Source organism: Vibrio amylolyticus (genome assembly GCF_023145695.1).
In the GTDB taxonomy this organism is placed as follows: domain Bacteria; phylum Pseudomonadota; class Gammaproteobacteria; order Enterobacterales; family Vibrionaceae; genus Vibrio; species Vibrio amylolyticus.
The window spans coordinates 57,672-288,357 of record NZ_JAJHVV010000002.1 but is presented as its reverse complement, the minus strand read 5'-3'; the positions used below and the strand labels follow the sequence as shown (position 1 = coordinate 288,357).

186 protein-coding genes, 11 tRNA genes, 1 pseudogene and 1 other annotated feature (2 of these 199 only partly in view) are annotated in these 230,686 nt (G+C 43.5%); of the genes and pseudogenes, 68 read left to right on the top strand and 130 right to left on the bottom strand.

Going from position 1 to position 230,686, the window contains the following annotated elements:
- The 4 genes from KP803_RS04235 to KP803_RS04220 all read right to left on the bottom strand — a co-directional run.
- Window positions 1-265: the start of an ABC transporter ATP-binding protein gene (locus KP803_RS04235; RefSeq protein WP_248007587.1), read on the bottom strand. Its footprint begins 821 nt before the window's first position; the window shows 265 of its 1,086 coding nt (coding positions 1-265); the start codon lies at window positions 263-265; its stop codon lies beyond the left edge, outside the window.
- Between the two features lie 124 nt (window positions 266-389).
- Window positions 390-1,199 (bottom strand): carbohydrate ABC transporter permease, encoded by an 810-nt coding sequence (locus KP803_RS04230; protein WP_248007586.1) that lies wholly within the window; start codon window positions 1,197-1,199, stop codon window positions 390-392.
- A gap of 2 nt (window positions 1,200-1,201) precedes the next feature.
- Window positions 1,202-2,119, bottom strand: a complete 918-nt coding sequence (locus KP803_RS04225; RefSeq protein WP_248007585.1) for a carbohydrate ABC transporter permease — start codon at window positions 2,117-2,119, stop codon at window positions 1,202-1,204.
- A gap of 96 nt (window positions 2,120-2,215) precedes the next feature.
- The gene (locus KP803_RS04220; RefSeq protein WP_248007584.1) at window positions 2,216-3,475 is read right to left on the bottom strand and encodes an extracellular solute-binding protein; all 1,260 of its coding nucleotides are present in this window, start codon (window positions 3,473-3,475) and stop codon (window positions 2,216-2,218) included.
- Between the two features lie 553 nt (window positions 3,476-4,028).
- Here KP803_RS04220 and KP803_RS04215 point away from each other — a divergent pair.
- The 3 genes from KP803_RS04215 (at window position 4,029) to KP803_RS04205 (ending at window position 8,081) form a co-directional block, all read left to right on the top strand.
- Window positions 4,029-5,363 (top strand): MATE family efflux transporter, encoded by a 1,335-nt coding sequence (locus tag KP803_RS04215; RefSeq protein WP_248007583.1) that lies wholly within the window; start codon window positions 4,029-4,031, stop codon window positions 5,361-5,363.
- 122 nt (window positions 5,364-5,485) lie between these two features.
- Window positions 5,486-6,859, top strand: coding sequence for a hypothetical protein (locus tag KP803_RS04210; protein WP_248007582.1), 1,374 nt, complete (start codon window positions 5,486-5,488; stop codon window positions 6,857-6,859).
- A 139-nt stretch (window positions 6,860-6,998) separates the two neighbouring features.
- Window positions 6,999-8,081 (top strand): phosphatase PAP2 family protein, encoded by a 1,083-nt coding sequence (locus tag KP803_RS04205; RefSeq protein ID WP_248007581.1) that lies wholly within the window; start codon window positions 6,999-7,001, stop codon window positions 8,079-8,081.
- A gap of 8 nt (window positions 8,082-8,089) precedes the next feature.
- Here KP803_RS04205 and KP803_RS04200 read toward each other — a convergent pair whose 3' ends face one another.
- Entirely contained in the window at window positions 8,090-9,010 is a 921-nt protein-coding gene (locus tag KP803_RS04200; protein ID WP_248007580.1) for a LysR family transcriptional regulator, read from the bottom strand.
- Between the two features lie 148 nt (window positions 9,011-9,158).
- Between KP803_RS04200 and chrA the strand changes: the two genes are divergently transcribed.
- Window positions 9,159-10,304: a chromate efflux transporter gene (gene chrA / locus KP803_RS04195; protein WP_248007579.1), complete on the top strand. Its 1,146-nt coding sequence runs from the start codon at window positions 9,159-9,161 to the stop codon at window positions 10,302-10,304.
- Window positions 10,305-10,394: 90 nt separating this feature from the next.
- Here the strand turns inward: chrA and KP803_RS04190 are convergent, their stop codons facing one another.
- The 15 genes from KP803_RS04190 to KP803_RS04120 form a co-directional block, all read right to left on the bottom strand.
- The gene (locus KP803_RS04190; protein WP_248007578.1) at window positions 10,395-11,426 is read right to left on the bottom strand and encodes a tetratricopeptide repeat protein; all 1,032 of its coding nucleotides are present in this window, start codon (window positions 11,424-11,426) and stop codon (window positions 10,395-10,397) included.
- 9 nt (window positions 11,427-11,435) lie between these two features.
- The gene (locus tag KP803_RS04185) at window positions 11,436-12,380 is read right to left on the bottom strand and encodes a type II secretion system F family protein (RefSeq protein WP_248007577.1); all 945 of its coding nucleotides are present in this window, start codon (window positions 12,378-12,380) and stop codon (window positions 11,436-11,438) included.
- Between the two features lies 1 nt (window position 12,381).
- A complete protein-coding gene (locus tag KP803_RS04180) occupies window positions 12,382-13,350 on the bottom strand; it encodes a type II secretion system F family protein (RefSeq protein WP_248007576.1) in 969 nt (322 codons plus the stop codon).
- Window positions 13,351-13,362: 12 nt separating this feature from the next.
- Window positions 13,363-14,835 (bottom strand): TadA family conjugal transfer-associated ATPase, encoded by a 1,473-nt coding sequence (locus KP803_RS04175; protein ID WP_248007575.1) that lies wholly within the window; start codon window positions 14,833-14,835, stop codon window positions 13,363-13,365.
- Window positions 14,836-14,852: 17 nt separating this feature from the next.
- Complete coding sequence (locus KP803_RS04170) at window positions 14,853-16,070, bottom strand: P-loop NTPase family protein (protein ID WP_248007574.1); 1,218 nt, start codon at window positions 16,068-16,070, stop codon at window positions 14,853-14,855.
- Between the two features lie 11 nt (window positions 16,071-16,081).
- Window positions 16,082-16,552 (bottom strand): TadE/TadG family type IV pilus assembly protein, encoded by a 471-nt coding sequence (locus KP803_RS04165; protein ID WP_248007573.1) that lies wholly within the window; start codon window positions 16,550-16,552, stop codon window positions 16,082-16,084.
- Complete coding sequence (locus tag KP803_RS04160; RefSeq protein ID WP_248007572.1) at window positions 16,549-16,983, bottom strand: TadE/TadG family type IV pilus assembly protein; 435 nt, start codon at window positions 16,981-16,983, stop codon at window positions 16,549-16,551. The genes KP803_RS04165 and KP803_RS04160 overlap by 4 nt, the downstream gene beginning before the upstream one ends.
- Before the next feature lies 1 nt (window position 16,984).
- Window positions 16,985-18,217: a pilus assembly protein TadG-related protein gene (locus KP803_RS04155; protein WP_248007571.1), complete on the bottom strand. Its 1,233-nt coding sequence runs from the start codon at window positions 18,215-18,217 to the stop codon at window positions 16,985-16,987.
- A 19-nt stretch (window positions 18,218-18,236) separates the two neighbouring features.
- On the bottom strand, window positions 18,237-18,497 hold the full coding sequence (locus KP803_RS04150; RefSeq protein ID WP_248007570.1) for a hypothetical protein: 261 nt from the start codon (window positions 18,495-18,497) through the stop codon (window positions 18,237-18,239).
- Window positions 18,498-18,539: 42 nt separating this feature from the next.
- Entirely contained in the window at window positions 18,540-20,018 is a 1,479-nt protein-coding gene (locus KP803_RS04145; RefSeq protein ID WP_248007569.1) for a type II and III secretion system protein family protein, read from the bottom strand.
- A gap of 8 nt (window positions 20,019-20,026) precedes the next feature.
- The gene (gene cpaB / locus KP803_RS04140; protein WP_248007568.1) at window positions 20,027-20,773 is read right to left on the bottom strand and encodes a Flp pilus assembly protein CpaB; all 747 of its coding nucleotides are present in this window, start codon (window positions 20,771-20,773) and stop codon (window positions 20,027-20,029) included.
- Window positions 20,770-22,122: a P-loop NTPase family protein gene (locus tag KP803_RS04135; RefSeq protein ID WP_248007567.1), complete on the bottom strand. Its 1,353-nt coding sequence runs from the start codon at window positions 22,120-22,122 to the stop codon at window positions 20,770-20,772. The genes cpaB and KP803_RS04135 overlap by 4 nt, the downstream gene beginning before the upstream one ends.
- Before the next feature lie 62 nt (window positions 22,123-22,184).
- Entirely contained in the window at window positions 22,185-22,715 is a 531-nt protein-coding gene (locus KP803_RS04130; RefSeq protein WP_248007566.1) for an A24 family peptidase, read from the bottom strand.
- A gap of 25 nt (window positions 22,716-22,740) precedes the next feature.
- A complete protein-coding gene (locus KP803_RS04125) occupies window positions 22,741-22,908 on the bottom strand; it encodes a Flp family type IVb pilin (protein WP_248007565.1) in 168 nt (55 codons plus the stop codon).
- Between the two features lie 135 nt (window positions 22,909-23,043).
- On the bottom strand, window positions 23,044-23,235 hold the full coding sequence (locus KP803_RS04120; RefSeq protein WP_248007763.1) for a Flp family type IVb pilin: 192 nt from the start codon (window positions 23,233-23,235) through the stop codon (window positions 23,044-23,046).
- A 460-nt stretch (window positions 23,236-23,695) separates the two neighbouring features.
- Between KP803_RS04120 and KP803_RS04115 the strand changes: the two genes are divergently transcribed.
- Both KP803_RS04115 and KP803_RS04110 read left to right on the top strand, forming a co-directional pair.
- Window positions 23,696-24,436 (top strand): helix-turn-helix transcriptional regulator, encoded by a 741-nt coding sequence (locus KP803_RS04115; protein WP_248007564.1) that lies wholly within the window; start codon window positions 23,696-23,698, stop codon window positions 24,434-24,436.
- Between the two features lie 133 nt (window positions 24,437-24,569).
- Window positions 24,570-26,255 carry an AMP-binding protein gene (locus KP803_RS04110; protein WP_248007563.1) on the top strand — a complete coding sequence of 562 codons (1,686 nt, stop codon included), beginning with the start codon at window positions 24,570-24,572 and terminating at the stop codon, window positions 26,253-26,255.
- A gap of 123 nt (window positions 26,256-26,378) precedes the next feature.
- Here KP803_RS04110 and KP803_RS04105 read toward each other — a convergent pair whose 3' ends face one another.
- The gene (locus KP803_RS04105; protein ID WP_248007762.1) at window positions 26,379-26,570 is read right to left on the bottom strand and encodes a DUF1127 domain-containing protein; all 192 of its coding nucleotides are present in this window, start codon (window positions 26,568-26,570) and stop codon (window positions 26,379-26,381) included.
- Window positions 26,571-26,690: 120 nt separating this feature from the next.
- On the opposite strand from KP803_RS04105, the gene KP803_RS04100 reads away from it, so the two are divergent.
- Together KP803_RS04100 and KP803_RS04095 are read left to right on the top strand one after the other, a co-directional pair.
- Window positions 26,691-27,641 (top strand): LysR substrate-binding domain-containing protein, encoded by a 951-nt coding sequence (locus KP803_RS04100; protein ID WP_248007562.1) that lies wholly within the window; start codon window positions 26,691-26,693, stop codon window positions 27,639-27,641.
- Between the two features lie 56 nt (window positions 27,642-27,697).
- Window positions 27,698-27,910 (top strand): VF530 family protein, encoded by a 213-nt coding sequence (locus KP803_RS04095; protein ID WP_248007561.1) that lies wholly within the window; start codon window positions 27,698-27,700, stop codon window positions 27,908-27,910.
- Between the two features lie 109 nt (window positions 27,911-28,019).
- Here the strand turns inward: KP803_RS04095 and fusA are convergent, their stop codons facing one another.
- Both fusA and radA read right to left on the bottom strand, forming a co-directional pair.
- Window positions 28,020-30,104 (bottom strand): elongation factor G, encoded by a 2,085-nt coding sequence (gene fusA, locus KP803_RS04090; RefSeq protein ID WP_248007560.1) that lies wholly within the window; start codon window positions 30,102-30,104, stop codon window positions 28,020-28,022.
- A 236-nt stretch (window positions 30,105-30,340) separates the two neighbouring features.
- A complete protein-coding gene (gene radA / locus KP803_RS04085; RefSeq protein ID WP_248007559.1) occupies window positions 30,341-31,720 on the bottom strand; it encodes a DNA repair protein RadA in 1,380 nt (459 codons plus the stop codon).
- A 184-nt stretch (window positions 31,721-31,904) separates the two neighbouring features.
- Here radA and KP803_RS04080 point away from each other — a divergent pair, with 184 nt between their 5' ends.
- The gene (locus KP803_RS04080) at window positions 31,905-34,250 is read left to right on the top strand and encodes a PilZ domain-containing protein (RefSeq protein ID WP_248007558.1); all 2,346 of its coding nucleotides are present in this window, start codon (window positions 31,905-31,907) and stop codon (window positions 34,248-34,250) included.
- Between the two features lie 67 nt (window positions 34,251-34,317).
- Here KP803_RS04080 and serB read toward each other — a convergent pair whose 3' ends face one another.
- Window positions 34,318-35,316 (bottom strand): phosphoserine phosphatase, encoded by a 999-nt coding sequence (serB, locus tag KP803_RS04075; protein ID WP_248007557.1) that lies wholly within the window; start codon window positions 35,314-35,316, stop codon window positions 34,318-34,320.
- Between the two features lie 101 nt (window positions 35,317-35,417).
- Between serB and KP803_RS04070 the strand changes: the two genes are divergently transcribed.
- Complete coding sequence (locus KP803_RS04070; RefSeq protein WP_248007556.1) at window positions 35,418-36,020, top strand: YtjB family periplasmic protein; 603 nt, start codon at window positions 35,418-35,420, stop codon at window positions 36,018-36,020.
- Between the two features lie 86 nt (window positions 36,021-36,106).
- On the opposite strand, the gene deoD is transcribed toward KP803_RS04070, so the two are convergent.
- The 9 genes from deoD to KP803_RS04025 all read right to left on the bottom strand — a co-directional run bounded on the left by deoD (window position 36,107) and on the right by KP803_RS04025 (window position 45,692).
- The gene (gene deoD, locus KP803_RS04065; protein WP_248007555.1) at window positions 36,107-36,826 is read right to left on the bottom strand and encodes a purine-nucleoside phosphorylase; all 720 of its coding nucleotides are present in this window, start codon (window positions 36,824-36,826) and stop codon (window positions 36,107-36,109) included.
- Window positions 36,827-36,878: 52 nt separating this feature from the next.
- Entirely contained in the window at window positions 36,879-38,099 is a 1,221-nt protein-coding gene (locus KP803_RS04060) for a phosphopentomutase (RefSeq protein WP_248007554.1), read from the bottom strand.
- Between the two features lie 18 nt (window positions 38,100-38,117).
- Window positions 38,118-39,461 carry a thymidine phosphorylase gene (gene deoA, locus KP803_RS04055; protein WP_248007553.1) on the bottom strand — a complete coding sequence of 448 codons (1,344 nt, stop codon included), beginning with the start codon at window positions 39,459-39,461 and terminating at the stop codon, window positions 38,118-38,120.
- Window positions 39,462-39,585: 124 nt separating this feature from the next.
- Window positions 39,586-40,362 (bottom strand): deoxyribose-phosphate aldolase, encoded by a 777-nt coding sequence (gene deoC, locus KP803_RS04050; RefSeq protein ID WP_248007552.1) that lies wholly within the window; start codon window positions 40,360-40,362, stop codon window positions 39,586-39,588.
- Between the two features lie 547 nt (window positions 40,363-40,909).
- The gene (locus tag KP803_RS04045) at window positions 40,910-42,175 is read right to left on the bottom strand and encodes a NupC/NupG family nucleoside CNT transporter (protein WP_248007551.1); all 1,266 of its coding nucleotides are present in this window, start codon (window positions 42,173-42,175) and stop codon (window positions 40,910-40,912) included.
- Between the two features lie 205 nt (window positions 42,176-42,380).
- On the bottom strand, window positions 42,381-43,157 hold the full coding sequence (locus KP803_RS04040) for a TatD family hydrolase (RefSeq protein ID WP_248007550.1): 777 nt from the start codon (window positions 43,155-43,157) through the stop codon (window positions 42,381-42,383).
- Window positions 43,158-43,170: 13 nt separating this feature from the next.
- Window positions 43,171-43,326, bottom strand: coding sequence for a DUF5363 family protein (locus tag KP803_RS04035; RefSeq protein WP_248007549.1), 156 nt, complete (start codon window positions 43,324-43,326; stop codon window positions 43,171-43,173).
- 64 nt (window positions 43,327-43,390) lie between these two features.
- Window positions 43,391-44,164, bottom strand: coding sequence for a peroxide stress protein YaaA (gene yaaA / locus KP803_RS04030; protein WP_248007548.1), 774 nt, complete (start codon window positions 44,162-44,164; stop codon window positions 43,391-43,393).
- A gap of 91 nt (window positions 44,165-44,255) precedes the next feature.
- Entirely contained in the window at window positions 44,256-45,692 is a 1,437-nt protein-coding gene (locus KP803_RS04025) for an alanine/glycine:cation symporter family protein (RefSeq protein ID WP_248007547.1), read from the bottom strand.
- 707 nt (window positions 45,693-46,399) lie between these two features.
- Between KP803_RS04025 and KP803_RS04020 the strand changes: the two genes are divergently transcribed.
- Entirely contained in the window at window positions 46,400-46,579 is a 180-nt protein-coding gene (locus tag KP803_RS04020; RefSeq protein ID WP_248007546.1) for a DUF3545 family protein, read from the top strand.
- Window positions 46,580-46,716: 137 nt separating this feature from the next.
- Here the strand turns inward: KP803_RS04020 and KP803_RS04015 are convergent, their stop codons facing one another.
- The 3 genes from KP803_RS04015 to nfo form a co-directional block, all read right to left on the bottom strand.
- Window positions 46,717-47,268 (bottom strand): hemerythrin domain-containing protein, encoded by a 552-nt coding sequence (locus tag KP803_RS04015; protein WP_248007545.1) that lies wholly within the window; start codon window positions 47,266-47,268, stop codon window positions 46,717-46,719.
- A 175-nt stretch (window positions 47,269-47,443) separates the two neighbouring features.
- Complete coding sequence (gene ung, locus KP803_RS04010; RefSeq protein WP_248007544.1) at window positions 47,444-48,118, bottom strand: uracil-DNA glycosylase; 675 nt, start codon at window positions 48,116-48,118, stop codon at window positions 47,444-47,446.
- 279 nt (window positions 48,119-48,397) lie between these two features.
- Entirely contained in the window at window positions 48,398-49,273 is an 876-nt protein-coding gene (gene nfo, locus KP803_RS04005; protein ID WP_427916919.1) for a deoxyribonuclease IV, read from the bottom strand.
- Window positions 49,274-49,613: 340 nt separating this feature from the next.
- On the opposite strand from nfo, the gene grcA reads away from it, so the two are divergent.
- Entirely contained in the window at window positions 49,614-49,991 is a 378-nt protein-coding gene (gene grcA, locus KP803_RS04000) for an autonomous glycyl radical cofactor GrcA (protein WP_248007542.1), read from the top strand.
- Window positions 49,992-50,100: 109 nt separating this feature from the next.
- On the opposite strand, the gene thrC is transcribed toward grcA, so the two are convergent.
- The 3 genes from thrC to thrA are packed head-to-tail and all read right to left on the bottom strand — an operon-like array spanning window position 50,101 to window position 54,812.
- On the bottom strand, window positions 50,101-51,384 hold the full coding sequence (thrC, locus tag KP803_RS03995; protein ID WP_248007541.1) for a threonine synthase: 1,284 nt from the start codon (window positions 51,382-51,384) through the stop codon (window positions 50,101-50,103).
- The gene (gene thrB, locus KP803_RS03990) at window positions 51,381-52,337 is read right to left on the bottom strand and encodes a homoserine kinase (RefSeq protein ID WP_248007761.1); all 957 of its coding nucleotides are present in this window, start codon (window positions 52,335-52,337) and stop codon (window positions 51,381-51,383) included. The genes thrC and thrB overlap by 4 nt, the downstream gene beginning before the upstream one ends.
- Window positions 52,338-52,352: 15 nt before the next feature.
- Entirely contained in the window at window positions 52,353-54,812 is a 2,460-nt protein-coding gene (thrA, locus tag KP803_RS03985) for a bifunctional aspartate kinase/homoserine dehydrogenase I (protein ID WP_248007540.1), read from the bottom strand.
- A 29-nt stretch (window positions 54,813-54,841) separates the two neighbouring features.
- Window positions 54,842-54,955, bottom strand: a sequence feature (Thr leader region).
- 274 nt (window positions 54,956-55,229) lie between these two features.
- Between thrA and KP803_RS03980 the strand changes: the two genes are divergently transcribed.
- Window positions 55,230-55,685, top strand: a complete 456-nt coding sequence (locus KP803_RS03980) for a hypothetical protein (RefSeq protein ID WP_248007539.1) — start codon at window positions 55,230-55,232, stop codon at window positions 55,683-55,685.
- A gap of 13 nt (window positions 55,686-55,698) precedes the next feature.
- Here the strand turns inward: KP803_RS03980 and KP803_RS03975 are convergent, their stop codons facing one another.
- Together KP803_RS03975 and KP803_RS03970 are read right to left on the bottom strand one after the other, a co-directional pair.
- Window positions 55,699-56,178, bottom strand: coding sequence for a putative 4-hydroxy-4-methyl-2-oxoglutarate aldolase (locus KP803_RS03975; protein WP_248007538.1), 480 nt, complete (start codon window positions 56,176-56,178; stop codon window positions 55,699-55,701).
- 15 nt (window positions 56,179-56,193) lie between these two features.
- The gene (locus tag KP803_RS03970; RefSeq protein ID WP_248007537.1) at window positions 56,194-56,592 is read right to left on the bottom strand and encodes a DUF3293 domain-containing protein; all 399 of its coding nucleotides are present in this window, start codon (window positions 56,590-56,592) and stop codon (window positions 56,194-56,196) included.
- 323 nt (window positions 56,593-56,915) lie between these two features.
- On the opposite strand from KP803_RS03970, the gene arcA reads away from it, so the two are divergent.
- Window positions 56,916-57,632 (top strand): two-component system response regulator ArcA, encoded by a 717-nt coding sequence (arcA, locus tag KP803_RS03965; RefSeq protein ID WP_248007536.1) that lies wholly within the window; start codon window positions 56,916-56,918, stop codon window positions 57,630-57,632.
- A 129-nt stretch (window positions 57,633-57,761) separates the two neighbouring features.
- Here the strand turns inward: arcA and KP803_RS03960 are convergent, their stop codons facing one another.
- From KP803_RS03960 to mnmL, 4 genes are all read right to left on the bottom strand, one after another.
- Window positions 57,762-58,217, bottom strand: a complete 456-nt coding sequence (locus KP803_RS03960) for a hypothetical protein (protein ID WP_248007535.1) — start codon at window positions 58,215-58,217, stop codon at window positions 57,762-57,764.
- A 1-nt stretch (window position 58,218) separates the two neighbouring features.
- A complete protein-coding gene (gene arcB, locus KP803_RS03955; RefSeq protein WP_248007534.1) occupies window positions 58,219-60,564 on the bottom strand; it encodes an aerobic respiration two-component sensor histidine kinase ArcB in 2,346 nt (781 codons plus the stop codon).
- Between the two features lie 255 nt (window positions 60,565-60,819).
- Window positions 60,820-62,574, bottom strand: coding sequence for a diguanylate cyclase domain-containing protein (locus tag KP803_RS03950; protein ID WP_248007533.1), 1,755 nt, complete (start codon window positions 62,572-62,574; stop codon window positions 60,820-60,822).
- Window positions 62,575-62,638: 64 nt separating this feature from the next.
- On the bottom strand, window positions 62,639-63,583 hold the full coding sequence (gene mnmL / locus KP803_RS03945; RefSeq protein WP_248007532.1) for a tRNA modification radical SAM protein MnmL/YtqA: 945 nt from the start codon (window positions 63,581-63,583) through the stop codon (window positions 62,639-62,641).
- A gap of 582 nt (window positions 63,584-64,165) precedes the next feature.
- Here mnmL and gltB (KP803_RS03940) point away from each other — a divergent pair.
- From gltB (KP803_RS03940) to KP803_RS03920, 5 genes are all read left to right on the top strand, one after another.
- Entirely contained in the window at window positions 64,166-68,713 is a 4,548-nt protein-coding gene (gene gltB / locus KP803_RS03940; RefSeq protein ID WP_248007531.1) for a glutamate synthase large subunit, read from the top strand.
- On the top strand, window positions 68,713-70,182 hold the full coding sequence (locus tag KP803_RS03935; RefSeq protein ID WP_248007530.1) for a glutamate synthase subunit beta: 1,470 nt from the start codon (window positions 68,713-68,715) through the stop codon (window positions 70,180-70,182). The genes gltB (KP803_RS03940) and KP803_RS03935 overlap by 1 nt, the downstream gene beginning before the upstream one ends.
- A gap of 373 nt (window positions 70,183-70,555) precedes the next feature.
- A complete protein-coding gene (gene gltB / locus KP803_RS03930; RefSeq protein ID WP_248007529.1) occupies window positions 70,556-75,019 on the top strand; it encodes a glutamate synthase large subunit in 4,464 nt (1,487 codons plus the stop codon).
- A 21-nt stretch (window positions 75,020-75,040) separates the two neighbouring features.
- Window positions 75,041-76,453 (top strand): FAD-dependent oxidoreductase, encoded by a 1,413-nt coding sequence (locus KP803_RS03925; protein ID WP_248007528.1) that lies wholly within the window; start codon window positions 75,041-75,043, stop codon window positions 76,451-76,453.
- 84 nt (window positions 76,454-76,537) lie between these two features.
- The gene (locus KP803_RS03920; RefSeq protein WP_248007760.1) at window positions 76,538-76,963 is read left to right on the top strand and encodes a DUF1499 domain-containing protein; all 426 of its coding nucleotides are present in this window, start codon (window positions 76,538-76,540) and stop codon (window positions 76,961-76,963) included.
- A 64-nt stretch (window positions 76,964-77,027) separates the two neighbouring features.
- Here KP803_RS03920 and truB read toward each other — a convergent pair whose 3' ends face one another.
- From truB to rlmE, 12 genes are all read right to left on the bottom strand, one after another.
- Entirely contained in the window at window positions 77,028-77,990 is a 963-nt protein-coding gene (gene truB, locus KP803_RS03915; RefSeq protein ID WP_248007527.1) for a tRNA pseudouridine(55) synthase TruB, read from the bottom strand.
- Window positions 77,990-78,415 (bottom strand): 30S ribosome-binding factor RbfA, encoded by a 426-nt coding sequence (gene rbfA, locus KP803_RS03910; RefSeq protein WP_248007526.1) that lies wholly within the window; start codon window positions 78,413-78,415, stop codon window positions 77,990-77,992. Before rbfA ends, truB begins: the two co-directional genes overlap by 1 nt.
- Window positions 78,416-78,523: 108 nt before the next feature.
- On the bottom strand, window positions 78,524-81,217 hold the full coding sequence (gene infB / locus KP803_RS03905; protein ID WP_248007525.1) for a translation initiation factor IF-2: 2,694 nt from the start codon (window positions 81,215-81,217) through the stop codon (window positions 78,524-78,526).
- A 21-nt stretch (window positions 81,218-81,238) separates the two neighbouring features.
- Window positions 81,239-82,726, bottom strand: a complete 1,488-nt coding sequence (gene nusA / locus KP803_RS03900) for a transcription termination factor NusA (RefSeq protein ID WP_248007524.1) — start codon at window positions 82,724-82,726, stop codon at window positions 81,239-81,241.
- A 38-nt stretch (window positions 82,727-82,764) separates the two neighbouring features.
- Window positions 82,765-83,220 carry a ribosome maturation factor RimP gene (gene rimP, locus KP803_RS03895; protein WP_248007523.1) on the bottom strand — a complete coding sequence of 152 codons (456 nt, stop codon included), beginning with the start codon at window positions 83,218-83,220 and terminating at the stop codon, window positions 82,765-82,767.
- Between the two features lie 217 nt (window positions 83,221-83,437).
- A tRNA-Met gene (locus KP803_RS03890) sits at window positions 83,438-83,514 on the bottom strand.
- A 54-nt stretch (window positions 83,515-83,568) separates the two neighbouring features.
- A tRNA-Leu gene (locus KP803_RS03885) sits at window positions 83,569-83,653 on the bottom strand.
- Between the two features lie 20 nt (window positions 83,654-83,673).
- The gene (secG, locus tag KP803_RS03880) at window positions 83,674-84,009 is read right to left on the bottom strand and encodes a preprotein translocase subunit SecG (RefSeq protein WP_248007522.1); all 336 of its coding nucleotides are present in this window, start codon (window positions 84,007-84,009) and stop codon (window positions 83,674-83,676) included.
- A gap of 255 nt (window positions 84,010-84,264) precedes the next feature.
- Window positions 84,265-85,605, bottom strand: a complete 1,341-nt coding sequence (gene glmM / locus KP803_RS03875) for a phosphoglucosamine mutase (protein ID WP_248007521.1) — start codon at window positions 85,603-85,605, stop codon at window positions 84,265-84,267.
- Window positions 85,606-85,656: 51 nt separating this feature from the next.
- Window positions 85,657-86,487, bottom strand: a complete 831-nt coding sequence (gene folP, locus KP803_RS03870; protein WP_248007520.1) for a dihydropteroate synthase — start codon at window positions 86,485-86,487, stop codon at window positions 85,657-85,659.
- 72 nt (window positions 86,488-86,559) lie between these two features.
- Window positions 86,560-88,530 carry an ATP-dependent zinc metalloprotease FtsH gene (ftsH, locus tag KP803_RS03865; RefSeq protein WP_248007519.1) on the bottom strand — a complete coding sequence of 657 codons (1,971 nt, stop codon included), beginning with the start codon at window positions 88,528-88,530 and terminating at the stop codon, window positions 86,560-86,562.
- A 108-nt stretch (window positions 88,531-88,638) separates the two neighbouring features.
- Window positions 88,639-89,268 carry a 23S rRNA (uridine(2552)-2'-O)-methyltransferase RlmE gene (rlmE, locus tag KP803_RS03860; RefSeq protein ID WP_248007518.1) on the bottom strand — a complete coding sequence of 210 codons (630 nt, stop codon included), beginning with the start codon at window positions 89,266-89,268 and terminating at the stop codon, window positions 88,639-88,641.
- Between the two features lie 127 nt (window positions 89,269-89,395).
- On the opposite strand from rlmE, the gene yhbY reads away from it, so the two are divergent.
- A complete protein-coding gene (yhbY, locus tag KP803_RS03855; protein ID WP_248007517.1) occupies window positions 89,396-89,692 on the top strand; it encodes a ribosome assembly RNA-binding protein YhbY in 297 nt (98 codons plus the stop codon).
- An 83-nt stretch (window positions 89,693-89,775) separates the two neighbouring features.
- On the opposite strand, the gene greA is transcribed toward yhbY, so the two are convergent.
- The gene (gene greA, locus KP803_RS03850) at window positions 89,776-90,249 is read right to left on the bottom strand and encodes a transcription elongation factor GreA (RefSeq protein ID WP_248007516.1); all 474 of its coding nucleotides are present in this window, start codon (window positions 90,247-90,249) and stop codon (window positions 89,776-89,778) included.
- A 661-nt stretch (window positions 90,250-90,910) separates the two neighbouring features.
- Here greA and KP803_RS03845 point away from each other — a divergent pair.
- The gene (locus KP803_RS03845; RefSeq protein ID WP_248007515.1) at window positions 90,911-91,900 is read left to right on the top strand and encodes a porin; all 990 of its coding nucleotides are present in this window, start codon (window positions 90,911-90,913) and stop codon (window positions 91,898-91,900) included.
- Between the two features lie 170 nt (window positions 91,901-92,070).
- Entirely contained in the window at window positions 92,071-93,495 is a 1,425-nt protein-coding gene (gene dacB / locus KP803_RS03840) for a serine-type D-Ala-D-Ala carboxypeptidase (RefSeq protein ID WP_248007514.1), read from the top strand.
- A 34-nt stretch (window positions 93,496-93,529) separates the two neighbouring features.
- Here the strand turns inward: dacB and KP803_RS03835 are convergent, their stop codons facing one another.
- On the bottom strand, window positions 93,530-94,375 hold the full coding sequence (locus KP803_RS03835) for a magnesium transporter (RefSeq protein ID WP_248007513.1): 846 nt from the start codon (window positions 94,373-94,375) through the stop codon (window positions 93,530-93,532).
- 437 nt (window positions 94,376-94,812) lie between these two features.
- Here KP803_RS03835 and KP803_RS03830 point away from each other — a divergent pair, with 437 nt between their 5' ends.
- The gene (locus tag KP803_RS03830) at window positions 94,813-95,229 is read left to right on the top strand and encodes a YbaN family protein (protein ID WP_248007512.1); all 417 of its coding nucleotides are present in this window, start codon (window positions 94,813-94,815) and stop codon (window positions 95,227-95,229) included.
- A 40-nt stretch (window positions 95,230-95,269) separates the two neighbouring features.
- Here the strand turns inward: KP803_RS03830 and tyrS are convergent, their stop codons facing one another.
- A complete protein-coding gene (tyrS, locus tag KP803_RS03825; RefSeq protein WP_248007511.1) occupies window positions 95,270-96,457 on the bottom strand; it encodes a tyrosine--tRNA ligase in 1,188 nt (395 codons plus the stop codon).
- Window positions 96,458-96,586: 129 nt separating this feature from the next.
- On the opposite strand from tyrS, the gene shyC reads away from it, so the two are divergent.
- On the top strand, window positions 96,587-97,885 hold the full coding sequence (shyC, locus tag KP803_RS03820) for a peptidoglycan DD-endopeptidase ShyC (RefSeq protein ID WP_248007510.1): 1,299 nt from the start codon (window positions 96,587-96,589) through the stop codon (window positions 97,883-97,885).
- A gap of 78 nt (window positions 97,886-97,963) precedes the next feature.
- On the opposite strand, the gene KP803_RS03815 is transcribed toward shyC, so the two are convergent.
- The 3 genes from KP803_RS03815 to erpA all read right to left on the bottom strand — a co-directional run bounded on the left by KP803_RS03815 (window position 97,964) and on the right by erpA (window position 102,646).
- Window positions 97,964-101,086 carry an efflux RND transporter permease subunit gene (locus KP803_RS03815; RefSeq protein WP_248007509.1) on the bottom strand — a complete coding sequence of 1,041 codons (3,123 nt, stop codon included), beginning with the start codon at window positions 101,084-101,086 and terminating at the stop codon, window positions 97,964-97,966.
- 9 nt (window positions 101,087-101,095) lie between these two features.
- Complete coding sequence (locus KP803_RS03810; protein WP_248007508.1) at window positions 101,096-102,202, bottom strand: efflux RND transporter periplasmic adaptor subunit; 1,107 nt, start codon at window positions 102,200-102,202, stop codon at window positions 101,096-101,098.
- A 102-nt stretch (window positions 102,203-102,304) separates the two neighbouring features.
- Complete coding sequence (erpA, locus tag KP803_RS03805) at window positions 102,305-102,646, bottom strand: iron-sulfur cluster insertion protein ErpA (RefSeq protein ID WP_248007507.1); 342 nt, start codon at window positions 102,644-102,646, stop codon at window positions 102,305-102,307.
- Between the two features lie 280 nt (window positions 102,647-102,926).
- Between erpA and hemL the strand changes: the two genes are divergently transcribed.
- The 14 genes from hemL to KP803_RS03735 all read left to right on the top strand — a co-directional run bounded on the left by hemL (window position 102,927) and on the right by KP803_RS03735 (window position 125,792).
- Window positions 102,927-104,219 (top strand): glutamate-1-semialdehyde 2,1-aminomutase, encoded by a 1,293-nt coding sequence (hemL, locus tag KP803_RS03800; protein WP_248007506.1) that lies wholly within the window; start codon window positions 102,927-102,929, stop codon window positions 104,217-104,219.
- A 303-nt stretch (window positions 104,220-104,522) separates the two neighbouring features.
- Window positions 104,523-105,596 (top strand): AI-2E family transporter, encoded by a 1,074-nt coding sequence (locus KP803_RS03795; protein WP_282437162.1) that lies wholly within the window; start codon window positions 104,523-104,525, stop codon window positions 105,594-105,596.
- 90 nt (window positions 105,597-105,686) lie between these two features.
- Window positions 105,687-106,712, top strand: a complete 1,026-nt coding sequence (gene rsmC / locus KP803_RS03790; RefSeq protein ID WP_248007504.1) for a 16S rRNA (guanine(1207)-N(2))-methyltransferase RsmC — start codon at window positions 105,687-105,689, stop codon at window positions 106,710-106,712.
- 213 nt (window positions 106,713-106,925) lie between these two features.
- Window positions 106,926-110,312 (top strand): ATP-binding protein, encoded by a 3,387-nt coding sequence (locus tag KP803_RS03785; RefSeq protein ID WP_248007503.1) that lies wholly within the window; start codon window positions 106,926-106,928, stop codon window positions 110,310-110,312.
- A gap of 964 nt (window positions 110,313-111,276) precedes the next feature.
- Complete coding sequence (locus KP803_RS03780) at window positions 111,277-112,956, top strand: ABC transporter substrate-binding protein (protein WP_248007502.1); 1,680 nt, start codon at window positions 111,277-111,279, stop codon at window positions 112,954-112,956.
- A gap of 170 nt (window positions 112,957-113,126) precedes the next feature.
- Window positions 113,127-114,113 carry an ABC transporter permease gene (locus KP803_RS03775; RefSeq protein WP_248007501.1) on the top strand — a complete coding sequence of 329 codons (987 nt, stop codon included), beginning with the start codon at window positions 113,127-113,129 and terminating at the stop codon, window positions 114,111-114,113.
- Window positions 114,114-114,115: 2 nt separating this feature from the next.
- Window positions 114,116-115,141, top strand: coding sequence for an ABC transporter permease (locus tag KP803_RS03770; protein WP_248007500.1), 1,026 nt, complete (start codon window positions 114,116-114,118; stop codon window positions 115,139-115,141).
- A 2-nt stretch (window positions 115,142-115,143) separates the two neighbouring features.
- On the top strand, window positions 115,144-116,127 hold the full coding sequence (locus KP803_RS03765) for an ABC transporter ATP-binding protein (protein ID WP_248007499.1): 984 nt from the start codon (window positions 115,144-115,146) through the stop codon (window positions 116,125-116,127).
- A gap of 42 nt (window positions 116,128-116,169) precedes the next feature.
- Window positions 116,170-117,165: an ABC transporter ATP-binding protein gene (locus tag KP803_RS03760; RefSeq protein ID WP_248007498.1), complete on the top strand. Its 996-nt coding sequence runs from the start codon at window positions 116,170-116,172 to the stop codon at window positions 117,163-117,165.
- A gap of 85 nt (window positions 117,166-117,250) precedes the next feature.
- Complete coding sequence (locus KP803_RS03755; protein WP_248007497.1) at window positions 117,251-118,975, top strand: glycoside hydrolase family 9 protein; 1,725 nt, start codon at window positions 117,251-117,253, stop codon at window positions 118,973-118,975.
- 2 nt (window positions 118,976-118,977) lie between these two features.
- Window positions 118,978-119,853 carry a glucosamine kinase nucleotide-binding domain-containing protein gene (locus tag KP803_RS03750; RefSeq protein WP_248007496.1) on the top strand — a complete coding sequence of 292 codons (876 nt, stop codon included), beginning with the start codon at window positions 118,978-118,980 and terminating at the stop codon, window positions 119,851-119,853.
- Between the two features lie 10 nt (window positions 119,854-119,863).
- Complete coding sequence (locus KP803_RS03745; RefSeq protein WP_248007495.1) at window positions 119,864-121,777, top strand: beta-N-acetylhexosaminidase; 1,914 nt, start codon at window positions 119,864-119,866, stop codon at window positions 121,775-121,777.
- A gap of 93 nt (window positions 121,778-121,870) precedes the next feature.
- Window positions 121,871-124,276, top strand: coding sequence for a glycoside hydrolase family 94 protein (locus tag KP803_RS03740; protein ID WP_248007494.1), 2,406 nt, complete (start codon window positions 121,871-121,873; stop codon window positions 124,274-124,276).
- A gap of 103 nt (window positions 124,277-124,379) precedes the next feature.
- Complete coding sequence (locus KP803_RS03735) at window positions 124,380-125,792, top strand: phosphoglucomutase/phosphomannomutase family protein (RefSeq protein WP_248007493.1); 1,413 nt, start codon at window positions 124,380-124,382, stop codon at window positions 125,790-125,792.
- Window positions 125,793-125,924: 132 nt separating this feature from the next.
- Here KP803_RS03735 and KP803_RS03730 read toward each other — a convergent pair whose 3' ends face one another.
- From KP803_RS03730 to hrpB, 10 genes are all read right to left on the bottom strand, one after another.
- On the bottom strand, window positions 125,925-126,953 hold the full coding sequence (locus tag KP803_RS03730; RefSeq protein ID WP_248007492.1) for an ABC transporter ATP-binding protein: 1,029 nt from the start codon (window positions 126,951-126,953) through the stop codon (window positions 125,925-125,927).
- Window positions 126,953-128,578, bottom strand: a complete 1,626-nt coding sequence (locus KP803_RS03725) for an ABC transporter permease (protein ID WP_248007491.1) — start codon at window positions 128,576-128,578, stop codon at window positions 126,953-126,955. The genes KP803_RS03730 and KP803_RS03725 overlap by 1 nt, the downstream gene beginning before the upstream one ends.
- Window positions 128,579-128,676: 98 nt before the next feature.
- On the bottom strand, window positions 128,677-129,693 hold the full coding sequence (locus KP803_RS03720) for a Fe(3+) ABC transporter substrate-binding protein (RefSeq protein WP_248007490.1): 1,017 nt from the start codon (window positions 129,691-129,693) through the stop codon (window positions 128,677-128,679).
- 355 nt (window positions 129,694-130,048) lie between these two features.
- On the bottom strand, window positions 130,049-131,278 hold the full coding sequence (locus KP803_RS03715; RefSeq protein WP_248007489.1) for an ammonium transporter: 1,230 nt from the start codon (window positions 131,276-131,278) through the stop codon (window positions 130,049-130,051).
- Window positions 131,279-131,305: 27 nt separating this feature from the next.
- The gene (locus KP803_RS03710; protein WP_248007488.1) at window positions 131,306-131,644 is read right to left on the bottom strand and encodes a P-II family nitrogen regulator; all 339 of its coding nucleotides are present in this window, start codon (window positions 131,642-131,644) and stop codon (window positions 131,306-131,308) included.
- 206 nt (window positions 131,645-131,850) lie between these two features.
- Window positions 131,851-132,219 (bottom strand): YacL family protein, encoded by a 369-nt coding sequence (locus KP803_RS03705; RefSeq protein ID WP_248007487.1) that lies wholly within the window; start codon window positions 132,217-132,219, stop codon window positions 131,851-131,853.
- Window positions 132,220-132,406: 187 nt separating this feature from the next.
- Complete coding sequence (acnB, locus tag KP803_RS03700) at window positions 132,407-134,995, bottom strand: bifunctional aconitate hydratase 2/2-methylisocitrate dehydratase (RefSeq protein WP_248007486.1); 2,589 nt, start codon at window positions 134,993-134,995, stop codon at window positions 132,407-132,409.
- A gap of 242 nt (window positions 134,996-135,237) precedes the next feature.
- Window positions 135,238-137,547 carry a patatin-like phospholipase family protein gene (locus KP803_RS03695; RefSeq protein WP_248007485.1) on the bottom strand — a complete coding sequence of 770 codons (2,310 nt, stop codon included), beginning with the start codon at window positions 137,545-137,547 and terminating at the stop codon, window positions 135,238-135,240.
- A gap of 83 nt (window positions 137,548-137,630) precedes the next feature.
- On the bottom strand, window positions 137,631-139,997 hold the full coding sequence (mrcB, locus tag KP803_RS03690) for a penicillin-binding protein 1B (RefSeq protein ID WP_248007484.1): 2,367 nt from the start codon (window positions 139,995-139,997) through the stop codon (window positions 137,631-137,633).
- A complete protein-coding gene (hrpB, locus tag KP803_RS03685) occupies window positions 139,994-142,501 on the bottom strand; it encodes an ATP-dependent helicase HrpB (protein ID WP_248007483.1) in 2,508 nt (835 codons plus the stop codon). Before hrpB ends, mrcB begins: the two co-directional genes overlap by 4 nt.
- A 20-nt stretch (window positions 142,502-142,521) precedes the next feature.
- Here hrpB and sfsA point away from each other — a divergent pair, with 20 nt between their 5' ends.
- From sfsA to panC, 7 genes are all read left to right on the top strand, one after another.
- A complete protein-coding gene (gene sfsA, locus KP803_RS03680) occupies window positions 142,522-143,265 on the top strand; it encodes a DNA/RNA nuclease SfsA (RefSeq protein ID WP_248007759.1) in 744 nt (247 codons plus the stop codon).
- 107 nt (window positions 143,266-143,372) lie between these two features.
- The gene (dksA, locus tag KP803_RS03675) at window positions 143,373-143,819 is read left to right on the top strand and encodes an RNA polymerase-binding protein DksA (RefSeq protein WP_248007482.1); all 447 of its coding nucleotides are present in this window, start codon (window positions 143,373-143,375) and stop codon (window positions 143,817-143,819) included.
- Between the two features lie 83 nt (window positions 143,820-143,902).
- Window positions 143,903-144,778 carry a tRNA glutamyl-Q(34) synthetase GluQRS gene (gene gluQRS / locus KP803_RS03670; protein WP_248007758.1) on the top strand — a complete coding sequence of 292 codons (876 nt, stop codon included), beginning with the start codon at window positions 143,903-143,905 and terminating at the stop codon, window positions 144,776-144,778.
- Between the two features lie 102 nt (window positions 144,779-144,880).
- Window positions 144,881-146,227 (top strand): polynucleotide adenylyltransferase PcnB, encoded by a 1,347-nt coding sequence (gene pcnB / locus KP803_RS03665; RefSeq protein WP_248007481.1) that lies wholly within the window; start codon window positions 144,881-144,883, stop codon window positions 146,225-146,227.
- Entirely contained in the window at window positions 146,227-146,712 is a 486-nt protein-coding gene (folK, locus tag KP803_RS03660) for a 2-amino-4-hydroxy-6-hydroxymethyldihydropteridine diphosphokinase (RefSeq protein WP_248007480.1), read from the top strand. The genes pcnB and folK (KP803_RS03660) overlap by 1 nt, the downstream gene beginning before the upstream one ends.
- Window positions 146,713-146,735: 23 nt before the next feature.
- On the top strand, window positions 146,736-147,530 hold the full coding sequence (gene panB / locus KP803_RS03655) for a 3-methyl-2-oxobutanoate hydroxymethyltransferase (protein WP_248007479.1): 795 nt from the start codon (window positions 146,736-146,738) through the stop codon (window positions 147,528-147,530).
- 12 nt (window positions 147,531-147,542) lie between these two features.
- Window positions 147,543-148,445, top strand: coding sequence for a pantoate--beta-alanine ligase (panC, locus tag KP803_RS03650; protein ID WP_248007478.1), 903 nt, complete (start codon window positions 147,543-147,545; stop codon window positions 148,443-148,445).
- An 87-nt stretch (window positions 148,446-148,532) separates the two neighbouring features.
- Here panC and KP803_RS03645 read toward each other — a convergent pair whose 3' ends face one another.
- The 3 genes from KP803_RS03645 to KP803_RS03635 form a co-directional block, all read right to left on the bottom strand.
- A complete protein-coding gene (locus KP803_RS03645; RefSeq protein ID WP_248007477.1) occupies window positions 148,533-149,303 on the bottom strand; it encodes an ABC transporter permease in 771 nt (256 codons plus the stop codon).
- 2 nt (window positions 149,304-149,305) lie between these two features.
- The gene (locus KP803_RS03640; protein ID WP_248007476.1) at window positions 149,306-150,229 is read right to left on the bottom strand and encodes an ABC transporter ATP-binding protein; all 924 of its coding nucleotides are present in this window, start codon (window positions 150,227-150,229) and stop codon (window positions 149,306-149,308) included.
- A 170-nt stretch (window positions 150,230-150,399) separates the two neighbouring features.
- Window positions 150,400-152,070: a SulP family inorganic anion transporter gene (locus tag KP803_RS03635; protein ID WP_248007475.1), complete on the bottom strand. Its 1,671-nt coding sequence runs from the start codon at window positions 152,068-152,070 to the stop codon at window positions 150,400-150,402.
- A 229-nt stretch (window positions 152,071-152,299) separates the two neighbouring features.
- On the opposite strand from KP803_RS03635, the gene can reads away from it, so the two are divergent.
- On the top strand, window positions 152,300-152,965 hold the full coding sequence (can, locus tag KP803_RS03630; RefSeq protein ID WP_248007474.1) for a carbonate dehydratase: 666 nt from the start codon (window positions 152,300-152,302) through the stop codon (window positions 152,963-152,965).
- 73 nt (window positions 152,966-153,038) lie between these two features.
- Here the strand turns inward: can and hpt are convergent, their stop codons facing one another.
- A complete protein-coding gene (gene hpt, locus KP803_RS03625; protein WP_248007473.1) occupies window positions 153,039-153,569 on the bottom strand; it encodes a hypoxanthine phosphoribosyltransferase in 531 nt (176 codons plus the stop codon).
- A gap of 336 nt (window positions 153,570-153,905) precedes the next feature.
- Between hpt and KP803_RS03620 the strand changes: the two genes are divergently transcribed.
- Window positions 153,906-154,523: a LuxR/HapR/OpaR family quorum-sensing transcriptional regulator gene (locus tag KP803_RS03620; RefSeq protein ID WP_248007472.1), complete on the top strand. Its 618-nt coding sequence runs from the start codon at window positions 153,906-153,908 to the stop codon at window positions 154,521-154,523.
- Window positions 154,524-154,585: 62 nt separating this feature from the next.
- Here KP803_RS03620 and lpdA read toward each other — a convergent pair whose 3' ends face one another.
- The 7 genes from lpdA to xerD all read right to left on the bottom strand — a co-directional run bounded on the left by lpdA (window position 154,586) and on the right by xerD (window position 165,559).
- Window positions 154,586-156,016 carry a dihydrolipoyl dehydrogenase gene (gene lpdA / locus KP803_RS03615; protein ID WP_248007471.1) on the bottom strand — a complete coding sequence of 477 codons (1,431 nt, stop codon included), beginning with the start codon at window positions 156,014-156,016 and terminating at the stop codon, window positions 154,586-154,588.
- A gap of 238 nt (window positions 156,017-156,254) precedes the next feature.
- Window positions 156,255-158,141: a pyruvate dehydrogenase complex dihydrolipoyllysine-residue acetyltransferase gene (aceF, locus tag KP803_RS03610; protein WP_248007470.1), complete on the bottom strand. Its 1,887-nt coding sequence runs from the start codon at window positions 158,139-158,141 to the stop codon at window positions 156,255-156,257.
- Between the two features lie 30 nt (window positions 158,142-158,171).
- Window positions 158,172-160,835, bottom strand: coding sequence for a pyruvate dehydrogenase (acetyl-transferring), homodimeric type (aceE, locus tag KP803_RS03605; protein WP_248007469.1), 2,664 nt, complete (start codon window positions 160,833-160,835; stop codon window positions 158,172-158,174).
- 53 nt (window positions 160,836-160,888) lie between these two features.
- Window positions 160,889-161,659 carry a pyruvate dehydrogenase complex transcriptional repressor PdhR gene (gene pdhR, locus KP803_RS03600; RefSeq protein WP_248007468.1) on the bottom strand — a complete coding sequence of 257 codons (771 nt, stop codon included), beginning with the start codon at window positions 161,657-161,659 and terminating at the stop codon, window positions 160,889-160,891.
- A gap of 355 nt (window positions 161,660-162,014) precedes the next feature.
- The gene (gene recJ, locus KP803_RS03595) at window positions 162,015-163,754 is read right to left on the bottom strand and encodes a single-stranded-DNA-specific exonuclease RecJ (RefSeq protein WP_248007467.1); all 1,740 of its coding nucleotides are present in this window, start codon (window positions 163,752-163,754) and stop codon (window positions 162,015-162,017) included.
- A gap of 85 nt (window positions 163,755-163,839) precedes the next feature.
- Window positions 163,840-164,664: a DsbC family protein gene (locus KP803_RS03590; protein WP_248007466.1), complete on the bottom strand. Its 825-nt coding sequence runs from the start codon at window positions 164,662-164,664 to the stop codon at window positions 163,840-163,842.
- A gap of 16 nt (window positions 164,665-164,680) precedes the next feature.
- On the bottom strand, window positions 164,681-165,559 hold the full coding sequence (gene xerD / locus KP803_RS03585) for a site-specific tyrosine recombinase XerD (protein ID WP_248007757.1): 879 nt from the start codon (window positions 165,557-165,559) through the stop codon (window positions 164,681-164,683).
- Window positions 165,560-165,766: 207 nt separating this feature from the next.
- On the opposite strand from xerD, the gene fldB reads away from it, so the two are divergent.
- Window positions 165,767-166,288: a flavodoxin FldB gene (fldB, locus tag KP803_RS03580; RefSeq protein WP_248007465.1), complete on the top strand. Its 522-nt coding sequence runs from the start codon at window positions 165,767-165,769 to the stop codon at window positions 166,286-166,288.
- 1 nt (window position 166,289) lies between these two features.
- On the opposite strand, the gene ampD is transcribed toward fldB, so the two are convergent.
- Window positions 166,290-166,832, bottom strand: a complete 543-nt coding sequence (ampD, locus tag KP803_RS03575) for a 1,6-anhydro-N-acetylmuramyl-L-alanine amidase AmpD (protein ID WP_248007464.1) — start codon at window positions 166,830-166,832, stop codon at window positions 166,290-166,292.
- Between the two features lie 132 nt (window positions 166,833-166,964).
- Here ampD and nadC point away from each other — a divergent pair, with 132 nt between their 5' ends.
- The 8 genes from nadC to yacG all read left to right on the top strand — a co-directional run bounded on the left by nadC (window position 166,965) and on the right by yacG (window position 174,148).
- A complete protein-coding gene (gene nadC, locus KP803_RS03570; RefSeq protein ID WP_248007463.1) occupies window positions 166,965-167,855 on the top strand; it encodes a carboxylating nicotinate-nucleotide diphosphorylase in 891 nt (296 codons plus the stop codon).
- 284 nt (window positions 167,856-168,139) lie between these two features.
- Entirely contained in the window at window positions 168,140-168,562 is a 423-nt protein-coding gene (locus tag KP803_RS03565; RefSeq protein ID WP_248007462.1) for a pilin, read from the top strand.
- A complete protein-coding gene (gene pilB, locus KP803_RS03560; protein WP_248007461.1) occupies window positions 168,562-170,247 on the top strand; it encodes a type IV-A pilus assembly ATPase PilB in 1,686 nt (561 codons plus the stop codon). The genes KP803_RS03565 and pilB overlap by 1 nt, the downstream gene beginning before the upstream one ends.
- Before the next feature lie 24 nt (window positions 170,248-170,271).
- Window positions 170,272-171,498, top strand: a complete 1,227-nt coding sequence (locus tag KP803_RS03555) for a type II secretion system F family protein (protein ID WP_248007460.1) — start codon at window positions 170,272-170,274, stop codon at window positions 171,496-171,498.
- Window positions 171,499-171,564: 66 nt separating this feature from the next.
- Window positions 171,565-172,434: a prepilin peptidase gene (locus KP803_RS03550; protein WP_248007459.1), complete on the top strand. Its 870-nt coding sequence runs from the start codon at window positions 171,565-171,567 to the stop codon at window positions 172,432-172,434.
- A gap of 1 nt (window position 172,435) precedes the next feature.
- Window positions 172,436-173,089, top strand: coding sequence for a dephospho-CoA kinase (gene coaE / locus KP803_RS03545; RefSeq protein WP_248007458.1), 654 nt, complete (start codon window positions 172,436-172,438; stop codon window positions 173,087-173,089).
- The gene (gene zapD / locus KP803_RS03540) at window positions 173,076-173,816 is read left to right on the top strand and encodes a cell division protein ZapD (RefSeq protein ID WP_248007457.1); all 741 of its coding nucleotides are present in this window, start codon (window positions 173,076-173,078) and stop codon (window positions 173,814-173,816) included. Before coaE ends, zapD begins: the two co-directional genes overlap by 14 nt.
- A gap of 134 nt (window positions 173,817-173,950) precedes the next feature.
- Window positions 173,951-174,148: a DNA gyrase inhibitor YacG gene (gene yacG, locus KP803_RS03535; RefSeq protein WP_248007456.1), complete on the top strand. Its 198-nt coding sequence runs from the start codon at window positions 173,951-173,953 to the stop codon at window positions 174,146-174,148.
- A 320-nt stretch (window positions 174,149-174,468) separates the two neighbouring features.
- Here the strand turns inward: yacG and rplS are convergent, their stop codons facing one another.
- The 5 genes from rplS to ffh form a co-directional block, all read right to left on the bottom strand.
- The gene (gene rplS, locus KP803_RS03530) at window positions 174,469-174,822 is read right to left on the bottom strand and encodes a 50S ribosomal protein L19 (protein WP_248007455.1); all 354 of its coding nucleotides are present in this window, start codon (window positions 174,820-174,822) and stop codon (window positions 174,469-174,471) included.
- Between the two features lie 47 nt (window positions 174,823-174,869).
- A complete protein-coding gene (gene trmD / locus KP803_RS03525) occupies window positions 174,870-175,619 on the bottom strand; it encodes a tRNA (guanosine(37)-N1)-methyltransferase TrmD (protein ID WP_248007454.1) in 750 nt (249 codons plus the stop codon).
- 46 nt (window positions 175,620-175,665) lie between these two features.
- Window positions 175,666-176,220: a ribosome maturation factor RimM gene (gene rimM, locus KP803_RS03520; protein ID WP_248007453.1), complete on the bottom strand. Its 555-nt coding sequence runs from the start codon at window positions 176,218-176,220 to the stop codon at window positions 175,666-175,668.
- 25 nt (window positions 176,221-176,245) lie between these two features.
- Window positions 176,246-176,494 carry a 30S ribosomal protein S16 gene (rpsP, locus tag KP803_RS03515; protein WP_017036646.1) on the bottom strand — a complete coding sequence of 83 codons (249 nt, stop codon included), beginning with the start codon at window positions 176,492-176,494 and terminating at the stop codon, window positions 176,246-176,248.
- A 231-nt stretch (window positions 176,495-176,725) separates the two neighbouring features.
- Window positions 176,726-178,132, bottom strand: a complete 1,407-nt coding sequence (gene ffh / locus KP803_RS03510; protein WP_248007452.1) for a signal recognition particle protein — start codon at window positions 178,130-178,132, stop codon at window positions 176,726-176,728.
- Window positions 178,133-178,323: 191 nt separating this feature from the next.
- Here ffh and KP803_RS03505 point away from each other — a divergent pair, with 191 nt between their 5' ends.
- Complete coding sequence (locus KP803_RS03505) at window positions 178,324-179,118, top strand: cytochrome C assembly family protein (RefSeq protein ID WP_248007451.1); 795 nt, start codon at window positions 178,324-178,326, stop codon at window positions 179,116-179,118.
- Window positions 179,119-179,245: 127 nt separating this feature from the next.
- Window positions 179,246-180,511 (top strand): HlyC/CorC family transporter, encoded by a 1,266-nt coding sequence (locus KP803_RS03500; protein ID WP_248007450.1) that lies wholly within the window; start codon window positions 179,246-179,248, stop codon window positions 180,509-180,511.
- Window positions 180,512-180,618: 107 nt separating this feature from the next.
- Here KP803_RS03500 and luxS read toward each other — a convergent pair whose 3' ends face one another.
- The 21 genes from luxS to KP803_RS03395 all read right to left on the bottom strand — a co-directional run bounded on the left by luxS (window position 180,619) and on the right by KP803_RS03395 (window position 198,473).
- Complete coding sequence (gene luxS, locus KP803_RS03495; protein WP_248007449.1) at window positions 180,619-181,137, bottom strand: S-ribosylhomocysteine lyase; 519 nt, start codon at window positions 181,135-181,137, stop codon at window positions 180,619-180,621.
- A 131-nt stretch (window positions 181,138-181,268) separates the two neighbouring features.
- Window positions 181,269-182,834 (bottom strand): glutamate--cysteine ligase, encoded by a 1,566-nt coding sequence (gene gshA / locus KP803_RS03490; protein WP_248007756.1) that lies wholly within the window; start codon window positions 182,832-182,834, stop codon window positions 181,269-181,271.
- A 118-nt stretch (window positions 182,835-182,952) separates the two neighbouring features.
- Window positions 182,953-185,811: a M16 family metallopeptidase gene (locus KP803_RS03485; protein WP_248007448.1), complete on the bottom strand. Its 2,859-nt coding sequence runs from the start codon at window positions 185,809-185,811 to the stop codon at window positions 182,953-182,955.
- A 9-nt stretch (window positions 185,812-185,820) separates the two neighbouring features.
- On the bottom strand, window positions 185,821-186,282 hold the full coding sequence (locus KP803_RS03480; RefSeq protein ID WP_248007447.1) for a YqaA family protein: 462 nt from the start codon (window positions 186,280-186,282) through the stop codon (window positions 185,821-185,823).
- The gene (locus KP803_RS03475) at window positions 186,276-187,226 is read right to left on the bottom strand and encodes an NADP-dependent oxidoreductase (RefSeq protein ID WP_248007446.1); all 951 of its coding nucleotides are present in this window, start codon (window positions 187,224-187,226) and stop codon (window positions 186,276-186,278) included. Before KP803_RS03475 ends, KP803_RS03480 begins: the two co-directional genes overlap by 7 nt.
- A 161-nt stretch (window positions 187,227-187,387) precedes the next feature.
- Window positions 187,388-188,518, bottom strand: coding sequence for a sodium ion-translocating decarboxylase subunit beta (locus KP803_RS03470; RefSeq protein ID WP_248007445.1), 1,131 nt, complete (start codon window positions 188,516-188,518; stop codon window positions 187,388-187,390).
- A gap of 9 nt (window positions 188,519-188,527) precedes the next feature.
- Window positions 188,528-190,306 carry a sodium-extruding oxaloacetate decarboxylase subunit alpha gene (gene oadA / locus KP803_RS03465; RefSeq protein ID WP_248007444.1) on the bottom strand — a complete coding sequence of 593 codons (1,779 nt, stop codon included), beginning with the start codon at window positions 190,304-190,306 and terminating at the stop codon, window positions 188,528-188,530.
- 31 nt (window positions 190,307-190,337) lie between these two features.
- Window positions 190,338-190,595, bottom strand: coding sequence for an oxaloacetate decarboxylase subunit gamma (locus KP803_RS03460; protein WP_248007443.1), 258 nt, complete (start codon window positions 190,593-190,595; stop codon window positions 190,338-190,340).
- Window positions 190,596-190,966: 371 nt separating this feature from the next.
- A tRNA-Arg gene (locus KP803_RS03455) sits at window positions 190,967-191,043 on the bottom strand.
- A 66-nt stretch (window positions 191,044-191,109) separates the two neighbouring features.
- A tRNA-Arg gene (locus tag KP803_RS03450) sits at window positions 191,110-191,186 on the bottom strand.
- A 59-nt stretch (window positions 191,187-191,245) separates the two neighbouring features.
- Window positions 191,246-191,322: transfer RNA gene (locus KP803_RS03445), tRNA-Arg, on the bottom strand.
- Window positions 191,323-191,379: 57 nt separating this feature from the next.
- A tRNA-Arg gene (locus KP803_RS03440) sits at window positions 191,380-191,456 on the bottom strand.
- Window positions 191,457-191,513: 57 nt separating this feature from the next.
- Window positions 191,514-191,590, bottom strand: a tRNA-Arg gene (locus tag KP803_RS03435).
- A 67-nt stretch (window positions 191,591-191,657) separates the two neighbouring features.
- Window positions 191,658-191,750, bottom strand: a tRNA-Ser gene (locus KP803_RS03430).
- A 45-nt stretch (window positions 191,751-191,795) separates the two neighbouring features.
- Window positions 191,796-191,872 (bottom strand) — tRNA-Arg (locus tag KP803_RS03425).
- 69 nt (window positions 191,873-191,941) lie between these two features.
- Window positions 191,942-192,034: transfer RNA gene (locus tag KP803_RS03420), tRNA-Ser, on the bottom strand.
- A gap of 184 nt (window positions 192,035-192,218) precedes the next feature.
- Window positions 192,219-192,419 (bottom strand): carbon storage regulator CsrA, encoded by a 201-nt coding sequence (csrA, locus tag KP803_RS03415; RefSeq protein ID WP_248007442.1) that lies wholly within the window; start codon window positions 192,417-192,419, stop codon window positions 192,219-192,221.
- Window positions 192,420-192,511: 92 nt separating this feature from the next.
- Window positions 192,512-193,699 carry an aspartate kinase gene (locus KP803_RS03410; protein ID WP_248007441.1) on the bottom strand — a complete coding sequence of 396 codons (1,188 nt, stop codon included), beginning with the start codon at window positions 193,697-193,699 and terminating at the stop codon, window positions 192,512-192,514.
- Window positions 193,700-193,915: 216 nt separating this feature from the next.
- The gene (alaS, locus tag KP803_RS03405) at window positions 193,916-196,501 is read right to left on the bottom strand and encodes an alanine--tRNA ligase (protein WP_248007440.1); all 2,586 of its coding nucleotides are present in this window, start codon (window positions 196,499-196,501) and stop codon (window positions 193,916-193,918) included.
- A gap of 256 nt (window positions 196,502-196,757) precedes the next feature.
- On the bottom strand, window positions 196,758-197,798 hold the full coding sequence (gene recA, locus KP803_RS03400) for a recombinase RecA (RefSeq protein ID WP_248007439.1): 1,041 nt from the start codon (window positions 197,796-197,798) through the stop codon (window positions 196,758-196,760).
- A 180-nt stretch (window positions 197,799-197,978) separates the two neighbouring features.
- Window positions 197,979-198,473: a CinA family protein gene (locus tag KP803_RS03395; RefSeq protein ID WP_248007438.1), complete on the bottom strand. Its 495-nt coding sequence runs from the start codon at window positions 198,471-198,473 to the stop codon at window positions 197,979-197,981.
- Between the two features lie 105 nt (window positions 198,474-198,578).
- Between KP803_RS03395 and mutS the strand changes: the two genes are divergently transcribed.
- Window positions 198,579-201,140 carry a DNA mismatch repair protein MutS gene (gene mutS / locus KP803_RS03390; RefSeq protein ID WP_248007437.1) on the top strand — a complete coding sequence of 854 codons (2,562 nt, stop codon included), beginning with the start codon at window positions 198,579-198,581 and terminating at the stop codon, window positions 201,138-201,140.
- Window positions 201,141-201,299: 159 nt separating this feature from the next.
- Here the strand turns inward: mutS and rpoS are convergent, their stop codons facing one another.
- From rpoS to folB, 11 genes are all read right to left on the bottom strand, one after another.
- Window positions 201,300-202,301, bottom strand: coding sequence for an RNA polymerase sigma factor RpoS (rpoS, locus tag KP803_RS03385; protein ID WP_248007436.1), 1,002 nt, complete (start codon window positions 202,299-202,301; stop codon window positions 201,300-201,302).
- A gap of 73 nt (window positions 202,302-202,374) precedes the next feature.
- Window positions 202,375-203,250, bottom strand: coding sequence for a murein hydrolase activator NlpD (gene nlpD, locus KP803_RS03380; RefSeq protein WP_248007435.1), 876 nt, complete (start codon window positions 203,248-203,250; stop codon window positions 202,375-202,377).
- A 2-nt stretch (window positions 203,251-203,252) separates the two neighbouring features.
- Window positions 203,253-203,879, bottom strand: a complete 627-nt coding sequence (locus KP803_RS03375) for a protein-L-isoaspartate(D-aspartate) O-methyltransferase (RefSeq protein WP_248007434.1) — start codon at window positions 203,877-203,879, stop codon at window positions 203,253-203,255.
- On the bottom strand, window positions 203,876-204,637 hold the full coding sequence (gene surE / locus KP803_RS03370; protein ID WP_248007433.1) for a 5'/3'-nucleotidase SurE: 762 nt from the start codon (window positions 204,635-204,637) through the stop codon (window positions 203,876-203,878). The genes KP803_RS03375 and surE overlap by 4 nt, the downstream gene beginning before the upstream one ends.
- 23 nt (window positions 204,638-204,660) lie before the next feature.
- The gene (gene truD / locus KP803_RS03365; protein ID WP_248007432.1) at window positions 204,661-205,701 is read right to left on the bottom strand and encodes a tRNA pseudouridine(13) synthase TruD; all 1,041 of its coding nucleotides are present in this window, start codon (window positions 205,699-205,701) and stop codon (window positions 204,661-204,663) included.
- Window positions 205,702-205,769: 68 nt separating this feature from the next.
- Window positions 205,770-206,252 carry a 2-C-methyl-D-erythritol 2,4-cyclodiphosphate synthase gene (gene ispF, locus KP803_RS03360; RefSeq protein WP_248007755.1) on the bottom strand — a complete coding sequence of 161 codons (483 nt, stop codon included), beginning with the start codon at window positions 206,250-206,252 and terminating at the stop codon, window positions 205,770-205,772.
- Window positions 206,249-206,992 (bottom strand): 2-C-methyl-D-erythritol 4-phosphate cytidylyltransferase, encoded by a 744-nt coding sequence (gene ispD, locus KP803_RS03355; protein ID WP_248007431.1) that lies wholly within the window; start codon window positions 206,990-206,992, stop codon window positions 206,249-206,251. Before ispD ends, ispF begins: the two co-directional genes overlap by 4 nt.
- Window position 206,993: 1 nt before the next feature.
- Window positions 206,994-207,275, bottom strand: coding sequence for a cell division protein FtsB (ftsB, locus tag KP803_RS03350; RefSeq protein WP_248007430.1), 282 nt, complete (start codon window positions 207,273-207,275; stop codon window positions 206,994-206,996).
- 160 nt (window positions 207,276-207,435) lie between these two features.
- Window positions 207,436-208,239, bottom strand: a complete 804-nt coding sequence (locus tag KP803_RS03345; RefSeq protein ID WP_248007429.1) for an undecaprenyl-diphosphate phosphatase — start codon at window positions 208,237-208,239, stop codon at window positions 207,436-207,438.
- A gap of 13 nt (window positions 208,240-208,252) precedes the next feature.
- The gene (gene folK, locus KP803_RS03340; RefSeq protein ID WP_248007428.1) at window positions 208,253-208,744 is read right to left on the bottom strand and encodes a 2-amino-4-hydroxy-6-hydroxymethyldihydropteridine diphosphokinase; all 492 of its coding nucleotides are present in this window, start codon (window positions 208,742-208,744) and stop codon (window positions 208,253-208,255) included.
- On the bottom strand, window positions 208,741-209,094 hold the full coding sequence (folB, locus tag KP803_RS03335) for a bifunctional dihydroneopterin aldolase/7,8-dihydroneopterin epimerase (protein WP_248007427.1): 354 nt from the start codon (window positions 209,092-209,094) through the stop codon (window positions 208,741-208,743). Before folB ends, folK (KP803_RS03340) begins: the two co-directional genes overlap by 4 nt.
- A gap of 259 nt (window positions 209,095-209,353) precedes the next feature.
- Here folB and plsY point away from each other — a divergent pair, with 259 nt between their 5' ends.
- Window positions 209,354-209,965, top strand: coding sequence for a glycerol-3-phosphate 1-O-acyltransferase PlsY (gene plsY / locus KP803_RS03330; RefSeq protein ID WP_248007426.1), 612 nt, complete (start codon window positions 209,354-209,356; stop codon window positions 209,963-209,965).
- A gap of 38 nt (window positions 209,966-210,003) precedes the next feature.
- Here the strand turns inward: plsY and tsaD are convergent, their stop codons facing one another.
- On the bottom strand, window positions 210,004-211,020 hold the full coding sequence (gene tsaD, locus KP803_RS03325) for a tRNA (adenosine(37)-N6)-threonylcarbamoyltransferase complex transferase subunit TsaD (protein ID WP_248007425.1): 1,017 nt from the start codon (window positions 211,018-211,020) through the stop codon (window positions 210,004-210,006).
- A 257-nt stretch (window positions 211,021-211,277) separates the two neighbouring features.
- On the opposite strand from tsaD, the gene rpsU reads away from it, so the two are divergent.
- The 6 genes and pseudogenes from rpsU to KP803_RS03295 form a co-directional block, all read left to right on the top strand.
- Window positions 211,278-211,493, top strand: coding sequence for a 30S ribosomal protein S21 (rpsU, locus tag KP803_RS03320; protein ID WP_004396009.1), 216 nt, complete (start codon window positions 211,278-211,280; stop codon window positions 211,491-211,493).
- A 27-nt stretch (window positions 211,494-211,520) separates the two neighbouring features.
- On the top strand, window positions 211,521-211,964 hold the full coding sequence (locus KP803_RS03315) for a GatB/YqeY domain-containing protein (RefSeq protein WP_248007424.1): 444 nt from the start codon (window positions 211,521-211,523) through the stop codon (window positions 211,962-211,964).
- Between the two features lie 89 nt (window positions 211,965-212,053).
- Window positions 212,054-213,793: a DNA primase gene (dnaG, locus tag KP803_RS03310; protein WP_248007423.1), complete on the top strand. Its 1,740-nt coding sequence runs from the start codon at window positions 212,054-212,056 to the stop codon at window positions 213,791-213,793.
- Window positions 213,794-213,889: 96 nt separating this feature from the next.
- The gene (gene rpoD / locus KP803_RS03305; RefSeq protein WP_248007422.1) at window positions 213,890-215,737 is read left to right on the top strand and encodes an RNA polymerase sigma factor RpoD; all 1,848 of its coding nucleotides are present in this window, start codon (window positions 213,890-213,892) and stop codon (window positions 215,735-215,737) included.
- A 143-nt stretch (window positions 215,738-215,880) separates the two neighbouring features.
- A tRNA-Ile gene (locus KP803_RS03300) sits at window positions 215,881-215,956 on the top strand.
- A 219-nt stretch (window positions 215,957-216,175) separates the two neighbouring features.
- Window positions 216,176-216,847, top strand: a pseudogene (locus KP803_RS03295) (restriction endonuclease); the annotation flags it as partial.
- A 422-nt stretch (window positions 216,848-217,269) separates the two neighbouring features.
- Here the strand turns inward: KP803_RS03295 and KP803_RS03290 are convergent.
- Both KP803_RS03290 and KP803_RS03285 read right to left on the bottom strand, forming a co-directional pair.
- Window positions 217,270-218,772, bottom strand: coding sequence for a YadA C-terminal domain-containing protein (locus KP803_RS03290; RefSeq protein ID WP_248007420.1), 1,503 nt, complete (start codon window positions 218,770-218,772; stop codon window positions 217,270-217,272).
- Window positions 218,773-218,946: 174 nt separating this feature from the next.
- Complete coding sequence (locus KP803_RS03285) at window positions 218,947-219,417, bottom strand: TetR family transcriptional regulator (protein ID WP_248007419.1); 471 nt, start codon at window positions 219,415-219,417, stop codon at window positions 218,947-218,949.
- Between the two features lie 1,146 nt (window positions 219,418-220,563).
- Here KP803_RS03285 and KP803_RS03275 point away from each other — a divergent pair.
- Window positions 220,564-222,543 (top strand): methyl-accepting chemotaxis protein, encoded by a 1,980-nt coding sequence (locus tag KP803_RS03275; protein ID WP_248007418.1) that lies wholly within the window; start codon window positions 220,564-220,566, stop codon window positions 222,541-222,543.
- A gap of 90 nt (window positions 222,544-222,633) precedes the next feature.
- On the opposite strand, the gene glmS is transcribed toward KP803_RS03275, so the two are convergent.
- Together glmS and KP803_RS03265 are read right to left on the bottom strand one after the other, a co-directional pair.
- A complete protein-coding gene (gene glmS, locus KP803_RS03270; RefSeq protein ID WP_248007417.1) occupies window positions 222,634-224,463 on the bottom strand; it encodes a glutamine--fructose-6-phosphate transaminase (isomerizing) in 1,830 nt (609 codons plus the stop codon).
- A gap of 91 nt (window positions 224,464-224,554) precedes the next feature.
- Window positions 224,555-225,316 (bottom strand): DeoR/GlpR family DNA-binding transcription regulator, encoded by a 762-nt coding sequence (locus tag KP803_RS03265; RefSeq protein ID WP_248007416.1) that lies wholly within the window; start codon window positions 225,314-225,316, stop codon window positions 224,555-224,557.
- Between the two features lie 424 nt (window positions 225,317-225,740).
- Between KP803_RS03265 and pykF the strand changes: the two genes are divergently transcribed.
- Window positions 225,741-227,153 (top strand): pyruvate kinase PykF, encoded by a 1,413-nt coding sequence (gene pykF / locus KP803_RS03260; RefSeq protein ID WP_248007415.1) that lies wholly within the window; start codon window positions 225,741-225,743, stop codon window positions 227,151-227,153.
- A gap of 114 nt (window positions 227,154-227,267) precedes the next feature.
- Here pykF and KP803_RS03255 read toward each other — a convergent pair whose 3' ends face one another.
- From KP803_RS03255 to KP803_RS03245, 3 genes are all read right to left on the bottom strand, one after another.
- Window positions 227,268-229,151 (bottom strand): sensor domain-containing diguanylate cyclase, encoded by a 1,884-nt coding sequence (locus tag KP803_RS03255; protein ID WP_248007414.1) that lies wholly within the window; start codon window positions 229,149-229,151, stop codon window positions 227,268-227,270.
- Window positions 229,152-229,238: 87 nt separating this feature from the next.
- Window positions 229,239-229,934: an oxidative stress defense protein gene (locus tag KP803_RS03250; RefSeq protein ID WP_248007413.1), complete on the bottom strand. Its 696-nt coding sequence runs from the start codon at window positions 229,932-229,934 to the stop codon at window positions 229,239-229,241.
- A 170-nt stretch (window positions 229,935-230,104) separates the two neighbouring features.
- Window positions 230,105-230,686 carry the 3' portion of a LysR family transcriptional regulator gene (locus tag KP803_RS03245; RefSeq protein WP_248007412.1) on the bottom strand. It continues 336 nt past the right edge of the window, so only the last 582 of its 918 coding nucleotides appear in the window; its start codon lies beyond the right edge, outside the window — the gene reads right to left on this strand; it ends in the stop codon at window positions 230,105-230,107.

Sequence of the window (230,686 nt, the reverse complement as noted above, 5' to 3'; positions counted from 1 at the left end):
GTGGGTACAGAGCATATGACTGGAATACCATCGCAATACCACGCTCAGATGGATCTAGGTGGTTAACAACTCGGTTTTCAATTTCCAAATCACCAGACGTAATTTCTTCAAGGCCTGCCACTAAACGCAGTAGCGTTGACTTACCACAGCCCGATGGGCCAACAAAAACAACAAACTCACCCTGTTTGATATCGAGATCAACACCCTTGATCACTTTGGTATCGCCGTAGTTCTTTACAATTTTAGATAGCTTGATGTCAGCCATAATAATTCCTCAGGATGTAGTCAACTCTTGGGTTGAATACTTCTTTATCGAGTTAATTTCTCATCACCAAGCGCCATTGAGGGCGCTTGGCCTATTATTCTTTTTCAGTCGTATCGATTTAACGCTACTTCACAGAGCCTGTCATACCTGCAACAAACTGTTTCTGCATTAAGAAGAACACAGCAAGCGTTGGCAGTGTGGCTAATACGGTTCCGACCATAATGGCACTGAAGTCGGGGAAGTAAGCCGATGACATAGAAGAGAGCACAAGGTTAATCGTCTTGAGTTCTGCCGATTGCAGCACAATCAGTGGCCATAGGAAGGCGTTCCAAGAACCCATAAAGACAATAATAAATGCCGCTGCGTAGGTGGTTTTCATCACAGGAAGATAAACGTATAAGTAAATTTTCCACTCTGATACACCATCCACACGAGCCGCATCAATCAGCTCATTAGGGAACGCTTTGGTACATTGTCTGAAATAGAAGACGATGAAGACTGATGCAACCGTTGGCAAGATAACCGCAAAGTGCGTATCTAATAGGTTCATTTTCGCCATTAAGGTAAATAGCGGAATCATCATTGCAGCAAACGGAATCATCATGGTTAACAACATCGCCGTGTAAACACGGTCACGATTTCTGTTTTTATAGATTTCGAACCCGTAGCCTGCCATCGATGAAATCAACAGCGTTAATAACGTACTGATGATGGCGATTTTTGCGGTATTACCAAAAATAAGGGCGATATCTACTTGCTCAGAAAAACGCGCTAAGTTAGCAAATAACTGATCACCAAAGGTGAACTTACCCGTATTGATCTCAGTCGTCGTGTTCGTGGTAGAGACGATCATCCAATAAAATGGAAACAGTGAGATAAACGCCGCAAGCGATAAAAAGGCGTACATCAAAGCGTTAGTTAATTTCGTTTTCATGTTTATTTATCCTTAGCAATTCTGAATTGAAGCATCGCCAAGATAGCTGCGAAGAATACAATCACGTAAGAGACCGTCGCTGCATAACCAAAGTTTGGTACAAACTTGAATGACAGGTCATAGATGTACATTGAAAGTGTCATTGTCTCGTTCGCTGGACCACCTTCGGTAATGTTCATTACTTCATCAAACAACTGCAGAGTACCGATGGTCGACATCACCGTGGTAAACAAAATGACCGGTTTAAGCAGTGGAACGGTAATGAAAAAGAATTGCTTAACCTTGCTCACGCCTTCAATGGTCGCCGCTTCATAAATTGACTTATCGATGTTTTGCATTGCCGATAAGAAGAAGATCATGTTGTAGCCAGTCCAGCGCCATGTGATCGCAAGAATAATGGTCACTTTTGCCCAGAATGGGTCAGACAGCCATGGAATTGGGTCAGACACAATACCGGACCACATAAGGAACTGGTTCACGATCCCTTCATAAGCAAACATACTTTTGAAAAGAATTGAGTACGCCACCAACGAGGTCACGCATGGTAAAAATATGGCTAATCGAAATAAGCCTCGAAATTTCAAGTTAGGTGAATTCAAACAAGAAGAGAGCACCAAAGAGAGAAATATCATTACTGGCACTTGGCACAGTAAGAAGATAAAGGTATTGGTCAGTGCTTTAGTAAAAAATGGGTCATTGAATAGACGTTCAATGTTGCCAAAGCCAACAAACTCCATCATGACACCACGACCTGAGTGCATTGACATCCATAAGGAGTTGAGGATTGGGTAGATCATAAATAGGGCCACAAGCGTGACTGCAGGCAAAACAAATGCCCAACCATTTATGTCATAAAATCGGTGAAAGCTTTTACTTTTCATTTTCTTTTCTGTCGAGTTCGCTAGCGTTGCACTACTCATTGAACATACCTATAAAATATAAAATAAAGGCACTTTCAGCGTGAGTATTCGACAATACGAATACAAGACGCTGAAGTAAGTGCCTTGTAAGCCGTATTAACGTAATTGATATTCTAGTTGTTGTTGAACGCGCTCTAGCATCGCTTCCACTGGCATACCTTGCATTAAGGCTGGCATTTGTGAGCTGATAGCAGCATCGACTTCATAGGTATAGATACCATAGTTCACTTGTGGGATATCAACCAACCAGCCTGCAAAATCTGTGTAGATTTGCTGACCGTCAAAGAAGTCTGAGGTGTATTGGTAGGCTTCAGATTTCGCAGAAGGTAAGTAAGAACCTACTGCGCCACGCTCTTTTAGAATCGTCTCGTAGAAGTTTACGTCTTTCGCGTATACGTCATTAAGGAAATCTATCGCCGTGTCCGTTACTTTTGAACTGCCCAGTACGTACCAGCTTGAGCCACCCAGGTTAGATGCGTTAACAGAACCTTCTTTCGATAAACGAGGCGTTGGTGCAATTGACCATTTGCCGTTTTGATCGTCAGACGCTTTCACTGAAGGAGTAATCCACACACCCGTTGTGATCGTCGCTACTTGACCACGGTTAACCGTACCAACCCACTCAGACCAACCAACCGCTGGGCGAGAAATATCGTCAGACATTAGCTGTCTAAAGACTTCCAGCGCTTCTTTTAGTGATTCATTCTCTGTGATGTTAAGAGAGCCGTCTTCATTGAAGTACCACTCACCACCCGATTGCATCATGATACGAACCATTGCAAGATCGTCTGGGTTTGTACCCAGCATCGCCACGCCTGTTTTCTCTTTAACTTGCTTACCAATCTCTAGGTAGCGCTCCCAAGTGATGTTTTGCATGTCTTCAGCACTGAATCCTGCTTTTTCAAGGATATCTGTGCGGTAATACATGCCGGTTACACCTGTATCAAAAGGCATACCGTACACATCACCTTTGTAGCTCATTACGCTTACTTTGTATGGTGCGAACGAGCTGTAATCCACTTTGTCAGTCATCGGTGCAAATGAACCTGGGAACGACTGTAAGTATTTTTGAGCGTTATAATCTTCAACAAGAACGATGTCAGGGAGAGCAGAGGTCACGCCAGATGCCAACATAGTCTGAAGTTTTTGCTCAACTTCACCTTTTGAGAAATCAAGAATATTAAAGGTAACATCTGGGTTTTCTTGAGTATAACGGGCAGCCGCTTCTTCCATGATCGCAACATTAAAGTTTGGATCCCACGCCCATACTGTCACTTCTTCAGCCAACAATGCCTGACTAAACAGTGACATACCAATAGCAGAAGCAAGCAATCCTTTGGTCATCGTCTTTTTCATTATGTTATCTCTCTTGTTGTAGGGAACGCTTTGGTAACGTTTACACAAGAATTTATCACTAACATATTTGATCTGTTAGCGAAGAGGATAAAAACTGTGAAGTCAGAAACAACACTTAGCAACAGCGTGATAATGATCACGCAAAAACAGCGATAGCGCTAATGATTCCCCTATTTACTATTTATCTGACGACTCAAATCAAAGAATACTATCGTCGATGGTTACCTAATAAATGAGACTACCGCGATTGAACTCCTCTTATTCATTTTATTCCCTTACATTCAGATAGAAGGGCAGCAATGGAAACGATTACATCACCATAAGCACCACCTACTCTCCATTATCAACAAGCTTGTGAATGTATTGACTTCGCTATCTCATAAAGCTTTGAAGGGTTTTCTATGAATTTCGGTTCATCGCCCCTCTACAATTGTTGAAGTGCATAGTCTTTTTAAGCATTAACCGTTATCCATAAGGATCTTTTTAATGAGTTGGTAGCATTCGATTTGGTTCTAGACCAAAATTGCCCACTCGACTCCCCTTGAGGCGCATTATGCCAAACTCCACGATGAACAAACGCATGAGTATCATTGCGTTAACTTGGCCTATATTCATTGAGATTTTATTAAGAACAGCGCTGAATACTAGCGATGTATTCATGCTGAGTGGCTATTCTGATAAAGCAGTTTCAGCGGTTGGTGTGATAGGTCAAATCTCTTTTTTCTTAATTATTGTTTCAACAATGATCAGTAGTGGAACGGGGATTCTTATTGCGCAATACAATGGCTCTTCTCGCACTCAAGACTCATCCTATGTGGGTGTCGCTAGTATTCTTCTCTCCGTTATTCTTGGAATAGCACTTAGCATAATGGCTGTATTAGGCGCTCACTATTTTCTGCCTTTATATGGATTAGAGGCTCAAGTTGAACAGTACGGCTATGAATATCTTGTAATCAGTGGTGCTATGACGTTTAACCTAACGATTGGTATTGTCTTAGCGACGATATTACGCAGCCACGGTTACTCTCGCTCTCCGATGGTGATTAATATGATTGCCGGTGTCATTAACGTCATCGGTAACTATATTGCGCTTTACCAACCTTTTGGGCTCCCCGTTTATGGCGTAGAAGGGGTTGCCGTCGCTACAGTGATTAGCCAGGTCATTGCAACCATCATGATGTGGCTCACACTTAAAAAGACCGATATTGAATTGCCTTTCACACAATTTAGAACCATCCCTAAAGACATCTACCGTAAGATTTTGACTATTGGTGGTATGAACGCAGGGGAAGTATTGTCGTATAACATGGCACAAATGGCCATCGTGTATTTCATTGTACAAATGGGCACGTCTTCTCTCGCAGCCTTCACTTATGCGCAAAACATCGCGAGGCTGGCGTTTGCCTTTTCACTCGCGCTTGGGCAAGCGACTCAAATTCAAACAGGCTACTACATCGGTAAGGGTTGGACAGATGAGATTTTACTTAGAGTGCAAAAATACTTTGTGGCTGGATTTCTTACTTCCGTCTTGTTGATGATTGCCATCTATTTTGTTCGCTTTGAGTTGATTAACCTCTTTACTCAGCAGCCTGAAATCGTAGTTCTGACTGCAAGTTTATTAGCTGGCTCAATCCTTCTTGAAGCAGGGCGTGTCTTCAACCTCATCTTTATTTCTGCACTTAAAGCCGCAGGCGATATTAAGTTTCCGGTTCAAATGGGTATTCTGAGTATGTGGGGGATTGGCGTGGGTATGAGCTATCTATTCGGCGTTCACTGGGGTTATGGTGTGCTTGGTGCATGGATGGCGATTGCACTGGATGAATGGTTCCGAGGCGTAATTATGGCAAGACGTTGGAGAAGAAAAGAGTGGGTGAAATTCTCTTTGTAGCTCTAAACCGTTTTAGATATCGCGCTCTAAAAGCTAAGTACTACTGATAAACCCTATTATAAGGCGCTCTGTACACTAAGATTGGTCTACACTCTTATAAAAAGCAAAAGGCTATGGAGTGTATGAAGCAAGCGCAACTGCCCAATAGGATATTGCTTTCCATTATTTTTATTGGTTGTTTGTTTTTTAGTTTTAATACCGTGATGACTCGTGGTGATTCGTTATGGATGTATGACTCTAAGAGACTATTTGTTTGTGCCATCATTGTTATATTCTGCTTAGGGCTCGCTCTGTTTAAAGAACATCGTCTGCAATTTTGGTCTACCTTCAGCAATGTTACCCCTCTATGTACCGCTCTTGTCATGGCTCTATTTACGTTTGCTGCGATTGCAAACTGGCAACGAGTTTATGTGTGGAGCGCGCAAGAAAATTATTTTTATATCCTCGGCCTTGCTATTGTTGCGGCGAGTTTAGTGCCGATATTACGCCATCATAGGGTACTGGTTTTCCAGTATTTTTCGTGGATATCCATCTTTCTGTTTCTATCCGTTGCCTCGGTGTTTTGGTTTCGAGCCTATATGCAGTTGCCAGAGTCTGTCCATTCCATTCTTAACCCTAGGTTTATAAACCAAGTACAGATTTGGTTATTAATCCCTATTTTTTATCTCACCATCATTTGTAAGCGGAAACAGTATTACTACTACGTAATGCAGGTTATTTGTGCTCTCAATGTGACCTCTATTTTGGCTACCGACGCACAGGGAATTGCGGCAGTAGGCGTATTTTCAATCTTGTTATGGGCTTTGTTAGAGGCGAACTGGCGAAAAGAGATCGTTGTATTACTGATTCAGTCCATTATATGGGGCGTTATTTTTCACTTCATATTACTTTCTCCTGTTCCTGAGTGGTTCTTAAATGGCAGCGCCCTGACCTGGAACAGCATTAAAACGGAATCCTCTGGGCAGGTCGTTCTCTATTTAGAGGCGTTTTCACAAACTAGCTTCTGGGGGTTAGGTGGCGACTCATTCTTATGCCTTAAAGAAAATTTTTCTGAGCCTTTACCATCACCTCAATGGAGTAGCGTTAGCTGGGGAATCATTCCTCTTATCTCATATCTTCTACTGATTACTTATGGGTTTATTTCAGTTTCTAGAACTAAGAATCAAATGGTACGTGTAACTGGGCTAAGCCTACTCATAGGCCTTAGTTACAGTCTTATTTCTGGAGTACTCGACTCCCCTATTAGCCAATTACTCGCCGCATTTAGTTTGGCTATGTATTGGGCGAGCATTAAACCTGCACCTTCGTTGATACGCCATAGCTCTTATTTACAACACGTGATCATTATCAGTGTTTCCGTTCTGTGTATCTTTTTCGTCACCAATAAAGTAAAACAACGCGTTGATCTGTATCCACAAGTAGAGCAGGCATCTACTGTGAAAGCTCAATTATGGCTAGGGTATGAATGCCTATTACCTGAGCAGCCTAATAAGTAATGGTCTACAGAGATCCTATTTAGAAATAGAAATAGAAATAGAAATAGAAATAGAAATAGAAATAGAAATAGAAATAATGAGTAAAGCATTTCTTGTCTATGCTCATAATAAGCCATAACGCTATGGAGAAAAGAGCTGTATGGATTCTACGCCAAAAAGGAAAGGCTATGTTACTCAGTGGAAAAGCATCAAAGTTACCCTTCTAGAAGACAAATTTATCTATGTCTATGCCCTATTAAGTAGTGTGGGGATCTATCTAGTACTTCACTTAATGAACGTTCAATTAAGCTACCAGTACAATGCATTCTCTTACCTAAAAAGCCTCGCTAGCATGTGCTACATCTCCTTTTTTACTTGGAGCGCATATTATTACGGCTATATGTTGTACCACCGAGTGCCTAGCCCACTGACTCATTATGGAAGGAAGGTTTTATCCTTCTTCAACCCTTTATCTAAAGCGATTTCTTTTGCATTGTTGATGCTTACTCTCAATATCACTATCTCTAGCTATTCCTATTTAAAGTCTCTTATCCCCGATTTACACCCTTTTGAATATGATCTTCTCTTTTACCAATTAGATAAATGGCTACACTTTGGCACATCTCCCTGGGAATGGACCCACGCCGTTTTCTCCAACCAATATGCGACGTTTATCATCAACTTTATTTACCACTTGTGGTTTTTTTTTATGTGGGGGTCACTTCTCTATTTCATAATAGATAGACGTGAAAAACTGATTCGAAACCAGTACCTACTCAGTTTTCTTCTTAGTTGGCTACTTATTGGTGGAATATCCGCAACGATTCTATCGTCTGCCGGTCCTTGCTATATGCATTTACTCAACCCAGAGCACAACGACTTTCTTCCTCTCCTTGATATTTTAACCACACAAAGCCGACAGCTCATGGAAATAGGTTTTCCTCCTCTGTGGGCACTTGATGTCCAAGACATGCTTTGGCTGAAGTATCTTAATCGTGATGGCGGTATTGGTATTGGCATATCAGCGATGCCAAGTATGCATGTGTCTATTGCTGTCTTAATGGCAATGGGAAGCTACAGGAAAAATAAAACTCTTGGCTGTTTTATGTGGGCAAATGCACTTTTAATACAAATTGGATCAGTTCACCTTGCTTGGCATTACGCCATTGACGGCTATGTCAGTGCCATCATGACTGTTATTATGTGGAAAATCGTAGGTGCATCACTCACTAAACTCACTTAGACATTGAGTTATCTATATGAGCCAACCACATCAAGGATTAGGCTGCGTAGCCATTCGTTTTTATCCTCTTTGTTCTTACTTCTGAGCCATAATAACAATATATCAAAATCAGGTACCTCGACGGGCGGGGGGCTAGTGGCTAGTTGATCATTAAAAGCGTCTGTATTGGCCATTAACTGCGGAACAATCGCTACCAAATGACGGCTTTTTAATAAGCTACGAATCGATAGGAAATTTCTCGATGCTACTGTCACTTTCCGAGTTAGGCCAAACTCCTCTAGTTTCTTGTCAACCTGGGTAGTCAAGCTTCCATCTGCACTCACTAATGCGTGATCTATATTGGAAAAGCTATCTACGCTTGAGGTTTCATTCACTTCAACACAGCTAGGATCGAATAAACAGACATGTTTTTCGGTGTATAGATGGCTCGATTCAAATAATTCATCGACATTCGGAATACTGCCAATCACCGCATCTAGCTTCTCACTCTCTACAAGCTTGATGTAATTATTACGGTTCACATTAATGAAACTGACTTGCGATCGTGGTGCACTATTTCTAATCGCGTCGTAGAGTTGTGGTGCAAAAATAAACTCAGCATAGTCAGTTAGCCCTATTCGACATACCCCAGTGTAATTCTCAGGCATAAAGGGCTCTTTAGCTAATAACTCATTAGAAACGCTATTCAATAGCTGGCTTATCAATGGCGCAACTTGATGTGCGTATTCCGTTGGCTCCATTTGATGCCCTTTCCGCTCAAAAAGTCGATCATCAAAAAGTAGCCTTAATCGTGACAGTCCATGACTCATAGCCGACTGGCTAATAAAACTTTTTTCCGCCGCTACGCTCACGCTTCGATATTTATATAGCTGTGAAAATGTGACTAGTAGGTTTAAATCTATGTTTTTCCAGTTAATCTCACTCATCATTCACCAACACTGCTTCCGTTGTTTTTTCATTGCTCTTTTAATCCTATATTATTCATAGTTTCAATTAAAACTATCAATTTGAATCATTTTAGTTCATTTCATACAGTAGCAACGAATCAAAATCTGAATAGAGACACAGAGAGCAATAATGTTATCAATATTTAAAACCTTTTTTGCCTTAGGCTGGATAAGCTTTGGCGGGCCTGCTGCTCATATAGGCTATTTTCGCAATGCATTTGTCGAAAAACGTAAGTGGCTCAGCGATGATGAATATGGACAAATAGTCGCCCTGAGTCAGTTCTTACCTGGGCCTGGCTCTAGCCAAGTGGGCTTTGCTCTTGGTTATAAAAAGGGAGGATTAGGTGGCGCTTGTATGGCCTTTCTGGGCTTTACGTTGCCCTCAATACTCATCATGCTCGCTTTAGCGGTATTAAGCAGCCAACTGACCGAGAACACCCTATTTCAAAGTGTTATTCATGGACTGAAGTTACTTGCTGTTGTGGTAGTAGCAGATGCCGCCTGGGGGATGTACAAAAACTTCTGTAAGCAGACTCTTACTGTCGCAATTGCCATCATGACGGCTGTAGCACTGTTAATCGTGCCTAGCATTAGTACTCAGATCGCGATCTTAACAGCTTCAGGGCTTCTAGGCATAAAATACCTCGCCAGCTCTGAGCCACAAGATGACCGTACACCATTCAAGCCATCGTTATGGCCTTTAGTTACGTTTGGCGTCCTGTTGCTAGCGATTCCTTTCGTTACTCATATCGCACCAAGTATTGCGCTATTCAGTGATTTCTTTCAGGCAGGGAGTCTCGTTTTTGGTGGCGGTCACGTTGTGCTTCCTCTTCTGCAAAATATCGTTGGTGATCAAATCAGCACAGACGCCTTCCTAACAGGCTATGCAGCCGCACAAGCAGTACCAGGCCCAATGTTCACTTTTGCGACGTATATTGGCTATGAAATGCTTCCAGATAGCCCTGTATTAGGTGCAATGGTTGCAACGCTTGCGGTATTTTTACCAGGGTTCTTACTACTGCTTGGCGTACTAAAGAACTGGCAGAAATTAGCGAGAATGCCTAAAGTTTCTGGGGCAATATCTGGTGTGAATGCGTCGGTTGTCGGCCTATTGATAGCTGCATTGTACCAACCAGTCTTTACCAGTGCGGTGTTCAGTGGTTTAGACATATCTTTAGTACTGGTTGGCTTCTTTTTACTAAAGCAGTTAAAGCTTCCAATTGTGTGGATGGTTATCTTCTTTGCTCTTTCAGGAATCGCCACTGGATTGCTATAAACCTAAAACCTAAATCGAAATAAAAGAAGGAGAGTTCACACTCTCCTTCTTTCTTGTGTATTTTTCTATTCTTAACCTAGTCCATCAATTCTACTGCTGGGTCTCCATATCTACAGAATCTTCAATCGTCTTTGCTCTTACTTCGGCAAGTGCTCTTTCTAAGTTTTCATTCGCAACCTTGTAATACGACGGCTTCTTATCTATAGCTTGCTGCAAGTACGGAACCGCTTTATCTGGATGACCTTGAAGAATCAGGAAGTAACCTACGTTATTAAGCGCTTCGGCTGCCTCCATCTGACGCATAAATACATTAATTGCTCGTTTGATTTCACCTCTACTTAAATAGATAAGTGCTAGGTTATTTTGAGCTTTTTCATTATTGGGCTCTTTCTCTAGCGCAGACAAGGTGTACCTCAATGCCGTTTTGTAATCACCCGACATGTAATACGAATAACCTGTATTTATTTGAACTTTAACTGAGCGAGGGTCAATGAGTAGCGCTTTTTTATAAAACGCCTGCGCTAAACTATGATTCGCTTTGACATCCGTTAACACACCAAGCCCCATATAAGCGGTAACGGGAGAGTCACTGTCAATTTGAAGTATCTCAACGTCTTCAGGTTTAACCAAATCATCTTGTTGAAGTGTTGATACACTATTTAAACGAACTTGGTCGGCATTGAGAGCTCGTAAATAGTAACTATAGCCCTGTTCTACATCCCCCGATTTCGCATAAATACTCCCTAAATGTTCCAATACCTGTACATTATTTGGATTCTCTTCCAGTGCTATCGAATACGCTTTTTCAGCCAATTCCAGATTTCCACGAGACTGATGAATGCGGCCAATATTATAAAGTGATTTATCATGATACTGGCCATCAGGGAATGAGAGCGAACGGATATATTCATACAAAGCTAAATCGATATTATTTCGACTAAGTGCAATATCACCACGTGTAATCGCTTCTTTTTCATTAAGTGGTGGTGCATCCGAAGTCAACGTATCCACAGGGCGACCGTCATATAGCGTTGTATCGAAGCTTGGCTTTTCAGGCTCACTAGCACACGAGGTCAATAACAATGATAAACCTATACCAGCGATTAACTTATATCCTTTCATAAATATTCCTTAGTTACCAAACGACGCGGTGATACTGAGCATTGAAGGACCTATCGCCACTATAAAAAAGCAAGGCCAGATGAATATCAGCAATGGGAAAATCATTTTTGTAGGGATTTTTGCTGCTATTTCTTCAATCTCTTGATTTCGGCGATCTCTAAAATCTTCAGTGTATTCACGCAATGTTTGAGAAATACTGCCACCAATTCGAGAAGCATGAGCAAGCATTTTGACTAGTCCCATAATTTCAGTCACACCGGTTCGCTCTACTAAGTCTTCAAAGGCATCAGACATCTCAACACCGGCTTTTATTTTTGCACATACTGTATCAAGTTCATCGGCAAACTCAGGGTGAGATATCACTAATTCATCGGCAACTCGACGAAGTGCCGAAGTAAACCCTAGACCTGACTCACTACACACCACGAGTAAATCTAACGCATCTGGAACCCCTCTTTTTATTTTGGATTGACGAGCTTTGATCATTTGGGCAATAACGATATTAGGTGCAAACATTCCAAGTGTTACACTCCCCATCATGATGATATTCAGAGAGCCTAAATCCGGTGCGAAGTAATAAAAGAGTCCAGAAATCATCAAGCCAATAACAAAAGTAAATACCTTAACGGCATAGAAAACCGTTAATGCATCAGCATCATGGTAGCCCGCATGCATCAGTTTATGTCTAACACTCTCTCGCTCTTTACTGTCTTTTGGTGTCATTATCGGCGCTAGAGATTCGAGCGTATTATCTAGGTTTCTGCTTTTCTTAAGATTACTGCTCCCAGACTCTTTTTTTATCTCTTCGAGTTTTTTCTTCAAGGGCGATTTAAATCCCACAAAAATAAAAACTACCGCCATAATAAGCAACGTCGTAGAAAGTAATATAAAGCCTAAAATAAAGAGCTGTTCATCAACTTCTATCTGTTTAATTAACTCTATTATGGATTCCATATTACACCTCAAAATTGATGATATTACGTATCCAAATTGATCCGAAAAACAGACTCACAATCCCCCCGCTGACCAATGTCATCCCTCTAGGATCTTCATAGAGAGGGGCAACATAATCAGGGTTGGTAATAAACATGAACACAAATAGAATGAACGGGGATAGCACTAAGATCCAAGCAGACATTCGGCTCTCCGCTGAAATCGACTTTATCTTTCTCTGTAGTTTAAATCGCGCCCTAAGTACATGAGATACCTTTTCTAAGTTCTCAGATAGATTACCACCCGTCTCTTTCTGCAATAACACAGCGCTTGAAAACGCTAACATAGATACAGTAGGTGTCCTCTCGGCCATCTGCATAATGGCAAGGCGAATGTCATAACCGTAATTAAGTAAATTGAACGTATTTTTAAACTCAATACCAATTGGCGCTGGCATTTCAGTTCCAACTTCATTAAATGCTTGAGTGACCGGTTGGCCGGCTTGCAGCATTCGTCGCATGATATCAAGCGCATCAGGCAACTGCTCTTCAAAGGTCGATAGGCGATGGGAAATTTTTCTCTGTATCATCATGTGCATTAAGACCCAAACCCCAATAAACGCAGCTATTTCTACAAACCATGGTTGGCCTAATATAAGTAGAATCAGAGAAGAGCCCAAAGCGATACAAAAAGTAACCATTAACGTCTGATTGAGTGACCAGTCATACCCTGATAGCTCTATACTTTTTTTCAAATCGGATAGTATTTTTACCTGTACAAGTTTTCTATCCATAGGTGTAAGGCTTTTTAGATAGTGCTCTTGGAGAAGCGATCGAGTCTCTTCATCTAAATTAGATTGAGACTCTTTAAGCCTATCGGAAAGCTCTTTGTGCTTTGCCTTACTCCCTGCGGCAGGAAGAATAAGAGCCTGTGAGATAAACACCACAGCAAAAAAGAGTAGTACATAAAAGAGTGTCGGATCTTGTCCCATGATTTATCACCCCTATTGATATGTCTCATTAAAAATTTCAAATGGCATATGTAGCCCTTTCTTCGACAACTGGTCATGGCAAGCAGGTACTACGCCAGTTGCAGTGAAGTAACCGATCACTTTGCCATTTTCGTCCATACCTTGACGTTGAAATTTGAATATTTCTGACATGGTGATGATCTCACCTTCCATGCCATTGATTTCGGTGATACTGGTCATTCGTCGACCACCGTCTTCCTGACGCTCCATCTGAACAACAAGGTGGATCGCTGATGCTATTTGAGAACGTAAGTTCTTGGTGGAGATATTCCAGCCCGCCATGGAGAACATATTTTCAACCCGACTAAGTGCATCCCTTGGTGTATTCGCGTGTATCGTTGCTAAAGAACCATCATGGCCCGTATTCATGGCTGCGAGCATATCAACCGCCTCACTACCACGCACCTCTCCTAAAACAATTCGATCGGGTCTCATACGGAGGGAGTTTTTCACTAAGTCGCGCTGGGTGATTTCTCCCTTTCCTTCAAGGTTTGCAGGTCGAGTCTCTAGACGAACAACATGAGGCTGTTGCAATTGCAGCTCTGCTGAATCTTCAATGGTGATAATCCGTGCATCACTCGGTATGAACCCTGAAAAGATATTCAGTGTGGTGGTTTTTCCTGAACCCGTACCACCTGAAATTAAAATATTTAACTCACCATGTACGGCTGCCTCTACAAACTTAGCCATAGGCTCTGAGATTGAATTAAACCCCAATAAGTTTTCCATATTGAGCTTATCAACGGCAAACCGACGAATTGACACAGAGGGACCATCTAGTGCAAGGGGAGGAATAATGGCATTCACACGAGAACCATCTAGAAGCCGAGCATCAACCATGGGAGAGGCTTCATCAATACGACGACCTACTTGGCTTACAATTCGGTCAATAATATTTCTTAAGTGACGATCGTCTAAAAACGTATAAGGTGTCGATTCAAGCTTACCTCTTCGTTCCACAAAAACACTCTTTGGACCATTAACGAGAATATCCGATACCGTGGAGTCATTAAGTAAAGGCTCTAGTGGCCCAAGGCCAAATACCTCATCTTCAATCTGGGTGATGACTCGTTTTCTACCTTCCGCGCTGAGAGCATGGGTTTGATCATCTGCCATCAATTGAACGATAGCGTCATGTAAGTCTTTTTTGGCTCTTGCCATTTCAAGGCTAGCTAACAAGCCCAGATCCAATGTTTCAAGAAGTCGCTGATGATAATAGTGTTTAATTTCTAACTCTTGCTCTAATTGCTTTTTCGCATCATCAACCGCTTTATCTCTCTCTTGAATATCGAGAGCCTGTCTTTCATTAACGCTTGGAGAAACACTGCTCTGAGAGCTAGAAGCAGAGGCCTTATTTCCCCCCCCTTCATCAACTGACATGTTTTTTTCTGATTCTGCTAACTTTTCTTGTAGTTCAGGACTTATATTTTTTCTTTTAAAAAACATCCTAGCTCCCTACTCCCTTAGGAAAAAAGGCTTTTAAACCAGCCTTGTTTCTGCTCTTTTTCTGGCATCATAGTTTGGGTGAACTCTGCCACAGACTTAGCGATTGCGCTCTTTCGCTTTGACTCAATAAATGGCCGTCCTAAGTTGGCACTTTCAATCGCCACTTTAAATTCATTAGGAACCATATGAACCCTAACGCCAACAATCGTCCCTTCAATATCTTTTAGCTTGATAGATTGCCGCTTTTCATATCGATTCACCACCACTTCAAGCTGCTCTTTCCCTATACCAAAATCTAAAGCCAACAGCTTTGCAATTCGCGTTGTATTTTTAATCGCGACTAGGTTCTGCTGAGTAATCAAGAACACCTTAGTTACAGGAGCTATCACTGAAGCAAAAAGACGATCAACCCCCCTAGAGAGATCAACAATCACATATGGATAAAACTCTCTAAGTATAGGCAGCAATTTATTTATCTGTTTCGCTTTATCATAATTATCATGCGTATTCTCATGCTTAAAACCGAGTACGTGTAATCCAGAAGAGTGCTTGGTCACAAGGCTCCCCAGAGAGACTTCATCTAGGTCAGAGACACTGGCAATCGCGTCAGACATGCTGTAAGGCGAAGAGACATTTAGGTAGTCCTCAATCACGCCAAATTGAAGATCTAAATCTAGTAGCAAAACCTTATCTGGGAACTCCTGGGCAATAACCATGGCTGAGTTTAGGGCCAACGTTGAAGCCCCTGCCCCTCCCTTTGAGTTAACAAACGCATACATTTGGCCTAAATTTCGACTGGCAACCTTCTCTTCAGCAACGTTTTTAAGCATGGGTATAAGGGAGTTAATCTCTGATTTATCAGAAACGAAATCAGCCGCTCCAATACGTAGAGCAATTTTCAGCGCACCGTTATCACTCTCATTACCAAAAACGATCAACGACGCTTCATACCCTTCAGCAACAGGCGCTTCATACTGCTGAAGTTCAACAATTTTTTGGGCCCAATTGGGTCCTGTTTCAACAAAAATCAAATCGGGGGCATTAAACTGAGCGAGGTTTGCCACTACGAGGCTATGCAAGGAAATCGTTTCAAAACTGATGCTTTGACACTTAGCTAGCTCTTGGCTGATATGTAATTGAAATCGATCACTAGAATAAAAAACCCAGATATTAAGGCTGGTCTTCAAGCGTATCTGATTATCATCATTTCTGGTTAGCTTCACAGCCTCTCCCATAGATTATTCTCCTAACAGTCTGTATCGGTTACCGAACCTCTAATCTCTCCCAAGTTCTCTCGGGGTAATGTTGTTTCAAAGTTCGGTACGGTGATAGCGCCTTGAAAGAACGAAAGCAATCCGGAAAACTGATATTCAAAATCAACAACTTCGGCTCTTACATACCGTATTGTTAGAAATACATCTTCATCAGCGTCGGGATCCCCGACTATCGGGCTGCCTCCGCTATCTAAGTATCCTAAGGAGAGGTTTTCCGGAGCAAACCCTCCTGGCGCATCATCGGGAACAGCTAACGCAGGTATATCGTCCTGATCCCCTACGTTACATACCACTCCTAACCTAGCCGCAATACGTGTCATTTCATTAATTCTTTGAAGTGAATACATGTAGAGCCCAATTTCAATGATGCCAAATATCAATATAAATAAAGCACTTGATACGATGGTGAACTCAACAACGGATATTCCTTCATTTCTTTTCATGGTGCAGTCCTCATGACCGCCGATACATTCATCGGAGCTCCTGAAGAGTCAAAGATGGATGATAAAAAGCTCGTTCTAGGAGTATAGGTATGATTTATGGTAATCGTGACATATTGATTAGAATGATCGATAGATATATCGTTGGCCGTTAAGCCACTGATAAGTGGAGAGCTAGAGTCCCCAACGGCTGTAGTGCCATAAACCACCATGTTTTTTATTTCGGTTTCATCCGCAATTTGATCGTAAGACGTGGTGCCTGTCACTTCTGACGTTGCATACCTCGCACCATTTCTCGCCATTTTATTGAGCGTATTATACTCAATAAACGCATTACCAAATTCGGTAACAGCACCAACAATAATGACTAACACTGGTACGGTAACCAAAAACTCTATGGCTGCAATTCCTCGCTGTTTTTGTTTATTTTTCATATTAAGACTCCGAACTTAAAGGGTCTTTGTAGAGCACTATTTTATAAGGCCCGTCCGTACTATCATCTTGTCCAGGTACCCCTCCTGTGACTGTACAGTCTTCGATAAACTCCCCAAACACAGGTTGCTTACTACCGTTACTAGAAGGAGCTTGTTGAAGTAAGAAAAAGCACCCTACCGCCTCAATATCAAAACTATTCGTCCCCCCGTCCGCACCAGTGCAATCAACAACAGGTATTGGTAAGATTCTGCGGCCAGGCTGCCCTCCCTGTGCTATACGACAATCGCTATCTCCAGTACAGTCAGGCAATGCCGCCTCATAGTCTGAGTAGCCCCAAGGCTCACCACCAGCGCCCGACTCATCTTCATAGGTTATAACGCCATTGTTATCCATTGTCGCTTCGACAACCGGTTGTCGAACATAAACGTCTGACGGGTGATCTGCGGCGCTAACACCACCTCCACTATAGATATCAAAACGCGTATTTAAACCCTGCCCAACCGGTCCAATAGAGTTCCCTGGCTTAGTTATTACTGGGTCATTAATATTGATTGTCTCTTCAAACCCGCCCGCTAACGCTTCACGTACAGTGCTAGCACCAGATCCAAAGTCAAGTAACTGAAAATTTCCCGCTCCCATTTCACTTTGATTTTGATCTGCAATTTTCAATGCATAAATTTCCCCTTGATCATAACCATTAGTGCCAGTGTCATCCCCTTCACACACAGCAATTGGTACAATATTCATCAATAGAGGTTCTGGGGGGCTAGGGCCTGCGACAGCGCTGGCAGTTAACACTTTCTCAATCCCAAACATTTGAATCAAAAATTCATCAAGGGGATAGTCAGAAACGGAAACCCGAACATAGGTATCTTCAGTGCTGGAGTAAGTTCCATCTGGGAATACGGCAGGATCATTAGAGTACTGAACAGAGATAGTCGCTGATGAAAAATCCATCTCACTATTTCCTGTTGCTCCTGCGACGGTGTTTAAGGTTGAGTTAGCAATGGCTGTCGCCTCTGCAGTTGTTCCCTTATTATCAATTACTAGAGCGGCTGCTAGCACAGCGGCGTCGACACTATTCTGTAGGCGTGTTTTATTCATCAATGAATGATTTACATCAATAGAAAATGCAGCAATGGCAATCAAAGATGTCATTGCTGCAGTCACTAACACCAATACTAAACCTGACTGTTTTCTTGGCTTAAAAGCCGTCTGGTTGATATCATTCATATGTAGTCCTTAAGGCTGCTTACTGCGCAAACCCTTGTAATACTTGGCTTTCAGTACCTTTCAAACTTTCGCTCTGTTTACCAGTGTAGATCTGATAGGCACCCTCCATTTTTTCACCACTACCCAATGGAATGACAGATACATTCTCTTTTGTTGCATTAGGGTTATAGACCTGCTCTGCTCGAACACTCGCCATATGATGTCCTAACTTTGCATCGTTAGCGCACCCGACAAGTATTCCAATACACAGCAAGGTCACTACTAATTTTAGTACACTCATTTCACTATTCCTTAGCTCTATAGTTTCTATAAACTTGTCGTCTTATAAGCTATGTCCAAACGAACCTTCCGAACCACCCTGCGCGTTATCAATAAATTCTGCAGAATTGTCCGAATTATCACTTCCTCCATTTTCGCTTGGAGGAGCAATGTACGCACCCTGACCCAATAAGTAGTATTTGACATCATTAGGCTCTACAAAGGCATCAGTAGGTAAACTCACTCTGTTCCTATCAATAGGTTTGGCCAATCTAGGGGTAACGAGAATAACCAGCTCAGTTTCACCTGAAACATACTCTTGACTGTTAAATAGCTGCCCTAACACTGGAATATCACCAAAGCCTGGCATTTTGGTGGCGACATCCCGAACGTTTTCACTTAAAAGCCCCGCTATACCGATGGTTTGCCCATCAGCCAGCTCCAATGTGGAAGAAGCGCTACGACGCGTAATAGGTGGAATCACATAGGTTCCGTTTGTGCCACCAGGACTCAAAGTTAAAGAGCTAGAATTCGCAATTTCACTCACATCGACGGCAAGATTAAGGTTAATTTTCTTATCACTAAGAACCGTTGGAATGAATTTTAAACCGACACCATATTCTTTGTATTCAATGGTTATCCCATTTTCATCAGGAACAGGGATAGGGAACTCCCCACCAGCGAGAAACTCTGCTCTTGCGCCACTTAATGCGGTGAGGTTTGGTTCAGCGAGTACTTTTGCAGCACCTGTTTGTTTAGCTATATCTAACGCAAAACTAAACACTGTATTAGCATCAACAAATGACCCTAAAAGGCCATAGTCACTTGAGCCTGGTAACCCAAAAATTGGATTGGTACCTGCTAAGGAGCTATCTAATGCACTACCTACGGATGCTCCTCCCCAGCTAAATTCAGAGCCACTGGTTTGGAAAAAGTGAAAGTTCGCATCAAATTTTCGTACTAGGCTTCGCTGCACTTCCGCCACAGTCACTTCAAGCATGACTTGTTGAGCACCACCAATCGACATCAAATTGATAACACCCGTTTTCTTAACCGTCTCACTAAGAGATTCTTTTGCTTTGTCTGCCACTTGCCCCACGGCATAAGTTTCTGCAACCCTTAATGCTACATTCATTTTTTCTTGCGAGCTGATTTGCCCACTGAGAATTAAACGGTTTTGAGCACTATGCACTTTGACACTTTCATCAGGCAGGAACTCATAGAGCTTTGCTTTGAGGCTATTGAGATCATGAGTGACTTCAATATCAATAGACTCAATCAATTGCCCTTTACTGTCCCAAGCCATCAGGTTGGTTGAACCGAGTTTTTTCCCTATCAAAAAAAGCTCATCTGATTTGAGCATCACAATATCTAACACTTCAGGATCGCCCAAGGACACACGTTTAGCTTTAGCTGATAGGTTTACGTGAGTCGATTTATGATGAGGGACCTTAACGATTTTTCCAGTTTGAGTCGACGCACTAACCACTGCCGTCGTACTCAACCAAATCAGGGTGAAGAAAACTATTATTATCTTTCTCATGGTGCACCTTAGTCCTTAACTCGAATATTAGAAGACTGCGTCCCTTTTATGATGGTGACACTCGGTGCAGGACGCCGTTTAACTACTTTTTCCTCAGGCTCGTGAGGATTTCTTAGCGTTAACTGAATGCTTCCCTTTCTTTGAGCAGTTAATAGTTTCTCAGCATCTTTGGGCGACACCTCTAATGTTACCGCTCGAACAATAACGGGGGAGTTTTCTTGAGTCTTTGCCGTCTGATCGACCGCAAGTACTTTAATATCTTTTAAAACCGTTGATGTATTGGTGTACGTTTTGCTGTATTCAATCGTGTTCAAAATATCAACGCGATTACCTGGTAGTAGGAAACCCGCTACACCAATAACATCATTCACCCGTATGGTGACGGCTCGCATATTTTCTGAGATCAAAGCAGCAAGTGTTGAACCAACCGCCCCTGAAGTGACACGTAATGGGTTTATCAACTCGCCTTGGAAAATATCAGACTCAGCGACAAGCCCAACAACCAAGCTTTCATCCACATATTGGCTCTCTTCTCGCCAATCAAGCTCCAGAAGTTTAGAGGTTAAGTGTTGTTCCTCTATAACCGTACCCGCTGGAATCGGTTGAGCCGCAATAACCACCGGCTCTCGTTCAACAACCTCAGTTTCAATCGTAGGCTGCACTTGACTGTCCATCCACTGCTTAGCAAAAAATACCGCCCCTAGGCCGAAAATAATGGATAACAGAAACAATAAAATTACTTGCTGTTTGCTCATCTAGCTCCCCCCCCTTTACCATCCGCGGTAAAGTAGACTTCCCATGCCCGAGATAGTATTTCTGGCGTAATAACGGGCTCAATGTCTTCAAATGCAATGATATCTCGGCTAATACCCACCATATCTTTGGGTAAGCAAGGATAAAAACCCACGCTATGTTGACGATGTAAACTGAATAGATTTTCAAAAACTGAAGGCGCTATGGCTAACTGTCTAACCTGAGCAATTTTTTCCCATAACGCTTGGTATTCACTGTCTTTCAATGGATAAAACTGGATCTTGTAACCTAAACGCCTTAAGAAAGCAGGATCGCTGATTTTTTCTGGATCTAAGTTACTTGAGAAGGCGAGTGTCAAAATAAATGGAATGGTAATTTGCTGGCCGTTAGGGAGCGAGAGGTGATCAAAAAAGTACTCCATAGGAACAATCCAACGGTTAAGCAGAGTGTCTACAGGCATAGGTTGTCGGCCTAAATCATCAATAATGAAGATACCGTTATTGGCCATCATCTGCAGCGGCGCCATCCAAACACGATTATGTTCGCTATGGTTAACTTCGAGCATATCCATAGTCAGCTCACCACCCACTTGAATATTTGGCCGCTCACTCAGCACCCAACGACGGTCAAACTGCTCTTTAAACAATAAACTCTGCCCGTCAGCGTTGTTATCTACTCGCTTATGATGTTGTGGTGAAAAGACTTTGATGATGTTTCCCGCCGCATAGACGGCATAAGGGATATAAACGGAAGTATTAAGAGAGTTTAAGATTCGAGTTGCTACGAATGTTTTACCAGTACCCGCATCGCCATAAAGAAGTAGCGCACGACCTGAATTAATCGCAGGTCCTAGTACTGATATCATCCTTTCAGCGCCGTAAACTTCACTAAGCGCGTGAGTGACATCGGCTTTTGTTACCACCTTCGCCCGTACGTCTTGGTCTTTGACCATTTGATCGTAATCTCTAAGTGAAACGGGGGTTGGGCCTAAATACGCATCCTTGGCAAACGCGGCATCAGCTTCTTGCATCCCTGTTTCCGACAGCCCATAACGAACGCTACCAGTAGCTTCCTGCGACATAAAGCCTTCGCTAGCCGCTTGAAACACTTCAACTAAAGATTTTTTGCGCAAATTTGCAATCATATCTTCTATCATATGACTATTAATGCACATTAATTTAGTCAGATTCAGAAGATCGGATTTTGGAAAGGCGGCGATTTGCTTAATTAGCAAGTTCTCTACAACCGCTCTAGGGACACCTAATCCTTCAAAGGAAGTAGGAACTTTAGGAGCTTTCGCTTGAGGCGTTAGCTCTTCTCTATGTTGACCTGCACTTGATGTCGTATTCACAGAGACTCCTTATTACTATTGCGTTGTACCAGTGCGACTGGATACTTCAAATAGCTGTCTCGTTAAAATAAAACTCCGCTATAAAAACTCTGCATAGCTAAACCGATAACAACGATAGGCGCAAAAGGCATTCTCAAAACTTTAGTATCATTTTTACTTATAACATTGAGTGATGTATTTGCATTCTTACCGTATGCAAAAAGCATAGTATATTTTTGAAACAGTTGTTGAAGGGAATCAGGATCTTCAGCTAGACGTATGGCTCCGTATAACAGGCCGACGATCACAGTCGATACGGCAATCCAAAAAGTGGTATTCATTAATTGCCCCCAACCGACAATAACGCCAACAATACCTAACAACTTGACGTCTCCAGGGGCCATTGCACGTAAAAAATGCAAAAGTAGAGATACTGAGAACATAACAAAACCGGCGAGCAAAGAGCTGCCAATGGTTGTCAATGGATGAACAGAAAAAGATTGGTTAATCAAGGTGACAATCAATAAATAAAATAAGGCAATATTTGGAATGCGGTGCTCTCTAGCATCGGTCGTAGCAACGATAAGTAACCCAGCCCAGATTAGGTATTCCACTCAAGCCATACCTCTATAATTTATATTAATCACTAAACATTGATTCGAAACGATCACTAATAGCGCCATAAAGAACGGTGAATAAACCAGAAAGAACAACAACTAGTAATCCAGCACTGACGATATACTCAACAACAGTTAGTCCATCTTCATCTTTAAAAAACTCAACAACACGTCCATAAGCACCTGCCATTTTCTCCTCCAAAAACTACAACGACTAACAACTGTTAGACGATTTAACAATTGTTAGTCGATCATTTTAAGAGTAGACGATAACTTATATTTTGTAGAATTTTCTATTCTCAATCAGCTTACAAACTGACTGAAATTAGCCAGCAGCAGCGTCTTCACCAATAGTACCGATTGCATCAGATAGTGCACTACTTAGACTTGAGCCTAAAGTATCAAATATTACCCCTAATCCAGCAACCAGTAGTCCAGCACCAACAACGTATTCAACAACCGTTAGTCCTTCTTCGTCGTGCATAAATGCTTTAACGTTTTTCATTAATGTATTCATCATTTGGTCTCCTTCCAAAATGCAATTTTATCTAATTGCTAACTAATAATTTAGATAGTAATAAAGTGATAAGTTAGGATTATTTTAATCTTCTTTGGTACTTTTTTATCATTGAATATCACCTATATATTACATTTAACACGCATTAGAATAGTTACATTCTGAGTTTTCTATCTATATTACAAGGAACGTTATTTACTCTTAACATCTAACAATTTGAATACCAGATACTTTTAACTCAGCAATACACGCCGACAACTATTATCCTTCAAATTCTCATAAGTGATACTTGACTCTCTTTATTTACCTTTGTTTTTTGAACAAAGATCACAAAATAAGCCTGATTTAAATTATAGATCAATCAACAATAGAAGAGATAAGTAGCCCATCTTGAATTCTCGTCACTAAAGACTAGCCTTAAACTAGCTATTAAGGACTAACTAATCTAAGGCTATATACTATGGACGTTTTACATGCAGGCCATTGGATTGGGCAATCAATTTCATACATACCAAAAGATACTCTGTTTAGTATTGAAAAATTTTTTAAAGTTATAGAGAGTGGTCATGACGTTTCAATATTGAGCGACTCTAATGTTAATGTTTGCTTCTTCTTTTACGATAAAAATAGTAACCACCCCCTTTTACTTACCGCTATTAAGCTCTGTCAAAATCTCCATAAGAACTTGATTATTATTCACAAAGGCAAAATTGAAGAGGATATTCTTAAGTTAGATATCATCTTTGAGCATTTCGATCTCAACGATTTTGATATTCATGAATGGTGCGAAAATCTTAGTCGAAATATTCTTTATCGATTTACCGATCATCAGTCAGTTCTAGAACTTCATAAAAAAGAAGTGGGACTTAAGAATCAAGCCATTAGTAAAGATATCATTGAAGTACTGCGCTATATCGATAGCAATATCGCCAAGCCAATTAGAGAAGAAGATATCGCAGACTTTTGCCACTATTCTGTCAGCTACTTTTCTAAAGTCTTTCATAACTCGGTCGGGATCAGTTTCAGAGATTACCTCACTACCAAGCGAATCGAACTAGCAAAACAACTTCTACAAGATGATAAAAAGAACAAGATAGCGGTGATCGCCTACCAATGTGGTTATAACGACGTTTCCTACTTCTCACGTATTTTTAAAAAGAAAACGGGAATATCTCCCGGTGTTTTCAGGCAGTTTCATTAGATAGATCACTCTAATTGATCAAAAAAACTTCATCTTCTTTCACCTCCTTTGTACGCATGCTAGTGTTAACTTGTGATTAACAATTGAATAACATAATAAATAATGCATCACTTCTAATACATGGAGTTAGAGAATGATTCAGCCTAATCAAATGACAAAACCAACCTGCACTCTTCCCCCACCAAATGAACTCATCTTAAAGTGGGCTCAAGAGCGCCCCAATGAGATTTACCTGAAGCAAATTATCAATCGAGAGTTTGTTGAATTTACCTATGCAGAGGTCGCAGATAAAGCGCTGCGACTTGTTAGCGCATTAAACAAGCTTGGGGCAACTCCCGGTGATAAAGTCGCACTTGTTTCTAAAAACTGTGCCGAATGGTTCATCTGTGATTTAGCCATGATGCTTGGCGACTTTGTTAGCGTTCCTATTTTTCCAACCGCGGGCGCTGAGACCATCGAATACTGCGCGACGCATAGTGAAAGCAAATTTATCATTGCAGGTAAATTAGATGATTCGAAAGCCACTCAACAGGTTCTTTCTAATCAGCCAGATATTATTAGCATTGCGCTCCCTTATGACAGCGCTCCAAATTGCCAATATCAATTTGAAGATCTTATTCGCGATACAGAACCTTCAACTTTCCGCCCTGAGCATTGTGACGATAAACTCATGTCTTTGGTTTATACCTCTGGTACATCAGGCCAACCAAAAGGGGCAATGCTAACCTATGGTGCCTTTAACTGGTCAGTTCAACAGCTCGTGAATCATATTGGCATTCGAGATGATGACAGACTGTTTTCCTATCTGCCTCTTGCTCACATTACAGAAAGAGTCTACATTTTTGGTTGCTCAATATCTGGCGGCGTTCAAACAGCATTCCCTGAATCTTTAGATACTTTTATTGAAGATGTAAAAATGCAGCGACCGACGCTATTTATCTCTGTACCTAGACTCTGGACGCTTTTCCAACAGCGTATTCAAGATAAATTACCACCGAAGAAACTAAACTTACTGCTGAAGATCCCATTTGTTAATAGCCTGATTAAGAAGAAACTGGCCGATGGTCTGGGTTTAGATCAAGCCCGAGTCTTAGGCTGTGGTTCGGCACCTGTTTCTGCCGCACTTCTCGAATGGTACCGAAGCGTCGGGCTCAATATTACTGAAGCATGGGGAATGACCGAATCGTTTGCTTATAGCACCATTAATTACCCATTTAGAGCCGATAAAATTGGCACCGTGGGTGATGCAGGGCCGGGAATCGAACTTAAAATCGCTCAAGACAGCGAAATCATGGTTCGCGGTAAAGGGATGTTTTCTGGCTACTATAAAAATGATATTGCAACAAAAGAGTCATTTGATGATGAAGGCTGGCTTCATACTGGTGATATCGGCTCAATCGACCCTGAGGGGTATCTTTCTATACAAGGCCGTAAAAAAGACACCTTTAAAACGGCGAAAGGTAAGTTCGTCGCCCCGGTTCCTATCGAGAAAAAACTGTTTGAATACAGCCGCGTAGAAATGATGTGTCTTATTGGGCTTGGTCTTCCAGGGCCAATTTTACTTGTCGTCCCGCATGACTTTCCTAACTTTGATAGAAAGCGTTATGAACGGACAACAGAGCGCGTAATTGAAAAAATGAACGCTCAACTTGGCTCTCATGAAAAAATCAAAGGCGTACTCATGGTTAAGGAACCATGGAGCATCGAAAATAACGTACTAACACCAACGCTTAAAATTAAACGTCATATCCTAGAGCAAAAATATCATGAGTTAGGTGCTGATTGGCCAAAGGATAAACTGGTGATTTGGGAAGAGTAGAAACCACAAAATTTATCATTTATTAATAAAAAACCTCAGCGCAAACACATTGCGCTGAGGGCTTGCTAGACAGGAAGGTTAGCAAATTAATTATGCAGAGCACTTCACTACTCTCTTAAATACCTAGTTCCAAAATCGACGATTACTTTCAAAATTTGCCTGCTCTCGGTTTAAACCAATATCCGCTAGCATATGCGGAGATAACTCTGCCAACTGTTTTCGAGAGCGTGATCTTTGTGACCATCTCTTAATTAAAGAAAAGAATGCCTTAATTAAATTAACTGAGGGTTGGCTTGTTGTGATTGTTCTGTTCATGACTGAAGTATTCATAGCGCTTGTTCTCCCTTGATTAACTTTGTTGACAAGGTTAATAATCAACCATTATGGTTAGACAAACAAACGATAGAAATTAGCATTGAGTTAAGGAAAACTAATGTGAAAGAACGAATGCCTCCATTTCAAGGAATCTACTACTTTTATACCGCCGCAGAAGTGGGTAGCTTTAAGGCAGCAGCAAAACAGCTTTTTGTTACTGCTGCTGCGATCAGCCAGCAAATTCGGCTACTTGAAGATTGGGTCGGAACCGATCTCTTCATACGTCAACACCGGAAAGTGGTATTAACCCATGAAGGGGAGGTGCTCTACCAACAAGCGAAAAAAGGCTTCGCTCACCTTCAAGATGGTATTCGGCAGATAAACCAAGATCCAAACCCTACTCAGCTTTCTATTTCAACCCTTCCCTCGTTTGCTCAACATTGGTTAGTACCACGCCTAGGAGAATTTAAGGAGCTGCATCCTGAACTTTCCATGTTAATAGAACCCACCAATCAACTCGTTTCATTTCAAGATTCCGGTGTTGATATTTGCATTCGCTACGGTGAAGGAAACTATCCGAATATAGAGAGTCGTTGGTTAATGGATGATGTTATCTACCCAGTCTGTCACCCAATCTACCAAGAGAAGCACGGTATTTTCGACGTGAAGGATCTGCATAGAGCAGAGCTCATCGAGGATAGATGGCCAGATATGGATTGGCAATTGTGGTTAGGTACTGTTGGAGCAAAAGCAGGACACTCTACCTTGCAGTATGACGGTTCTCACTTTGTACTTGAAGGGGCTTTAGCGGTTCAGGGCGTTGCCTTAGTGAAGCATAGCCTTGCACTGCGTTACCTTGAAGAAGGAAAACTGGTTCGCATCAGTAATATCGCCCTCAAGCCTCGCTATAGCTATTATTTATGTGCACCTTCTGGGTATTTTCGTCGTGAGAAGATCGTCTTATTTGAAAAGTGGATGAAGCAACAAGCTGATCTTTTCTCTCCTCGTGGGAAAAGCGACTTAGACATCAAAGAGAGTGACTACGCACTGAAATGGAAAAGGTCGAAATAGCCAAGAGTTGTTATACTATTGCTTATTAAGTACGTCTAAACTAACACTGAGAACATATGACACAAGAAAATAACCCTCTACACGGAATTACTCTACAAAAGCTACTGACGGAACTTGTCGAGCATTATGGTTGGGAAGAGTTAAGCCGTATGGTTAATATTAACTGCTTTAAAAGCGATCCTAGCATTAAATCAAGTCTTAAGTTTCTGCGAAAAACGGACTGGGCGAGAACTAAAGTTGAACAGATCTATATAGACTTAAAACGCTAGGCAATATCAAGGGTACGAAGAACCCCTTTATAGAGTCACTCGTTATTAGAAAACAAAAAGCCCCACTAGCTTTCACTAGTGGGGCTTTTAAGTTAGAGATTAAAAACGATTATTTCTTAGCGTTTTCTTCTTTAACTTTAGCGATTACTTCTTCAGCAACGTTTGCTGGACAAGGCGAGTATTGTAGGAATTCCATAGAGAATTGACCACGGCCTGAAGTAATAGTACGTAGGTGACCGATGTAGCCGAACATCTCAGAAAGAGGTACGTCAGCTTTAATACGAACACCCGTTACGCCAGCTTGTTGATCTTTGATCATGCCACGACGACGGTTAAGGTCACCGATAACATCACCAACGTGATCGTCTGGAGTAAATACGTCAACGTTCATGATTGGCTCAAGAAGTTGTGCGCCAGCTTTAGGCATAGATTGACGGAATGCACCTTTCGCTGCGATTTCAAATGCGATTGCAGATGAATCGACTGCGTGGAAGCCACCATCGAATAGCTCTACTTCAACATCTAGAGTTGGGAAACCAGCAAGAACACCGTTTTCCATCATGCCGCCGAAACCTTTCTCAACTGCAGGCCAGAATTCTTTAGGAACGTTACCGCCCACAACAATTGACTTGAATGAGAAACCAGAACCAGGTTCGCCAGGCTTGATACGGTAATCGATCTTACCGAATTGACCAGAACCACCAGACTGTTTCTTATGCGTGTAGCTATCTTCAATTGCTTTAGTGATAGTTTCACGGTATGCAACTTGAGGAGCACCTACTGTTAGGTCAACGCCGTATGTACGCTTAAGGATATCTACCTTGATGTCTAGGTGGAGTTCACCCATGCCTTTCAGGATAGTTTCGCCAGTTTCTTCGTCAGTTTCAACTTGGAAAGATGGATCTTCTGCAACCATTTTACCGATAGCAATACCCATTTTCTCAGAACCGCCTTTATCTTTTGGAGATACAGCGATAGAGATTACTGGAGTTGGGAATACCATTGGCTCAAGCGTTACTTGGTGCTTAGGATCACATAGAGTGTGACCTGTTTGAACATTCTTCATACCAACGATCGCAATGATGTCACCAGCTTGTGCGCTAGTTAGTTCGTTACGGTCATCAGCTTGCATCTCAACCATACGGCCAACACGCTCTGTTTTACCAGTGAATGAGTTCAAGATAGTGTCGCCTTTGTTCAATTTACCAGAGTAAATACGAACGAAAGTTAGAGCACCGAAGCGATCATCCATAATTTTGAATGCTAGCGCTTTGAATGTTTCGTCAGCAGAAACGATAGCGTGCTCGCCAGTTTCTTCGCCTTCTTCATTCATTAGTGGTTGAGGATCAACTTCAGTTGGAGCTGGTAGGTAATCTACAACAGCGTCAAGAACGATTTGTACGCCCTTGTTCTTAAATGCTGAACCACAATATGTTGGGAAGAATGCTAGGTCACGAGTACCTTTACGGATACAACGCTTAAGGTCTTCGATCGAAGGCTCTTCACCTTCCATGTAAGCTTCCATTAGGTCATCGTCTTGCTCTACAGCAGTTTCGATTAGCTCTTCACGGTATTGCTCAACGTCATCTACCATGTCCGCAGGAACATCTAAGATTTCGTAGTTTTCAGGAAGACCAGTGTCATCCCAAACGTATGCTTTTCTGCTTAGTAGGTCTACAACACCAACGAAGTCATCTTCACGACCAATTGGTAGTACCATTACTAGAGGGTTTGCACCTAGAACGTTTTTAACCTGGTCAACAACGTTGTAGAAGTCTGCACCCATACGGTCTAACTTGTTAACGAAGATCAGACGAGATACTTCTGATTCGTTAGCGTAACGCCAGTTAGTTTCTGATTGAGGCTCAACACCACCAGAACCACAGAATACACCGATACCGCCATCAAGTACTTTCAGTGAACGGTATACTTCTACTGTGAAGTCAACGTGTCCAGGAGTATCGATAACGTTTAGACGGTGACCGTTCCAAAAACAGCTTACTGCTGCTGATTGGATAGTAATTCCGCGCTCGGCTTCCTGTTCCATGAAGTCGGTAGTAGATTCACCATCATGAACTTCACCAGTTTTGTGAATCTGGCCAGTAAGTTTAAGGATACGCTCAGTTGTAGTGGTTTTACCCGCATCAACGTGCGCGAAAATACCAATATTTCTGTATTTTGATAAATCAGTCATCGTTTTACTCTGTTAATAGGATATAAATTGCGCGCAGAGTATACCACAATCCGTCAAGACTGATACCCTTGCGTGTATGAGATAATAAAAAACTTTTATAGGCTACTGCGCGGTTAAGTTCAATAATAAGGACAAAAATAATGCCCTTTATTACCTTTGGTGCTTATTAAGCAGCCATATTGAGCGTAGTCTATTTTGGCTTGGACAAATTTACAAACCTTATTATTGATTCTGCCTTACAGCTCATCAAATGCAGCAAGTGCATCCGATAGCTTTTTAACACCATGAATTTGCATACCTTCAATGCCATTTTTAGGCATATTCGCCGCAGGAACGATGGCTCTTTTAAATCCGTGCTTAAACGCTTCCATTAATCGTTCTTGGCCACTCGGCACCGGTCGAATCTCCCCTGCTAACCCGACTTCACCAAAAACCACCACATCTTTTGGTAGTGGTCTGTCTTTAAAGCTAGAGAGTAATGCCATCAACAAGGCTAAGTCTGCACTGGTTTCTGTGACTTTAACGCCACCAACAACGTTAACAAACACATCTTGATCAGCCATTTGTAAGCCGCCGTGTTTATGTAATACCGCCAACAATAGAGACAAACGGTTTTGGTCTAAACCTACCGATACACGTCTTGGGTTGGCTAATTGTGAGTAATCGACCAAGGCTTGAATTTCCACCAAGAGTGGGCGTGTTCCTTCCCACACAACCATCACCGAGCTGCCCGATGTCTCTTCTTCTCCGCGAGAAAGGAAAATCGCAGAAGGGTTACTGACTTCTTTAAGCCCCTGCCCCGTCATGGCAAATACACCCAACTCATTCACCGCGCCAAAACGGTTTTTATGGCTACGCATGGTTCGAAAACGGCTATCTGTACCGCCATCAAGCAGAACTGAACAGTCGATAATATGCTCAAGCACTTTAGGCCCAGCTAAGGTGCCATCTTTGGTAACGTGGCCCACTATAAAGACAGCAACGTTATTTTGTTTAGCGTATCGTGTCAGCATAGTCGCGGATTCTCTTACCTGAGCAACACTACCAGGAGAGGATTGCACGTCAGCAACGTGCATAACCTGTATAGAATCAATGACCATAATGCGTGGCTGTTCTTTTTCTGCGATCTGACAGATTTTGTCTACGTTAGTTTCTGAAAGCATCTTTAAATGCTCTTTAGGAAGCCCTAAACGCGATGCACGCATGGCCACTTGTTGTAAGGATTCCTCACCCGTTACGTAGAGCGTTGGCATTTGAGCAGAGAGCAGGCACATGGTTTGCAGAAGTAGCGTTGATTTACCCGCACCAGGGTTACCACCTATAAGAATGGCCGCTCCAGGCACAACGCCACCACCTAACACGCGATCGAGCTCCTTAAAACCACTACTAAACCGAGGAACCTCTTGAAGATCAATATCAGAAAGAACCTGAACTTTAGATTCATTGATACCACCTGCATATCCCGTTAAACGCTCATTGCGCGCAACGGTAGGTGATGCCGCCAAACGAACTTCGGTTATCGTGTTCCAAGCCCCACAAGCATTACATTGCCCTTGCCAGCGGGGAAAATCCGCTCCACAATCGTTACAAACGTATGCGCGTTTTGCCTTAGCCATGTTTCCTCGATCTACTAAACTGTTTAATAAGCGCTTATCAGAATGACTGGCTCTTATTTAATTATAAATGTGTGACATATTGAGTACTGGATTACATCCCCAGTCACTTGGTAAATGAACATACGGCTAAAGATCACGGTGATTTTGCCGATGTTAATGTAACGGACTACTCTAACAGAAAACTATGCAGCAATCTGAAATTCTATCTATCGCAGAGAGACTTATCCCCGCCTTTCATTCGGAGGACTTTGATTACCTTTTGTCACAGATGACAGAGGGCGAACCACCGTCCGCTAAACTCTTAATAAAGATGGAATTAAATAGAGTCATGGCACCGTGTACGAAGCCCATTGATCTACGTGGTCGAGTACAAGGTGAATGTCGTGAATACGAACTTGATGGCTTGAAACACTGGCTTGATGATGTCGCCTTTAATGCCTACCACAAAAACTTCAAGAAGTTTAACGGGTATACTGAAGGGATGTGGGAAGCGTTAATCAATACCAAAAATAACTTCCGAGTGATGAAGAAAAACGGCATTGCAACGCAAAAAGAACTGTCTGCTGAAAGTAGCCCATTTCATGTTGAGCCTATCACACTTGGCTACGATCTAAAGCGTCAAGAGAATCGTCTAAAAGTCTATTCTCAAGTTGAGATCACGCTACAAAATCAGCAGCTGGTTCACGCCGTCAGCATCGATCTCTCTCCATCAGGCGCAAAATTTAAAGTCCCAGCGGCGATCAACTACAAGCTAGGTGAAATGATTAGCGTCTCATTTATCGAGCTAAGAAAGTCATCAGAGATAGAAGAGATCACGCTTCCGCTCAATTATAGAGTAGTGGGCATTGATGACAGTTACGAGAATGATGCAGTTAAGTTCATCCGGGCTCTCAAAGTTTCGGAATCGGATGTTATTAACCAGATAATTGAAGAGTCGCTACAGAGTACTTCACAAAAAGTGCGTCATGACAATCAAGATAAAATCATCAGAGCGCGTACCCGTGGTTATGAACACACCTACTTAAAGCATACGTGTAACTTACCACTATTTTTTAGTGGCAGTGAACTCAAGCTAGTACTGATGACCGAGAATAACCGGCCAATTTGGAATTACTGGCAAGACGAACGAAATCAGCAGGCACTCGGCTCTTTATTTAACCAAGAACGTATCTCTTTACTCGCCAAAGCAGGGATTCGTGGCAGCAGCAACACTCTCTACTCATTTACTCACGAGCATGAAGGTAAGTCTCTGTTTTTCTCGATGATGATGCCGGAGGCGTCTCGTGAAGAGCGGCAGCTATTTTGGCATGTGGGCGCTCGACGAAAAAGTTGGAAAGCGTTTAAAATTTCTATTTTTGAACTATCGAGCCCTGAGTGCCAGCAACTCGCTCAACATGCAAATGAACTTGGTATTGATACGGCAGCATTGTCGCACTGCGGAATACTCCAAGAGATAGCTGACGCAGATTCAGCGGCTGACTACCTCTTTACGGAAAAGCCCAAACTACCAAGCAAGACGTTAAACCGTTTTCGTCATACTCGTCAGATTATTGGCAATCCAACGTCAATCTATTTTGATGCTAAATCACGTAGAAAAGAGCCACGTTATCAGTTCAAATCTCCCATTGAACTCACTACTCGGTTAGGCGAAAGTTACCAAGGTCATACGCTTGATCTCTCAAAACATGGGCTAAGTATTCATCTTGAAACACCTAGTGCTATCAAAGCGGATGATTTCTGTACAGTCAATTTACGTGAGCTACAGCTCTACGACAAAGCACTCCCACTGAGTGAAGTGCCTTATCAAGTAATACGTGTTGGTGCTGATAATCAGCAAATTCAAATGAGTATCGATGACTCTCAGCAAAACCTACGAACCATCGGCTTCTTTGACCGCTTAATAAAGCACAACCAGAAAAAGCTACCACAAAAGAAAGAATTACTGCCTAGTAATGAGTTACTCGAAGGGCTGCACGATATTTTGTTGGATAAGATGGTGAGTAACCCTGTCTTTGTTGAAAAGGTCAAAGGAACGCTTGTTCCTAGAGTTATTGGAATCAATTACCCTCTCCCTCCTCATTTAGTCTTAATGGCAAGACTGGGAGTCGAAAAACAATTCTCACTTGAGCCTATCTATAAAGGCAGAATGAATACGCTTCTTTCTGTACCAATGAAACGACTAGAAGGCGCAGAGCCTCAATACCATGAGGTCTATATCTCCGCACTTATTTTTGGGAACAGAATTCAGTCACTGCAAACCAAGTTAAGTAGTGAATTTGAGAATAATCGAGAACGGCTCATATTTATAAAGAAAGCGATGAGCGTTGGGGAGTTCTATGTATTAAGAGTCTCCGGAGCGCCAATATTCGAACCTTTAACCAATCTACTCAAGGCTGATATTGAAGAGTTGACTCAAATTAGTATGCACCAAGCCCGAAGCTTAGAGAAAGAGATAGGCTCAACTGTGGGCTATGGTGAGATTGTCGATATTACCGACGAAGTTCTGGTTCGATTAGAATTGACCCAGTAATCAATCTAAATTTTATCTTAACGAGGAGATCTCTCCTCGTTAAGAGTGGTTAACCAACTATTGCTAACTATCTATTGTTAACTATCGATGGTCTAGATTGCCAACTTAACTTCTGCTGCTTTACTAACCCTGCTGAAAGAATGCATAACACTCCCCCTAAGCCAGAAAAGCGAATCGCTGTTTGTGCTTGCTGCTCGACCTTTGGTTTTGCATGGTACGCAATACCTAAACCAGCTGCGTCCATCATCACCAAGTCATTCGCACCATCACCAACCGCAACCGTATTGTGCTGTTCAATATCATACTTTTCCGCAAGCTCAAATAAAATATCAGCTTTCGTTTGTGCCGACACAACATCACCTAATACTTTGCCCGTTAACTTACCGTTAATGATTTCTAGCGTATTAGATTGTGCATGATGAAGATTCAATTGCTCTTTAAGATAATCTGAGAAGTAGGTGAATCCGCCCGATGCAATGGCCGTTTTCCAACCAAGTGCATTCAACGTAGCAACAAGCGCTTCTAGATCGGGCATAAAGGGTAATTCGCTACGAACAGTCGACAATATAGATTCGTCAGCCCCAGCGAGTTTACCTACACGTAGTCGAAGGCTCTGCTCAAAATCAAGCTCACCCTGCATGGCGCGCTCTGTCACTTCAGCTACTTCTTCCCCAACACCGGCTAGTTTCGCTATCTCATCGATACACTCGATTTGAATCGCGGTAGAGTCCATGTCCATCACGATTAAACCAGGCTTAGAGAGATCAGGTAGTTCATCAAGTGCCGCAAAATCCAGCCCTAACGCGCAGATAATATCTTGGTGTGCTTGAGTCAACTGCCCTGACATCAACGCCACTTCATAGTGACCTACTTTCCAAGTTTCAACGATAGGTGTATAGAGCCCAGTATAAGCATCAATCTCTTCAAAAGATTGAGCGGAAAGCTGAGTTGAAAATACAATCCAATTAGCCTTCGCTTTATCGTGCTGATTTGACAAGCGAGTTTCTGGTAATCGATTTAATAGTGCAGTGTGCTTTCTAATTGAAAGCGTCTTTAACGTGTCCATGTTTTTAATCCTTGAAATAACTCCACAACGTTACCCTATTGCAATTTGAAAACGCAAGTCTCAATATTACTGAAAGCAAAATAATTCTGTGTAGGAATGTTATGAATCAATCCTTGTTTTCATTTCGTATAGCACTAAAAGTCATAGCAGTACTGACCCTACTCGCTATGGTTGCGGTTATCGGTGTCAATAGTGTCAAAATAAGTAAAGGTAATGAGCAGATTCAACATAATCAGCTAGAGACCTTAAGCAAGATGTTGATCTCACAAGCTGCACTATCGGCCAGTGAACCTGTTCTACAGCAAGATCAAGAGAAACTACTTAAACTGGCGAATCAGCTTACTCACAGTCACCTCTCTTTTGATGCGACCATTTATAATGCAGAAGGCGTTAAGCTGGCTGCCAGTGATGACGCGTTAACCGCAAGAGAAGTGCTTGGCCTAGATACCCCGTTATCAACCGCAAGAATCGGCCGTCAGCAGCTTGTTGAACCGATTATGCATGACTCAACTATCATTGGCTTTGTACGAATTACGTTTGAAACCGGACGCGTGACCGCTATTTCAGATCACCACTACCGAAAAAGTGATCGCTATATGTACACCATGATTTTCATGGCCTTCATTGGTGGAATTTTAATGCCGTTATTGATTCGTAAAAAACGCAAGAATAAAGGTGAGAACCTCTTGCTCAAAGGTCACTAGCGACAGTTTATCGACGTTAGAAACAAAAAACCTCAGTATAGACTGAGGTTTTTTATTGCGAGGAGAGTCGTCAGTTGTAACTGATATTACTCTTCGTCACCAAGTAGAACAGAATCCAATGCAATTTCCATCATCTCATTGAATGTCGTTGCACGCTCATCAGAGGTTGTCTGTTCGCCAGTTTTAATATGGTCAGACACAGTACATATTGCGAGTGCTTTCGCGCCGTATTCCGCCGCTACGCCGTAAATACCTGCCGCTTCCATCTCAACACCCACAATACCATACTTATCCATGACATCGAACATTTCAGGATCTGGTGTGTAGAAAAGCTCAGCAGAAAACAGGTTACCCACTTTAACGTCAATGCCACGTGCTTTCGCTGCATCTTCAGCGTTACGTACCATCTTATAATCAGCAATTGCCGCAAAGTCATGATCTTTGAAACGTATACGGTTTACTTTCGAATCCGTACACGCCCCCATTCCGATAACAACATCGCGAAGCTTGATGTCTTCGCTCACTGCGCCACAACTGCCTACACGGATAATCTTCTTAACACCAAAGTCTTTGATAAGCTCAGTCACATAGATAGAACATGATGGGATACCCATACCATGCCCCATGACCGAGATTTTGCGACCTTTGTATGTGCCTGTGTAGCCGTACATATTGCGAACATCACAAACCTGAACGGCATCATCTAGAAATGTGTCAGCAATGTATTTAGCACGTAGCGGGTCGCCAGGCATTAATACAACATCTGCAAACGCACCATTTTCAGCATTAATATGAGGAGTTGCCATTGTCTAATCCTTTGTTGAAAGCCTAGAGTAAACTAGGCTTGAATATTCATCATTACAAAAAGTTTTTACCGTAGTCCATTGGCGAAGTGCCAAAGTACGAAGCCAAGCTTTGACCAATATCAGCAAACGACTCTCTTAAACCCAATGAACCTGCTGGCACATTTTGTCCGTATACGATAACAGGAATATGTTCACGAGTATGATCGCTCCCTGGCCACGTTGGATCACAACCGTGATCAGCAGTAAGAATGAGGATGTCATCTTCTTCCATCAACTCAATCACTTCATTTACTCGACCGTCAAAATACTCTAGCGCTGCTGCATATCCTGCAACATCACGACGGTGTCCGTAAGCTGAGTCGAAGTCGACAAAGTTAGTGAAGACAATCGTGTTGTCACCCGCTTCTTTAATCGCGTCTTTAGTTGCTTCAAACAGATCAGGGATACCTGTCGCTTTGGTTTTCTTGGTAATACCACAGCCCGCATAGATATCTGAAATCTTACCTATTGAGTGTACTTGACCACCCTTTTCATCAACTAGCTTTTGCAACACGGTCGCTGATGGTGGCTCTACCGATAAATCACGGCGGTTACCCGTACGAGCAAATTCCCCCGCTTTAGCGCCAACAAACGGACGCGCGATAACACGGCCAATGTTGTAATCTCCCAACTCTTCACGAGCGATTTGGCATAGTTCTAGTAGATTATCTAGACCGAATGTCTCTTCATGACAGGCAATCTGGAATACTGAATCACCCGATGTATAAAAGATTGGAAGACCTGATGTCATGTGCTCTTCACCCAAATCATCAAGCACTTGTGTACCCGACGCATGGCAGTTACCTAGAAAACCAGACAGACCCGCACGCTTTAGGATGCGATCAGTCAACTCTTTCGGGAAACTGTTCTCTTCGTCGGTAAAGTAACCCCAATCAAATAGAACTGGAACACCTGCAATTTCCCAGTGGCCTGAAGGAGTGTCTTTACCTGAAGAAAGCTCAGCGGCATGACCATAAGCACCAATCACTTCAACGCTCTCTTCCAGACCAGCAGCAAACTGGCCTGTAGATTCTTTATGCGCCATAGCAAAACCTAGCTTTGATAAGTTAGGTAGCTTTAGAGGTCCACTACGTTTAGCATTATTCGCTAAACCTTTGCTACATTGCTCTGCAATGTGGCCCATGGTATCTGCGCCTACATCACCAAATTTATCGGCGTCGGCCGTTTCACCAATACCGAATGAATCTAATACTAAAATAATTGCTCTTTTCATTTCTCTCTCCAACAGACTTTACACGTCTTCAGCACGAATCTGACGATAAACATCTGGAGTCGCTTGATAATCTCCGCCCACACTAATCGCACTTTGTAGTGCGGTGGCGGCCTCTTGCCATTGCTCTTCATTACGTGCATGGATAACGGCTAACGGTTTATCGTTAGTTGCCATCTCACCTAGACGAATGAAGTTATCAAAACCTACTGCGTAATCGATGCTGTCAGTTGCAACACGGCGTCCACCACCCATGCCAACCACTGCCATACCGATAGCACGAGTATCCATCGCAGATACCACGCCACTTTCGAGTGCGTATACCGGTTTGATAATTTCTGCTTTTTCTAAGTAGTTATTATAGTTTTGTACAAAATCTTCAGGTCCACCAAGACCGGCCACCATTTTTCCGAAACACTCCGCAGCTTTGCCGTTATCCAAAACTTCCATTAACTTAGCGCGAGCATCTTCTGAGTCAGTCGCTAGATTGCCAAGCACTAACATTTCTGCACACGATGCTAGGGTTATATTCAGTAATCTAGGGTTACGATACTCACCTGTTAGAAACTGCACCGCTTCACGAACTTCAACAGCGTTACCTGCTGATGATGCCAGAACTTGGTTCATATCCGTTAAGATGGCGGTTGTCTTTGTGCCTGCCCCATTCGCGACGGCAACGATTGATTTCGCTAACTCTTCTGATGCTTCATACGTTGGCATAAAGGCGCCAGAACCGACCTTCACATCCATCACAAGTGAATCTAAACCTGCCGCTAATTTCTTAGACAGAATCGATGCGGTAATTAATGAGATGTTATCAACGGTAGCAGTAATATCACGAGTCGCGTATACGCGTTTATCTGCAGGCGCTAAATCTCCGGTTTGACCAATAATCGCCACTCCAGCCTCTTTAGTGACTTGACCAAAAACATCATTAGTTGGCGTAATGTTGTAACCAGGAATAGACTCTAGCTTATCGAGAGTACCGCCAGTGTGACCTAAGCCACGACCAGAGATCATTGGAACAAATCCACCACATGCTGCCACCATAGGACCAAGCATTAATGAGGTCACATCGCCCACACCACCCGTCGAGTGTTTATCAACAATTGGGCCATCAAAGTTCATGTAATCCCAGTCGATCACCATACCTGAATCACGCATCGCACACGTGAGAGCAATTCGCTCTGGCATGGTCATTTCATTAAAGAATATTGCCATTGCAAATGCGGCAATCTGGCCTTCAGATACGGTATTTTTTGCTATGCCTTGAATGAAGAAATTGATTTCTTCATTCGTAAGAATTTCGTTATCGCGCTTTTTGCGGATGATTTCTTGAGGTAAGAAAGTTTGAGATAAAGACATTAGAGCCTCCCAGGCGATTAAGCATGGTTAGTAAGGTAAAGAGGTATATGGAGCTAACTAGATCAACTCGACCTAGCCACTCCACGAATCAGACTTATTATTTTCAGTTCAAAGCCAGTAACGTTTAGTACGCTGCTGGATCTGCTGTCTCGTCTGTTACTTCTAATGTATTTAATAGGTTAGTTAGCAGGCTTGATGCACCAAAGCGGTAATGCATGTTATCTGCCCACTCAGCGCCAAGTAGCTCATCCGCCATACCTAGGTATGCTTGCGCATCTTCAGCGGTACGAACACCACCAGCAGGTTTGAAACCTACTGTTTTAGCAACGCCCATGTCACGAATAACTTCAAGCATCATACGCGCGTATTCAGGTGTTGCATTAACTGGCACTTTACCCGTCGACGTTTTAATAAAATCAGCACCCGCTTCAATACAGATTTGAGAGGCTTTTTTGATTAACGCTTCTTCTTTCAGTTCACCCGTTTCTATGATCACTTTAAGAAGAATGTCACCACACGCTTCTTTACACTGCTTAACTAGCTCAAAACCAACTTCTTCATTACCAGCAATCAGTGCGCGGTATGGGAAAACCACATCCACTTCATCTGCGCCATAAGCAACAGCCGCTTTAGTTTCAGCGACCGCAATAGCAACATCGTCGTTACCGTGAGGGAAGTTGGTCACAGTAGCAATACGCACCTCTGGTGTGCCTTGTTCACGAAGCGTTTTCTTCGCGATAGGGACGAATCGAGGGTAAATACAGATAGCAGCAGTGTTTCCAACGGCTGTTTTCGCATCGCGACAAAGTGCAATCACTTTTTCATCAGTGTCATCATCGTTTAGCGTTGTAAGATCCATTAATTTAAGTGCGCGTAGTGCTGCTGCTTTTAAATCGCTCATTTCTATCTCCGATCAATAGTTTCAATTCATTTACCACTGAGCATGAGATCTTTAGTTGTGACCTCGATAATTAGCCCAGTAGCCTTAAATGAACGGACTTGGTTCCTTGAAGACTCAATACATACAGCGAACATGTATTGATTGCTATCCTTGTCACCGCACAGTACCAAATGGTACATGGCACAACATTCAGTGATCACTTGAATCAAAAAACAGAGTGCATGCGTAGGCAAATCATTTGCCTGTTTTGAGATATGTTGCCGCCAAGTGACATTAACCACTCAAACAGCATTGCTGTTGCTTAATCTATACAGTATAGATATTCATCGCAAAACTGTAGCGTCACATAAAACGCAAACGGTTTGTATCTCAAAAATATTACGCTCTTTCCTAAATTCAGGTTTATTGACTTCTATCTCAGCGACTTTAAGCCGTCATCGAGCGATGAAAAACAAATCCTGACCGCCAAAAACGAAAAAAGCCCCGCAGCAATTTCTTGCTACGGGGCGATGTATTAAGGCGTCTATATATTAATTACCGAATTCTATTAAAGAGCCGCAAGGCTTAAACAGAAACCAGCAATTGTTGCTGCCATTAGGTTCGAAAGTGTACCAGCGGCAACAGCTTTCATACCCATGCGAGCAATTTCTTGGCGACGGCTTGGAGCTAGGCTACCAAGGCCACCTAGTAGGATCGCAATAGAAGAAAGGTTTGCGAAGCCACATAGAGCGAATGAGATGATAGCTTTCGTTTTATCAGAAAGAATGATTTCAGCGCTATCAGCTAGGTATGGAGAGAATGCAACGTATGCTACGAATTCGTTTGCAACGATCTTCTGACCGATGAAAGAACCTGCAAGTGTTGCTTCAGACCATGGAACACCAATAACGAATGCTAGTGGAGAGAATATCCAACCTAGAATCAGTTCAAGTGTTAGGTGAGGCATACCGACCCAACCACCGATACCACCAAGCATACCGTTTACAAGAGCAATCAAACCGATGAATGCTAATAGCATTGCACCAACGTTTAGAGCCAGTTGTAGACCCATTGCTGCACCGCCAGCGGCTGCATCGATAACGTTAGCAGGCTTGTCAGCGCCGCCATCGATGTCATCACCTAGTTCATCATCAGGCGTATCTGTTTCAGGCATGATAATTTTTGCAAACAATAGACCACCAGGAGCAGCCATGAAAGATGCCGCTACTAGGTATTCAATTGGAACGCCCATACCAGCAAACGCTGCTAGTACACCACCAGCGATAGAAGCTAGGCCACCACACATTACAGCGAATAGCTCAGACTTAGTCATCTTAGGTACGAAAGGACGAACTACTAGAGGCGCCTCTGTTTGACCTACGAAAATGTTAGCCGCTGCTGACATTGATTCTGCACGAGAAGTACCCAATGCTTTTTGCAGTGCGCCACCAAGAATCTTGATAACCCATTGCATAACGCCAATGTAGTAAAGTACAGAGATGAATGCAGAGAAGAAGATTAGTGTAGGAAGTACGCGGAATGCGAAGACAAAGCCACCGCCACCGAATAATTCAAACATCTTGTTTGATACTAGACCACCGAAAATAAATTCTGTGCCCTGATTACCGTATGCGATTACATTTGATACTCCGTCAGAGAAGCTTTTCAGCAGCTCTTGTCCCCAAGGAACGTAAAGAATAAATGCACCCAAAATAAATTGAATTGCGAATGCGCCACCTACAGTTCTTAGGTTGATCGCTTTGCGGTTGTCAGATAATAGTACTGCTAGTCCAAGCAGAACGAACATCCCGACGATACTCATAAACAGGCTCATAGTTTATGATTTCCTTATTAGTTATTTATTGGCGTGTAACAAAGTGGAAGCTAAAAAGCAGGAGTAATTATACGCACCACGAATAGGATAAAGTAATGGCACGTTCACACTTTCTGTTAAGACACACAGTTGATTCACTCACATGTGTGACGCAGCTCACACAAAGTAAGCTTAGCATTCATCTATCGTACATATTCTTTGGATTTTATTCACAAATAGAGAAGAGCAAATGGCTGTTTTGCCACAACGATTGCGCAATCGTTTGCTCTGGTTGTTTTTTCAGCAAAGCTAGTTCTAGTAAGACATTGGGTAACATTTTGGGGTGATTTTTTTGCCCTTGAAAACCGCACATAGGCATATCTGGGGCATCCGTTTCAATAACCAGAAAGTCTAATGGTAATTTCGCAATAGCCTGCCTTGTCTTATTCGCCCTTGGGTATGTAATCGTCCCCCCAACACCAATATAGAAGCCTAATTCAATGTACGACATGGCTTGCTGGTAGCTTCCTGAAAAACCATGTAGCACGCCCCCCTTAGGTAAAGGGTATCGCCTTAAAATAGGAAGCAAACGATGATGTGCTTTACGACAATGCAGTATAACGGGAAGCCGATATTGCTGGGCAAGCTCTATTTGTTTGACCAACGTTCGTTCTTGAAGTTGATGATCGACATCAATCATAAAATCAAGCCCACACTCACCTATCGCCACACATTGGGAAGTGCGACTTTCTAGGATCTCTATTAGATGCGCAAATTGGGTATCGACACTAGCATTAAGAAAATAAGGATGAAAGCCAAAGGCATGATAAATATTGGCATGCAAATTAGAGAGTGACTGAACCCGTTGCCAATTACTTTCATTGATCGATGGAATCAAAAACCGCTCTACCCCTTTAGACTGAGCGGCAGCTAATTCATCAAGGAAGTTGTCTTTAAACCCATCAAAATCAAAATGGCAATGAGTATCAAATAACCTTGTCATAAAAGCCGCTTTATCATGACCCAAGTTCAGTCGGATGCTTTGATACTTCTTGCTCTCGACTTGGCTCTTTTCGGTAAGGAACGCAGCTGCGTTTATTCTCAGGCGTTAACCCCATAGAATGGCACCAAGCGTCGTACTTTTGTACCCATGCTTTTAACCATCTCAACATTTCTACGCTCCTTCCACTTTTATAGAATCAGTCTATTTTTTCACTGTCTTTTGCGTCAAAGTCTCTATTGCTCATCTCGTTTGAAAACGAGTTCACTTGGGGAAGATTCTTCTTCGACAAAATAATAGCCTGCACTATCAAACCCAGTTAAGCCTTCAATGCTTTCTACTTGGTTTTCGATAATATAACGAGCCATCAACCCTCGAGCTTTCTTAGCATGGAAGCTGATCACTTTATACTGACCATTCTTACAGTCTTTAAATACCGGAGTAACGACTTTTGCATCCAATGCCTTTGGTTTCACCGCTTTAAAGTACTCATTAGAAGCCAGATTAACCAAAATATTATCGCCTTGAGCGTTAATCGCCTCATTAAGCTTATCGGTAATCAAGTTCCCCCAAAATTGGTAAAGATTGGCACCACGAGGGTTCGCAAGCTTGGTTCCCATCTCGAGTCGATAAGGCTGCATAAGATCAAACGGCTTAAGTAGGCCGTACAAACCCGATAACATTCTTAGATGACTTTGAGCATAGTCCAAACTCTCTTGAGACAGGGAAGTGGCGTCAAGCCCAGTATAAACATCCCCTTTAAACGCAAACAGAGCCTGTCGAGAGTTTTCGAATGTAAACGTCTCACTCCATTGCTCAAATCTAGCCACATTGAGTCCTGCAATTTTGTCACTTACCTTCATTAGCGCTGCAATGTCGACAGGTGTTAATTTTCTGCACTCTTGAATAAGCTCTTTAGAGTGGGCAACAAAGTCAGGCTGTGTGAACTGTTCTGTTGGTAAGGGTGACTCATAATCCAACGTCTTAGCCGGCGAGATAACAATCAGCATATTCTATATTCCATGTGTATTTGACTTTACTAGGTTACAAAAAAAGCCATGCGTTGTCTGCATGGCTTTTTAATTACTCTAATAGGTAATATTAATTGGATTTTTTCTTACTGTTATCCCAAATACCTTCTTCAAGTTGCGATTGCAGTTCAGGGAAGTCATTGGCGTCAAATGTCGGCACTTTACCCGCATCAAGTTGACGGTTGTAGTCTTTTGCTAACTTGATAACGATTCCCGATAGCAGACTAATCGCGACTAAGTTGACAATCGCCATTAGACCCATAGAAACATCAGCCAGTGCCCATACCGTTGGTAGCGCCGCTAAAGAACCAAACATCACCATACCAAGAACAACCAGTCTGAACAGTACTAGGCCTTTCTTGTTGTTATGCTCTAAGAAGATAAGGTTCGTTTCTGCATACGAGTAGTTAGCAATAATAGAAGTGAACGCGAAGAAGAAAATCGCCACTGCTACAAAGATACCACCCCAGCTGCCAACTTGCGCTGTTAATGCTCGCTGTGTCAGTTCAATACCCGTAATTTCGCCATGAGGAACGTACTCACCAGACATCAAGATAATCGCTACAGTACATGAACAGATAACAATGGTATCAGTGAAAACACCCAGCATTTGCACATAACCTTGAGACGCAGGGTGTGGAGGATAAGGCGTTGCCGAAGCTGCTGCGTTTGGCGCAGAACCCATACCCGCTTCGTTCGAGAACAAACCACGTTTAATACCTTGAATCATCGCTTGAGCAATTGCGTAGCCTAAACCACCTGCAGCGGCTTCTTGAAGACCAAATGCACTTTTAAATATAAGAGATAAGACATCTGGCACTTTCTCTATATTCGTTAGCATCACGTAAAGTGCGATAAGCAAGTATGCCAGTGCCATGATAGGAACGATCAGTTCAGCGGTACGTGCAATCTTACGAATACCACCAAAGATAACGAACGCTGAAATAAGGACAATCGCAATACCAACATATAGCTCTTCAAAACCAAATGCATTATTCATCGCACTTGCAATAGCATTCGCTTGAACCGCGTTAAACACGAGACCAAAAGCGATGATAAGGAAAATAGAGAACAGAACGCCCATCCAGCGCATGCCCAAGCCTTTTTCCATGTAGTAAGCTGGACCGCCGCGATAGTTGCCATCGTTATCACGCGTCTTGTAAAGCTGTGCAAGCGTACTTTCAGCAAATGATGTTGCCATACCTAACATGGCAATTAACCACATCCAGAAGATAGCACCAGGGCCACCAGCGGTAAGTGCAACCGCAACCCCCGCCATATTACCGGTACCAACACGTGCAGCTAAGCTTGTACAAAGAGCTTGAAAAGAGGAGATACCCGCATTATCTGCTTTGCGGCTATTTTTAAGCACGCTGAACATATGGCCAAAATGGCGAAACTGAATAAAACCTAAACGTACCGTGAAGTAGATACCGATACCTACAAGTAGATAAACTAGAATTGAACCCCATAGCAGGTCATTCATTAAATTAATTACGTCTGTCACAAGAACCTCTCTCGGTGTTTGCACTGCTCTTAGCTACGAAAGCTTAGCTCTAAAAACCTCATATCGCTGTTCAAATATAAAAAGCGAAATTGTCTGTCGTTATAGGATGAAATTTTCATGTCGAACCCTAAAGTTTACCCTGGTGTTCGAAGCTGTGTATTTTTGACCGCCGGATAATGCCGCTAGGTAACTCAAAAATCAATACTAAACCCAATGCACATAAATAGTATGAGACTCTGTTAAAAGATGTATTTTTAACACAAAGGCATCACAACCAACCACAATTGCAACAGATACATAAAGATCCATTGCAACATTAACAACTTGTTACATACGCCTAGCGAACACAAAATAAAAACGAGCTCATCGTAGTGAGAGAGGGGGTTATAGCGTTTTGGTGATTTTTGACCTTTTCCTAACCTAGCGTTGGTTATTTTCTAAATAAAACCACAATTGTTAACTTCTGCTCGGAATAACCTATACCTAGATTGCTGTGCTTGTTAACAGCGAATTTAATCGATTACTTCCGTTTGTTTGCTCATTAATTAATCGGTTGTTTTTTGGGTTTTGTGATATTTAGTTAATAACACACATAAAATGTTCATAAAAAATAAACAAATGAGAAACAAATCAAGGATAACCTTAGGCAAATCGTGGTATTAAAAAGGTCCCAGTAAGGGCGTATTAAAATAAAATTGAGGTGGCTTATGGAAGGCGTACAGTTCGATGAAGTAATGGAAGCATCTTTCCCTAGAGGTAAAGCAGCTCGTTCAAAACCAGTGAAGCGCAAATGGCGAGAAATAGAAGCAATAAAAGATCGCCAGCGTTTACAAAAAGAACTGCTCGATATGGATATGAACCTAAGAGTTGAAGATCTCGATATTTAATAGACACGAATAAAAAAGGCGCTAACGTTAGCGCCTTTTTTGTCTCTATAATCTGATTTTCAGTCGACTCTCTTTACGGGCATAGTCACTCTAGGACACCATCCCCTTACGGTAAAAATGTCAAGTAGATAGATGCCTTAAACGCATTCACTATTAAGTTGGTTGACTCTGCGAGATAGCTGCTGATATTTATCCGCTATTGTCTCACCAAATAGAGGGTCTTCTTCACACACATCCCACAGTTTCTCTACTGCTTGCCAATCACTTGTTTTAAACGTTCTATCAATCAAAGGCAATATTGAACCTTCTTCTGTCTCTAAGTGGCGTTTTTGCGTTGCAAGGAACTCTTCGAGCAAACCAACAAAAACATCTTGAGGAATAACGGCATCTTTGAGAATCATATCGACTACATCTAAAAACTCATGCGTCTTTTGAGAAAGTTGCTGGTGCTCTAATTCCAAATTACTGATCTCAAATTGATGACCATAATGAGAAAGAAAGTAATGGTAGATAATATCTTCTTTAGGATGGTGGACTTTCTCAGAATGATTCGCAAGGTAATCGACTACGTCGCGAACTAACGAATAGTTAATCATCTCTTCATTTTTAAGCAATGCTAACTTTTGTCTCAAAATAGCCAGCAAGCGAACCATATAGCCATGCTCGCGACGAATCCGTTCAATCATCATAATCTCTCTCCTTAATACTTACTTTATATAAGTGTATATGAGGGAGGGGCTATATGTATTGAGCCTGTTCAAAAAACCGCCATTAGCATTCAATTTTGGATATAAGCGCAAACATTCACGCACTTATACTAACAACCTCATCAGTGGCCAAAGCGAACACTCTTAGATATAGCGATTATCCCTTATTACTCAGAACCCAATCGATCTCTTGCTCGCCTTGATTTTTAAGCCATTGATTTACTTTAGAGAAGTGATTACAACCAAAGAAGCCACGGTGAGCAGACAAAGGAGAGGGGTGTGGCGCAGTTAAAACGTGGTGTTTTTCTTGATCAATAAAGCGCCCTTTTTTCTGGGCATGTGCTCCCCAAAGTAAAAAGACAATGCCTTGATTATGTTTGGCCAGCAGGTCAATCGCATGATCGGTAAACGTCTCCCAGCCCAATTTAGAGTGTGAATGCGCTTTTCCTTGTTCCACAGTTAAGACGGTATTCAGAAGTAACACGCCCTGCTCAGCCCAGTGATTCAAAAAACCATGGTTTGGAATAGAAAAGCCATCTATGTCGTTAGCGAGTTCTTTATAGATATTAACCAATGATGGGGGTACTTTTACGTTAGGGAGAACAGAAAAACTTAGTCCATGGGCTTGATTTGGGCCGTGATAAGGATCCTGTCCAAGAATAACGACTTTAACATTATCAAATGACGTAAGCTCAAAGGCTTTAAATACGTTATCTGTTGAAGGGTAGATATTTTTGCCACTAAAGCGTTCATTTTCAATGATGCCCATCATCTCAATAAAGTAAGGCTTCTGTGCTTCAGTCTTTATAAAATCTTGCCATGTGGTTGGCATGTCGTATCCCCATAAATTGAAATTTTGTTCATCTTATACTGAACGAATCCAATTTACAGGGATTACAACCTAATCATGAATTTTTCTGTGGCGTTCTGAAGCGACCACCTTGCCCTGTAATATGGCGGTTAGGGGTTGGCATGCGACTGGCGCGTGAAGTATAAGCAATTGGTGCACGAGTAATAGTAGACATAATGACACTCCTCTTTATATACCTACAAAATGTTGATGCTCATTTGTAGTAATGAAAGATCAGTGCCAACTTTTTCAGGCCTCCCATCAAGCGATTGAGTTTAAATGAAATTCTCTTAGTGCTTTAATTTCATCAGCCCATATATCGACATCAATTGTTTCTAAAATCAGAGGGATAGAATCAAAACGTGGATCTTTAGCAATATACTCAAAGCAGTCCCAACCTATTTCCCCTTGCCCTAGTGAATGATGCCGATCGACACGGCTTGCTAATTCTACTTTAGAATCATTGATATGCATTGCACGAAGATAGTGCATACCGACAATACGATCGAACTCTGAAAAGGTATGATCGCATGCTTCTTTTGTCCGTAAGTCGTAGCCTGCAGTAAACGTGTGGCAAGTATCAAGGCAGACCCCTACGCGACTTTTATCTTCTACTTTTTCAATAATTTGAGCGAGATGTTCAAATTTCCAACCCAAGTTTGTCCCTTGACCGGCAGTATTCTCGATGACGGCAATAACTTCAGGAACCGCTTGGTGAGCTAAATTAATTGATTCAGAGATAAGGGCCAAACACTCATTCTCAGATATCTTCTTTAAATGACTCCCAGGATGAAAATTCAATAATGTCAGTCCCAACTGCTGGCAACGCTCCATCTCATCAATAAATGCCGCTCTTGATTTGAGAAGCTTTTCTTCTTCCGGTGCACCAAGGTTTATTAGGTAAGAGTCGTGAGGAAGAATATGTTCAGTAGTAAAACCTAGCATTTTGCAATTTGCTTTAAATGCACTGATAGTTTTCTCTTCTAAAGGCTTAGCTTTCCATTGTCTTTGGTTTTTAGTAAAAAGGGCAAATGCGTTAGCCCCAATTTCTCTCGCTCTCATTGGCGCAAGATCAACACCACCCGCAGCCGATACATGAGCTCCGATAAGCTTATTGCCATAATTCTTCACATTCATTGTCATAAACCTACTGTCTAATAGGGCCAACTACCCTATATATCATTCAATTTTCAGGCGCTTTTATAACGTGTTTTGGCCCAAAATACACCTTTTCCTATTGTTGTAAAATTACCACAAAGATCACATTAAAATTTTTTTTAATCTATAAACTATTTTATAATCAGTTATATAACAATAACTTATTGATCTAGATCAAAGAAATAACCATAACAAAGTTAATGTTTTTTGTTGTGTTTTGACTCAAATCAATATTAGAATAGCTGCCATAAGATAAAGAATTATTCGCTCGACTTAAAATTTAACAACAATTTCCACGTGAGTGGACTAGGAGAAAGTTATGATCCAAGGTATTCAAATCACAACAGCTGCAAATGACGATCTACTTAACTCAATCTGGCTACTAGATAGCGAGAAGAACGAAGCGCGCTGTGTTGCTGCTGCAAATGGCTACGAAGCTGACCAAATCGTTGCAATCAACGATCTTGGTCAATTCGAGAGCCGTGAAGTAGCAATCGAAACTCCGCCAAAAATTGAAGGTGGTCAACACCTTAACGTTAACGTTCTTAAGCGTGAAACTCTAGAAGATGCAGTAGCACACCCAGAGAACTACCCACAGCTAACTATTCGTGTTTCTGGCTACGCTGTACGTTTCAACTCACTAACGACTGAGCAGCAACGAGACGTAATCGCACGTACTTTCACTGATTCTCTATAATCCATTCTCTTTTTAAGAAATTTGGATAAAAAAGCGGCGCTATTAAATAGCGCCGCTTTTCTATTTAAGAGCCTTAGCATCTAGCTAAGGCTTTACCATTGGTAACTCGTTACTTTTGAACTCGGCGTAGTACCGCCTTCAGTGCATCAAAGTCATCTGCGAGATCTTCGGACAACAATTCCATTGCCGCATGTTTCGCTAAAGGTGCAGGTACATCAATATCAGCCGATAAGATATCATCGACCACTTCTTTAAACTTCGCAGGGTGTGCCGTACAAAGGAATAGACCCGTTTCACCTTCTTGTAACTGTTCGCCAAGTAAGCGGTAAGCAATCGCACCGTGTGGTTCACATAAGTAACCTTCACTGTGCAGTTCACGCACAGACTCAGCACTTTGCTCATCCGTTACCATGCCTTTACCTAATGTATCTAGACCCCAACCTTTCAGCTGACACAGTTCTTCAATACGTGGCCAGTTATTTGGTTGACTCACATCCATAGCATTCGATGTAGTAGCAACCGTTGGTTTTGGATCCCACTTACCTGTTTCAAGATAGCGTGGAACAGTATCGTTCGCATTGGTAGCTGCAATAAAGCGTTTGATTGGCAAACCTAACGCTTTAGCCAGTAGGCCCGCGGTAAGGTTACCGAAGTTACCACTTGGTACAGAGATAACTAAATTCTCACGCTCTTGTTTGCTCAGTTGAGAAGCAGCTTCAAAGTAATAACAGATTTGCGCCATTAAACGGCTGATGTTGATTGAGTTAGCTGAATTAAGACCAATCTCTTCACGCAAAGCCGCGTCATCAAATGATTGCTTAACCAACGACTGACAAGCGTCAAAGTCACCATCAATAGCAACAGTGTGGATGTTTCCACCTAATGTACAGAATAGTTTTTCTTGCAGTGGGCTGATTTTGCCTTTCGGGTAAAGAATCACAACATTGATGTCTTCCATACCGTAGAACGCATGAGCAACGGCTGCACCAGTATCACCTGAAGTCGCAGTTAAAATAGTGATTTTTCCACCATTAGATACCGCCGCTAAAGACTGAGCCATAAAACGACCACCAAAATCTTTAAACGCTAGCGTTGGACCATGGAATAGTTCTAGCGCGTAAACGCCATCTTTTACTTGCTTGATCGGTGCAGGGAATTGGAATGCTTCTGCTACTAGGCCTTTCACGACCTCTTTCGATAGCTCGTCACCAATTAATGCCGATAAAATTTTCGCGCTGCGTGAAGTAAAATCTTCTGCGAGTAGCGCATCAATATCATCAAACTTTGGCAATTCTGATGGGAAAAATAGACCTTGATTACGACCTAAGCCTTGGCGCACGGCTTGGCCAAAAGAGACTTGTTCATCATTTTCTTTGATGTTGTAGAGCTTCATAGTGAACTTCCTGTAACGGTCGAGCCTTGCTTGTCTAAGCGACAAACATGGACGAATCCTTCTTGATTTTGTACGTAATTTTGTTCAAGCCAACGAGCAACACGCTCAGCGACATCTTTATCTTTGCAAATGCTAAATAGGGTTGGGCCGCTTCCCGAAATTCCGGTTGCTAATGCCCCAGCTGACATCGCGTATTTACGCGCATCAGCAAAACCAGGTAGCAGTTTCTCACGATATGGTTCTGCGATCACGTCTTTGATCATTTTGGCAGCCAATTCAGGTTGACCTGAATGACACGCATGAATGAACCCAGCTAAGTGACGACCGTGAGCAATAATATCTTGGCGACGATATTGAGAAGGCAGTATCTCACGCGCTTCGGCTGTTGATACTGTAATGCCAGGGTAAGCCATGACCCAGTACCACTCATCAAAACATGGCACTTCTTGGCTAATGATGCCGAGCTCTTCAAGCATCAGCTGTAAGCCACCAAGATAACATGGAGCAACGTTATCGTAGTGAATGCCACCCGATATCTTGCCTTCCATTTCTCCCATCAGTGCCAGCAGTTCCGTTTCATTTAACGGTTGGCCATGGAAGCGGTTAAGTGCATCCAGTGCCGCTACGATAGAACATGCACTAGAGCCCAGACCAGAACCGATCGGCATATTCTTTTCTAGCGTCATCTCCAATGGCAAAGACTCTACATCTTTGCGTGCAAGTTCGCGGGTAAAGACAACCCAGCAGTCATACACGATATTCTCTTTCATATTACTCGGCAATTTAGCGACAAAGCTTCCTGCCGTTTTTAGGCTAAATGGCTCTTCACCACTTTTAACCAAAACGCGATCGCCAAGTAATGTACCGTCAACTGGAGAAACCGCAGCGCCGAGTACATCAAAGCCAACGCTAACATTACCAATTGAAGCAGGAGCGTATACAACAACATCCATTCCTTTCGCCATGATTTACACTCCTAATTTCCAGCCAAGGGTACGCATCACGTCAGAGAATACACCTGCTGCCGTCACTTCTGTACCTGCGCCATAGCCGCGAAGAACCAGTGGGATTGGTTGGTAATAACGACTATAGAAGGCCAGTGCATTCTCACCATCTTTGATCTTGTACATTGGATCATCGCCATCAACCGCGGCAATACGAACTTTACATTTACCGTCGGCTATCTCACCAACGTAACGTAGAACCTTGCCCTCTTTAGCCGCTTCTTCTACTTGCTGTTTAAAGTAAGCATCAGCTTCAGGTAGTCGAGCCATAAACTCTTCCACACTGCCTGAATCATCAAAGCCTGGTGGTAGAGCTTGGTCAACGATAACGTCTTCAAGCTCAAGCGCCATACCTGCTTCACGAGCGAGAATAAGCAGCTTACGCGCTACATCCATCCCTGATAAATCATCACGTGGATCAGGTTCAGTAAACCCGTTGTCCTTCGCAATATTTGTCGCTTGGCTTAGTGTCATCCCTTCATCAAGCTTGCCGAAGATATAAGAGAGTGAACCCGATAGAATGCCGTTGAATTTTTCCAGCTCATCACCTGCAGAGATCAGGTTTTGCAGGTTTTCAATAACTGGTAGGCCAGCACCAACGGTTGTTTCATACATCAGTTTACGACGTGAGCTACGTGCTACTTCACGTAACTGGTGGTAGTAAGCCATGCTTGATGTGTTGGCTTTTTTGTTTGGTGTTACAACGTGGAATCCAGCACCTAGGAAATCAGCGTATTGATTCGCGATCACTTCACTTGACGTACAGTCGACCAGTACTGGGTTAATGATGTGATTACGCTGAACTAAAGAAATAAGACGCGCTAAGCTAAACTCTTCAGACGCACCTTGCATACGATCACGCCAGTGCTCTAAAGGAAGCCCCTCACTATCAAGTAGCAACCCTTTACTGTTTGCCAGACCACAAACTCGAATCACAATGCCTTTGTCCGCCAGTTTTTCTTGCTGACGTTGGATTTGGTCAACGAGTTCACCACCAACACCACCAACACCAACAACGAACACATCTAAGAAGTGTTTCGAATTGAACAGATTCTCGTGACACGCTTTGATCGCTTCAGCAATCTTATCTTCAGGAATAACCGCTGATATAGCACGCTCAGAAGAGCCCTGTGCAATAGCAACAATGTTGACGTTTACTTCAGCCAGTGATGCAAAGAATTGAGACGCTACGCCACGAGAGGTTCGCATACCATCACCGACAAGAGTGACAATTGACACATCATCCATAAACTCAACCGGCTCAAGCAGGCCATCTTTGAGTTCAAGCTCAAACGCTTCTCTTAATACTTGCGCTGCTTTTTGCTTATCCGCGGCTTCAATACAGAAACTGATGCTGTATTCAGAAGAAGATTGAGTAATAAGAACAATAGACACACCTGCTGAAGACATCGCACCAAATACGCGACTCGCCATACCAACCATGCCTTTCATGCCAGGGCCAGATACATTAACCATTGTTAGGTCATTGAGCGTGGTAATGCCTTTTATTGCTAGATTATCTTCACCAGTATCTTGACCAATTAATGTGCCAGCACCTTGTGGGTTAAAGCTATTTTTAATAAGACATGGGATGTGAAACTGCGCAATTGGTGCAATGGTTTTAGGGTGAAGAACGGAAGCGCCAAAGTAAGATAATTCCATCGCTTCTTGGTAGCTTAAAGATTTCAGTAAGCGAGCATCATCTACTAAGCGAGGGTCACAATTGTATACGCCATCAACATCGGTCCAGATTTCACAACAATCTGCACGCAAACAAGCAGCAAGTACCGCGGCTGAATAATCAGAACCATTTCGTCCTAAAGTAACGATCTCGCCTTTAGCATTACCAGCCGTAAATCCAGGCATGATGTTGACATGGCCAACAGGCAGTGGGCTTTGCTTAAAATTCTGAGTTGAAACTTCAACATCAACCATCGCTTCTAGATGATCACCTTGCGCAAAAAGATACTGCACAGGATCAATCAGGCTTGCGGCTTGTCCTTTAGCCTCAAGAACTGCTTTCATTAACTGAATAGAAATTCGCTCGCCTTTACTGATGATTCGAGCATTAACATGATTAGGGCACATCCCTAATAAGTTGATGCCATGAACAAACTGGCGAAGTTGAGAAAGGGATGTTTTCATCTGTGTCGTAAAGCCGTTCCCACAGATATTTGGTAACTCCGATTTGATATCTGCAAACAGCGCTTTAAACGAAGACTCTAACTCAGAAATTTGTAAATCAGCCTCTCCATTTCGAAGCGCGACATCAATAACCGCTACTAACTTGTTGGTTGTTTTTCCTGGTGCAGAGAGGACGACTGCCACCTCTTCTTGCTGTGCATTATTAGCAATGATATCCGCCGCTCTTAAAAAACGATCAGCATCAGCTAATGATGAACCTCCAAACTTTAATACTCGCATCCCTTCTCTCCAAAGTTTTTAAACTAATATAAAAAAAGGCCTGTATCTCGTGGGATACAGGCCTTTTTTTGAATTTCTTTCGGTTAGCAGCCTGCCCCAACATTTATGATGTCGGTAATAATAATGGTGGTCATTATTGTTGTGCGGCCATGTAGCATAGAAATTTTTCTAACCTCGTCTGTCATTAACTATACGTTTACCTTATTTTCGGCCTATGAGTCAATGAAAAGTTATTTTTTTTAACGTTCGTTCACTTATCAAACAACAAAATGACTATATTCAATCACTTTTAGTGATACAACGCTTATTTGAATATCCTAATAACCAATTGCTATATAGAAGACAAGACATACAATTAGTTTTTGTGCTTTACTTAGCGTTACTATAAAAAAGATAAAAGAAACCAAGGAGTGGCGTATGAAGATACTATTCAGTTTTATTGTGCTGATAATGTGCTCATACGTACATGCATCACCACTCCCACCTCTTTCAGCTTCAGGCAATAACTCTCCTCACAGCCTCTTTGTTAGCAGTGAACAAGGTGCCAGTCAGTTTGATTCTTGGAAAGTAGACAGCGGTTACTCATACAACCTATTTGATAAAATTGACCTTTATGTCGGTACTAGACTCGACAACTCTGACAATGGTGAAAATGGTTTTTTAAGTGGTGTGAGTTACCAATTGACCAATCGAGTTTCACTAAAAAGTACCCTTCACACTTACTCAGAAGTAGTTGATGATACCAAATCCGACACTATTTCAGCTGAAGTTTCTAGCCGAATGAAGCTGACAGACAATATCGATTTGCATGCCACTCTCGATTATCAAGAGTGGCAACAAGGTATAGAGCTAGGGTTAGGGTTTCGTTTCTAGCGCATAACGTTGATTAAAGTAGCTTCTCTTTCGATGTGAGTACACCATTCCAATCTGCGTATATATAATGTCCAGGCTGAATGATTTGGTTTTGGACCGTTAATGTTACATGCACATCTCCTGCCCCTCTTTTTTCAGTTTTAAATGGGCAGGAACCGATCGCTTTTATACCAAGATCCATTTGCGACAGTTGAGCAACATCTCTTACTGCACCAAAGATAATTACCCCTTCCCAGTGATTTTCGATAGCCATTATGGCCACTTGATCACCCATGAGTGCTTTTTTACAAGAGTGACTGCCATCCACAACCAATACTTTGCCTTTACCATTGGTGTTCAGAATCTCACGAACTTTCGAGTTGTCGTGATAACAGCGTACAGTCTCAATCTGTCCAAAAAAGGCATCCCTCAAACCAAAGTTCTGTAAAGGCTGCTCGATAAGTGTCAGCTTATCTTCAAACTGATCACATAGATCCGGTGTAATGTCGTTCATACTTCCTCCATGATTTTACTTAAATCCTTCGACACACCGAGCTTTTATCTGGCCAATAGGCGTTTCACGTTCGTCTAAACACGACAACAGTGTCAACTCGCCCTTTTCAACAAAATAAATAGCATTTTGCGCATATTTCTTGGCAAGCTCGCGTGCTGAATCTTTTTCAATGGCAATCGCATAACTCTCTTCATACCAGCTAAAATCGTCGTTTCCTACTAAGACGCCGACCACTTCAACATTCGGTAGAGACGCTAATAATTGCTCATTTTGCAATAGGTTATCTTGGTGAGACTGCTTTTTCCCGAATCGGTTCCATCCAGTGATAATGGCATAACGTTTACTATAGGGTTCATTGGAAAAAATGAAATATGGGTCTTGGTATAACGACCACAAGTATGCATCAATCTCCATACAAGCTCCTATTACAATAACACCATACTATTAATATTTGTTACATTTGAACTATTGATATAAATCAACAAAATGAAAGGAATTAACATTCTTGCGTTGTTAGCAAGCTGTTAAGAATATAAAATCCGCGTCATAGACTAGTAGAGTAACTGATAAGGAAAAGGATATTCCCCACACAAACTGTGGTACTAAGGATAGTAGGCGACTATTGTGTTATTTTTAATAAGTTTAGTTTATTATTAAAAAAAATTAACATGATGTTATTATTTTTGCCTAGTATTTAATCTATTAGCACAATTTTATCACAAGTTTAGGTACCGCCAATGCAAACCCCGCAGATTCTTATCGTTGAAGATGAGCAAGTAACTCGTAACACTCTTAAGAGTATTTTTGAAGCAGAGGGATACGCTGTTTTTGAAGCCAGTGACGGTGAAGAGATGCACCAAGTACTAACCGACAATCAGGTTAACTTGGTTATTATGGATATCAACCTTCCTGGCAAGAACGGTTTACTCCTTGCTAGAGAACTCCGTGAGCAAGCGAATGTTGCTCTTATGTTCCTAACGGGTCGTGACAATGAAGTAGATAAGATTTTAGGTCTTGAAATCGGAGCTGATGATTACATCACTAAACCGTTCAACCCTAGAGAGCTTACTATTCGTGCACGCAACCTACTGAGCCGCTCAATGAATGCAAGTGCGATTCAAGAAGAGAAGCGTAGTGTTGAAAAGTACGAGTTCAATGGTTGGATTCTAGATATTAATAGCCGTTCATTGGTTAGCCCAAGTGGCGATGGCTACAAGCTACCTCGCTCTGAGTTCCGTGCTTTGCTTCATTTCTGTGAAAACCCAGGAAAGATTCAAACACGTGCAGACCTATTGAAGAAAATGACAGGGCGTGAGCTAAAGCCACACGACCGTACTGTTGACGTTACGATTCGTCGTATCCGTAAGCACTTTGAGTCTGTTTCTGGCACACCAGAAATCATTGCAACGATTCATGGTGAAGGTTACCGTTTCTGTGGTGACTTAGAAGAGTAGTAACAGCACAAAAACAGCTGTTATTTACATCCAATAAGAAAGGCTTGCTATCTGATAGCAAGCCTTTTGTTTTTGCTCTATAAATCAGGGTGATGTGCTCACTCTAAAATATAATCGAATACGATAGAATTAATACACTACGTCGATGTTAACATCGTGATCAACAAGCCACTTCTCTTGACCTTTATTATTTAGCTGTATCGCAATGTCAGCAGGTAAATCTGGGGAAATAGGTAACTGCCATGACACAGCCAATTCCCACTGATTAGCGCTGTGAGTGCGAATATCAATTTCTTCACTCTCTATCAGCCACGTCTCATTGCCTTGCTTAATCGTTACGCTGACCACTTCCAGGTCCGCAGGTAACTCATTGATAGACTCTAAAGAGAGAGCGGCATGAAAGTTCTCTTCTGATGACGAAGACTCACCAATGCTTGGCATTCTGTCAATCCAAAGAGAACTCTTCAATACAACCTGAGACTCTTCGATCATCACCGAGCTGCTTTGTTGCCAATTCACATCACTATTTTGGCACCCAGCAAGCAATGCCACGGCCAACGAGGCCAATGCAATCTGTTTTTTCATTCTATTTCCTTTGCGCTAACCATTCTTTCAAAACTTGAATATCATGTTGATACCCATTCTTTATCTCTTCTACCCAATCAGAAATATTTTCCCACCAAGTAACACGTTCTGGCGACTGAGCTTTTTGAGCAACCGATTGAATTCTTTTTAAACCAATGGAACCTGCTGCACCTTTTATTTTATGCGCTTCAGAGACAATTCGGTCTTGATCTTTAGCGACCATATTAGAGTCCAATATCTCAATGTAATCCGGCATCATCTCTTCAAACATCTGAATACTATCTAATACAGGCTTCACCCCAACGATATCCACATAAGACTCTAACATCGGTAAATCAAGTAAGGTACTAAATGTATCATCTGACAACTCGACTGACTTTTCAGCCTCGACGACAGGTTCACAAAATACAGGATCAATATCGCACAAGCGTCCAATGACTTCTTGAATAGCAAGTACAGACAACGGTTTGCTCAACGCATCGTCCATACCTTTGTCTAAATACTCTCGCTTATTTTTAAGGACATTCGCCGTGAGAGCAACCAAAGGTGGCAGTTTGTTGTAACTTTGACGATATGACTGAGCGACGTCAAAACCGGTCATATCGGGTAGCTGAATATCCAACAGAACAAGATCATAATCGTCGGGCTTAAACCTATCTAGCGCTTCTTGACCCGTCATCGCAACCGTCACTTGATGATCAAGGCTCTCTAATAACGACTTTGCTACCGTAATATTAAGCTCAATATCTTCCACCATAAATATTCTAAGTCCTGGCTGTTCTACAGGAGCCAAGATCTCAGAAGCCGATTCTTCCGCTAACGGTACCGTTAACGTCAGACTAAAGGTCGTCCCAAAGCCCTCTTCACTTGAAACGGTAATATCGCCATTCATCATTTTGACTAGCTGTTTCGAAACCGCGAGGCCAATACCAGTTCCTACAGCATGAAGGTTGTCTTTGCCTGTTTTCACTTGATAATACATGGCGAAAATCTTGTCTAATTCACTTTCCGCTATGCCAATGCCAGTGTCTTCAATTTCAATTGTGATTTCAGCGTGATCATCTAGAGTCTCAGCACTGACGGTCATAACAACGCCGCCCTCTTTGGTAAACTTCATGGCGTTACTAATCAGATTCCATAGAACCTGTCGTAATCGAGTCGCATCAATTTTCACCGCAAAAGGAAGAGAGCTTAAGCGCTCTAGATCAAATCGAAGCCCTTTCTGCTCAGCCATTAACGCCGAAATGCTTTCTATCTCAGCAATAAATTCTTCAAAGTGTAGCGTGGTTGGCAATAATTCAAGCTTGCGTCGATCGAACTTATCCATATCTATGATATCGCTAAAGATATTACCCAATGTGATCGCACTGACATTGATCGTTTGCATGTACTTTCGCTGCTCTTGATCTAGCTGGCTATCAAGTAACATCCGGCTCAAACCAACAATGCCATTAAGTGGTGTACGAAGTTCATGGCTAATAGTCGAGATAAATGTCGTTTTGTCTTTACTGGCTTTCTCTAGTGAGTCTTCGTGTTGCTTACGTTCGGTAATATCACGCCCAAACCCCACCAACCCCAAGTGCGCTCCCTCTTTACTGTAAAAAGGCACTTTTCGTAATTCAAAGTAGTTCTTTCTCCCGTCAGGGTATTCAAGCCACTGTTCATAAGTTAGCGCCTGATTATCAATAAATACTTTTTGGTCTGTATCAATGATCTGCTCAGCAATTTCTTCGCTATAGACATCTCGCGGGGTTAATCCAACCAGTTCACTCTCTCGTTTGCCTGTTAGCTCTTCCATTGCTCGATTGCATCCAGAAAAAACGCCCTCTGCATTGCGGTAGTAAATGAGGTCAGGGGAAGCATCGATAAAAGAGCGAAGCAACGCTGTTCGTTCCGCCAATTCAACTTGGGTACGCTCACGTTGATAGACTTCATTTTCAAGATCGTTAATCGCTTCTTTTCTTGCTTCTTCTGCTTTGATTCGCTCTTCAATTTGTAGATTTAATTTGGCGATATTTTGTTGCAGTCTAAGGTTAAGCTCCTGATCACGAGATCGCATGTCTTTTAGTTTAGAGACGAGCTTTGAGAGACGTTGGCGAGACTCTTCAAGCTGATCGACGACAACCGAAAGAAAATATACCGCCCAAGGGGTGATAATCAGACCAAAAAAGACAGAACGAACAATATCAATATCATCGACATGACCACTCAACCCAAGAGTAATCCCCACTTGAACAACCACCGCCAAAGCAACAAGTGCCATTGCGAGCAGTATCGAAAAACGAAGGATCCCTAATCGAACCAAGAGATCGACATAATACTGGGCAAGGTTTTTGATAGGTTTCATTAAAGGCTTCCTGCGTTAACTTCTGGTGGTAACTGGCGGTTGAGTACGTAACTGAAACTCTGGATAGGAAAGTCTACTCTTTTTGCCGTTGTTAGGTAAGCTAACTCCATCACATCCGTGTCTTTATTAAGGTAAGCTAAATGATTGATAGGCCTTAAATCATGATGATTGATTGGGCTAATGTATCAATTCCTAGACGACTTATTAACGTATCGAAGTTTGAACTAGAGTTGAATGTCGTGCTGAGTGACTATGCTATTCACTAGTGATTGAGTCAGGATGAATATTAGTTTGATTCCTATTTTCAGCTTTGGCTTGATAAAGTGCACTATCAGCCATGGCTACAATAGATTCCATTGAGGCTTCTGGCGAAGGTAGAATAGAGATAAGCCCAATACTCACTGTAATATAAGAAGCAACGTTAGAGGCATGATGCTCAATCTCCAGTGATCGAATCTGCTCGTGAACCTTATCCGCAATATGATTTGCACCATCGGTTGTTGTATTCGGCAAGATAAAAGCAAATTCCTCTCCGCCATAACGCGCTACGCAGTCAGAAGAGCGTGTCAGTACTTGTTTAAATGCCTTCGCGACAAGCTTTAACGCTTCGTCTCCTTTTTGGTGTCCATAGTAGTCGTTATATCCTTTAAAGAAGTCGATATCACACAGCAGTACGGCTAGCGGTTGCTGCTCACGAACATGAATGGGCCACAATAGACTTAACTGAGAGTCGAAGTGGCGTCGATTCGATACCTGAGTAAGTCCATCAATTAAGCTTAAACGTTCAAGCTCTCGGTTCGCATCGGCCAGCTTTTGCTCTGCTAAATATCGCTCAGAAATATCACGCGACATCACTAGAACACCTTTATTTCCTGATTTGGGTTCCGTAAAGGGTGACTTAACAACGTCATACCACACTTCCTGACCATCAGAACCCTCCACTTTATCGACATAACGCAAAGCTATTTCTTCACTCAACACTTGCTCATCTGAGTCAGAGAAGCGCTCAAACAACGATCTCGGGATAAGCCCCTCAAGTCGATGACCGATTAGATCATCAACGTTAGATAAACCTAGCCCTTTAACGAATGGTTCGTTACACGCCTGATACACCATATTCTCATCAAAAATGCCTATCGAGTCTGGGCTTGATTCTAGTATCACCTGTAAAATAGTATCGCGCTTAGCCAGTGCTACCTCGGTGTCTTTACGCTTATCCGTTTCATCACTTAGACTTTTCTGAATATTATGCCAGTCTGTCACATCATGGCTTATTCCAAGTACACCAAGTTGATCACCTTCAGGTGACATCAATAAGCTTTGATAGGTTTCAAGTAGGCAACTTCGTCCATCAGGAGAAGTCGTCCAATGACGTTTGCTCGCACGACCTCTAATTACACCCGTTATCTCTCGACTGCCCTCAGCTTCTCTTCCTATCCAGAAACTATCATAAGCTCGGTTACTATGGATAACATTACCTTCTTGGTCTTTTACATAGATGAGTTCGGAAAGGGAATCAAGTGCAGTCTTAGCAATCGATAAAGAATAAACCTGATCTCGTAGCTCACGTGTCGATGCTTGATGAGGAAAGGCATATAACAACCACACCCATTGCCCTCGGTAAAGCAACTTACGCCCTGTCAATGACAGAGTAACTGCGCTCTGAGAAGTAACTGGCCACTTTAATTGGTGTGATTGGAATTGTTTAGAAGTGTAATTTTCCAATTCAGATAAAATGAACTTTGTCGGAATATGTTCAGGAAAAAAGTAAGCATGACCAATCTGGCGAATGCCCAATATCTGCATAGCAGAACGATTCGATAACTGTAGGACGCCACTTTTAGCATTCACGAGTAGCAGTGCGGCAGGAACATCTTGGATGAGCGTTTCAATGTGCTTGTTATATCGAGAATAGATATAGACGACACTCATGATCGACAAGGTAATGACGATCACATCTAATCCGTGACCATATGTCACATTCCATAGCCAATTCAACCAGACGTCCATTTAAAGCCGTTAACCCTTTCGTAACCTTTTATTGAGATTACGAAAGATATCAGGTTATTGCTGACTATTCTTGCGTTAATACTGGCAGGGAGTAGATATATGACTGACCAGTTAGGGAACCTTGAGCACCATCACGGTCCAATGCACGGCCAATTTCAGTCATCGCTAACCAGCGATTCTCACACCACAAAGGATCAAGCAGCGTTGGCCGACGAGCAGCAGAGGAGACACGGTGATAGATTATATCAGGCGGTGTTCTACGAATGACTTCACTGGCAATTGACACGTACTCCTCTAGCTCAGGTGCTTTGAGCTTGCCTGCACGCCACGCTTTTGCCATGGTACTGCCTTCAACAATATGCAGTCCGTGAAGTTTGATTCCATCCGTTCCCACATCAAGCACCTTTTCAAGTGTCTCAAGATTGTCTTCTCGGCTCTCTTTAGGCAAACCGACAATAAGATGCGTACACACTTTGATACCCAATGCACGAGCACGCTTGGTGATCTGCGCATAACAGTCAAAATCATGGCCTCGGTTAATACGTTTTAGCGTTTGATCATTCGCTGTTTGCAAACCGAGCTCTAACCAGATCTCATAGCCTTTATTGACATACTCCGACAGCAGATCCAAAACAGCGTCAGGCACACAGTCTGGTCGCGTGCCCACACACAACCCAACCATATCCGCTGCTTCTAGCGCCTCTTCGTACATGCTTCTTAATACTTGAACTTCGGCATAGGTATTGGTGTAGGCTTGAAAGTAAGCTAGATACTTCTTTGCCCGCTTTATCTCTCCAGCGCGATCCGTTAGCTGATCGACAATGCCTTTTGTTTGAGTTTGTTCATCGACAAAGGAAGAAACATTGCAAAAAGTGCATCCGCCTCGACCAATAGTTCCATCACGATTAGGGCAGTTAAAACCACCATGTAGGGTCAGTTTATGTACTTTCTCACCATAACGGCGTTGCAAGTCTTGACCAATCGTATTAACCAACTCATGTAATTGCATATTTAAACCACAACTCTTTACCAAAGCACTTCTTGTCGAATACTTTTACGAACCAAAAAAAGCCAATTCATGCTAACCGAAACTATTCTCAGTTCGATTACTGAAAATTTATTACATCCTTGCAAGCGAAAGTCACGCATCTTAAAGAAGTCGTTATTGAGATTAACTATCAAAAATCAATAAACATGCAGAAATATTGGTAAAAAACACTCCTGTTGCACAATTGTTAACTATAATATGCATTTTTTAACTAAAAAAATGGTCTACAAAAGTTAGTTTTCATTGCCAAGAGCCTCGACTAAATTGTAGGATACTTACACAATGCCGTTTAATTTGTAGTCTTTATTACAATATTAGTTGCGGATAAGTCGGTGAATCCAACCTCCCACCTATATAAATCACTATATTGTGATTGAAAAAACACGGATAACACCAAGGAATGTTTTTCTCGCCATATATTTCAGCGAGAGACGGAAAGGACTCAGGCCTACCAACATAGGTAGGCTCAGATTCATAACAATAAAGGACAGACACTCACTAGGACTAGTGCACAGTGTCGTATTTAACTGGAAGGATGTATCTATGGTAGATAGCGAGCAGAATTCACAAGGTCTCTATACTCCAGAACTGGAGCATGACGCTTGTGGTATCGGTTTTGTTGCTCACCTAAAAAACCGTAAATCACACGAAGTAGTAACCCAAGCATTAGATATGCTTGCACGCATGGAACACCGTGGCGGCCAAGGCTGTGATCCGTGTTCTGGTGATGGTGCAGGTATCTTGCTTCAAAAGCCTCACGAATTCTTACTAGAAGAAGCGGTTAAGCTTGGCATTAAATTACCGTCTTTTGAAAAGTATGGTGTTGGTGTTGTACTTTTCCCTAAAGATGAACACAAACGTGCGCAGTGTCGTGATATTTTAGAACGCAACGCACAACGCCTTGAATTAGAAGTTATCGGCTACCGTGAACTTCCTACAGACAATTCAATGATTGGTGCTGACCCATTAAGCACTGAACCTCAATTTGAACATGTATTTATTTCAGGCGGTCCTGGTGTCACACCAGAAGAGCTTGAGCGTAAGCTTTATGTTCTTCGTAACTACACGGTTCGTGTATGCCTAGAAAGTGTGTCTAACATTGGTGATGACTTCTACATCAACTCAATGTCTTACAAGACATTAGTGTATAAAGGTCAGCTAACTACTGAGCAAGTACCTCAATACTTCTTAGATCTACAAAATCCAACGATGGTCACCGCACTAGCGCTGGTTCACTCTCGTTTCTCTACCAATACTTTTCCTCGCTGGCGCTTAGCACAGCCTTTCCGTTATATTGCCCACAACGGTGAAATCAACACGGTTCGCGGTAATCTTAACTGGATGAAGGCACGTGAAGCGATCATCGAGTCAGATCTGTTTACTCAAGCAGAAATAGACATGCTTCTTCCTATTTGTCAGGAAGGTAGCTCAGATTCATCAAACTTCGACATGGCACTTGAGCTCCTAGTTCTCTCTGGTCGTAGCCTGCCACACGCATTGATGATGATGATCCCTGAAGCATGGCAAGAAAACAAAAATATGGATCCAACACGCCGCGCGTTCTATCAATACCACGCGAACGTTATGGAACCGTGGGATGGCCCAGCTTCTGTTTGTTTCACCGATGGTGTTCAAGTAGGTGCAACCTTAGACCGTAACGGTCTACGTCCTTCTCGCTATACAGTGACCAAAGATGACTTCCTAGTAATGGCGTCGGAATCAGGTGTTGTTGAAATCGCACCAGAGAACGTTGAATACCGTGGTCGTCTACAGCCTGGTCGTATCTTCGTTGCCGATCTAGAGCAAGGTCGCATCATCTCTGATGAAGAAGTGAAAGATGGTATCGCCAGTTCGCAACCTTATGAAAAGTGGGTTGAAGAGAATCTTCTAAGTTTGAAAAAGCTACCAGATGCTAGTAACGAATTTAGTCAACCTTCTCCAGAGAAGCTACTACACAAACAACAATCGTTTGGTGTGAGCTCTGAAGAAGTGAATGAAATCATTCTTCCTCTTGCAAAAACAGGCTACGAGCCACTTTCTGCAATGGGCGCTGACTGGCCGCTAGCCATTCTATCGCACCAATCTCAGCACCTTTCAAACTACTTCAAACAGCTGTTTGCACAAGTAACTAACCCACCGATCGACCCGATCCGTGAGCGTATGGTTATGTCTCTGAACACTTACCTAGGTAAAGATCAGAACCTACTTGCTGAAACACCTGAGCACTGTCAAAAGGTAGAGCTTGAATCTCCAGTACTGTCTAACTCAGAATTAGAAAAACTGCGTGCAATCGATAATGAGCACCTTCAAGCGAAGACGCTAGATATCGTATTCCAAGCAAACGGAGACGAAGGGAAATTAGAGCGAGCACTTAAGCGTATCTGCCAATATGCAGAAGATGCCGTTATCGATGGCTACTCTATTATCCTACTGACTGACCGTGCGGTTAACTCAAACCACGCGGCTATTCCTGCAATGCTGGCGGTTGGCGCGGTTCACCACCATCTAATCCGTAAAGGCCTACGTGCTAAGTGTGATATCGTTGTTGAAACGGGCGACGCTCGTGAAACACACCACTTTGCAACGCTTATCGGTTACGGTGCGAACGCAGTTAACCCATACTTAGTTATTGAAACGATTGTTGAACTGCAACGTACTAAGAAGTTAGATCCAAGCGTACACCCACGTGAGTTATTCGATAACTACCGTAAAGGTGTGAACGGCGGCCTACTGAAGATCTTCTCTAAGATGGGGATCTCGACGCTGCAGTCTTACCACGGTGCACAGATTTTTGAAGCACTTGGTGTGAGCAAATCAGTGGTTGAAAAATACTTCACTGGTACTGTTTCTCGTATCCAAGGTCTAACGATCGACGATATCGCACGAGAAGTACTGGTTCGTCACCGTGTTGGTTACCCAGCTCGTGAAATCCCAGCTCAGATCCTTGATGTTGGTGGTGTTTACCAATGGAAACAACGTGGTGAGAAACACCTATTCAACCCAGAAACGATTTCTCTACTTCAAGAGTCGACGCGTAATAAAGATTACGGTCAGTTCAAGAAGTACGCAAAAGCGGTTGATGACCAAGGCGACAACGCAGCAACGCTACGTAGCCAACTTGATTTCATCAAGAACCCTGCAGGCTCTATTCCTTTAGCGGAAGTAGAACCAATCGAGAACATCCTTAAGCGTTTCGCAACAGGCGCAATGAGCTTTGGTTCAATCTCGCATGAGGCTCACTCAACACTGGCTGTTGCAATGAACCGCATTGGCGCGAAATCAAACTCAGGTGAAGGTGGTGAAGATCCAGCACGTTTCGAACGTAAAGAAAACGGTGACTGGGAACGTTCAGCTATCAAACAGGTGGCTTCTGGTCGCTTTGGTGTAACGTCTTACTACCTATCTAACGCTGATGAGCTGCAAATCAAGATGGCTCAAGGTGCGAAACCTGGCGAAGGTGGTCAACTACCGGGTGATAAGGTTGATGACTGGATCGGCGCAACGCGTCACTCAACTCCGGGCGTAGGTCTTATCTCTCCACCGCCACACCACGATATCTACTCAATCGAAGATTTGGCTCAGCTTATCTACGATCTGAAAAACGCGAACCGTAACGGCCGTGTAAACGTGAAGCTAGTATCTGAAGCGGGCGTAGGTACGATTGCATCGGGTGTAGCAAAAGCGAAAGCTGACGTAGTACTTATCGCAGGTTTTGATGGTGGTACGGGTGCATCTCCGATGTCTTCTATCCGTCACACCGGTCTACCTTGGGAACTGGGCCTAGCGGAAACTCACCAAACACTACTGAAAAACGGCCTACGTAACCGTATCGTTGTTCAGTCTGATGGTCAGATGAAAACACCACGTGACCTTGCGGTAGCAACGTTACTTGGCGCTGAAGAATGGGGCGTAGCAACAGCAGCATTGGTTGTTGAAGGCTGTATCATGATGCGTAAGTGTCACAAGAATACATGTCCTGTTGGTATCGCAACACAGAACAAGACTCTTCGTGAGCGTTTCGACGGCCGCGTAGAAGACGTAGTCACTTTCTTCCAATACATGGCTGAAGGCCTACGTGAAGTAATGGCTGAACTTGGCTTCCGCTCTATCGATGAGATGGTGGGTCAATCACACAAGCTTAAAGTTCGTGACGACATCGGTCACTGGAAGTACAAGAACCTCGATCTAACACCAGTTCTGCATATTGAACAGGCTCGTGACGAAGATGGTATCTACAACCAGACACAACAAAACCACAACTTAGAAGATGTTCTAGACCGTAAGTTGATTCAAGCTGCAATTCCTGCACTTGAGAAAGGCGAAGCTGTAAATGCGACCTTCCCTATCATCAACACGGATCGCTCTGCAGGTACTATGCTGTCGAACGAAATCTCGAAGGTTTACAAAGACCAAGGTTTACCACAACCAATGAACGTTAAGTTCCACGGTAGTGCTGGTCAATCTTTCGGGGCTTTCCTTGCGAAAGGCGTTAAATTCGAAGTTGAAGGTGACGCGAACGATTACTGGGGTAAAGGCCTGTCTGGCGGTACCTTGGTACTGTACCCAGATGCGAAATCGTCTATCGTTGCTGAAGATAACATCGTGGTTGGTAACGTCTGTTTCTACGGTGCGACCTCTGGTGAATCATTCATTCGCGGTATGGCTGGTGAACGTTTCTGTGTTCGTAATTCAGGTGCGAAGGTTGTTGTTGAGGGCGTTGGTGACCATGGTTGTGAATATATGACTGGTGGTGTTGCCGTTATCCTTGGCTCAACAGGTCGTAACTTTGCGGCGGGTATGAGTGGCGGTGTCGCTTATGTTTGGGACAAAGCTGGCGACTTCGAAACTAAGTTAAACGCAGAGCTTGTAGACCTAGACCCTATCGAACAAGAAGATAAAGATCTTCTACTAGATATGCTAACGAAGCATGTTGAATTCACAGGAAGTGAAGTTGCTCAGTCTTTCCTAGACAACTTTGAAGCAAGTGTCGCATCACTAATTAAAGTAATGCCACGCGACTACAAAGCGGTTCTTGAGAAGCGTAAAGCTGAAGCACAACAGGCACAAACGGAACAAGTGGAGGCAGTATAATGGGTAAGCCTACTGGATTTTTAGAGCACGGTCGTGAGCTTCCAAAGAAGCTCGACCCATCGGTTCGTATCGAAGACAACAAAGAGTTCGTACTAAACGAAGAATTTGGTGAAAAGATCGGTACTCAGGCCTCTCGTTGCATGGATTGTGGCGTACCTTTCTGCCACAACGGTTGTCCGATTGGTAACATCATTCCTGAATTTAACGACGCGGTGTACCGTGATAGCTGGGAAGAAGCTTGGAACATTCTAAGCTCAACAAATAACTTCCCAGAGTTTACAGGTCGTGTCTGCCCTGCTCCTTGTGAAAGTGCCTGTGTTCTTGGTATCAACCAAGATCCGATCACTATCTGTAACATCGAGAAAACCATTGTCGAAACGGCTTACCGTGAAGGTTATGCTAAGCCCAAAACGCCACGTTCTCGCACGGGTAAAACCGTGGCGGTTATCGGTTCAGGCCCTGCAGGCCTTGCCGCAGCAGAGCAACTGAACAGTGCCGGTCACTCTGTGACTGTATTTGAACGTGATGAAAAAGTTGGCGGTCTACTGCGCTTCGGTATCCCAGATTTCAAACTGGGTATGGACGTGATTGATCGTAAGATCAACCTAATGGCAGAAGCTGGCGTTGAGTTTAAAGTAAATCAACACATTGGTGTTGATGTTAACGCTCAACAGCTACGCCAAGAGTTCGACGTGGTATTGCTAACGGGTGGTTCTACCGTCCCTCGCGACTTGCCTATTCCAGGTCGAGAGCTGAAAGGCGTTCACTTTGCCATGGAATTCCTTGGTCAAAACAACCGCCGAGCAAACGACTTAGATCTTAAAACAGAAGAGATTCACGCTAAAGATAAGCACGTTGTGGTTATCGGTGGTGGTGATACTGGCTCAGACTGTGTGGGAACGTCAAACCGTCATAAAGCAGCAAGTATTACTCAGGTTGAGATCATGCCGATCCCACCAGAGAAACGCCCTGCCAATATGCCTTGGCCTCAGTTCCCAATGATCATGAAAACGACCACTTCTCATGAAGAAGGTTGTGAGCGTCATTGGAATATTTTGACTAAAGAATTTATCGGCAACGATAAAGGTGAGGTTACTGGTTTACGTATTGCTGATATTGTTTGGCAAGATGCAAAACCGGGTGAGCGTCCTGGCTTTGATGAAGTGGCAGGCAGTGAGCGTGTTATTCCATGTGATCAAGCGTTCCTAGCGATGGGCTTCTTACATCCAGAACCAACTGGCGTCCTAGCTCAGCTAGACATTAAGCTGGATGATCGTGGAAATGTGGCTAGCCAAGGTTACCAAACTAATCAAAAAGGTGTATTTGCTGCGGGCGATATGAGAACGGGACAATCACTGGTCGTTCGTTGTATCAACGAAGGTCGCGAATGTGCAATCGCCATTGATAAATTCCTGCAAGGTAACTCAAACCTAGAAGCGAGAGCTGATTCACTGATGCTTTCTAACTAGTCAGTTAGCATTCAGTTCTATTAGCACCTAGCCTAAAGCCAGCATTGATTGCTGGCTTTTTTATTTTCCATTATTTCAATTTCTCCACACCTTTTCTTTATATTTAATGTTACCAAGATGTAAATCCACAAATCCTATCCTCATGAATATACAATGAAATTTCAGAGTATTACGCGGCAAATCGCAGTGCCACATGATAAATATCCAAGAACTTGATCTTTTTTATAATAACCTATATTTTGTGAACTCATTGATATAGAGATTGATGTTGTTTGTTAAAAACAAAAGGCACTTTATAAAATAACCAAAATAATAATAACGAATAATTAGTCATTTACTGTCTGGATGACAGAGAAGCAAAGGGAGAGTTGCAATGGCTTTATATGATCCAAGTCTTGAGAAGGACAACTGCGGGTTTGGTTTAATCGCCCATATGGAAGGCGAGCCAAGCCACAAACTTGTTCGTACCGCTATTTCAGCATTAGATAGAATGACCCACCGAGGAGGAATTGCAGCCGACGGTAAAACCGGTGATGGCTGTGGTTTACTACTACAAAAACCTGATAGCTACCTGCGAATTGTTGCGGAAGAATTAGGCTTTAAGCTTAGCCGCCAATACGCTATTGGCATGATCTTTTTTAGCCAAGACAACGAAAAATCCAAGCGTGCTCAAGAGATAATCAACCAAGAGCTAGAAAAAGAAACACTGACCGTTGCAGGATGGCGAAGCGTTCCGACTAACGCCGATGTCCTTGGTCCCATTGCCAAAGAATCACTACCTAATATTCAACAAGTATTTGTCTCAGCGCCTGCTGGATGGCGTGAACGCGATATAGAAAGGCGTCTATACATTGCTCGTCGACGTATTGAAAAACAGATTACCGACGATAATGAGTTTTATATCTGTAGTCTATCTACTCAGGTGATGGTCTATAAAGGTCTCTGCATGCCTGCAGATCTTCCACGTTTCTATTTAGATCTCGCCGATCTTAGAATGGAATCGGCGATCTGCCTTTTCCACCAACGTTTCTCAACCAACACTCAACCACGTTGGCCACTGGCTCAACCGTTCCGTTATTTAGCCCACAATGGTGAAATAAATACCATTGAAGGTAACCGTCAATGGGCTAAGGCTCGCGCTTATAAATTTTCCTCCCCACTGCTTCCTGATCTTCAAACAGCCGCACCATTTGTCAATGAAACAGGTTCTGATTCTTCGAGCCTTGATAACATGTTAGATCTCTTCTTAGCTGGTGGGATGGATGTCTTTAGAGCGATGCGAATGCTCGTTCCACCAGCATGGCAAAACCACCCGGATATGGATCCAGATCTTCGTGCCTTCTATGATTTTAACTCGAAGCACATGGAGCCTTGGGATGGCCCTGCAGGCATCGTATTATCCGATGGACGCTATGCGGCGTGTAACCTTGACCGAAATGGCCTTCGTCCCGCTCGTTATGTGATCACCAAAGACAAGTTGATCACACTCGCCTCTGAAGTTGGCATTTGGGATTACACCCCCGATGAAGTGGCTGAAAAAGGGCGCGTTGGGCCTGGTGAACTTTTAGTAATCGATACCCGAAAAGGGAAACTGTGGCAATCCAGTGAGATTGATGATGATTTAAAAACACGTCATCCCTATAAAAGTTGGATGGAAGAGAACGTCCACCGATTGACTCCTTTTGCTCAATTGCCTGACGATCAAGTAGGCAATCGAACTCTCGATGAAGATCAGCTCAAGACTTATCAAAAACAGTTCGCGATGACTAACGAAGAGGTTGACCAAGTGCTGCGCGTACTTGGGGATATGGGGCAAGAAGCGACGGGGTCTATGGGTGACGATACACCAATGGCGGTACTCTCTTCCAAAGAGCGACTAGTGACTGATTACTTCCGTCAAAAGTTTGCACAGGTGACTAACCCACCTATCGATCCGCTACGCGAAAAACATGTTATGTCTTTAGCCACCAGCATTGGCCAAGAGATGAACGTATTTTGTGAAACCGATGGGCATGCACATCGAGTAAGTTTTGGCTCTCCTGTCCTGCTCTACTCCGACATGCAGCAACTGCTCAACCTAGATCCTAGCTATTACGCACATACTATTTTAGACATTAACTACAACCCTAACCAAGTGGATCTAAAGCAAGCGCTGAATGAACTCTGTAATGCCAGTGTTGCGGCCGTCAAACAAGGTAGCGTATTAGTTGTCTTATCCGATCGAGCGATAGCAAAAGGAACACTCCCTATTCCCACAGCGATGGCGGTTGGCGCAGTGCAAACTCGCCTTGCAAACGAAAACCTTCGTTGTGATGCCAACATTATCGTCGAGTCAGGTGCAGTGCGAGATCCACACCAGTTTGCTGTCGTGCTCGGCTTTGGTGCCACCGCTATTTACCCTTATCTTGCCTATGAGTCATTGGGCAAGATCGTCGATGAAGGCGGGATCGATAAGAGCTATCGAGACGTGATGCAGAATTATCAAAACGGCATCAATAAAGGGCTATTTAAGATCATGTCGAAGATGGGGATCTCGACTATCGCGTCATACCGATGCTCTCAGCTATTTGAAGCCGTTGGCCTTCATCAAGACATCGTTGAACTGTGCTTTAAAGGCGTTGCCTCTAGGATTCAGGGCTCAAATTTTGATGACTTCCAACAAGACCTGTTGAATCTGTCACGCAAAGCGTGGGCTAAACGTAAGCCAATCGATCAAGGTGGACAATTAAAGTATGTCCATAATGGTGAGTTCCACGCTTACAACCCTGACGTAGTAAGTACCTTACAACACGCAGTAAAAACTGGCCAATCGGCTGACTATCAACAATATGCACGAGAGGTAAACGACCGCCCAGCAGCCATGCTTCGCGACTTAATGAAACTAAAAACCGCCGATACGCCTTTGTCTCTTGATCAAGTAGAGCCGAGCAGCGAACTATTTAAACGCTTTGATTCAGCTGCCATGTCAATTGGTGCCCTAAGCCCTGAAGCTCATGAAGCACTGGCTCAAGCTATGAATAAGTTAGGCGGCTATTCAAATTCAGGCGAAGGTGGTGAAGATCCGAGAAGATTTGGAACCGACCGTAACTCTCGAATCAAGCAGATTGCCTCTGGCCGATTTGGTGTCACACCTCACTACCTAACTAACGCTGATGTCCTGCAGATTAAAGTCGCTCAAGGAGCGAAACCTGGAGAAGGCGGACAACTGCCCGGGCATAAAGTCACAGCGGAAATTGCCAAGCTTCGCTACTCCGTTCAAGGGGTAACACTTATCTCCCCTCCTCCTCATCACGATATCTACTCCATTGAGGATTTAGCGCAGCTGATATTTGACCTAAAACAAGTCAATCCAAAAGCCCTAGTATCCGTTAAGTTAGTCTCAGAGCCAGGTGTCGGAACGATCGCAACGGGTGTCGCTAAAGCTTATGCTGACCTAATTACCATTTCTGGATACGATGGCGGTACCGCAGCAAGCCCATTAACCTCGGTTAAATATGCAGGAAGTCCATGGGAGCTTGGACTGGCAGAAACGCAGCAAGCTTTGGTGGCAAATAACCTTCGCCATAAAATACGCCTACAAGTTGATGGGGGTCTTAAAACGGGCCTTGATGTCATTAAAGGGGCCATTTTGGGAGCAGAAAGCTTTGGTTTTGGCACCGCTCCTATGGTTGCTCTGGGCTGTAAGTTCCTTCGAATCTGTCACCTAAACAACTGTGCTACGGGTGTTGCAACACAAGATGAGACGCTACGTAAAGAGTACTTTAAAGGGTTACCTGATATGGTGATCAACTACTTTACCGGTCTTGCTGATGAAGTGCGTGGGCACCTTGCTGAGCTTGGTGTAGAGAAACTCACTGATTTAATTGGTCGAACCGATCTTCTAGAAGCGGTATCTGGTTTAACGGCAAAACAGAACAAGTTAGATCTTTCACATATTCTAGAGCAACCTGTCTCGCCATTAGGGAACCCTCTTTATTGGACTGAACCCAATGCGCCATTTGATAAAGCTCAGCTTAATCAAACCATTGTAGAAGATGCTAAACAGGCTATAGAAACAAAGCAGCCACTCAACCTCTATTACGATGTAATCAATACTGACCGCTCTATCGGTGCAAGCCTATCTGGTGAAGTGGCAAGGCGCTACGGAAATCAAGGGGTTGCCACCAGCCCTATCAAACTTAATCTCAACGGAACTGCCGGCCAATCCTTTGGTGTCTGGAATGCTGGAGGCATAGAGCTATATCTAACAGGTGATGCCAATGACTACGTGGGCAAAGGAATGGCTGGAGGCAAGATCGTCATCAAGCCTCATATTGGTACTACCTTTGCTTGTAATGAAGCCACCATTATAGGTAACACCTGTCTTTACGGTGCAACCGGAGGAAAACTCTTTGCATCAGGTACAGCTGGGGAGCGTTTTGGGGTGAGAAACTCTGGCACCATCGCCATTATAGAAGGCGCCGGTGATAATGCTTGTGAATACATGACAGGCGGTATTGTTGCGATTCTTGGCGCAACTGGCGTGAACTTCGGAGCTGGTATGACAGGTGGTTTTGCTTATGTCATGGATGAAAACAGTGACTTTGAAGGACGTGTGAATAACGAATCCGTAGAGGCAATCTCACTCTCTGATCTCTATATCCATCAAGAGCATCTACGAGGCCTTATTGCCGAACACTTAGAGGAGACAGGCTCGATACACGCAGAAAATATTCTGGCCAATTTCGATGCTTGGATTCCTAAATTCTATCTAGTGAAACCGAAAGCGGCAGATCTCAACACTCTGCTTGGTCACCAAAGTCGTAGCGCTGCTGAACTGCGCGTTCAGGCACAATAAGAGTAGGAAGGAGCCTAAATTATGAGCCAGAATGTTTATCAATTTATCGATGTGAGCCGCGTTGATCCTGCAAAAAAACCAATCAAAATTCGCAAGATTGAGTTTATTGAAATTTACGAACCATTTACCAAGCAGCAAGCAACAGCGCAAGCAGATCGTTGTCTAGATTGCGGTAACCCATATTGTGAGTGGAAGTGCCCAGTACATAACTATATCCCTCAATGGCTAAAGCTTGCCAATGAAGGTCGAATCATTGAAGCGGCAGAGCTTTCTCATCAAACCAACAGCTTACCTGAGGTATGTGGTCGAGTATGCCCTCAAGATAGGCTATGCGAAGGCTCTTGTACTCTGAATGACGAGTTTGGTGCAGTCACTATCGGTAACATCGAAAAATACATTACTGACAAGGCGTTTGAGATGGGCTGGAAGCCTAATATGTCAAATGTCGAATGGAGTGATAAAAAAGTGGCGATTATTGGCGCAGGTCCTGCGGGGTTAGCCGCTGCTGATGTTTTAGTTCGAAATGGTGTAAAACCTGTTGTATTTGATCGCTACCCTGAAATAGGGGGGCTACTGACTTTTGGTATCCCATCCTTTAAGCTAGAAAAAAGCGTCATGGAAAACAGACGTCGTATTTTTAGTGATATGGGCGTTGAATTTCAGCTCAACGTAGAAGTGGGTAAAGACATACCAATGCAACAACTCATCGACGACTACGATGCGGTGTTTATTGGTGTCGGCACTTATAAAAATATGCGTGCAGGGCTTGATAATGAAGAGGCCAAAGGTGTCTATGACGCGTTACCGTTCCTTATCTCCAATACATACAAGGTAATGAACCTCACCTCTCCTGAACCCTACATTGATATGGCAGGTAAAAAGGTGGTGGTTCTTGGTGGCGGTGATACGGCAATGGATTGTGTCAGAACCTCTGTTCGCCAAGGTGCTAGCAATGTTATCTGTGCCTATCGTCGCGATGAAGCGAACATGCCAGGCTCTCGCCGAGAAGTAAAAAATGCCCAAGAGGAAGGGGTTAACTTCATGTTTAATCTACAGCCTCTAGGTATTGAAGTTGATAGTAACGATCAAGTGACTGGAATTCGAGTCGTAAAAACAGCACTAGGAGAGCCTGATGAGGCAGGAAGACGTCGACCAGAGCCTGTAAAAGGGAGTGAACATACCCTCGATGCAGATGTGGTTATTATGGCATTTGGCTTTCAGCCGCATTCAATGCCGTGGCTTGAACCCTTTGCTGTCAATCTCGATAAGTGGGGGCGAATTGAAGCGCCATCAAAACAAGAATTCCAATATCAAACCAGCAATCAAAAGATATTTGCAGGGGGAGATGCGGTGCGAGGATCGGATTTAGTGGTCACTGCTATTGATGAGGGTCGTAAAGCCGCAGAAGGAATTCTAGACTTTCTTGATTTATAGCATTTAGCAGCAATACTATAAAGGATCCTAAATTGGATCCTTTTTTGTTGCTCACCAACAACTTACTGGATTAACGCTATGTTGATAGCCAAAATTACTGTCCTATTAGGTTTACTTACTCTCACCGCTTGCAGTCAAGGAGCAAGGGAAATCACTGACCGTACGTCCTCACCTTGTGGTGATAGCCCTAATTGTGTCTCTACCGAAGATGACAGAGAACAGCACCACCTCATCGCTTATCACTTAAAAAGTAAAGCAACGTTGGATGACATAGAGGAAGTCGCTTTAAAGATTCCAGGGGCAAAAACAGCAGCAAAAGAAGACGGTTATATACGAATTGAATACACTTCAAAGCTGCTTCGATTCGTCGATGATTTAGAGATGAAAGTCGAGGGCTCAAAACTCTTGGTTCGATCAGAATCTCGGATGGGCTACTCTGATTTTGGTGTTAACCGAAAGCGCGCTGATCAACTGCGAAGTATGCTCGATTCGGCACAATTACTTAAATAACGGTTCATAAAAATGAAAGGCAGCTCAACACCGCCTTTCATTATCGAACAACGAAACAACTATACTAGCTATTTGCTTCTACAGACTGCTCTTCATGGAAAACGACAAGGCGCTTTGGTGCGACCTTACCATCATCATTGATTTCGGCTACACCGATAAACAGCTTTTCCTCGCCGGATGTCATACGCAGCGGAGTGCCTTCTGGTGCACCTAGCACTTGAACAGGCATACCATGTTGTACAAGGTTAGTCAGTTCAGCATTAAGGTTCACTTCAGGAAGATCTTCGACCGCAGTATCCATTGGCATCAATAACGGATCAAGAAGTTCACGTGGTGCGACTTCATCGCGCTCAGCTTGCTCTAACAGTTCGTTAAGTTGCTCTAGAGTCACCATCTTCTCATACGGATATTTCGCAACACCGGTACGACGTAGATACGTTACGTGAGCACCACAGCCTAGCATTTCGCCAAGATCATCGGTAATGGTACGGATGTAAGTTCCCTTAGAACAATGAACTTCCATCTCAATTTCATCGCCTTCGAAACGCAGCAATTCAATTGAATAAACCGTGATCTTACGTGATTCACGTGGAACCTCTATACCTTCACGAGCGTATTCGTAAAGTGGGCGACCTTGATGCTTCAATGCTGAAAACATAGACGGAACTTGGTCTGTTTCACCTTTGAAGCTTGCTACGCACTTTTCAAGCTGCTCTTGTGTTACGTTGACTTCACGAGTCTCGACAACTTCACCATCTGAGTCAGAGGTGTTCGTACGTTCACCAAGTTTTGCTTTTACGACATAACGCTTATCGGAATCCAATAGGAACTGAGAAAACTTAGTCGCTTCGCCTAAACAAATTGGAAGCATTCCCGTCGCTAATGGATCAAGCGCACCTGTATGGCCCGCTTTTTGAGCAAAGTAGATTCGCTTAACTTTTTGCAAAGCATCGTTAGAAGAAATACCGGTCGGCTTATCTAATAAGATAACCCCGTTGACTGGACGACCCTTACGACGGCGAGCCATTACTTGCCTTCCTCTTCAGAACCACTCTGGTCTTGCTCATCGTCACGGCCAGCTTCGTTCTGCTTACGTTTATCTTCGTTTAATACTTCACTTACTAGGTTAGACATACGCATGCCTTCTACTAAAGTGTCGTCATAAGTGAAGCGAACTTCAGGCGTCAAGCGGTGACGAATACGCTTACCAAGCGCCATACGTACTGGCACTTCGTGCTCTTTCAGCGCCGCAAGGCAGCTTTCAGGGGTTTGCTCGCCAACACATAGGAATGTAACGAATACTTTTGCGTAAGCAAGATCTCTTGATACTTCAACATCAGAGATGGTTACCATCCCTAAGCGAGAGTCACGGACTTCGCGTTGTAAGATAATCGCGAGTTCTTTTTGTAGTTGCTGCGACACGCGTTGTGTGCGGCTAAATTCTTTTGACATAATCATTTCTCATAAATAGAAAGAATGGGGGGATGGCCAAAGCCAGCCCCCCATGGTGCATTCAACAACCGATTACCTTGCCTTAAAATAGGCGGGTAATGTTTTCAATTAGTCGAGTGTACGTTTAATTTCAACGATTTCGAATACTTCGATCTGGTCACCAGCGCGAACGTCATTGTAGTTCTTAACGCCGATACCACATTCGTAGCCATTCTTAACTTCCATAACGTCATCTTTAAAGCGACGAAGTGACTCTAGTTCACCTTCGTAGATAACAACGTTTTCGCGTAGTACGCGGATTGGATTGTTACGCTTAATGATGCCTTCAGTAACCATACAACCAGCGATAGCGCCCAGTTTAGGTGACTTAAATACGTCACGTACTTCAGCAAGACCAATGATCTCTTGCTTGAATTCTGGAGCTAGCATACCGCCCATCGCTTGTTTAACTTCATCAATCAGTTGGTAGATGATTGAGTAGTAACGAAGGTCTAGGTTTTCAGTATCAACCGTACGGCGAGCAGTTGCATCAGCACGAACGTTGAAACCAAGGATGATAGCGTTAGAAGCTGCTGCAAGCGTTGCATCAGTTTCTGTAATACCACCAACACCAGAGCCTACGATGTTAACTTTAACTTCGTCAGTCGCCAGTTTAAGTAGTGAATCAGCAATCGCTTCAACAGAACCTTGTACGTCGGCTTTAAGTACAACATTAAGCTCTGCAACTTCACCAGCTTCCATGTTAGAGAACATGTTCTCTAGCTTAGACTTCTGCTGACGAGCCAGTTTAACATCACGGAATTTACCTTGGCGGTAGTTCGCTACTTCACGTGCTTTACGCTCGTCACGAACAACTGTCGCTTCATCACCAGATGAAGGAACACCAGATAGACCGATAATTTCTACAGGGATAGAAGGACCCGCTTCGAAGATCTCTTTACCATTCTCATCGCGCATTGCACGAACACGGCCGTATTCTTGACCACAAAGAAGGATATCACCCTTGTTAAGCGTACCAGATTGAACAAGTACAGTTGCAACTGGACCACGACCTTTATCAAGACGAGATTCAACAACAACACCTGATGCCATACCTTCTTTAACAGCAGTAAGTTCTAGAACTTCAGACTGTAGAAGGATAGTTTCAAGTAGACCATCGATGTTCGTACCTTGCTTAGCAGAGATATGAACGAACATGTTTTCGCCGCCCCACTCTTCAGGGATAACGTCGTATTGAGCTAGCTCATTCTTAACGTTGTCTGGGTTCGCATCTTCTTTATCGATCTTGTTTACAGCGATAATTAGTGGAACGCCAGCCGCTTTCGCGTGCTGAATTGCTTCAATCGTTTGTGGCATAACACCATCGTCTGCAGCAACTACTAGAACAACGATATCTGTCGCTTGAGCACCACGAGCACGCATAGCAGTAAACGCCGCGTGTCCAGGAGTATCAAGGAATGTGATCATACCGTTGTCAGTTTCTACGTGGTATGCACCGATGTGTTGTGTAATACCGCCCGCTTCTGCGTCAGCAACGTGTGCTTTACGGATGTAATCCAGTGTAGATGTTTTACCGTGGTCAACGTGACCCATGATAGTAACAACTGGAGCACGACCTTCAGCAACAGCATCGTTGTCACGATCAGACAGTACTGCTTCTTCAAGTTCATTCTCTTTACGAAGAATAACCTTGTGACCCATCTCTTCAGCAACCAGTGCTGCAGTTTCTTGGTCGATAACTTGGTTGATAGTCGCCATAGCGCCCATCTTCATCATTACTTTGATGACTTCTGTGCCCTTCACTGACATTTTGCTTGCCAATTCAGATACTACGATAGTCTCGCCGATGGCAACGTCAGATTTAGCAACCGTTGCTGTCTTATCAAAACCGTGCTGCATTGAAGTTGGTTTAGCCAGTTTACCTTTGTTACGACCGCCACGGCCGCCACGTTGGTTACGACCACCATTGCGATCTTGAGTCGCTGGAGCTTTCTTCTTCTTCTTACGACGACCACCGCCTTCTTCTTTACGGTCAGAAGCATCTTCCGCTTCACGAGCGTAAGTTGAAGTCGTTACGTGATAATCAGCAGATTTCTCTTGCTCTTTTTTCTTCTTCTCTTCTTCAGTCCAACGAGCTTCATTTTCTTCAGCTAGTTTACGAGCTTCTTCGACAAGTCTCGCAGCTTCTTGTTCTGCTTTACGTTGAGCTTCAGCTTCTTGACGAAGTTTTAGTTCATCAGCTTCTTTCTTCGCTTGCGAATTAACATCCGCATTTTTTGCATTCATGTCTTTCTTAGCCTTATCAGCTTGTGCACGCTGAGCCTTTTCTTCTGCACCACGTTTTGCATCCGCTTCACGTTTTGCTTTCTCTTCGGCTTCGCGTTTTGCTTTATCTGCAGCATCACGTTTTGCTAGTTCTTCCGCTTCGCGTTTCGCTAACTCTTCCGCTTCGCGTTTTGCTGCTTCCTCAGCTTCACGTTTCGCTTCATCATCTACTGTGCTGCGCTTCACATAAGTACGCTTCTTACGTACTTCTACTTGAACATCTTTACTCTTACCACCACTTGCAGAAACACTTAGTGTACTGCGAGTTTTTCTTTGTAGTGTTAAGCGAGTAGGCTCAGTTTCGCCCGATGTATCACCGTGTTCTTTTTTCAGGTGAACAAGAAGCTTCTGCTTCTCGTCATCTGTTACTTGATCGCCGCTGGCTTTTTTCATGCCTGCGTCAGCAAGTTGTTCAACTAAGCGATCAACTGGCGTACCAATCTCTTCACTCAAAGCTTTTACTGTTAGTTGCGTCATTCCGCTACCTCCTTGCTGAAATTATTCTTCGTCGCCGAACCAACAAATGTTACGTGCAGCCATGATAAGCTCACCGGCACGTTCTTCTGTTAATCCTTCAATATCTTCTAGCTCATCAATACCTTGATCAGCCAGGTCTTCAAGTGTTGCTACACCTTTTGCAGCCAGTTTGAACGCCATTTCGCGCTCTAAACCTTCTAGAGCCAACAAGTCTTCTGCTGGTTCAACACCATCAAATGTCTCTTCTTGAGCCAGTGCAAGCGTCGTCAGTGCATCTTTAGCACGACTACGTAGCTCTTCAACCATATCTTCGTCTAGACCATCGACTTCTAGTAGTTCGTGAACAGGTACGTAAGCGACCTCTTCTAAAGTAGAGAAGCCTTCTTCAGTCAGCATTTCAGCAAAGTCTTGCTCGATATCTAGGTGCTTCATGAAGTTTTCAACAGCCGCTTGAGACTCTTCTTGGTGTTTCTTCTGAAGATCTTCAACTGTCATCACGTTAAGTTCCCAACCCGTAAGTTGAGAAGCAAGGCGAACGTTCTGACCATTGCGACCGATAGCTTGCGCTAGGTTGTCTGGTTCAACCGCAATGTCCATAGAGTGTGCATCTTCATCAACGATGATTGAAGCAACATCGGCAGGCGCCATTGCATTGATAGCAAACTGAGCTGGGTTATCATCCCAAAGAACGATATCAATACGCTCACCGCCAAGTTCGCCAGATACAGCTTGTACACGTGCGCCACGCATACCAACACATGCACCGACAGGGTCGATACGACGATCGTTTGTTTTCACTGCGATTTTCGCACGAGAACCTGGATCGCGAGCTGCTGCTTTAAGTTCAATAAGCTCTTCGCCAATTTCTGGCACTTCTACACGGAAAAGCTCAGCAAGCATTTCAGGCTTAGAACGAGTAATGAACAGTTGGAAACCACGTGCTTCTGGTTTTACTGCGTACAGTAAGCCACGAATACGGTCGCCTGGACGGAAGTTTTCACGAGGAAGTTGATCATCACGAAGAATAACCGCTTCAGCATTACTACCTAAATCTAGGATAATAGTTTCGCGATTCACTTTCTTCACAACACCAGTAACTAGCTCACCTTCGTTATCGATAAACTGCTCAACGATTTGAGCACGTTCAGCTTCACGTACTTTCTGTACGATAACTTGCTTCGCTGTTTGAGTCGTAATACGGTCAAACGTTACTGATTCGATATCATCTTCAACAAAGTCGCCAAGACCTAAAGTTTCATCTTCGAACTGTGCTGCTTCTATAGAGATCTCGCGAGTTGGGTTTTCTACTTCTTCAACCACTTCCCAGCGACGGAAAGTATCGAACTCACCCGTTTTACGATCGATCTCAACACGAACTTCAATCTCTAGTGCGTGTTTTTTCTTAGTTGACGTAGCAAGCGCAGTTTCTAGCGCTTCAAAAATACGCTCACGAGGTACAGCTTTCTCATTAGAAACTGCCTCAACTACCGCTAAAATTTCTTTACTCATTCTATCTAGCCTCTTAAGCTCAAATTTTTTTAGGAGAACTAAAATTTAGGAATCAGGTTAGCTTTAGAAATATTGCTTAATGCAAAGCTTTCTTGCTGACCTTCAACGACGACTGAAATGGTCTCACCCTCGACAGAGTGAATATCACCCTTCCATTTACGACGGTTTCCAACGGCCATCTTCAATACGATGTTGACCTCGTGACCAATAAACTGTTCATAGTGTGCTGCTGTGAAAAGTGGTCTTTCAAGACCTGGAGAAGACACTTCTAGGTTATAAGCCACTGAAATTGGATCTTCTACATCTAAAACAGCACTTACTTGACGGCTCACTTCTGAGCAATCATCAACAAATATGCCATTTTCATGATCGATATAGATACGTAGCGTTGAATGCTCGCCTGCACGAATAAATTCTAATCCAACTAACTCATAGCCTAACGCCGATACTGCGCCGTCAAGCATTTCAGTAAGTTGTCTCTCTAAACCAGTCATTTAAACCACTCCAGAAACAAAAAAAGGGCATAGAGCCCAATTTAAATCCCAAGCAACAACCTAGCTAAAATAGAAAAGCTAGATAACAAAAAACCCCGATATAGTCGGGGTTTTTTATTGCTGGACCCTTGATTCGCTAGATACAAAAAAGCATCTAACTCACAATCACTTTCGTAAAAGCAACTGCGCAAACTTGTCCACTAATCCTAAAAAGGATTGGTTGCGGGAGCCGGATTTGAACCGACGACCTTCGGGTTATGAGCCCGACGAGCTACCAAACTGCTCCATCCCGCGTCCGACTTGCTGTGCATTATACGCTCAACAAGGTGATTTACAAGTTTGTAAATATGGTGCCGAGAGAGGGACTTGAACCCTCACACCCTAAGGCACTAGCACCTCATGCTAGCGTGTCTACCAATTTCACCATCTCGGCAGCTAAATCATTGAATTAGCTTATTGAGGAATCTCGTCGCCAGTTTCGGCAGGGAGTTCACTCATTACATCTTCAGCTTGTTGGATTACTTGACCTTGTGTCGGGTCAACCCATTGTGACTCAGTCGTACTTGTCGACATATTGCCAAGCACTAAGCTAAGGATGAAAAATACTGTTGCAAAAATTGCAGTCATTCGGGTTAGGAAATTTCCTGAGCCACCAGCACCAAACACTGTGTTTGAAGCGCCAGCACCGAATGAGGCTCCCATATCTGCGCCTTTACCTTGTTGAATTAACACAAGGCCAATTACACCTAGCGCTGCCAACAGGTAAGTCACAAGTAGAACTGAATACATGATGTCCACCTATGTTCAATTTGTTGAGCCAGCGCCGCTTAAAAATTCGTTATAAAACATAATTTTTAGAACAAGGCTAGCGACCTCCTAACTGAAGGCCGAGCAATACTAGCTAAAGCCGAGTACGCTGACAAGAACATTTTAAGAAAAACTTCATTAAGCGGTCTTGATCGGTCAAAAAAGGGCCAAAACGCTAAAAGTGTTGATGCTAGCTTCGAATAAACTCGATTATTTCACTCGAAGCTAGGTTTCTGATTAACAGTTTGCTTTAACCGCATCCGCTATTTTCAGCGCGGAGCTTTGGACTAACTCTGCATCTTCACCTTCAACCATAACGCGTAATAGAGGCTCAGTGCCTGACTTACGCAGTAGTACACGCCCTTTTTCACCTAACTCTGCTTCGACTTCTTTTACTGAATCTTTCACCGCTTCTGCATCAAGAGGATTTGAAGCACCACTAAAGCGAACATTTTCGAGAACTTGTGGATAGAGCGTCATGCCTTGAGAGAGTTCATTCAATGACATTTCACTACCGACGATAGAAGCAATGACTTGTAGCGCCGCAACAATAGCATCACCCGTCGTCACTTTGTCTAACAGAATCACGTGACCTGAATTCTCAGCTCCGATCTTCCAGTCTCGCTCAAGCAGCTTTTCCATTACATAACGATCGCCAACAGAAGCGCGTACGAAAGGAATGCCTAGCTGTTTCAATCCATTTTCCATACCTAGGTTTGTCATTAGCGTTCCAACAACACCACCTTTTAACTCACCACGACGAAGTGCATCACGAGCAATGATATACGCAATCTGGTCACCATCGACTTTATTGCCAAGTTCATCAACCATGATGATACGGTCACCGTCGCCATCAAAAGCAACACCTAAATGTGCTTTCTCTTCAACAACTCGTTTTTGAAGTGCTCGAACATCCGTTGCACCCACTTCATGGTTAATATTAGTTCCGTTTGGCTCCACACCAATCGTCACGATCTCTGCGCCTAGCTCGGTAAAGACACTTGGAGCAATATGGTAAGTCGCGCCATGAGCACAATCGATGACGATCTTAAGCCCTGCTAGGCTTAACTCTGATGGGAAAGTGCTTTTACAGAATTCAATGTATCGACCCGCTGCATCATTAAGGCGCATTGCCTTACCAAGGTTCGCCGACTCTACGCACTCAATCTCTTTATCCATTTCAGCTTCAATGGCCAGCTCAATATCATCTGGAAGTTTCGTTCCTTCAGATGAGAAGAACTTAATACCGTTATCATAATATGGGTTATGAGATGCCGAAATAACGATGCCCGCTTCCGCGCGAAATGTTTGAGTCAGATAAGCAACCGCAGGCGTTGGCATTGGACCAGTTAACGTCGCTTTTAGGCCTGCTGCGGCTAAACCCGCTTCTAGTGCAGATTCCAACATGTAGCCTGAAATACGGGTGTCTTTACCGATAATGACTTTCTTCGTTCCTTGCTTAGCAAGAACACGACCCGCAGCCCAACCTAGCTTTAATACGAAATCAGGGGTAATTGGGTATTGGCCTACTTTTCCTCGTACACCATCTGTGCCGAAGTAACGTCTTTTATCTGACATTTTTATTCCTTGGTTTCTTATTTTTCGTTATACAGTTATACAGTTATAGCGCTATACGTTGTTATTCATAGTAGAGATGATTTTCATTGCTTCCAATGTTTCATCAACATCATGTACTCGTATTATTTGTGCGCCTTTTAATGCAGCAATCGTTGCACAAGTGACACTTGCCACCATGCATTCAGCCGGCTTTTTATCGAGAAGTTTAAAAATCATCGATTTTCGAGACATCCCAGCCAATATTGGTAAACCTAACTGATGAAATTTTTCTAGATGAGCAAGCAGGTGATAATTATGCTCCAACGTCTTTCCAAAGCCAAATCCTGGATCCAAGATCAGCTGAGAACTATCAATCCCAACGGCCTTACACGCATCAACACGCTCAGTTAAGAAGGCGCTAATGTCTTCAATAATATCATTGTAATTAGGCTTATGCTGCATGGTACGAGGTTGCCCCTGCATATGCATAAGACAAATAGGCACTTGCGCTTTTGCCGCCACTTCTAATGCACCCGGCTCTTGCAAAGCACGCACGTCATTGATGATATCAGCCCCCGCTTCAATCGCCTTCTCCATCACTATCGCTTTACTAGTATCGATGGAGATCCAGACGTCATGCTTTTCACGGATCGCTTTAATGATAGGTATCACACGTTCAAGCTCATCACTCAGAGTAACCTCAGGCGCCCCTGGACGTGTTGATTCACCGCCGATATCAATGATGCTAACACCCGCTTCAATCATTTTTTTGGCTTGTGCTAATGCACGATCTAGAGATGAAAACTGACCGCCATCTGAAAATGAATCCGGTGTGACGTTGAGTATCCCCATAACTTGAGGCGTTGAGAGATCTAACTGTTTGTTGTTTGCTGTTATTTTCATAGCTCTAATATATAGATAGCTCTAAAACACAAAAACCCCGAGAGAGCTCGGGGTTTTATTTATTGACTGTCGTTACTCAGCGTCTTTTTTATCTGCTTTATCAACAGACTCTTCAGACGCTTTCTCAGTGCTAGTGCTTTCAGATGATTCAGCGGCTGCTTTCTCTTCTTCTGGCTTCTTAGCTGATTCGCTCTTACTCTCAGCTTGTGGAGTATCATTATCACCCCAGCCAGCTGGGTCACGAATCTCTGATTTACGCTCCATCAAGTCGTCAATCTGGCCTGCATCAATGGTTTCGTACTTAACAAGTGCGTCCTTCATTGCGTGCATGATGTCCATATTGTCTTCAAGAATCTGCTTAGCGCGAGCGTAGTTACGGTCGATAATAAGACGAACTTCATCATCGATAAGCTTAGCGGTATCGTTTGATACATGCTTAGTTTGCGTAACTGAACGACCTAGGAATACTTCACCTTCATCTTCTGCATACAGAAGAGGGCCAAGTTTTTCAGAGAAGCCCCACTGTGTCACCATCTTACGCGCAATATCAGTTGCACGTTCGATATCGTTAGAAGCACCAGTAGAGACTTTATCCATACCGTAGATAAGCTCTTCAGCAAGACGACCACCGTACAAGCTAGAGATCATAGATTCTAGATGCTGACGGTTCATACTTACGCGATCTTGCTCTGGTAAGTACATAGTGACACCAAGCGCACGTCCACGAGGAATGATCGATACTTTGTATACTGGATCATGCTCAGGAACCAAGCGACCAACAATAGCGTGACCCGCTTCGTGGTAAGCCGTTGACTCTTTAGTGTCTTCAGACAGAACCATAGAACGGCGCTCTGCACCCATCATGATTTTATCTTTCGCCAGTTCAAACTCAACCATAGTAACGCTGCGTTTGTTACCACGCGCAGCAAATAGAGCCGCTTCGTTAACTAGGTTAGCAAGATCAGCACCAGAGAAACCTGGAGTACCACGTGCAATCAACGATGGTTCAACATCACCACTTAGCGGTACTTTACGCATGTGAACTTTAAGAATCTGTTCACGACCACGTACATCCGGTAAACCTACGACGACTTGACGGTCAAATCGACCAGGACGAAGTAACGCTGGGTCTAGTACATCAGGACGGTTGGTTGCAGCGATAACTATAATGCCTTCATTACCTTCAAAGCCATCCATCTCAACCAGCATTTGGTTTAGTGTTTGCTCACGTTCATCGTGGCCACCACCAACACCAGCGCCACGCTGACGACCTACAGCATCGATTTCATCGATAAAGATAATACAAGGAGCCGCTTTCTTCGCTTGCTCAAACATGTCACGTACACGTGATGCACCAACACCAACGAACATTTCAACAAAGTCTGAACCAGAGATAGTAAAGAACGGCACTTTTGCTTCACCAGCAATGGCTTTAGCAAGAAGTGTTTTACCTGTACCAGGAGGACCAACCAATAAGATACCCGTTGGGATCTTACCACCTAGCTTCTGGAATCGGCTTGGATCACGTAGGTAATCCACCAGTTCTTTTACGTCTTCTTTCGCTTCATCACAACCTGCGACATCACCGAACGTTGTTTTGATTTGCTCTTCGCTCATCATACGAGCTTTACTCTTACCAAACGACATAGCACCTTTGCCACCGCCGCCTTGCATTTGACGCATGAAGAAAATCCATACACCAATGAGTAAGATCATAGGGAACCAAGAAATAAAGATAGTCCCAAGAAGGCTTTGCTCTTCTGGAGGCGTACCTTGAACTTTCACATTCTGGTTAATTAGATCATCTAGAAGCTTTTGATCATACACCGGCATGTATGTGACAAAACGAGAGCCACCTCCACGACGAGTAAAGGCAATTTCTTGTCCTTTAAATGTTGCTTCTTGAATCTGGCCTTGGCCAACTTCCTGTACAAACGTGGTGTAGTCAACTGATCTGCCGTTATTCTCACCAGGGCCAAAGCTCTGGAAAACAGACATCAATACAACAGCGATAACAAGCCACAGAATTAAATTTTTTGCCATGTCACTCAAGGTGTAAGCCTCTCGATAACTAATTGTAATTAAAGGTAGGGTACTACAGTTTGAAACCTGTAGCTATAGTGTTAACTTTAGCCTTTAGTAGCTAAATAGTTAACCTTTGTAACCAGTGGCTACGATAAATACTTCACGAGAGCGAGCTCTAGAAGAATCTGGTTTTCTAATCTTTACGGTCTTAAACATCTCACGGACGTCTTTCACGTACTGGTCGAAGCCTTCGCCTTGGAAAACTTTAACAACAAAGCTACCATTTGTGGCTAGAACTTGTCGACACATATCCAACGCCAATTCGACTAAATACATCGCTCTAGGTTGATCAACAGAACTGTTACCAGCAATGTTAGGTGCCATATCAGACATCACAACATCGACCATATCTGGTTGAATCCTATCAAGCAATGCCTCTAGTACAGAATCCTCGCGAAAATCACCTTGTAAAAAGCTTACGCCAGCAATTGGGTCCATAGGGAGAAGGTCACATGCAATAATTTGCCCATCATCACCTACTATCTTAGCAGCATATTGAGACCACCCACCTGGAGCAGCACCCAAATCAACCACAGTCATACCAGATGTGAACAACTTATCTTTAAGATGGATCTCTTCCATTTTAAAGTAAGCACGAGAACGGTAGCCTTTCTTTCTGGCTTCGTTAGCGTACTTATCGTCGAAGTGTTCCTTCAACCAACGACCAGAGCTGGCCGAATGTTTCTGTTTACTCATTAGATACCTAATTTAGTGGGTAAAACCCAATTGCTATATACATAAGACTAATAAATTATAGTCTTCCGCATTAGATGGCGTTAAAATGACTGTTTTCAACCCTAATATAAAATTAATTGGCCGCATAATGAACCTAAGCAACAAACAAAAGCAGCACCTTAAAGGCCTAGCGCACAGTCTAAAACCTGTCGTGCTTATGGGCGCGAATGGACTCACAGAAGCTGTTCTAGCGGAAATCGAAATTGCACTTGATCACCACGAGCTGGTAAAAATCAAAGTAGCTTCTGAAGATCGTGAAACTAAACAGCTGATTATTGACGCTATTGTTCGTGAAACGAAAGCAGAAAAAGTACAAACTATTGGTAAAGTATTAGTACTGTTCCGTCAATCTGAGCAGCGTAAAATCGAAATCCCACGCAAATAATCAACATTTTGATTGTTGCAGTGAGAAAAAAGGTCGCATGAAGCGACCTTTTTCGTATCTACAGTAATCAACAAAGATCTGAATTAAATATATTCTACTTTATCAATTTCAAAATCTTTTTCGCCACCTGGCGTTGAGATCAGAACCTCATCACCTTCAAGCTTACCGATCAATCCGCGAGCAATTGGAGACTTGACAGAGATACGGCCAGACTTAATATCCGCTTCATCTTCAGAAACGATCTGATACTTCACTGCTTCGTCTGTATCTACATCAATCAAGGTAACTGTGGTACCGAAAATGATTTTTCCGGTATTTTCCATCTGTGTTACGTCAATGATCTGAGCAACAGAAAGCTTATATTCAATATCACGGATCTGTGCTTCACAAATCCCCTGCTCTTCACGAGCGGCATGATATTCAGCGTTTTCTTTTAAATCGCCAAGCTCACGAGCTTCGCCAATTGCAGCAGAAATAATTGGGCGCTGCTTCAATAGTTTTTCAAGTTCATCACGTAGCTTTTTTTCGCCACGCACTGTCATTGGAACCTTTTCCATATATACCTCTATGCCAAAGGAAATTTTGGACAAAACAAAACCACCCGACCCAGTTGGTCAGGTGGCTTATTTGTACTTCTCTTTCGTTTAGTTTAAACAAACTTCTCCGTTAAATCATTAAAATTTCCCTGAGACAAATCTCAAAATGGCAATTCACTCGATTTTTAACTCGGCGCGCACAATGAGCTAACAGTTATTTCGATTAAAGGACCCGTTTCATATCAGCTATTACTGTGCTGCTTACCCACCCTAAACTTGAGTAATTCTCATTCTTAATAACGGGCAAGTTATCCTACCTTTGAACTAGATAACCAATTGATTATAAATAACTTCTTAAAACTTATAAAAAACCGAACAAGCCAAAAAACAATCAAGTTAACATTATAACGTTATTAAACAACAGCTTAACCATAATCACCCAACAAATAAAACACCGTGCAAATAAACTTTTCAGATGATTTTACTAACGCCACTGGAACTTTAGGCGTAAAAAGTAACGACGCCTTACTCAGTTGTTATTTTAATCAATTGTAATTATGACATAAATCTTACATATGAAACTTGATTAAAACTGATATAGGGTCAACGATACAAAGCGTGAGGGATTTATTCACCTTACGAAATAAAAACTATTTATGGACAATAAAATAGGACTATAACAATGAAAAAGACTCTAATTGCTCTAGCGGTGGTAGCTGCAGCAGGAACAACTGGCGCTCACGCAGCGAACGTATACAGCCAAGATGGTACTGACCTTAATATTGGTGGTCGTGCTGAATTCCGAGGTGATTTCATCGGTAATAGTGGTAAAGAAATCGAAGGCACAATGGCGAATAAAAGCCGCTTCCGTCTAAACGTAGGTGGCTCTACACAAATATCTGACACTCTAAGTGGCTTCGGCTTCTACGAAGGTGAACAAGGCGTAAAATCTTCTGGTGACAATGAAGCTAACGATAGCTTTAAACAGCGTTACATGTACGCAGGTCTAAAAGGTGACTTCGGCTCAGTTTCATTTGGTCGTCAAGATACTGCAGCAGTTCAGATCTCACAAATGTCAGATGTAACTACCTTTACAGGAGCTCAAAAAGAGTTCATTGATGCTGGTAACGAGCAGATCAACAACACCATCGCTTACTCTGGCAACTTTGATGCTCTGAGCCTAAAAGCAAGTTACATTGCAGGTGACGCTAAAGATACTGATGGTTATGGTATCTCAGCTATCTACACTCTACCAATGGGTTTAGGCTTTGGTCTTGGATACTCTGGCGGTGACAACGGTGATGGCGCTGGCTCTAGTAACGCTATTATTGCAGGTGTTAACTACACTCTTGATTCACTTTACCTTGGTGCCACATACACTACTGGTGATGATGATGACAAAGCAAACATTGAATTTGATGGTGTAGAATTAGCTGCTGTATACGGATTTGGTAATGGGTTTGCTGTTAAAGGCGCATATCAGAAGACTGATTATGAAGCAGCGAGCGTTACTACCAATAATAGTGATTTCTTCGAAATCACAGGTGACTATTCCTTCAACAAAAGTATCAATGCTTACGTTGCTTACATGCTAAACAACATGGATGAAAGCTCTGTTGGTGCAAAAGATGCTGAAGATACACTTCGCCTTGGCCTGAAATACTCTTTCTAATTTCAAGCCTTTGACGCAAAAAAGGTCTGGCCTAGTGCTAGGCCTTTTTCATATCTACGAGATGTTCTCTTTGCCTTATGCTTTTCCCTCTTTATACTCAAGCGACGCCACTTTATAGGACCGCCTCAGCGATGACTTTTTCCTCTTTCCTAAATCCCAGTAAACTTTCGATGCATACCCTATTATTTACTGCGTTATTCGCGAACTTTTCTGCCTTAGGCTATCAGCACACGTCCAAACTCCCTGACGGCAGCCGAAACAGCTTAATACTTGAGAGCTTAGAGAGCCCTCGTGCAACATCATTATCTGAAAACACTGAACAGTTCTTTCCCCCTGCCAGTACCTTAAAATTAATCACAGCACTCGCGGCAAAGCTAGAACTTGGCGATGAGTTCCACTATCAAACTTCGCTACTTCAATATCAGAACGATCTCGTCATAAAGTTTACCGGTGACCCAACTATCACCACGGAAAACCTTAAAACAATGCTGAAAACCGCGAAAGCTCAAGGCATTACAACCATCAAGGGCGATATCTGGTTAGATGATTCTAGCTTTACTGGTTATGAACGTGCCGTAGGTTGGCCATGGGATATTTTAGGTGTCTGCTACAGTGCGCCAGCCAGTGCCATCACACTGGATGAAAATTGCGTTCAAGCTAGCATCTATACGTTAGAAAATGGATTAACTCGAGTCTATGTTCCTGAGCAATATCCTATCCATGTTTCAACTAGGGCGCGTACTGTCAGTAAGATTGAACAAGAGAGTAGCCAATGCGATCTTGAGCTGACCACAAAAAACAACAACCAGTACCAACTTGATGGCTGCTTGGTTGAGCGAAGTAAACCGCTTCCACTTAAGTTCGCAGTACAAAACCCAGCGCAATATACAACACGTATGGTCTACACCCTACTTAATCAACTAGGGATTGAACTGCATGGCACAGTCAAAGTCGGACAACCAAATAGTTCTTTTGACCCATCTCAAACGACGTTAATTGCAAAGCATAGCTCACCAAAGCTGCCAGAATTACTCGATATCATGCTAAAAAAATCAGATAACCTGATAGCAGATAATCTAACCAAAACACTCGGCCAAACCTTCTACCTTCAACCGGGTAGTTTTCAAAATGGCACATTAGCCATTAAACAGATCCTCTTAGCCAATACTGGAATTGACCTTGAAAAAGCACAGCTAGCTGATGGCTCGGGGCTTTCTAGAAACAACCGTCTCACCACACAAGATATGGCAGAAGTACTAAGATACATTTGGCGAAATGATTCACAGCTCAATTTATTAGAAGCAATGCCTACCTCTGGAGAAACAGGTACGCTGCAATATCGTCGAAGCATGCGTAAAGCCCCGATTAAAGGTCAGATCGTCGCTAAGAGTGGCTCACTCTATGGCAGCTTCAATATGGCAGGGTACGGGTTAGATGAACAAGGAAAGCCAACGTCGTTATTTGTTCAGTTTATTACTGATTATCACCCAATAAAAAGGAGCAACGACATACCTGTCATTGCTCCTATTACTCACTTTGAAACGCTCTTTTATCAAGATATCGTTTCATTTAGTCAAACTGTATCCACTCAATAGCTATTCTTAAAAGCTATTGCTAAAGAGCTGCTTCTTAACTTAAGCCTAAGAAGTAGTTCACAACTGTGAAGTAAATCCAGATACCCGAAATATCAACGATAGAAGCAAGCACAGGGCTAACCAATACGGCCGGATCGAGTTTCACCGCTCTAGCTAAGATAGGCAGTACGCCACCTAACGTGGTCGATATCGTCACCTGAATAAATAGCGCCACCGCAACAGCCAATGCTATCAGATTGATATCAAACCCTTGTGTCGATGAAGGATCACTAAACAGCAAGATTCGACCAATCATAACGATGGAAATTGCTAATGCTAGGCAAATCGCGACTCGGCTCTCTTTCCATAATACCGCTAACCACTGCCGCTTTTTAAGCTCACCAGTGGCTAAGGCTCGAATGACCAGTGTTGCTGCCTGTGTTCCTGTGTTACCACCCGCTGCAGCGATCACTGGCATGTAGATCGCTAACAGAATTAACTGGCTTAACGTATCTTCATATTGCGCAATGATCAGGCCTGAAACAATGCCTAGCAGTGCTAATGCAATGATCCAACCGATACGCTGTTTAACGTGTTCAAAAACACTGGTTGTTAAGTAGCCTTCCGCTGTCTCCACTTCTGAGTGAATAATTCCTAGTTGGTGAGCAAAGTGTCTGGTTCTTTTGTCGTGCCCTTGTGCTTCCAACAAACTAATTAGCTGTTGAACATAACCTACAGAGCAGTGATGTAAAATCCCTACTGCTTCCTCAATCGGCATCACCGTTAATAGGTGTAATTGCTTCTCTTGGTCATATTGCAAAAAAGCGTTGCGCGCTGCACCGATCTCTTCTTCAGAAAAGTTAGGTGTGTTTTCAATGTAAGTATTGTTCATTACCGTCATGGCGAATCTCCCGATTGGCAAAGGTAACGACCATCACGCATAAGTGTTGTCGAGCGATTAAATAATATTGACTAAACTAATCGGCATTAATTAAAGCTCATAACGAACCCTACAATGATCATTCATTGCATGCTTATGGTGTCTAGAAAGAAATGGAGAAAAATCAGGGGGAAATTGAAAGTTGCCCTACCACAAAGGTAGGAGCGGAGATCGCCAATACCGAAGTGGTTATTTTTCTCCCTTCATACTAGGAGGATGGTCGGTATTGTTCATAGTTATCTCCGAATAAACTGCTGTAATAGCAGCGCGCGCATAGTAGCAAATCTATTAGATCAAATCAGCTAAAATTCGACTAATTTTGTTAATTATTTGCTATTCCAAAATGATTCATCCCATACTCTTATTATAACCAATACGAACATTTAGCTAGGTAATAAATGAAGGACAGCACGAAGGAGCGCCCTCTTTCTAAAGCGTATATAAAACGCAAAGGCTACATGTGCGTGGGTTGGACTTGCGTCATTCTCGGCTCTATTGGCATCACCGTTCCATTGCTGCCTACTGTCCCATTTATTCTACTCGCACTTTATTGCTTTGGTTCAGCCTCGCCGAAGTTTCAACAGTGGCTGCTTAATCACCCGAAACTCGGCCCACTCGCTCGCCGCTTAAAGGAGAACCAAGGATTAACAAGAATGGAAAAAACTCAGTCCTTGATTTTGATTTGGCTTTCAATGGGTGGCGTGTTCTATTTCATTGCCTACGGTACCCACTGGCAATATGCGATTGCTGCGCTATTAGTATTTGAGACATGGTTTATCTTGCGCTATAAAACGTGCACAAAAAAAGCGCCCTAAGGCGCTTTTCATTTATCATATTCACTCTACAGCATGATGATTAAGCAATCGTGATACGAGCAAATTTACGCTTACCAACCTGGAATACGTAAGTACCCGCTTCAGGTGTAAACTTAGCGTCTGCTACTTTTTCACCTTCAATCTTAGCCGCGCCTTGTTTAACCATTCGCATCGCTTCAGACGTTGATGAACAAAGGCCCGCTTCTTTAAGCAGGTTACTAACTGGTAGACCTGCATCAAATGTGAATTCTGGCATATCATCAGGAATTTGGTTCTTAGCAAAACGGTTAACGAACTCTTGCTCTGCAGCATCAGCATCCGCTTCAGAGTGGAAACGAGCAATGATCTCTTTTGCTAAAAGCACTTTCACATCACGAGGGTTCTTACCCGCTTCAACGTCAGTTTTAAACTGAGCAATCTCTTCTAATGGACGGAAAGAAAGAAGCTCGTAGTAGCTCCACATCAATACGTCAGAGATAGACATGATTTTACCAAACATGTCATTTGGTGCATCGCTTACACCGATGTAGTTGTGCGCCGACTTAGACATCTTCTTCTCGCCATCTAGGCCAACAAGCAGAGGCATCGTCAAAACAACTTGAGGTTTTTGACCGTGACCTTTTTGAAGTTCACGTCCCATTAATAGGTTGAACTTCTGGTCAGTACCACCAAGCTCAACATCCGTTTCCATTGCAACTGAATCATAACCTTGAAGAAGTGGGTACATGAACTCATGAATCGCAATCGGCTGCCCACCTGAGTAACGCTTTTTGAAGTCGTCACGCTCAAGCATACGAGCAACCGTAGAGTTTGAAGCAAGACGGATCATACCCTCAGCACCCAGCTCAGATAACCACTCAGAGTTAAACTGAATCTTTGTCTTCGCAGGATCTAGAATTTTGAATACTTGCTCTTTATACGTTTCCGCATTACGAAGTACATCTTCGCGAGTCAGTGGCGGACGAGTGGTGTTCTTACCCGTTGGGTCGCCAACCATACCAGTGAAGTCACCAATCAAGAAAGTAACGTCATGGCCTAGCTCTTGGAACGTGCGCAGTTTATTTAAAATAACTGTGTGGCCCAAGTGGATGTCTGGAGCCGTTGGATCGGCACCTAATTTAATTTTTAGTGGACGGTTCTCTTTTAACTTAGCAATTAACTCTTCTTCTGGAATTAATTCGTCAACACCACGTTTTATTTCTGCCAATGCAGCTTCGATACTCGCCATTCTTGTTCACTCCCACAGATTTGGCAAAAATTTTATAGTTTGCCATCTTACGCGAATAGCGATGTGTTTTGAAACCAGTTAGACTAAACGGCTAGCTATTTTATTCACTTTTATAGAACGAACGCTAAAATGCTGTCTATTTTTAATCGTCTTCCATGGGTTCATCGCGCACTTATCGCTTTTTTTAGTGCGATTATCACTATTGCTCTTTTCTTTCTGCCCGACCCTAACGATCTTCGTCAGGAAAAAAGCACCTATGAAATAGGTCGCCACTACCCACTGACTATTAACGCAGAAGCGCTTTCTCCCGGTACGTCGATTTCGCCACTTGCAGGGTTACGTTGGGAAAAACACACCATTGGTTCAGGGGAAAGTGCTGCAATACTGTTCCAACGTCTTGGGCTCTCTTCTCGCCTTCTCTATCAATTAACTACCACTAATAAAGATATTGAACGTCAGCTCACTCGAATAAAACCTGGTGATGTCTTTCAATTTGGTTTTAATGAGAAAAATGAACTTATTCAACTCAAGCGAAAACTTAGCGCTTATGAAACGTTTGTTGTCTCTAAGACGGGCGATGGGTATGACTCAACGTTTGATAAAAAAGAGCTTCAGTATCAATACAACTATGCAGAAGCTGAAATTACCTCTAATTTCTGGAATGCAGGTGTTAATGCAGGTTTAACCGCAAACCAAATTATGGAACTGGCTGGAATTTTTGGCTGGGATATCGACTTTGCCTTAGACATTCGCAGCGGTGACGAATTTAGAATGCTTTACCAAGAGCAAGTTGTTGAAGGTGAAGTAATTGGCCGAGGTAAAATCATTGCGGCCATCTTTAGTAACCAAGGCGACACCTTTACTGCCATTCTAGACGACAACACGGGTAACTATTACGACGAGAACGGACGAGCGATGAAAAAAGCATTTCTACGCTCTCCAGTTGATTTCAGACGCGTAACCTCGAACTTTAACCCTACTCGACGTCACCCAGTGACAGGCAAGGTTAGAGCTCACCGAGGTACCGATTACGCAGCGCCAGTAGGAACCCCAATCTGGGCGGCAGGTGATGGTATTGTTCAAAAGTCGAGTTATAACCAATTCAACGGAAACTATGTCTTTATTCGCCATAGTAATACCTACATTACCAAGTATCTTCACCTCCAAAAACGCAGAGTGAAAACCGGTGACAGAGTTAAGCAAGGGCAAACCATCGGTACGCTTGGTGGAACAGGGCGCGTGACAGGCCCTCACCTGCACTATGAATTCCTCGTTAACGGAGTGCATAAGAATGCGAGAACGGTGAAGCTTCCTGAATCTAAATCACTGACAGGAAAAGCAAAGGCGACCTTCATTGCAAATGCTGAAATACGCCTCGCTAGATTAGATAGGTATGGCGAATTGCTCTACGCTCGCCATTCTCAATAACAGTATTCATGGCCAAATAAAAAATGCCCATCATTTCGATGGGCATTTTTTTTGATGCAGAAAGCGATAAGTGATTTGTTAGCTGCTTGCTTCTTTAATCACGCTGGATTCACTCTCTTCAAGCTTATGTTTCTTACCTAACATCAGAAGGCAAGGTGTTAGAACCAATGTAAGAACGGTCGCGAACGCTAACCCTCCGGCAACAGCGGTTGCTAATTGAGACCACCATTGAGTACTAGGCGCACCAAACTCGACTTTCTGGTTAATCAGGTCAATATTCATTTCCAATACCATTGGCAGTAAGCCTAAGATAGTTGTGACGGTCGTTAGCATTACTGGGCGTAAACGCTGAACTCCTGTTCGTAAAATAGCTTCTTGGCGACTAAGCCCTCTTTTGACTAACTGGTTGAAGGTGTCTATTAGAACGATATTGTTATTCACAACAATACCCGCAAGTGCAATAACACCGATTCCCGACATCACAATACCAAATGGCTTCTGGAAAATAATCAAACCAGCAAAAACCCCAACAGTAGAAAACAGAACTGCACTGAGGATTAAAAACGCTTGATAGAAACTGTTGAACTGAGTGACCAAAATCAGCGCCATCACCGCTAACGCAACAATAAACGCATTTTGTAAAAATGCTGACGAGTTCTCTTGCTCTTCATTTTGACCACGGATCTTAAACTCAACACCAGACGGTAAACCAAGCTCACTGATCGCTTGCTCAATTTTAGGAAGCTCAAGTGCTAGATTATAGCCTTCACCAATATCGGCCATGATATTGATGACGCGATTGCCATCAATACGGCGGATCGTATCTTGTTTATGATCTGGAACGATTTGCGCGAAGTTAGTAATAGGTACTAACCCCATGGCTGTTTTCACTCGAAGTTGATCAAATCGACCAATATCTCGCTTCTCTTCTGGGTAACGCACCAGAATATCCACTTCTTCATTCGCGTCATCGGGCAGGTAATCACCTATTTTTAATCCATTCGTGACAAATTGAACCGTATTACCAACTAAGGTGGCGTCAGCGGCAAAGCGTGATGCATCATCACGCCTAATATCTATTCGCCAATCGATCCCCTCTTTACTTGAGGTATCACTGATATTAGTGAAGGCAGGATTATTATCCGCCCAGTGACGAACTAACTTCGCCGCTTCATCTAATTGATCAGGGATTCTTGCCGACATTTCAATGACTAAATCATGCGCTACTGGAGGGCCCGCATCAGGGAATTTATATTCGATCTCAACACCAGCAAACTCATTGGTAACCAGTTTAAGATCTTCAATGATCGCTTTAACACGACGCCTGTGTTGCCACTCAACCGGAGTAATTTGAATCTGACCGATCTCTTCAGTACCCCCCGTTTTAGTGTAAACACTTTCAAACTCAGGATGATCCAGCATCACTGTTTCGATCTCACGCATAATGACATCTTTTTCGTTAATCGAGAGATCTCCAAACGAGCGAACTTTAACAGTAAAGAATGGAGGATCGACTTCAGGGAAAAACTCGGCACCTAACCCCGCTTTAGAGTAGGTGAAACCAACGCTAATCGATAAGAGAATAGCACCAAATAGAATTTTGAGTGGGTGCTTTATGGCAATCGCTAGCGTGTTGTAATAGAGCTTGGTAAACCCTTGAGCTTTATCAAAATCACCATCATGCAGCGCCACCATTCTCTTGCGACTTTCTGTCGTCACGTTTTGTGGCTTACCAATCAACCCACCAAGCACTGGCACAAACAACAATGCCATGACTAATGAAGCGGCTAATGTCGCAATCAACGTAAGAGGAAGGTACTTCATAAACTCGCCAGTTATGTCTGGCCAGAACAACAGTGGAGCAAACGCTGCGAGTGTTGTTGCAGTGGAAGCAATGATCGGCCACGACATTCGTTTAGCCGCATCTCGATACGCTTCTCTTCTTGGCGTCCCCTCTTGCATTCGCCTATCAGCAAATTCCGTCACGACTATGGCACCATCCACCAGCATCCCCACCGCCATGATCAGAGAGAACAGCACCACAATATTGATGGTTAAACCAAATAGTGAAAGAACAAGTAGCCCGGTAAGAAAAGAGCCCGGTATTGAAATTCCGACTAACAGAGCTGTGCGTACACCTAAGATCGCAATGATAACGATCACAACCAGTATGATGGCTGAGAGGATGTTATTTTGCAGATCATTAAGCATCAGCTTCACGTCTTTCGATTGATCCCAGGTGTATTTGACTAATAGATTATTTGGCCACTCAGGGCGCTTCTGCGCTTCAACTAATACCGCTTTAACGAGAGCAACAGTATCAATGATGTTTTCACCCGCTCTCTTTTTTACATCTAAAACAACGGCAGACTTGCCATCTAAGCGCGCAAAGCTTTCTGGATCTCTAAATGCACGTCTCACCGTTGCGACGTCACCAAAAGTGATCACTTGCTTGCCATCAACTTTAACCGGTAACTCTAGGACATCTTTTAATGAGTCAAATACCGAGGGAACTTTGACCGAAAATCGACCATAACCAGTATCAACAAACCCAGCCGCAACGACTTTGTTATTTAGAGCGATCAGGTTATAGATGTCACCTTGATCAAGACCATAACTCTCCATCAATAGCGGATCGACAATGATCTCAACGATATCATCTCGATCGCCGGCGATATCGACCTCTAAGACTTGACGGTAGCTTTCCAGTTTATCTCGTAACTGACGACTGATCTGTACGATCGTACGCTCTGGGACCGTACCGTAGAGAACAACGGAAAGTGCGGGCTCTTCTGAAGCAAGCGTGACTTCATTAACTGTCGGCTCATCACTATCAGCTGGTAATTTAGGTTTAGCCAAATCGACCGCATCACGAACATCGGCCATCGCTTTAGTTAAGTCAGCGCCCACATTAAATTCAAGCGTTACCGAACCGTGCCCTTCCGATGCCGTAGAAGTCATCTCTTTCACGCCTTCAATCGCACGTAGCTCTTGCTCTATTGGACGAACCAGCAGTCTCTCGGCATCCGAAGGGGATATGCCTTGGTGACCCACTGAGACATAAATGATAGGAATAGTAATGTCGGGGCTCGATTCTTTAGGAATCGTAATGTACGTGCCTGCACCTGCAATTAATATTAGGATCAGCAGGCTTATCATTGTTCGAGTACGAGACAATGCTGCATCAATAATTGAATACATGGTTGCCTCCTACTGTTCAGCGACAGATTGTTCTTGAGCAGAGAACTCGATGGCTTCTACTGAGTCTCCATCTCGGACAAAGCCTTGACCGACAGTGATAATATTCACTTCATCACCCAAACCAGACAGCCAAACACCATCTTGTTCCGCTTTCACTAACTGAATCGGTACAAACGTCACGACATTATCCGTTAGTGTTTTCACCCCTAAGTTGCCCACTTCATCAAGCGCTAACATTGCAGGCGTCACTTTCACCGCTAACTGTTCATTGAGCGTCAGTTCTACTTCAGCACTTATCCCAGCCGGTATGTGTTGATTCGGATTCGCGATGGCAATTTCAATTGGGAAGGTATTTGTTGATGATGAAGAGACTCGTGATATATACCGAAGCTGTCCTTCAATAAGCGTTCCGTCAATGAAACGAATTTGAGCGGTTTGATTGGCGGTGAGTTTTTGAATGTGACGCTCGCTAACATCAGCTTCAATCACTAACTTACTGAGATCAATAACTTTAGCTACAGGGTCGCCAATACCAACAAAGTCACCTTGCTCTATAAATAGATGATCAACAATGCCTGCAAACGGAGCCGTCACTTGGGTATTACTTAAGGCAACGTTGACATTCCTTACCATCGCTTTTGCTTCAACTAATGATGCCTCTGCGGTTGCATAAGCCACCTCGCCCTGCAACCCTCTCTTTTTCAATGATTGAGCAGCATTAAACTCTTTTTCACGAACTTTCAACATCGCCTTTGCGCGTTGAAGTTGGATGTCTAAATCGCCTTTATCAATGGAGGCGATTAACTGCCCTTTTTTAACAGCACTACCTTTACGCACACTAAGCTTTTCTATCTTTCCTGCTATTTCAGCCCCAATCTGCGCTTTTTTATCAGGCGCAGTTCTGCCATAAAGATCGATTCTTTTTGGGGTTTTTTCGGCAACAAAAGTTTGATACACAACTTTAGCTAAAGGAATATCGGGTTTTGATTCACTAGGTGTACTTTCTTCTGCATTAAGAGAGCCTAAACCAAGCCAGCTAGATAAGAGAATGATAAGAATTAAAGAGACAAGCCATGGACGCTGGCCAAAAAAGCGCGCAATGGGAAAGTTGGGCATATAACATCCTTTTTGTTTTACCCGCAATACATCCTTACTCGCGGGTTGCAGTTAGATCAATCACCTAACTGCAGCATCATATTTATACATTATGAAAATAGTCTAAACGCTAAACGATGCCCCACAACCACACGTTGTTGTTGCGTTCGGATTATCGATAAAGAAGCGCGCACCTTCGAGCCCTTCTGTATAATCCACAACACCACCAACTAGGTACTGTAAGCTCATTGGATCAACAACCAGAGTTACACCACTATTTACGATCGTTGTATCGCCATCATTTACATTTTCATCAAACGTAAAGCCGTATTGGAAACCACTACAACCACCGCCGGTAATATAAACGCGTAGTTTAAGTGCTGGATTTTCTTCTTCTGAAATCAATGTCTGTACACGTGTTGCTGCTGCATCAGAAAAAGACAATGGTACATTTACTTCGCTCACGACGACCTCTCTCACTTCGTGTAAATCCCCGTTCGGCTCATTATGTGACAACTGAATAAGGAATGGGTGTATCTTTTTTAATAATCATTCGATTATCTAATACCTGACTTAATCGTTCAAGTATTCCTCGCTTCGAATCGACTTTTCACCAAATTAATCCGCAAAATAAGTAATTAAGATGTGAAAAAGGGCAGAAAAATCAGCAAAAGATTTCTAGTTCTTACTCGGATCGGTACAATGCCAGTCAACTTGGTCCTAATAATCAAACGAGGATGTACCGATGACCAAATCAGCAGAACTCTATCAAAAAGCACAGCAAACGATCCCAGGTGGTGTTAACTCACCTGTTCGCGCATTCAACGGTGTTGGCGGCTCTCCTATTTTCGTAGAAAGAGCAGATGGTCCTTTGATTTTTGATGCTGATGGTAAAGCGTATATTGACTACGTTGGTTCATGGGGACCAATGATTCTAGGCCACAATCACGGTGCTATCCGTGATGCAGTTATTGACGCCGCTCAACGTGGTTTAAGCTTTGGTGCGCCAACTGAAACTGAAATCAACATGGCAGAACTGGTTTCTGAGCTTGTTCCATCAATGGAGCAGCTTCGTATGGTGAGTTCAGGTACAGAGGCAACCATGAGCGCTATCCGCTTGGCGCGCGGCTACACCGGTCGTGACAAGATTCTAAAATTTGAAGGTTGTTACCATGGTCACGCTGACAGCCTTTTAGTAAAAGCGGGCTCTGGTGCTCTAACACTTGGTCAACCTAGCTCTCCTGGCGTTCCAGAAGATTTCGCTAAACACACTTTAACGGCAACGTTTAACAATCTTGACTCTGTTCGTGAGCTGTTTGCCGCCAACAAGGGTGAGATTGCTTGTATTATCGTTGAGCCAGTTGCGGGCAACATGAACTGTATTCCACCTGTTGAAGGTTTCCACGAGGGTCTGCGTGAAATCTGTGATCAAGAAGGTGCCTTACTGATCTTTGATGAAGTGATGACGGGATTCCGTGTTGCTTTAGGTGGCGCACAAGCACACTACAACATCAAACCTGATCTAACGACGCTAGGTAAGGTTATCGGTGGCGGTATGCCCGTCGGCGCATTCGGTGGTTCTAAAGAAGTGATGCAACACATTGCCCCAACAGGCCCTGTATACCAAGCGGGTACACTGTCTGGTAACCCTGTCGCGATGGCAGCTGGTTTAGCGTGTCTAAACTTATTAAAAGAAGAAGGTAATGAAAAGCGCCTTGCGAGCAAAACAAAGTACATTGCTGACGGCTTCAAATCACTGGCCGAAAAACACGGTATCCCTCTAGCAGTGAATCAAGTAGGCGGTATGTTTGGTTTCTTCTTTACAGAGCAAAAGACTATTACTTGCTACGAAGACGTGACTAAGTGTGATGTCGAACGCTTTAAGCGTTTCTTCCACCTGATGATTCAACACGGTGTTTACCTTGCACCTTCTGCTTTTGAAGCGAGCTTCCTTTCATTAGCACACGGCTCTAAAGAGCTTGAGGCAACACTAGAAGCGGCAGACCGTTGTTTCGCGATTCTTGCTCAAGAAGCATAATCACTCGTTGTATCTAAGAATAATCAAAGCGAGCTAACCTTTAGCTCGCTTTTTTATTGCCAGTTTAGAACAATTAATAGAACCAGTAACACAACGATGAACTTAAAAGCGCTAAAGGAAACCTTCCTTCTTTTACGGGTTTCTGGCTCTAAACATTCATTATCATCCCCTTTATTACAACACCCCACCCCACACTCCACTCCTTTAGGTGATATCTATTGCTCGTGCATTGATAACATTTTGTTTTACCGTCATTATGTTTCTATACACATATCAAATTAGGTTATCGCTGTGAACGATAGAATGAAAATTAACTCAAGTCATTGGGTATTAATCGCGGCGCTTGTCGCATCGGCCTATGCCTGCTATCTACTCATAGAGCCTTATGTAAACTCGATCGTCATGGCGTTTATTATTTCACTCCTCATGTTCCCTATTCATGATTGGCTTGAACGAAAACTGCCTAAGCATAAAAATACTGTGTCTTTGCTCTCATGCATTATTCTCACTTTCATCATTGTATTGCCGCTTTTGGTCGTTTTTGCCGCTATTGTGCAGCAAGGCTCAACCTTCTCTCAAAGTACCTATCAATGGGTAACTCAAGGTGGAATTAATACGTTACTAGAGCATCCATTGGTCGTTAAGGCGCTCGCTTTTGCTAATACTTATCTTCCCTTTGATGAAATCAGTCCCCAAGAAATTGCATCAAAAGTGGGACAGTTCGCGACATCTCTCGGCTCTAACTTAGTTTCAATAAGCGCTAAAATCTTAGGTGATGCAACGCATTTTCTAATGGACTTTTTCTTGATGCTATTTGTTCTGTTTTTCTTGCTTCGCGATCACGACAAAATCATAGGTGCTATTCGTCATATTTTACCGCTATCTCGTAGCCAAGAAGATCGTCTTTTAGATGAAATTGAGCAAGTCTCAAAATCAGCTGTGATGGGAAGCTTCCTTACTGCAATCGCACAAGGCTTTGCTGGCGGGATCGGCATGTGGCTTGCTGGCTTCCCAGGACTGTTTTGGGGAACCATGATGGGGTTTGCTTCTTTCATTCCAGTTGTTGGAACGGCATTGATTTGGATTCCTGCAACCATCTACTTATATCTAGTCGGTGAGGTTAACTGGGCTATCTTCCTAGCGATTTGGAGCATTGCTGTTGTTGGTTCGATTGATAACATTTTACGTCCGTTACTGATGCAAGGCAGTGCGGGGATGAACACTCTAATGATCTTTTTCTCTCTCTTAGGTGGCATCCAACTATTTGGTTTGATTGGCCTTATTTACGGTCCACTTATTTTTGCTATCACTATGGTGCTATTTACTATCTACGAAGAGGATTTCAAAGGCTTCCTGACCAAACAAGATAATAGCTAGCTAAATAGAAAGAAGAGAAGATAAACACTTCTAGCGAGGGGCTGATTATGAGAAAATCACCCCTCTATTTATTTACTATTGAATTCAACCATGTCTGCTTACACTACTCCTAGCCAAATCGCTCAACGTCAACTCGCTTACTTTGAGGGAAAGCACGTTCTTGTTGCCGGTGAAGCAGAAGATCTATTCCCTTTAGAACTGGTTGAACACTGCGAATCTGTTTCTGTCTTTACTACAAACTATGGTTACTACCGACAGGTAAAACCTCATGCCGCACTTAACTGCTATTTCGGTGCAGAGTTTACCGAGAAGACTCAAGCCGATATGGTGCTGCTCTATTGGCCAAAAGCGAAAGCAGAAGCCGAGTTTTTACTTTCCATGCTGATGAGCAAGCTTGGTAAGGATACTGAGATTATCGTTATCGGTGAAAACCGCTCTGGGGTTCGAAGCATTGAAAAAATGTTCAAACCTTACGGCCCGATCACCAAGTTTGATTCGGCAAGACGTTGCTCATTTTATTGGGGGCAGTGTACAGAGCAACCCGAACCTTTCTCATTAGACGATTGGTACAAAACTTATCAAGTGAGCTACAACGAGCAAGATTTGATTATTAAGAGTTTACCTGGTGTCTTTAGCCACGGTGAGTTTGATATTGGCAGTAAACTTCTTCTTGATACCTTACCTAAACTTAAAGGCAAGGTACTCGACTTTGGTTGTGGAGCCGGTGTTTTAGGTACTGTCATGGCGACAACCAATCCAGATATCACTTTGGAAATGTGTGATATTAGCGCTCTTGCCGTCGCATCTAGCCAGCAAACGCTTCTTGCTAATGGGCTAAAAGGAAACGTTTTTGCCTCTGATGTCTACTCCGACTGTAGCGATGATTACCAATTTATTATCAGTAACCCTCCTTTCCACTCAGGGCTCGATACGAGTTATAGCGCAACAGAAACGCTACTCGCCGATGCGCCTACAAAACTCAAAAAACAGGGCGAACTACTGATCGTTGCCAATAGTTTTTTAAAGTACATCCCTATTATTCAGCAAGCTTTTAGTAATTGCGAGACGCTAAATAAGACCAATAAATTTGCTATCTATGCCGGATGCAAAGCGTAGTTTTCGTTAATATTGGCAAAGACTAAGCCACCATTGTCTAAAAGAGCATCAACCCAAGGCGCATTCACGCTTTTATGCGCCTTTGAACACGAAATAGTAGAGACTTACTTGTCAAAGTAAAAAAACTCGTTAGTTTTGTCATTTTAATGGTTTTTTCTTTGCTCGATGATTTTAACCATCATCACTCTGCCTCAGGGAAAGTAACGTCTTATTATGTTTAGGTTTTATCGCAAACAAAAATTCAAGCGCCTACAAAACACGTTAATGTTGGCCTTTTTGGTTCTTAGTATCACTCCACTAACAGTCGTTGCACTGTTTTTTCTTCATTCTCACACCAAAGATCTGCAAGAGCAAAGTACGTCTCACCTAACATCGGTACGTGACACCAAACAGCAACAAGTCGTCGATTATCTTTATGCCAATGAGTCTGAAGTAATGGGCTTTGTTCGTTCGGAACTTGCTTATGCAAGTGGCGGGCGATTCTACGGTTTAGTCAATGCTTTTCAAAACTTGGGGCTTGATATTGTGCAGGCTCGTGAACACGCACAACAACGCTACATTGAAGGTTCTGGTGACCAAATAAGAACGTCGATTCTTCCCCAGTCTAGCTCTTATATGGGCAGTGAGCGATATCGACTGCTACATAAACGTTATCATTGGGCCTATCAAGAACTGCTTAAGCGCTCTGATTTTGATGATATTTTGCTCGTTGATAGAGCCGGTAACGTTACCTATTCAATCTATAAATATGATTACTACGGGACGAATCTAGTCAGTGGTAAATATAAAGATAGGAATTTAGGTGAAACCTTTCAGAAGCTAAAAGCGACGGTGAAAGAGAAGCACGCAACCAACCCTGATTTCACTCCGGTTATTATCTCAGACTTTTCGTCAACAGATGGAAAATCGGTTGCTTGGCTTGGAGCGCCTATCATTCAACAAGGTTATTTACACAGTTATGCGATGTTCCGATTACCAAATAACGGGATCACTAAACTCATCGCGGATATCCAAAAAAACTCCTCAATGAGAACCCTACTGGTAGGGCAAGATCATCAAAGCCGATCAATGGCATTTAATACCGAAGATATTGCCACCAGCATAGAAGTTATCGATTTTGCTCTTCAAGGCCGTAGCTCAGTTGGCACCTACTTCAATACTGAGGAAGAAAAGACAATTGCAGCCTATAGCCCGATATCTTTTAAAGAGATCAATTGGGCACTCGTCGTTGAAGTACCAGAAAAAGAAGCCTTTAGCCGCGTTCATCAGCTAAAGAAGTTATTTGTTATCGCCATGCTTACCGCTCTGGTATTGGTTGTAATTGCCTCGCACTATTTATCCAATTTCATTACCTCTCCACTTCTTAAACTCACTTGGGCTGCGGAGAAAGTATCAGCCGGTGATCTTGATGAAACCATGATCAACACTGAGCGCAAAGATGAAATAGGACGCCTAGCTGTTAGCTTTGAGCGAATGCAGCGTTCCATTCGTGAGAAAATGAAACTCATTAAAGAGCAAAATAAAGAGCTTGAAAGTAACCTAAGTCTAATTCAGAAACAAAATGAAGAGCTTCACCTTGCAAATAAGCTCAAAGATGAATTCCTAGCGACGACATCCCATGAATTAAGAACTCCGCTACATGGAATGGTCGGCATTGCTGAGTCTTTAGTTTCTGGAGCCAACGGGCCAATAACAGCGGATCATAAATATCAATTAAATATCATTATCAGCAGTGGTCAGCGTCTAGCTACCTTAGTAGATGACTTACTCGACTACCACAAGATGCGTTACGGAAACCTTGATATTCAATGCTCTGCTGTTGATCTTTCCAGCGCAACTCGGTTGGTTTTGGAACTATCTAATCACCTTCTTGGTAATAAACCAATTCGAATTATAAACCAAGTGCCTGATGAGCTAATTTGGGTATCAGCTGACCCTCAACGCTTAGAGCAGGTACTGTATAACCTAGTTGGCAACGCAATTAAATACACTTCGGAAGGTAAGATCGTCATATCCGCCAATGTGGTTGATGATAACCTTAGAGTACAAGTGGTTGATACTGGACAAGGAATCCCTTCAGATCAACTAGAGCATATCTTTGAACCATTGATTCAAGCGGGTAGTGACTCTAGCCGTTACCGCCAAGGTACAGGGCTTGGTCTATCCATTAGTCGCCAATTAATTGAACTTATGCACGGTTCTCTTTATGTCAGCAGCCAACCTATGGTGGGTACGACGTTTAGCTTTACCCTTCCTTTGGCGTCGCAACAAGAAATCGAAGCGGCAGGATTTGGTGAAATCGATCATTTCCATGCGCCAGATTTAAATGAAGTCGTGCTTCCTGATCAAAGCAGCCTTCCAGAGAACCCGCAAGGCCCGCTTCTTCTTGTCGCTGATGATGAGCCAGTTAATCTACGCATTCTCGATAGTTTTTTACGCATGGAAGGCTATCGCGTAAGAACAGCAAAAGATGGCAATGAAACTCTAGATCTTGTAGAGAAGGAAAAGCCTGAACTATTGCTACTCGACATTATGATGCCAGGCCTTTCAGGCTACAGTGTGTGTGAAAAACTTCGTGAACAATATGACCACTCTGCCCTACCGATCATTATGCTGACGGCACTGAACCAAACCGATGATCGTGTTCGCGGCTTCGAGGCTGGTGCCAACGACTACCTATCAAAGCCATTTAATAAACAAGAGCTGGCAGCTCGGATCACGGCGCATCTATCAGCGAGCCAAGCGGAAAAACGACGTATTGAGAACTCTCAACTGCAAGTTGAGTTAAAACGTCGTGCCATGGTTGAAGCGAGCTTGCTAGAGACACAAGGGCGACTCCTTGAGCAGCTTGAGTCTGCGCCAGAAGCCATTGTCTGTGTGCGCGAAGACAATAAGGTTCGATTTGCTAATGAAGCCGCCTCCAAGCTCTTTAAACGCAGTCCTGAACAACTAAAGCGCTCCATGGCCGATGAGATGATTGCGCCTAAGTATCTTACGGTGGAACTTGAGCATCACTGCGGTAACATCGATATTTATGTCGAAGATATTCGTCAAACTATCTCTTCCGATATACTCAAACTCCCAGAGGAGTCAGGGCTAAAAGCGATGTACATTTTCAATGTTGGTGGCAGCGTTAATGCAGCGCGAATTGGTAATCTTGAGACAGCAGTTGAAGCGCTCTCAAGCTACGCTTTTGAAGGCGATAAAGAGAAGCTTCAGCTACTTAAAGAGCTTGGTGGTGAATTTACCCGAATTGCAGACCGCGTAGGTGGTGAGAATAAATCCAAGCAAGATGTCATGCGGGAAGTTCTAGTGGAAGCGATGACAAACGCTATCGAGTATTGGGAGCGTGTAACGGGACAAAGTAAGTTTGCTTTTGCTGAGCAAAGTGGCCTTTGGCGTGTTTACTTGGACAGAAGTACCTTGCAGACCAGAACCCTCGATAAGTATCTTCGCCAAGAGACACTGCCTAAAACGCCTCGTTGGAGAACCGTATTAAGTTCTATTGAGTACATCTTAGATCACTGCCAAGAACAGGGGCCCGAACGTATTCATATCATCGCACTACGTGACAAGCTTCAACACCTCCTAACTAGCTAGCACTGACAATATATAGATTTGGCGCCTAGGTATCGCTCACCCAATTTTCATCTTAATTAGACCCGTTTAATGCGGGTCTTTTTATTGCACATTATAGATCAACTTGGCTTAAGCCTTTCTAAGCCTACGACCATTCTCATAAGTTAAAAGCATCTGATAAGCCCCATACCTTCTATTCAATGTTAGGTATAAACACAGCCAAGATATCAACACTCTTTGCAACGTTAAGGCATACACAACGACCCTGACGCAGAAGCGCAAACACGTTCAAAGCCATCATTAACCTCTCTCAATATCAGTAGAACAACGTCGAAGGTTAAAATCGAGGGCTTAAAAAACAACTTAATCTCGCCAATACAGCTGTGTGAAATCAATCAAAATCCCGATTGCATAATCAGTTCTTTCACGAGCTAAATTAAGCTAAACACAGCACTATTTAACGTGTGAAATTCTGCACAAATTCCGCTCTCATCGTGAAATACAGACAAGGATTTTCATGTATCCATCCAGTTTGCGAACTTAATCACAACAAATCGTCAGAATAAATTTGCTCGATGAAATTGACGTAAAACACTCATAGTGAACCAGATCTCACTATACAAAATACAAGCCAAGACGCCATGAACAAAAAGCACAAAGGAGTAGTGATCACTAACTTACCATCAGAGCAAACGTTAAAATGAGATCTAGATCCACGTTCAAATAATGAACTAATCTCATACCAAAGGAAGGTTTTTAACGTTTATGACGTGAAGTGACGTAGTTTTAACGTATTTGACGGGAATCGTAATTGCTAAATTTGTCGTTACGGTGTTTTCTTAGGGTGCCTAAGGCCTACAGGCCACTCCTATTTATTGATTCCTCCGATTGATAAATGATGAACGGAGGTAGGTCTTAGAGAGTGTTAATCAATTGATAACATTCCTTCCATAAGTGAAACGAAAGCAAATAGTAAGGAACAGCTATGCTTGCCAATATAAAAAAAACAGTACTCGCAACTGCAATTATTGCAACTGCAACAACGGGTTTTGCATCAGTAGCAACTGCTGCTGAGCGCAGTGAACTAACAGTCGTACCAAACTTCTACCAAACAATGGTACGTAACTTTAACCCGTACTTAGCAACGAACCTACACACAACTTCAGACTTCATCTACGAGCCATTAGTTGTATTTAACGAAATGCACGGTAACACTCCAGTTATGCGTCTTGCAGAAAGTTTCAGCATGTCTGACGACCTAATGAGCGTAACTTTTGATATTCGTAAAGGCGTAAAATGGTCTGATGGTGAGTCGTTCACTGCTGATGATGTTGTATTCTCATATGCACTTCTTAAGGACAAACCTGAACTTGACCAACGTGGTATCAACAAGTGGGTTACAAGTGTTGAGAAACTAAACGATTACAAAGTTCGCTTCCGCCTAACAGAAGCAAACTCAAACGTACCATACGAAATTTCTGTTGTTCCTATCGTTGCTGAGCACGTATGGAAAGATGTGAAAGATCCAGCGACGTTCACTAACGAAAACCCAGTAGGTACAGGTCCATTTACTGAGATCGATACCTTTACTCCTCAACTGTACATTCAGTGTGCTAACCCGAACTACTGGGATGCTGACAACCTAGATGTTGACTGTCTGCGTGTTCCACAAATCGCGAACAATGACCAGCTTCTAGGTCAAATCATCAACTCTGAATTAGACTGGACTTCTTCATTCGTACCAGACATCGACCGTACTTATGCAGCAGCTAGTGAAAATCACCACTACTGGTACCCGCCAGCAGGTACACAAGCATTTGTCGTTAACTTCAAGAACCCAGATGCAGCGAAAAACGAAGCGTTAAACAACGTTGATTTCCGTCGTGCATTCTCTATGGCTCTTGACCGTCAAACTATCATCGATATCGCTTTCTACGGCGGCGGTACTGTGAATGACTTCGCATCTGGCCTTGGCTACGCATTCGAAGCTTGGTCTGACGAGAAGACACACAAGAAATACCAAGGTTTCAACACGTACAACGTTGAAGGTGCAAAAGACGTTCTAGCGAAAGCTGGCTTTAAAGATGTGAATGGCGACGGTTTCGTTGACACTCCAACTGGCAAAACGTTTGAACTATCAATCCAATCTCCAAATGGCTGGACTGACTTCAACAACACTGTTCAACTTGCAGTAGAGCAACTAAACGAAGTAGGCATCAAAGCTCGCGCAGCTACTCCAGATTTCGCTGTATACAACCAAGCTATGCTTGATGCGACTTACGATGTAGCTTACACGAACTACTTCCACGGTGCAGATCCACACCTATACTGGAACAGCGCATACAACTCTTCACTACAAGATGGTGATGGTATGCCTCGTTTCGCGATGCACTACTACAAGAATCCTAAGCTAGATAACCTTCTAGATAGCTTCTACAAAACAGCTGATAAAGATGAGCAGGTTGCTATTGCTCACGGTATCCAGCAAATCATCGCTGCTGACCAAGTGACCGTTCCTGTAATGTCTGGTGCTTACATGTACCAATACAATACAACTCGATTCACTGGCTGGTGGAACGAAGATAACGCTAAAGGCCGTCCAAACATTTGGGCTGGCATCCCTGAGCGTCTACTACACGTACTGGACCTAAAACCAGTTAAGTAAGTAGAAGTTCATTTCCAGCGACGTACATTCCGTGCGTCGCCTATTAAAATCCCCACTCTGTATTAAACAGTATGGCGCTAGTCGTCAGGGGATTTTTCGCTCTAAATTTTCGCTAGGAGCGACCTGAAACCAGAAACAGGGAAACAATCTGGGTGAGTAAGGTGTGAGTTATGGGTTATTTTTTAAGACGTTTGTCATTTTATTTGGTTGCGCTTTTAGTTGCTGCAACACTCAATTTTATTATTCCTCGAGCTATGCCGGGTGATCCAGTTACCATGATGTTTGCTAACGCAACCACGCAGGTTACTCCAGAGCGTATCGAGGCAATGAAACAACTGTTAGGTTTTGTAGATGGGCCAATCTATGTCCAATACCTAACCTACATCAAAAGTATTCTTAGCTGGGAACTAGGCACTTCAATTGCTTTTTACCCATTAAGCGTAAACAGCCTTCTTGGTGGCGCTTTTGGTTGGTCACTATTCCTAGCAGGTAGTGCCGTTATCCTTTCATTCTCTATTGGCTCTGTTCTAGGTATCTTTGCTGCGTGGAAACGAGGCAGTAAGTACGATACGTTCATCACTCCGGGAATGCTAATTTTGCAAGCTGTACCTCCCGTTGTTATTGCAATGCTGACACTATTTACGTTTGCCATCGGCTTACGCTGGTTCCCAACCGGCTACGCCTATACACCAGGTACCGTCCCAGACTGGACAAGTTGGGCCTTTATCGTTGATGTAGCTAAACACGCCGTGCTTCCTCTTTTCTGTGCAACTATCGTTCAAATTGGTGGCTTCCTAGTAAACATGCGTAACAACATGATTAACCTTCTTGCTGAAGATTATATCACCATGGCAAAAGGTAAGGGCCTTAGCGAAAACCGCATAGTCTTTAACTACGCAGCACGAAACGCACTACTTCCAAGTGTTACGGCCCTCTCTATGGCTCTTGGTATGGCCATTGGCGGTCAGTTAATCGTTGAGATCATCTTCAACTACCCAGGTCTTGGTAGCGTACTTCTTAATGCTATTAACGCACGTGACTATCAAGTTCTACAAGGTCAACTACTTATTATGACGCTGTTTATGCTGTTCTTTAACTTGTTAGCGGACATGCTCTACGTTGTTCTAGACCCTCGCCTACGTAAGGGTGGTAAATAATCATGAAAGAATTCGCAAAATTAATCTGGCGTAACCCAATGGCGCTAGCTGGTGTCATTATCCTAGCGGTGTTTATTTTCATTGCTCTTGCAGCGCCATTAATTACTAAGCATGCTCCAGACAAGCGTACTGGTAACCCACACGAGTACCCTAGTTTTATTGTAAAAGCGGCAAAAGCTAGCCCTGACGGCTGGATTGCTGAAAACCTAGCAGACAATCGCCGTACATTGATCATGTCTAAAAAGGCGGATCACGTACTAGGGACGTCTCGTATGGGTCGTGATGTTTGGTCTCAAGTCGCTTATGGCGCACGAGTATCTCTGGCTGTTGGTTTCGGTGCGGGTATCACAGTATGTGTGCTAGCAACTATCATTGGTGTATCCGCGGGTTACTTTGGCGGACGTATTGATGACGTCCTAACTGCCGCGATGAACATCATGCTAGTTATCCCTCAAATTCCTCTGCTCTTTGTTGTCGCTGCATTTATCGGTGAGGCAGGGCCATTAACCATAACCTTGGTGATAGGCTTTATGTCCTGGGCTTGGGGGGCAAGGGTTGTACGTTCCCAAACACTAGCGCTGCGTGAGAAAGAGTTTGTTAAAGCAGCAGAAGTATTGGGTGAATCTTCATTCCGTATCATCTTCGTTGAGATTCTTCCTAACCTTATCTCTATCGTTGGTGCAAGCTTCATTGGGTCAGTAATGTACGCCATCATGATGGAAGCAACATTATCATTCCTTGGTCTTGGTAACCCAAATACCATCAGTTGGGGCATCATGCTGTACAACGTACAAGCCTCTTCTTCAATGCTTGTTGGCGCTTGGTGGGAATTATTAGCTCCATGTTTAGCCCTAACAATTCTAGTAACTGGTCTTGCACTGCTTAACTTCGCGGTCGATGAAATTGCAAACCCTCAGTTGCGTTCTCATAAAGGTATGAAGCGTTGGAAAAAGCTTGCGAAGCAAGATAAAGAAGAGCGTACACCAGACCTTCCACCACAAAACGCACTTTGGAGCGGAGATAAATAATCATGACTGAACCACTAATTTCTATCCGTAACCTTTGCGTAGACTACATCACAGATGCTGGCGATGTTCGAGCTTGTAACAATGTAAGCTTTGATATTGCCCCAGGTGAGGTATTTGGCCTTGCTGGTGAATCTGGTTGTGGTAAATCAACCGTCGCCTTCTCGCTTATGCGTCTTCACAAGCCGCCAGCATTTATCACTGGTGGTGAGGTAATCTTCAATGGCGAAGATATCCTGAAATACAGTGATGATCGTATGCAAGCATTTCGCTGGAGCGAGATGTCAATGGTATTCCAGAGCGCAATGAACGCACTGAACCCAGTTCTTACCATGGAAGATCAGTTCTGCGACGTCATCATGCGACACACTAACATGACGCGTGAGCAGGCAGTTCGCCGCGCTGAAGGACTACTGGAAATCGTTGATATTCACCCAAGCCGTTTGCACGACTACCCTCACCAGTTCTCTGGTGGTATGCGTCAGCGTTTAGTTATCGCGATTGCTCTAGCGCTTAATCCTAAGATGATCATCATGGATGAGCCAACAACAGCACTCGATGTGGTTGTTCAACGTGAGATCCTACAAAAGATCTATGCATTAAAAGATGAGTTTGGTTTCTCTATCTTGTTCATCACGCATGACATTTCACTGATGGTCGAGTTCTCTGACCGTATTGGCATCATGTATTCGGGTGAGCTGATTGAAGTCGCGCCATCTAAACAGATATTGGAAAGTCCTTATCACCCTTACACTAAGGGTCTATCAAGCTCTTTCCCTCCATTAATTGGCCCTAAGACAAAACTGACAGGTATACCTGGTAACCCATTAAACCTATTGGAAATTCCACAAGGTTGCCGCTTCCAAGCTCGCTGTGATCGCGTTCACGAGGCATGTACAAAGGTACCAACAACCTTACGTCAAATAGAGCCTAATCGTTTATCAAACTGTCACCTTTATGGTGAACCTATTGCTCAAGCTAAAGTTTAAGCAGTTAAAGATAAAACAATAAGAAAGTTTCTGGAGACAACTATGAGCAAACAGTACGGTGAGTTACTAATCGAAGGGAAAAATGTCGTTAAAGACTTCCCTCTTAACAGTAACGCCATTCAACAGTCAAGAATGCGTGCGATTAACGACGTATCTTTCAAAATGTATAAAGGCCGAGGCCTAGCCGTGGTAGGTGAATCAGGTTCTGGTAAATCTACAACAGCAAAAATGATCGCAAAAATGTACGCGCCAACAGATGGTCTTATTGAGTACAAAGGACGTGATATTCAAGATATCACAGCGAAAAAAGACCTCATGCACTATCGCGAAGGCGTACAAATGGTGTGGCAAGACCCGTTTGGTTCTCTAAACCCAACGCACAACATCTTCCACCATATTGCACGTCCACTATTGATCCACAAAAAAGTAACGCCAGGAAATAAAAAAGAACTAGAAGAACGTGTATACAGCCTTCTAGAGCAAGTAGGGCTAATCCCGCCAAAAGAAACAGCGGCGAAATTCCCACACCAACTTTCTGGTGGTCAGCGTCAACGTGTGAACTTAGCACGTAACATTGCTGTAGGTGCTGAAGTGGTTTTGGCTGATGAGCCGACCTCTATGCTTGATGTTTCTATCCGTGCAGGCGTTCTTAACTTGATGGAAGAGATGAAGTTTGAAAAACAGATGTCTCTTCTCTACATCACGCACGATATCGCAACCGCTCGATACATTGCCGAAGATATTTCCGTGATGTACGTCGGTCACATGGTTGAATGGGGTGACACTGATGAAGTGATCGCAAACCCACAACACCCATACACCAAGCTACTTATTTCTGCCGTACCAGATCCAAGTAAATCGATTCATACCAAGCTTGAAGGCAACAAAGGCGAGATTCCTCTTTGGACACCAGCTTCTGTAGGCTGTCCATTTGCAGGTCGCTGTACTCATGCAACAGCAAAATGTAGCGAGCGTCTACCTGATGTGACTCAGCTTTCTGAGAACCACTTCGTTCGCTGTTACTTATTTGAATCTTAATCAACACGTACTACCTAGAGCCCGATGAGCACATCAGGCTCTAGTTTAAAATCCATAATAATCATAATAAATTCGGAGATATTTGATGCAGTTACTCACTAACCACATTGGTTATGAAACGCAGGGAACTAAGCAAGCCATCATCATGACGAAAGCGGCCACGCTCTCTTCGATGGACGCAACATTAGTTCGTGCAGACAATCATCAAGTCGTTTTATCTCTTACCGTCAGTGAAGGGCAAAGCTGTGCACAGTGGCATCAAGGCTACTTTTACACCGTTGACTTTTCACAGTGGAATACTCCCGGTCACTACTACCTTCAATTTGAAGAGACTCGCTCAGAGAACTTTGAGGTTTCTGAAGGTGTTCTAATGCAAAGAACCTTCTCAGACCTTCTGCATTACTTCAAATCACAGCGTTGTGGTGGAATTTATGATCAGCAAGACAAGCAAGTACCGCTGCTAGGCACAAATGTCACTGCCGACGTGCATGGCGGCTGGTACGATGCTTCTGGTGATGTGAGTAAATACTTAAGTCATCTCTCATACGCCAACTACTTAAATCCTCAGCAAATACCAATAGTGGTATGGAACATGCTGAAAGGATTAACACTTTTAGAAAATCACTCAGGTTTTGCTCCATTTTCTCGCACTCGCCTTAAGGAAGAGGCTTTGTTTGGTGCTGACTTTTTAGTTCGGATGCAAAACTCTGAGGGATTTTTTTACATGACTGTCTTTGACAAGTGGAGCAAAGACATCAATCAGCGCGATATTTGTGCCTATGAGACTCAAGATGGTCACAAGGGTGACGATTATCAAGCTGGCTTTCGCCAAGGCGGAGGCATTTCAATTGCCGCTCTAGCGGCTGCATCACGATTAGATGTGCACGGTGAATATACCCAAGCAGAGTATCTAAAGGTAGCCGAATCGGGTTACTGGCATTTAAAAGAGTTCAACACGCAATACCTAAATGATAATCAAGAAAACATCATTGATGAGTACTGTGCACTGCTTGCAACGATTGAGCTTTTCAAAGCCACCAGCAACGACGATTATTTAATTGAGTCGAGACTGTGGGCAAAACGACTCACTGCTCGACAGCAGTCAGACCAAAATATTGCAAACTTTTGGGCCGCGAATGAAGACGGTTCAAGACCTTACTATCATGCCGCAGAGGCTGGACTGCCTGTCATCGCACTTTGTGAGTATCTACAAATCGAAACAAGCTCTGAACTTATTAGCCAGACTAAACAAGTTATCCATTCTGCCTGTCAGTTTGAACTGGAAGTCAGTGCCAAAGTTGCCAACCCATTTGGCTACCCGCGCCAGTATGTTAAGTCAGTCGATGGTGACAAACGTGACGCCTTTTTTGTTGCTCAAAAGAATGAATCTGGTTACTGGTGGCAAGGTGAGAACGCGCGTTTAGGCTCACTCTCTAGCATGGCATTGATGGCTCAACATCACCTAGATGATAGTGATTTAAAACAACAACTTAATCACTATGCACAAAACGCTCTTAACTGGATTATTGGGCTTAACCCATATGACATGTGCATGCTTGACGGACATGGTCACAACAACCCAGATTATCTACCTCACTTAGGATTTTTCAATGCCAAGGGCGGAGTCTGTAACGGCATCACCGCTGGCTTTGAGAACGAACAAGACATCGCCTTCAACCCTGACGGCCAAAAGGATGACATGCTACAAAACTGGCGTTGGGGTGAACAATGGATCCCACACGGAGCATGGTACTTGCTCGCCATTATCAATCAATATAAGCACTTTGTTTCTACAACGGGAGAGAAATAAATATGACGCTTTATTATGTTGGAATTGATGGTGGAGGCACCTCGTGCCGTGCTCGTATCCGTACTCAAGATAGCCAGTTTATTGGTGAAGCCAAAAGTGGCAGTGCCAACATCCTGTTAGGGGTTGATGTTGCGATGTCCTCTATTATGAACGCTATTGAAGACGCTGCACAACAAGGTGGCTTAACCAGTAGCGACTACGCTTCTATGCATGTTGGTTTGGCTCTAGCCGGTGCAGAGCAAAAATCAGCATGGCAAGAATTCATGCAATTGCCCCACCCGTTCGCAAGCATGACCTTAAATACCGATGCTTATGGTGCCTGTGTGGGTGCTCACAATGGTGAGGATGGCGCAATCATGATTGGCGGCACAGGCTCTTGCGGTATTTTATTAAAAGCCGGTCAGCAACACGTTGTTGGCGGTCGAGAATTCCCTATTTCTGACCAAGGTGGCGGCGCTGTAATGGGTCTTCGACTGATTCAGCAAGTGTTACTCACTCAAGACGGGATTCGTCCAGATAGCTCGTTATCTCAACATGTTATGGCTCACTTTAACCATGACGTAGACCAAATTGTTGAGTGGTCTAAAACGGCAATCCCTAAAGATTACGGTCAATTCTCACCGACCATTTTCCAACTTGCCAATGAAGGCGATGAGCTCGCTATCGAAATGCTAAAGCAAACGGCCGCCGATATTGAGATGTTTTTAATCGCACTCAACAAAAAAGGGGCGACCCGAATTTGTTTAATGGGAAGCATTGCACAGCGCATTTCAGCTTGGCTATCCCCACCCGTTAAGCAATGGCTTGTTGAACCACAGTTTGATGCCATCGAAGGTGCTCTTATGTTCGCCGGCGATTCCAAACATAATTTGTACTGAAGGATCTAAAATGAGCTATAGAGTCGATTTAGCAGTACTTTCCGAACAAAATAAATTTTGTCGTTTTGGATTAACCCTGCACAACTTAAGTGATCAAAACATCAATGATTGGTCATTTAATTTTATTATGGACCGGTTTATTCAACCAGACTCGCTATCGAATGGTACGTTACAACAGATAGGCAGTTACTGTGTTCTCAACCCAAAAAGTTCTACTTTAAAGGCGAATGATCACTTCTACTGTGAATTTACAATCAACACTGCTCCCCTGCGCTTCTATACTGATGGTCTAAAAGACGCGAGTCTAATTAACACCGCAACGAATGAGCACCATAAGGTTGTGATTACTCCAATCGTACTCGCCTCTCCATATCGTCACAGAGCCGAAATACCGACGGTTGAAGCCGCAGATATTAACCTAATTCCAAGACCAAAGAAGCTAGAAACATCACAAGGGCAATATTTGTTTAGTGACAAAAGCCAAATTACTCTACAAGCCAATCAAGCAGATGACGCGGCAACGTGGTTGGAACTCGAACTAGATAAACTGTTTGGATTAAAGATGCACTCTATTGGTAACGGTGATATTCGCTACCGTACCAATCCAATTCTCGACCGAGATGACTATCAACTCACTATCGATGAAAATGGCGCTTGTTTAGAAGCAAACTCAAACACAGGTTTTGTTCACGCCAGTGCGTCACTTATTCAGTTACTGCAAGATTCTGAAGGGAAAGGCTCACTAACTGCGCCTTTTGTGAAAATTTCAGACTCTCCACGATATAAATACCGCGGAATGATGCTTGACTGCTCTCGTCATTTTCACCCAGTAGAGCGAGTAAAGCGTCTTATTAACCAACTTGCTCACTATAAGTTCAATACATTTCACTGGCACCTCACTGACGATGAAGGCTGGCGAATCGAAATCAAAGCCTTCCCTGAATTAACCTCTAAAGGTTCTCAACGTGGAATGGGTACTGATTTAGAACCACAATTTAGCCAGATTGATCGACCTTACTCTGGCTACTATAGCCAAGAAGAAATTAAACACGTTATTGAGTTTGCTCAGCAACGTGGGATCACAATTATCCCTGAGATTGACGTGCCAGGGCATTGTCGAGCTGCTATCAAAGCGCTCCCTGAACTGCTTGTTGATCCAGATGATCACTCTCCATATCGTAGCATTCAAAATTATACCGATAACGTCTTATCTCCGGCTTTGGAAGGCACTTATGAGTTCTTAGATAAAGTCTTACAAGAAGTCGCGGAATTGTTCCCTGCACCTTGGATTCATATCGGTGCTGACGAAGTTCCAGAAGGCGTTTGGGAAAAAAGTAAAAAGTGCCAAGCCCTAATGAAAGAAAAAGGCTACACCGATACTAAAGAGCTTCAAGGTCATCTATTACGCTTTGCCGAGCAGAAGCTTCGCTCTTTGGGCAAGCGCATGGTGGGTTGGGAAGAAGCTCAACATGGCGACAAGGTGAGCAAAGACACGGTGATCTACTCATGGTTGAGTGAAGATGCTGCACTGAAATGTGCCAAGCAGGGCTTTGATGTCATTTTGCAACCCGGCCAACACACCTATTTAGACATGGCTCAAGACTACGCCCCAGAAGAACCTGGGGTCGACTGGGCAAATGTACTGCCATTGGAACAAGCTTATTGCTATGAACCTTTGGCTGATATTCCAGACAGCGACCCAGTAAAGAAACGAATACTCGGTATTCAATGTGCCTTGTGGTGTGAAATTGTCACGCACCAAGAACGCATGGATTATATGGTTTTCCCTCGCATAACAGCGATGGCGGAAGCCTGTTGGACTCATAAACCCCAACGAGATTGGACAGACTATTTAACACGTTTGAAAGGTCATTTACCTCTGCTAGATAAGCAAGGGATTCAATACCGCTCTCCGTGGAAATAAGACTTAGGCTAGGTGTTGCAGTAGCACCTAGTTAATTTCACTAGCATTAGAATTTGGCTGTTGTATTAGCAGCTTATATAAAAGGATAGAACCATGAAATACGGCTATTTCGATAATGAGAATCGCGAATACGTCATTACTAGACCTGACGTTCCAGCACCTTGGACTAACTACCTAGGTACTGAAAAATTCTGTACTGTCATCTCTCATAATGCAGGTGGCTATTCGTTCTACAACTCTCCTGAGTACAATCGTGTTACTAAGTTCAGACCAAACGCGTCATTTGACCGCCCTGGACACTATGTTTACTTGCGAGATGATGAGACAGGTGATTACTGGTCAATTTCATGGCAACCCGTTGCAAAAAGCTTAGATGAAGCTAATTACGAAGTAAGACATGGTCTGTCATACTCTAAATTCAAATGTGACTACAACGGTATTACTGCCGAGAAAACTCTGTTCGTACCAAAAGGTGAAGACGCAGAAGTTTGGGATGTCGTTATCAAAAACACCTCTGACAAACCACGTACTATCAGTGCATTCTCTTTTGTTGAGTTCTCTTTCAGCCATATTCAATCGGATAATCAAAACCACCAGATGTCACTCTACTCTGCGGGTACTGAGTACAAAGATGGTGTTTTAGAATATGACCTTTACTACAACACGAACGATTTTGAAGGCTTCTACTACCTAGCCTCTACGTTTGATCCAGATTCATACGATGGTCAGCGTGACAGCTTCCTGGGTTTATACCGTGATGAAGCGAACCCAATTGCTGTTGAGAAAGGCCAATGTTCAAACAGTGCTCAAACGTGTTACAACCACTGTGGTTCCCTGCATAAGCAATTCACTATTCAGCCAGGTGAAGAAGTTCGTTTTGCTTACATTCTTGGTATCGGTAAAGGTAATGGCGACCGTCTACGTACTAAATACCAAGACCTTGCTAATGTTGATGCAGCATTTGCTGGTATTAAAGATCACTGGAATGAGCGTTGTGACAAATTCCAAGTTAAATCGCCGAATGAAGGCTTAGATACCATGATCAATGCTTGGACACTATACCAAGCAGAAACCTGTGTTGTTTGGTCTCGCTTTGCTTCATTCATCGAAGTCGGCGGCCGTACTGGCCTTGGTTACCGTGATACCGCTCAAGATGCTATCTCCGTTCCTCACGCTAACCCAGAAATGACTCGTAAGCGTCTTGTTGATCTTCTTCGCGGCCAAGTAAAAGCCGGTTACGGTTTGCACCTATTTGATCCTGATTGGTTTGATCCAGAAAAAGCGGACGTCGAGCCATCGAAATCGCCAACCGTAGTTCCTACCCCATCGGACGACGACAAGATCCATGGCATTGATGATACATGTTCTGATGATCACTTATGGATCGTTCCAACTATCTGTAAGTATGTTATGGAAACAGGCGAAGAGAGCTTCTTTGATGAAGTGATTCCTTACGCTGATGGTGGCGAAGCGACGGTTTATGACCACATGAAAGCAGCACTAGACTTCTCTGCTGAATACGTGGGTCAAACCGGTATCTGTAAAGGTCTTCGTGCAGACTGGAATGACTGTCTAAACCTAGGTGGTGGCGAATCATCAATGGTGTCATTCCTGCACTTCTGGGCTCTTCAAGAGTTCCTAGATTTGGCTAAATACCGTGGCAACGATGCTGACATCACTAAATATACAGAGATGGCGTCTAACGTTCGTGAAGCGTGTGAAACGCACCTTTGGGATGAAGAAGGCGGCTGGTACATCCGTGGTCTAACTAAAAATGGCGACAAGATTGGTACAGCGCAACAAACAGAAGGTCGCATCCACCTTGAATCCAACACGTTAGCGGTTCTATCGGGCGCAGTCTCTCAAGAACGTGGCGAAAAAGCGATGGACGCGGTTGATGAGAACCTTTACTCAGAATACGGCCTACACCTAAACGCACCTTCATTTGCGACGCCAAACGATGACATCGGTTTTGTAACGCGCGTATACCAAGGTGTGAAAGAGAATGGCGCTATCTTCTCTCACCCTAACCCTTGGGCATGGGTAGCAGAAGCGAAGCTAGGTCGTGGTGACCGTGCAATGAAGTTCTACGATGCACTAAATCCATACAACCAAAATGACATGATTGATAAACGTATCGCAGAACCATACTCATACGTTCAATTCATCATGGGTCGTGATCACCAAGACCACGGTCGCGCAAACCACCCTTGGTTAACGGGTACATCAGGTTGGGCTTACTTTGCAGTAACGAACTTTATTCTAGGTGTTCGCGTCGGTTATGAAGGTCTAACGGTTGATCCTTGTATCCCAACAGACTGGCCAGGATTTGAAGTAACGCGTCAATGGCGTGGTGCGACTTACAACATCAAAGTTGAAAACCCAAGTTCAGTGAGTAAAGGCGTTAAGTCGATGACACTTAATGGCCAACCTGTTGAAGGGGCTATTCCAGTTCAAGCAGACGGCAGCGTTAATGAAGTTATCGTCACTTTAGGCTAATCGCTAGGTCACTGTAGTTACTACTTATATTCAGCCTCTAATCAGACTTAGAGGCTGAAAGCTCAAGTAGTTGACACTCCAAGTGACTAAAAAGGATTTAATTATGATCAAATTTGGTACCGGTGGCTGGCGCGCCTTTATTGGTGAAGAGTTCACTAAAGATAACGTTCGCCTGGTCGCTCAAGCGCTTTCCAATATCATCAATAACGAAAACGTGGCTGATAAAGGCTTCATTGTCGGTTATGACCGTCGCTTTCTTTCTGATAAGGCGGGTCGTTGGTTTGCTGAGGTTTTAGCGGCCAATAACATTCCTGTTAGCTTTATCGACAAGTTTGTTCCGACTCCTATCGTTATGTTCCAGGCTAAAGAAATAGGATGTGCGTATTCAGCGTGTATTACTGCTTCTCATAACCCTGCAGACTACAACGGTATTAAGATCTTCATTGAAGGCGGTCGAGACGCTGATGAAATCATCACACAGAAAGTAGAACAGCAGATTAGCCAGCTCACCGCTTCTGATGTGAAATCGATTGATTTTGAGCAAGCTCTCAATGATAAATCAGTTGTCATCATTAACCCGATGAACGCATTTGTCGATTCAATCATTAACTTTATCGATATTGAAGCGATCAAAAAAGCCAATCTCAAAGTCCTCATTGATCCTATGTTTGGTGTGGCGAAAAACGCGCTGCAAACGGTATTGATCAATGGCCGTTGTGATGTAGATGTTATCAACGATGGCAAGAACCCAGACTTTGGTGGTTTGATGCCTTCTCCTAGTGCTGCAACGCTTTATCGCCTAAAGCACTTAGTTGCTGCGGAAGGGTACGACATTGGTATTGGTACCGACGGTGATGCTGATAGATTGGGCATTATTGATGAGAAAGGTCACTTTATTCACCCTAATGAAGTACTCATCCTGCTTTACTACTACTTACTAGAATACAAAGGCTGGAAAGGCTCTGTCGTACGTAATATCGCGACTACCCATATTCTGGACAAGATTGCCGCGGATCATGGCGAGAAGAGCTTTGAGGTTCCTGTAGGCTTTAAGCATATTAGCTCTCAAATGGAAGCGGATGATTCTCTCATTGGTGGTGAAAGCTCAGGTGGCTTAACCATTCGTGGGCACATTCTTGGTAAAGATGGCGTATTCGCTTCAAGCTTACTGGTTGAGATGATCTCTGTAACGGGTAAGAAACTCTCTGAGATGCTTGATGAGATTTACGGTAAGTATGGCTACGCATACACAGCTGAAGGTGACTGTACCTTTAAACCAGCTCAAAAAGAGGCGCTTTACAACAAGATTTACGTTGAAAAGCAGTTACCTGAGTTTGAGTACGAGATTGAGAAAGTTAGCTACGACGATGGCGCGAAAGTGTACTTCAAAAATGGCGGTTGGGTTATTGCTCGATTCTCCGGTACAGAGCCTTTACTACGAATTTTTGCAGAGATGCAAGACAAAGACACTGCAGAACGTGTTCTTCAACAGGTAAAAAACTTCTTGTCGCTATAAGCCTTTGAAGGCCAAGCAAGATAGTCGATACCGAACTTGCCGCTCAATTTGAGCACCCTATAGGTGAAGAACACTTGCCCGGCGAAAGCCGGGCTTTTTTTTGTATCGTTGATGTACTAAAAAACTCAGCTTCTAAAACGCCAATATACCTTGTTCATCCACGTTAATCGCAACGCTTTGACCAATGGTTAGCGCTTGAGAAGAACTCGCCGTCAATGACTGACCATTCACTTTAATCACGTATCGACAGTGGTCTCCCATAAAGTGCTGCTCTTGCACTCGAGTGTCACTGCCTTGAGAAGCTTCAATTTGGATATGTTGCGGGCGAAGCAGTAGCTCACACTCCTGATTGACTTCAATTTGTCCTTTGGCAATGGCTTCAACCGTACCCAGAGCTGTTTCAAACTTATATTCAGAAACACGTTTCGCTGGTAGATAGCTTCCGCCACCTAAGAAGTCGGCAACAAACTTACTCGAAGGATGGTAGTAAAGCTCCGACGCCGTGCCATATTGCTCAATCACTCCGTTATTCATCACCGCCATCTTATCTGAGAAGGCAAATGCCTCTTCTCGACTATGCGTTACAAATATAGCCGTCACACCTTGCGATTTAAAGATACGGCGTATCTCAGCGATCAATGCATGACGAACTTGTGTATCAATGTTTGAAAAGGGCTCATCAAGTAGCAAAAGATCAGGCTTGTAAGCGAGTGTTCGTGCAATGGCGACACGCTGTTGTTGCCCGCCAGACAACTGATGCGGAAAACGATCGCCGTATTCAGAGAGGTGAACAAGGTCCAGCATCTCTTGCACTTTACTCTCTTTCTCTGCTTTACTTTGTTTTCTCAAGCCGAAAGCAACATTCTCTTTAACCGTTAGATGAGGAAACAGCGCGTAGTCTTGAAAGATCATACCGATGTTACGTTTCTCAGGCGGTAACCAGTTTTCACCGTCGTCGATGGTCATACAATTTAAGCTCATTTGACCAGAGCTAAGGGGCAATAGACCTGCGATAGCTTTAAGCAGTGTGGTTTTTCCACAACCACTCGCACCGAGCAAGCAAACAATCTCACCGTTTTTTACTTCTAGAGACAGCTTTTCAAGCACCGTCTGAGTTTCGTACTTACACGTTAAGTTTTGAATAGACAACGCACAACTCATTAGTGGGTTTTCTCCAGAGAACGGTTAACAATAACAAGCGGAATTAATCCGACTAAAACTAATAAAACAGCGGGCATAGCTGCTAATTCTAAATGCTCATCAGACGCAAAGTTAAAAACATACGTCGCGAGTGTTTCAAAGTTAAATGGCCTTAGTAACAAAGCTGCATTCAACTCTTTCATTGATTCAATAAACACCAGTAAACCCGCGATTAATGCACCACGGCGAACCAGTGGGAAGTGTACTCGCCAAAGCATCTTATTGGTGTTGCATCCCATCGTGCGTGATGCCATATCCAATGACGGTGGAATCTTACTCAAACTACTTTCAATACTACCAATTGCGACAGCGGAAAAACGCACTACCAAGGCTACAATCAAAGCAAACATCGAACCAGAGAAGATCAGCCCTGGGCGATTCCACTCCATAGAGCGGGCAATGTCGTTCACAAAATGATCCATAAACAGCACTGGCACCAACACACCGATGGCTAATACGGTGCCAGGGACTGCGTACCCCATAGAGGATAGGCGCATATAAGCTAAGCTGCGCTTATTGGGATTGACTCGGTGACAAAAGTTAACAACAAGTGCTATAAACACACCAATAACGGCTGCGATAATAGAGACTTGTAAACTGTTAACCGCATACTCTCTAAACTGTGCTGTCCAACTCTGCTCAAAGTACTTATAAGCGTAAATACACAACTGCATTAAAGGCAAAATAAAGGCAATTGAAACAATACCCCAACACCAACTCAACGCTGCCCACTTTTTCCACCCCGTTAGCTGATAACGAAAGTCTTCACGGCTGCTGAATTGATTTTGAAATAGTTTTTGCTTGCGGCGGCTGTATCGCTCAGCACTGAGAAGCAATATAACAATCACCAGCATCATCGCAGAGATTTTAGCGGCAGCATTAAGGTTTGAATAACCCAGCCAAGTATCGTAAACCGCAGTCGTCAGAGTACTAACAGCAAAGTAGCTTACGGTACCAAAGTCACCTATCGTCTCCATTGCCACCAACGACAACCCCACCGCCATAGAAGGTCGAACAAGAGGAAGTGAAACTCGCTTAAAGCTCTCCCAAGGCGTGCACTTTAAAAGTCGAGCAGACTGCAGAAGCGAGATGTTTTGCTCCATAAAGGCCGCGCGACATAGCAGGTAAACATAAGGGTAAAGCACCAATGCCAAAACGATAGTAGCGCCGGTTAAAGTGCGAATATCAGGGAACCAATACTCCCCAGGCCCCCAGCCAGTTAAATCTCTTAATAAAACTTGGATAGGCCCAGCAAAGTCAAACCAATCAGTAAAGATATAGCCAATAATATAACCAGGCATAGCAAGAGGAAGTACCAAAGCCCACTGCAGGACTTTCTCACTCGGTAGGCGACACATCGCCATAATCCATGCACTAGGTATACCAAGGATCAATGAAAGCAACATAACCCCCACAGTCAATACAACCGTATTGTAAATATAGGTCGGCATTACCGTGGACATTAGATGTGAGAAAACCTCATCGGTGTCACCCAATGAGGTATAGAAGATAGCTAAGATCGGCAAAACCAGCAGCAAAGCTAAGCTTGCACTACTGGTTTTCCATATATAATTTTTTTCGTTCATCGCCTAACTACAATAAGGCTGTATGAAACATAAACGCAATTGCAAATACATCTCATATCCTTTTGAAAAACAGGGGTACTTTATACCCCTACTCCTCATCAAAGGTCAAATTTCACTTCATCAAGAAGTCGAATAGCGGCAGAATGGTAAGATGCAATATCGTCTAAAGAAACAGCATCTGACTTAAACTCACCCCAAGAAGCGACTAGTTCAGAAGGTTTAACGCCTTCTTTCACTGGGTATTCATAGTTAACTTCTGCGTACATGCTTTGAGCAGTATCTGCACTTAAGAACTCCATTAACTTTTGAGCATTCTCTTTGTTAGGAGAGTATTTCGCCATCGCCATACCAGAGATATTTACATGAGTACCTTCAGCATTTTGGTTCGGGAAGTTGATGTAAACAGCATCAGCCCACGCTTTTTGCTCTTTATCATTTACCATTTTACCGAGGTAGTAGCTGTTACCTAGAGCAACATCACATAAGCCTTCTTTAATCGCTTTAACTTGAGCACGGTCATTACCTTGAGGCTTACGCGCTAGGTTTGCTTTTAGGCCTTCTAACCATTCTTTTGTTTCCGCTTCACCATGGTGAGCAATCATAGAAGAAACAAGTGAGACGTTGTATGGGTGCTTACCACTACGAGTACAGATTTTTCCTTTAAACTCAGGCTTAGCAAGGTCTGCGTAAGTAAAATCATCACCTAGACGACCTACACGATCACGTGATGAATAGACAGAACGAGTACGAGTTGTTAATGCGAACCACTCATTTTCAGTATCCTGGTACTGCGCTGGAATATTTGACTCTAAAACTGGGCTGTCTACTTTCTGAACTAAGTCTTGCTTAGTTAACTCAGCAAGTCGGCTAATATCAACTGTTAGAATAACGTCTGCAGGGCTTAGATCGCCTTCACGTGCTAGTGTTTCTGCAAGACCTTTTTTAGCAAACTTAACGTTCACTTTAATACCTGTCTCTTTAGTAAACTCGTTAAACATAGGTTCAACAAGAAACGGTTGACGGTAAGAGTAGACGTTTACTTCTTCGGCAAAAGCCATTGCTGTTGGTACTAGAGCGCTACATGCAAGTGCAGAAAGAGTTAGCAGTTTTTTCATCAGTTTAATCCTTTACATCGTAATGATAATGTTTCTCAGTTGCATTATTATATTCATCAATATTTTAATTACAATGATCATAGACAAAAAAATTGGTCTTTAAAGGGCCGTTTTCATTAAATTAAGTTTGTAACTAACTATTTCCACCCACTTTGAGCGTAAATATTAAAGGGAAACAGGAAGGTAAAAATAGCGACGGTAGCAGAGAATGTCATTAACCAGGCGACTATTTTATTCAAATTAGCACCACAAAGGTAAAGCCTAATCTTCAAGAGACACCAAAGAAAAAGGCCTACTCATTGCTGAGTAGGCCACGGTGCTAATATCAGTTTAGACTGTTTTTAATAACCGTTTTTTATTTAACCGTTACAAACTCTGGGTAAGCACCAACACCACAATCGTGCATATCCATACCTTCTAGCTCTTCGTCTTCTGTTACACGAATACCCATCGTTGCCTTCAAGACACTCCATACCACTAGGCTTGCACCGAATACCCAAGCAAAGATAACAGCAGCACCAAGCAGTTGAGCACCAAACGTTGCATCACCATTACTTAGTGGCACAACCATTAGACCGAAGAAACCACATACACCGTGTACTGAGATTGCACCCACTGGATCATCAATCTTCAGTTTATCAAGAGCGATAATGCTGAATACAACCAATGCACCAGATGCACAACCAATCGCTACTGAATACACTGGTGATGGCGATAGAGGGTCAGCAGTAATAGCGACTAGACCAGCCAATGCACCGTTAAGAATCATAGTAAGGTCTGCTTTGCCCCACGTTGTTTTACAAACAAGCAATGCAGCAATCGCACCAGCCGCCGCCGCCGCATTCGTATTAAGGAAGATTTGACCTACTGCTGTTGCGTTCTCAAAATCAGAAAGCATTAACTGTGAACCACCGTTAAAGCCAAACCAACCAAACCATAGAATGAATGTACCCAGTGTTGCTAATGGCAAGTTTGAACCTTGAATTGGGTAGATTTCACCTTTTTTACCGTATTTACCTTTACGAGCACCAAGTAACAATACACCCGCTAGTGCAGCCGCAGCACCCGCCATGTGAACAATACCAGAACCTGCAAAGTCACTAAATCCTGCTTCTGAAAGGAAACCACCACCCCATGTCCAGTAACCTTCCATTGGGTAGATAAATGCGGTTAGCACAACAGAGAAGACTAGGAATGCCCAAAGCTTCATACGCTCAGCAACTGCACCAGAAACGACTGACATTGCTGTTGCAACAAATACCACTTGGAAGAAGAAATCAGACTCTAGTGAATGATCAGCCCCCTCACCTTGAGTGCCTATTAATGCACCAAATGATGGCAAGTAACCACCTTCACCATTATCAACATACATGATGTTGTAACCAACAAGTAGGAATGTCGTACACGCAATTGCGTATAAACAGATATTCTTAGTTAAGATTTCCGTGGTGTTCTTTGAACGAACTAATCCTGCTTCTAGCATGGCAAAACCAGCTGCCATCCACATCACCAACGCACCTGAAATGAGGAAGAAAAAAGTGTCGAGTGCGTAACGTAGTTCCGTTACTGTTGTTAGTAGTTCCATAATATTGCTCTCCAATCCTTAGAATCTTTAAAGTGCTTCAGCGTCCATTTCACCAGTACGAATACGAACTGCTTGATTTAGGTCGTACACAAAAATTTTACCGTCGCCAATCTTTCCTGTTTGAGCAGCTTTAGTGATCGCTTCAACAACACGATCAACATTGTCCGCTTGAGTTGCGATTTCCAATTTTACTTTTGGCAAGAAATCTACTTGGTACTCTGCACCACGGTATAATTCTGTATGTCCTTTTTGACGACCAAAGCCTTTCACTTCAGAGACTGTCATCCCTTCAATACCTGCATCAGCAAGTGCTTCACGTACGTCATCAAGTTTAAATGGTTTGATTATGGCGTTAATTAATTTCATCGTACCCTCACTAGGTCATTATTCCTTTACTGTTACTCTTATAATCCAAGGTACGTGCCAACTATTTAACTTATTGTTTTCAAAGTAATTTTGTATTTACAATGTACTAACAACAAAAAAGGCGCACCAAAACGGTGCGCCCTTTTCACAATAACAATGCATTAACATCTCAATTCACCATGACAGTGCATCGAACGTACGCTTGTCTAATAACCAAGAAAATCAATCCATCGCGCAATGAGTAATTCAAAATCATCGATTCCACATCCAGCGGTGCTTTCACAATTATAGAAATCAAATTCACTCTCAACGTCAAGTTCATCACCGTGACTAAGAACGTTCTCTTGAATTATCACTTCATCACCTGAAATAACCATCGAGATTTCGTGTCCAAGCAATTTATGTTCGTCACTTGGTAAAGCTTTCGATTGCGCAATTAAATGTTCAACCTCTTGAAGCTTTTGCTTTGATTTACCGATCTCATCTTGCAGCCATCGACCAACAATTTCGTGCCCCATACTACATTTAACATAATACTCGCCCATTAATGTGTTGCGGGTGAATTCAAATTCCATGAGAGCTCCAATAAGTCGATAGGGCTAAGATTGGCGCAAAGTATATAGCGAGACACACAAACTCTCTAGCTATGATTGTAGATAAGAAAAGAGCACAGCTATCACACGCGTAATGAGCAAATTTTAGACATTAAAAAAGCACTTACGGTTACCGCAAGTGCTTTCAATTAATCAATTAAGTTCTGCGCTAAGCTGGCTCTTGAAAGATAACTGTATCCGCTTTGTCTGTGTACTCAGACATAGTATGGAAGTTCAAGTAACGGTATGTATCCGCTGCTGTCGCGTCAATCTTCTGAGCGTACTCTAAGTACTCTTCTTTGGTTGGTATACGACCAAGAATCGCACCTACCGCAGAAAGTTCAGCTGACGCTAAGTAAACGTTAGCGCCTGTACCTAGACGGTTCGGGAAGTTACGTGTAGACGTTGACATCACGGTCGCTTTATCAGCAACACGCGCTTGGTTACCCATACATAGAGAACAACCCGGAGTTTCAATACGAACCCCTGCACGACCGAAGATACCGTAGTAACCTTCTTCTGTTAGTTGATCTTTATCCATCTTCGTTGGTGGTGCAACCCATAGGCGAGTATTTAGTGAGCCGTTAAACTCCTCTAACATCTTACCTGCCGCACGGAAGTGACCGATGTTCGTCATACAAGAACCGATAAACACTTCTTGAATCTCAGTACCTTGTACATCAGACAGTAGACGTGCATCATCTGGATCGTTTGGCGCACATAAGATTGGCTGATCGATGTCTGCAAGATCAATCTCAATGACGTGTGCATATTCAGCATCAGAATCGGCAGATAGAAGATCAGGTTTCGCTAGCCACTCTTCCATTGCTGTAATACGACGCTCAATAGTACGAACATCACCGTAACCTTCCGCAATCATCCACTTAAGCATAACGATGTTTGAGTTCAGGTACTCTTCGATAGACTCTTGAGACAGCTTAACCGTACAACCAGCAGCTGACCGCTCAGCAGAAGCATCAGAAAGTTCGAACGCTTGCTCAACAGATAGGTGATCAACACCTTCGATTTCTAGTACACGACCAGAGAATTCGTTGATCTTACCGGCTTTCTCTACAGTTAGTAGACCTTGCTTGATGCCATAAAGAGGAATTGCATGTACTAGGTCACGTAGCGTGATACCCGGTTGCATTTCACCTTTAAAACGAACCAAGATAGATTCAGGCATATCAAGAGGCATAACACCCGTTGCTGCCGCAAATGCAACTAGACCAGAACCTGCAGGGAATGAAATACCAAGAGGGAAACGAGTATGCGAATCACCACCAGTACCAACAGTATCAGGTAGAAGCATACGGTTTAGCCATGAGTGGATAACACCATCACCTGGACGCAATGAAACACCAGCACGATTCATGATGAAATCAGGCAGCGTGTGGTGAGTATTCACATCAACAGGCTTAGGATAAGCAGATGTGTGACAGAAAGACTGCATTACAAGATCAGCAGAGAAGCCAAGACACGCAAGGTCTTTCAGTTCATCACGCGTCATTGGGCCCGTTGTATCTTGAGAGCCAACTGTCGTCATTTTAGGTTCACAGTACTGACCAGCACGCACACCTTCAACGCCACATGCTTTACCAACCATCTTCTGAGCTAACGTGTAGCCTTTATCAGAGGCAGAAGGATCAATCGGTTTAGCAAACAGATCAGTCTCTTCTAGACCAAGAGAAGTACGGGCACGGCTCGTTAGACCACGACCGATAATCAGAGGGATACGACCACCAGCACGCACTTCATCAAGCAATACATCACTTAGCTTAAAGCTTGAAATCTCTGTACCATTTTTACGTACGACACCTTCATATGGAGAGATATCAATGATATCGCCCATGTTCATGTCTTGTACGTTAAGTTCAATTGGTAGTGCGCCTGAGTCTTCCATTGTGTTGTAGAAGATTGGAGCGATCTTGCCACCTAAACAAACACCACCTGTACGCTTGTTTGGTACAAATGGGATATCGTCACCCATAAACCAAAGTACAGAGTTCGTTGCCGATTTACGAGAAGAACCCGTACCGACAACATCGCCCACGTACGCTAGTGGGATGCCGTCTTTTTGCAACTCTTCAATCTGATTGATTGGACCAACGCTACCTTGTTGATCTGGGTTGATGCCTTCACGTTCCATCTTCAGCATTGCTTTAGCGTGTACTGGGATATCAGGACGTGACCAAGCATCTGGTGCTGGAGATAAGTCATCGGTATTGGTTTCACCAGTGACTTTGAATACTTTAACGGTGATCTTTTCCGCTACTTTTGGTTTTGATGTGAACCAGTCAGCATCAGCCCAAGATTGCAGTACTTGCTGCGCAGAAGCATTACCTGCTTTTGCTTTCTCTTCCACATCATAAAACGCGTCAAACATAAGCAGGGTATGAGACAGCGCTTTAACGGCTAGAGGGGCTAAGTCAGCATCATCAAGCAAAGAAACGAGAGATTCGATGTTATAACCGCCCTGCATAGTACCAAGCAGTTCAGTTGCCTTTTCACGGCTAACAAGTGGTGAAGTCACTTCACCTTTAGTAATGGCCGTTAAGAAACTCGCTTTTACGTAAGCGGCTTCATCAACACCAGGTGGAATACGATTCTCGAGTAGATCAAGAATGACTTCTTCTTCCCCTTGAGGAGGATTTTTTAATAATTCAACAAGTCCAGCGACTTGCTCAGCATCTAGGGGCCTAGGAACAACTCCCTCTGCAGCACGCTCTTCGACGTGTTTACGGTAGGCTTCAAGCACGACTTTTTCCTCTCATTGCGGTTCAAACGTAGTGATATACACCAGGAGTGAACATCCTTGGAAACTTGGCTCTCCATTGCCATTAAAGTCATACAATTGAATTGATGAGCAGCGCCAGAGAGGCCAAACTGTGGGACGCAGGATAGCAAATTTAACCTAAAATTAAAATCTTATCATTTTGACCAACATAGCAAGTTAAGACTAAAGTTGGATGATTTTATCAATTTAACTTGGCTGATTTGCTACTTATACGTGGTCCCAATGATTAAATATATGGAATCATAGTTCTCTTCAGTAAACCCATAACCAAACATAATTGGTCCTATTGGTGAGTTCACCCCAACAAACACCGAAGCCGCTTGGTATAACGGTGCGTCTTGAACATTAATATTCGGATCAGACCAAACGCCCCCATATTCTATCGAGCTACCAATATAAAACGGGGAGCTAAATAATCCGAAATCATTATCAAACCAGCGATATCGATACACTAAGCTTGTATAAGCCAAGTTTTGACCAACTAAGCTATCACGAGGAATTCCTGACAAATTAAGGAATCCACCAATTTCTTTGGGATCGATAGGCAATGACGAATTCTCACTTTCTGTCAGCCCCATGTTCACATTCGCGACTAAAGTATGACGATCATGAGAATAAGCTCCGATCAGTTTGGCGGTAACCTCTTGGACGGTATCGCTAGACTGGTTTATTGCTGTGCCTAAGCAAGAAGACTCTCCTCTTGCGTCATCATGGGAAAGTAGATACTCAAAATCAGCATAAATACCCGAACGAGGCAAACTAAAGTCATCTAGCGTATCGTAACGATACCCAACAAATGCCCCCTCTCGAGTAAATTCTAAATCACCACAGGATGGCAATGTCGAAAACTCACCATACCCTTGAATATAGCGTAAGCCCACTTTAAACTCGCTCCACAAATTACGCTGAAACCCAAGCGCTAATTCGCCTTTCCACTCGCGATAAGTAATCGGCAGGTAATCTTTAGTAGTTTCTAACGTTGGCTCAGATGTAGGGAAATCTCTAGGCATGTTACGTTTATCGTTACTGTAGCTCGCACCTAGCGTAGTAAATAGCTTCTGGTTCGACATGAATGGGGAGTACAACTCTGCCTCGACAAGCTTATCTGTCCCCATTTCTAGGTTGAGCATTAACTCTGCCCCATCGGAGTTAAGATCAGTAAAGTTGCTTGATAGCCCCAATGAATACTGGCTATCAGTGGTGAAATCATCTTCTAAGAAGAAGCGAAAGTTAACGTAGTTTGGCCCCCAAGCCTTCTCTTTAACATCAACAACCAATAGATCACTACCTTGTTCATCTTTGTCATATTGATAGGTGATCAATTCAAATCGATCCAGTGCATAAAGATCTTGTACACTTGCCTCAATTTCTTCCGTCGTTAACTCAGTTCCCTCTTTGAGTCCAAGGCGAGAGCGCAATAATTCTTCACTGTAGTGGGTATTGTTATTTATCACGATACGGTCGACCAACACTTCATCGCCATAGATCAGTGTTTTACGAGCTTCCTGTTTCGTCTCGATATACGTTTGATAATCGCCACTTGATAGTGAAAGTCGAGAGAGTTTCAGTGAATCAGCCATTGCGGCCTCATAACCTTCAAGGTAAGCACCTGGCATTTTCTTGAATTCTGTTGTTTGCATTTGCCCGACGTCAGGCTGAAGAAAAATATCTTTCTCGCTCAGCGACTCTTGCTGCAGGAGCGTACTTCGGCGAACTAGGTAATTAGAGAGTTGATCAGCAACAGTGAGAAAAGAGCTAAACTCATCCTCTCCTTTATAATCACTACTAATATCTACCGCAATGACAATATCAGCCCCCATTTCTCGAGCGACATCAACGGGCATATTATTGGTCACGCCGCCATCCACTAACTGACGACCATCAATTTCATAAGGAGGCAGAACGCCAGGAACTGACATACTCGCCATCATGGCATCAACAAGGTAGCCTTCTCCAATAACAACGGGTTCGAGTTCAATAATATCGGTGGCGACAGATCGGAAAGGAATAACAAGATCATCAAAGGATTCTAATGCGGGAAGGTTGCCAGACGTTTCACGCAAAATACGCAACATATTCTGACCTTGAACAACCCCTCTTGGTGCTTTAACCTCACCCCAGCGTAGGCCAAGGTCAGTATTAATTTGGTATCGATCTTCATACTCTTTATCACGGACACGACGTTCACTGCGATCAACGCGGTCTCGATACCCAGTGTTCCACTCAACCGAATAGATTAAGCTCTCTATTTCATCAGCACTCATGCCAGAAGCGTACAGGCCACCAATATAAGCGCCCATGCTCGTTCCGGTGATGTAATCAATGGGAATATTGAGTTCTTCAAGTGCCTTTAAAACACCGATATGCGCAGCACCTTTTGCACCGCCGCCAGCAAGAACCACTGCAATTTTTGGCCTCTCGTAGGTTTTTTCAATTGGATCAGCGCTCTTAGCCCAAACGGCTGAGCTGACTGAAAATGCAAATAGAACCGAGAAACCAAATAAAAAGCGCACCACATTAATCCTTTAATTGCTTAAAATAACTCGTTGAGATAACAGAATTAACTAATCATTCATCTCGATATTACTCGAATCAACTACCAAGTGAATATCTTTTTAAGCCACCCCGCCGGTTTATTTTCACAAGTTTGCTTAATCACGCCTTTTGGATCCCACATTGGCAATTTGAATTCGTTATCGCAGTCAAGGTCTAGTGGTCCCATCTTTGTTTTGCTAAATCCTATGGTACTGATCTCTCTTGGCCAAGGCAGGGCCAGTCTTTCAGGGATTCGATGATGAAGGTATTCATCATATACTCTTAATGCGCCACTTGAACCCGTCAATTTTGTCGGTTGATTATCATCACGTCCTAACCAAATGGCCGTAACTTCACGTCCATCCACTCCAACAAACCAGCTATCACGAGTATCATTACTGGTCCCTGTTTTTCCAGCCAATGCCGCCCAAGAATATTTTCCATGCAGATAGCGCCCCGTACCTTCAACAACGGCGACTTTCATGGCGTATGTCGTTAACCAAGCCGCTTGCTCAGAGACTCTCTGCTGAACACGAGGAATCGATTCGTAAAGAACATTGCCATCTTGATCTAGTACCGACCTCAAAGCAGAAAGCGGAGCTATTTTTCCTGAATTCGTTAAGGTTTGATACATCTGCGCTACTTGAAATGGCGTTAGAGTAAACGAGCCCAAAAACATGGATGGAACAGGCCGAATTTCAGAACGATCTACGCCAAGTTTTTCAATCGTATCCATCACTGCGGGAACGCCTAATTGCATGCCCAAATAAACCGTAGGGACATTATAAGATTTAGAGAGCGCTTCATATAATGGAACCTCACCACGGAACTCGCGATCATAATTTCGCGGACTCCAAACACTCCCCTCACTTCCTTTCAAGCTGATTGGCTTATCTTGTAATGTCGTGGCTAAGTTATACGTATCAGGCTGTTCCAATGCCGTTAAGTAGACCGCAGGCTTTGCCAGTGAACCAATTTGGCGACTGGCATTAAGTGCTCGATTAAAGCCATCGTAACCCGTACGCTTGCCCCCCACCATGGCTCGAATCTCGCCACTATGACGATCGACCGAAACCGCAGCGCCCTCTAGTGAGTCACCTGCTCGTTTAGCAAGCTCTGGAACTTTCTTCGCAATCGCCCTTTCTAGCTCTTGCTGCGAGACAGGATCAAGAGAAGTAAACACACGTAAGCCTATTTCAGACCGGAACGCTTTTCCGACTTTTTCACGCAGTTCAATATTCACCTGTTGAAAATAAGCGGGCTGTCGGCTCGCAATGCGAGGGTTATCTTGAATATCAAGTGGACGACTTGCCGCTTGCTCATACTGCTCTGCCGTTAAGATATCTTGCTGCATCATCATTCTCAGCACTAAATCACGACGCGCCTTTGCCCGTTCAGGTTGGCGGATTGGATTATAGTAGGATGGGCCTTTAACCATACCCACCAGCAGTGCCATTTGATCAATACGTAATTCATCGATCGGCTGACCAAAATAGAGACGAGAGGCCAATGCAAAACCGTGGATCGCTTCTCCACCACTCTGCCCTAAATAGACTTCGTTAAGATACCCTTCCAAAATACGATCTTTACTGTAACGGTGATCAATAATGATCGCGATGTACGCTTCTCGGATCTTTCGCCACAGTGTGCGATCACTCGATAGGAACAAGTTTTTAGTGAGCTGCTGAGTTAGGGTACTGCCACCCTGAACGGTTCGACCCGCTTTTAAATTGACAACCATGGCACGAGCAATGGCAAGAGGTGATACCCCATCATGCTGATAGAAGTTTCGATCTTCCGTAACAAGAAGGGCATCAACCATCACTTCAGGGAACTGCTCTCGTTTCAGAAAGAGGCGCTGCTCATTGGTGTTTTTCTCAAGCATGCCTAACATCTTAGGATCTATGCGTAGATAACCTAAGTTGCCACTTTGCTCAAGAGACTGGATTCGATTCACACCACTGGAGTCAAAATGGATCATCACATGACGAGAAGGCTCTGGGCCATCAGAAAATTCAAATGGTCGACGAATCACTTCCAATTTATTTGAAGACGAAGAATATTCGCCAGGATAGCGAGGTTGGCGAACCTTACGGTAATTAAGCACATCCAGTTCATTGCTCAATTGAGTCAGAGTCGTTGATGCACCTGGTGTAATCGTCAATATTCGAGCATAAACAACCGTTGGTAAGCTAAAAAGCTGCCCTTCGAATTTTTGTTTTACAACGCTATCAAGATAAACCCCAACAAAGACAAGTACGGCAAGCCCCGCTATGCCTAACTTCCAGCCAATACTCCAACAGACTTTAAGCCAAGATCGCTTTGCAGCGGCACTTTTCTTACGTGTTGTTTTTCGCTTCGTCGTTTTACGAGGAGCGGCTTTTTTCTTTGTACTTGCCTTTTTAGCAGGCGTTTTTTTATCGGTCATTTATTGAACTGCCGTTTCGTTTTACTGGTGGCGATATGGTTTGCTGGATCATCAGGCCAAACGTGCTTGGGATAGCGTCCCTTCATCTCTTTTTGTACTTCCTTATAAGAACCCGCCCAAAAAGAGGCGAGATCTTGTGTCACTTGAAGTGGGCGCTGTGCTGGAGAGAGAAGCTCTAATGTGACTTTTTTCTTTCCAAGCGCGATCGTTGGCGACGCTTTTTCACCAAAGAGCTCTTGCATTCGCACCGATAATATCGGCTCGCTTCCTACCTCATAACGAATACGTTTGTTCGTTCCTGTCGGCAGGGTTAGCTTGATTGGTAAAAGCTGATCGATCTCTTGATTCAGCGGCCAACCTAGGCGCGCAAACAAAGCTTGCACTAGGTCAATATTTTTCAAGCCTTTGAGTGACGTTACGTCGACCATATAAGGCGCCAACCAAGTGTCTAATTCGTAAAGTAAACTCTCTTCGTCCATCTTAGGCCATGCTTTTTCAGGAAGCCAAGCCTCTGCACAGCGCGTACGAGTGAGCAATTCTTCAGCCGATTGAGTCCAATTTAATACCGATAGCCCCTTCTGTTTTACATAATTAAGTAAAGCCTCGGTCATTTTTTGTTTATCGAGCTTTGCGATCTCCTTGCGACTGATCACCAGACTTCCCAGCGTTAACTGCTCCTCGGCTATCAATCTTCCCTTAGCGTCACTCCAGTCAACGGAATCTTGTGTCTTAAATAACGAAGCAAAATACTGCTGTAATAAAGAGATATCCAACTTGGCTGCCAAAAAAATTCGACTCGCATTGGTTTGTCCGCGCATTAAGTCAATCACAACCATATACTCTGCATCAGACAAACTATGCGAGGCATCAATTTCAGCGCCATGACCATTAGAAAGAATGAACTTACCACTTCCTAATTTTCGTGATTGGGCAATTCGATCGGGAAAAGCAAAACTTAAAGCGATAGCAACAAGACATTCATCGACCCGCTGAAGAATAAAGGCTCGTTCACATTTACGAGCTAACTGCTCTGCACGCCTTAAAATGGCCGCCGACTTCTGATGAGTACCTTGCTTTAAGCGATAGAGGCTGTCTTGCAAATCTAACGTGTTACGTTCTGGATCTTCAATTAACGCCGCTACCACTGTGGCTGTTTGAAACAGCGCCTCATCACCTTGAAGTGATCTCACTAACATACTGGCGACACGAGGCTCTAAACCAAATTGATGCGCCTGTTTTCCTGCCGCCGTTAATTGCTTTTGTTGGTTCATTAACCCTAACGACACAAGCAGCTGCCTTGCTTGCTTCAATGCAACTTGTGGGGGGATATCCAACCACTTTAGATCACTCACTTCAGCGGTGCCCCATTGCGCCATTTCCATAGCCAAAGAGCAAAGATCAGAATGTAAAATTTCCGCGCTAGGTACGTTAGGTTGCTGTTTCAGTTTCCCTTCACTGTAGAGTCTGACGCAGATCCCAGGTTCCAATCGCCCTGCACGCCCTGCTCGTTGTTCTGCTGAAGATTGAGCAATATGAGCCTGTTCTAGCTTGGTTATCCCTGTTTTAAGATCAAACTTGGCAGCTCGCTCAAGGCCACAATCCAGTACTAAACGAATACCCTCAATGGTCAGGGAAGTTTCAGCAATATTGGTCGCCAATACCACTTTTCGTTGATCACCTTTTAACGGTGCTATCGCCTTTTGCTGCTGAGAAAAAGTAAGTTGCCCATATAAGGGCAACACTTCAATCCCTTTTACAAGATCATCTAGTTTCTCTGCGATCTGTTTAATCGCCCCAACACCAGGAAGAAAAACCAACAAAGATCCTTGCTCTGTGCTCATCAGATGCTGTATCTGCTTCACAACACTAGGTATAAAGTAGTCATTGGGTTTTAGCGGTTGATAACGATACTCGACAGGGTAGCTACGTCCTTGCGATTCAACGTATTTGGCTTCAGGCAAGAGCTCTGTTAAAGCAGATTGATCCAGTGTCGCTGACATGACGACGATATGAAGATCGTCTCGCAGCGCTTCTTGAACTTCTAAACTTAGCGCTAACGAAGTATCAGCATGGATACTTCGTTCATGGAATTCATCGAAGATAAGCAGATCAACGCCAGACAATTCAGGGTCAGACTGCAGCATCCTCGTCATGATCCCTTCTGTTACTATCTCAAGCTGAGTATTTGCACCGACTTTTGTGTCACCACGAACTCGATAGCCAACTCGATCCCCCACTTTTTCTCCTAACTGCTGCGCGAGATAACCTGCGATGTTTCTCGCCGCAAGACGCCTTGGTTCAAGCATGATGATCTTGCCAGTAAACAGGCCCGCTTTAATCAGTTGCAGAGGAAAAAAGGTAGATTTACCCGCACCAGGTGCTGCTTTCAGGATCAGTTGATTGTGTGTTTGAACGCCAGAGAGCAGCTCTGACATCACACTTTCTATGGGTAGTGGAATCGATGAAGACAATGGAGACGCCTTATGATGTAATGAGGGCACCATTGTACATAAAAACAGTAGAAATGCATTTTAATCCACCTCTTGAGTCTGCGACATTAATTAAGCGCTACAAGCGCTTCCTTGCCGATATTCAACTTCCCGATCAATCTGAGCGTACGATCCACTGCGCTAATACCGGGGCGATGACCGGTTGTGCTGAAACGGGTAATACGGTTTGGTTTTCCACCTCGGATAACCCAAAACGAAAATACCCAAATAGCTGGGAACTAGCCCAAACTAAACAAGGGCATTGGATCAGTATCAACACCGTAAAAGCGAATCACTTGGCCGTGGAAGCTATCCAGAATGGCGTGATAAAAGAGCTTGCTGAATACGATGATTTGAAAACAGAAGTGAAGTACGGCAGTGAAAATAGTCGCATTGATATCTTGCTCAATTCAGAAAGTAAGCCAAAATGCTATATAGAGGTGAAAAGTGTCACGCTATTAGATGAAGAAGGTAATGGACAGGGCTACTTCCCAGATGCAGTGACCACACGGGGTCAAAAGCATTTGAGAGAGCTCACGGAAATGGCAAAAAATGGAAGCAGAGCAGTACTTTTATTCACTGTTTTACATACAGGGATTGAAAAAGTATCGGCTGCACACCATATAGACGCCAACTATTCAAATTTACTAGACGAAGCAATTGAACAAGGCGTAGAAGTTCTGTGCTACAAAGCACAAATTTCCGAATCGGAGATCAAACTCATTTCTGCTGTTGATTTTATTAATAATCAGCCAAAAATGATGTCACCTTCACAATGACAAAAAGTTTGCTATCCAAGATTTGCGTCGCCCGTTTCTTTTTGCTATAGATAGCCGCCTTAAAATAGACTGCTCAAGCAGTTGACTAGGTGTTAAGGAGATGCTGCATGCCAGAATCAAAGAAAAAAGCGATAGGCATCCTAGCCATTGCAGGTGTTGAGCCTTACCAGGCTAAAACAGGTGAAGAGTACATGTCACCTGAGCAGGTAGCTCATTTTACAAAAATTTTAGACGCTTGGCGCAATCAGCTAAGAGTTGAAGTCGACCGTACTGTTCACCATATGCAGGATGAAGCTGCGAACTTCCCAGATCCTGTTGACCGCGCCTCTCAAGAAGAAGAGTTCAGCTTAGAGCTTCGTAATCGTGATCGCGAACGTCGCTTAATCAAAAAGATTGAAAAGACGCTAAACAAGATTGAAGAAGACGACTATGGCTTCTGTGAGTCTTGTGGTATCGAAATCGGCATTCGTCGCTTAGAAGCTCGTCCAACAGCAGACTTATGTATCGACTGTAAGACGCTTTCTGAAATCAAAGAGAAACAGATGCAAGGTTAATCCTGTTTTCTGTTACCAATGGTTTTAGATAAATAAATTGGGAGCTTATGCTCCCTTTTGTAGTTTTACAACAGGCGAATATCATGAGTTATGTCGGTCGTTTTGCCCCTTCTCCCTCTGGCCCTTTGCACTTTGGTTCTTTAGTGGCCGCGTTAGGGAGCTACTTCCAGGCAAAATCTCAACATGGCAAATGGTTAGTCAGAATGGAAGATCTCGACCCTCCTCGAGAAATGCCTGGGGCATCCGACTTGATTTTGGCCACACTAGAGGCTTATCACCTCCACTGGGATGACGAGGTTATCTATCAAAGCCAACGCCATCACTATTACCAAGATCAAATTGAACAGTGGATAGCCTCAAAAGAAGCCTATTACTGTCAATGTACGCGAAGGCAGATTAAACAATCTGGTGGCTTCTATCTTGGCACATGCCGTGATGCAGCATTAACACCTGAACAACCTTGCTCAGTTCGCTTTAAAGTGCCAACAGCCATTGATCATTTTATCGATCAAAAACACGGCCGAATAGCTATACCAAAGGCCTTGGCAGATGAAGATTTTATTATTAAACGTCGTGATGGGTTGTACGCATACAACTTAGCCGTAGTATTAGATGATATTGAACAAGGCGTGACTGAAGTCGTCCGTGGGGCTGATTTAATTGAACCTACAGGTCGACAAATTAACTTATATCATGCAATGAAGCAGCCAGAAGTGAGTTATCTTCACTTGCCTTTGGCACTTGATGAACATGGCAATAAGCTATCAAAACAAAACCATGCACCCGCATTGAATAATGAAGAGCCTATTGAGACTTTATTGTCCGCAATGACCTTTCTCGGTTTTGATATTGATGCGCATATTACCAGTGCAAACTTAGATGAAATCATTGCATGGGGATGTCAAAATTGGTCTTTGCAGCAGCTGCCAAATTCATTGGCTAGCACAGCAAGATTTTAAATTGACGCTCCTTAGGCTATTATTAGCCCCAAATTAGGCCTTACTAGGCAAATAATCACTTACTAAAGCAACCTTGGTTTAAGCCAAAATTGCCAGAAGCACATGAATAATAACGAATATACACCAAGCCAATTTCCAGAACTTGCATTGAATGTTCTTAAAAGAGAAGAGCATAATATTTCGCGTAAGCAGATCAGTGACAATGCTCTTAAGGTGCTATACCGACTCAATGGCGCTGGTTTTGAAGCTTACCTCGTTGGAGGTGGCGTAAGAGACTTGCTACTCGGTTTAGGACCAAAAGATTTTGACATCGCTACCAATGCGACGCCAGAACAGATCAAGCACCTGTTTAGAAACTGCCGCCTCATTGGCCGCCGTTTCCGTTTAGCGCACATTATGTTTGGTCGAGACATCATCGAGGTGGCGACGTTCCGTGGTCATCACCAAGAGCCAAGCAAAAATGTATCCGCTCAGTCAGATGAAGGCATGCTATTACGTGATAACGTCTACGGAAGTATCGATGAAGATGCCGAGCGTCGTGATTTCTCGATCAATGCAATGTATTACAACATTAGCGACTACAGCATCCACGATTATGCGGGTGGTGTAGAAGATCTCGAAGACAAACTGATTCGTTTGATTGGTGATCCTGAAGTTCGCTATCGTGAAGACCCGGTTCGCATGCTTCGAGCAATTCGATTCGCCGCTAAACTCGATTTTGATATCGAAGAAGATACCGCTGCACCTATTGAAGAACTTGCTCAGTTGCTACAAGGTATTCCATCAGCGCGTCTTTATGAAGAATCATTAAAACTTCTTCAATCTGGTTATGGGCTTGAAACCTATCACCTTATGCGTGAATACAACCTATTCCAGCAAATGTTCCCAACCATTGCTGAGCATTTTACAGAAGATTACTCATCGCCAACTGAACAGATGCTAGACCTTGTATTTGATTCAACCGATCTTCGTATTGAAGACGGTAAACGAATCAATCCAGCATTCATGTTTGCAGCGATGCTGTGGTATCCACTCAATACGCTGGCTGACAAGTTAATGGCAGAGCGTAAGTTGGGCCACTACGATGCCATCATGGAAGCGAGTAATATCATTCTTGATGCACAAGTGAAAACCATTGCGATTCCTCGCCGCCATACCGCAACCATTCGCGAAATCTGGCAACTGCAGTTGCGCCTTCCGAGACGCAATGGGAAACGCGCCTTTAGATTAATGGAGCTGAATAAGTTCCGTGCTGGTTTTGATTTCCTTGAAATGCGTGGTGAAGTCGAAGAGGGTGACACCAAGAAACTTGCAGACTGGTGGAATACATTCCAAAACGCAGGCCGTAATATGCGTCAGGCAATGACCGCTGACTTGGAAGACACGGGTTCAAAGACGCCTTATCGTCGTAGAAGAAATAACCGTAACAAAAAGAACAAGCCTTCATAATGGTCACGGTATATATAGCGATCGGCAGTAATCTTGCCGATCCTGTCGGTCAAGCGAACGGAGCGATTGAGGCACTGAAAAAACTGCCTAAGTCAACACTACTGAGCGTATCTTCGCTATACAGCAGTACTCCAATGGGCCCACAAGATCAGCCAGATTACATCAATGCGGTTGCTGCTGTTGAAACTCAATTAACGCCACTTGAACTGCTCGATTGCACTCAAACTATCGAACTAGAGCAAGGGCGAGTCCGTAAAGATGAACGCTGGGGTCCAAGGACCTTAGATTTAGACATCATTCTTTATGGCAATGACGTGATCGATTCCGAGCGTCTAATCGTTCCACACTATGGAATGAAAGAGCGTGAGTTCGTACTCTACCCGCTTGCTGAAATCGCACCAAATTTAACTCTCCCGGATGGGACTGAGCTACAAGATCTGCTTGAAAGCGTAGATCGGAATGGACTCAGCACTTGGCAATCTTAGCCAACGCCTTGTAAGGATAAATCATGAAAAAAATCACTATCAACGACCTAATCAAATGCAAACAAGAAGGTCGTAAATTCGCAACGTCTACTGCATACGATGCGAGTTTTGCCCAGCTGTTTGAAAGCCAAGAGATGCCGGTACTGCTCGTTGGTGACTCTCTAGGTATGGTTTTACAAGGTAAAAGTGACACGCTACCGGTCACCGTTGAAGATATTGCTTACCACACGCGCTGTGTACGAGCAGGAAGCCCTAACTGCTTATTAATGGCTGATATGCCATTCATGAGTTATGCGACGCCAGAGCAAGCGTGTGAGAGCGCAGCGAAGCTTATGCAGGCGGGCGCTAATATGGTCAAGATTGAAGGTGGGGACTGGTTGGTTGATACCGTGAAGATGTTGACCGAGCGCGCTGTTCCTGTTTGTGCTCACCTTGGCCTTACACCACAGTCGGTGAATATCTTCGGTGGCTACAAAGTACAAGGTCGCGATCAAGAAAACGCTGACCGCATGGTTAAGGACGCACTAGCACTACAAGAAGCTGGCGCACAAATCGTGTTACTTGAGTGCGTACCTGCTTCATTGGCTAAACGCATCACTGAAGTTTTAGATGTCCCTGTTATTGGTATTGGTGCGGGCAACGTAACTGACGGCCAAATTCTGGTTATGCATGATATGTTCGGTATTTCAGCTAATTACATGCCTAGGTTCTCAAAAGACTTCCTTGCTGAAACTGGTGACATGCGTACAGCTGTGGCTAAATATATTAGCGAAGTGGAAAGCGGTGCTTTCCCTGATGACGCACATACCATCGCCTAAGGGGTTTCGATTATGCATATTTTAGCCGAGATAGCGTTAGTTCGTGAACAGATCAAACAATACAAGCGTGACGGACGTACCGTCGCATTTGTCCCTACCATGGGAAACCTGCACGAAGGGCATATCACGTTAGTTAAAAAAGCGCGTGAACATGCTGATGTGGTTGTGGTGAGTATTTTTGTGAACCCGATGCAGTTTGAACGTGCTGATGATTTAACTAACTACCCTAGAACGCTGGAAGATGACATTGCAAAACTGACGGCAGAAGGCGTTGAAGTTGTTTTTACGCCAACTCCAGAAGTCATGTACCCACAAGGCTTAGACAAACAGTGCTTTGTTGAAGTTCCTGGGCTATCAAGCATGTTAGAAGGTGCTTCACGCCCTGGTCACTTCCGTGGTGTCGCAACCATTGTCACCAAGCTATTTAATATCGTTCAACCTGATTATGCATGCTTTGGTGAAAAAGATTTCCAACAGCTTGCTGTCATTCGTCAAATGACTACAGACTTAGCGCTAGACATTGAGATCGTCGGTGTTCCGACTGTGCGTGAAATGGATGGCTTAGCAATGAGCTCTCGCAACGGGTTACTCACCATTGATGAACGACAACGTGCGCCTGTTGTTGCTCGTACCATGCGTTGGGTTAGCAGTGCTATTCGTGGTGGACGTAATGATTACGACTCGCTCATTGAAGATGCCAGTGACCAACTTCGCGCGGCAGGCTTACAGCCGGATGAAATCTTTATTCGTGATGCAAGAAACCTACAGAATGTTACAGCTGACAGTACACAAACGGTTATCTTAATGTCAGCGTTTCTTGGTCAAGCGCGCTTGATCGATAATCAAGTGGTTGAATTAGTAACTGAGAGCAAAGAAGAAAACAGCGTAGAAACTCAGGCATCTGAATCAGAGTAACACCCACCGCCCGTTCATTTTCTAATACCCAATAAAAAGGTCGACGCACTGTCGACCTTTTTCTCTTTCAAACTCTACCTAATTAACCTAGCTACGAAGACCAATACCTCGGGTCACTAGATAGTGCGCAACGGCATATAATGCTAAAACAAACACAATCAGCACCGAGAATGAGCTCACGATATCCACATCGGACACACCCAAGAAACCATACCTAAACGCGTTTACCATATAAACAATTGGGTTGATTTTAGACACCGTCTGCCAAAATTCAGGCAACAGGCTAATTGAATAGAACACCCCGCCTAAATACGTTAATGGCGTTAAGATGAAGGTCGGAATAATTGAGATATCGTCAAACGTCTTAGCAAAAACAGCATTGATCAACCCGCCCAATGAGAATACGACTGAGGTCAAAAATACGGTTAATACAATAATACCCCAGTGTTCAACTTGAAGATCAACGAAAAACAGCGACACAACCGTCACAATCATTCCCACAAGAAGGCCACGTGTGACACCGCCCATCACAAAACCCGCAATGATGACGTAGTTAGGAACGGGGGCGACAAGCAACTCTTCAATGTTTTTTTGAAACTTCGCACTAAAGAATGATGACGCGACATTAGAGTAGGAGTTGGTGATCACTGACATCATAATTAGCCCGGGAACAATATATTCCATATAGCTAAAGCCGTTCATTTCACCAATTCTAGAACCAATAAGGCTACCAAAGATAATGAAGTAGAGCGTCATGGTGATCGCTGGCGGCACTAAGGTTTGCACCCAGATACGAGTGAATCGGTTGATCTCTTTAGTGACTAGGCTACAAAAAGCAGTCCAATAGATTTGATACATGGTTACTTCTCCTCAGCCTGATCTTTAACGATGCTAACAAACAGCTCTTCTAAACGGTTTGCTTTATTGCGCATAGAAAGCACTTTAATACCCTGCTCCGTTAACTGGGTAAACACGTGGTTCAAGCCCAGTGATTTCTCTAGTTCAATTTCTAAGGAACCATTAATCAGTTGCTGAGAATTAACACCATCAAGATCAGCAAGCGATTCAACCCCTTCTAAATCAAGAATAAACGTCTCGACATGGAGTTGGTTTAATAGGGCTTTCATGCTGGTATTTTCAATGAGTTCACCACGGTTGATGATGCCGATATTGCGACATAGCATTTCCGCTTCTTCTAAATAGTGCGTCGTTAGAATGATGGTGATCCCTTGCTCTTTATTAATCTGCTTGAGGAAATCCCACATTGAACGGCGTAATTCGATATCAACTCCAGCCGTAGGTTCATCTAGGATCAGCAGTTGAGGCTCATGCATTAATGCACGAGCAATCATTAAGCGACGCTTCATACCACCAGAAAGATTTCGGGCACGCTCACTGCGCTTTTCCCATAAATCGAGCTGGGAAAGGTACTTCTGTGCTCGCTCTTTTGCTAACGCTTTAGGAACTCCGTAATAACCCGCTTGCTGCAGTACAATTTGTTCAACGGTTTCAAATTGATTGAAGTTAAACTCTTGTGGCACCAATCCAAGGTTCTGCTTTGCAAGCTCTAAATCACTATCGATATCAAAACCAAAGACTTTCACTTTTCCAGAAGTCTTATTTACCAATGACGACACCACGCCTATCGTTGTCGATTTACCCGCCCCGTTTGGCCCGAGTAAGGCGTAAAAGTCCCCTTTCTCGACATTTAAGCTGATGCCTTTTAAAGCCTCAAACCCACCCGCGTATGTTTTTCGCAGCTGCTCAATTTCTAATGCGTACATAATATGACATTGCTCTTTTTCTATTTATGGCTAACAGATGACGCCGAAGAGGTTGTTTTTCAACCCACACGGAGCATTAAGTTAGAATAGGCTCAGTTTAGCAAATACAACGAATTAGGGCGCAGTAAATCCATTACTACGCCCTATAAAATACTAACGACTACATTCGTTTAGATAGTGTTGACTTGATGCTCGTCCGCTTGAACGTGCTTTAGTGCTGCTCTAAGGGCTTCGTATCGGAACGAGTAAGTATTACTGTCTGATACCAGTTCAAGCACATGGAACTTCTCTAGCTGATTGCGCGTCTGCTCATTAGGGCACAGCAGCAATACTTCACATTGAGCGTCTTGAGCATCTTTTATTGCGTTTTCTAAGGCAAGCCCAACGGTCACATCAATCATTGGCACATCGGTGAGATCTAAAATCATCACCTCATAGTCAGAAATACTACTGTGCTGACGAGAAATCGCTTTAGAAACACTAAAGATCATCGGCCCAGATAAGTAGAAGAAGAGAACCTTACCATTCGCTCTATCGAGCAGCCCACGCTCACTGTCTGTAAGTGGTACGTCATCCTCATCGGCATCGCTGATCGCTTTGACCGACCGAGCTTGTTCCCGGCTAAGGCGTTCAATAATGATGATATTGGAGATAAACACCCCGAGACCAACGGCAACAATCAAATCGACAAACACGGTCAACAGCATGACGCCATACATAATGCCCATGCCCGCAAAACTCACCTTGTGCGCGCGCTGAATAAAACTCCAATCTAGGATGTTAAACCCAACATAAACAGCAATACCGGCAAGTACCGCCATCGGGATAGGCTCAGTTAGCCCTCCCGCAACTAATACCACTAACATCAGCACGAGGGCACGAACCATCCCCGAGACGGGAGAGCGTGCTCCTACTTGAATATTGGTCACCGTTCCCATCGTTGCACCCGCACCCGGCAGTGCGCCAAATAGGCCAGAGATCATATTGGCCAGCCCCTGCCCTCTTAGCTCTTTATCTGAATCGTGCTCTTTACGTGTTAATGAATCGCCAATGACCGCCGTTAATAACGTATCGATGCAGCCCAAGGTTCCAAGCACTAGCGCGTCAATCACCATTTCGACAAACATTTCTGCATTGATATGAGGAATAACGAAAGAAGGTAGCCCTGCTGGAATCACGCCAATACGACGAATGTCTTCCATATTAAATAGCGCAACCGAAATAATCGTCACAGCGACAAGCGCAACGAGTTGGGCTGGAACATACTTTCTATATTGCTTAGGAAAGAAAAAGAGAATCGCGAGCGTTAATAACCCAAGAAACAGTTCGCTGAATTTTAGATTTTCAACCAGTTCAGGTAGCGCGTTTAAGGTGCCTATAACACCACCAGAGGGCGCAGCATGCCCCAGTAATGGTGATAGCTGTAAGATAATAAGAATGACACCAATACCTGACATGAAGCCAGAGATGACACTGTAGGGCATTAGCGTGATGTATTTACCAAGCTTTAATGTCCCAAGTAATATTTGAAACGCACCTGCCATCATCACAACAGTAAAGGTCATCGCCATACCCGTTTCTGGGTATTTCGCCATCATACTGGTTAACACGGCGGTCATGATCACCGTCATAGGCCCTGTAGGCTCAGAGATTAGGCTGGTTGAGCCGCCAAAAAGAGCAGCAAAAAAACCAACGAATATCGCACCCCATAAACCCGCTTCTGCGCCAGCCCCAGAAGCAACACCAAATGCCAATGCAAGCGGCAGTGAAATAATAGCGGTCGTGACCCCGCCAAATATGTCGCCTTTTAAGCGAACCTCTTCAAAACGATTCCCAAACAAAACTCAGCTCCCTGCTGATGAAAAAAACAAATCACATCACTGTATCAAATGTAATAACCATTTTTCACCTTTATTAACTTAAATCTTAGTTAACAATTTTTTGAGTGTATCGATAAGTGTGTGAATCTCTACGGAATAGCTCGTCAGAGGAGTACTTTAGTTACCATTTTTAACGAGATTGCATTTGTAACATTGTGTATAGTGTCGCCAGTTATATAAGGGAAGTCACATGCCAGAAATTAAGCAACTATTTGAGAACAACTCAAAATGGTCTGACTCAATCACGTCAGAGCGTCCAGAGTATTTCGCTAAACTAGAAGAAGGGCAGAATCCCGGTTTCTTATGGATTGGCTGCTCTGACAGTCGCGTTCCTGCCGAACGGTTAACCGGTCTCTACTCTGGAGAATTGTTTGTTCACCGTAACGTAGCTAATCAGGTCATCCACACCGATTTGAATTGCCTCTCGGTGGTTCAATACGCGGTAGACGTGCTTAAAGTGAAACACATCATTGTTTGCGGCCACTATGGCTGTGGCGGCGTGAACGCTGCTATTGATAACCCCCAACTTGGTCTTATCAACAACTGGCTACTGCATATCCGTGATTTATACCTTAAACATCGCAACTGGCTTGGTGATATGCCACGCGAGATGTGGGGTGATAAACTTTGCGAAATTAATGTGGCAGAGCAAGTCTATAACTTAGGTAACTCTACGGTATTACAAGGCGCCTGGGAGCGTGGCCAAGATGTCCAAATCCACGGTGTGGTCTACGGTATTGGTGATGGTAAGTTGCTCGATCTAGGCGTGCGATGCTCTAGCCGAGAAACGCTTGAAGTCTCTTACCAAGCGGCTATGTCTAAGATTCTTAGTAACGAAAACAAAGCCTCTTTATAAAACATACGCTTCATAAAAAACGCTCACCTATTTGTGAGCGTTTTTGTATCCATAGAAAAGAGCACTGACGGTTCTATTCTTGAGGAACGACTTTACCAATGAACGGTAAGTGACGGTATTTCTGAGCGTAATCGATACCCACACCAACCACAAACTCGTCAGGGATCGCAAAGCCAACCCACTTAGCATCCACTTCAATTTCACGCTTTACCGGCTTATCTAAAAGAGTACAAATCTCTATCGACTTAGGCTCACGTAGGCTCAAAATTTCAACAACCTTACTCAAGGTATTACCCGTATCGATGATATCTTCGACCAGAAGTACGTCCTTGCCTTTAATATCATCATCTAAATCTTTAAGAATACGAACATCACGGCTACTTTCCATTGTGTTGCCATAGCTAGACGCTGTCATAAAATCAACTTGATGAGTAATGTCGATAGCGCGTGCTAAATCAGCCATAAAGACAAATGAACCACGCAACAGGCCAACCATAACCAAGTCTTCACTGCCTTGGTAATGCTCAGTAATTTGCTTGCCTAGCTCTTTTACTCGCTCCTGAACTTCCTGCTCAGAAATCATAGGTTCTACTGTGTGTTTCATAACATTCTCAATTTGTCAGTGATTGTAGCCACTAGAGCCTTATTGTGCCGGTCTAATGCTTAATTTTGCCGCTATAGTACCACTCCTCCCTTCATGAGTTAAATTTTTCACCATTTGTCATTATTTCTCATTTATTAGAGGCTTTATAAAATTAAGCACATTGAATCTAATCACTATTCGCATTATTGACTAATATATAAGCATAAGGCATTGACGATTTTCATATGCACCATTACACTCATATTGCTAGATAAAATAACAAATAAGTCATTAGAGCAAAGACTCTAGGGCAAGTAAATCATAAAACAACACGTCAATTGGCAAGGAAAATTCTATATGGACTCAATAGCAAAAAGGCCGCGCACACGCCTGTCTCCGCAAAAACGAAAACTTCAATTAATGGAAATTGCATTAGAAGTATTTGCAAAACGGGGCATCGGACGAGGTGGACACGCTGATATCGCAGAGATTGCACAAGTCTCTGTGGCGACAGTATTCAACTACTTCCCTACCCGAGAAGATCTCGTTGATGATGTGCTTAACTACGTTGTACGTCAGTTCTCTAACTTTCTAACCGACAATATCGACTTAGATCTCCACGCAAAAGACAATCTAAAGAATGTGACTAGCGAGATGGTCAATCTGGTTATTCAAGATTGTAACTGGCTAAAAGTGTGGTTTGAGTGGAGTGCGTCGACTCGAGATGAAGTTTGGCCTTTGTTTGTCTCTTCAAATAAAACCAATCAGATGCTAGTAAAAAACATGTTCATTAACGCGATTAATCGCGATGAAGTGTGTAGCGACCATGACCCTGATCATCTCACTAACCTCTTCCACGGCATCTGTTACTCTCTCTTTGTACAGTCAAACCGACTTCAGAGTGAAGTGGCAATGGAACAGTTGACCAATAGCTACCTAGACATGCTGTGTATTTATACGCATGACAAAAAGTAAGCTGAACCAGAAAACAAAAAACCGCTGAACATTCAGCGGTTTTTTATTAGCTTGAAAAAGATTTATTTCTTCTTTTTCACTGCTTTCTTATTTGGAAGATCAGTAATCGAACCTTCAAATACTTCTGCAGCTAGACCAACCGACTCATGTAGAGTTGGGTGAGCGTGGATAGTTAGTGCGATATCTTCAGCGTCACAACCCATCTCGATAGCTAGACCGATTTCACCAAGAAGCTCACCACCGTTAGTACCGACAACAGCACCACCAATCACACGGTGAGTGTCTTTGTCGAAGATCATCTTCGTCATACCGTCAGCACAGTCAGAGGCAATTGCACGACCAGAAGCAGCCCAAGGGAACGTAGAAACTTCGTAGTTAATACCTTCTTCTTTCGCTTCTTTCTCAGTCTTACCTACCCAAGCAACTTCTGGCTCAGTGTACGCAATTGATGGAATTACTTTAGGGTCGAAGTAGTGCTTCTTACCAGAGATAACTTCAGCAGCTACGTGACCTTCATGCACACCTTTGTGAGCAAGCATTGGTTGACCAACAACATCACCGATCGCGTGGATGTGAGATACGTTAGTACGCATTTGCTTATCAACGTTGATGAAACCACGTTCGTCAACTTCGATACCCGCTTTCTCTGCATCGATAAGTGCGCCGTTTGGAACACGACCGATAGCAACAAGAACCGCGTCGTAACGCTCAGCTTCTGCAGGTGCTTTCTTGCCTTCCATTGAAACGTAGATACCGTCTTCTTTCGCTTCAACTGCTGTTACTTTTGTCTCAAGCATTAGCTTGAACTTGTTCTTAATACGCTTAGTGAAGACTTTAACGATGTCTTTATCCGCCGCTGGGATAACTTGATCAAACATCTCAACAACTTCAACTTTAGAGCCTAGAGAGTGGTAAACCGTACCCATCTCAAGACCGATGATACCGCCGCCCATGATAAGCAGTTTTTCTGGTACTTCGTTTAGCTCTAGTGCATCCGTAGAGTCCCAAATACGTGGGTCTTCATGCGGGATAAACGGAAGTTTGATTGGACGAGAACCTGCAGCAATGATTGCATTATCGAAGTTAACGGTTGTTGCTTCGCCTTCGCCTTCAACAAGAATACTGTTAGGACCTGTAAATTTACCAAAACCGTTAACCACTGTAACGTTACGCATCTTAGCCATACCGCCAAGACCACCAGTTAGTTGGTCTACAACTTTCTCTTTCCAGATACGGATCTTGCTGATGTCAGTCTGTGGCTCGCCGAATACAACGCCGTGCTCTGCCATCGCTTTTGCTTCTTCAATTACTTTAGATACGTGAAGAAGTGCTTTTGATGGAATACAACCAACGTTCAAACATACACCACCAAGTGTGCTGTAACGTTCAACTAAAACTGTTTCTAGACCTAAGTCTGCACAGCGGAATGCAGCTGAGTAACCAGCAGGACCTGAACCAAGTACAACAACTTGGGCTTTGATTTCTTTGCTCATTGTGACCTCTTGTAGTCATTATCCCTAACAGGCTAAGTAGGTATTCCTAAATATATGGACTTTCAAACGTGAAACATTTTACAGAGATGTTAACAGTGTGAAAGAAGCATTCAGTTAGCCTGTGAGCTAGACAACAATTCACCATCAGTTTATTAAGATTGATTGAAACTGTTATCTAATTATATGCGTTACGTAAAACAATTAAGGTGACCCGAAAGCCACCTTATTTTTGCGAATCTTACAGAACTAAACGGCGAATATCAGATAGCGCGCTGTTTAGGAATGTAATGAAGCGTGCACCTTCAGCGCCATCAATCACACGGTGATCGTATGAAAGAGAAAGTGGCAGTTGTAGGCGTGGCTGGAACTCTTTACCGTTCCATACAGGCTTCATCTCTGATTTAGACACACCAAGGATACCAACTTCTGGTGCATTTACGATAGGTGTAAATGCAGTACCGCCGATACCACCAAGGCTAGAGATTGTGAAACAACCACCTTGCATGTCTGCTGCAGTTAGCTTACCTGAACGTGCTTTCTTAGACACGACCATTAGCTCTTCAGAAAGCTCGTAAATGCCTTTCTTGTTCACGTCTTTGAAGACAGGAACAACCAGACCGTTTGGCGTATCTACTGCGATACCAACGTTCACGTACTTCTTAAGAATGATGCTTTCGCCATCTTCAGAAAGAGAAGAGTTAAACGCAGGGAATGCTTCTAACGCTTTTGCTACCGCTTTCATGATGAACACAAGAGGCGTGATCTTCATGCCAGTGTCTTTCTTAGCTTCAATTGCGTTCTGTTCTTTACGGAATGCTTCTAGCTCAGTGATGTCTGCGTTATCCCATTGTGTAACGTGAGGGATCATTACCCAGTTACGGTGTAGGTTAGCGCCAGAGATCTTCTTGATCTTAGAAAGCTTCTGAACTTCAGTTTCGCCGAACTTGCTGAAGTCCACTTTTGGCCATGGTAGTAGACCAAGAGCAGAGCCATCACCGCCTTTGCCAGATGCTGCAGCACCAGACTCTAGACGCTTAAGTGCATCTTTAACGTAAGACTGAACGTCTTCTTTCAAGATACGGCTCTTACGACCAGTACCTTTAACCTTAGAAAGGTTAACGCCAAATTCACGAGCAAGACGACGAACCACTGGAGAGGCGTGCGCGTAGTCACCGTTCTCTTGGAAGTCATTTGCTGCTGGAGCTGCCGCTTCTGCTTTAGGAGCAGGTGCTGCCGCCGGAGCTGCTGCTTGTGCTGGAGCCGCTACTGCCACAGGAGCTGCGCCTTCAACTACAAATGTCATGATAAGAGAGCCCGTTGACACTGTGTCGCCAGTGGCAATCTTGATTTCTTTTACCGTACCTGCGAATGGTGCTGGAACTTCCATTGAAGCTTTGTCACCTTCAACAGTAATTAGAGATTGCTCTTCTTCTACTGTATCGCCAACCGCTACCATGATTTCAGTAACTTCTACTTCATCGCCACCGATATCAGGAACGTTAACGTCTTTTTCAGCTGATGCTGCTGGAGCTGCTGCAACTGGTGCCGCCGCTGGAGCTGCTACAACTGGAGCGCCAGAACCTGCAACTTCAAATACCATCACTAGAGAACCCGTAGAAACAGAGTCGCCAGAAGCGATCTTGATTTCTTTAACAGTACCAGCAAATGGTGCAGGCACTTCCATTGAAGCTTTATCGCCTTCAACAGTTAAAAGAGATTGCTCTTCTTCAACAACATCACCGATAGCAACCATGATTTCAGTGACTTCAACTTCGTCACCACCGATATCAGGTACATGAACTTCTTTAAGTTCAGATGCCGCCGCTGCTGCAGGAGCAGCTACTGGAGCCGCTTCAACCGCAGGAGCAGGAGCAGCCGGTGCTGCTGCTGCACCTTCCGCTTCGAAGATCATGATAAGAGAGCCAGTAGACACTGAGTCGCCTTCAGAGATCTTGATTTCTTTAACGATACCCGCTTGAGACGCTGGTACTTCCATTGACGCTTTGTCGCCTTCAACAGTGATCAGTGACTGCTCTTCTTCAACCTTGTCGCCAACGTTGACTAGAATTTCAGTGACTTCAACTTCATCAGCACCAATGTCAGGAACATTAATTTCGATTGTCATTGTGTTTTCCTACCTTAATTAACGTAAGTCTTATGCGTATTGCGGGTTAGTTTTTTCAGTGTCGATACCGAACTTAGCAATTGCTTCAGTAACAACTGATTTCTCGATATCACCACGTTTAGCCAATTCAGTTAGCGCAGCAACAACAACGTAGCCAGCATTAACTTCAAAGTGACGACGTAGGTTTTCACGGCTATCTGAACGACCAAAACCATCAGTACCCAGTACTTTGTACGACTCAGCAGGAACGTAAGCACGTACTTGCTCTGCGTAGTTCTTCATGTAATCCGTCACTGCGATTGCAGGTTCGTTACCTAGAACAGTTGTAATGTAAGGTACTTTCTCTTCAGCTTCTGGGTGAAGCATATTGTCACGCTCTACCGCTTGACCGTCACGAGTTAGTTCATTGAATGACGTTACAGAGAATACGTCAGACGCTACGCCGTAATCTTCGCTCAGAATTTCAGCTGCTTTACGCGCTTCATTCATGATAGTACCAGAGCTCATTAGTTGAACTTTACCCTTAGTACCTGCGTGAGATTCAAGCTTGTAGATACCCTTACGAATGCCTTCTTCAGCGCCTTCTGGCATTGCTGGCATTGCGTAGTTCTCGTTCATTACTGTTAGGTAGTAGTAAACGTTCTCTTGCTCAGGACCGTACATGCGACGAATACCGTCTTGCATGATAACCGCTAGCTCGTAAGCAAACGTAGGGTCGTAAGAGATACAGTTAGGGATCGTGTTCGCTTGAATGTGCGAGTGACCATCTTCGTGCTGTAGACCTTCACCGTTAAGCGTTGTACGACCAGCTGTAGCACCTAGTAGGAAGCCACGAGCTTGTTGGTCACCTGCTAGCCATGCCATGTCACCAATACGTTGGAAACCGAACATTGAGTAGTAGATGTAGAATGGGATCATTGGTAGATCGTTGGTGCTGTATGAAGTCGCAGCTGCAACCCAAGACGCCATTGAACCTAGTTCGTTGATACCTTCTTGAAGAACTTGACCAGACGTCGCTTCTTTGTAGTAAGAAACAATGCCTTTATCTTCAGGTGTGTACTCTTGACCGTGCGGGTTGTAGATACCAACCTGACGGAACAAACCTTCCATACCGAACGTACGAGCTTCATCACAGATGATAGGAACGATGTTCTTACCAATGTTCTTATCTTTAAGCAGGATGTTCAGTGTACGAACGTATGCCATCGTCGTTGAGATTTCACGCTTTTGAGCACCAAGTAGCGGAGCGAATTCTTCTAGCTCAGGTACTTTGAATTCTTGAGTAAACTTAGGCAGACGAGCAGGCGTGTAACCGTGAAGTGCCTTACGACGAGCATGCATGTATTCATATTCAGCCGTACCTTCTTCTAATTTCAGGTAAGGAAGATCTGACAGCTTCTCATCTGAAAGAAGGTCTTCTAGGCCTAAGCGATCACGTAGATGTTGGATATGAGTCATATCCATTTTCTTAACACCGTGTGCAATGTTCTTGCCTTCAGCCGCATCACCCATGCCGTAACCTTTAACGGTTTTAGCTAGGATTACTGTTGGCTTACCGTTTGTTTCTTTAGCATTGTTGAATGCAGCAAACAGTTTAGAAGAATCGTGACCACCACGCTTAAGTGCGAAGATTTCGTCATCAGTCATGTCTGCAACGAGTGCAGCTGTTTCTGGGTACTTACCAAAGAAGTGCTCACGTACGTACGCGCCATCTTTAGATTTAAATGTCTGGTAGTCACCATCGATAGTTTCGTTCATTAGTTGAAGAAGCTTACCAGTGGTGTCTTTAGCTAGTAGAGAATCCCAGTTGCTACCCCAGATAACTTTAACAACGTTCCAACCTGCGCCTTTGAATAGGCCTTCAAGTTCTTGGATGATGCTACCGTTACCCATTACAGGGCCGTCTAGACGCTGTAGGTTACAGTTAATTAGGAAACATAAGTTGTCTAGCTTCTCACGCGCAGCGAAAGAGATAGCACCACGTGATTCTGGCTCATCCATCTCACCGTCACCTAGGAACGCGTATACGCGTTGCGCAGACGTTTCTTTTAGGCCACGACCGTCAAGGTACTTCAAGAAGCGCGCTTGATAGATAGCAGAAATTGGACCAAGACCCATAGAAACCGTTGGGAACTGCCAGAATTCAGGCATTAATTTAGGGTGTGGGTACGAAGGAATACCTTTGCCATCCACTTCTTGACGGAAGTTGTCTAGCTGCTCTTCAGTTAGGCGGCCTTCAACGAATGCACGAGAATAGATACCTGGAGAGATGTGACCTTGGTAATAAACCAGATCGCCACCGTCCGTCTCATTTGGAGCACGGAAGAAGTGGTTGAAACAAACTTCGTAGAATGCAGCTGCTGACTGGTAAGAAGCCATGTGACCACCAAGGTCTAGGTCTTTCTTAGAAGCACGCAGTACAATCATGATTGAGTTCCAGCGAATGATTGAACGAATACGACGTTCAAGAGTCACGTCACCTGGGTAGGCTGGCTCTTGTGCTGCTGGGATTGTGTTGATGTAGTTTGTGTTAATGCCTGTCGGCATATCTACACCATCTAAACGTGCTTTGTCTAAAACTTGCTCTAGTAAAAACTGAGCGCGTTCAACACCTTCTTCACGAACAACTGATTCAAGGGCTTCTAGCCAATCTTGAGTTTCCAGTGCGTCTACGTCATGCTTCATATCAGACATGGCGATCTATCCTTCTATTGGTTGGATTTTAGATAAACAGTCAAAGAGCCGTACTAAGACGACTCCTTGCCTTGTTGGATTCTGCGTAAAGAACGTTCTCTTCTAGATTCTTCACGCGTCAGGTCCAACAATGTTTCTTCAATATAAGCTAAATGTGAGTGTGACATTTCTCGCGCCTGTTCAGGCTGACCAGAAACAATCGCATCCACAATATTTGCTCTGTGTTTGCTGACTTTTTCCACCACGTCATCGCGGCGATGTAACAACTTTAAATTCTGTAAAATATTCTGCTCAAGCAGCGGGGCTAAGCTGCGAACAATATGTAGAAGCACAACATTGTGAGCTGCTTCTGTCAGTGCCACTAAGAACTTCATAACCGCACTGGCTTCAGCTTCTACATTTTTATCTTTTTGCTCTTCGCCTATTTCAATCAAACAAGCTTGGATTCGAGCGAAGTCTTCATCCGTTCCACGCAGTGCGGCAAAGTAGGCCGAGATACCTTCCATCGCATGGCGAGACTCAAGAAGATCAAGCTGCGTTTCAGAGTGGCTCGACAATAAATTTAGCAGAGGATCTGAAAAACTCTTCCAAATATTCTCACTGACGAACGTACCGCCGCCTTGGCGACGAGTGAGTAATTTTTTTGCTTCTAGACGCTGAATAGCTTCCCTGATTGAAGGGCGCGATACGTCAAACTGTTTAGCAAGCTCGCGCTCTGGTGGTAGTTGCTGACCTGGCGCTAGGGTGCCTTCCACGATCAGTTGCTCAAGCTCCTGCTCAATAACATCAGAAAGTTTAGGCTGACGAATCCTTTGATAAGCCATATCGATTGCTCTTCTCGCTTCAGCGTAAATTGGTATTACCAATTATTGTTGGGCAAGAAATTAACATATGAAAAACCACACTGTCCAGTGATTTGTTGATTCAAATCAATAAACACAGCGCCTCGTAACAAAAAAACAACTAATAATATTTATTTAATAAACCTATCCAAACAATATTGGTAAGACCAATTACAGTAGGGATACATTTAATTCGTAAGTAAAAATAACACAAGGTGTTGATTTTATTGATTTACATCAACAAAAAGAGAAGTAAGTAAAGATTTTAGTAGGAAAGGAGGCTGATTAAAAAAAAGCCAGAACATTACTGAGAATGATTCTGGCGTTCTTCGTAAAGCTAAATTGTATCAAGGTGTTCAATCATCAACTGTAGTGATTGGTTGCCTCTGAATTCATTGATATCAAGTTTAAAAGCAAGTCGTACATTCTTAGTCGATGCATCAGGCCAACGCCTTAAATCCACATTGAACGCAATCCCGTCAATCATAATGTTCGTCGGGTGACCTTTATGCAAAGGCTCTAGCATTAACTTTAAATGTTTTTCACCGACCAATTTTTGATGAAGGATTTTAAATTCACCATCAAAAACAGGCTCAGGAAACGCTTGCCCCCATGGCCCACCCGCACGTAACAGTTCAGCAGTATGCATAGAGAACTGCTCTGGTAGTAGCTCCCCATCCGACAACACCACGCCTTTAAGTGCGTTATCATCCAATTCTTGCCTAACAACCTGATCAAACAAGCTGGAGAACGCCTCAAAATCAGACTCTTTGATGCTTAATCCCGCTGCCATTGCGTGACCACCAAACTTGGCAATCAACCCTGGGTTTTGAGTATCAATTCGATCGAGTGCATCTCTCATATGAAGACCAGGGATAGAACGACACGAACCTTTGATCATCCCTTCTCCACCGTCGGCAAATGCAATAACTGGACGATGAAATTTCTCTTTTATGCGAGAGGCTAAAATACCAATTACGCCTTGATGCCAATCACGTTGAAACAGGACAAGTCCATGAGGAAGTTCACCATTATCGCCAAACTGTAAGCGCTCACAAAACGCCATCGCTTCCTGTTTCATGCCCTCTTCAATTTCTTTGCGCGTTTGATTTAGACCATCAAGCTCACTCGCCATTCGACGTGCTGCATGGATGTTATTACTCATTAAAAGCTCAACACCAAACGACATGTCATCTAAACGCCCAGCTGCGTTAATTCGAGGGCCCAACGCAAAACCAAAATCGGTCGCAACTAGTCGATGTGCGTCTTTTTTCGCCACTTCAATCAGAGCTTGAATTCCCGGCCTCGCTTTACCTGCTCGTATACGTTGCAAACCTTGATGAACCAAAATACGGTTATTTTCATCTAAAGCCACCACATCAGCGACCGTACCAAGGGCAACCAAATCAATCAGTTCCATCAGCTTTGGTTCAGTCATACTGTTTGAGCTAAACCAATCAACTTTACGCATATGGACACACAGGGCCATCATCAAATAAAACGCAACCCCCACGCCAGCCAACGATTTGGACGGAAACTCACACGACTCTAAGTTAGGGTTCACCATCGCATCCGCAATCGGCAATTCGTGACCCGGTAAGTGATGGTCCGTCACAATGACCGTTAGCCCTTTCTCTTTGGCATAACGAACCCCATCAATAGAAGAGACGCCATTATCAACGGTCATGATCACTTGTGCACCAATAGCAATGGCTTGATCCACCACCTCAGGGCTTAACCCATAGCCATCTTCAAAGCGGTTAGGGACAAGGTAATCAACATTGCTACTGCCTAGCATACGAAGTGCCAATACAGAGAGCGCAGAACTTGTGGCGCCATCCGCATCAAAATCGCCGACGACAATAATGCGTTGATTATTAGTTACCGCACTAAATAACAGCTCAACCGCTTGTTGAATCCCATCAAGCTTTTGATAAGAGTGCAACGATCGTGAGGTTTTATCTAGCTGTTGAGCAGAACGAATACCTCGACTCAAATAGATACGCTTCAATAAAGGATCAATGGGCTCAGAAAGAAGGGAAAGATCCACATCAGGACGACGACGGATTTCTATCATGGATAAGTACCTAGCAGGCGAAAATTCGCCTGCTTCCTTGTTCTATGTTGTATGGCTTAACGTTGAGACTGGTGGCACGATATCGCTACTTTACAAGCTGCTCAATCAGTTTCGCTGGCGGAAGATAACCACCAATCATTTCGCCACTTGGTAAGAATATAGACGGCGTGCCACTAATGCCTAGAGATTTGCCTAATATAAAGTGCTCTTTTACGGTCTGTTGGCACTGAGCAAAATCACCACTTTGTTCTGGGAACTTACGGTTAACTTTCGCATCATGCATCGCTGTTTGTTGATCGTCAGCACACCAAATTGCCGCCATTTGATCAGCAACATCAGATTCAGCGCCCGCACGAGGATAAGCAAGGTATCGCACTGTAATGCCTAACGCATTATAGCCACTCATCTGATTGTGTAAGCGAACACAATATCCACACGTAATATCAGTAAAAACAGTGACCACATACTTCTCATCATCCGCCTTAAACTCAATCACAGAATCACTCATTGTCTCAAGGCGTTCAGCGTTAAGAGGAGCCTGACGCTGGGCAAGTACATCGATATAGCCACCTTTCTCTTGATGCTGATACAGCGTACCTGACATGAAATACTCACCATCGACAGAAGAGTATAAAATCCCGCCACTGGTCTGTACTTCAAACAAGCCTTCCATCGGCGTTGGCAAGATATCTAGCACCGTTAGATTCAACTTGGCAAAATTTGCTTTGATCTTCTGTGTCGACTCTTCACTCACCTGCTGAATCGACGGGTGCGCCTCTACAGTCTGCTCAACTTGAGTCGTATCTTCTTGAATGGAATCTATGCTTTCGACCTTAACAGTCTCTTCTGCGTTACAAGCCACAATAAAGAATGGCAGTGTCAATAACGTTAGTCGGCGTAATACGCTCATTAAAATCACCTTAAAATTAAGCCCTTGGATGGTGCTCACTATGAATTTGTTTTAGCCTTTCAGTGGCGACGTGAGTATAAATCTGTGTCGTCGATAAGTCACTGTGGCCTAATAACATTTGTACAACGCGCAAATCGGCTCCGTAATTAAGCAAATGCGTCGCGAAAGCATGCCTCAATACATGCGGAGACAACAGCTCGGTGTCTATCCCTGCAATAACAGCATAGTGCTTTATCCTATGCCAGAATGTTTGCCGGGTCATCTGCCTTGCTCTTTTACTGGGAAATACAACGTCTGAAGATTTCTCTCCAAGTAACGTAGACCGCCCTTGCTCTATAAAAGTTTCAATCCAATCAACGGCATTCTCACCCATTGGAACCAAACGCTCTTTTCCGCCTTTACCCGTTACACGTACCACACCTTGTCGTAAGCTCACGTTTTCCATAGTCAAACTCACCAGTTCGGTCACACGTAGTCCTGTTGCGTACAACAGCTCTAACATAGCCTTATCACGTAGCTCTATAGGATCATTAGGGTCTGGTGCATCAAGCAGCGCGTCTACTTGCTCTTCTGAAAGATCTTTGGGTAATCGCTGCGGCAGCTTAGGGCTAACCAGCAGTGCACTGGGATCATCCGCTCTCACTTTTTCACGATGCAGATATTGAAACAGGCGACGTATCGCAGAAAGCATACGCGCTCTTGAGGTCTGCTTATACTCTTTGTCCACCAACCAGGTTTGATACTCTTGTAGACCTGATAAGCTGATCGCATTTAGACGATAATGATTATCCGACATCCAATTGAGCAACTTTGTTAAATCATTGCGATAGGAAATCAGAGTATTTTCAGAAAGTCCCCGCTCCATCCACATAGTATCTAGAAATGACTCCAACATACCTTCTTCTGGAGAAGTGATCGCTCGCTCGGCAGAAGATACTTTTTTTGATATTTTCGACACGATAAATCTCTTTAACTTCAATCCCTAAAGGTTATGTGACTGCAGCCACTAAAGCCATAATTTTGTCCATTAATTAAAATTCTAACTGCATTCATGGCATCTTTATGGTTAAAATCCGTCATCGCACCTCAACAATGTAACAATATGAAGATTGGTTTATTTTACGGCTCGACAACCTGCTACACCGAAATGGCAGCGGAAAAAATACGCGCTATTATTGGAGAAGAGCTAGTGGATATTCACAATGTGAAAGAGAGCCCTCTTTCATTGATGAATGATTACGACCTATTGATACTCGGGATCTCCACTTGGGACTTTGGTGAAATCCAAGAAGATTGGAGCGAAATATGGCAAAAAATCGCTGGCGTGTCGTTAAACGACAAGTACGTAGCACTATTCGGCTTAGGCGATCAAGAAGGCTATGGCGAGTGGTTTCTCGATGCGATGGGTCTTCTACATGATGAGCTAATAACGACTGGCGCTAATATGATTGGCTACTGGCCGAATCAAGGCTACGAGTTTGAAGCATCCAAAGCGCTCACCGCAGATGGTAAGCACTTTGTTGGCCTTGCGCTTGATGAAGACTCTCAATACGAACTCAGCGACGAGCGCATTACAACATGGGTAGAGCAGGTTCTTGTTGAGTACCAAGCGACACTCGATTAACTCAGTCAAGCAGTGCGGTGAACTTTCGCCAATCAAAGACTAAGCCAGGGTCGGTTTTTCGCAGCGGGGCAATATATTGATGCCCCGTGATTCTCTCTTTTGTAATCAAAGGGTACTGCCTTATCAACTCCCGAGTTAATGACGCCAATGCGTTGTACTGAGCCTCACTGTAAGCACTGATGTCATCCCCTTCCAACTCAATACCAATAGAATAATCATTGCATCGTTCTCTGCCAGCAAATGAAGAAACGCCTGCGTGCCACGCTCGCTCAATAAATGGTACAAACTGGATGACCTTTCCTTCACGATCAATAAGGCAGTGCGCGGACACTCGCATGTTTTGGATCACCTTGAAGAAGGGGTGTTGTGAAGAATCAAGCTTGCCCGTAAAAAACTGCTCGATATAAGGGCCGCCAAACTGGCTAGGCGGAAGGCTAATGTTATGAATCACCAATAGTGAAATATCATTAGGATCCTCTCGAAAATCGCAATGTGGGGAAGGAAGATGCATTGCACCGTCATACCATCCTTGTTGATCAATCATTTATCTTGCCCTTTTTACTCATCTTCAAATCGATTTTATCCATTCCGAGATGAAAAGCGAGATTAATGGCTGAATTTCATTCCGACTCCGCGTATCATGCCCTCTCCCCCAAAGCCAACGATTAAATTTGCGATGAAAAACACACATAACAGCCAAGAACGTCTTGATTATTTAAAAACGCAACTACCGCTAGAGATCACCCGAGCAGTAGCTGAAACACTGAGAGAAGATCTTGGTGGTGCCATTGATGTCGACGCTGATATTACTGCAAGTTTAATCCCTGCGGACGCGCATAATGTTGCGACCATAATCACTCGTGAACACGGCGTCTTCTGTGGCCGAGCTTGGGCAGATGAAGTGTTTAAACAGATCGGTGGCACCGTTAGCATCGAATGGCATGTCGAAGATGGTGATAAGGTAGAGCCGAATCAAACTCTATGTACTCTATCTGGCCCAGCGCGCGCACTATTAACGGGCGAGCGTAATGCAATGAACTTCATTCAAACACTGTCAGGTTGTGCAAGTGTCACAGCAACTTACGCGAAACAATTGGAAGGGACCGAGTGTCGCCTTTTAGACACGCGTAAAACGATTCCAGGTTTACGTAGCGCACTTAAGTACGCGGTGGCCTGTGGTGGCGGTTTCAATCACCGTATTGGCGTGTTTGATGCTTACCTCATTAAAGAAAACCACATTATTGCCTGTGGTGGTATTGAGCAAGCGGTGAAAACAGCCAAAGAGCTAAACCCAGGTAAACCTGTAGAGATTGAGACAGAGAGCTTAGCGGAACTACAGCAAGCGATTGATGCTGGTGCTGATATCATTATGCTAGACAACTTCACCACCGACATGATGCGTGGAGCCGTTAAAATTAACGCTGGGCGCGCAGCACTAGAGAATTCGGGCAATGTAACTCTTGAAACTATTCGCGAGTTTGCGGAAACGGGCGTAGATTACATCTCTGTTGGTGCGCTCACTAAACACCTAAAAGCAATGGACCTATCGATGAGATTCCAATCTTAATCGATTAAAGTTCGCGACAATATTCTAAATGTAACAAGAGAGGCCAATGTCATTTATGCCTCTCTTTTTCTTTTCCCCGTAATCACTCCCCCCCTCCTCTCTCAAAAATTTCTTCCCCCACATATAACCGTTATATGCCACTCGTCGAATAATTTTGCACTTCGAATGTAATATAGGTTTAACTTCGACTATTTGCCTCGCGCCACCCTTCGCCCTCTATTTCTAGAATATTTGGCTCTATTTACTCTTGCTGCATCCCTTATACATCGCAAACGGAGAAAGTAATGAAAGCGATCAATAAGAAACAGAAAGGCTTTACCCTAATTGAGTTGATGATTGTTGTGGCGATCATTGGTGTGTTGTCGGCGATTGCAGTGCCTGCTTATAAAGATTACGTATCGAAAAGTGAGCTTGCCTCGGGCTTTGCTACCTTAAAATCGGTGATAACCCCGGCTGAGCTTTACATACAGGAACACGGGGCACTAAGTGGCTCTGATACCTCTATTTTGGGCGTTAAAACAACTGCAAATAACCTAGGAGCTCTGAAAATAGAAAATGATGGGTCAATCACTTTTACTCATAATAAAGGCGCTGTCGATAAAACTGTATTTACATACACTAGATCAGCAACTGATGGCTGGACATGTGGTGTCTTATTAACACCAAGTACATTAACAGAGCCTAAAGGCTGTGTTAAAACCAACTAATGCTAACCAACCTCCCTACCATCTTGCGCCAAGCTGAATTACTGAGTTTGGTGCAAGAACAGAACCTAAAAGAGCACGTGATCGCTTCGGGTATGACGGTACCTGAAGCTTTGCTCGACCTTGAGTTGTTCGAGCACCACGATCTCACTCAGCACATTAGTTCTATTTTTGGTCTCAGCGTGACTGAGCTTAGCCACTACGATTACACCTCTCTTTGTCACTCCCTTGGATTACGTGAGCTCATCACCCGCTATCAAGCTCTACCAGTGCAAAATAATGGTTTAGTTCTCTCAGTCGCCGTTTCAGACCCCACTTACACAGAAGTTGAGGATGAATTTCGCTTTGCCACCGGTCAGCAAGTTGAGTTGGTTCTAGCCGATTGCAAAGCGCTTCAAGCTTCAATTCGTCGCCTGTACGGCACCTCCGTCAATACCAGTCAATCATCAGCCAAAGAGATCAGCCAAGATGAGCTCGCCAGCTTGGTGGATGTGGGTGATGACGAAATACAACTGGTTGAAAACCTGAGCCAAGATGATGCCCCTGTCAGCCGATTTATCAATCAAGTTCTGTTAGATGCTGTACGTAAAGGGGCATCCGATATTCATTTTGAACCTTACGATGAACTCTACCGAATCCGACTTCGATGCGATGGTATTTTGGTTGAAACCCAAACTCCAGCAAACCATTTAAGTCGTCGTCTCTCTGCTCGGCTTAAGATCCTTGCCAAGCTCGATATTGCCGAACGACGCCTTCCTCAAGATGGTCGCATTAAGCTTCGCCTTGATGAGAGCACCGCGATTGATATGCGGGTTTCTACCCTTCCTACATTGTGGGGAGAGAAAATTGTATTACGACTTCTCGATAGCAGCAGTGCTAACTTGGATATAGACAAACTTGGCTACAGCGACAAACAAAAGCAGCTCTACCTCAACGCCTTAAAACAGCCTCAAGGCATGATATTAATGACAGGCCCTACGGGTAGTGGCAAAACCATCTCCCTCTACACTGGGCTCAATATCCTCAATACATCGCAAGTGAATATTTCCACCGCGGAAGATCCCGTTGAGATCAACCTCTCAGGCGTTAACCAAGTACAGGTGCAACCCAAGATTGGTTTTGGGTTTGCTAAAGCGCTGCGATCTTTTCTTCGACAAGATCCCGATATTGTCATGGTGGGTGAGATTCGAGATTTAGATACCGCAGAGATTGCCATCAAAGCCGCTCAGACTGGACATCTAGTTTTATCAACCTTACATACTAACTCTGCGGCAGAAACCGTGATTCGGCTAAGTAACATGGGGATTGAAGCGTTTAATCTGGCCTCTTCACTGAGTTTGATCATCGCCCAACGGCTGGCTCGAAAATTGTGCCCACACTGTAAGCTTCCCCATCAAGACGAGGCACTGATAAAAACATTATCTCTCAGCGAGAATGGCCTTATTTTTAAGGCCAATGATGAGGGCTGCAATGAATGTAATGGTGGCTACTCTGGGCGAACGGGCATTTACGAAGTCATGCCGTTTGATCACGATATGGCCGATGCGGTCATGAAAGGCGCATCAATGCTTGAAATTGAAAGTTTAGCCAAATCGGCAGGAATGCAAACTTTACAGCAATCGGGTATCGAAAAACTCAAACAGGGCATCACCAGTTACGCAGAACTTCAACGTGTTCTCTACTTCTGATCGGGTGAATTAGGTGAGTAATTAATGAGAAAAACCAAACAAGTTCAACTTAAAAATTATCGTTGGAAGGGAATAAACAGCGTAGGGAAACGTGTATCAGGGCAGATCTTAGCGCTATCTGAGCTAGAAGTGCGAGATAAACTCAAAGAGCAGTACATTCAAATAAAGAAGATAAAAAAAGGCAATGTGTCGTTTTTTACTCGTATTACACATCGAGTCAAAGCCAAAGATATCACCATATTAACCCGTCAACTTGCCACCATGTTAGGGACTGGGGTTCCTATTATTCAAGCATTGAAATTGGTCTCAGACAACAACCGAAAAGCCGAGATGAAATCGATTCTCTCTCAGGTCAGTAAAGGCGTGGAAGCAGGTACTCCCATCTCTAAAGCACTGCGTACTGCGAGCCCTCACTTTGATGCCTTATATGTTGATCTTGTCGCGACAGGAGAGCAATCAGGCAATTTACCTGAAGTGTTTGAGCGCCTCGCCACTTATCGAGAGAAAAGTGAACAGCTGAGAGCCAAAGTCATCAAAGCGCTAATCTATCCCGCGATGGTGATCATGGTCGCCCTAAGTGTCTCTTATCTCATGCTCACAATGGTAATTCCTGAGTTTGAGAGTATGTTTAAAGGCTTTGGCGCTGATTTGCCTTGGTTCACTCAACAGGTTCTATATCTCTCCCACTGGGTTCAGGCTTATAGCTTCATGATTCTGCTCTCCCTTGTTGCTTTGATTATCGCGGTGAAAGTGATTCGGAAAAAATCATTTCGAGTCCGACTTTCTACCAGTAAACTGAGCTTAAAACTGCCTGTTATAGGAGGCGTGTTCTCCAAAGCGGCGATTGCTAAATTTAGTCGAACGCTGGCCACTAGCTTTAGCGCCGGTATTCCCATTTTAACGAGCTTAAAAACCACCGCGAAAACCTCGGGAAACCTTCATTATCAAACCGCTATTGATTCGGTGCACCAAGAGACGTCTGCCGGAATGCCTATGTACATAGCAATGAGAAATACCGCAGCATTTCCTGAAATGGTGTTGCAGATGGTCATGATAGGCGAAGAGTCTGGTTGTCTTGACGACATGCTTAATAAAGTGGCAACCATCTATGAGTTTGAAGTTGATAATACAGTTGATAATTTAGGCAAAATCCTTGAACCCCTTATCATCGTCTTTTTAGGCGTTGTGATTGGGGGATTAGTTGTCGCAATGTATTTACCAATCTTTAACTTAATGAGTGTATTAGGATAGTATGAAGCTCTGATATGGTAATAGCGATATGTTACCGCTATTTCTACCCATTACCTGAGTGAAAATATGGAAGTGTTTGAGTTACACCCTTGGTTATTTACCACCTTTGCCGTGATCTTCGGTCTTATTATCGGCAGCTTTCTTAATGTGGTGATTCACCGACTGCCGATCATCATGGAGCGAGAATGGCGTCAAGAGTGTGCAGACTCCTTCCCTGAATATAAAATTACGCCACCAGAAGGCGTGTACTCATTGAGCATTCCTCGCTCAACCTGCCCTAAGTGTAAAACTCAGTTACGCCTTATTGATAATATTCCTGTGCTTAGCTGGCTATTTTTACGAGGCCAGTGTCACCACTGTGAAAACAAAATTTCAGCTCGCTACCCGTTAATAGAGTTATTAACCGCGTTAATGAGCGGCGTCGTGGCATACAGCTTTGGCCCTAGCTACTTCACCATCGCATTGGTCCTGTTCACCTTTGTTTTAATATCCGCAACCTTCATTGATCTTGATACTATGCTACTGCCTGATCAGCTGACGCTTCCTCTTGTATGGTCTGGTATCGCTCTAGCACTGTTTCAAATTAGCCCGATATCACTGCAAGACGCCGTTATAGGTGCGATTGCTGGTTACTTGTGCTTATGGTCTGTTTACTGGGGATTTAAACTATTAACCGGTAAAGAGGGGATGGGGTATGGCGATTTCAAACTCCTCGCCGCCCTAGGTGCTTGGCTAGGTTGGCAATATCTACCGATGATCATCTTACTATCCTCACTCGTTGGACTTGTGTTTGGCATTATTCAGCTTCGTTTACAAAAGAAGGGAATTGATAAAGCATTTCCTTTTGGCCCTTACCTCGCTATTGCGGGTTGGGTTGCCTTAATTTGGGGCGAGTCAATCATGTCATGGTATTTTGGCTCGGTAATGGGGATATAACATGACTTTTGTAGTTGGCGTGACTGGTGGCATAGCCAGTGGTAAGACAACCGTTGCGGATCTATTCCAGCAGCACTTCAACATTGAGATTGTCGATGCTGATATTGTCGCTCGCGAGGTGGTAGAGCCAAATAGCGAAGGGTTGAACGCCATCATTCAACATTTTGGATCTGACATCGTTGTTGAGAATGGAGAGCTGAATAGAGCTAAATTGCGCGAGAAGATCTTCTCTAATCCAGCAGATAAGCAGTGGCTTAATGCTCTACTTCATCCACTCATCAGGCTGAAAATGCAAGCAGAGATCAAAGCTGTTAGCTCTCCTTATGTGCTGCTCGTTGTACCTTTACTGATTGAAAACAATCTACAAGTTATGACAGACCGAGTTTTAGTCGTTGATGTTAATGAAGAGACGCAGATTGAACGAACAATGAATCGAGACGGGGTTTCTATCGAACAAGCTCAATCGATTCTTTCTTCACAATCAAGCAGAGAAGAGCGTCTTAGCTTTGCTGATGATGTGATTAAAAATGACACAAAAAACAGAGAACTTCTGCCCCAAATCACAGAATTACATCAAAAGTATCTAGCTATTAGTAAGCAAAATCGTGAAAATAGCAAAGAGACATTCGAAGGCGATATCAATGACCACTCATAAGTTTGAACATCCTCTTAATGAGAAGACACGCATCTATTTACGAGTAGAAGCGCTGCTCCGTCAACTGAATGTCTCGTCGCAGTTTTCTGATGATCTTCAGCATCTACTGTTTTTCCGTTCCCTGTTTGATCTATTAGAAATATTCGAACAAATTCAATTAAAAACCGAACTGGCTAAAGATATAGAGAAGCAGCGTCTAACCTATAAGAGCTGGCTTAACGTGGATGGCGTCGACCAAGCGATGCTGCTCAATGTATTGAAAGAAGTTGACCTTGTTCATGGCAAATTAATGACCGCAGAACGTTTTGGTCAATCGCTAAAAGAAGACCGATTCATTAGTACCATTCGTCAACGCTTCAACTTACCTGGTGGCTCATGTTGTTTTGACCTACCCGCGCTGCATCATTGGCTTCACTTACCAAAGACTCACAAAGAGCATGACACTAAGCAGTGGCTAGAGACACTGATGCCTCTCTCTGACGCACTGACACTCTGGCTCAAGCTCGCTCGAGAGACCGGCTATAACCAACCACAAATGGCAAATAACGGCTTTTTCCAGAGTGATGCCGAAGACGCTAATATCCTAAGGCTAGAGATCCCACTGCAATATGGTGTCTACCCTATGATCTCAGGACATAAAAATCGATTCGCTATTAAATTCATTGAATTCAAGTCTGGTCAAGCGTGTACTCAGGATATTCAATTTACGCTAGCGGTTTGCAGTTAGTCGCGATCGCCTTAAAGCGTTACTCTAGATACTCTGAGCGCTTAGTAAAGCAATGAACTTCGGCTCTATTATCGAGTTGCAATTTAGCTACCCAGAGCCGACAATATCGGCAATTCCAATACGAGATTGAATCAATGTCTAAAAAAATCACGATTGTTAAGTGTCCGCAATGCAGCGCTGAGGTAGAGTGGGGAGAGCAAAGCCCACACCGCCCTTTCTGTAGTAAGCAGTGCCAAATGATAGACTTTGGTGAATGGGCCGATGAAGAGAATACCATTGCTGGCGCTCCTGATATGTCAGACAGCGACGGTTGGTCAGAAGACCCACATTAAAGCTAACAGCTAACAGCTAACGGCTAACGGCTAACGGCTAACGGCTAACGGCTAACGGCTAACGGCTAACGAAATAATGAAGGTTGATGCCATTGGGATCAGCCTTTTTCTTTTTTATTTCGTTTTAATATTAGAAAACAGAATGAATTGAGATTTAAACGAAGCTAGATTTTTCTAGAACAAGGAAGAGGAACGGAGTTTACGGTAGTAAATGAGTACCGATGACGATGTAATAGGGAAACCTAGCCAGCTTAAACTCAAGACATAAAAAAACGGAGCCTATTGGCTCCGTTTTTCTTATGAGAACGCTAGTTATAGCATTACTTCTTAGCAAGCTTCTCGCGGATACGAGCTGACTTACCAGAACGCTCACGTAGGTAGTACAACTTGGCACGACGTACTGCACCACGGCGTTTAACTTCGATGCTATCAACCATTGGAGAATGTGTTTGGAACGTACGCTCTACACCTTCACCGTTCGAGATCTTACGTACAGTGAATGCAGAGTGCAGACCACGGTTACGGATAGCGATTACAACGCCTTCAAAAGCCTGTAGACGCTCACGGTCACCTTCTTTTACCTTAACTTGAACTACTACAGTGTCACCTGGAGCAAATTTAGGTAGGTCTGATTTTAGTTGCTCTTCTTCAAGAGCCTTGATGATGTTACTCATTTTTAAATTCCTAGAATAAACTGATACTAAATAAAATAGGTTACTGCTTACTTTTTATTAGAGCGATGCTCTTTAATAAATTCGGCCAGTAATTGTTCCTGTTCGTCAGTCAGAGCTAGGTTTTCCAGAAGCTCTGGTCTTCTAAGCCAAGTACGGCCTAGCGACTGTTGTAATCGCCAGCGACGAATGTCCTTATGGTTACCAGACATCAATACCGAAGGCACTGATTTATCGTCTAGTAGTTCTGGACGCGTATAATGTGGACAATCTAACAAGCCATTGGCAAAAGAGTCTTCTTCTGCCGACGCGAAATCCCCTAATACTCCCGGAACAAACCGTGAGACTGAATCAATCAACGTCATGGCTGGTATCTCACCACCCGTCATTACAAAATCACCTATCGACCATTCTTCGTCAACTTCGGATTGTATAATGCGCTCATCTACCCCTTCATAGCGACCACAGATAAGAATCAAGTTCTCATTAGTAGCCAACTCTTCAACACCTTGTTGGTCGAGCTTACGACCTTGAGGTGAAAGGTAAATAACCTTCGTCTTTCCCGGTGAGGCTTGTTTTGCTGTATGAATAGCATCGCGCAAAGGCTGAACCATCATAAGCATGCCAGGACCACCACCGTAAGGTCTATCATCAACAGTGCGATGTTTGTCGTGAGTGAAATCGCGAGGATTCCATGTCTCTACCGACAAAAGACCTTTTTTAACCGCTTGACCTGTTACTCCATAATCAGTAACGCTGCGGAACATTTCAGGAAACAGGCTAATTATGCCAATCCACATGTTTTCACCAATATAAGCTTGGTTCTATTCGCAATGTTACTTGGAGTTAGAATCCAGGATCCCAGTCAACTTCGATCCGTTGAGCATTGCGATCAACTGATTTGATCACTTGCTCTTCAAGAAACGGGATTAATCGTTCCTTTTGCCCAAAAGCATCTTTTAGATTTGCTTTCACTACGAGAACATCGTTTGAACCGGTTTCCATGACATCCGTCACTTTACCCAAATCGTAACCTTTGGTGGTTACCACTTGCATTCCAAACAATTCACGCCAGTAGAATTCCTCTTCTGACAATTCAGGTAGCGCTGCAGGGTCAATAGCGATTTCGAAATTAGTCAGTAAGTGCGCTTCTTCGCGAACTTCCAAACCAGCTAGTTTAGCCACCATAGCTTTGCTATGACGCTTCCAGCTTTCTACTTTGTATTCAACCCACTCGCCCTTAATTTTAATAAACCAAGGACTGTAATCGAAAATGCTTTCAGCATTGTCTGTGTAGGAAAAAACCTTAAGCCAGCCGCGAATGCCATAGGTAGCACCAAACTTGCCCATAACAATTTTTTCGTTTTGCTCACTCATTGTTTCTTTTCCTTTCATCGACATAAGCTACTTCTCTATAAATAAAGAATTAAGCCGCTTTTTTAGCGTCTTTTACTAGCTTAGCTACGCGGTCAGATACAGATGCGCCTTGACCAACCCAGTGGTTAACGCGATCTAGGTCTAGACGTAGACCTTCTTCTTGACCAGTAGCAGTAGGGTTAAAGAAACCTACTTTTTCAATGAAACGGCCAGTTGCAGCATTGCGGCTGTCCGCTACTACGATTTGATAGAATGGGCGTTTTTTTGCGCCGTGACGTGCCAAACGAATGGTTACCATGTCGTCCTCTTTTGCTTTCTCAAAAATAAAATTAACCCCAGAAACCGTCTTTTAAAAGTCGATTTGGGGTCTCGTGCCAAAATAAAGCCTCGGAATTTTACTCTTATTCCGAGGCTTTGCAAGACATTTAGCTACTTTTTCACCACCACAAAAAGTAAATATAATTTGTGATTTAGCTAACAGCTTGAAAATAAAGTTAGCTTAGGTTCAAGACTAATGAATACGATACGATTAACGACCGAATGGATTGAAGCCACCGCCACCACCCATTCCGCCCATACCACCCATGCCGCCGCCGCCCATCATGCCTTGCATGTTGCGCATCATGCCTTTCATGCCACCTTTCTGCATTTTCTTCATCATTTTCTGCATCTGGGTAAATTGCTTCAATAGGCGGTTAACGTCTTGTACCTGAGTACCAGAGCCGGCTGCGATGCGTTTCTTGCGTGACCCTTTAATGAGCTCAGGACGCTTACGCTCTTTCATCGTCATTGAGTTAATGATCGCTTCCATCTGCTTAAACATTTTGTCGTCAACTTTATCTTTGACGTTATCTGGTACGTTGCTCATGCCGGGTAGCTTGTCCATCATACCCATCATTCCGCCCATGTTTTGCATCTGGCCAAGCTGCTCACGGAAGTCTTCTAGGTCGAAACCTTTCTTCTCTTTGAATTTCTTAGCAAGTTTGTCCGCTTTATCAGTATCAACATTACGCTGAAGATCTTCGATAAGAGATAAAACGTCACCCATGCCCAGAATACGTGAAGCGACACGATCAGGGTGGAACGGTTCTAGCGCGTCAGTTTTCTCACCGACACCTAAGAACTTAATTGGTTTACCAGTAATATGACGAACAGATAAAGCAGCACCACCACGTGCGTCACCATCAACCTTAGTTAGGATGACACCGGTTAATGGCAGTAAATCGCCAAACGCTTTCGCTGTATTCGCTGCATCTTGGCCTGTCATGGCGTCAACAACAAAAAGAGTCTCAACAGGATTAATCGCGCCGTGAAGCTCTTTAATCTCAGCCATCATCTCTTCATCAACCGCTAAACGACCCGCAGTATCGACAAGAAGAACGTCGTAGAATTTTTTCTTAGCGTGATCAATCGCTGCGTTTGCAATATCAATCGGCTTTTGATCGGCTGATGATGGGAAGAAATCAACCCCTACATCAGTAGCAAGAGTTTCTAGCTGTTTGATTGCCGCAGGGCGATAAACATCGGCAGACACAACAAGAACTTTCTTTTTGTCTCTTTCCGTTAATAGCTTAGAAAGTTTACCGACACTGGTTGTTTTACCTGCACCTTGTAAACCAGCCATTAAGATGACAGCAGGAGGCTGAGCCGCTAAATCAAGCGCTTCATTGGATTCACCCATAACCGCTTCAAGTTCTGCTTGAACGATTTTGATGAACTCTTGGCCTGGAGTAAGAGATTTAGAAACCTCTACACCCACCGCGCCCTCTTTTACACGCTTTACGAAATCACGAACAACAGGCAGTGCTACGTCCGCTTCTAGCAACGCCATACGAACTTCGCGCAGCGTCTCTTTAATATTATCTTCGGTCAAACGACCTTTACCGCTGATATTTTTCAGCGTTTTGGATAATCGATCTGTTAAATTGTCAAACATCTTTATACTCTTCGCTATCAGGCGACAAATTACTGTGAGTATACATTAGCCATGAGTGGAGTCATACCCGTTGTAAACGCCTTCTTTAGTTTTGATATCTCATCTATTGCAATTCTATCCGGATATACGATAGCCCAACCGCTTGATGCAGGTTATAATTCCTTAATTCAACAACAAAACTTGTGATATTGATGGATAACTTAATCGCCGTTACTTCTGCAATTTTATATGCGCTCGCCATCGCAACGATTGTTCCTGGATTGATTCAACAGACGGGAATACGCTCGAAAACTGTCTTTATCAGTGCTGCTGTTGCGCTGGCTTTTCATGGCTGGCTATTAAGTGATCTTATTTTTAATGAAAATGGACAGAACCTAAGCATTCTCAATGTCGCTTCATTAATTAGTTTTATCATCTCTGTTGTTATGAGTGTTGCCATGCTCAAAACGAGGCTGTGGTTTCTATTACCTGTCGTATATAGCTTTTCAGCCATTAACCTTTTAGCGGCGACCTTCTTATCAAGCACCTTCATTACTCACTTAGAGAATGAACCAAAACTGCTTGTACACATCTCTTTAGCGCTTTTCTCCTACTCTACCCTCTCCATTGGTGCGTTATACGCGCTACAACTGGCCTGGTTAGATCATAAACTAAAAGCGAAAAAGGCCTTGGCTATCAACCCGAACTTACCACCACTAATGATGGTTGAGCGTCAATTATTTAAAATTATCCTCATTGGAACACTGCTATTAACTGGAACTCTCATTACGGGTACGTTCTTCGTTCATGATATGTTTGCTCAAGGAAAGGCACATAAAGGCGTTTTATCGTTTATTGCTTGGGTTATCTACTCGACTCTACTTTGGGGTCACTATCAAAAAGGTTGGCGTGGGCGTAAAGTCACTTGGTTTGCTGTAGCCGGTGCAACATTACTCACTTTGGCTTACTTTGGTAGTCGATTTGTCAAAGAGATCATTCTCACTTAACTCTAAATGTAAGAGTTAAGTAACTCTTCTTATTACCTTTTAATCAGGTGCAATGTTATCTGTATCATTGACATCTTTATTATTATCGGTCATAAATTAAGCAACAAACAAAAAGGGAAACTCTAGATTGGACGACATCTCCACTGTTTTTTTATTCACGTTACTTGGCTGTTTGATCGTTATCTCCGGATACTTTTCAGGCTCAGAAACGGGAATGATGTCTCTAAACCGTTATCGGTTAAAGCATTTAGCCGGAACAGGGCACAAAGGCGCAAAGCGTGTTGAAAAACTCTTAAGCCGCCCAGATCGACTCATTGGTCTGATCCTTATCGGGAATAACTTAGTTAATATCCTCGCCTCTGCAATCGCAACCATCATAGGTATGCGGTTATATGGCGATGTGGGTGTGGCTTTGGCAACCGGTATATTGACGTTAGTTATCCTCGTATTTGCAGAAGTGACCCCGAAAACCATCGCATCGCTCTATCCAGAACGCGTTTCCTACGCCAGCAGTATCCTTCTTCTTATCTTAATGAAGCTGCTTTCTCCACTTGTGATCTTAGTGAACTTTATTACCAATGGATTTATTCGCTTATTAGGCGTTAAAGCGGATCATAGTCAAGAAGATCATCTAAGCTCAGAAGAATTAAGAACGGTTGTGAATGAAGCTGGGAACCTGATTCCTCAGCGCCACCAAGACATGTTGGTCTCTATTCTCGATTTAGAGCATGTCACGGTCAATGACATCATGATTCCTCGTAATGAAATAACGGGAATCGATATAAACGATGACTGGAAGTCTATTGTTCGCCAATTAACCCACTCCCCCCATGGACGAGTTGTTCTTTACCGCGACCAAATTGATGAAGTCGTGGGCATGCTAAGGCTTCGTGAAGCATATCGTCTGATGCTTGAAAAGAATGAGTTTAATAAAGAAACCCTACTTAGAGCGGCTGATGAAGTGTACTTCATTCCAGAGAGCACACCGCTTAACGTTCAATTATTGAAATTCCAACGAAATAAGCAGCGTATCGGCTTGATTGTCGATGAGTATGGCGACATCAATGGGCTAGTGACGTTAGAAGATATTCTTGAAGAAATTGTTGGCGAATTTACCACCTCGATTGCACCAAGCTTGTCTGATGAAATCACACCACAGTCTGATGGGAGTTTTCTTATTGAAGGAAGTACCAATATTCGTGATATCAACAAAGGGCTGCAATGGAAACTACCAACGGACGGGCCAAGAACCCTTAATGGTTTGATTCTAGAACACCTTGAAGATATCCCAGAGAGCCACATCAGCATCCAGGTAGCCAAACACCCTATGGAAATCGTTGAGCTTGAAGAGAATCGCATCAAGCTAGTCAGAGTCTTCCCAAAGGTCTCTTAATACGAATAAAGGGGTCAGGTATTCACTCTGGCGACAAGATAGCGAAAATAAAAAAGCCTTGAGACCATTAATCTCAAGGCTTTTTAGTATCACTTCTTTAAGAAGAATTAGTCTACTTTAAGCTCTTTTAGCATCGCTTCTGGTAGTGCTAGCTCATCATTTTTGTTCACTGAGATACCCGCTGAAATAATGTTCTTAGCAATCTCTTGAGCTTGAGAGAGTGAGTGCATTGCAGCCGTACCACATTGATATTCATTCAGCTCTGGGATTTTATTTTGATCAGCAACTTTCAATACATCTTCCATTGCCGCTAACCATGAAGCAGCAACGACGTCTTCACTTGGTGTACCGATCAGGCTCATGTAGAACCCAGTACGACAACCCATTGGTGAGATATCGATGATCTCGACTGAATCACCATTTAGGTGATTACGCATGAAACCCGCATATAAGTGCTCTAATGTATGAATACCTTCTTCTGAAAGAATCTCTTTGTTTGGCGCAGTAAAACGTAGATCGAACACCGTAATAGTATCGCCTTTAGGTGTCTGCATTGTTTTTGCAACACGTACAGCGGGTGCATTCATACGAGTGTGGTCGACGGTAAAACTATCTAATAACGGCATTGCTTTTCCTTAATCATTATTGTGCACAAGCCATCCCTAACCTGTGCCGTTCAGCTCAACTCACTAAGTCATTCAGTCTTAGTTGTTGAGTCTCAATTATCAGAGCACGTTAACAACGGGATTTCGTGCCACTACTTTAAGTATGAAAAGTAGTTCTCTAAATAGGTATCGAATTCTTCAGTATCACTACTCTCTACCGCTGCTTGCGCTTCACGAGAGCGAATCACTTCCGATTCCATCTGTTGTTGAGAGTATACTTTATATTGGTGCTGCTGGTATTGCTGACGATAGGTCATCCCTAGCTCACATCCAAGTTGGCCCAGTCCACCATATTGCTTCGTCATTGCGAGCAATTGCCCAGAGATAGTCAGTTCAGGTTGATCTATCCACTGAATAAGCTTGTCACAAACATCTTGATAAGCGCGTCCACCGTGCGCTTCATCCATTGAGCGAGCAATCAGTATCAGATCATCAAACACACGCTTAGCCCATGCTTGAAGCGTCAACTGTTCTCCTCGACAACCAATCTGTAATTCTAACCCTGTTTTTCGTCCTTCAAGAATGACCTTGTTCCAGTTATCTCTCCAGCACTTAAGCTCGCAATCGTCCATAGGATCAGAGTCACTTAACGTCGCCCATGTCAGGAAAAGATCGAGGAAACGAACTTGCTCTTCGGTAATACCAACTGAGCTGAATGGATTCACATCTAAAGAACGAACTTCAATATATTCAACCCCTGCACGGCCTAGTGCCTCAGACGGTTTTTCATCTGATTTTGCTACGCGTTTAGGGCGAATAGGCGCATACAATTCATTTTCAATTTGCAGTACATTGCTATTCAACTGGCGGTACTCTCCTTCTACCTTGATGCCAATATTGGCAAACTCTTCTGAAGGCGTGCGAATCGCTTTATTCAACCCTTCAAGGTATTGCTCTAAACTGTTAAATCCAATTTTGAGCACGCTTTGAGCGCTGTTGGTATAACCTAAGTCACTTAACCTTAGTGACGTCGCATGCGGCAGATACAAGGTTTGATTGATATTTTCAAACGGAAGCTTGGTTTCTCTTCCTTTTAAGAAAGAAGAACACAGTGCCGGTGACGCACCGAAGAAGTAAGGAATTAACCAGCCAAAACGGTAGTAATTACGAATCAAGCCAAAATAAGCATCTGACTTACTCGCTTCGCGCTCACTTTGTTGCTGTTCACCGTAAAGCGCATCCCAAAACGTTTCTGGAAACGAGAAGTTAAAATGCACACCAGAGATAATCTGCATCAAGCTACCATAGCGGTGCTTCAAGCCTTCACGATAGAGCGTCTTCATCTTGCCGGAATTTGATGTGCCGTAATACGCAAGATTGATGTCATCTTCAACACCGACATAACAAGGCATCGATAATGGCCACATTTTCTCTTCACCTAAGTTCTTTTGGGCGAAGTGATGAATGTCTTCGAGTTGGTAAACTAAAGTCGAAACGTCGTGGGAAACAGGAGTAATGAACTCCAGAAGAGACTCAGAAAAGTCAGTGGTTATCCATTCATTTGAATACGCTGAACCTAATCCGTCAGGGTGTGGTGTGGTCGCAAGGTGTCCGTTCTGGTGGTAGCGTAAGGTCTCACGCTCTACACCACGTCCATATTGCTTAAACACGTCCGATTGTTTGGCTATTAAATCTAGCCTAGCAGCAAAATCAGTCAAAATGTGGGTCACTTATATTCATATTTATGCGCTTGTAAGAAAAACTCACCATTAAGCTAGCACTAAAATAGGTTGTTAGAATTTGGGCGGAATCATCCGCCCTTTATAAATGTGTACTCTAACGGATGATTTCAAGCTCTTCTATCGGAATATCGAGTTTTTCTAACTCCGGCATTAAGCTCTTCGCATCACCAACCACAATAATTTGGTAATCATCAGGGTTAAACCATTTATTTGCGAGCTTATCTAGCGTTGCCTTATCGACGGTTTCTACAATTCGATTTCTCTGCTGTAGATAGTCTTCATCCAAACTATAGGTAAGAATATTACTTAGCAACGCCGCTTTTTGCGATGGCGTCTCGTATTTAAGGGCATCTTGCTGACCAACGGCTAAACGCAAGAAGTCTAGTTCAGATTCCGTAAGCCCCTTCTCACTAAACAGTGCTAGCTCTTTTTGCAGCTCTTCTATAGAAGCAACGGTAGCATTAGCTCGAACCTGAGCATTAAACACGATAATACCCACTTCGCGATTCGCTGCTAAATAGCCGCTAGCTCCATAGGTATAACCTTTATCTTCACGTAGATTCTGATTGATTCGACTATTGAAATTACCCGCTAAATTGAAGTTAGCAAGTTGAGTTAAGTAAGTCTCTCCAGTGGCATCAAAAGAGCGACCTTTTCTAACCAGGCGAACCACACTCTGTGGTGCATGAGGTTTATCAACGAGATATATCTTCTGTTCCGTCAGTGGTTTCACCACTTGTGGCCTTAGTAGCGGAGAGACCTCTCCCTGCCAATTCGAGAAGAAGGCCAACTCTTGTTTAATCGCTTTTCTATCGATATCACCTACGACCACAACTTGAGCGCCATGTGGTGTGTAATGCGTGTTATAAAACTCCGTTACATCATCTAACGTTAAGTTTGCTATCGACGCCTCTGTTCCATCTCGAGAACGAGAAAATAGCGAACGGCCGAAGATAACTTGACGTGTGGCTTGTGATGCTAGCCAGTTAGGAGTTTGGTGACGATAAATCACGCCCTCTAACATTTGCTGTTTGAGCCTGTCAAAATCCGCTTGAGCAAACTTAGGTTCAAAAAGAATCTCTTCCACAATTGCCAACGTTGGCGTTAAGTTTTTTTCCAATGCCGACACACTGATTGACGTGCTATAAGAGCCCGCGCTGACACTGATATTACTACCTAGCTTATCGAGCTCTGCCTTAAGCGCTTCTAAAGAGCGCTGCTGTGTCCCCTCTTCCAACAGTGAAGCCGTCAAGTTCGCTAGTCCTTCTTTTCCTCTAGCAACGTGCCTCTCTCCTGCAGGTAAGTAAAACTCGATTTGAACGGTTGGGGTTTCAGTGGTTTTTGTGCCTAGCAGCTCCGCACCATTATCAAAATACACTTCATACAGCTTAGGCATTTGTGCTTGAACGCCACCAGCAACTTCTGGCATCACTGAACGATCAAACTCATCAATTGCTCGGCGTTGCTCTAGCTGGTCTGCTGAAATCTTTTGATATTCTGGCAAGGTTCGTTCTGCAGGGCTGAAATTAGCCTCTTGTACCGCAAGATCCATTTCACCTCTCGGTATAACACTCAGTGTCACTTTCGGTTTGCCTTGTAGGTACTCTTGGTACACAGACATAATCGATACAGGGGAGACTTCACGGATCTGATTTAAGCGTGTTTCAATACGATCTGGCTGACCGTAGAAGGTTTGATTTGAAGCGAGTTGAGTCACCTTGCCGCGAACACTTTCTAGTGCAAATACGGCGTTTGCTTCTGCCATGCCCGTGATCTGATCGAGGCGCTCTTGCTCAGCCCCCTCATTTGAAAACACCTCCAGTGTATCCATTAGCTCTTCGTACAGTGGGGTTAAATCCCCTTCTCCGCCCGATGCCCCCATCGCGTAGACATAGAATGTACACGCAAGCTCAGCACAATCTTGGAATGCACCGGCATCCACAGCCTTTTGAGTTTTCACCAAACGTTGATAGAGCAAGCCATTCGCGCCACCACCAAGTACATTAGCTAAAGAGTCTAACGACACTTGTTGCTCGCTTCCTCGATATTCGGTTGGCCAACCCACGATTACCATTGGTTGTTGGATACGATCTTCTAAGGTGACGTAACGATCTTCCGTCAGCACTGCCGGTTCCTTAGGTGCCTTTTCAACTTCAGGGCCTTTAGGGATTGACCCAAAATACTGATTTATCCACGCTAACGTTTCATCTTCGTCAAAGTCACCACCGATTGTTATTACGGCGTTATTTGGCCCATACCAACGTAGGAAGAATGCTTTAAGATCATTCACATCAACACGATCAAGATCTTCTACATAGCCAATTGGTTGCCATGAATATGGGTGCCCCTCAGGGTAGATAGATTCCCCCATTCGCTCCCACATTAATCCATAAGGGCGGTTATCATAGCCCTGTGCGCGTTCATTTTTTACCGTATCACGCTGAATCTCAAATTTGTGCTGAGAGACCGCATCAAGTAAAAAGCCCATGCGGTCAGACTCTAACCACAATACTTTTTCAAGTTGATTGGAGGGTACGGTTTGAAAGTAGTTAGTTCGGTCTCGATTGGTGGTTCCATTTAATGTTCCACCCGCTTCGGTAATAAGTCGGAAGTGTTCTTGGTCGCCCACATTCTCAGATCCCTGGAACATCATATGCTCAAAGAAATGCGCAAAGCCTGACTTACCCACCTCTTCACGGGCAGAGCCAACATGATAAGTAACATCGACATGAACGAGTGGATCAGAGTGATCCGGAGATAATATGACCGTTAGCCCATTATCTAACTCATATTTTGAGTACGGGATCATCACCTTGTCAGGTGTTTGAGAAACCTCTTCAATTAATGTCACCCCATCAGGCACTGAAGAGAAAAAAGGAACGGAAGGAATTGTGTAACTTGAACAGGCTGAAATAGTGAGGAGAGAAACTGCTCCTAACCAAATATTTCTCATGACATTTCCTTAAAAGAATCCAAAGTAGATTGCAGCTAATAAGCTGTATCGGAGCGCTTTACCAATAAGAATAAGAATAAAACAAGGTAAAAATCGCATTCTTAACCAACCGGCGGCTAAGCAGAGTGGATCACCAATAACCGGTAACCAACTAAATAATAACGTCCAGTAGCCATAGCGATTAAGCCAGTGAATAGCTTTATGACCATGTTTTTCTTGTTGAGTTCGATTTGGTAAAAATAAACCAAGCCAATAGTTTGTCATACCACCAAGGGTGTTACCTATGGTCGCAATAACAATAATGATGAAAGTAGAGTATTGATTTAGGGCTAATGTAGCAATTAGCCCTGCTTCTGAACCACCAGGTAACAATGTAGCACTAAGAAAGCCACTGATGAAAAGAACCCAAAGGGCGGAGTCAGAAAACCAAAGAGCGAAAGTTTCAAACGCAGAAGTAAACGTCTCTAGCATTGCATATCAAGTAACACCTTGCCTCGCGTATGCCCCGTTTCAATTTGTAAATGGGCATCTTGCGCTTGTGTATAAGGGAATATTTGTTGGATCTCTGTTTTAAGCAGTCCAACGCTTACCATGTAAAGCATAGTATCAAGTTGTTCTGGATTAGGATCAACGAGCATGCCGGTTGCTTCAAAACCAAGAAGCTTGGCTTTTTCACAAATAAGTTCAGCGCTTAAGGTAGGAACCGTCACAACTCGCGCCCCGTCTTTTAAGCACTTCAATGCATCTAAGGCAGCATCGCCTCCAATCAAATCAATAAGTACATCCACTTCTTCAACTCTTTCAGAGACAGGAGCAAATTCGTAATTGATCGCGTGTGCACCTAGTGTCGCCATGTAGTCTAAATTGCTCTCACTGCAGCTAGTAAAAACTTCTGCTTTTGCGGCAATGGCGATTTGTACTGCAAGATGACCAACACCGCCTGCTCCTGCAAGAATAAGAACGCGATCGCCCTCTTTTACTTCTGCTTTATTGAGTGCTTGTGCTGCCGTTTGACCCGCTAAAGGGAGTACCGCAGCAGCTTCCAGTGTCACCGCATCAGGCACCAAACTTAATTCAGTTTCAGAAACACATACATACTGGCTATACCCTCCCCCTTGTAGCGGAAAGCCTATAAAACCTGCAACAGTCGCACCTTGTTCAAAACGGGTTGCATTATCGCCTGCTGCTACGATTTTTCCAGCAATATCGTAACCTGGTACCCAAGGCAAATTATCTTTATTTTGAGCAGCTGCCCAACCAAGACCAGCACGAGTTTTAACATCGATAGGGTTAACACCGGAAAATACAACTTTAACAACCACCTCACCAGGTTTTGGCTGAGGTACATCTGACGTTAGGGTGCTAAGAACATCAACGCCACCGAATTTGGTAATTGCAATCTGCTTATTTTCCATCGTTACGATTCCCTATTAAAAAAAGAAAGGGATGCCGAAGCATCCCTTTGAATATATAACATTTCTTGCAACTAAGTTAACTTTTGGCTCGCAAATTAACCATCTCTTGACTAAATAGCCTTTTCGTTAAACAGCAAAACCTTATTAACCACTCACTCTTGTTAACCTACAAGCGCAAGAAGAATACCAGCAGCAACCGCTGAACCAAGTACACCTGCTACGTTTGGTCCCATAGCATGCATCAGTAAGAAGTTTTGTGAGTTCGCTTCTAAGCCAACCTTGTTCACGACACGCGCCGCCATAGGTACAGCCGATACGCCAGCAGCACCAATAAGTGGGTTGATGTCTTCTTTCGAGTACTTGTTCAGAAGCTTAGCCATCAAAACACCCGCTGCGGTACCGATACTGAATGCGACCGCTCCGAGTAACAAAATACCTAACGTCTTAAAGTTCAAGAATGTATCAGCTTGAAGCTTAGAACCTACGCCAAGACCAAGAAAAATAGTCACAACGTTAATCAGTTCGTTTTGAGCTGTTTTCGACAAGCGATCAACTACGCCCGCTTCACGCATCAAATTACCCAGACAGAACATACCAACAAGTGGTGTTGCTGACGGTAAGAACAGAATAGTCATCAACAATACAGCAAGTGGAAAGATAACCTTCTCCGCTTTACCGACATGTTTAAGCTGAGCCATCTTGATTGAACGCTCTTCAGGTGTTGTCAGAGCTTTCATGATTGGCGGCTGAATAATCGGTACTAATGCCATATAGCTGTATGCGGCAACAGCGATAGCACCAAGTAATTCAGGCGACAGTTTGCTAGCAAGGAATATCGCCGTTGGACCATCTGCACCACCAATGATTGCGATAGAAGCTGCGTCAGGCATGGAGAACTCCATTCCTGGTATGTAGTTCAGCATAATCGCACCAAATAGAGTGGCGAAAATACCAAACTGAGCAGCAGCCCCAAGCCATAAGGTTTTCGGGTTTGCAATCAGCGCACCAAAATCCGTCATTGCCCCAACACCCATAAAGATAAGTAGTGGGAAAATACCAGTTTCAATACCAATATAATAAACGTAATAAAGCAAACCACCTGGATCGGTAAATCCAGCATTTGGGATGTTTGCTAATATTGCGCCAAAGCCGATAGGCAGTAATAGTAATGGTTCAAAGCCACGAGTAATCGCTAAAAACAGCAGAATTGCGCCAACTAACATCATGCATAGTTGACCAAATTCAAAGTTAGCGATCCCTGTCTCTGACCATAAGATCATCAATCCTTCCATGGTGATCCCTTACGCTAAGCTTAGAAGTGGCGAACCAACAGTAACAGCATCGCCCTCTTTCACATGAAGATCTTGTACAATACCGCCACGAGCAGCTCGTACTTCCGTTTCCATCTTCATCGCTTCAAGGATCAATAGTACATCTCCTTCCGCAACCTGAGCGCCAGCTTGAACGTTAACTTTAAAGATATTTCCAGCAAGTGGTGCAGGTACAGATTCTGAGTTCCCAGCAGGTGCTACTGGTGCTGCGACAGGCGCTGAGCCTTGAGCAGGAGCAACCGAAGTAAGCTCACCTTGAGGACCGACCTCGACATCATAAACCTGACCATCAACTTTAACGCTGTAGCTCTCAATACCACCTGCAGCAGGGCTAGCCGTCACTTGTGGTTGAGCTTGTTCTGCACTTGGTGCAGGTTCAAAAGCTTCAGGGTTACGACGGTTCTTAAGGAACTTCAATCCAACTTGTGGGAATAACGCATACGTTAATACATCATCAACGGTGTCTTCAGCCAATGAAATACCGTCCGTTTTCGCTTTTTCTAACAGCTCTGTTGTTAATGAATCTAGCTCATTATCAAGTAAGTCAGCAGGGCGGCACGTAACAGGCTCTGCGCCATCTAATACTTTTGCTTGCAGCTCTTGATCAACTTCAGCAGGTGCAGCACCGTATTCGCCTTTAAGAAGACCTGCAGTCTCTTTCGTAATACTCTTATAACGCTCACCGGTTAAGACATTGATCACCGCTTGAGAACCAACGATTTGCGATGTTGGTGTCACTAGTGGGATATAACCAAGCTCTTTGCGAACGCGTGGGATCTCTTCAAGTACCTCATCAAGACGATCAGCAGCGCCTTGCTCTTTTAGCTGCCCTTCCATGTTAGTTAACATGCCACCAGGAACTTGAGCGATAAGAATTCTTGAATCAATTCCTTTTAACTGACCTTCCCACTTCGCGTATTTTTTACGGACTTCACGGAAGTAAGCAGCGATAGGCTCAATTTGATCTAATTTCAGGTTGGTATCTCGTTCTGTGCCTTCTAACATCGCAACAACGGTTTCTGTTGGCGTATGTCCATAAGTACAACTCATAGAAGAGATAGCGGTATCTAGAATATCCACACCCGCTTCAACCGCTTTAACAGCCGTTGCAGTCGATAGACCTGTTGTTGCATGACAATGAAGCGCCAGTGGTACGTCACACGATGCTTTAATGCGAGAGATAAGCTCTTCAGCCTCGTAAGGCTTCAAGAGGCCTGACATATCCTTAATACATAATGAGTGGCAACCTAAGTCTTCTAGACGCTTAGCCAAATCAACCCAAGTGTCTGAGTTATGTACAGGGCTTGTGGTGTACGACATTGTGCCTTGTGCATGAGCACCGACATCGACCGTTGCTTTCACTGCCGTTTGGAAGTTTCGTACATCATTCATCGCATCAAAGATACGGAATACATCCATACCGTTAGTGTGCGCTCGTTCAACGAACTTCTCGACAACATCATCCGCATAGTGACGGTAACCTAAAAGGTTTTGACCACGCAGTAACATCTGCATTGGTGTATTTGGCATTGCTTTCTTTAATTCACGCAAACGCTCCCAAGGGTCTTCCCCCAAAAAACGAATACAAGAATCAAACGTAGCGCCTCCCCATGTTTCTAGGGACCAATACCCGACTTTATCCAATTCTGCTGCAATAGGCAGCATATCTTCAATACGCATACGCGTAGCAAATAGTGACTGATGGGCGTCACGAAGGACCACATCTGTAATAGCTAGTGGTTTAGACATGCTCATTAACTCCTTTTAATCCTTAAAAAATCTATTTTGCTGCTGAAATACGATGTTGATGAACCGCAGCAGAGATCGCTGCAACAACTTTCGGACTGATAGCAGAAGGATTTGATTGAACTTTATTATTTTGAATTGGCGTAGCGAACGACTCTGGCGCTTCTGGTGGCACCAGTCTCGACATTAACCGAACAAGGTATACAAGAATAGTTAGGAAAATAAAGACGACTGACATACCCGTAATCATGAGGGTTGCAGCATCTCCTAGCAGGCTTCCAATGTTTGTCATGTTGCTTCCTTTCTTTGTCATCCTGACAATTTTTGTGTCGACGGATCCAGTAAATAATGTCGACAGTAATCTAGGATTATCTCGATTGGTAAAAGTTTGTCAATTTTGTTTAATCAACTCTTAATGATAAAGCGCAATATTGACGATTTTTTCATCGTTCAAATCACATAACTCTGAATATTTGATGCTTTTTAGCTGAATAAGCTGACGGATTATTGGACATTAATCCAAAACTGGGGCGAATAGTGAGATGCAGTTAATAAATTTGAAAATAACTTATAAAAACAAAGACTTGTAAATGGCAAGTTATCAAAATGATAATGAAATGTTAATAAAAAAGCCCCGCTATTAAGCGAGGCTTTTTTAAATAGTGGCGCGTCCTGGAGGATTCGAACCTCCGACCGCCTGGTTCGTAGCCAGGTACTCTATCCAGCTGAGCTAAGGACGCACGGGGTTTTGATATTTATTACTTAGATAAGCGATTAATATCAGGATTAATTAAAACCCTTAATAGTGGCGCGCTCTGGAGGATTCGAACCTCCGACCGCCTGGTTCGTAGCCAGGTACTCTATCCAGCTGAGCTAAGAGCGCACAAGGTTTCGATGTTAAATCATTGATTCAGCATCAGGATTAATAAAAACCCTTAATAGTGGCGCGTCCTGGAGGATTCGAACCTCCGACCGCCTGGTTCGTAGCCAGGTACTCTATCCAGCTGAGCTAAGGACGCACAGGTTTCGATGATAAATCATAGATTCACATCAGGATTAATAAAAACCCTTAATAGTGGCGCGCTCTGGAGGATTCGAACCTCCGACCGCCTGGTTCGTAGCCAGGTACTCTATCCAGCTGAGCTAAGAGCGCACAAGGTTTCGATGTCGAATCATTGATTCAGCACCAGGATTATAAAACCCTTAATAGTGGCGCGTCCTGGAGGATTCGAACCTCCGACCGCCTGGTTCGTAGCCAGGTACTCTATCCAGCTGAGCTAAGGACGCGCAAGATTGTGAAGCATATCACAATTCATTTATTCTGGAACAAAAAAATTGACCCAAGGTCAATAAATGGCGGAGAGGGAGGGATTCGAACCCTCGATGCAGCTATAAACCACATACTCCCTTAGCAGGGGAGCGCCTTCGGCCACTCGGCCACCTCTCCACATTATGTCTTTCATTCTAATAAGAATGCTATTCTTAAAAAGAATGGCGCGTCCTGGAGGATTCGAACCTCCGACCGCCTGGTTCGTAGCCAGGTACTCTATCCAGCTGAGCTAAGGACGCACATTGTTCTCTCAATTTGCTTGCTAAAGCAAACTGTCTATTTGCATGCTAAAACAAATAAGCAAGAAATGGCGGTGAGGGAGGGATTCGAACCCTCGATGCGGCTACAAACCACATACTCCCTTAGCAGGGGAGCGCCTTCGGCCTCTCGGCCACCTCACCGTCTTGCGGAGGCACATATTACGATTTACCAAAAATATGTCAAACACTTTCTTGGCAAAAAGATTAAAAAAAACGTCAACCGTTTGCAATTTAATCAAAGCGATGTGAAATCACTCTTTTTACTCGTAATATCTGATTTAAACTTACAAAAAAGGCCAGCTGATTAGCTAGCCTCTCAACAGTATTAGTAGCTGCCGCCAGGTGCAACGTTACCATTACCTTTTTCTGCTTGGATTCGCATGTAGATTTCTTCGCGGTGCACAGAAACCTCTTTTGGAGCATTAACACCGATACGAACCTGATTACCTTTTACACCAAGAACAGTGACTGTTACTTCATCACCGATCATAAGAGTTTCGCCAACACGGCGAGTCAAAATTAGCATTACTAGCTCCTTGCGTAGTCTCTAAATAAATTTGCTACGAAAGTATTATCTAACAAAAGTTATATTTTCGTAAACAATAATGTTAATCAATATTAGCCTAAAAGCATGTGTTTCTTTTGGTCATCGAATGCTTGGCCTTGGGCAATGTAAGCATCATGTAGCATACAAGCAGCATTATCTACGCAATCTCTTGAAAGAAGGATAGTTAATGAGTCATTATCGAGAAAATGATCAACAACGTTAATATCACACTCCATTAACAACTGCTTTGACGACTTAATCAATCCTTTTGCTCGCAAGCCAACGACCGTTAACAGGCTTACCTCTGAACTATTACGGATTTTGTCGCTGAACACCAGATCCAATTTTGAAATTGACTCATGTTCAATCACTATGCCGCTACGATCTGGATGTTTGATCACACTAAATAGGTTGATCCCAAGCATTTGACATTGAGTCGTAGCGCTGACTATGAACTGTTCATCGATTTCAATGAATAATAAATGTCGATTTATCGCTAAGCCTGCAACCTCTCGAGTTGGGCTGTCACCTTTGATCAAACTTCCCGAATTCACTTCAAATGTCGATAACACGCGTAGAGGAACATTGTGTTTCCACGCATACTGCACTGAAGGTAAATGAAGGACTTTAGCTCCTTTACTTGCCATCTGCTCCATAGAAGGAAAATCTATCTCTTCCAACTTTTTCGCATTAGTGACGACCCTTGGATCGCAAGTGTAAATGCCATCAACATCCGTAAAGATCTGACACTCTTTCGCACTGAGTGCGCCCGCTAAAGTAACTGCACTCGTGTCTGAGCCACCACGGCCTAATGTCGTGATATCCCCGTTATCATTAATACCTTGAAAACCCGCGACTATCACAATGTTGTTCTGTGTTAATAACCGCTCAATGGTATCAGTATTAATGCTCTTAATCGTTGCATCATTGTGTTGATTGTCGGTATGTATCTTCGCTTGACTTGCCGTCAAAGAACACGCCTTGTGCCCTAGCTTATCTAAAGCCATTGCTAGCAGCGCCATCGAGACTTGCTCACCAGCAGAGAGCAAGACATCAAGCTCTCGCGCATTGGGAACACTATCAACTTGCTTAGCCAAAGACATTAAGCGATTCGTCTCACCTGACATCGCAGAGACAACAACCACAACATGATTGCCTTGATTTTTTGCATTAATAACATGCTTGGCGACAGTATAGATCGAATCAATCGTTCCTACTGAAGTACCACCAAATTTTTGTACAATAACGGGCTTTTTCACCAGCCTTCACCTTCCCAAGACTAAAACTTACTAGACTTTCAAAATACGATTTATACGTATGTAAAAGAGAAAAACCAAGTCGTCTACTTGGCACTATATTTCGGCCAATTAAACCACTTGGTTCTATTCACTTTGTTATGCTCAATCAAATTTTTCTAATTGAACAAACATTTTTTTCAACATAAGGCTCGAATGAACGAACCTTATTATCAACGCTTACTTAAGGCGCTCTTCCAGCCAAACTCTTACAGAGGCAAGAGCTTCTGGCAAGGCTTCAACATCACTGCCACCTGCTTGAGCCATATCAGGACGGCCGCCACCTTTACCACCAACCTGTTCCGCAACCATTTTTACGAGGTCGCCCGCTTTCACTTTACCGATCAGGTCTTTAGTTACGCCTGCAATTAAGCCAATTTTACCATCAGCAACGTTAGCAAGAAGGATAATACCGCTGCCTACACGGTTTTTAGCTTCATCAACCATCACACGTAAGTTTTTGTTATCACCACCTTCAATGGCAGCAACCAGTACTTTAGTACCTTCAATTTCCTCAACTTTGCCCATGATATTTGCACTTTCAGCCGCAGCCATCTTGTCTTTCAGTTGTTGAATTTCTTTCTCTAATTGCTTCGATTTAGTCGCCGCTTCAGAGAGTTTTTCTTCAAACTGCGCGTGTTGAGCATCTAAAACGTCTAACGCCACTTCACCCGTTACCGCTTCAATACGACGAATACCCGCTGCGATACCACCTTCAGAAGTGATCTTGAATAGGCCGATATCACCGGTATTGTTCGCGTGGATACCACCACAAAGTTCAGTAGAAAAATCGCCCATAGACAAAACACGAACTTCATCATCGTATTTCTCACCAAACAGTGCCATTGCACCTTTTTCTTTGGCTGACTCGATGTCCATGATGTTGGTTTCAATCACGTGGTTCTTACGAACTTGTGCGTTAACCAAGCGCTCTACTTCTTTAATCTGTGCTGGCGTTACCGCTTCAAGGTTAGAGAAGTCAAAACGTAGGTTGTCTGGCTTAACTAAAGAGCCTTTCTGAGCAACGTGCTCACCTAGAACTTCACGCAATGCAGAGTGAAGTAAGTGAGTTGCAGAGTGGTTTAGTGAGATAGCAGCACGACGCTCAGCATCAACCGTTGCTTCTACTTTATCGCCTTGAGCAAATACACCTTCAACGAGTTCACCGTGGTGTGCAAATGCGTTACCTAGCTTCTGAGTATCTTGTACTTGGAATAAGCCCGATGCCGTTTTTAGCGTACCAGCATCACCACATTGACCACCTGATTCTGCGTAGAATGGTGTCTCTTCAAGGATGATGATTGCTTTGTCGCCTGCCGATAGTGAAGACACTTCTTCGCCATCAACGAATAGCGCAGAAATTTCACCAGCACCTTCAGTACCCGTGTAACCACAGAACTCAGTGTTCGTGTCTACTTTGATCGTCGCGTTGTAATCAGTGCCGAACTGGCCAGCTTCACGTGCACGCTTACGCTGCGCTTCCATCGCCTTCTCAAAACCTTGTTCATCGATAGTAAAGTCGCGTTCACGAGCTACATCGTTAGTAAGGTCAGCCGGGAAGCCGTATGTATCGTAAAGCTTGAAAACTGTTTCTCCGTCAAGCTCTTTACCTTCCAGTGCGTCTAGTGCGTCATTAAGAATAACCATGCCGCGCTCTAGAGTACGACCAAAGTTCTCTTCTTCAATGCGAAGTACTTTTTCAACAAGCTCTTGCTGTTTCTTAAGCTCATCTGCCGCAGAGCCCATCACTTCAGCTAGTACACCCACAAGTTTGTGGAAGAACACGCCTTGCGCACCAAGCTTGTTACCGTGACGAACTGCACGACGAATAATACGACGTAGAACGTAGCCACGACCTTCGTTTGAAGGCATCACACCATCAGCGATTAGGAATGAACAAGAACGGATGTGGTCAGCAATAACGCGCAACGATTGGTTAGATAGATCGTCATGACCAACAACTTCCGCTGTCGCTTTGATTAGTTTTTGGAATACATCAATTTCGTAGTTAGAGTGAACGCCCTGCATGATTGCAGAAATACGCTCAATACCCATACCAGTATCGACAGCAGGCTTAGGTAGCGGTTCCATTGTGCCGTCAGCGTGACGGTTGAACTGCATGAATACGTTGTTCCAGATCTCGATAAAACGGTCACCATCTTCTTCAGGTGTACCAGGGCGACCGCCCCAAATATGTTCACCGTGATCGTAGAAGATTTCAGTACATGGACCACAAGGACCAGTGTCACCCATCGTCCAGAAGTTATCAGACTCGAACTGTTTACCACCTTCTTTGTCGCCAATACGAACGATACGGTCAGCAGGGACGCCTACTTTTTTATTCCAGATATCGAAGGCTTCATCATCTGTCTCGTATACTGTTACTAGTAGACGGTCTTTTGGCAGTTGAAGAGTTTCAGTCAGGAATTCCCAAGCAAACCCAATCGCTTCTTCTTTGAAGTAGTCACCAAAGCTGAAGTTACCTAGCATTTCGAAAAAAGTGTGGTGACGAGCCGTGAAACCTACGTTTTCAAGGTCGTTGTGTTTACCACCCGCACGTACACAACGCTGAGCCGTAGTTGCTCGAGTATAGGCACGCTTTTCTGCGCCTAAGAAGCAATCTTTGAATTGGTTCATACCTGCGTTAGTGAATAGCAGGGTTGGATCGTTATGTGGAACTAACGATGAACTGTCTACGATTTGGTGTTCTTTGCTCTCAAAGAACTTAAGGAACGCGTTGCGAACCTCATCAGTGCTCATGTACATGCAGCTCTTCCTGAAAATAGTCGAGTTAGAATTTTGCCGTATTGTAGATCATGGTTAACTCATAGACTAGTTTTCTAGTTAAAAAGAGGTCATTGAGATGAAATGAGGAACGAAATTAGGTTTTTTCAATGGCACGCTTTGAGTTCTATAGTGCAAGCACTCTGAGGGGGTGAAAGATTTATAGGCGATGAACATAACAAAGCCCCGCAATGCGAGGCTTTTATTTATATTCTGAAGATAAACAGAACTTATAAAATTATAGCTCTTCTTCTGGCTGCTCTTCTGCCGCCTCTGGCTCTTCAGGAAGTGCTGGCGTTAATAGCATTTCACGCAATTTAGTATCAATTGCCAATGCTGCTTCAGGGTTCTCACGTAGGTATTTACCTGCATTTGCTTTACCTTGACCAATCTTATCGCCGTTGTAGCTGTACCAAGCGCCCGCTTTTTCTACTAGCTTATTCTTCACGCCTAGGTCAATCAGTTCACCTTCACGGTTAAAGCCTTTACCGTAAAGAATTTGTGTTTCTGCTTGTTTAAATGGTGCCGCAATCTTGTTCTTAACAACCTTGATACGTGTTTCGTTACCAACGATCTCATCGCCTTCTTTGATTGAACCTGTGCGACGAATATCAAGACGAACAGAAGCGTAGAACTTAAGTGCATTACCACCTGTTGTTGTCTCTGGGTTACCAAACATAACACCAATTTTCATACGAATTTGGTTAATGAAGATAGCCATACAGTTAGACTGCTTCAAGTTACCCGTTAGCTTACGCATTGCTTGAGAAAGCATACGAGCTTGAAGACCCATGTGGCTATCGCCCATCTCACCTTCAATTTCTGCTTTTGGTGTTAAAGCTGCAACAGAGTCAATAACAAGAACGTCGATTGCACCTGAACGAGCCAGTGCATCACAAATTTCAAGAGCTTGCTCACCAGTATCAGGCTGAGAAACTAAAAGTGCATCAATATCAACACCAAGCTTTTGCGCGTAAATTGGGTCTAGAGCGTGCTCGGCATCAACGAAAGCACATGTTTTACCTACGCGTTGAGCTGCGGCAATTAACTCAAGAGTTAACGTTGTTTTACCTGAAGATTCTGGACCGTATACTTCAACGATACGTCCCATTGGTAGACCACCAGCACCGAGTGCGATATCTAATGAAAGTGAACCCGTTGAGATGGTTTCAACGTCCATTGTACGGTTGTCACCAAGACGCATAATAGAACCTTTACCAAATTGTTTTTCAATCTGGCCAAGGGCTGCGGCTAATGCTTTTTCTTTATTTGCGTCCATCTCTATCTCCACACGGTTCGCCATTTCAATTGCGAACTAGACTATTCGGTTCACCCTTCAAAGGGGCTCTAATTGGTTTTCATTATACTGTTGATTCATACAGTGTCCATACCTGTATGAAAAAAATAACAGCTTTATATTGTTTGTGTCACACTATTTATTGTCAATATTACCGATATGCTATTTGGCGTTCTCACTCAAATATTCAATAACAACTTGAAGTGCATAGGTTATTGCTTGCGATCGAACACTCGCTCTATCACCATCAAAATATTTCGTTTCCACTTTGCGCCAATCGATATTATTTGCCCAAGCAAAACAAACTGTACCTACAGGTTTATCTTCTGTCGCGCCACCCGGCCCTGCAATTCCACTGATTGAAACCGCGATGGTTGCCTTCGAGTTTACTAACGCTCCGTTGACCATTTCGAGCACAATAGGCTCACTCACTGCGCCATAGAGATCCAATGTCTGCGATTTTACACCCAGCATTTCCATTTTTGCTTCATTACTATATGTAACAAACGCTCGGTCAAACCATGCGGAACTGCCTGCAACATCGGTAATGGCGGTCGCAACGCCGCCACCAGTACAAGATTCTGCAGTCGCCATTATATGGTTTGTTTTTAGAAGCAATTGCCCAAGCTGTTGACTCAATAATAGATGTGATTCCATGCAGAAAACCCTCGTTGTATTACTATCGCGTGAATTTGGATCTTTTCGCGTTAATCGTATTCACGTATCCTAAGCCGCAATAGAAACAAACGGAAGAACAGAACCGTGAAAGCCGATCAAAAACACACACCGATGATGCAGCAATACCTCAAACTCAAAGCTGAGAATCCCGATATTATTCTGCTTTATCGTATGGGTGATTTTTACGAACTGTTTTATGACGACGCAAAACGTGCTTCACAACTGCTCGATATCTCGCTAACTAAACGTGGTGCTTCTGCAGGCGAGCCGATCCCTATGGCCGGGGTTCCTTATCATTCCATAGAAGGCTACCTTGCAAAGCTTGTTCAACTGGGTGAATCCGTCGCTATTTGTGAGCAGGTGGGTGATCCCGCCACAAGTAAAGGCCCTGTTGAGCGTAAAGTCGTACGTATTGTGACACCGGGTACCGTAACCGATGAAGCGTTGCTGTCTGAGCGTGTCGACAACTTAATTGCCGCTATTTATCATCATAACGATAAATTTGGTTATGCCACCTTAGACATGACGTCTGGTCGTTTCCAATTGATTGAGCCTGAAAATGAAGAAGCGATGGCGGCTGAACTTCAGCGCACATCCCCAAGAGAGTTGCTCTTCCCTGAAGATTTTGAACCCGTTCATTTAATGACAAACCGCAATGGTAATCGCCGCCGCCCTGTCTGGGAATTTGAACTTGATACTGCTAAGCAACAGCTAAACCAACAATTTGGTACCCGTGATCTTGTCGGTTTTGGGGTTGAGAATGCAAAACTGGGGTTATGTGCGGCGGGCTGTTTGATTCAATACGTAAAAGATACCCAACGTACTACCCTGCCTCACATTCGTTCTTTAACCTTTGATCGCCAAGATCACTCAGTTATTTTGGACGCGGCAACAAGACGTAACTTAGAAATCACCCATAACCTATCTGGCGGGCTAGATAATACCTTAGCCGAAGTGCTCGATCACAGCTCGACGGCAATGGGCAGCCGAATGCTAAAACGCTGGCTGCATCAACCAATGCGTTGTGCTGATACGTTAAACCAGCGCCTTGATGCTATTGGTGAAATAAAAGATTTAGGTTTGTACTCTGATTTACAACCAATATTGAAACAGATTGGCGATATTGAGCGAATTTTGGCGCGATTAGCGCTTCGCTCTGCTCGTCCAAGAGACATGGCAAGATTGCGCCAAGCGCTACAACAACTGCCTGAATTGAACGCCAATCTAGAGGAATTAAAACAGCCCTACCTAGTAAAGCTCAGCCAGTATTCCGCACCGTTTGATGACGTTAGAGATCTATTAGAGCGTGCAATCAAAGACAATCCGCCAGTTGTTATTCGTGATGGTGGCGTTATCGCTCAAGGGTATAGCGCAGAGCTTGATGAGTGGCGTGACTTAGCTGAGGGCGCAACCGAGTTTCTCAATAAACTGGAAGCCGATGAGCGTGAGCGCCATGGTATCGATACCTTAAAAGTCGGCTTTAATAACGTTCATGGGTTCTTTATTCAGGTAAGTCGTGGACAAAGTCACTTGGTGCCTGCTCATTATGTTAGACGTCAAACACTGAAAAATGCCGAACGCTACATCATTCCTGAACTCAAAGAGCATGAAGATAAAGTTCTGAACTCGAAGTCAAAAGCCCTCTCGATAGAGAAAAAATTGTGGGATGAACTGTTTGATCTGCTTCTTCCTCACTTAGAGCGACTGCAAAATATCGCATCCGCGGTGTCACAAATCGATGTACTACAGAACCTTGCTGAACGTGCTGAAACGTTAGATTACTGTCGGCCGACAATCAGCAGTGAAACAGGGATACAAATTCAAGCTGGCCGACACCCTGTCGTAGAAAAAGTGATGGACGCACCGTTTATTGCTAACCCAATAGAGCTCAATAGCAATCGTAAAATGCTGATCATTACTGGCCCTAACATGGGAGGTAAATCCACCTACATGCGACAAACTGCGTTGATTGCTTTAATGGCGCATATTGGTAGCTATGTACCGGCAGAATCGGCACAAATAGGCTCTATAGACCGAATATTTACTCGTATCGGTGCATCCGATGATCTCGCCTCTGGCCGTTCAACCTTTATGGTAGAGATGACTGAGACTGCGAATATTCTTCACAATGCGACGCTAAAAAGCCTAGTACTCATGGATGAAATTGGCCGAGGAACCAGTACTTACGATGGGTTGTCTCTTGCATGGGCAAGCGCTGAATGGTTAGCCAACAACATTGGTGCTATGACCCTATTTGCAACTCACTACTTTGAATTAACAGAACTGCCAAACCAGCTACCACACTTGGCTAACGTTCACCTAGATGCGGTTGAGCATGGAGATAGCATTGCCTTCATGCACGCAGTTCAAGAGGGCGCAGCAAGTAAATCTTATGGGCTAGCAGTCGCAGGGCTGGCTGGTGTGCCAAAAAGTGTGATTAAGAATGCACGCAACAAACTTACTCAACTTGAGCAGTTAGGAACAGCATCGGAGCCAACTAAATCGACTGCGGTTGATATCGCCAATCAGTTGAGCCTAATTCCAGAACCAAGCGAAGTTGAATCCGCACTGGCAGGTATTGATCCTGATGATCTTACGCCAAGACAAGCACTAGATGCGCTCTATCGTTTAAAGAAAATGATCTAATTCTTTTCTTGCTCAGATTTTACATGAACGTCCAGCTCAACGAATACAAAAAAGGTACTGCTATTAATGGAATAGCGGTACCTTTTTTATCTCTTCACTGTTCTCTGTTTTGACTAAGGTTCCAGTGGTATTGGTCTTATTGTCTACTCATCTTTTACGCTATTCATCTTCTACACTAAAGAGGTTTTCCATGTTAAGCCCTTGCTTAATCAATACCTCACGTAGTCTGCGTAATCCTTCAACTTGAATCTGACGAACTCTTTCTCGAGTTAGATTGATTTCTCGACCCACCTCTTCGAGGGTTGACGGCTCATAGCCTAACAGACCGAATCTCCGTGCGAGTACTTCTTTCTGCTTCGGGTTTAATTCATCAAGCCAATGCACTAAAGAGCTCTTAATATCATTATCTTGAGTCGAGACTTCAGGATCTGAGTTATTAATATCAGGAATAATATCGAGCAGTGCTTTCTCACCATCGCCACCAATCGGTGTATCAACGGAACTCACGCGTTCATTTAAGCGAAGCATTTTGCTGACATCTTCCACTGGCTTATCTAATTTTAACGCAATCTCTTCAGCGGTTGGTTCATGATCCAGCTTTTGTGACAATTCTCTTGCTGTACGCAGGTAGATGTTAAGCTCTTTTACTACATGGATTGGAAGGCGGATAGTACGGGTTTGGTTCATCAACGCACGTTCTATCGTTTGTCGGATCCACCATGTGGCATAAGTTGAGAAGCGGAAACCACGTTCAGGATCAAATTTTTCAACGGCACGAATCAGACCAAGATTACCTTCTTCGATAAGATCTAATAGGGCAAGGCCTCGATTGCTGTAGCGGCGAGAAATTTTGACCACAAGACGAAGGTTACTCTCGATCATACGTTTACGAGCGGCTTCATCACCTCGTAATGCTCGACGAGCAAACAAGACTTCTTCTTCTGCGGTTAATAGTGGAGAAAAACCAATTTCACCTAAATAGAGCTGAGTAGCATCTAGGCTTTTACTGGAAACTTCTGCTTCTTCAGCAGCGGCTGGCTTCCCTTTAGTTGATTTTGCTTTAGTGGCTTTTACTGGTCGTTTTTTAGATTTACCGTCATCCTTCGCGGTAGTATCCAAATCAAACTCTTCGACTTTCGTTGCTGCATTGCTGATACTCATAGTGCCTCCCCCTGGCGAGCTAGCAAGACATTACTACTTCTTAATGTCGCTATATTACCTTAAAAGTAAATTTTTACGGTAAGTAGCGATTTGGGTTCACTGACTTACCTTGGTAGCGAATTTCAAAATGTAATCGAACACTGCTGGTCCCTGAACTGCCCATTGTTGCTATTTTTTGACCTGCTTTTACATTTTGTCCTTCTTGTACAAGCAACCGATCATTATGAGCGTATGCACTGAGGTAGTTATCATTATGTTTTACAATCACTAGATTGCCGTAACCTCTTAACGCATTGCCCGAATAAACAACGGTTCCTCCTGCTGTTGAGACGATGGATTGACCTCGCTGTCCTGCTATGTCAATACCCTTATTCCCTTGTTCACCAGCAGAAAACTTCTTAATGATTCTCCCTTTTGTTGGCCATATCCAGCTACTCACTTTGTCATTTTTTGGCGTTGTAGTAGCTGTAGGTTTGTTAACATTTTGTTTACTTGTTGATTTAACATACTCCTTTGATTTTGATTGATCAACCTTCTTTGGGGGATCTTTTTGTACGACTTTAGTTGGGGTCGCGGTTTTTTTCTGATTAGAGTTTTTACTTGTTTTATCGGAACTTGCAGCAGTTACTGCTCCAGCTCCCGTCCCACCGAAGGCTGGAGCAACATAATTCTTACGCCATAAGTTGAGTTTTTGACCAGGATGAATCGTATAAGGGGCTTTTAAATTGTTATACCGAATTATTTCTTTAACATCCTTATCGGTTATATAGCTGATAAAATAAAGCGTATCGCCTTTCTTTACTTGGTAAAAACTGCCTCGATAACTTCCACGAGAAACACTGCTGTAATCTTTATTTAATCCAGATACTGGCGCAGGGTTTCTCGCAGCACATCCAATGAGGAGGCTGAGAAGAAATAACACCAATAAGTTTCTAGATAAAAAACGCATCGCTAAGCTAGGTCACCTGCTACAAGTGGAACAAATCGCACCACCTCAATGATCTCTGAAACAAATTCTCCATCTCGATGTGTGATCTTCATTAATTGTTGCTCATCTTCGCCAACAGGAATAATCATACGTCCACCGTCAGCCAACTGCTCAAGCAGAGCATGAGGAATGCTCTCTGCAGCCGCTGTGACAATAATGGCATCAAAAGGGGCTTTATTTGGCCAGCCTTTCCAACCATCACCATGTTTCGTCGAGACATTATAAATATCTAATTGCTTTAAACGCCTTTTAGCATCCCACTGAAGCGCTTTAATTCTCTCTATAGAGTGAACATGCTCCACCAATTGAGCCAACACCGCAGTTTGGTAACCCGAGCCAGTTCCCACTTCAAGTACAATGCTATTATGATTCAGCTCAAGGAGTTCTGTCATTTTTGCCACAATATAGGGCTGTGAGATGGTTTGCCCTTGTCCAATAGGTAGAGCATTGTTGTCATACGCTTGATGAACCATAGCCTGAGAAACGAAGCTCTCTCGTGGTAAATTGCGTATTGCTTGCAAAACTTGTGGATCTTGGATGCCACTCGCAACAAGAAAATCAATCAACTTGTCTGCATGTGGGTTTGTCATATTCCGTCTTCCTTAAACCAGTGTTCCATCGCTCGTAATGATTCATGTGCTGTTAGGTCAACTTGCAGCGGTGTTACAGAAACTTGACCTTTATCAATAGCATAAAAATCTGTCCCTTCTCCAGCGTCTTGCTCTTTTCCGGGAGGGCCTAACCAATAAATATCATGCCCACGCGGATCTTTCTGCTTAATCATATTCTCAGCGTGATGACGGGCACCTAATCGAGTAACTTTTATTGATAACTCTTGGTGATCATCTGTATCTGGAATATTAACGTTCAATAGACGGTTTGTCGGGATTGGCTGCGCTATATGCTGCTCTACAATCTTTTTAGCCACTAGTGCCGCTGAATCGAAGTTCACTTTGCCAACCAATGAGAAGGCAATAGATTGAACCCCTAAAAAGTGCCCCTCCATTGCCGCTGCTACCGTTCCAGAATAGAGCACATCATCCCCTAGGTTTGCACCATGATTGATCCCCGATAGAACCAGATCCGGAAGATCATCCTTCATCAGCTCATTAAGTGCAAAATGTACGCAGTCAGTTGGCGTCCCTTGAACAGAGAATACCTGCGGTGAAATCTCATTTACTCTTAGCGGTTGCTCTAAGGTTAATGAATTGGATGCCCCAGAGCGGTTTCGATCCGGCGCAACAATGATGATTGTCGCGAGATCTTTTAAGGCGTTAGCGAGAGCATGAATTCCCTCAGCATGAACGCCATCATCATTACTGATTAATATTTTTAATTTTGGCTTCATTGTCGCTTAACCTTAATACTTTCTTAATATACGCGTTCGACGATCTCTTCTTCCACCAGCTCTCTAACAATGGAGGTAGCAAAGCTTCCTGCATCGAGTGAAAACTTCAGTGTTACCTCAGTTCCGCTGTGTGACCATGTGAAGTTCTTAGGTTGCAATAAGATTGCGCGACGATCATGACGCATTCGATTACCTCGGATTAGCGCCATAAGATCGGGTTCACTATCGAGATGAGGTTGCTCAAGTTCGAGTGCGCTCTCTTGTGTCGGTAGCGCATTATCACCCGCTAATGCTGCCGTGATCATTGCTTCTTTATTGGCAACAGATTGCTGATGTGCAGCAACACTCTCTTCAGTCACCGGCGTTGATTCCGATCCAGTGATAATGTCGCCAATTAGAACGGTATCAAAAACACTTTTCTCTAAACGCGCCGAGACGATTTTATTAAAAATCCACGAGCGAGCAGACGAGAGATATAAGCTACGTTTGTTTTGATTGCGCGTTCGAACGTTCTCACGTCCCCAACGTCTTGCTTCATCAAGGTTATTACCTTGGTTACCAAATCGCTGACTACCGAAGTAGTTCGGCACGCCAAACTTTTCGACTTGTTCTAATCGTTTTATAACATCTTCAATATCCGTCACATCAGACAGCGTAATTTCGAAATCGTTGCCAGCCAGATCGCCAGGGCGAAGTTTTTTGTTATGACGAGTTATGTCGATGATTTCAATACTCGGATGCTGAGCTAAGAAAGACCCAAAATCAGGCGTCTCCCCTTTTGGTAAATGTACGCTAAGCCACTGCTCTGTCACCGCGTGACGATCTTTTAAACCCGCCCAGCTGATATCTTTTGATTTGACGCCACAGGTTTTTGCTAATTCATTCGCTACAAAGCTGGTGTTCTCACCCGTTTTTCGAATACGCAGCATAAGATGCTCACCCGAACCGGTAAATTCATAACCTAAGTCTTCACTGACTTTAAAGTGTTCAGCTTTAGCTTTTAGTTTGGCCTTTGCGGAAGGCTTACCGTGTAAGTAATGAAACTGGGATAAAACATCTGACATAATATTCTTCCGTCACTGTGTGACTCTAAAATGAGTTTTAATCGGGTACTTTTGCTAACGCTAGGTGGTTAGTTGCTACTTTTTAACAGTAATACGACAGCTTCACAGGCGATACCTTCTTTTCGGCCAGTAAAACCTAAACGCTCGGTTGTGGTCGCTTTTACATTAACGTTAATCAGCTCGGTTTCTAAGTCTTCGGCAATGGCTGCGCACATCGCTTTGATGTGGGGCGCCATTTTAGGGGCTTGAGCCATAATAGTGACATCGGCATTGCCAAGAACGTAACCTTTCTCTTTCACTAAACGATAAACATCTTTCAGCAACTCTCGGCTATCTGCGCCTTTCCATTTGTCATCGGTATCTGGAAAGTGTCGGCCAATATCTCCTTCAGCAATGGCGCCAAGTAGCGCATCGCTTAACGCATGGAGAGCCACATCACCATCGGAATGAGCAAGTAGGCCTTGCTCATACGGTACCGCGACACCACCAATAATAACCGGCCCTTGACCACCAAACTTATGTACATCAAAACCGTGACCAATTCGCATTATTCGATTTCCTTTTTTCGACTTAAATAGAACTCAGCTAAGGCGAGATCTTCTGGCTGAGTAATCTTGATATTATCAGAGCGACCACGGACCAATGCTGGCGCTAGGCCTAGTCGCTCCATTGCTGAAGCTTCATCGGTAATAACCGCACTTTGCTTTAATGCTTCATCTAACGCGACAGACAAAGCCTCTACAGGGAACATTTGAGGTGTCAGAGCGTGCCAAAGCCTATCTCTATCGACCGTAGTGGCAATGTTTTGAGCGCTATCTGCCCTCTTCATTGTATCGCGTACAGGCGAGGCGAGGATTGCCCCTACATCATGAGCAAGTGCTGTCTCTATGAGGCTATCTATATCGGCCAATTGAACACAGGGTCTGGCTGCATCATGTACGAGAGCCCATGCTGAAGAGCCATGCTGGCGAAGATAGTTTAACGCAGAAAATACTGAGTCTGAACGCTCTTTCCCGCCGTTAACACGAATAACATTAGACTGATTGGCCACCGGTAACGACGAGTAGTAGGGATCATGTTCACTGATCGCAACGACAACGGTTGTGATCCTTGGATGAGAAAGAAGCTTATTCACCGTATGTTCTAAAATCGTGGTACCGTTTATTTCTAGGTACTGCTTAGGTCGGTCAGCTTGCATTCGGCTACCCACCCCTGCCGCAGGGACAATCGCAACGATCGACTCTAGCGTCTCTTTTTTATCGGTGTTTTCTTGAGATGACTGTGTTGGCATTCTAGTGAGATTCCTCTCCAACTAGGCGATAGAAGGTTTCCCCCTCTTTAACCATACCTAGCTCATGGCGAGCACGCTCTTCGATGGCGTCTAGGCCTTGGCGAAGATCGTCGATTTCAGCAAACATTTCATCATTTCGAGCGAGAAGGTTATCGTTAACTTGATGTTGCGCTTGAATCTCACTATTCACTGCATTGAAGTCAATAATACCGTTTTTTCCAAACCACAATTCATATTGAAGCCATCCAAACAGCAGCGTTAATGTCAAAACAAAAATTCGCATAATCGTAACGTAATATAGAGGAGAAAGATTTAAGACCACATATATATCACAATGCAGCTTTTCACGCGAGATGAGCTAAGTAAGGAAAGAGTGATAAATGGTGCTACACAATGAGCAGCACCTAGTTATACGGACAATGCTATAAGGACAATCGGTTAACTTAATTCAGCAGTAAGAAAGCGAATAAGCCGCCGCCCAGAATGAGACGATAAATAACAAACGGAGTCATGCCCATTCTTGATATCAGTTTCAAGAATAAGTGAATACAGATATATGCACTAATAAACGACGTCACCACACCAGTCATGAGTACGCCAAAATGAAGAGGCTCGCCACTCATAACCAGTTTTAATCCTAAGTAGCCACCCGCGAGGAGGATAATCGGGATCGACATTAAAAATGAAAAACGCGCCGCCGCTTCTCGTGTAAAACCGAGATAAAGAGCCGCAGTAATCGTTGCACCAGAACGAGATGTACCTGGTATCATCGCCATCGCTTGGGCTACGCCAATAAATAGAGATTTTTTCCAATCGGCTTGGTATTCGTCATTCACTAAATCTGCATTTTTATCGACATACCAAAGCAAGAGGCCAAAGATAATGGTTGTTGTCGCAATTACCCACGCACTGCGTAGATAAATTTCGATAATGTCTTTCATAAAAAGACCAAAAATACATGCAGGAATCGTCGCTAGGACAATCATCCAGGCAAATTTCGACTCTTTACTTCTCTCTCCTTTAAAGATGGAACCAAAGAAGGCGCTTAATAGCGACACCACCTCTTTACGAAAATAGATAATAACCGCCGCTAACGTGCCAACATGAACCGCCACATCAAATGCAAGCCCTTGATCTTCCCAACCTAAAATCGCTGAAGGTAAAATCAGGTGAGCTGAGCTGGAAATAGGCAAGAACTCGGTTAATCCTTGAATAAGCGCAAGGATAAACGCTTCGACATAACTCATTAAAATCTCGTTATTATTTCAGTTCAAACCAAGGCTTGATACTGGTTAAAGAATCTAAATCAGAATATTGGCACCACACTTGGCGAACCGCTCTTCCGTCTGATGGAATAATTAGATCAGGACAAAGCTCATACAGTGGCTGAATAACAAATGGGTATTTGAAAATATCACTTCTTGGCAATTGAGGATCGCTCTCACTCACTTCATTACCAAAAAGAATGATATCGAGATCCAAGGTTCTGTCTTGAAATTTCGCCGCAAATTCACAGCGTCCCCAATTTAATTCGATCTTACGTAATGATTGTGAAAGATCGATTAATGGCAGCGATGTTTTCATCTCTACCACTAAGTTATAAAAAGCCGCGCTATCAAAACCCACGGATGGGCACTCATAGATGGTGGATAACTTAAGATCCTCCCCCAACAGGGAGAGTTCGTGGATCGCCGCTTCTACATGTTTTTTCCGCTCAACATTGGTACCGACACCAATGTAAGTGGTGATCATGCTTCGCCTCGCTCGATGATGACACCAACACCTTTTGCTTGAGCAACAGCACCTGGCTTGGTTAAGCGAATTTTAATCCAAGGGACACTAAACGTATTCATGATAAGCTCTGCCACCTCTTCCGCTACACGCTCAACCAGTAAAAAACGCCCATTCTCAATATGTTTAAGCACAGCTTGGCTTACTTCGAAGTAATCAAGGGCATCAGAAACATCATCACTTTTTCCTGCTGGCTTATTGTTGTGGCCCATTTCAATATCTAGAACCAGCTTCTGTTTGATCTCTTGCTCCCAGTCGTAAACACCGATGGTTGTGATCACTTCTAGCTGTTCAATAAATACTTTATCCATGATGGAGTCTGTCCTTAGTAGAGGTCGGATACCCAAACGGGTCAAAAAAACTTACTATCCTGATGTAATCAATCACCCTAACTGCGCTATGAGGCAGTAGTGTGAGGATATGAATCGCGATATGATAGCAATTACTTGCTTTTAGAGCATCAGTTTCATAGCGACAGTTTCACACTATTAATCTCGCATTTATGCCAGCCATACTCATAAATGAGCGATACGATTATTTAAGTCATGTTCCTATACGAGTAAATGCACAATGAGCCCACTTGTTCTCACATTGATCATTTCAGCCTATCTACTAGGCTCGATCTCGAGTGCGGTATTGATCTGTCGTGTACTACGCCTCTCTGATCCTCGCGATGTAGGCTCTCAAAACCCCGGGGCCACCAACGTTTTAAGAATTGGGGGCAAAAAAGCCGCTGCCGCCGTTTTATTGTGTGACATGCTGAAAGGGACAATACCTGTTTGGGGAGGCTACTTTCTCGATATAGATGCGTTTCTTCTAGGTGTTGTCGCCATTGCTGCTTGCCTCGGCCATATGTACCCGCTATTTTTTCATTTTAAAGGCGGTAAAGGTGTGGCTACCGCACTTGGCGCAATCGCACCGATTGGTCTTGGTCTGACTGGCGTTATCATACTGACGTGGCTAAGCGTGGCGATCGTTTTTCGTTACTCGTCATTAGCCGCTCTGGTGACGGTTCTGCTCGCGCCTTTCTATACTTGGATGATCAAACCGCAATACACGTTACCCGTTGCGATGCTTTGCTGTTTAATTATCTTTCGTCACGCCCCTAATATTCGCCGTTTACTCGATGGAACAGAGCCCAAAGTGGGCGAAAAAAAGCATGGATTAAAAAAGGCCTCTTAACGAGACCTTTACTGAATACTTGGCAATATCATGATTAGCTAGCTGATTGGCTCTAACTGGTCAATCGGCCAACGTGGCATGGCCTGGACAGACAGGTCACTAGTCTCACCGTTTTTAAGACGCTGCATACCTGCATAAGCGATCATTGCGCCATTATCCGTACAAAACTCAGTGCGCGGGTAATAGACTTCCCCACCCACTTTTTTCGCTAACTCGCCTAATGACTGGCGAAGCTGCTTATTCGCACTCACACCACCCGCGATAACAATACGTTTCATACCCGTTTGAATCAGTGCACGTTTACACTTAATCACTAACGTATCACACACCGCTTCTTGGAAAGCATAAGCAATGTCAGCGCGAGTTTGATCGTCATTATCATTGGCTGCAATCGTGTTGGCAGTAAATGTCTTAAGACCAGAGAAGCTCATATCCAGCCCTGGCCTGTCTGTCATTGGTCTTGGGAACTTAAAGCGGCCTGGTGTGCCATTTTCAGCTAACTTAGCCAGCAGTGGCCCGCCAGGGTAATCTAGCCCCATCAGCTTAGCGGTCTTATCAAACGCTTCACCGGCTGCGTCATCCACCGACTCGCCTAAAATTTTGTACTCACCAACACCGTGAACCTCAACCATCATGCTGTGTCCACCAGAGACAAGTACAGCAACAAAAGGAAACGGCGGTGGATTGTCTTCTAGCATAGGCGCAAGCAAATGCCCTTCCATATGATGGACAGCAACTGCAGGCACTCCCCAAGCATACGCAATACTACGGCCAATGGTTGCACCGACTAATAGCGCTCCAACAAGACCAGGTCCTGCCGTATACGCCACACCATCAATGTCCTTTGACGTTAAGTTCGCTTCTTTAAGCGCCGCTTTTATCAATGGAATGGTTTTTTTAACGTGATCGCGAGACGCTAGCTCAGGAACCACACCGCCGTAATCTGCGTGCAGTTTCACTTGGCTATAGAGTTGATGTGCCAATAGGCCTTTTTCATCATCATAAATCGCTATCCCCGTTTCATCACACGAGGTTTCAATACCAATAATGCGCATATTTTTCTCTGTATGCTTCTATCTAAAGAGGGAATTTGCGGCAATCTTACCTTGCCTTGGCTTAGCAAACAAATTTTGTACAGACAATAAACGATAAAACGCTTTACAAAGCCAAGGTGATCGGATTAAAATTCCGCACCATTTTTGATCAAGCTGGTTTATGACCAAACATTAATGAGAGTTAGCTCGATGGGTAACTTCTCTGATTTGGCAGCGAGAAACCAGCAGTAATGAATAACCCCTGAGGTGAAAGGCATATGCCAATAGTTAAAGTACGTGAAAACGAACCGTTCGACGTTGCACTACGTCGTTTCAAGCGCTCTTGTGAAAAAGCAGGTATCCTTTCAGAAGTGCGTCGTCGTGAGCACTATGAAAAACCAACTACAGTTCGCAAACGCGCTAAAGCAGCAGCTCAAAAGCGTCACGCTAAAAAGCTAGCTCGCGAAAACGCTCGTCGCGTTCGCCTGTACTAATAACTCGATCCCATAAGGAATCCAGTTATGGCTCTTATTGAACAACTCAAAGAAGAGCAGAAATTAGCGATGAAAGCCAAGGACAAACCGCGCCTTGGCACTATTCGTTTAGCCCTTTCAGCAATTAAGCAACGTGAAGTTGACGAGCGGATCACTCTGACCGACGACGACATTATTGCAATTCTGGTAAAAATGGTTAAACAACGTCGCGATTCTGTCGCTCAATTTGAATCAGCAGGTCGTCAAGATTTGGCTGATACTGAGAAAGCTGAAATTACAGTGCTAGAGGCCTTTATGCCTCAACCACTTACTGAAGATGAAGTCGTTGCATTAATTATTAGTGCAATTGAAGAATCTGGTGCTGCGGGCATGCAAGACATGGGCAAGGTAATGGCAGTGTTAAAACCTCAGATTCAAGGGCGTGCAGATATGGGTAAAGTTAGTGGTTTAGTTCGCTCTAAACTCGCTTAACCCACATCAAATTGCAACAAGCCGTGCTATCCTCTGGACGCACGGCTTGTTTGTATCTAATGTAAACTTTTCTTTTTTTCTTAGGTTTTATGGCAGGACACATCCCTAGAAGCTTCATTGATGACCTTCTTGCTCGACTTGATATCGTCGACATTGTTGACGCACGTGTGAAACTTAAGAAAAAAGGAAAAAACTACGGCGCTTGTTGCCCATTCCACAATGAGAAAACCCCCTCTTTTAGCGTAAGCCAAGAGAAACAGTTCTATCACTGTTTTGGCTGTGGTGCTCATGGTAATGCCATCGACTTCATGATGGAGTATGAGCGTCTAGAGTTTGTTGAAGCGATTGATGAATTAGCGTCATTCCTAGGGTTAGAAGTCCCTAGAGAACAACGAAGTGGTGGGTTTAGTAACCAGCCAAGCGCCAACTCAGAAGAGAAACGCAATCTCTACGATTTAATGGGCAGCATTGCTCAGTTTTATCGAAACCAACTTAAAGCCTCAAGCAGTAAAGACGCCATAAATTACCTAAAAGATCGCGGACTTTCTGGTGAAATTGTTCAGAAATTTGGCATTGGGTATGTCGCTGATGAGTGGGACTTAGTTCGTAAAAACTTTGGCCAACAACCTAAAGCACAAGATATGCTGGTGAGCGGTGGCATGCTCATTGAAAATGATAAGGGTAACCGGTATGACCGTTTTCGTGGCCGTGTCATGTTCCCGATTCATGATCGCCGTGGTCGCGTTATCGGCTTTGGTGGTCGAGTGCTTGGTGATGGTACTCCTAAGTACCTTAACTCACCTGAGACACCGATATTCCATAAGGGCAAAGAGCTTTATGGTCTTTATGAAGTTCTTCAAGCGTATCGAGAGCCACCACAAATATTAGTAGTTGAAGGCTATATGGATGTGGTTGCGCTAGCACAGTATGGCGTTGATTACTCTGTAGCATCACTGGGAACATCAACAACGGGTGATCACTTACAAGTGCTGTTTCGCCAAACCAGTACCGTTGTCTGTTGTTATGATGGTGATCGAGCCGGGCGTGAAGCCGCTTGGCGTGCACTCGAAAATGCATTGAGCTACTTAAAAAGTGGCAATATTCTTAAGTTTTTGTTTCTACCCGATGGTGAAGATCCAGATAGCTATATTCGTAAGCATGGTCAGGAAGCGTTTGAGGTTGAGGTTCAGCAAGCAGTACCGCTTTCTCGCTACCTTTTTGATCATTTGGTTGCTCAAGTCGACATGGGCAATAATGAAGGTAAAGCGGCCTTAGAAGCATTGGCTATCCCTTTGATCAATAAAGTGCCTGATGCATCCATGCAAGCTCAGTTGTTGAAGATACTTGGTCAAAAAACCGGCATATATAAAAAACCAGTATTGCCAAAAGAGTCGGAATCTAGACCTCAACCGCATAAAGAGATCAAGCGCACACCAATGCGAGAAGTTATCGCTTTGCTTATTCAGAATCCGAGCTATGCTGATATGGTACCCGATCTCTCATCGGTGAGAGAATTATCACTACCGGGATTAAATTTATTAATCGAAGTCCTTGAATACTGTCGGACGAATCCCCATATCAACACGGGCCAATTGTTAGAACAATGGCGCAATAGTAAAAATGAGGCACTTCTGTCTCGTCTCGCCGGTTGGGAGATCCCAACAGATGAAGACAATCAAGAAGACATATTTTTAGACTCACTGGATAAAATTTTAGCCCAGTGCGTTGAAAAACAAATTGAAAACCTGCAAGCCAAGGCAAGAAGTATCGGTTTATCATCCGATGAAAAAAGGGAGCTGCTAGCACTGATGCTAGATTTAAAAGCGTAACCCTCATTGATTGGCATGCACTGAAAATTTGTTATTAATCGTGGTTTGCATCTCGCATACTAAATCCGTCACCAGATACGAAGTTGGATACCGTCTATGGATCAAAGTCCGCAGTCACAGCTAAAACTACTTGTTATTAAAGGCAAGGAGCAAGGCTATCTGACGTACGCCGAAGTAAATGATCACCTACCTGCAGAAATCGTAGATTCTGAACAGGTAGAGGATATCATTCAAATGATCAACGACATGGGTATTAAGGTAGTAGAAACTGCACCTGATGCCGATGATCTTGCACTGAATGAAGACAACACTGTCACTGATGAAGATGCAGCTGAAGCTGCTGCTGCTGCGCTTTCTAGCGTGGAAAGCGAAATTGGTCGTACAACCGATCCTGTCCGCATGTACATGCGTGAGATGGGTACCGTTGAACTTCTAACTCGTGAAGGTGAAATTGATATTGCGAAACGCATTGAAGATGGTATCAACCAAGTTCAAAGCGCTGTTGCTGAATACCCAGGTACGATCCCATACGTACTTGAGCAATTTGACCGAGTTCAAGCAGAAGAACTTCGTTTAACAGACCTTATTAATGGTTTTGTTGATCCAAATGATGATGGAACAACAGCACCAACAGCGACTCACATCGGCTCAGAGTTAACCAACACTGATCTTGCTGATGAAGATGGCGATAAAAATGAAGAAGATGATGAGGACGAAGAAGAGGAAGATACAGGTATTGATCCTGAACTTGCTCTAGAGAAGTTCACGTCACTTCGTAACACTTATCAAAACCTTCAGCTAGCAATTAATGAGCACGGTGCAGACAGCGATAAAGCAGCAAAAGCAACCTCACTTCTTCAAGAAGTATTTGCTGAATTCCGCTTAACGCCAAAGCAATTTGATTACTTAGTTAACGAACTGCGCACTTCGATGGATCGTGTTCGCACTCAAGAACGCTTGATCATTCGTCAAACGGTTGAGTACGGCAAAATGCCGAAGAAATCGTTTGTTGCAATCTTTACTGGTAACGAATCAACTGAAGCATGGTTAGACGAAGCTTTGGCTTCTGATAAACCATACGCAGAAAAGATTAAACGTAGTGAAGAAGACATTCGTCGCTCTATTTTCAAGTTGTCTATCATTGAGAAAGAGACGAACCTAACGGTTCAAAACATTAAAGACATTAGCCGTCGCATGTCGATTGGTGAAGCGAAAGCTCGTCGCGCCAAGAAAGAGATGGTTGAAGCGAACTTACGTCTTGTTATCTCTATCGCTAAGAAATACACCAACCGTGGCCTACAGTTCTTGGATCTAATCCAAGAAGGTAACATCGGTCTAATGAAAGCGGTTGATAAGTTTGAATACCGTCGTGGTTACAAGTTCTCAACTTACGCTACATGGTGGATCCGTCAGGCGATCACTCGTTCAATTGCTGACCAAGCTCGTACGATCCGTATTCCGGTTCATATGATTGAAACGATCAACAAGCTAAACCGTATCTCTCGTCAAATGCTACAAGAGATGGGCCGTGAACCGCTACCAGAAGAACTTGCTGAACGCATGCAAATGCCTGAAGACAAGATCCGTAAGGTACTGAAGATCGCTAAAGAGCCAATTTCTATGGAGACACCAATCGGTGACGACGAAGATTCGCACCTAGGTGACTTCATTGAAGATACGACTCTTGAGCTACCACTAGACTCTGCAACATCAACCAGTCTACGTGGCGCAACAAAAGACGTACTAGCAGGTTTAACACCTCGTGAAGCGAAAGTACTACGTATGCGTTTTGGTATCGACATGAACACTGACCACACTCTTGAAGAGGTTGGTAAGCAGTTTGATGTTACTCGTGAGCGTATCCGTCAGATCGAAGCGAAAGCACTACGTAAACTACGTCACCCTAGCCGCTCAGAGACTCTGCGCAGCTTCCTAGACGAGTAATTAGTAAGCAATATTAAAAAAGGTGAGCGTAAGCTCACCTTTTTTGTATCTGATCGGTTTAAGTGGATGAAAACTGAGCGCAATTGCCCCCCACTGTGGGTAGACATGCTTTAAACCTTCCCCTATAATCGTTCACCTAATTTGGCCCCTTAGCTCAGTGGTTAGAGCGCACGACTCATAATCGTTCGGTCCCCAGTTCAAATCTGGGAGGGGCCACCAAATACAGAAAGGCCTGAGAGCATTTATGCTTCTCAGGCCTTTTGCTTTTCGACTCTCTGTGTAGCATATATGTAGCAACTCAACTCTCTTAGCTCCCTATTCTTCTACCCAAGCTGTTTTACCCTAGCTAACAGCTACCTATAATTTGATAACCCCGTCTAAACCGTATCAATTCATATGTGATTAAATGAGTATAAATTCATCACATTGATTAGAACTATGGCTAAGAAAAACGACGGCATAATCTGGCACCTAATGGACGCACCTTGGTGGGTGAGTATCCTGTTCTCCGCCACCTTATACATTGGACTTGGTTACATTGTCCCTAGCTTGTTCATTAGCTCCGATAATTTTTTCCTACAGATTATCGGCCCAAATCTTCCAATGCTGGCACCCTACTTTGCTTTTTTATTTATCATTCCTGCCCCTATCGCTTTTTTTAAGCAATGGAACAGAAAACAGAGTTATCACAATACAACACGAAAAATAAAGCAGCAGAACAGCACAGAGCCGCTTAGGGAGATAAATTGGATAGAGTTTGAAAGCTATGTTGGTGAGTTCTTTAAAAGCCAAGGCTATAACGTTAAACAGGCTCTCTCTAGTGCGCCAGATGGTGGCGTCGATATTTGGCTGACCAAAAATGGAGAGTTGAGCCTTGTGCAGTGTAAGCACTGGAAAACAAAAAAGGTTGGAGTTCAGGTTCTAAGAGAAATGTATGGTGTCATGCTAGATAACCAAGCTACTCGCATGATTATTGTTACTTCAGGAGACTTTACTAAAGAGGCCATTCAATTTGGGATAGATAAGCGCTTTTGGCTCGTAAATGGTGGGGAACTGGTCAACATGATAGAAACTGGGCGCTACAAGTTAAACAACACAGATATTAAGCCTAGAACTCAATCTAAATGACCAATTTAGAGTATAAGTCCCTATTACCAATCAGAGCTGGTTTAAAGCAGCGTCAATGAATACAGAAAGCGAGTCCATCAGCACTAAGTTAATTTTTTATAACCATGCTTGTTGATAATAAAAGAAGGAGCTTATCGGAAGTACGACTTTAAATAGTTAGGTAGATAAAACGAAAAAACCCATCAACGAGTAACGTTGATAGGGCTAGGTGTATTCAATATGTTATTCGGACAATGCAAACACTAAATTGAGTGAACCATACGGCTTAATGAAGCTTCTTTAAGTGCTCTAATCACGACACCGTTAAACAGCATGGATAATGACTTGATGGATAGAACACTTAAAGAAACCGCCCTAATTAAAGGGCGTAAACCATGCTATACATAAGTTTGTAGGGTATTCGATTACCAAGCGTAACCAACACCTGCGCCTACTGATACATCTGTATCACTTGCAGTTGTGATTGAAACGTTAGCGTTAGCCGTCCAGTTTTCATTCATGCGGTGTCCGTAACCAATAGCCATTGATTGTGCGTCACCTGCGTGACCAAGACCAACACCGATAGCGTTAGTTTGGTTAGCACCCATGTATGGACGTGCTGCTGTTACTGCTTGAGTTGAAGCCATTACACCGTCCATTTTCTCATCTAAACGGTCCACTTGGCTGTAAAGGTCGTTAATTGAAACTGTATTTGCGTCAATCTGCGCATCTTGACGGTCATCGATTGCTGTTTGTACACTTGCTTGAGTTGTAGCGTAAGTTGAAAGTTCTTCTTTAGAAAGTTGACCAGTTTCAGCAAGTGTAATAATTGCAGCCTTTACATTATCACGAGCTTCACCAATATCATCACCTGGTAATGTTGGTTCGATAATTGTTGGATTACCTGCTTCTGCACGTTCAGCATCTTTACGCGCTTTAGTTTCTGCAAGCTCAGTACCTTTTGCACTAACTGCATCTTGAATGTCTGATTTTGAAATAGTTACTGCTTCTTCAACGCCAACTTCGTTAACTTTGGTGAACACTAAGTCATCACCTGATTCAGAAACTTCATATCCTTGCTTGCCTGCTTCACTAACAAGTAGAGCAAATTTCTGTTCATCAGTTGCGTTGTCAGTAACATTATTTGCTCTGAAAGTTAAGTTATCAACAACTGCTTGCTCTCGCACTGCACGTTCTTCTGGCGAAAGACTTGGTGGAGCAGGTACAAATTCATCAATTGGTTCAATCGGAGTTATTTGTCGTGCTTGTGCTTCTGCTTTAACTTGCTCTTTAGCATCTGCAATCATTGTACCAGTAACTGTCTCGCCACCTTTTGTTAGCGTTCCGTCTTCCTCAATAACAAATACATCACCACCATGTTTAGTAGACATTGTATTTAGTGCTTCCACTGCAATAGCACGTTTTAGTTTTGTTTCATCCGAAGTATCATTTGTATCACCAAGTTGTTCACGTTCACCTGTACGGTTTTTGATTCCTTCTTTAACGTTTTCTTTATCGTAAATTGGTGCAATTGGTTCTAGATCAGATTTCCACTTATCAGTACCTTGTTTTTCAAGTTGATTTTTTAGTAATGATAACTGCATTTTGTCTTTCTTACTTCCAGTGCTGTCATCACCATCGAACAGATCAGATAGGTTGATATCTGATTGTTTCTCTCCGCCATTATCATACATAAGGTATGCATTGCCATCGCCTTTAACAACAACTTCGATTGTTTTACCGTTGCCAAATGGGTCACTTGCACCCCATGTATTAATAACATTAACTTTATCTTCCGATAGAGTAGTTGGATCTTGCATCCATTCAATGAACTCGGAACCCGTTGTAGGTGGAATGACTACATCATCAGAAGCCATTGCACCAAATGATGTTGCTGCGATAAGTGTTGCTAGAATTGTCTTTTTCATTTTTCGTATACCCTACGATTAAATGCGAACTAGTACGCATAGGTTTTAATAAAAAAGCGAAGAGACGCTTCGCTGTGTACGGATACGCATTATAGAGATCGAAACCTCATCGTCAAGTACTGGTACGCAAAAAGTTCAAAGTTTTTTTGTGTTAATTTTAAACGGTTGTTTTTTCTAGTCTTCTAAGAATGCATAGACCGTGCAGCCTAATACCATCTTCATGGTATCTTCTGCTTCTTGGTGCGGCATGATGTTTTCGAGTTGCTGGATCATTCTATAAATAGCGGCTTTTGCTTGTGGTGCGGTTCCACTCGACATGATGTTATCCATTAGCATACGAACCACTTCACGAAATACATGTGAGTCTTCATCATGGTAAGCTTTAACCCAACTATTGATAAACGCTTCACTGGTGCTAAAGTCTAACTTCTGTATAGCCAGAGGGAATACTTTCCCCTGCAAAGCCGTCATGAACATGTTCTTGCTTTCGTAATAACGTTGAATGCTGCTCTTACCCATTCCCAACTCTTTAGCAAGTCGGTCATAGGTGACCACTTCCCAGCCTTCTGTCATGAACAAACGAAAGATAAGATCGTCCATCATTTGTTTCTTCTTTTCGCGCTCTGCAACGGTTATACGTGCCATGTTATCGACTCTATTTATATTTGTTTGAGTAATAATACGCAAAATACCACTGCAAGGTAGTGTTTATTGTTAATTAACTGTAAGGTTTTATGCCAAATGCCAGTTCGCAATAACAGCTATTGATCGTGCCTCATTTGAATAACATTCGACCTATCATATGTTTTATTCAGCTTACGCTCCCATAACTCCAATGCCCTACGCTTTTCAGCTAAATAATCGTATCGGTCATAGTGCTTTGAACTGACATCGTTTTGAGCATGGTTCTGTAATCGGTCACGGATCGACTTTTCAATCCCAAGCTCATCGATTCCCACTTTGAATAGATCACATCAAAAGTACGCGCTTTCCCGTATAAAACACAAAGCAATCAGGCTTCTTAACGTCCCTCCACTGCAAAGCGTTTACGCTCGTCTTTACGTCTTCAAACAGTTAGGTTATTTCTTGATGGGTGAGGTAATGGTTAACAACATGTTCAGCGCTTTTCTGTTTAGGATATCCGATGCAGGGTTTACAGCAAGAACCAACTTTGCTTCTTTAATATAGATAGTGGGACCATTGCCATGTCTTAACCTGTAGCTAATGCCACCATTGGGTAACTTCCAACACGATTGCTTTCTATAAGTCTGTATTTACTTTTCTCCAGATACAACGACGGGAGCTATTAGCTCCCGTCTATTCCAGATCAGCAAAACGAAGTTTGTGTCATTGTTTTTATTATCGCTATTAAATTAGCGTCTCTCCAATTTAGCAACAATCTTATCCAAGTAACATTACATTCGTTTACTTTGTGACCAGTCATTTATTTATGATCAAAAATTAAATCATTGTTACACGAAGATCCCGTTTTGTGAACAATGACAGTTTCACAAGAAATCTCCGTCTCTCCTTATAATTTGAGCCCGATCAACTTACTAATACATTACTCCTAATATAACCATAAATGGCTATACTGGCTTAGCTATTACTAACAAATAATACATATACTAAATATAAGGTCTATGAGAGATAGTGACCAACCAACTATCCAAAACCATCTTTACGGGTGTTCAGTTCTAAGGAATGCAGATAAGTGAAGGGCCAATAAGAAGCTCTCCTTATTTAAATAACAAAAATACGTCAGCACACAGTTTCGCTAGGGAATACAACATGAATTTATCTAATATATCCTTCAAAACAAAGATCCTCACTCTTATTGCTCTTCCTATACTCGGGTTTCTTTGGCTGAGTGTTTCTTCTATTTCACAAAACATGACGACAACAAAAGAGATGTCTGCACTAAAGCAACTCACAAACTTGTCTGTCGTCTATAGTGAGTTAGTTCATGAACTGCAAAAAGAGAGAGGGATGACCGCCGGATTTCTAGGCTCAAAAGGTGCAAAATTTGGTAATGAGTTATCCACTCAAAGAAAGGCTGCTGATACTAAACTTGCCCAAAAAAAGAGTTACTGGCAAACAAGTGATATCGACAACGCAGCAATCCAACAGCTAAACAGTCAAATCAATCAACAACTCAGCGCTATTGACTCGGTTCGTCGACAAGTCGATGCTCAAACAATGCCACTTTCCGAAGCACTAGCCTATTACACCAAGCTGAATGCACGTCTTCTCAGTGTGTCTAATTTAATTGCCGGTATTAGTTCTAACGCCGAAATTTCTCAAGAGACCATCGCGTATTATAATTTTTTGCAAGGTAAGGAGCGTGCCGGTATTGAACGAGCGGTACTCAGCAATACCTTTGCTAAAGATGAATTCGGTGAAGGGATGTTAGTTAAGTTCATTTCCCTCGTGACCCAACAAGAGACGTACTTCTCTAATTTTTATGCGTTTACAAACTCATCTAATCGAGCTTTTTTTGATCAACAGATTCAATCTCCAGCGATTAATGAGGTTGAGACAATGCGTCAGGTAGCCAGATCGAAAATGAGTCAATTTGATATTGATTCTGTCTATTGGTTCAGCAAGTCGACAGAACGTATTGGGCAGTTAAAAAAAATCGAAAACCAAATCGCTTCGAACCTCATTGCCTTAGCCGATCAAACCGCTAAGTCTGCTCAAGTCGCTCTTATCACTAATATCGTTATTTGCTCTATCATGGCGATCATCACTACGATCATTAGCGTTCTAACCATCAAAGACCTTTCTGCTCGAGTAAAAGATTTAACGTCAGTGATGACAAAGGTCCGAGAGAACAATGACCTAACAGTCCGTGCTTCACACATTGATCAAAGTGAGCTAGGCGTTATTTCTGCCTCTTTAAATGCGACTCTAGACCAATTCTCTCGCCTTATTGATAACCTATCAAACTCCAGCATGACATTAGCCTCGGCAGCAGAAGAAACCTCGCAAACCTGCCAATACAACTCTAGCTCAATACATGACCAGCAAGGGCAAGTCGCACTGATTGCTACCGCTATCGAAGAATTCACAACCACCGTTAATGAAGTGGCACATAAAACTCAACAAACAGCGGAGGCGGCAAAAGTAGCCGATGATAAGTCTAAAAGTGGTTTAAGGGTTGTCCAGCAGTCTTATCAATCCATTGAAAGTCTCGCGACTGAAATAAACGGATTGGCGGAAAAGATCACTCACTTACATCAAAGTAGCACCGACATAAATAATGTCATTGATGTGATTAAGTCAGTTGCTGAGCAGACAAACCTACTCGCACTCAATGCGGCCATTGAGGCGGCAAGAGCGGGGGAACAAGGTCGAGGTTTCGCTGTCGTTGCGGATGAGGTTCGAACATTAGCACAACGAACCCAAGAGTCGACGCTGGAGATCGAAGGGTTTATTTCTTCACTGCAATCGGATGTAGAAGGCGCATTTAACGTTATCGATAATAGCCAAAAGAAATCAAATGAAGCCGTCGAAAACTCAAAGAGCGTTGAGCAAACACTTTCTGATATTTCAGACTCTGTAAGTCATATATTCGATATGACAGACCAAATAGCAACAGCAGCAGAAGAGCAAGCGGCAGTAACGCAAGATATCGCACAAAATATTATGATCGTTGAAGAGAAATCGAATGAATCGACGACTGGAGCGACTCAGATTGCCTCCACAGCACTAGAGCAGGCCGAGCTTGCAACCTCCCTTAAAAATATGGCGAGTACCTTTAAGATTTAAAAGCTCCTCCTATTCTTAAAACTAAAAAGCTCCCAACTGCTGAAACAATAACTGGGAGCTTTTCTATTTGAGAGTGTAAAGTGAAGCCACCTACTCGACGGTCACAGACTTAGCTAAATTTCGAGGTTGGTCGACATCGGTACCTTTTATTAAAGCCACGTAATACGACAGAAGCTGTAGTGGTAAGGTGTAAACAATCGGTGCAATAAACTCATCACAGAAAGGGACCTTCAATACTTTCATCGTATCATCACTTTCAAATGAGGTATTTTCATCGGCGAATACATACATTAGCCCGCCACGAGCTCTCACCTCTTCGATATTGGATTTTAACTTTTCAAGCAGCTCGTTATTCGGAGCAACAACGATCACTGGCATCTCTGCATCAATGAGCGCCAATGGTCCATGTTTGAGTTCTCCCGCCGCATACGCTTCCGCGTGTATGTAAGAGATCTCTTTAAGCTTTAATGCGCCTTCCATCGCAATCGCAGACTGCTCACCACGGCCTAAGAAGAGTGAGTGATTCATCTCTGCAAAATCTTCAGCGAGTAGCTCAATAGACTCTGCCATCGACAGTGTTTGTTCAATCTTAGCAGGTAGAGATTGAAGGGCTTTAACAAGCTGTGCTTCTTTCGCTGGCTCTAGGTCATTAAAGTGCCCAATTGCACCTGCAAGCATGAGTAAGCCAGCCAGTTGAACGGTAAAGGCTTTGGTAGATGCCACGCCAATTTCCGCCCCTGCTTTCATCATATAAGAGAGATCAGACTCTCGAACCAATGAGGAGCCTGGTACATTACAAATGGTCAAACTTGCCATGTAGCCCATCTCTTTCGCTAAACGCAGTGCTGCTAAGGTATCAGCGGTTTCACCAGACTGAGAGATAGTCACAAGCAATGAGTTTTCAAATACGTGAGATTTTCGATAGCGGAACTCCGAAGCGATTTCAACATTACAAGAGACCCCTGCCCACTCCTCAAGCCAGTAACGTGCCACTAGGCCAGCGTGATAACTGGTACCACAAGCAATGATCTGAACGTGTTTAACTTTACTGAGCAGCTCTTCTGCGTTGTCACCAAAAATAGAAGAGACAACTTGGCCATTCGCCAAACGTCCTTCTAACGTTCTTTGAATCGCAACAGGTTGTTCATATATCTCTTTTAACATGTAATGACGGTATTCACCTTTATCACCACTGTCATGAGAAACTTGAGTCTCTTTCACTTCACGCTTAACCGCATTGCCTTGAGCGTCAAAAATATTGACCTCAAAACGGGTAATTTCAGCGACATCCCCCTCTTCAAGAAAGGCGAAACGGCGAGTAACAGGAAGTAGCGCAAGTTGGTCTGAAGCAATAAAGTGCTCTCCCATCCCGTAGCCAATCACTAGTGGACTGCCTGAGCGAGCAACAATAAGGCGAGCAGGATCATTTTTATTCATCACAACCGTGCCGTAAGCACCCGTGAGTTGCGCAGCTGTTTTCTGAACCGCCTCTAGTAAGTTTTCAGACGTTCTTAATTCCCACTCAACAAGGTGTGCAATCACTTCGGTATCCGTTTGAGAGCTGAAACTAAACCCTCTTTCTCGTAATGTTTCACGGAGTTCTTCATGGTTTTCAATAATGCCGTTATGTACAACCGCAATGTCACCAGACATGTGAGGGTGAGCATTTGCTTCAGACGGTTCACCATGTGTTGCCCAACGCGTATGAGCTATGCCTGTGCCACCAGCTACTTTAGCTTCATGGACTGCATCAGAAAGCGCTTGAACTTTCCCTAAGCGACGAATTCGAGAGAGATTTTGTTCACCATCAACGATTGCGACACCAGCAGAGTCGTATCCACGGTACTCAAGGCGGCGAAGGCCTTCTACTAAGATTTCAGCGACATCACGTTGCGCTACTGCGCCTACAATTCCACACATAATGTTTACTCCAATTATAATTATATTTTGTCTATCCCTAACGGCTGCAAGCAAAGGCCAAAAAGCTAGGGTGATTTTTAGTACAACGTTATTAAGCTCGAATCACCCGCACGTTATTCGATTCAATTTCTGCGGTGTGTTCAGGTGAAAGATCGCTATCGGTAACCAATACATCGATACTTTCCCAGCTCAACTCTAAATTTGGGATTTTTCGGCCAAGCTTTTCAGACTCAACCATAACAACCACTTCCCGCGACACCTCTGCCATGACCTTGCTTAAACCAACTAACTCATTAAATGTAGTCGTTCCTCGGCTAAGATCGATACCGTCAGCGCCAATAAATAACTGATCAAAGTCGTAAGATCGCAATACAGACTCTGCAACTTGCCCTTGAAATGACTCAGAATGAGTGTCCCAAGTGCCACCCGTCATTAATAAAGTGGGCTCACTTTCTAAGTCATTTAGAGCGTTAGCCACATTTAAAGAGTTGGTCATGACAACTAAACCCGTTTTATTGTTTAGCTGCTGGATAAGCGCTGCCGTCGTGCTACCACTATCAATGACAATGCGATTATGGTCTCGAATGAGAGCGGCGGCAGCCGTTGCCAATTCAACCTTTCGCGGCGAAACCTTAGGGGCAAGAGCTTCATTCACGACTTCTTTAGGTAGTGCAATTGCACCACCGTATCGGCGTAAAAGCTGACCATTTTTCTCAAGCTCTGCGAGATCCTTTCTAATCGTGACCTCGGATGTTGTAAACTTACAGGATAGTTCCTCAACGCTTACCTCACCCAACTCAATAATAAGGTTAGAAATAGCGTGTCTTCTTAGCTGTGTGTTTCGTTTCGACATCAAAAAATCAACTTTAAGTTTCAAACTGAAAGAAAGTATAGTCGAATCGAAAGAAAAGCGTCTATTTATTTCGATCTAAAAAATAAATATTTCATAACAAAACCTTGTCCTAAGACAACTCTAGACCGTGATATTGAATTGATTCGGTGGTAGAATTGCGCCCGAAAAGAAAATTAATTACAGAATTAGTCGTAATTTGTTTGAAAACTTACTCACCTAAAGTGGGTTAAGTCACAGAAAACCGAGATTCATGTGCTTTTGCTAGGTCATAAAATGACTAAATGAAGTGAAAGACTTACAAGAATGATGTAGTTAATTAAAAACCGATGAGTTTTAGCTAAATAAGAAGCGCTAAACGCTGGTTCTACATTAAAAATACCAACCAATTTCAAATTGAAACAATACTTACCGGAGAGTATCTTCCATGAAAAAGACTAAAATCGTATGTACGATCGGTCCTAAAACAGAATCTGTAGAGAAGCTAACTGAACTAGTTGATGCAGGCATGAACGTAATGCGCCTGAACTTCTCTCACGGTGACTTTGCTGAGCACGGCACTCGTATTGCGAACTTCCGTTCAGTAATGGAAACTAAAGGTGAGCAACTTGCTATCCTTCTAGACACTAAAGGTCCAGAAATCCGCACGATCAAACTAGACGGCGGCAATGACGTTGACCTAGTAGCTGGTCAAGAGTTCACTTTCACAACTGACGCTTCAGTTGTAGGTAATAAAGACGTTGTTGCTGTTACTTACCTAGGTTTTGCTAAAGACCTAACGGCAGGTAACACTATCCTAGTAGACGACGGTCTAATCGAAATGGAAGTTATCTCAACGTCTGAAACTGAAGTTAAGTGTAAAGTTCTTAACAACGGTGCTCTAGGCGAAAACAAAGGTGTTAACCTTCCTGGCGTTTCTGTTCAACTTCCAGCTCTTTCTGAAAAAGACAAAGCTGACCTTAAATTTGGTTGTGAGCAAGGCGTTGATTTCGTTGCTGCTTCTTTCATCCGTAAAGAAGAAGATGTTAAAGAAATCCGTGCTCTTCTAAACGCTAACGGCGGCGAAAGCATCCACATCATTTCTAAGATTGAAAACCAAGAAGGTGTTGATAACTTCGATTCTATTCTTGAAGCTTCTGACGGCATCATGGTTGCTCGTGGCGATCTAGGTGTTGAAATCCCAGCTGAAGAAGTAATCTTCGCTCAAAAAATGATGATCGAGAAGTGTAACCGTGCACGTAAGATGGTTATCACTGCAACTCAAATGCTTGATTCAATGATCAGCAACCCACGTCCAACTCGTGCTGAAGCGGGCGACGTTGCGAACGCTATCATGGACGGTACTGATGCAGTAATGCTTTCTGGTGAAACAGCTAAAGGTAAGTACCCTGTTGAAGCGGTAACGATCATGGCTCAAATCGCTAACCGTACAGACAGCGCTCTTAAAGCTGAACTAGGTTCTCGTCTAGACAGCCCTCGTCTACGTATCACTGAAGCAGTATGTAAAGGTGCGGTAGACACAGCTGAGAAACTAGCAGCTCCACTTATCGTTGTTGCAACTGAAGGCGGTAAATCTGCACGTTCAGTACGTAAGTACTTCCCAACTGCAAACATTCTTGCTCTTACTACAAACAAGAAAACTGCAGCACAACTAGTACTAACGAAAGGTGTTAAGCCAGTTCTTGTTGATTCAATCGAGAGCACTGACGCTTTCTACATCAACGGTAAGACAATTGCTCTTGAGTCTGGTCTTGGTAAGAAAGGCGATATCGTACTAATGGTTTCTGGTGCACTTGTTGCTTCAGGTACTACTAACACAGCTTCTGTACACGTTCTTTAAGAACTGACTCAGTTTCTGATGTAAAAAAAGAGAGCTTCGGCTCTCTTTTTTATTGCTTACTATATAGATCACAAAGACTTTGTTATCTAGAAAGCTAAGTGCCCTCTCTATCTATTAAGCACTCAGTCGCTGGTCACTTTTCACTATAGCCAATTGATTGCGCCCTAGCGCCTTCGCTTTATAAAGAGCAATATCCGCTCTCTTATAAGAGTCAGTACTGTTTGCCGTTAAATCAGTATAGCCACCACTTACCGTCACTGGTACATCAATACTTTCCTCGACTGACGAGCGCAACCTTTCCAATACAGGTACCGCCTCTTCAATTGATGTATTCGGTAATATCACGGCGAACTCTTCCCCACCGATGCGTGCAATCATATCGGTTTGTCTCAAATTAGATTGAAGTGTTTGAGCGACGACACGAATGACTCGATCTCCTTCATCATGCCCTTTCTCATCATTAACGCGCTTGAAAAAATCAATATCAAACAGAGCCAAACATACGGGTGAACGTTCTTCATAACGCTCAACTATTTGTGCATGGCTCAATAATGCTCGTTCAAACTTACGACGATTAAACAAACTCGTCAGCTCATCCTTTTCACTCAATATTCGCAGCTGATTTTCAAGTTGCTTGCGTTCGGTAATATCAACAAACGTCGTAATATAATAATCGAGCTCTTCGGTCATAGTTCGTATCGCTTGAACCCGAGTGATTAACGTTGAAGGCGTTTCTGATGAGCGATTGGTCACCACTTCCCCTTCCCAAACACTTTGAGTATTCAATAGTTCACAGACTTCAATAAGCTGTTTTACCGTCGTGGCATCCCCAACAAGTTCATAAGCATTCTTATTTAGTGCTTCATCCTGAGAGAACCCTGTTAAACGGGTAAAGGCATTATTCACCATCACAACCTGATGCTTTGTATCAGTAATGACCACAGCAGACATACCATCAATGGCCGCTCGAGCTAACTTACTTTCAAGATTGCGTCGCTTGTAATGTAAAAACGTAAATACGGTTGGAACTGCGAAGAGCAGCATCACGAGAAAGACTAAAGTAACTTCCTGATACAAGCTGATCAGATCTCGAGAGAGGCGCTTATCCAATACTTCTTTATTAGCCTGTACAACAATGAAAATAGATTGTGTAGAAGAAGCCTCCAATCGTCTGAAGACAAATAAGTTTCCATTCTCAATGGTGTAACCTGAAACTGCACTTTGCAATTGTTGCCATACTCTTGGCCGTTCTACCGACAAGTTATACCCTGCTCGCCTCTCGATAAGGTGACCATGAAGTTTATTTCTTCGATGACTATCAATGTAATAGCCTTTCTCACTGATCAGTTCCGGCCGAAACTCACGACTAAAGCCATCGTGAAGACGGGAAGAGATATAGCCAATATCAAGATTAAGAACCAGATACCCTGCTTTCTCTTGCATATCCATAACTGGTGTAATAATCCTAAAAATGGGGATATTAATCGGAGAGATCGAGTCGTGCTCTTCTTCGATATCAACCCCCCAAGATCCTATCTGGCGCTCTGACAGTGACTGAGCCAGATGAAAATATTCACGATGACTTTCATTACCGAGCTCGATTGAGGCTTTTGCGTCTTCAGTTATGAGCGAGTAATTAACTTTGACTCGCTCTTCGCCAAGCGCGTCAACATAACGGATAGCTGGAGACCATTTTTGGTTCGCCATCGTTGACTTCCAACTCTCTTCTAAACTCTGTTTATTAAATAGTGTGGGGGAAAAAATATAGTCATGCATCGCTCGACTATTCGATAGTAACTCAGCGATAGACGTTACTTGGGAACGTAGAAATCGGTACTCTCGGTGGGTATAGGAAATTTGCTCCATCGCCTCATTAACACTTTGCTCAAGGCTTTCCTGTTTCACTGCTTGGTAGCGCTGCGAGTAATACAGCATAGTGATTACAACCAAAACAAAACTGGTTATAAAGAACGGAACGATGGTTTTATAAAATTTCATTAGTAAATGGATAATTCCAATAAGGCGCAGCGGTAGGAATAAAAAAAGTGGCGCATTTGCACCACTTCTTCTTAAGAAAATAAGCAGTTAGTCTTTAAGTTTATAAATAACATCCACTCTATCTCGGATAACTAGAGTGGAATCTTGATAGCTATTGCTTTCAGCCTTAGCGTCCATAGACACCGAGCGCATGAGCACCGGTTGAGAGCTTGGCATATTATAATCAATACGCCATACGCCACCAAGTTCCTGCTCAAAGCCTGTTGCTAGGGAGCGTGCTTTTGAATTGGCATCTTTAATCGCTTCAAGGCGAGCCTGCTGCTGATATTTCACTTCATCGCGAACTTTCAGACGAATAGTATCAACCTGGTTAATACCTTCACTCAAGGCGATATCTAAATATTGATTGAGGTTTGCAAGATCTTCGACTTTAACTGTCATCGTGCGAGAAGCTCGATAGCCAACTAATTCCGGCTTGCCCTTTTTGGGATAATGGTACTGAGGGGTTAAATAGAGATTTGAACTATTAATACTATCAGGCGATACGCCTTGGTCGGTGAGCTTTCCAATAAACCCACTCACGACGTTATCAACAAGCAGCTTTGCTTGCTCTGCCGTCATCGTCGACTCAACGACTTTCACTGTGAATTCAGCCATATCTGGCGTCGCGGTGACCTCTCCATATCCAGTCGTAACAAGGTGTGGAAAGCTTGGGGCATTGGCAGAGACATTTACGCTCATTAAACCGCTAAGAGCCAACGTCAAAATAGGTAATATTTTCATCTTTACTACTCTGATAGATTTATCACCTACATAATAGGCAAATGGTGAACATTGGCTACCATTTAAGCAATTACTGACACAATTTTTACCTAGCCTCTTCTGAAGTTAGCCTTGTCGAATTAATCTTGTGAATAAGCCTTATTGAATCAACTTTGTTCAATCCATTTCTGTTACGTATTTTCTTTGTTAATAGCAATTTGTAATAACTCGCCAACCGTTTTACGAAGCCATCGATGCGCAGGGCTATTTTCTGCACGCTTATGCCAGATGAGGTGATGAGTCGCGAGCTCGCTCTTAAATGGCAAAGGCTGAACATTCAGTCCCATCGTTTCAGCGTACATATCGGCAAGACTTTGGGTAACGATGGTCACGTTATGCGTACGAGACGCCATTGCCATGGCGGATAACATCGAGTCCGAATCCGCGACAATGGTTCTGTTTGATACTTTCTCTTTAGCAAAGTAATCAACGATTCTCATTTTTGCACGCCTCAAGTTCTGCACAATATGACCACAACTGAAATACTCTTCCGGCGTCATCTCTTTGTTTGCTAAGGGGTGATCTTTACTGATAACCATCACCAGCTCTTCACTAAACAGTTCACTTGAACTAAATGAAGGCAATAAATTATCCAGTAGATCAACCACCAAATCCGTTTGATTTTCGATCAAGCTTTTTGATACTTCTTCATCTGACGCTGGCGCAATGGAAACCGATAGCTCGCAAGCCGCAAGTTTAGGATGTTTCAGTAA

Coding starts and splice junctions, on each gene's coding strand:
- KP803_RS04230 (WP_248007586.1), bottom strand. CDS start 1,199: ATGAAAACGAAATTAACTAACGCTTTGATGTACGCCTTTTTATCGCTT.
- KP803_RS04225 (WP_248007585.1), bottom strand. CDS start 2,119: ATGAGTAGTGCAACGCTAGCGAACTCGACAGAAAAGAAAATGAAAAGT.
- KP803_RS04220 (WP_248007584.1), bottom strand. CDS start 3,475: ATGAAAAAGACGATGACCAAAGGATTGCTTGCTTCTGCTATTGGTATG.
- KP803_RS04215 (WP_248007583.1), top strand. CDS start 4,029: ATGCCAAACTCCACGATGAACAAACGCATGAGTATCATTGCGTTAACT.
- KP803_RS04210 (WP_248007582.1), top strand. CDS start 5,486: ATGAAGCAAGCGCAACTGCCCAATAGGATATTGCTTTCCATTATTTTT.
- KP803_RS04205 (WP_248007581.1), top strand. CDS start 6,999: ATGGATTCTACGCCAAAAAGGAAAGGCTATGTTACTCAGTGGAAAAGC.
- KP803_RS04200 (WP_248007580.1), bottom strand. CDS start 9,010: ATGATGAGTGAGATTAACTGGAAAAACATAGATTTAAACCTACTAGTC.
- chrA (WP_248007579.1), top strand. CDS start 9,159: ATGTTATCAATATTTAAAACCTTTTTTGCCTTAGGCTGGATAAGCTTT.
- KP803_RS04190 (WP_248007578.1), bottom strand. CDS start 11,426: ATGAAAGGATATAAGTTAATCGCTGGTATAGGTTTATCATTGTTATTG.
- KP803_RS04185 (WP_248007577.1), bottom strand. CDS start 12,380: ATGGAATCCATAATAGAGTTAATTAAACAGATAGAAGTTGATGAACAG.
- KP803_RS04180 (WP_248007576.1), bottom strand. CDS start 13,350: ATGGGACAAGATCCGACACTCTTTTATGTACTACTCTTTTTTGCTGTG.
- KP803_RS04175 (WP_248007575.1), bottom strand. CDS start 14,835: ATGTTTTTTAAAAGAAAAAATATAAGTCCTGAACTACAAGAAAAGTTA.
- KP803_RS04170 (WP_248007574.1), bottom strand. CDS start 16,070: ATGGGAGAGGCTGTGAAGCTAACCAGAAATGATGATAATCAGATACGC.
- KP803_RS04165 (WP_248007573.1), bottom strand. CDS start 16,552: ATGAAAAGAAATGAAGGAATATCCGTTGTTGAGTTCACCATCGTATCA.
- KP803_RS04160 (WP_248007572.1), bottom strand. CDS start 16,983: ATGAAAAATAAACAAAAACAGCGAGGAATTGCAGCCATAGAGTTTTTG.
- KP803_RS04155 (WP_248007571.1), bottom strand. CDS start 18,217: ATGAATGATATCAACCAGACGGCTTTTAAGCCAAGAAAACAGTCAGGT.
- KP803_RS04150 (WP_248007570.1), bottom strand. CDS start 18,497: ATGAGTGTACTAAAATTAGTAGTGACCTTGCTGTGTATTGGAATACTT.
- KP803_RS04145 (WP_248007569.1), bottom strand. CDS start 20,018: ATGAGAAAGATAATAATAGTTTTCTTCACCCTGATTTGGTTGAGTACG.
- cpaB (WP_248007568.1), bottom strand. CDS start 20,773: ATGAGCAAACAGCAAGTAATTTTATTGTTTCTGTTATCCATTATTTTC.
- KP803_RS04125 (WP_248007565.1), bottom strand. CDS start 22,908: ATGGCAGGTGCTTATGGACGTGTTGTTGAGTTTTTTAAAGATGAAGAT.
- KP803_RS04120 (WP_248007763.1), bottom strand. CDS start 23,235: ATGAATACATTAATGAAAAACGTTAAAGCATTTATGCACGACGAAGAA.
- KP803_RS04115 (WP_248007564.1), top strand. CDS start 23,696: ATGGACGTTTTACATGCAGGCCATTGGATTGGGCAATCAATTTCATAC.
- KP803_RS04110 (WP_248007563.1), top strand. CDS start 24,570: ATGATTCAGCCTAATCAAATGACAAAACCAACCTGCACTCTTCCCCCA.
- KP803_RS04105 (WP_248007762.1), bottom strand. CDS start 26,570: ATGAACAGAACAATCACAACAAGCCAACCCTCAGTTAATTTAATTAAG.
- KP803_RS04095 (WP_248007561.1), top strand. CDS start 27,698: ATGACACAAGAAAATAACCCTCTACACGGAATTACTCTACAAAAGCTA.
- fusA (WP_248007560.1), bottom strand. CDS start 30,104: ATGACTGATTTATCAAAATACAGAAATATTGGTATTTTCGCGCACGTT.
- radA (WP_248007559.1), bottom strand. CDS start 31,720: ATGGCTAAGGCAAAACGCGCATACGTTTGTAACGATTGTGGAGCGGAT.
- KP803_RS04080 (WP_248007558.1), top strand. CDS start 31,905: ATGCAGCAATCTGAAATTCTATCTATCGCAGAGAGACTTATCCCCGCC.
- serB (WP_248007557.1), bottom strand. CDS start 35,316: ATGGACACGTTAAAGACGCTTTCAATTAGAAAGCACACTGCACTATTA.
- KP803_RS04070 (WP_248007556.1), top strand. CDS start 35,418: ATGAATCAATCCTTGTTTTCATTTCGTATAGCACTAAAAGTCATAGCA.
- deoD (WP_248007555.1), bottom strand. CDS start 36,826: ATGGCAACTCCTCATATTAATGCTGAAAATGGTGCGTTTGCAGATGTT.
- KP803_RS04060 (WP_248007554.1), bottom strand. CDS start 38,099: ATGAAAAGAGCAATTATTTTAGTATTAGATTCATTCGGTATTGGTGAA.
- deoA (WP_248007553.1), bottom strand. CDS start 39,461: ATGTCTTTATCTCAAACTTTCTTACCTCAAGAAATCATCCGCAAAAAG.
- deoC (WP_248007552.1), bottom strand. CDS start 40,362: ATGAGCGATTTAAAAGCAGCAGCACTACGCGCACTTAAATTAATGGAT.
- KP803_RS04045 (WP_248007551.1), bottom strand. CDS start 42,175: ATGAGCCTGTTTATGAGTATCGTCGGGATGTTCGTTCTGCTTGGACTA.
- KP803_RS04040 (WP_248007550.1), bottom strand. CDS start 43,157: ATGACAAGGTTATTTGATACTCATTGCCATTTTGATTTTGATGGGTTT.
- KP803_RS04035 (WP_248007549.1), bottom strand. CDS start 43,326: ATGTTGAGATGGTTAAAAGCATGGGTACAAAAGTACGACGCTTGGTGC.
- yaaA (WP_248007548.1), bottom strand. CDS start 44,164: ATGCTGATTGTTATCTCGCCGGCTAAGACGTTGGATTATGAGTCACCC.
- KP803_RS04020 (WP_248007546.1), top strand. CDS start 46,400: ATGGAAGGCGTACAGTTCGATGAAGTAATGGAAGCATCTTTCCCTAGA.
- KP803_RS04015 (WP_248007545.1), bottom strand. CDS start 47,268: ATGATGATTGAACGGATTCGTCGCGAGCATGGCTATATGGTTCGCTTG.
- ung (WP_248007544.1), bottom strand. CDS start 48,118: ATGCCAACCACATGGCAAGATTTTATAAAGACTGAAGCACAGAAGCCT.
- nfo (WP_427916919.1), bottom strand. CDS start 49,273: ATGAATGTGAAGAATTATGGCAATAAGCTTATCGGAGCTCATGTATCG.
- grcA (WP_248007542.1), top strand. CDS start 49,614: ATGATCCAAGGTATTCAAATCACAACAGCTGCAAATGACGATCTACTT.
- thrC (WP_248007541.1), bottom strand. CDS start 51,384: ATGAAGCTCTACAACATCAAAGAAAATGATGAACAAGTCTCTTTTGGC.
- thrB (WP_248007761.1), bottom strand. CDS start 52,337: ATGGATGTTGTTGTATACGCTCCTGCTTCAATTGGTAATGTTAGCGTT.
- thrA (WP_248007540.1), bottom strand. CDS start 54,812: ATGCGAGTATTAAAGTTTGGAGGTTCATCATTAGCTGATGCTGATCGT.
- KP803_RS03980 (WP_248007539.1), top strand. CDS start 55,230: ATGAAGATACTATTCAGTTTTATTGTGCTGATAATGTGCTCATACGTA.
- KP803_RS03975 (WP_248007538.1), bottom strand. CDS start 56,178: ATGAACGACATTACACCGGATCTATGTGATCAGTTTGAAGATAAGCTG.
- KP803_RS03970 (WP_248007537.1), bottom strand. CDS start 56,592: ATGGAGATTGATGCATACTTGTGGTCGTTATACCAAGACCCATATTTC.
- arcA (WP_248007536.1), top strand. CDS start 56,916: ATGCAAACCCCGCAGATTCTTATCGTTGAAGATGAGCAAGTAACTCGT.
- KP803_RS03960 (WP_248007535.1), bottom strand. CDS start 58,217: ATGAAAAAACAGATTGCATTGGCCTCGTTGGCCGTGGCATTGCTTGCT.
- arcB (WP_248007534.1), bottom strand. CDS start 60,564: ATGAAACCTATCAAAAACCTTGCCCAGTATTATGTCGATCTCTTGGTT.
- KP803_RS03950 (WP_248007533.1), bottom strand. CDS start 62,574: ATGGACGTCTGGTTGAATTGGCTATGGAATGTGACATATGGTCACGGA.
- mnmL (WP_248007532.1), bottom strand. CDS start 63,583: ATGCAATTACATGAGTTGGTTAATACGATTGGTCAAGACTTGCAACGC.
- gltB (WP_248007531.1), top strand. CDS start 64,166: ATGGTAGATAGCGAGCAGAATTCACAAGGTCTCTATACTCCAGAACTG.
- KP803_RS03935 (WP_248007530.1), top strand. CDS start 68,713: ATGGGTAAGCCTACTGGATTTTTAGAGCACGGTCGTGAGCTTCCAAAG.
- gltB (WP_248007529.1), top strand. CDS start 70,556: ATGGCTTTATATGATCCAAGTCTTGAGAAGGACAACTGCGGGTTTGGT.
- KP803_RS03925 (WP_248007528.1), top strand. CDS start 75,041: ATGAGCCAGAATGTTTATCAATTTATCGATGTGAGCCGCGTTGATCCT.
- truB (WP_248007527.1), bottom strand. CDS start 77,990: ATGGCTCGCCGTCGTAAGGGTCGTCCAGTCAACGGGGTTATCTTATTA.
- rbfA (WP_248007526.1), bottom strand. CDS start 78,415: ATGTCAAAAGAATTTAGCCGCACACAACGCGTGTCGCAGCAACTACAA.
- infB (WP_248007525.1), bottom strand. CDS start 81,217: ATGACGCAACTAACAGTAAAAGCTTTGAGTGAAGAGATTGGTACGCCA.
- nusA (WP_248007524.1), bottom strand. CDS start 82,726: ATGAGTAAAGAAATTTTAGCGGTAGTTGAGGCAGTTTCTAATGAGAAA.
- rimP (WP_248007523.1), bottom strand. CDS start 83,220: ATGACTGGTTTAGAGAGACAACTTACTGAAATGCTTGACGGCGCAGTA.
- secG (WP_248007522.1), bottom strand. CDS start 84,009: ATGTATTCAGTTCTACTTGTGACTTACCTGTTGGCAGCGCTAGGTGTA.
- glmM (WP_248007521.1), bottom strand. CDS start 85,605: ATGTCAGATAAAAGACGTTACTTCGGCACAGATGGTGTACGAGGAAAA.
- folP (WP_248007520.1), bottom strand. CDS start 86,487: ATGAAAATAACAGCAAACAACAAACAGTTAGATCTCTCAACGCCTCAA.
- ftsH (WP_248007519.1), bottom strand. CDS start 88,530: ATGGCAAAAAATTTAATTCTGTGGCTTGTTATCGCTGTTGTATTGATG.
- rlmE (WP_248007518.1), bottom strand. CDS start 89,268: ATGAGTAAACAGAAACATTCGGCCAGCTCTGGTCGTTGGTTGAAGGAA.
- yhbY (WP_248007517.1), top strand. CDS start 89,396: ATGAACCTAAGCAACAAACAAAAGCAGCACCTTAAAGGCCTAGCGCAC.
- greA (WP_248007516.1), bottom strand. CDS start 90,249: ATGGAAAAGGTTCCAATGACAGTGCGTGGCGAAAAAAAGCTACGTGAT.
- KP803_RS03845 (WP_248007515.1), top strand. CDS start 90,911: ATGAAAAAGACTCTAATTGCTCTAGCGGTGGTAGCTGCAGCAGGAACA.
- dacB (WP_248007514.1), top strand. CDS start 92,071: ATGCATACCCTATTATTTACTGCGTTATTCGCGAACTTTTCTGCCTTA.
- KP803_RS03835 (WP_248007513.1), bottom strand. CDS start 94,375: ATGACGGTAATGAACAATACTTACATTGAAAACACACCTAACTTTTCT.
- KP803_RS03830 (WP_248007512.1), top strand. CDS start 94,813: ATGAAGGACAGCACGAAGGAGCGCCCTCTTTCTAAAGCGTATATAAAA.
- tyrS (WP_248007511.1), bottom strand. CDS start 96,457: ATGGCGAGTATCGAAGCTGCATTGGCAGAAATAAAACGTGGTGTTGAC.
- shyC (WP_248007510.1), top strand. CDS start 96,587: ATGCTGTCTATTTTTAATCGTCTTCCATGGGTTCATCGCGCACTTATC.
- KP803_RS03815 (WP_248007509.1), bottom strand. CDS start 101,086: ATGTATTCAATTATTGATGCAGCATTGTCTCGTACTCGAACAATGATA.
- KP803_RS03810 (WP_248007508.1), bottom strand. CDS start 102,202: ATGCCCAACTTTCCCATTGCGCGCTTTTTTGGCCAGCGTCCATGGCTT.
- hemL (WP_248007506.1), top strand. CDS start 102,927: ATGACCAAATCAGCAGAACTCTATCAAAAAGCACAGCAAACGATCCCA.
- KP803_RS03795 (WP_282437162.1), top strand. CDS start 104,523: ATGAAAATTAACTCAAGTCATTGGGTATTAATCGCGGCGCTTGTCGCA.
- rsmC (WP_248007504.1), top strand. CDS start 105,687: ATGTCTGCTTACACTACTCCTAGCCAAATCGCTCAACGTCAACTCGCT.
- KP803_RS03785 (WP_248007503.1), top strand. CDS start 106,926: ATGTTTAGGTTTTATCGCAAACAAAAATTCAAGCGCCTACAAAACACG.
- KP803_RS03780 (WP_248007502.1), top strand. CDS start 111,277: ATGCTTGCCAATATAAAAAAAACAGTACTCGCAACTGCAATTATTGCA.
- KP803_RS03775 (WP_248007501.1), top strand. CDS start 113,127: ATGGGTTATTTTTTAAGACGTTTGTCATTTTATTTGGTTGCGCTTTTA.
- KP803_RS03770 (WP_248007500.1), top strand. CDS start 114,116: ATGAAAGAATTCGCAAAATTAATCTGGCGTAACCCAATGGCGCTAGCT.
- KP803_RS03765 (WP_248007499.1), top strand. CDS start 115,144: ATGACTGAACCACTAATTTCTATCCGTAACCTTTGCGTAGACTACATC.
- KP803_RS03760 (WP_248007498.1), top strand. CDS start 116,170: ATGAGCAAACAGTACGGTGAGTTACTAATCGAAGGGAAAAATGTCGTT.
- KP803_RS03755 (WP_248007497.1), top strand. CDS start 117,251: ATGCAGTTACTCACTAACCACATTGGTTATGAAACGCAGGGAACTAAG.
- KP803_RS03750 (WP_248007496.1), top strand. CDS start 118,978: ATGACGCTTTATTATGTTGGAATTGATGGTGGAGGCACCTCGTGCCGT.
- KP803_RS03745 (WP_248007495.1), top strand. CDS start 119,864: ATGAGCTATAGAGTCGATTTAGCAGTACTTTCCGAACAAAATAAATTT.
- KP803_RS03740 (WP_248007494.1), top strand. CDS start 121,871: ATGAAATACGGCTATTTCGATAATGAGAATCGCGAATACGTCATTACT.
- KP803_RS03735 (WP_248007493.1), top strand. CDS start 124,380: ATGATCAAATTTGGTACCGGTGGCTGGCGCGCCTTTATTGGTGAAGAG.
- KP803_RS03730 (WP_248007492.1), bottom strand. CDS start 126,953: ATGAGTTGTGCGTTGTCTATTCAAAACTTAACGTGTAAGTACGAAACT.
- KP803_RS03725 (WP_248007491.1), bottom strand. CDS start 128,578: ATGAACGAAAAAAATTATATATGGAAAACCAGTAGTGCAAGCTTAGCT.
- KP803_RS03720 (WP_248007490.1), bottom strand. CDS start 129,693: ATGAAAAAACTGCTAACTCTTTCTGCACTTGCATGTAGCGCTCTAGTA.
- KP803_RS03715 (WP_248007489.1), bottom strand. CDS start 131,278: ATGGAACTACTAACAACAGTAACGGAACTACGTTACGCACTCGACACT.
- KP803_RS03710 (WP_248007488.1), bottom strand. CDS start 131,644: ATGAAATTAATTAACGCCATAATCAAACCATTTAAACTTGATGACGTA.
- KP803_RS03705 (WP_248007487.1), bottom strand. CDS start 132,219: ATGGAATTTGAATTCACCCGCAACACATTAATGGGCGAGTATTATGTT.
- mrcB (WP_248007484.1), bottom strand. CDS start 139,997: ATGACCGATAAAAAAACGCCTGCTAAAAAGGCAAGTACAAAGAAAAAA.
- hrpB (WP_248007483.1), bottom strand. CDS start 142,501: ATGGTGCCCTCATTACATCATAAGGCGTCTCCATTGTCTTCATCGATT.
- sfsA (WP_248007759.1), top strand. CDS start 142,522: ATGCATTTTAATCCACCTCTTGAGTCTGCGACATTAATTAAGCGCTAC.
- dksA (WP_248007482.1), top strand. CDS start 143,373: ATGCCAGAATCAAAGAAAAAAGCGATAGGCATCCTAGCCATTGCAGGT.
- gluQRS (WP_248007758.1), top strand. CDS start 143,903: ATGAGTTATGTCGGTCGTTTTGCCCCTTCTCCCTCTGGCCCTTTGCAC.
- pcnB (WP_248007481.1), top strand. CDS start 144,881: ATGAATAATAACGAATATACACCAAGCCAATTTCCAGAACTTGCATTG.
- folK (WP_248007480.1), top strand. CDS start 146,227: ATGGTCACGGTATATATAGCGATCGGCAGTAATCTTGCCGATCCTGTC.
- panB (WP_248007479.1), top strand. CDS start 146,736: ATGAAAAAAATCACTATCAACGACCTAATCAAATGCAAACAAGAAGGT.
- panC (WP_248007478.1), top strand. CDS start 147,543: ATGCATATTTTAGCCGAGATAGCGTTAGTTCGTGAACAGATCAAACAA.
- KP803_RS03645 (WP_248007477.1), bottom strand. CDS start 149,303: ATGTATCAAATCTATTGGACTGCTTTTTGTAGCCTAGTCACTAAAGAG.
- KP803_RS03640 (WP_248007476.1), bottom strand. CDS start 150,229: ATGTACGCATTAGAAATTGAGCAGCTGCGAAAAACATACGCGGGTGGG.
- can (WP_248007474.1), top strand. CDS start 152,300: ATGCCAGAAATTAAGCAACTATTTGAGAACAACTCAAAATGGTCTGAC.
- hpt (WP_248007473.1), bottom strand. CDS start 153,569: ATGAAACACACAGTAGAACCTATGATTTCTGAGCAGGAAGTTCAGGAG.
- KP803_RS03620 (WP_248007472.1), top strand. CDS start 153,906: ATGGACTCAATAGCAAAAAGGCCGCGCACACGCCTGTCTCCGCAAAAA.
- lpdA (WP_248007471.1), bottom strand. CDS start 156,016: ATGAGCAAAGAAATCAAAGCCCAAGTTGTTGTACTTGGTTCAGGTCCT.
- aceF (WP_248007470.1), bottom strand. CDS start 158,141: ATGACAATCGAAATTAATGTTCCTGACATTGGTGCTGATGAAGTTGAA.
- aceE (WP_248007469.1), bottom strand. CDS start 160,835: ATGTCTGATATGAAGCATGACGTAGACGCACTGGAAACTCAAGATTGG.
- pdhR (WP_248007468.1), bottom strand. CDS start 161,659: ATGGCTTATCAAAGGATTCGTCAGCCTAAACTTTCTGATGTTATTGAG.
- recJ (WP_248007467.1), bottom strand. CDS start 163,754: ATGATAGAAATCCGTCGTCGTCCTGATGTGGATCTTTCCCTTCTTTCT.
- KP803_RS03590 (WP_248007466.1), bottom strand. CDS start 164,664: ATGAGCGTATTACGCCGACTAACGTTATTGACACTGCCATTCTTTATT.
- xerD (WP_248007757.1), bottom strand. CDS start 165,559: ATGTTGGAGTCATTTCTAGATACTATGTGGATGGAGCGGGGACTTTCT.
- fldB (WP_248007465.1), top strand. CDS start 165,767: ATGAAGATTGGTTTATTTTACGGCTCGACAACCTGCTACACCGAAATG.
- ampD (WP_248007464.1), bottom strand. CDS start 166,832: ATGATTGATCAACAAGGATGGTATGACGGTGCAATGCATCTTCCTTCC.
- nadC (WP_248007463.1), top strand. CDS start 166,965: ATGAAAAACACACATAACAGCCAAGAACGTCTTGATTATTTAAAAACG.
- KP803_RS03565 (WP_248007462.1), top strand. CDS start 168,140: ATGAAAGCGATCAATAAGAAACAGAAAGGCTTTACCCTAATTGAGTTG.
- pilB (WP_248007461.1), top strand. CDS start 168,562: ATGCTAACCAACCTCCCTACCATCTTGCGCCAAGCTGAATTACTGAGT.
- KP803_RS03555 (WP_248007460.1), top strand. CDS start 170,272: ATGAGAAAAACCAAACAAGTTCAACTTAAAAATTATCGTTGGAAGGGA.
- KP803_RS03550 (WP_248007459.1), top strand. CDS start 171,565: ATGGAAGTGTTTGAGTTACACCCTTGGTTATTTACCACCTTTGCCGTG.
- coaE (WP_248007458.1), top strand. CDS start 172,436: ATGACTTTTGTAGTTGGCGTGACTGGTGGCATAGCCAGTGGTAAGACA.
- zapD (WP_248007457.1), top strand. CDS start 173,076: ATGACCACTCATAAGTTTGAACATCCTCTTAATGAGAAGACACGCATC.
- yacG (WP_248007456.1), top strand. CDS start 173,951: ATGTCTAAAAAAATCACGATTGTTAAGTGTCCGCAATGCAGCGCTGAG.
- rplS (WP_248007455.1), bottom strand. CDS start 174,822: ATGAGTAACATCATCAAGGCTCTTGAAGAAGAGCAACTAAAATCAGAC.
- trmD (WP_248007454.1), bottom strand. CDS start 175,619: ATGTGGATTGGCATAATTAGCCTGTTTCCTGAAATGTTCCGCAGCGTT.
- rimM (WP_248007453.1), bottom strand. CDS start 176,220: ATGTCGATGAAAGGAAAAGAAACAATGAGTGAGCAAAACGAAAAAATT.
- rpsP (WP_017036646.1), bottom strand. CDS start 176,494: ATGGTAACCATTCGTTTGGCACGTCACGGCGCAAAAAAACGCCCATTC.
- ffh (WP_248007452.1), bottom strand. CDS start 178,132: ATGTTTGACAATTTAACAGATCGATTATCCAAAACGCTGAAAAATATC.
- KP803_RS03505 (WP_248007451.1), top strand. CDS start 178,324: ATGGATAACTTAATCGCCGTTACTTCTGCAATTTTATATGCGCTCGCC.
- luxS (WP_248007449.1), bottom strand. CDS start 181,137: ATGCCGTTATTAGATAGTTTTACCGTCGACCACACTCGTATGAATGCA.
- KP803_RS03485 (WP_248007448.1), bottom strand. CDS start 185,811: ATGAGAAATATTTGGTTAGGAGCAGTTTCTCTCCTCACTATTTCAGCC.
- KP803_RS03480 (WP_248007447.1), bottom strand. CDS start 186,282: ATGCTAGAGACGTTTACTTCTGCGTTTGAAACTTTCGCTCTTTGGTTT.
- KP803_RS03475 (WP_248007446.1), bottom strand. CDS start 187,226: ATGGAAAATAAGCAGATTGCAATTACCAAATTCGGTGGCGTTGATGTT.
- KP803_RS03470 (WP_248007445.1), bottom strand. CDS start 188,518: ATGGAAGGATTGATGATCTTATGGTCAGAGACAGGGATCGCTAACTTT.
- oadA (WP_248007444.1), bottom strand. CDS start 190,306: ATGTCTAAACCACTAGCTATTACAGATGTGGTCCTTCGTGACGCCCAT.
- KP803_RS03460 (WP_248007443.1), bottom strand. CDS start 190,595: ATGACAAACATTGGAAGCCTGCTAGGAGATGCTGCAACCCTCATGATT.
- csrA (WP_248007442.1), bottom strand. CDS start 192,419: ATGCTAATTTTGACTCGCCGTGTTGGCGAAACTCTTATGATCGGTGAT.
- alaS (WP_248007440.1), bottom strand. CDS start 196,501: ATGTACATGAGCACTGATGAGGTTCGCAACGCGTTCCTTAAGTTCTTT.
- recA (WP_248007439.1), bottom strand. CDS start 197,798: ATGGACGCAAATAAAGAAAAAGCATTAGCCGCAGCCCTTGGCCAGATT.
- KP803_RS03395 (WP_248007438.1), bottom strand. CDS start 198,473: ATGGAATCACATCTATTATTGAGTCAACAGCTTGGGCAATTGCTTCTA.
- rpoS (WP_248007436.1), bottom strand. CDS start 202,301: ATGAGTATCAGCAATGCAGCAACGAAAGTCGAAGAGTTTGATTTGGAT.
- nlpD (WP_248007435.1), bottom strand. CDS start 203,250: ATGCGTTTTTTATCTAGAAACTTATTGGTGTTATTTCTTCTCAGCCTC.
- KP803_RS03375 (WP_248007434.1), bottom strand. CDS start 203,879: ATGACAAACCCACATGCAGACAAGTTGATTGATTTTCTTGTTGCGAGT.
- surE (WP_248007433.1), bottom strand. CDS start 204,637: ATGAAGCCAAAATTAAAAATATTAATCAGTAATGATGATGGCGTTCAT.
- truD (WP_248007432.1), bottom strand. CDS start 205,701: ATGTCAGATGTTTTATCCCAGTTTCATTACTTACACGGTAAGCCTTCC.
- ispD (WP_248007431.1), bottom strand. CDS start 206,992: ATGCCAACACAGTCATCTCAAGAAAACACCGATAAAAAAGAGACGCTA.
- ftsB (WP_248007430.1), bottom strand. CDS start 207,275: ATGCGAATTTTTGTTTTGACATTAACGCTGCTGTTTGGATGGCTTCAA.
- KP803_RS03345 (WP_248007429.1), bottom strand. CDS start 208,239: ATGAGTTATGTCGAAGCGTTTATCCTTGCGCTTATTCAAGGATTAACC.
- folK (WP_248007428.1), bottom strand. CDS start 208,744: ATGATCACCACTTACATTGGTGTCGGTACCAATGTTGAGCGGAAAAAA.
- folB (WP_248007427.1), bottom strand. CDS start 209,094: ATGGATAAAGTATTTATTGAACAGCTAGAAGTGATCACAACCATCGGT.
- plsY (WP_248007426.1), top strand. CDS start 209,354: ATGAGCCCACTTGTTCTCACATTGATCATTTCAGCCTATCTACTAGGC.
- tsaD (WP_248007425.1), bottom strand. CDS start 211,020: ATGCGCATTATTGGTATTGAAACCTCGTGTGATGAAACGGGGATAGCG.
- rpsU (WP_004396009.1), top strand. CDS start 211,278: ATGCCAATAGTTAAAGTACGTGAAAACGAACCGTTCGACGTTGCACTA.
- KP803_RS03315 (WP_248007424.1), top strand. CDS start 211,521: ATGGCTCTTATTGAACAACTCAAAGAAGAGCAGAAATTAGCGATGAAA.
- dnaG (WP_248007423.1), top strand. CDS start 212,054: ATGGCAGGACACATCCCTAGAAGCTTCATTGATGACCTTCTTGCTCGA.
- rpoD (WP_248007422.1), top strand. CDS start 213,890: ATGGATCAAAGTCCGCAGTCACAGCTAAAACTACTTGTTATTAAAGGC.
- KP803_RS03290 (WP_248007420.1), bottom strand. CDS start 218,772: ATGAAAAAGACAATTCTAGCAACACTTATCGCAGCAACATCATTTGGT.
- KP803_RS03285 (WP_248007419.1), bottom strand. CDS start 219,417: ATGGCACGTATAACCGTTGCAGAGCGCGAAAAGAAGAAACAAATGATG.
- KP803_RS03275 (WP_248007418.1), top strand. CDS start 220,564: ATGAATTTATCTAATATATCCTTCAAAACAAAGATCCTCACTCTTATT.
- glmS (WP_248007417.1), bottom strand. CDS start 224,463: ATGTGTGGAATTGTAGGCGCAGTAGCGCAACGTGATGTCGCTGAAATC.
- KP803_RS03265 (WP_248007416.1), bottom strand. CDS start 225,316: ATGTCGAAACGAAACACACAGCTAAGAAGACACGCTATTTCTAACCTT.
- pykF (WP_248007415.1), top strand. CDS start 225,741: ATGAAAAAGACTAAAATCGTATGTACGATCGGTCCTAAAACAGAATCT.
- KP803_RS03255 (WP_248007414.1), bottom strand. CDS start 229,151: ATGAAATTTTATAAAACCATCGTTCCGTTCTTTATAACCAGTTTTGTT.
- KP803_RS03250 (WP_248007413.1), bottom strand. CDS start 229,934: ATGAAAATATTACCTATTTTGACGTTGGCTCTTAGCGGTTTAATGAGC.